Source organism: Pseudomonas putida, assembly GCF_028682175.1.
In the GTDB taxonomy this organism is placed as follows: domain Bacteria; phylum Pseudomonadota; class Gammaproteobacteria; order Pseudomonadales; family Pseudomonadaceae; genus Aquipseudomonas; species Aquipseudomonas putida_AD.
In genome coordinates this window covers 55,293-258,482 of sequence record NZ_JANHKS010000004.1, presented here as the reverse complement: position 1 = coordinate 258,482, position 203,190 = coordinate 55,293, and the positions used below count along the sequence as shown (strand labels likewise).

General features: G+C 62.0%; 170 protein-coding genes and 1 tRNA gene (1 of these 171 cut by a window edge). 99 read left to right on the top strand and 72 right to left on the bottom strand.

What is annotated here, in order from left to right; all coding sequences use genetic code 11:
- The 3 genes from NPS29_RS05265 to NPS29_RS05255 form a co-directional block, all read right to left on the bottom strand.
- Positions 1–1,140 (bottom strand): M14 family metallopeptidase, encoded by a 1,140-nt coding sequence (locus NPS29_RS05265; RefSeq protein WP_274131150.1) that lies wholly within the window; start codon positions 1,138–1,140, stop codon positions 1–3.
- 155 nt (positions 1,141–1,295) lie between these two features.
- Positions 1,296–1,826 (bottom strand): sigma factor-like helix-turn-helix DNA-binding protein, encoded by a 531-nt coding sequence (locus NPS29_RS05260; RefSeq protein ID WP_274131138.1) that lies wholly within the window; start codon positions 1,824–1,826, stop codon positions 1,296–1,298.
- 515 nt (positions 1,827–2,341) lie between these two features.
- The gene (locus tag NPS29_RS05255; RefSeq protein ID WP_274131137.1) at positions 2,342–2,809 is read right to left on the bottom strand and encodes an Lrp/AsnC family transcriptional regulator; all 468 of its coding nucleotides are present in this window, start codon (positions 2,807–2,809) and stop codon (positions 2,342–2,344) included.
- 222 nt (positions 2,810–3,031) lie between these two features.
- Here NPS29_RS05255 and NPS29_RS05250 point away from each other — a divergent pair, with 222 nt between their 5' ends.
- The gene (locus NPS29_RS05250; protein ID WP_274131136.1) at positions 3,032–6,517 is read left to right on the top strand and encodes an indolepyruvate ferredoxin oxidoreductase family protein; all 3,486 of its coding nucleotides are present in this window, start codon (positions 3,032–3,034) and stop codon (positions 6,515–6,517) included.
- Positions 6,518–6,622: 105 nt separating this feature from the next.
- On the opposite strand, the gene NPS29_RS05245 is transcribed toward NPS29_RS05250, so the two are convergent.
- The 8 genes from NPS29_RS05245 to NPS29_RS05210 form a co-directional block, all read right to left on the bottom strand.
- The gene (locus tag NPS29_RS05245; protein WP_274131135.1) at positions 6,623–7,672 is read right to left on the bottom strand and encodes a hypothetical protein; all 1,050 of its coding nucleotides are present in this window, start codon (positions 7,670–7,672) and stop codon (positions 6,623–6,625) included.
- Between the two features lie 231 nt (positions 7,673–7,903).
- On the bottom strand, positions 7,904–9,865 hold the full coding sequence (locus tag NPS29_RS05240; RefSeq protein WP_274131134.1) for an acetyl/propionyl/methylcrotonyl-CoA carboxylase subunit alpha: 1,962 nt from the start codon (positions 9,863–9,865) through the stop codon (positions 7,904–7,906).
- Positions 9,862–10,680 carry a gamma-carboxygeranoyl-CoA hydratase gene (locus NPS29_RS05235; protein WP_274131133.1) on the bottom strand — a complete coding sequence of 273 codons (819 nt, stop codon included), beginning with the start codon at positions 10,678–10,680 and terminating at the stop codon, positions 9,862–9,864. Before NPS29_RS05235 ends, NPS29_RS05240 begins: the two co-directional genes overlap by 4 nt.
- Positions 10,681–10,694: 14 nt before the next feature.
- Complete coding sequence (locus tag NPS29_RS05230; protein ID WP_274131132.1) at positions 10,695–12,302, bottom strand: carboxyl transferase domain-containing protein; 1,608 nt, start codon at positions 12,300–12,302, stop codon at positions 10,695–10,697.
- A 94-nt stretch (positions 12,303–12,396) separates the two neighbouring features.
- On the bottom strand, positions 12,397–13,560 hold the full coding sequence (locus NPS29_RS05225) for an isovaleryl-CoA dehydrogenase (RefSeq protein ID WP_274131131.1): 1,164 nt from the start codon (positions 13,558–13,560) through the stop codon (positions 12,397–12,399).
- 795 nt (positions 13,561–14,355) lie between these two features.
- Positions 14,356–15,255: a hydroxymethylglutaryl-CoA lyase gene (locus tag NPS29_RS05220; RefSeq protein ID WP_274131130.1), complete on the bottom strand. Its 900-nt coding sequence runs from the start codon at positions 15,253–15,255 to the stop codon at positions 14,356–14,358.
- A gap of 51 nt (positions 15,256–15,306) precedes the next feature.
- Positions 15,307–15,690: a MerR family transcriptional regulator gene (locus NPS29_RS05215; protein ID WP_274131129.1), complete on the bottom strand. Its 384-nt coding sequence runs from the start codon at positions 15,688–15,690 to the stop codon at positions 15,307–15,309.
- Positions 15,691–15,997: 307 nt separating this feature from the next.
- Entirely contained in the window at positions 15,998–16,945 is a 948-nt protein-coding gene (locus NPS29_RS05210; RefSeq protein WP_274131128.1) for a LysR family transcriptional regulator, read from the bottom strand.
- A gap of 169 nt (positions 16,946–17,114) precedes the next feature.
- On the opposite strand from NPS29_RS05210, the gene NPS29_RS05205 reads away from it, so the two are divergent.
- Positions 17,115–18,338 (top strand): acyl-CoA dehydrogenase, encoded by a 1,224-nt coding sequence (locus NPS29_RS05205; RefSeq protein ID WP_274131127.1) that lies wholly within the window; start codon positions 17,115–17,117, stop codon positions 18,336–18,338.
- Positions 18,339–18,451: 113 nt separating this feature from the next.
- Here the strand turns inward: NPS29_RS05205 and NPS29_RS05200 are convergent, their stop codons facing one another.
- Together NPS29_RS05200 and xthA are read right to left on the bottom strand one after the other, a co-directional pair.
- Positions 18,452–19,816: a substrate-binding domain-containing protein gene (locus tag NPS29_RS05200; RefSeq protein WP_425312444.1), complete on the bottom strand. Its 1,365-nt coding sequence runs from the start codon at positions 19,814–19,816 to the stop codon at positions 18,452–18,454.
- A 247-nt stretch (positions 19,817–20,063) separates the two neighbouring features.
- On the bottom strand, positions 20,064–20,876 hold the full coding sequence (gene xthA / locus NPS29_RS05195; protein ID WP_274131125.1) for an exodeoxyribonuclease III: 813 nt from the start codon (positions 20,874–20,876) through the stop codon (positions 20,064–20,066).
- Between the two features lie 212 nt (positions 20,877–21,088).
- Here xthA and NPS29_RS05190 point away from each other — a divergent pair, with 212 nt between their 5' ends.
- The 3 genes from NPS29_RS05190 to NPS29_RS05180 all read left to right on the top strand — a co-directional run bounded on the left by NPS29_RS05190 (position 21,089) and on the right by NPS29_RS05180 (position 27,225).
- Complete coding sequence (locus NPS29_RS05190) at positions 21,089–21,739, top strand: GNAT family N-acetyltransferase (protein ID WP_274131124.1); 651 nt, start codon at positions 21,089–21,091, stop codon at positions 21,737–21,739.
- Between the two features lie 66 nt (positions 21,740–21,805).
- Positions 21,806–23,536, top strand: coding sequence for an autotransporter assembly complex protein TamA (locus NPS29_RS05185; protein ID WP_274131123.1), 1,731 nt, complete (start codon positions 21,806–21,808; stop codon positions 23,534–23,536).
- A 14-nt stretch (positions 23,537–23,550) separates the two neighbouring features.
- Complete coding sequence (locus tag NPS29_RS05180) at positions 23,551–27,225, top strand: translocation/assembly module TamB domain-containing protein (protein ID WP_274131149.1); 3,675 nt, start codon at positions 23,551–23,553, stop codon at positions 27,223–27,225.
- Positions 27,226–27,493: 268 nt separating this feature from the next.
- On the opposite strand, the gene NPS29_RS05175 is transcribed toward NPS29_RS05180, so the two are convergent.
- The gene (locus tag NPS29_RS05175) at positions 27,494–28,489 is read right to left on the bottom strand and encodes an aldo/keto reductase (RefSeq protein ID WP_274131122.1); all 996 of its coding nucleotides are present in this window, start codon (positions 28,487–28,489) and stop codon (positions 27,494–27,496) included.
- 122 nt (positions 28,490–28,611) lie between these two features.
- Here NPS29_RS05175 and NPS29_RS05170 point away from each other — a divergent pair, with 122 nt between their 5' ends.
- From NPS29_RS05170 to NPS29_RS05135, 8 genes are all read left to right on the top strand, one after another.
- Positions 28,612–29,541: a LysR family transcriptional regulator gene (locus tag NPS29_RS05170; RefSeq protein ID WP_274131121.1), complete on the top strand. Its 930-nt coding sequence runs from the start codon at positions 28,612–28,614 to the stop codon at positions 29,539–29,541.
- 114 nt (positions 29,542–29,655) lie between these two features.
- Entirely contained in the window at positions 29,656–30,156 is a 501-nt protein-coding gene (tpx, locus tag NPS29_RS05165) for a thiol peroxidase (protein WP_274131120.1), read from the top strand.
- A gap of 194 nt (positions 30,157–30,350) precedes the next feature.
- Positions 30,351–31,706, top strand: coding sequence for an MdtA/MuxA family multidrug efflux RND transporter periplasmic adaptor subunit (locus tag NPS29_RS05160; protein ID WP_274131148.1), 1,356 nt, complete (start codon positions 30,351–30,353; stop codon positions 31,704–31,706).
- Complete coding sequence (locus tag NPS29_RS05155) at positions 31,703–34,798, top strand: MdtB/MuxB family multidrug efflux RND transporter permease subunit (RefSeq protein WP_274131119.1); 3,096 nt, start codon at positions 31,703–31,705, stop codon at positions 34,796–34,798. Before NPS29_RS05160 ends, NPS29_RS05155 begins: the two co-directional genes overlap by 4 nt.
- Positions 34,799–34,883: 85 nt before the next feature.
- Positions 34,884–37,991 (top strand): efflux RND transporter permease subunit, encoded by a 3,108-nt coding sequence (locus tag NPS29_RS05150; RefSeq protein WP_274131118.1) that lies wholly within the window; start codon positions 34,884–34,886, stop codon positions 37,989–37,991.
- Positions 37,988–39,478: an efflux transporter outer membrane subunit gene (locus NPS29_RS05145; protein WP_274131117.1), complete on the top strand. Its 1,491-nt coding sequence runs from the start codon at positions 37,988–37,990 to the stop codon at positions 39,476–39,478. Before NPS29_RS05150 ends, NPS29_RS05145 begins: the two co-directional genes overlap by 4 nt.
- 127 nt (positions 39,479–39,605) lie before the next feature.
- A complete protein-coding gene (locus NPS29_RS05140) occupies positions 39,606–41,696 on the top strand; it encodes a putative bifunctional diguanylate cyclase/phosphodiesterase (protein WP_274131116.1) in 2,091 nt (696 codons plus the stop codon).
- Positions 41,697–41,748: 52 nt separating this feature from the next.
- Positions 41,749–42,495 (top strand): SDR family oxidoreductase, encoded by a 747-nt coding sequence (locus NPS29_RS05135; protein WP_274131115.1) that lies wholly within the window; start codon positions 41,749–41,751, stop codon positions 42,493–42,495.
- 159 nt (positions 42,496–42,654) lie between these two features.
- On the opposite strand, the gene mapR is transcribed toward NPS29_RS05135, so the two are convergent.
- Both mapR and NPS29_RS05125 read right to left on the bottom strand, forming a co-directional pair.
- Entirely contained in the window at positions 42,655–44,118 is a 1,464-nt protein-coding gene (mapR, locus tag NPS29_RS05130; RefSeq protein ID WP_274131114.1) for a GntR family transcriptional regulator MpaR, read from the bottom strand.
- A gap of 236 nt (positions 44,119–44,354) precedes the next feature.
- Positions 44,355–44,603 carry a DUF3203 family protein gene (locus NPS29_RS05125; RefSeq protein WP_274131113.1) on the bottom strand — a complete coding sequence of 83 codons (249 nt, stop codon included), beginning with the start codon at positions 44,601–44,603 and terminating at the stop codon, positions 44,355–44,357.
- Between the two features lie 126 nt (positions 44,604–44,729).
- Here NPS29_RS05125 and NPS29_RS05120 point away from each other — a divergent pair, with 126 nt between their 5' ends.
- Complete coding sequence (locus NPS29_RS05120; RefSeq protein ID WP_274131112.1) at positions 44,730–45,245, top strand: MgtC/SapB family protein; 516 nt, start codon at positions 44,730–44,732, stop codon at positions 45,243–45,245.
- 86 nt (positions 45,246–45,331) lie between these two features.
- On the opposite strand, the gene NPS29_RS05115 is transcribed toward NPS29_RS05120, so the two are convergent.
- The gene (locus tag NPS29_RS05115; protein ID WP_274131111.1) at positions 45,332–45,496 is read right to left on the bottom strand and encodes a hypothetical protein; all 165 of its coding nucleotides are present in this window, start codon (positions 45,494–45,496) and stop codon (positions 45,332–45,334) included.
- Between the two features lie 319 nt (positions 45,497–45,815).
- On the opposite strand from NPS29_RS05115, the gene NPS29_RS05110 reads away from it, so the two are divergent.
- The 10 genes from NPS29_RS05110 to NPS29_RS05065 all read left to right on the top strand — a co-directional run bounded on the left by NPS29_RS05110 (position 45,816) and on the right by NPS29_RS05065 (position 62,962).
- A complete protein-coding gene (locus tag NPS29_RS05110) occupies positions 45,816–47,852 on the top strand; it encodes an alpha-1,4-glucan--maltose-1-phosphate maltosyltransferase (protein WP_274131110.1) in 2,037 nt (678 codons plus the stop codon).
- 16 nt (positions 47,853–47,868) lie between these two features.
- The gene (treS, locus tag NPS29_RS05105; RefSeq protein ID WP_274131109.1) at positions 47,869–51,189 is read left to right on the top strand and encodes a maltose alpha-D-glucosyltransferase; all 3,321 of its coding nucleotides are present in this window, start codon (positions 47,869–47,871) and stop codon (positions 51,187–51,189) included.
- Positions 51,190–51,191: 2 nt separating this feature from the next.
- Complete coding sequence (gene glgB / locus NPS29_RS05100; RefSeq protein ID WP_274131108.1) at positions 51,192–53,426, top strand: 1,4-alpha-glucan branching protein GlgB; 2,235 nt, start codon at positions 51,192–51,194, stop codon at positions 53,424–53,426.
- Positions 53,427–53,754: 328 nt separating this feature from the next.
- Positions 53,755–56,820, top strand: coding sequence for a formate dehydrogenase-N subunit alpha (gene fdnG / locus NPS29_RS05095; RefSeq protein WP_274131107.1), 3,066 nt, complete (start codon positions 53,755–53,757; stop codon positions 56,818–56,820).
- Positions 56,820–57,785 (top strand): formate dehydrogenase subunit beta, encoded by a 966-nt coding sequence (gene fdxH / locus NPS29_RS05090; RefSeq protein WP_274131106.1) that lies wholly within the window; start codon positions 56,820–56,822, stop codon positions 57,783–57,785. Before fdnG ends, fdxH begins: the two co-directional genes overlap by 1 nt.
- Positions 57,782–58,450, top strand: coding sequence for a formate dehydrogenase subunit gamma (locus tag NPS29_RS05085; protein WP_274131105.1), 669 nt, complete (start codon positions 57,782–57,784; stop codon positions 58,448–58,450). Before fdxH ends, NPS29_RS05085 begins: the two co-directional genes overlap by 4 nt.
- 4 nt (positions 58,451–58,454) lie before the next feature.
- A complete protein-coding gene (gene fdhE / locus NPS29_RS05080; protein ID WP_274131104.1) occupies positions 58,455–59,381 on the top strand; it encodes a formate dehydrogenase accessory protein FdhE in 927 nt (308 codons plus the stop codon).
- Between the two features lie 124 nt (positions 59,382–59,505).
- Positions 59,506–60,936, top strand: a complete 1,431-nt coding sequence (selA, locus tag NPS29_RS05075; RefSeq protein WP_274131103.1) for an L-seryl-tRNA(Sec) selenium transferase — start codon at positions 59,506–59,508, stop codon at positions 60,934–60,936.
- Positions 60,933–62,858 (top strand): selenocysteine-specific translation elongation factor, encoded by a 1,926-nt coding sequence (selB, locus tag NPS29_RS05070; RefSeq protein WP_274131102.1) that lies wholly within the window; start codon positions 60,933–60,935, stop codon positions 62,856–62,858. Before selA ends, selB begins: the two co-directional genes overlap by 4 nt.
- Positions 62,859–62,866: 8 nt before the next feature.
- Positions 62,867–62,962: transfer RNA gene (locus NPS29_RS05065), tRNA-Sec, on the top strand.
- Positions 62,963–63,206: 244 nt separating this feature from the next.
- Here the strand turns inward: NPS29_RS05065 and NPS29_RS05060 are convergent.
- On the bottom strand, positions 63,207–63,344 hold the full coding sequence (locus NPS29_RS05060) for a hypothetical protein (protein WP_274131101.1): 138 nt from the start codon (positions 63,342–63,344) through the stop codon (positions 63,207–63,209).
- Here NPS29_RS05060 and NPS29_RS05055 point away from each other — a divergent pair.
- From NPS29_RS05055 to NPS29_RS05040, 4 genes are all read left to right on the top strand, one after another.
- Positions 63,343–64,020: a TIGR04211 family SH3 domain-containing protein gene (locus NPS29_RS05055; protein WP_274131100.1), complete on the top strand. Its 678-nt coding sequence runs from the start codon at positions 63,343–63,345 to the stop codon at positions 64,018–64,020. The genes NPS29_RS05060 and NPS29_RS05055 overlap by 2 nt on opposite strands.
- A gap of 236 nt (positions 64,021–64,256) precedes the next feature.
- The gene (gene ggt / locus NPS29_RS05050) at positions 64,257–65,981 is read left to right on the top strand and encodes a gamma-glutamyltransferase (RefSeq protein WP_274131099.1); all 1,725 of its coding nucleotides are present in this window, start codon (positions 64,257–64,259) and stop codon (positions 65,979–65,981) included.
- Positions 65,982–66,291: 310 nt separating this feature from the next.
- Positions 66,292–67,230 carry a GTP cyclohydrolase FolE2 gene (gene folE2 / locus NPS29_RS05045; RefSeq protein ID WP_274131098.1) on the top strand — a complete coding sequence of 313 codons (939 nt, stop codon included), beginning with the start codon at positions 66,292–66,294 and terminating at the stop codon, positions 67,228–67,230.
- Positions 67,227–68,393 carry a DUF1624 domain-containing protein gene (locus NPS29_RS05040; RefSeq protein WP_274131097.1) on the top strand — a complete coding sequence of 389 codons (1,167 nt, stop codon included), beginning with the start codon at positions 67,227–67,229 and terminating at the stop codon, positions 68,391–68,393. The genes folE2 and NPS29_RS05040 overlap by 4 nt, the downstream gene beginning before the upstream one ends.
- Here the strand turns inward: NPS29_RS05040 and NPS29_RS05035 are convergent.
- Positions 68,380–69,534, bottom strand: a complete 1,155-nt coding sequence (locus tag NPS29_RS05035) for a MalY/PatB family protein (protein WP_274131096.1) — start codon at positions 69,532–69,534, stop codon at positions 68,380–68,382. The two genes, NPS29_RS05040 and NPS29_RS05035, sit on opposite strands and share 14 nt — an antisense overlap.
- Positions 69,535–69,743: 209 nt before the next feature.
- On the opposite strand from NPS29_RS05035, the gene NPS29_RS05030 reads away from it, so the two are divergent.
- Positions 69,744–70,361 carry a hypothetical protein gene (locus NPS29_RS05030; RefSeq protein ID WP_274131095.1) on the top strand — a complete coding sequence of 206 codons (618 nt, stop codon included), beginning with the start codon at positions 69,744–69,746 and terminating at the stop codon, positions 70,359–70,361.
- Complete coding sequence (locus tag NPS29_RS05025) at positions 70,354–71,082, top strand: hypothetical protein (protein WP_274131094.1); 729 nt, start codon at positions 70,354–70,356, stop codon at positions 71,080–71,082. The genes NPS29_RS05030 and NPS29_RS05025 overlap by 8 nt, the downstream gene beginning before the upstream one ends.
- 45 nt (positions 71,083–71,127) lie before the next feature.
- Here the strand turns inward: NPS29_RS05025 and NPS29_RS05020 are convergent, their stop codons facing one another.
- Positions 71,128–72,285 (bottom strand): cysteine desulfurase family protein, encoded by a 1,158-nt coding sequence (locus NPS29_RS05020; protein WP_274131093.1) that lies wholly within the window; start codon positions 72,283–72,285, stop codon positions 71,128–71,130.
- A 208-nt stretch (positions 72,286–72,493) separates the two neighbouring features.
- Here NPS29_RS05020 and NPS29_RS05015 point away from each other — a divergent pair, with 208 nt between their 5' ends.
- From NPS29_RS05015 to NPS29_RS04990, 6 genes are all read left to right on the top strand, one after another.
- The gene (locus NPS29_RS05015) at positions 72,494–72,955 is read left to right on the top strand and encodes an Lrp/AsnC family transcriptional regulator (RefSeq protein WP_274131092.1); all 462 of its coding nucleotides are present in this window, start codon (positions 72,494–72,496) and stop codon (positions 72,953–72,955) included.
- 232 nt (positions 72,956–73,187) lie between these two features.
- Positions 73,188–73,949, top strand: coding sequence for a GntR family transcriptional regulator (locus NPS29_RS05010; protein ID WP_274131091.1), 762 nt, complete (start codon positions 73,188–73,190; stop codon positions 73,947–73,949).
- The gene (locus tag NPS29_RS05005) at positions 73,946–75,676 is read left to right on the top strand and encodes a fumarate reductase/succinate dehydrogenase flavoprotein subunit (protein ID WP_274131090.1); all 1,731 of its coding nucleotides are present in this window, start codon (positions 73,946–73,948) and stop codon (positions 75,674–75,676) included. The genes NPS29_RS05010 and NPS29_RS05005 overlap by 4 nt, the downstream gene beginning before the upstream one ends.
- Positions 75,677–75,736: 60 nt before the next feature.
- Positions 75,737–75,982 carry a 4Fe-4S dicluster domain-containing protein gene (locus NPS29_RS05000; RefSeq protein ID WP_274131089.1) on the top strand — a complete coding sequence of 82 codons (246 nt, stop codon included), beginning with the start codon at positions 75,737–75,739 and terminating at the stop codon, positions 75,980–75,982.
- A gap of 5 nt (positions 75,983–75,987) precedes the next feature.
- Positions 75,988–76,959 carry a HEAT repeat domain-containing protein gene (locus tag NPS29_RS04995; protein ID WP_274131088.1) on the top strand — a complete coding sequence of 324 codons (972 nt, stop codon included), beginning with the start codon at positions 75,988–75,990 and terminating at the stop codon, positions 76,957–76,959.
- Positions 76,956–77,240: a DUF971 domain-containing protein gene (locus NPS29_RS04990; RefSeq protein WP_274131086.1), complete on the top strand. Its 285-nt coding sequence runs from the start codon at positions 76,956–76,958 to the stop codon at positions 77,238–77,240. Before NPS29_RS04995 ends, NPS29_RS04990 begins: the two co-directional genes overlap by 4 nt.
- A gap of 129 nt (positions 77,241–77,369) precedes the next feature.
- Here the strand turns inward: NPS29_RS04990 and pcsA are convergent, their stop codons facing one another.
- Positions 77,370–78,089, bottom strand: a complete 720-nt coding sequence (gene pcsA / locus NPS29_RS04985) for a phosphatidylcholine synthase (protein ID WP_274131085.1) — start codon at positions 78,087–78,089, stop codon at positions 77,370–77,372.
- Positions 78,090–78,387: 298 nt separating this feature from the next.
- On the opposite strand from pcsA, the gene NPS29_RS04980 reads away from it, so the two are divergent.
- Entirely contained in the window at positions 78,388–78,717 is a 330-nt protein-coding gene (locus NPS29_RS04980) for a hypothetical protein (protein WP_274131084.1), read from the top strand.
- A gap of 40 nt (positions 78,718–78,757) precedes the next feature.
- Here NPS29_RS04980 and NPS29_RS04975 read toward each other — a convergent pair whose 3' ends face one another.
- Positions 78,758–79,327 (bottom strand): GNAT family N-acetyltransferase, encoded by a 570-nt coding sequence (locus tag NPS29_RS04975; protein WP_274131082.1) that lies wholly within the window; start codon positions 79,325–79,327, stop codon positions 78,758–78,760.
- Positions 79,328–79,551: 224 nt separating this feature from the next.
- On the opposite strand from NPS29_RS04975, the gene NPS29_RS04970 reads away from it, so the two are divergent.
- The 3 genes from NPS29_RS04970 (at position 79,552) to NPS29_RS04960 (ending at position 82,821) form a co-directional block, all read left to right on the top strand.
- Entirely contained in the window at positions 79,552–79,920 is a 369-nt protein-coding gene (locus tag NPS29_RS04970) for a hypothetical protein (RefSeq protein ID WP_274131080.1), read from the top strand.
- Between the two features lie 228 nt (positions 79,921–80,148).
- Complete coding sequence (locus tag NPS29_RS04965) at positions 80,149–81,360, top strand: M24 family metallopeptidase (protein WP_274131079.1); 1,212 nt, start codon at positions 80,149–80,151, stop codon at positions 81,358–81,360.
- A gap of 120 nt (positions 81,361–81,480) precedes the next feature.
- Positions 81,481–82,821: an MFS transporter gene (locus tag NPS29_RS04960; protein ID WP_274131078.1), complete on the top strand. Its 1,341-nt coding sequence runs from the start codon at positions 81,481–81,483 to the stop codon at positions 82,819–82,821.
- Positions 82,822–82,884: 63 nt separating this feature from the next.
- Here the strand turns inward: NPS29_RS04960 and NPS29_RS04955 are convergent, their stop codons facing one another.
- From NPS29_RS04955 to NPS29_RS04935, 5 genes are all read right to left on the bottom strand, one after another.
- A complete protein-coding gene (locus NPS29_RS04955) occupies positions 82,885–83,904 on the bottom strand; it encodes a GlxA family transcriptional regulator (RefSeq protein ID WP_400607710.1) in 1,020 nt (339 codons plus the stop codon).
- A gap of 237 nt (positions 83,905–84,141) precedes the next feature.
- Positions 84,142–85,536 (bottom strand): GABA permease, encoded by a 1,395-nt coding sequence (gene gabP, locus NPS29_RS04950; RefSeq protein WP_425312445.1) that lies wholly within the window; start codon positions 85,534–85,536, stop codon positions 84,142–84,144.
- 64 nt (positions 85,537–85,600) lie between these two features.
- Positions 85,601–86,383, bottom strand: coding sequence for a creatininase (locus tag NPS29_RS04945; RefSeq protein ID WP_274131075.1), 783 nt, complete (start codon positions 86,381–86,383; stop codon positions 85,601–85,603).
- A gap of 552 nt (positions 86,384–86,935) precedes the next feature.
- Positions 86,936–88,930, bottom strand: coding sequence for a peptidase U32 family protein (locus NPS29_RS04940; protein ID WP_274131074.1), 1,995 nt, complete (start codon positions 88,928–88,930; stop codon positions 86,936–86,938).
- Positions 88,931–89,146: 216 nt separating this feature from the next.
- On the bottom strand, positions 89,147–89,527 hold the full coding sequence (locus NPS29_RS04935; RefSeq protein ID WP_274131073.1) for a RidA family protein: 381 nt from the start codon (positions 89,525–89,527) through the stop codon (positions 89,147–89,149).
- Between the two features lie 220 nt (positions 89,528–89,747).
- Here NPS29_RS04935 and NPS29_RS04930 point away from each other — a divergent pair, with 220 nt between their 5' ends.
- Complete coding sequence (locus tag NPS29_RS04930; RefSeq protein WP_274131072.1) at positions 89,748–89,972, top strand: DUF6555 family protein; 225 nt, start codon at positions 89,748–89,750, stop codon at positions 89,970–89,972.
- A 100-nt stretch (positions 89,973–90,072) separates the two neighbouring features.
- On the opposite strand, the gene NPS29_RS04925 is transcribed toward NPS29_RS04930, so the two are convergent.
- Positions 90,073–91,164 carry an NADH:flavin oxidoreductase/NADH oxidase gene (locus NPS29_RS04925; protein ID WP_274131071.1) on the bottom strand — a complete coding sequence of 364 codons (1,092 nt, stop codon included), beginning with the start codon at positions 91,162–91,164 and terminating at the stop codon, positions 90,073–90,075.
- Positions 91,165–91,250: 86 nt separating this feature from the next.
- On the opposite strand from NPS29_RS04925, the gene NPS29_RS04920 reads away from it, so the two are divergent.
- On the top strand, positions 91,251–91,550 hold the full coding sequence (locus tag NPS29_RS04920) for an ArsR/SmtB family transcription factor (protein ID WP_274131070.1): 300 nt from the start codon (positions 91,251–91,253) through the stop codon (positions 91,548–91,550).
- Positions 91,551–91,552: 2 nt separating this feature from the next.
- Here NPS29_RS04920 and NPS29_RS04915 read toward each other — a convergent pair whose 3' ends face one another.
- Positions 91,553–92,482: a LysR substrate-binding domain-containing protein gene (locus NPS29_RS04915; RefSeq protein WP_274131069.1), complete on the bottom strand. Its 930-nt coding sequence runs from the start codon at positions 92,480–92,482 to the stop codon at positions 91,553–91,555.
- A gap of 114 nt (positions 92,483–92,596) precedes the next feature.
- Here NPS29_RS04915 and NPS29_RS04910 point away from each other — a divergent pair, with 114 nt between their 5' ends.
- The 3 genes from NPS29_RS04910 (at position 92,597) to NPS29_RS04900 (ending at position 94,968) form a co-directional block, all read left to right on the top strand.
- Positions 92,597–93,601, top strand: a complete 1,005-nt coding sequence (locus NPS29_RS04910) for an aldo/keto reductase (RefSeq protein WP_274131068.1) — start codon at positions 92,597–92,599, stop codon at positions 93,599–93,601.
- A 78-nt stretch (positions 93,602–93,679) separates the two neighbouring features.
- Positions 93,680–94,096, top strand: a complete 417-nt coding sequence (locus NPS29_RS04905) for an SRPBCC family protein (RefSeq protein ID WP_274131067.1) — start codon at positions 93,680–93,682, stop codon at positions 94,094–94,096.
- Between the two features lie 161 nt (positions 94,097–94,257).
- The gene (locus NPS29_RS04900) at positions 94,258–94,968 is read left to right on the top strand and encodes an SDR family oxidoreductase (protein WP_274131066.1); all 711 of its coding nucleotides are present in this window, start codon (positions 94,258–94,260) and stop codon (positions 94,966–94,968) included.
- 313 nt (positions 94,969–95,281) lie between these two features.
- Here NPS29_RS04900 and tauA read toward each other — a convergent pair whose 3' ends face one another.
- The 10 genes from tauA to NPS29_RS04850 all read right to left on the bottom strand — a co-directional run bounded on the left by tauA (position 95,282) and on the right by NPS29_RS04850 (position 106,864).
- Complete coding sequence (gene tauA / locus NPS29_RS04895; protein ID WP_274131065.1) at positions 95,282–96,268, bottom strand: taurine ABC transporter substrate-binding protein; 987 nt, start codon at positions 96,266–96,268, stop codon at positions 95,282–95,284.
- Positions 96,269–96,450: 182 nt separating this feature from the next.
- Complete coding sequence (locus NPS29_RS04890) at positions 96,451–97,638, bottom strand: MFS transporter (RefSeq protein WP_274131063.1); 1,188 nt, start codon at positions 97,636–97,638, stop codon at positions 96,451–96,453.
- 283 nt (positions 97,639–97,921) lie between these two features.
- The gene (locus NPS29_RS04885) at positions 97,922–99,568 is read right to left on the bottom strand and encodes a dipeptide ABC transporter ATP-binding protein (RefSeq protein WP_274131061.1); all 1,647 of its coding nucleotides are present in this window, start codon (positions 99,566–99,568) and stop codon (positions 97,922–97,924) included.
- Complete coding sequence (locus tag NPS29_RS04880) at positions 99,565–100,452, bottom strand: ABC transporter permease (protein ID WP_274131059.1); 888 nt, start codon at positions 100,450–100,452, stop codon at positions 99,565–99,567. The genes NPS29_RS04885 and NPS29_RS04880 overlap by 4 nt, the downstream gene beginning before the upstream one ends.
- Positions 100,453–100,455: 3 nt before the next feature.
- Positions 100,456–101,406, bottom strand: a complete 951-nt coding sequence (locus tag NPS29_RS04875) for an ABC transporter permease (protein ID WP_274131058.1) — start codon at positions 101,404–101,406, stop codon at positions 100,456–100,458.
- On the bottom strand, positions 101,403–103,031 hold the full coding sequence (locus NPS29_RS04870; protein WP_274131057.1) for an ABC transporter substrate-binding protein: 1,629 nt from the start codon (positions 103,029–103,031) through the stop codon (positions 101,403–101,405). The genes NPS29_RS04875 and NPS29_RS04870 overlap by 4 nt, the downstream gene beginning before the upstream one ends.
- A gap of 6 nt (positions 103,032–103,037) precedes the next feature.
- A complete protein-coding gene (locus NPS29_RS04865) occupies positions 103,038–103,832 on the bottom strand; it encodes a class II aldolase/adducin family protein (protein ID WP_274131056.1) in 795 nt (264 codons plus the stop codon).
- Positions 103,833–103,851: 19 nt separating this feature from the next.
- On the bottom strand, positions 103,852–104,790 hold the full coding sequence (locus NPS29_RS04860) for a D-isomer specific 2-hydroxyacid dehydrogenase family protein (RefSeq protein ID WP_274131054.1): 939 nt from the start codon (positions 104,788–104,790) through the stop codon (positions 103,852–103,854).
- Complete coding sequence (locus NPS29_RS04855; protein ID WP_274131053.1) at positions 104,787–105,923, bottom strand: acyl-CoA dehydrogenase family protein; 1,137 nt, start codon at positions 105,921–105,923, stop codon at positions 104,787–104,789. Before NPS29_RS04855 ends, NPS29_RS04860 begins: the two co-directional genes overlap by 4 nt.
- A gap of 422 nt (positions 105,924–106,345) precedes the next feature.
- On the bottom strand, positions 106,346–106,864 hold the full coding sequence (locus tag NPS29_RS04850) for a DUF4142 domain-containing protein (RefSeq protein WP_274131052.1): 519 nt from the start codon (positions 106,862–106,864) through the stop codon (positions 106,346–106,348).
- A 257-nt stretch (positions 106,865–107,121) separates the two neighbouring features.
- Here NPS29_RS04850 and NPS29_RS04845 point away from each other — a divergent pair, with 257 nt between their 5' ends.
- On the top strand, positions 107,122–109,038 hold the full coding sequence (locus NPS29_RS04845; RefSeq protein WP_274131050.1) for a tyrosine-protein phosphatase: 1,917 nt from the start codon (positions 107,122–107,124) through the stop codon (positions 109,036–109,038).
- A gap of 16 nt (positions 109,039–109,054) precedes the next feature.
- On the opposite strand, the gene NPS29_RS04840 is transcribed toward NPS29_RS04845, so the two are convergent.
- Entirely contained in the window at positions 109,055–110,035 is a 981-nt protein-coding gene (locus NPS29_RS04840; RefSeq protein ID WP_274131048.1) for an AraC family transcriptional regulator, read from the bottom strand.
- 247 nt (positions 110,036–110,282) lie between these two features.
- On the opposite strand from NPS29_RS04840, the gene NPS29_RS04835 reads away from it, so the two are divergent.
- Genes NPS29_RS04835 through NPS29_RS04820 form a run of 4 tightly spaced genes read left to right on the top strand, consistent with a single transcriptional unit; the run spans position 110,283 to position 115,160 of the window.
- A complete protein-coding gene (locus NPS29_RS04835) occupies positions 110,283–111,086 on the top strand; it encodes a 2-dehydro-3,6-dideoxy-6-sulfogluconate aldolase (RefSeq protein ID WP_274131046.1) in 804 nt (267 codons plus the stop codon).
- Positions 111,087–111,105: 19 nt separating this feature from the next.
- The gene (locus NPS29_RS04830; RefSeq protein ID WP_274131044.1) at positions 111,106–111,861 is read left to right on the top strand and encodes a TSUP family transporter; all 756 of its coding nucleotides are present in this window, start codon (positions 111,106–111,108) and stop codon (positions 111,859–111,861) included.
- Between the two features lie 58 nt (positions 111,862–111,919).
- Positions 111,920–113,659, top strand: coding sequence for a 6-deoxy-6-sulfo-D-gluconate dehydratase (locus tag NPS29_RS04825; RefSeq protein WP_274131042.1), 1,740 nt, complete (start codon positions 111,920–111,922; stop codon positions 113,657–113,659).
- A gap of 40 nt (positions 113,660–113,699) precedes the next feature.
- On the top strand, positions 113,700–115,160 hold the full coding sequence (locus NPS29_RS04820) for a 3-sulfolactaldehyde dehydrogenase (protein WP_337993878.1): 1,461 nt from the start codon (positions 113,700–113,702) through the stop codon (positions 115,158–115,160).
- Positions 115,161–115,406: 246 nt separating this feature from the next.
- On the opposite strand, the gene NPS29_RS04815 is transcribed toward NPS29_RS04820, so the two are convergent.
- Positions 115,407–116,462, bottom strand: coding sequence for a LacI family DNA-binding transcriptional regulator (locus NPS29_RS04815; RefSeq protein ID WP_274131040.1), 1,056 nt, complete (start codon positions 116,460–116,462; stop codon positions 115,407–115,409).
- A gap of 227 nt (positions 116,463–116,689) precedes the next feature.
- Between NPS29_RS04815 and NPS29_RS04810 the strand changes: the two genes are divergently transcribed.
- The 6 genes from NPS29_RS04810 to NPS29_RS04785 all read left to right on the top strand — a co-directional run bounded on the left by NPS29_RS04810 (position 116,690) and on the right by NPS29_RS04785 (position 124,302).
- A complete protein-coding gene (locus NPS29_RS04810; protein ID WP_274131039.1) occupies positions 116,690–118,447 on the top strand; it encodes a solute:sodium symporter family transporter in 1,758 nt (585 codons plus the stop codon).
- Positions 118,447–120,492, top strand: a complete 2,046-nt coding sequence (locus tag NPS29_RS04805) for an alpha-glucosidase (protein ID WP_274131038.1) — start codon at positions 118,447–118,449, stop codon at positions 120,490–120,492. The genes NPS29_RS04810 and NPS29_RS04805 overlap by 1 nt, the downstream gene beginning before the upstream one ends.
- Before the next feature lie 109 nt (positions 120,493–120,601).
- The gene (locus tag NPS29_RS04800; protein WP_274131037.1) at positions 120,602–121,711 is read left to right on the top strand and encodes a porin; all 1,110 of its coding nucleotides are present in this window, start codon (positions 120,602–120,604) and stop codon (positions 121,709–121,711) included.
- 15 nt (positions 121,712–121,726) lie between these two features.
- Positions 121,727–122,614 carry an aldose 1-epimerase gene (locus NPS29_RS04795; protein ID WP_274131036.1) on the top strand — a complete coding sequence of 296 codons (888 nt, stop codon included), beginning with the start codon at positions 121,727–121,729 and terminating at the stop codon, positions 122,612–122,614.
- Positions 122,611–123,486 (top strand): 6-deoxy-6-sulfogluconolactonase, encoded by an 876-nt coding sequence (locus NPS29_RS04790; protein ID WP_274131034.1) that lies wholly within the window; start codon positions 122,611–122,613, stop codon positions 123,484–123,486. Before NPS29_RS04795 ends, NPS29_RS04790 begins: the two co-directional genes overlap by 4 nt.
- 30 nt (positions 123,487–123,516) lie before the next feature.
- Positions 123,517–124,302 (top strand): sulfoquinovose 1-dehydrogenase, encoded by a 786-nt coding sequence (locus NPS29_RS04785; RefSeq protein ID WP_274131033.1) that lies wholly within the window; start codon positions 123,517–123,519, stop codon positions 124,300–124,302.
- 19 nt (positions 124,303–124,321) lie between these two features.
- Here NPS29_RS04785 and NPS29_RS04780 read toward each other — a convergent pair whose 3' ends face one another.
- Positions 124,322–125,188, bottom strand: coding sequence for a LysR family transcriptional regulator (locus NPS29_RS04780; protein WP_274131031.1), 867 nt, complete (start codon positions 125,186–125,188; stop codon positions 124,322–124,324).
- Positions 125,189–125,290: 102 nt separating this feature from the next.
- Here NPS29_RS04780 and NPS29_RS04775 point away from each other — a divergent pair, with 102 nt between their 5' ends.
- The 10 genes from NPS29_RS04775 (at position 125,291) to NPS29_RS04730 (ending at position 135,253) form a co-directional block, all read left to right on the top strand.
- On the top strand, positions 125,291–126,412 hold the full coding sequence (locus tag NPS29_RS04775; protein ID WP_274131030.1) for a muconate cycloisomerase family protein: 1,122 nt from the start codon (positions 125,291–125,293) through the stop codon (positions 126,410–126,412).
- A gap of 30 nt (positions 126,413–126,442) precedes the next feature.
- Positions 126,443–126,733 carry a muconolactone Delta-isomerase gene (gene catC / locus NPS29_RS04770; RefSeq protein WP_274131029.1) on the top strand — a complete coding sequence of 97 codons (291 nt, stop codon included), beginning with the start codon at positions 126,443–126,445 and terminating at the stop codon, positions 126,731–126,733.
- A gap of 59 nt (positions 126,734–126,792) precedes the next feature.
- A complete protein-coding gene (gene catA / locus NPS29_RS04765; protein WP_274131028.1) occupies positions 126,793–127,698 on the top strand; it encodes a catechol 1,2-dioxygenase in 906 nt (301 codons plus the stop codon).
- 98 nt (positions 127,699–127,796) lie between these two features.
- Entirely contained in the window at positions 127,797–128,765 is a 969-nt protein-coding gene (locus tag NPS29_RS04760; RefSeq protein ID WP_274131027.1) for an AraC family transcriptional regulator, read from the top strand.
- A gap of 85 nt (positions 128,766–128,850) precedes the next feature.
- Entirely contained in the window at positions 128,851–130,227 is a 1,377-nt protein-coding gene (locus NPS29_RS04755) for a Rieske 2Fe-2S domain-containing protein (RefSeq protein WP_274131026.1), read from the top strand.
- On the top strand, positions 130,224–130,712 hold the full coding sequence (benB, locus tag NPS29_RS04750) for a benzoate 1,2-dioxygenase small subunit (RefSeq protein ID WP_274131025.1): 489 nt from the start codon (positions 130,224–130,226) through the stop codon (positions 130,710–130,712). Before NPS29_RS04755 ends, benB begins: the two co-directional genes overlap by 4 nt.
- A 10-nt stretch (positions 130,713–130,722) precedes the next feature.
- Complete coding sequence (gene benC, locus NPS29_RS04745) at positions 130,723–131,745, top strand: benzoate 1,2-dioxygenase electron transfer component BenC (RefSeq protein WP_274131024.1); 1,023 nt, start codon at positions 130,723–130,725, stop codon at positions 131,743–131,745.
- A gap of 10 nt (positions 131,746–131,755) precedes the next feature.
- Positions 131,756–132,517, top strand: a complete 762-nt coding sequence (locus NPS29_RS04740; protein ID WP_274131023.1) for a 1,6-dihydroxycyclohexa-2,4-diene-1-carboxylate dehydrogenase — start codon at positions 131,756–131,758, stop codon at positions 132,515–132,517.
- 60 nt (positions 132,518–132,577) lie between these two features.
- The gene (locus NPS29_RS04735; protein WP_274131022.1) at positions 132,578–133,918 is read left to right on the top strand and encodes an MFS transporter; all 1,341 of its coding nucleotides are present in this window, start codon (positions 132,578–132,580) and stop codon (positions 133,916–133,918) included.
- A 66-nt stretch (positions 133,919–133,984) separates the two neighbouring features.
- Positions 133,985–135,253: an OprD family porin gene (locus NPS29_RS04730; protein ID WP_274131021.1), complete on the top strand. Its 1,269-nt coding sequence runs from the start codon at positions 133,985–133,987 to the stop codon at positions 135,251–135,253.
- Positions 135,254–135,310: 57 nt separating this feature from the next.
- On the opposite strand, the gene NPS29_RS04725 is transcribed toward NPS29_RS04730, so the two are convergent.
- The gene (locus NPS29_RS04725) at positions 135,311–136,063 is read right to left on the bottom strand and encodes an SDR family NAD(P)-dependent oxidoreductase (RefSeq protein WP_274131020.1); all 753 of its coding nucleotides are present in this window, start codon (positions 136,061–136,063) and stop codon (positions 135,311–135,313) included.
- Between the two features lie 103 nt (positions 136,064–136,166).
- Here NPS29_RS04725 and NPS29_RS04720 point away from each other — a divergent pair, with 103 nt between their 5' ends.
- The 3 genes from NPS29_RS04720 to NPS29_RS04710 all read left to right on the top strand — a co-directional run bounded on the left by NPS29_RS04720 (position 136,167) and on the right by NPS29_RS04710 (position 138,595).
- Entirely contained in the window at positions 136,167–137,105 is a 939-nt protein-coding gene (locus NPS29_RS04720) for a LysR family transcriptional regulator (protein WP_274131019.1), read from the top strand.
- 85 nt (positions 137,106–137,190) lie between these two features.
- Positions 137,191–138,027: an AraC family transcriptional regulator gene (locus tag NPS29_RS04715; protein WP_274131018.1), complete on the top strand. Its 837-nt coding sequence runs from the start codon at positions 137,191–137,193 to the stop codon at positions 138,025–138,027.
- A 100-nt stretch (positions 138,028–138,127) separates the two neighbouring features.
- Positions 138,128–138,595 carry an AraC family transcriptional regulator gene (locus NPS29_RS04710; RefSeq protein ID WP_274131017.1) on the top strand — a complete coding sequence of 156 codons (468 nt, stop codon included), beginning with the start codon at positions 138,128–138,130 and terminating at the stop codon, positions 138,593–138,595.
- A 6-nt stretch (positions 138,596–138,601) separates the two neighbouring features.
- Here NPS29_RS04710 and NPS29_RS04705 read toward each other — a convergent pair whose 3' ends face one another.
- Complete coding sequence (locus NPS29_RS04705) at positions 138,602–138,733, bottom strand: DUF2256 domain-containing protein (RefSeq protein WP_274131016.1); 132 nt, start codon at positions 138,731–138,733, stop codon at positions 138,602–138,604.
- Between the two features lie 80 nt (positions 138,734–138,813).
- The gene (locus tag NPS29_RS04700; RefSeq protein WP_274131146.1) at positions 138,814–139,329 is read right to left on the bottom strand and encodes a YkgB family protein; all 516 of its coding nucleotides are present in this window, start codon (positions 139,327–139,329) and stop codon (positions 138,814–138,816) included.
- 124 nt (positions 139,330–139,453) lie between these two features.
- Here NPS29_RS04700 and NPS29_RS04695 point away from each other — a divergent pair, with 124 nt between their 5' ends.
- Entirely contained in the window at positions 139,454–140,293 is an 840-nt protein-coding gene (locus tag NPS29_RS04695; protein WP_274131015.1) for an AraC family transcriptional regulator, read from the top strand.
- A gap of 34 nt (positions 140,294–140,327) precedes the next feature.
- Here the strand turns inward: NPS29_RS04695 and NPS29_RS04690 are convergent, their stop codons facing one another.
- From NPS29_RS04690 to NPS29_RS04675, 4 genes are all read right to left on the bottom strand, one after another.
- The gene (locus NPS29_RS04690; RefSeq protein WP_274131014.1) at positions 140,328–141,770 is read right to left on the bottom strand and encodes a zinc-ribbon domain-containing protein; all 1,443 of its coding nucleotides are present in this window, start codon (positions 141,768–141,770) and stop codon (positions 140,328–140,330) included.
- Between the two features lie 568 nt (positions 141,771–142,338).
- Complete coding sequence (locus tag NPS29_RS04685; protein WP_274131013.1) at positions 142,339–142,626, bottom strand: hypothetical protein; 288 nt, start codon at positions 142,624–142,626, stop codon at positions 142,339–142,341.
- A gap of 597 nt (positions 142,627–143,223) precedes the next feature.
- Positions 143,224–146,031, bottom strand: coding sequence for a TrlF family AAA-like ATPase (locus NPS29_RS04680; RefSeq protein ID WP_274131011.1), 2,808 nt, complete (start codon positions 146,029–146,031; stop codon positions 143,224–143,226).
- A 236-nt stretch (positions 146,032–146,267) separates the two neighbouring features.
- On the bottom strand, positions 146,268–147,062 hold the full coding sequence (locus tag NPS29_RS04675; protein ID WP_274131009.1) for an HNH endonuclease: 795 nt from the start codon (positions 147,060–147,062) through the stop codon (positions 146,268–146,270).
- 221 nt (positions 147,063–147,283) lie between these two features.
- Here NPS29_RS04675 and NPS29_RS04670 point away from each other — a divergent pair, with 221 nt between their 5' ends.
- Positions 147,284–147,718: a DUF6632 domain-containing protein gene (locus NPS29_RS04670; protein ID WP_274131007.1), complete on the top strand. Its 435-nt coding sequence runs from the start codon at positions 147,284–147,286 to the stop codon at positions 147,716–147,718.
- Between the two features lie 68 nt (positions 147,719–147,786).
- Here NPS29_RS04670 and NPS29_RS04665 read toward each other — a convergent pair whose 3' ends face one another.
- The gene (locus NPS29_RS04665; RefSeq protein ID WP_274131006.1) at positions 147,787–148,350 is read right to left on the bottom strand and encodes a carboxymuconolactone decarboxylase family protein; all 564 of its coding nucleotides are present in this window, start codon (positions 148,348–148,350) and stop codon (positions 147,787–147,789) included.
- Positions 148,351–148,483: 133 nt separating this feature from the next.
- Entirely contained in the window at positions 148,484–149,401 is a 918-nt protein-coding gene (locus NPS29_RS04660) for a DMT family transporter (protein WP_274131005.1), read from the bottom strand.
- A gap of 115 nt (positions 149,402–149,516) precedes the next feature.
- On the opposite strand from NPS29_RS04660, the gene NPS29_RS04655 reads away from it, so the two are divergent.
- Both NPS29_RS04655 and NPS29_RS04650 read left to right on the top strand, forming a co-directional pair.
- Entirely contained in the window at positions 149,517–150,458 is a 942-nt protein-coding gene (locus NPS29_RS04655) for a LysR family transcriptional regulator (protein ID WP_274131004.1), read from the top strand.
- 117 nt (positions 150,459–150,575) lie between these two features.
- On the top strand, positions 150,576–151,451 hold the full coding sequence (locus tag NPS29_RS04650; RefSeq protein WP_274131003.1) for an alpha/beta hydrolase: 876 nt from the start codon (positions 150,576–150,578) through the stop codon (positions 151,449–151,451).
- On the opposite strand, the gene NPS29_RS04645 is transcribed toward NPS29_RS04650, so the two are convergent.
- Positions 151,445–152,377, bottom strand: coding sequence for an alpha/beta fold hydrolase (locus NPS29_RS04645; protein ID WP_274131002.1), 933 nt, complete (start codon positions 152,375–152,377; stop codon positions 151,445–151,447). The genes NPS29_RS04650 and NPS29_RS04645 overlap by 7 nt on opposite strands.
- 184 nt (positions 152,378–152,561) lie before the next feature.
- On the opposite strand from NPS29_RS04645, the gene NPS29_RS04640 reads away from it, so the two are divergent.
- The gene (locus NPS29_RS04640) at positions 152,562–153,506 is read left to right on the top strand and encodes a GlxA family transcriptional regulator (RefSeq protein ID WP_274131145.1); all 945 of its coding nucleotides are present in this window, start codon (positions 152,562–152,564) and stop codon (positions 153,504–153,506) included.
- A gap of 10 nt (positions 153,507–153,516) precedes the next feature.
- Here the strand turns inward: NPS29_RS04640 and NPS29_RS04635 are convergent, their stop codons facing one another.
- The 3 genes from NPS29_RS04635 to NPS29_RS04625 all read right to left on the bottom strand — a co-directional run bounded on the left by NPS29_RS04635 (position 153,517) and on the right by NPS29_RS04625 (position 157,704).
- A complete protein-coding gene (locus tag NPS29_RS04635) occupies positions 153,517–155,586 on the bottom strand; it encodes a hybrid sensor histidine kinase/response regulator (protein ID WP_274131001.1) in 2,070 nt (689 codons plus the stop codon).
- A gap of 97 nt (positions 155,587–155,683) precedes the next feature.
- On the bottom strand, positions 155,684–157,144 hold the full coding sequence (locus tag NPS29_RS04630) for an MFS transporter (protein ID WP_274131000.1): 1,461 nt from the start codon (positions 157,142–157,144) through the stop codon (positions 155,684–155,686).
- 86 nt (positions 157,145–157,230) lie between these two features.
- Positions 157,231–157,704, bottom strand: coding sequence for a nuclear transport factor 2 family protein (locus NPS29_RS04625; protein WP_274130999.1), 474 nt, complete (start codon positions 157,702–157,704; stop codon positions 157,231–157,233).
- Between the two features lie 135 nt (positions 157,705–157,839).
- Here NPS29_RS04625 and NPS29_RS04620 point away from each other — a divergent pair, with 135 nt between their 5' ends.
- Positions 157,840–158,709: a LysR family transcriptional regulator gene (locus NPS29_RS04620; RefSeq protein WP_274130997.1), complete on the top strand. Its 870-nt coding sequence runs from the start codon at positions 157,840–157,842 to the stop codon at positions 158,707–158,709.
- 134 nt (positions 158,710–158,843) lie between these two features.
- Here the strand turns inward: NPS29_RS04620 and NPS29_RS04615 are convergent, their stop codons facing one another.
- Positions 158,844–160,010 carry an MFS transporter gene (locus tag NPS29_RS04615; protein WP_274130995.1) on the bottom strand — a complete coding sequence of 389 codons (1,167 nt, stop codon included), beginning with the start codon at positions 160,008–160,010 and terminating at the stop codon, positions 158,844–158,846.
- 95 nt (positions 160,011–160,105) lie between these two features.
- Between NPS29_RS04615 and NPS29_RS04610 the strand changes: the two genes are divergently transcribed.
- The 5 genes from NPS29_RS04610 (at position 160,106) to NPS29_RS04590 (ending at position 164,414) form a co-directional block, all read left to right on the top strand.
- Positions 160,106–161,020, top strand: a complete 915-nt coding sequence (locus NPS29_RS04610) for a LysR family transcriptional regulator (RefSeq protein WP_274130994.1) — start codon at positions 160,106–160,108, stop codon at positions 161,018–161,020.
- Between the two features lie 104 nt (positions 161,021–161,124).
- A complete protein-coding gene (locus NPS29_RS04605; protein ID WP_274130993.1) occupies positions 161,125–161,889 on the top strand; it encodes a hypothetical protein in 765 nt (254 codons plus the stop codon).
- A gap of 39 nt (positions 161,890–161,928) precedes the next feature.
- Positions 161,929–162,372, top strand: a complete 444-nt coding sequence (locus NPS29_RS04600; RefSeq protein ID WP_274130992.1) for a hypothetical protein — start codon at positions 161,929–161,931, stop codon at positions 162,370–162,372.
- A gap of 39 nt (positions 162,373–162,411) precedes the next feature.
- Complete coding sequence (locus tag NPS29_RS04595; RefSeq protein ID WP_274130990.1) at positions 162,412–163,077, top strand: response regulator; 666 nt, start codon at positions 162,412–162,414, stop codon at positions 163,075–163,077.
- Positions 163,053–164,414 (top strand): ATP-binding protein, encoded by a 1,362-nt coding sequence (locus NPS29_RS04590; RefSeq protein ID WP_274130989.1) that lies wholly within the window; start codon positions 163,053–163,055, stop codon positions 164,412–164,414. The genes NPS29_RS04595 and NPS29_RS04590 overlap by 25 nt, the downstream gene beginning before the upstream one ends.
- Here NPS29_RS04590 and NPS29_RS04585 read toward each other — a convergent pair.
- Positions 164,402–164,911, bottom strand: coding sequence for a hypothetical protein (locus tag NPS29_RS04585; protein ID WP_274130988.1), 510 nt, complete (start codon positions 164,909–164,911; stop codon positions 164,402–164,404). The two genes, NPS29_RS04590 and NPS29_RS04585, sit on opposite strands and share 13 nt — an antisense overlap.
- A gap of 124 nt (positions 164,912–165,035) precedes the next feature.
- Between NPS29_RS04585 and NPS29_RS04580 the strand changes: the two genes are divergently transcribed.
- Positions 165,036–165,926, top strand: coding sequence for an AraC family transcriptional regulator (locus NPS29_RS04580; protein ID WP_274130987.1), 891 nt, complete (start codon positions 165,036–165,038; stop codon positions 165,924–165,926).
- A gap of 62 nt (positions 165,927–165,988) precedes the next feature.
- Here NPS29_RS04580 and NPS29_RS04575 read toward each other — a convergent pair whose 3' ends face one another.
- Both NPS29_RS04575 and NPS29_RS04570 read right to left on the bottom strand, forming a co-directional pair.
- Positions 165,989–166,549: a LysE family translocator gene (locus tag NPS29_RS04575; protein WP_274130986.1), complete on the bottom strand. Its 561-nt coding sequence runs from the start codon at positions 166,547–166,549 to the stop codon at positions 165,989–165,991.
- A 127-nt stretch (positions 166,550–166,676) separates the two neighbouring features.
- Positions 166,677–167,102 (bottom strand): GNAT family N-acetyltransferase, encoded by a 426-nt coding sequence (locus tag NPS29_RS04570; protein ID WP_274130985.1) that lies wholly within the window; start codon positions 167,100–167,102, stop codon positions 166,677–166,679.
- A gap of 156 nt (positions 167,103–167,258) precedes the next feature.
- Between NPS29_RS04570 and NPS29_RS04565 the strand changes: the two genes are divergently transcribed.
- Entirely contained in the window at positions 167,259–168,560 is a 1,302-nt protein-coding gene (locus NPS29_RS04565; protein WP_274130984.1) for a tyrosine-type recombinase/integrase, read from the top strand.
- A gap of 27 nt (positions 168,561–168,587) precedes the next feature.
- Here the strand turns inward: NPS29_RS04565 and NPS29_RS04560 are convergent, their stop codons facing one another.
- The 3 genes from NPS29_RS04560 to ansP form a co-directional block, all read right to left on the bottom strand.
- Complete coding sequence (locus tag NPS29_RS04560; RefSeq protein ID WP_274130983.1) at positions 168,588–168,854, bottom strand: type B 50S ribosomal protein L31; 267 nt, start codon at positions 168,852–168,854, stop codon at positions 168,588–168,590.
- A gap of 110 nt (positions 168,855–168,964) precedes the next feature.
- Positions 168,965–169,561, bottom strand: a complete 597-nt coding sequence (locus tag NPS29_RS04555; protein ID WP_274130982.1) for a GNAT family N-acetyltransferase — start codon at positions 169,559–169,561, stop codon at positions 168,965–168,967.
- A gap of 234 nt (positions 169,562–169,795) precedes the next feature.
- Positions 169,796–171,232 (bottom strand): L-asparagine permease, encoded by a 1,437-nt coding sequence (ansP, locus tag NPS29_RS04550; RefSeq protein WP_274130981.1) that lies wholly within the window; start codon positions 171,230–171,232, stop codon positions 169,796–169,798.
- A gap of 254 nt (positions 171,233–171,486) precedes the next feature.
- On the opposite strand from ansP, the gene NPS29_RS04545 reads away from it, so the two are divergent.
- Positions 171,487–172,461 (top strand): LysR family transcriptional regulator, encoded by a 975-nt coding sequence (locus NPS29_RS04545; protein ID WP_274130980.1) that lies wholly within the window; start codon positions 171,487–171,489, stop codon positions 172,459–172,461.
- A gap of 17 nt (positions 172,462–172,478) precedes the next feature.
- Here the strand turns inward: NPS29_RS04545 and NPS29_RS04540 are convergent, their stop codons facing one another.
- Positions 172,479–173,540, bottom strand: a complete 1,062-nt coding sequence (locus NPS29_RS04540) for an asparaginase (protein ID WP_274130979.1) — start codon at positions 173,538–173,540, stop codon at positions 172,479–172,481.
- A 217-nt stretch (positions 173,541–173,757) separates the two neighbouring features.
- Here NPS29_RS04540 and NPS29_RS04535 point away from each other — a divergent pair, with 217 nt between their 5' ends.
- Together NPS29_RS04535 and NPS29_RS04530 are read left to right on the top strand one after the other, a co-directional pair.
- The gene (locus tag NPS29_RS04535; RefSeq protein ID WP_274130978.1) at positions 173,758–174,333 is read left to right on the top strand and encodes a sigma-70 family RNA polymerase sigma factor; all 576 of its coding nucleotides are present in this window, start codon (positions 173,758–173,760) and stop codon (positions 174,331–174,333) included.
- Entirely contained in the window at positions 174,330–175,037 is a 708-nt protein-coding gene (locus NPS29_RS04530) for an anti-sigma factor (RefSeq protein WP_274130977.1), read from the top strand. The genes NPS29_RS04535 and NPS29_RS04530 overlap by 4 nt, the downstream gene beginning before the upstream one ends.
- Positions 175,038–175,163: 126 nt before the next feature.
- Here the strand turns inward: NPS29_RS04530 and NPS29_RS04525 are convergent, their stop codons facing one another.
- From NPS29_RS04525 to NPS29_RS04510, 4 genes are all read right to left on the bottom strand, one after another.
- The gene (locus tag NPS29_RS04525) at positions 175,164–175,385 is read right to left on the bottom strand and encodes a hypothetical protein (protein ID WP_274130976.1); all 222 of its coding nucleotides are present in this window, start codon (positions 175,383–175,385) and stop codon (positions 175,164–175,166) included.
- Positions 175,386–175,501: 116 nt separating this feature from the next.
- Positions 175,502–176,050, bottom strand: coding sequence for a cupin domain-containing protein (locus tag NPS29_RS04520; protein WP_274130975.1), 549 nt, complete (start codon positions 176,048–176,050; stop codon positions 175,502–175,504).
- A gap of 146 nt (positions 176,051–176,196) precedes the next feature.
- Positions 176,197–177,177, bottom strand: a complete 981-nt coding sequence (gene denD / locus NPS29_RS04515; RefSeq protein WP_274130974.1) for a D-erythronate dehydrogenase — start codon at positions 177,175–177,177, stop codon at positions 176,197–176,199.
- A gap of 16 nt (positions 177,178–177,193) precedes the next feature.
- On the bottom strand, positions 177,194–178,504 hold the full coding sequence (locus NPS29_RS04510) for an MFS transporter (RefSeq protein ID WP_274130973.1): 1,311 nt from the start codon (positions 178,502–178,504) through the stop codon (positions 177,194–177,196).
- Positions 178,505–178,669: 165 nt separating this feature from the next.
- On the opposite strand from NPS29_RS04510, the gene NPS29_RS04505 reads away from it, so the two are divergent.
- Both NPS29_RS04505 and NPS29_RS04500 read left to right on the top strand, forming a co-directional pair.
- Entirely contained in the window at positions 178,670–179,446 is a 777-nt protein-coding gene (locus NPS29_RS04505) for a FadR/GntR family transcriptional regulator (protein ID WP_274130971.1), read from the top strand.
- A gap of 271 nt (positions 179,447–179,717) precedes the next feature.
- Complete coding sequence (locus NPS29_RS04500) at positions 179,718–181,283, top strand: methyl-accepting chemotaxis protein (RefSeq protein ID WP_274130969.1); 1,566 nt, start codon at positions 179,718–179,720, stop codon at positions 181,281–181,283.
- On the opposite strand, the gene NPS29_RS04495 is transcribed toward NPS29_RS04500, so the two are convergent.
- From NPS29_RS04495 to NPS29_RS04485, 3 genes are all read right to left on the bottom strand, one after another.
- Positions 181,280–183,199, bottom strand: a complete 1,920-nt coding sequence (locus NPS29_RS04495) for a hybrid sensor histidine kinase/response regulator (RefSeq protein WP_274130968.1) — start codon at positions 183,197–183,199, stop codon at positions 181,280–181,282. The two genes, NPS29_RS04500 and NPS29_RS04495, sit on opposite strands and share 4 nt — an antisense overlap.
- Before the next feature lie 66 nt (positions 183,200–183,265).
- The gene (locus NPS29_RS04490) at positions 183,266–183,640 is read right to left on the bottom strand and encodes a response regulator (RefSeq protein WP_274130967.1); all 375 of its coding nucleotides are present in this window, start codon (positions 183,638–183,640) and stop codon (positions 183,266–183,268) included.
- Between the two features lie 51 nt (positions 183,641–183,691).
- Positions 183,692–185,113 carry an ATPase domain-containing protein gene (locus tag NPS29_RS04485; protein WP_274130966.1) on the bottom strand — a complete coding sequence of 474 codons (1,422 nt, stop codon included), beginning with the start codon at positions 185,111–185,113 and terminating at the stop codon, positions 183,692–183,694.
- Between the two features lie 788 nt (positions 185,114–185,901).
- Here NPS29_RS04485 and arnB point away from each other — a divergent pair.
- The 8 genes from arnB to NPS29_RS04445 are packed head-to-tail and all read left to right on the top strand — an operon-like array spanning position 185,902 to position 194,726.
- Positions 185,902–187,050, top strand: a complete 1,149-nt coding sequence (arnB, locus tag NPS29_RS04480) for a UDP-4-amino-4-deoxy-L-arabinose aminotransferase (protein WP_274130965.1) — start codon at positions 185,902–185,904, stop codon at positions 187,048–187,050.
- A complete protein-coding gene (arnC, locus tag NPS29_RS04475) occupies positions 187,047–188,057 on the top strand; it encodes an undecaprenyl-phosphate 4-deoxy-4-formamido-L-arabinose transferase (RefSeq protein ID WP_274130964.1) in 1,011 nt (336 codons plus the stop codon). The genes arnB and arnC overlap by 4 nt, the downstream gene beginning before the upstream one ends.
- Positions 188,054–190,045 (top strand): bifunctional UDP-4-amino-4-deoxy-L-arabinose formyltransferase/UDP-glucuronic acid oxidase ArnA, encoded by a 1,992-nt coding sequence (arnA, locus tag NPS29_RS04470; RefSeq protein WP_274130963.1) that lies wholly within the window; start codon positions 188,054–188,056, stop codon positions 190,043–190,045. Before arnC ends, arnA begins: the two co-directional genes overlap by 4 nt.
- Positions 190,045–190,929 carry a 4-deoxy-4-formamido-L-arabinose-phosphoundecaprenol deformylase gene (gene arnD, locus NPS29_RS04465; RefSeq protein ID WP_274130962.1) on the top strand — a complete coding sequence of 295 codons (885 nt, stop codon included), beginning with the start codon at positions 190,045–190,047 and terminating at the stop codon, positions 190,927–190,929. The genes arnA and arnD overlap by 1 nt, the downstream gene beginning before the upstream one ends.
- Positions 190,926–192,572 (top strand): lipid IV(A) 4-amino-4-deoxy-L-arabinosyltransferase, encoded by a 1,647-nt coding sequence (gene arnT / locus NPS29_RS04460; protein WP_274130961.1) that lies wholly within the window; start codon positions 190,926–190,928, stop codon positions 192,570–192,572. The genes arnD and arnT overlap by 4 nt, the downstream gene beginning before the upstream one ends.
- Positions 192,569–192,913 carry a 4-amino-4-deoxy-L-arabinose-phosphoundecaprenol flippase subunit ArnE gene (gene arnE / locus NPS29_RS04455; protein ID WP_274130960.1) on the top strand — a complete coding sequence of 115 codons (345 nt, stop codon included), beginning with the start codon at positions 192,569–192,571 and terminating at the stop codon, positions 192,911–192,913. Before arnT ends, arnE begins: the two co-directional genes overlap by 4 nt.
- On the top strand, positions 192,910–193,335 hold the full coding sequence (gene arnF, locus NPS29_RS04450; protein WP_274130959.1) for a 4-amino-4-deoxy-L-arabinose-phosphoundecaprenol flippase subunit ArnF: 426 nt from the start codon (positions 192,910–192,912) through the stop codon (positions 193,333–193,335). Before arnE ends, arnF begins: the two co-directional genes overlap by 4 nt.
- The gene (locus NPS29_RS04445; RefSeq protein WP_274130958.1) at positions 193,332–194,726 is read left to right on the top strand and encodes a UDP-glucose dehydrogenase family protein; all 1,395 of its coding nucleotides are present in this window, start codon (positions 193,332–193,334) and stop codon (positions 194,724–194,726) included. Before arnF ends, NPS29_RS04445 begins: the two co-directional genes overlap by 4 nt.
- A 49-nt stretch (positions 194,727–194,775) precedes the next feature.
- Here NPS29_RS04445 and NPS29_RS04440 read toward each other — a convergent pair whose 3' ends face one another.
- A complete protein-coding gene (locus tag NPS29_RS04440) occupies positions 194,776–196,401 on the bottom strand; it encodes an ArnT family glycosyltransferase (protein WP_425312441.1) in 1,626 nt (541 codons plus the stop codon).
- 541 nt (positions 196,402–196,942) lie between these two features.
- Between NPS29_RS04440 and NPS29_RS04435 the strand changes: the two genes are divergently transcribed.
- Both NPS29_RS04435 and NPS29_RS04430 read left to right on the top strand, forming a co-directional pair.
- On the top strand, positions 196,943–197,626 hold the full coding sequence (locus NPS29_RS04435) for a histidine phosphatase family protein (RefSeq protein WP_274130957.1): 684 nt from the start codon (positions 196,943–196,945) through the stop codon (positions 197,624–197,626).
- Positions 197,623–198,513, top strand: coding sequence for a phosphatase PAP2 family protein (locus NPS29_RS04430; protein ID WP_425312440.1), 891 nt, complete (start codon positions 197,623–197,625; stop codon positions 198,511–198,513). The genes NPS29_RS04435 and NPS29_RS04430 overlap by 4 nt, the downstream gene beginning before the upstream one ends.
- Here NPS29_RS04430 and NPS29_RS04425 read toward each other — a convergent pair.
- Positions 198,473–199,765 carry a sensor histidine kinase gene (locus NPS29_RS04425; RefSeq protein WP_274130955.1) on the bottom strand — a complete coding sequence of 431 codons (1,293 nt, stop codon included), beginning with the start codon at positions 199,763–199,765 and terminating at the stop codon, positions 198,473–198,475. The genes NPS29_RS04430 and NPS29_RS04425 overlap by 41 nt on opposite strands.
- 441 nt (positions 199,766–200,206) lie before the next feature.
- On the opposite strand from NPS29_RS04425, the gene NPS29_RS04420 reads away from it, so the two are divergent.
- On the top strand, positions 200,207–202,129 hold the full coding sequence (locus tag NPS29_RS04420; RefSeq protein ID WP_274130954.1) for an LTA synthase family protein: 1,923 nt from the start codon (positions 200,207–200,209) through the stop codon (positions 202,127–202,129).
- A gap of 208 nt (positions 202,130–202,337) precedes the next feature.
- Positions 202,338–203,190 carry the 5' portion of an iron ABC transporter substrate-binding protein gene (locus NPS29_RS04415; RefSeq protein ID WP_274130953.1) on the top strand. 155 nt of this gene lie beyond the right edge of the window, so the window shows 853 of its 1,008 coding nt (coding positions 1–853); its start codon is at positions 202,338–202,340; its stop codon lies beyond the right edge, outside the window.

The following is a 203,190-nucleotide window of genomic DNA, read 5'->3' as shown; positions in this document are numbered from 1 at the left end:
TCAGCGCAGGACCGATACCATCTCGCTCAGGGTCGTCAGCACGTCCTTGGCCAACTGTTTGGAACGCTTGCCCGACCAGCCGGTCAGCACGTCCGGGGCGTCGTCGTTGTCCTTGAACGGCATTTCCAGGGTCAGGGCCAGGCACTTGTAGCGCTCGCCGACACTGTTGCAGGCCAGGTTCATGTTGGCCTGGCCCGGTTCGGCCCGTGGGTAGCCGTAACGGGTCTGGAAATCCCGGGTGCGGCCACTCAGGCGTGCGCGGAAATCGGCTTCCAGTTCACGCTGCTTGTCGGTGTACCCCGGATTGCCTTCGCACGCAGCGGTGAACACGTAGGGAATTTCCTCGTCGCCATGTACGTCGAGAAACATGTCAACGCCGTACTTTTTCATCTGCTCCTTGACGAAAAACACCTCCGGGCTCACTTCCGGGGTCGAATCCTGCCAGGCGCGATTCAGGTCCTTGCCCTGGGCATTGGTGCGCAGGTGGCCATGGAAGGAGCCGTCCGGGTTCATGTGCGGCACCAGGTACAGGTCGGCGGACGCCAGCAACGCCTGCAATTGCTCGTCATCTTCCTGCAGGCGCTCGATCACGCCTTCCATGAACCATTCGGCCATGTGCTCGCCGGGATGCTGCTGGGCAATGATCCAGATCTTGCGCTTGCCTTCGGCGCCATCGCCCTTGCGCAACAGGGGGATGTCACGGCCTTCGATGCTCTTGCCGGCGGCGAGCAGTTGAGTGCCGGCCTTGTTCAGCGCCTGGTCGATCAGCCAGTCATGACGCTCGCGGCTGTAGGGTTCGAAATAGGCGAACCAGATCTGCGGCTGTTCGGGAGAAAGGGCGAAATTGAGGGCCTTGCCGTCGAACGTGCTGGGCACCCGGAACCAGGTTTTCTGGTCATAGGACGCGGCGGCGTTGTAGCCGGTCCAGGCACGGTTGTAGCTGGACTCGCTGGCGTTGGTCAGGCTGAACCCGTGAGGCTGGCCGACCTGCATGCCATCGACTTTGAAGTGGAACCACTGGAAATGCGCGCTGCGCGTGTCGGGGCGAATGGCCAGTTGGACGTTTTGTGGGTTGCTGGTGTCGAGCACCACGACGTTGCCACTGTCAAAATCACAGGTCACGGAAAGCGGGGTCTGAATCACGGGAAGATCCTGAGTACGTTAATGCCAACTCAACGCCCATCGGGTGGCGGTCACGGGGAGGCCGGACGACCACGCTGGGCTGTTATATGACGGGTACTTTACACGGATCAGGGTGTCGCGCCGCGACAGATTATTAAGTCAATGAGTCACGTTCAGGTGAAGGCTTCTGCGGTCACCAACAGGCTGCAAAGGAACGCCGTCAGCACCATCCAGGCGATATAGCCCCGGCGTTTGCGTCGGTGCCAGCCGTTGGCACCGAGGGCAGTGGCAGGGGCCTGGAGCTTGCACCACAGGCGCTCGGTATCCTGGAATGCACTCAGATGACGGCTGTCGGCATCGACCCAGTGACGAAACTCGATACGCTGGCTGGCGGTGGCCAGCGGGCTTTGCAGATGCACGTACCAGCGGCGGGCTTGCAGGCGGGCGGCCTCGGCATCTGCCGATTCGTCAGCGCATTGATCGAGCAAGCGGACCATGCAGCGCTCGACGGATTCGACATCGGTTTCCATGAGCTGGGCGATGTCGGCGTAGGGCATCTGGTCCAGACGGCTCAACAGGAAGACCTGTCGGGTCTTGCGCGGCAGTTTCTGGATGCGGCGACGATAAAGTTCGGTTTCAGGGCTGACAGGCACGCCCGATTGGCGCGTCGGCAAGGAAAGAGCAGGGGTGAGTGGATTAGTCATGGCATTTCACTCGCTTGTCATCCGTGGTTCATCCGCAGGGAGGAGTGGGGGCATCGTCCGTGACGCGCATCGATGTTAGTGCTTATGAGATTCATTCTCAAGTAAGCAATGTCGCTTTTTTCGACTTTTTTACCAAATATGTCGTTTTTGACCGTGCGGACGGTTCAGTGCTCATTTTTCTTTTGCTATCATGCGCGCCATCGAGCAGGCCGCAGATGCCAGCCAACCCTCTTCATTAGCCTGAAGACGCAGCAACAGACCGAACCCAGACCCTTGAAGGGCACGAAAAAAAAGACCCGGCAAAAAGCCGGGTCAAAAACCGTGATTAGCCTGATGAGGAGATAATCCGGAAGCCGACCTAAGGCTTCTGGGTTACCAGCCAGTCTCGCGACTGGTTGCGCTCAATAATAATCATTATCATTTGCACGTCAAATGTTTTTTCGCATTCTGGTGAAAAGATTTTTTCGTGTGCCCGTGATATACCCTGAACAATCCCCGTTTGCGCCATGAAGCGCTCAATCCAGCGGCAACTCGGTCGTGCGCTTGACCACACTCATCGCGATGTTCGAATGCGCCTCTTGCACGTGCGGGCTCTGCAGCAGGTGATCGCGCAGGAAGCGCTCGTAGCTGGCGATGTCCTGCACCACCACCTTGAGCATGAAATCCATGTCGCCGGCCATGGTGTAGCACTCCAGCACCTCGGGAAACCCGGTAATCGCCTGCTCGAACTCCGTCAGATAACGCCGCCCGTGGCCTGACAGCTTGACGTCCACGAACACCGTCATGGTCAGCCCCAGCTTCGCGGGGTTGAGGAGGGCGACCTTGCGTTCGATCACGCCTTCTTCCTGCAGGCGGTTGATCCGCCGCCAGCAAGGCGATTGCGACAACTCCACGCGCTCTGCGATTTCAGCGGCGGACAGGTCAGCGTCGCGCTGCAACAGGCGAAGGATTTTACGATCGATGGGGCTGAGTTTGACCTGCATGAATTGACCCTTTTTTATTCTATAAACGAAACAGGCATGCAGGATTTGAGCAGATACGGGCCAATTTAGAAAGAAAAAGCCTGCGCGCCACAGGCAGTATTGGCTCTGTGAATGCCGGGTCAACCGTCCCGGCATCCGGGCAGTTCGCGCACGGCTCACAAGGTCGCGCCAGCACCGCTCGCCACATTCAAAACGCACTAATAAAAACAAAGGAGTGCCTGAATGTCTTTGGCTGATATTCGTCTGGATGATAAGTACCGGCTCGCCACCGGCAATCTGTACCTGACCGGAACCCAGGCCCTGACCCGCCTGCCGATGCTGCAGAAGCAGCGCGATGAAGCGAGCGGCCTGAACACCGCCGGGTTCATTTCCGGTTATCGCGGCTCGCCACTGGGCAACCTCGACAAGAGCCTGTGGGACGCCAAGGATTACCTGCAAGAAAACGCCATCCATTTCCAGCCCGGGGTCAACGAAGAACTGGCCGCGACTGCAGTGTGGGGCAGCCAGCAGGTCAACCTGTTTCCTCACGGCAAATACGACGGCGTGTTTGCGTTGTGGTACGGCAAGGGCCCGGGCGTCGACCGTTGCGGCGACGTCTTCAAGCACGGCAACTCGGCCGGCGTCGCTGAAAATGGCGGCGTGCTGATCCTCGCCGGCGATGACCACGGCTGCAAATCCTCGACCATCGCCCACCAGAGCGAACACGCTTTCATCGCCGCGATGATCCCGGTGCTCAACCCGAGCAACGTCCAGGAAATCCTCGACTACGGCATCATCGGCTGGGAACTGTCGCGTTACAGCGGATGTTGGGTGGCGATGAAAACCATTGCCGAAAATGTCGACTCTTCCGCCGTGGTCGAAGTCGATCCGCTGCGCATCCAGACACAAATTCCCGAAGACTTCGAAATCCCCGAAGGCGGCCTGCACATTCGCTGGCCCGACCCGCCCCTGGCCCAGGAAGCGCGCCTCAACACCTACAAGATCTACGCTGCCCGCGCCTTTGCCCGGGCCAACAATCTGAACAAGGTGGTGATCGACTCGCCCACGCCGCGTCTGGGCATCATCACCACCGGCAAGTCCTACCTGGACGTGCGCCAGGCCCTTGAAGAGCTCGGCATCGACGAAACACTCTGCGCCTCCGTCGGCATCCGTGTGCTCAAGGTCGGCATGAGCTGGCCGCTGGAGCCGGTCTCCGTGCACGACTTCGCCGAAGGCCTGGACGAAATCCTCGTCGTCGAAGAAAAACGCAGCGTGATCGAGGATCAGCTCACGGGCCAGCTGTACAACTGGCCGGTGGATCAGCGCCCTCGGGTGGTTGGCGAGTTCGACGAAGAAGGCCGCTCGTTGTTGCCCAACCTCGCCGAACTGACACCGGCGATGATCGCCCGGGTCATCGCCAAACGCCTGGCACCGATCTACAGCAGCCCGAAAATCGAAGCCCGTCTGCAGTTCCTGCAGGACAAGGAAAAAGCCTTGGCCGCGCCGCTGTTCAAGACCCAGCGCACGCCGCATTTCTGCTCCGGTTGTCCGCACAACAGCTCGACCAAGGTGCCCGAAGGCAGCCGTGCGCTCGCGGGCATCGGTTGCCACTACATGACCATCTGGATGGACCGGGAAACCGATACCTTCACCCAGATGGGCGGCGAGGGCGTGACCTGGATCGGCCAGGCGCCTTTCACCGAAACGCCCCACGTGTTCCAGAACCTGGGCGACGGCACCTATTTCCATTCGGGTCACCTGGCCCTGCGCGCGGCCGTGGCGTCGAAGGTCAACATCACTTACAAGATTCTCTACAACGACGCCGTGGCCATGACCGGTGGCCAGCCCATCGACGGCATCCTGCGGGTCGATCAACTGAGCCGCCAGGTGTTCAACGAAGGCGTGCAACGCATCGCACTGGTCTCGGACGACCCTGACAAATACCCGAGTCGCGAGGCGTTTGCGCCGATTACCACCTTCCACCATCGTCGCGACCTGGATAGCGTGCAGCGCGAACTGCGCGAGTTCAAAGGCGCGTCGGTCATCATCTACGACCAGACCTGCGCCACCGAAAAACGCCGTCGGCGCAAACGCGGGACCATGGTCGATCTGGACAAACGTGCGGTGATCAACCCGGCAGTCTGCGAAGGCTGCGGCGACTGCGGCAGCAAATCCGGTTGCCTGTCGATTCTGCCCAAGGAAACCGCCCAAGGACGCAAGCGCGAGATCGACCAGAGCGCCTGCAACAAGGACTTCAGTTGCGTCGAAGGCTTCTGCCCGAGCTTTGTCACGGTACACGGCGGCAAACTGCGCAAACCGCAACGCCCTGACCAGAACCAGGCCTTCGCGACGCTGCCGGAACCGACGCTGCCCGGGCTGGATCATCCATTCAACATCCTGCTGCCCGGCGTGGGCGGCACTGGCGTGACGACCGTGGGCGCCATGCTCGGCTACGCGGCAAACCTTGAAGGCAAGGGCTGCAGCGTGCTGGACCAGGCGGGCCTTGCCCAGAAGTTCGGCCCGGTGGTGAGCCATATCCGCATCGCGGCGCGTCAGGAAGATCTGTTTGCCGTGCGCATCGCCGCCGGTGAAGCGCATCTGCTGCTGGGCTGCGATCTGCTGGTGGCTGCAGGCCCCGATGCGATTGCCAAGCTCAACAGCGATAAATCCTACGCTGTGGTGAACAGTCAACAGACACCAACTGCGGAATTTACCCGCAACCCGGACGCCGAATTCCCTGCCGAAGCCATGATGCAGACGATTCGCGAGGCGGTGGGCGCAGACAAGACGCACTTCGTCCAGGCGACCGATCTGGCCACCAAGCTGATGGGCGACAGCATCGCCAGTAACCTGTTCATGCTCGGCTACGCCTACCAGTTGGGCCTGATTCCGCTGACGTCCAAGGCGATTGAAAAGGCCATCGAGCTCAACGGCGTGGCGGTCAACCTGAACCAGCAGGCCTTCCTCTGGGGCCGTCGTGCGGCATTCGATCTGCCAGCGGTGCAGAAGGCTGCCAATCCTCAGGCGATTGCCCAGCAGGAACCGCTCGAGCTGACTCTGGAACAGCGTCTGGCGAAAAACGTGCAAATCCTTGGCGAGTATCAGAACCAGGCCTACGGCAAACGCTACCTGGCGTTGGTCGACAAGGTGCTTGAGGCTGAACGCCGACTGTTTCCCGGCGAGCAACCGGCGCTGACCGAAGCGGTGGCGTTCAACTACTTCAAGGTGTTGGCCTACAAGGATGAGTACGAAGTCGCACGTCTGTACAGCAACGGCGAGTTCACTCGCCAATTGCAGGCGCAGTTCGAGGGCGACTACCGACTGGAGTTCCATCTGGCACCTTCGTGGCTGGCCAAACGCGACCCGAACAACGGCGCACCGCGCAAGCGCAGCTTCGGCCCCTGGATGGTGAAGGCATTCGACGTGCTGGCCAGGTTCAAATTCCTGCGTGGCACAGCGTTCGACCCGTTTGGTCGTAGCCTGGAGCGGCGTCAGGAGCGCGAACTGATCGACAGCTACGTGGGTGATGTCGAGCTGATTCTCCAGCATCTGAATGCGGGTAATCGTCATACGGCGTTGAGTCTTGCGCGTCTGCCTGAGCGGATTCGCGGCTATGGTCACGTCAAGGAAAGCGCGATGAAGGCTGCTGCGTTGCAGGCAGTCCGCCTTCGTCAGAGCCTGGTGAGCGGGGAGGTGGCTATGCCGAAGTTGTATGAAGTAGCGGCGTAAGTGAAAGGGCACGCAGGGATGTCCCTGCGTGCCCTTATATGTACGTAGAGGTTAGTCAGCCTGAGAAGGAGAGCGTCTTGTTCGGTCAACAGGCTGCAAGGCTCATTACTTTCTGAATTGATTGGCGTAGATGCAGTTGTCCACCAGGCGGTTACGCAGGGACCAATCAGTGTTGATAATGTAATGCTTCATGATGGGGTGGTTGACATCACCGGCCGCGAACCAGGTCATGGTTTCTTTGGTAATGTCTTTTGGGACAAAAAATGGCATTGAGTATTTTGCTGCCTGAACCGCGCGAAGTTCTCCAGCGGGTTTGGTTTCGTTACCAACATTGCGAACAAAGTCCCGCAGCTTGTCATTGCTGGGGGTATTTTCACCAATCCAGCGTTGATTGACACCGGGCCAGAATGACCGGTCACGATCTGACGACTTGTACGCGATAACAGTGTTTTTATTTCGGCTCCAGAGTTGGTGAGCCAGCAGGTCTGTGTCAGACGGATCAATCAGTCTCGAACCGAATGCCGCCTTGATAATGGCTCCCAGTTCCTGATGCGCAGCCGTAGTAAAATTCTTGAATTCATGAAAATCAAGTATGACTATTTCTCTCGCATGCTCCCGATGCAAGTTGTTGACTGCACCGATGATATCTCCCTGTACAGTACGACCATTACTGGTCATGTGGAAGATGCTGAAGCGTCGCGGATCTCCCTTGGTATAGCCGGAATAGAACTGAACCCGTAAGTCTAGAGCGCGAATCCCGTATTGCAGCTGCACGTGGGGAGAGTAGTCCTGGCAGGTTTCCGAACTTGGGGAGCTGGGCGCTTGTTTGTCGCAACCAGAGTTGTGCGTGCCAGGAAGGATCATGTTTTCGATCTTCAAGTTAGCGACAGTCCGGTAGGTTCCCATCCAACTGGCTCGGTGGGCATTGTTGGGGGGAGCGATGCTGGCAAGCTCTGCGCCGGTGTCGTCTGTTGACGTCTCATCTTGCTCAGGGGATGTAACAAGCGAGTCCAGTGGTGGATGAGGTAGTGCCAGCTCTTCTTGGGTGTAAACGGGCTCGAATACAGGTTCCTGGTAAGGGACATGTTGACCTGAATCGTCAAGGTCACCGGGTGCGATGTCAAGTTGTTCGGCAAGTAGTTCCATTGTGTTCATGTCATTGACTCCATGTCGTGACAATAGGTTCGCTTTTAAAGTGATGAATGACGGGGTGCGTCAGACACAGGGGAGTTAAATACACTTTTAGGTGCGTGTCGACTGTAAAGAGTGTTAATCAGGCGGGATAGTATTGCGGATTGTGAGTTCGGCTTGATGAAGTGGCAACCATGTATGAGCACGGCGACCCTGAGCGGATCAACGGGTCGCCGTTCCGACTGCTGAAGTTATTCAGTCCTCAATGGAAATCAACACAGTGCCCTCGCTAACCATCTCGCCTTCGGCGCAATACAGCGCTGAGACCACGCCAGTGCGATTGGCACGAACGCTGTGCTCCATTTTCATCGCTTCGAGCACCACCAGAGGCGTGCCTGCCTCGACCTGTTCGCCAACCGCAACCAACACCCGGACAATGCTGCCATTCATGGGCGCACTGAGACCGCCTTGCTCGGTATGGCTGGCGTCGGCCTCGGCAATCGGGTCGAAACGGTGGATGGCGTGCATCTCGCCATCCCAGCGCAGGTACAGCGTATCGCTGCGACGGATTGCCGTGGTCTGGCGGGACAGTCCGTCATGTCTGATGCTGATTTGATCACCGCTCAGGCGAACCCCATGGGTCTCCTGAGCGCGCAGCTTGACCGTGCGGCTGTCCTGTCCGCAACTCAGGTGCAGATCCACCTCGTTCGGCAAGCCCATGCGCAGCCCGCTCCCGGTGGACCAGGGCGAGTGCAGGTCATCAGTGCGTTCCACTGCGGCGCTGCTGAGATGAAAGGCCTGGGCAGCCACGTGCCAGAACTCGTCGCCAAGCGCTTGGGCAGGAGGCAGAAGCTCGCTTTGGTAGCGCGGGATAAATCCGGTGTCCAGTTCGGCCTCGGCAAAGGCCGGATGCGCAATGATTCGCCGCAGAAACGCAAGGTTAGTGCGTACGCCGGCAATGGCGAATTCGTCCAGCATGGACAGCAGGCGCAGGCGGGCCTGTTCGCGGTCTTCGCCCCAGGCGATCAGCTTGCCGAGCATCGGGTCGTAGAACGGCGAAATTTCATCGCCTTCACTGACGCCGCTGTCCACTCGGCGCCCGGGGCCTTTAACCGACTCGCGATAAATCTCGAGCCGGCCGGTGGCTGGCAGAAACTCGTTGGCCGGGTCTTCAGCGTAGAGCCGCACCTCGATGGCGTGGCCGCGCAGTGGCACCTGCTCCTGGGTGATCGGCAGCGGCTCACCCTGAGCCACGCGAATCTGCCAGGCCACCAGGTCCAGACGGGTGATGGCTTCGGTCACGGGGTGCTCGACCTGCAGCCGGGTGTTCATCTCCATGAAGAAGAATTCGCCGCGTGCGTCCAGCAGAAACTCCACCGTACCGGCGCCGACATAGCCGATGGCCTGGGCCGCCCGCACAGCGGCCTCACCCATGGCCTGGCGCAGTTCCGGGCTCAAGCCGGGAGCGGGGGCTTCTTCGACGACTTTCTGATGGCGGCGTTGAATGGAGCAGTCGCGCTCATTGAGGTACAGGCAGTTGCCATGTTGGTCGGCGAATACCTGAATCTCGACATGACGGGGCTTGAGCACGTATTTCTCGACCAGCATCCGCGAGTCGCCAAACGACGAGAGTGCCTCGCGCTGAGCCGATGCCAGTGCGTCGGCCAGGTCCTCGTCGCGTTCCACGACTTTCATGCCTTTGCCGCCGCCACCCGCCGTGGCCTTGAGCAGCACCGGGTAGCCGATGCGCGCCGCCGCCTCGCGGAAGGTCGCAGGGTCCTGGGCCTCGCCGTGATAGCCGGGCACCAGGGGCACGCCGGCCGTCTCCATCAGGGCTTTGGCTGCCGACTTGCTGCCCATCGCATCGATGGCCGAGGCAGGCGGGCCGAGGAAGATCAGCCCGGCCTGTTCCACTGCGCGGGCAAAGCCTGCGTTTTCGGACAGGAAGCCGTAGCCGGGATGAATCCCCTGGGCGCCGCTGCTTTTGGCGGCGGCGATGAGTTTGTCGATCTGCAGGTAGCTGTCGGCCGCCTTGCTGCCGCCCAGGTCCACTGCGATGTCAGCCTCGCGCACGTGCCGGGCGTTGCGGTCGGTCGCGCTGTGCACCGCCACCGTGGTCAGGCCCATGGCTTTTGCGGTGCGCATAACGCGGCAGGCGATTTCGCCGCGGTTGGCGATCATCACGGACGTCAAGACAGCTTTCTTCGGGCCGCTCATGAACGTGGCTCTCCATTGGTGTTATCGATGCGCCAGGCAGGCTCGCGCTTTTGCAGAAAGGCGCGCAGGCCTTCCTGGCCCTCGCTGCTGACGCGAATGCGGGCGATGGCGTTTTCGCAGAAGCGGCGCAGGGAAGGGGACAGTTCGCCGTGGCCGACTTCGCGCAGCAAATCCTTGCTGACGCGCATGGCCTGGGGGCTATTGAGCAGCAGGTTGTCGACCCAGATCGTGACCTGGGATTCCAGCTGATCGGCCGGATAAGCCTCGGCCAGCAAGCCGATCTCCCTGGCCCGAAGGCCATCGAAACGTTCTGCCGTCAGCGCGTAACGCCGCGCATGGCGCTCGCCGATGGCCTGGATGACGAAGGGGCTGATGACCGCCGGGGCCAGGCCAATCTTGACCTCCGACAGGCAGAACTGTGCGTCACTGGCGCCGATGGCCATGTCGCAGCAACTGATAAGGCCCAGCGCACCACCGTAGGCGGCGCCCTGTACCACCGCCAGCGAGGGCAGCTTGAGCTTGGCGAGGTTGTACATCAGCTCGCCCAGTTCCTTGGCGTCCCCAAGGTTGGTGTTGTAGTCCAGATTGGCCGATTCCTGCATCCAGGCCAGGTCTGCACCGGCGCTGAAATGACGGCCCCGGGCGCGCAGCAGCAGGAAGCGCAGGCTGCTGTCACTTTGAATGCGGTCAAGTGCAATGATCAGTTCGCGGATCATCTGCGCGTTGAAGGCGTTGTTCTTTTCCGGGCGATTGAGCCACAGGGTGATGAAACCGCGAGGGTCGCGTTCGAGTTCCAGCGTGTCGAAGTCAGTCATGGGCAGTCCTGCGGTCACATGCGGAACACGCCGAAGCGCGTCGGTTCGATGGGGGCGTTCAACGAGGCGCTGATCGCCAGCGCCAGGATGTCGCGGGTCTGGGCCGGGTCGATCACGCCGTCATCCCATAGGCGGGCACTGGAGTAGTAGGGGTGGCCCTGGTGCTCGTACTGTTCAAGGATCGGCCGCTTGATCTCGGCCTCCTGCTCGGGGCTGAAGGGCTGGCCGCTGCGTTCGGCCTGTTCGCGCTTGACCTGCGCCAGTACGCCCGCCGCCTGTTCGCCGCCCATCACGCCGATCCGGGCGTTGGGCCACATCCACAGGAAGCGCGGGTCATAGGCGCGGCCGCACATGCCGTAGTTGCCGGCACCAAAGCTGCCACCGATGATGACCGTGAACTTGGGCACATTGGCGCAGGCCACTGCGGTGACCAGCTTGGCCCCGTGCTTGGCGATGCCGCCAGCTTCGTATTTCTGGCCGACCATGAAGCCGGTGATGTTCTGCAGGAAGATCAGTGGAATGCCGCGCTGGCAGGCCAGCTCGATGAAATGCGCGCCTTTCTGTGCGGCTTCGGCGAACAGGATCCCGTTATTGGCGAGGATCGCCACCGGATAGCCGTGCAAATGAGCGAAACCGCAGACCAGGGTGGTGCCGAACAGCGCCTTGAATTCGTCGAACACCGAGCCGTCCACCAGTCGTGCGATCACTTCGCGCACATCGAACGGCTGTTTCGGGTCGGCCGAAATCACGCCATACAGCTCATCGCTGGCGTACAACGGCGAGACCGGCGTGCGCAGTTGCAACTGACCCAGCTTGCGCCAGTTGAGGTTGGCGACGCTACGCCGTGCCAGTTCCAGTGCATGTTCGTCACTGTCGGCGTAGTGGTCGGCCACGCCGGAAATCTTGCAGTGCACGTCGGCACCACCCAGGTCCTCGGCGCTGACCACCTCGCCCGTGGCGGCTTTCACCAATGGAGGCCCTGCGAGAAAAATCGTCGCCTGCTGGCGCACCATGATCGCTTCGTCGGCCATGGCCGGCACATAAGCACCGCCTGCGGTACAGGAACCCATGACCACGGCAATCTGCGGGATGCCCTGGGCGCTCATGTTGGCCTGATTGAAGAAGATGCGCCCGAAGTGCTCGCGGTCCGGAAACACTTCGTCCTGCCGGGGCAGGTTGGCGCCACCCGAATCCACCAGATAAATGCACGGCAGGCGGTTCTGCTGGGCGATGGTCTGGGCGCGCAGGTGTTTTTTCACCGTCAGCGGGTAATAGGTGCCGCCTTTGACCGTCGCGTCGTTGGCGATGATCATGCATTCGACGCCTTCGACCCGGCCGATTCCGGCAATCACCCCGGCAGCCGGAACCTCTTCGCCGTAGACCTCATAGGCCGCCAATTGACTGATCTCAAGGAAGGGCGAACCAGGGTCGAGCAGCCGGTTGATGCGCTCGCGAGGTAACAGTTTGCCTCGCGAAGTATGGCGCTCCTGAGCCTTGGCGCCGCCGCCTTCATGGATGCGGGCAAGCAGAGTGTGCAGGTCATCGGTTTGACTGCGCAACGCCTGCTCGTTGACCTGGAAATCCGCAGACCGCGGATTGAGATGTGTTTTTAGAATTGTCACCTGAGTGTTACTCCGACCAAGGCCTGGAATCCGAAGTTGCGACCCGCGCAGACCGCTGTTGCTTGCGGCTTAGGGCTTGCAGCTTGCAGCTGCTTCACTTCGTTTCGTTGAACAGTTCGCGACCGATCAGCATGCGACGGATCTCACTGGTCCCCGCGCCGATTTCGTACAGCTTGGCGTCACGCAACAGACGTCCGGCGGGGAATTCGTTGATATAGCCGTTGCCGCCGAGAATCTGGATGGTGTCCAGCGCCATCTGGGTGGCGCGTTCGGCGGAGTACAGGATTACCCCCGCAGCGTCCTTGCGCGTGGTTTCGCCGCGCTCGCAGGCCTGGGCCACGGCGTACAGATAGGCGCGGCTGGCGTTAAGCTGGGTGTACATGTCGGCGACCTTGCCCTGGATCAACTGGAACTCGCCGATGCTCTGGCCAAACTGTTTGCGGTCATGAATGTAGGGCAGCACCACGTCCATGCAGGCCTGCATGATCCCGGTCGGGCCACCGGAGAGCACCACACGTTCGTAGTCCAGGCCGCTCATCAGCACCTTGACCCCGCCGTTGAGGGCGCCGAGCAGGTTCTCTTCAGGCACTTCCACATCGTCGAAAAACAGCTCGCAGGTGTTGGAGCCACGCATGCCGAGCTTGTCGAACTTGTTGCTGCGGGAAAACCCTTTCCAGTCGCGCTCGACGATGAACGCGCTGATGCCGTGTGCACCCTTTTCCAGGTCGGTCTTGGCGTAGATCACATAGGTATTGGCATCGGGGCCGTTGGTGATCCAGGTCTTGCTGCCATTGAGCACGAAGCGGTCGCCGCGCTTGTCGGCGCGCAACTTCATAGACACCACGTCGGAGCCGGCGTTGGGTTCGCTCATGGCCAAGGCGCCGATGTGTTCGCCGCTGATGAGCCTGGGCAGGTATTGGGCCTTCTGTTGCGGGTTGCCATTGCGATTGATCTGGTTCACGCACAGATTGGAGTGCGCGCCATAGGACAGGGCGACCGAGGCCGACCCACGGCTGATTTCTTCCATCGCCACTACGTGGGCCAGATAACCCAGGCCCGCGCCGCCGTACTCTTCACCGACGGTGATGCCCAGCAGCCCCATTTCGCCGAATTTGCGCCACATGTCGGCGGGAAACAGATTGTCCTTGTCGATCTGCGCGGCACGGGGCGCGAGTTCTGCGGCGACGAAGGCCTGAACCTGGTCGCGGAGCATGTCGTGGGTTTCGCCGAGGCCGAAATTGAGGGTGGGGTAGTTCATGAGACTGCGTTCCCTTGTTGTTTTTGGAGGGGCTGTCAGAAAGGGGTTGAATGACCTTTACGTTAACGTAAACCTGAGCGCAGTCGATGTCAACGCTGCCTGAATGAAGAAGTTTGCGGGGATAGGCACCGTAGCAGCACGGCTTGCCGGCGGGGGCGGCGGATCGGTGACTCATGTGCCGTCTGACACGCCGCTCCCGCCGGCAAGCCGTGCTGCTACGGGGGGAGTCGACAGTAAGGGAAAGTTTTCTGAACGCCAGACAGCATGAAGGGGAGCCTGGGCTCCCCTCCAAATCGTTGCATGCTCTTTTTTGTTTTTAGGCGGCCTGTTGTTGTTTTTGGTGGCCAGACCTTTTTTGCTTTTTGAGCGACCCCCATTCGGGGCCAAGAGCAAACGTATTTTTTTGAGCGCTGATGCTGCTTCGATCTTGCGATTCATCCGGTACGGTAGCTGCCTTGGGGCAGTTTTATTGTTCTCTGTCCGGTTGAGAGACCAGAGGCCTCACAAAGCGATCCACTCCAAAAAAATCAGTTAGCTGCGTCTCTGTCCGTGTTGTTCTTGTTATGTCAGAGCCGATACGTCTTGTTTTTATTGGGTTGTCACAATTTTTTATTTTTGTTGTACGTAAGACATAGCAGATGCCATGCCAATTTTTTCAGGTTCCCGGAAATCGGGGCTTTGCGGGAAATCAGGGATTTGGCCAGCGGCCGAAATCAGACCTGTGTGTTTCCGTGTTACCCGTTTCCAGCACCTCACTGCCGAGCAGGGTAACACTCTGTGACAAGTTGTCGCACATCAGCCCGACAAACGTGCCTTCGCTACTCTGGAGCCGTTGGCACGTCCCAGCACCTGGCTGATCCGTTGACCGGCGCCTATCAGTTTGTTCAGGTCGATTCCTGTCTCGATCCCCAAGCCCTCCAGCATGTACACCACGTCTTCACTGGCGACATTGCCGGTGGCGCCCTTGGCATAAGGGCATCCGCCCAGCCCGGCGACGGAGCTGTCGAACACCTGGATGCCTTCCAGCAGGCTGGCGTAGATGTTCGCCAGCGCCTGGCCATAGGTGTCATGGAAGTGCCCGGCCAGCCGCCCGCGTGGAATCTGCCCGGCCACCACATCGAACAGCTCGCGAGTCGCGCCCGGGGTGCCCGTGCCGATGGTGTCCCCCAGTGACACTTCGTAACAGCCCATGGCGAACAGCTCATTCGCCACCGCCGCCACCTGTTTGGGCGCAACGACGCCTTCGTACGGGCAGCCCAGTACGCATGAAACGTAACCGCGCACCCTGATGCCGTGCAGGCGCGCTGCTTCCATGATCGGCAGGAAGCGGTCGAGGCTCTCGCTGATCGAGCAATTGATATTGCGTTGGGAAAACGCCTCGGAGGCTGCTGCGAACACCGCGACTTCACGCACGCCGGCTGTCAGTGCATCTTCGAAGCCCCGCAGGTTGGGGGCGAGGGCGGCGTAGGTGACGCCGTCCTTGCGCTGGATGCCGTTGAATACTTCGGCAGATCCGGCCATTTGCGGCACCCATTTGGGCGATACGAAGCTGCCGGCTTCGACGTAGCTCAGCCCCGCGTCTGTCAGGTCATCCACCAGGCGGATCTTGTCGGCGACGCTGATGGGCTGCGCTTCATTCTGCAGTCCGTCTCGTGGGCCTACCTCGACCAGACGTACGCTTTGGGGAAGGGACATGGCAGTGCTCCTTGGGTGAGAGTGGTTCGAGATCTATCGCTTAACTCGTTGTTATATAGACGAATTGCCAAGCGCGATTTTGCAGCGTTCTTCGGCGGTATCCAGTTCCAGCTGCATCTGCTGGATGTCCAGCAACTGCTGATCGAGCTGCGCGCGGCGCTCGGCGATTTTCTGCAGCATCGTGGTCAGTTGTTTCTGGTTGTCGCCGGTGGGGTCGTACAGGCCGATGAGGTCGCGGCATTCGGCGAGGGAAAAACCGATGCGTTTACCCCGCAGGATGAGCTTGAGGGTGACTTTGTCCTTGGCCGAATAGATGCGTTCCAGGCCGCGGCGCTCGGGGCTGAGCATGCCTTGTTCTTCGTAGAACCGGATGGTGCGGGTGGTTATATCCAACTCGCGGGCCAGGTCGGAGATGCTGTAGGTCGGGTTGCTCATAGGGGGGCTCGAAGGAGGGTGCTTGGGGGGTAAGCTACGGCGACCTTAACGTAAACGTCAAGTCTGTGCGCGATAGCTTAGGCACCCCCATATCCCTCGTAGCAGCACGGCTTGCCGGCGGGGGCGTTTTCAAAATCGCCGACGCCGGCAAGCCGGACTGCTACGAGTAGGGCTTGCACCCGCCCCTGTAGGAGCGCGCTTGCCCGCGACAGCGCCCCTGAGACCGCCGCTGCCAGCAAGCCATGCTGCTACGGGACTGTAGCCTAGAACCTAAATTAGATATTTCTTATAACTCACTGATAAACAACTATTTAACCACTACTTCAAGTTCTTTCTCAAGTTTGCGCTCCTGAGCAGTCACCAGTTGGCACAGCTCGATGATCTGCTCGCGCATCCAGCGGTTCGCGGGGTCCTGGTCGGTGCTTTCGTGCCAGTACAAGTGGGTTTCCACGGTGGGCACGTCATTGACCGGCAGGTAGACGAAATGCAGGTCGTTGCGCCGTGCAAAACGTTCGGGGACGGTCATGACCATGTCGGTCTGGTGCAGCACCTGGGACGCCATCAGGTAATGCTGGGAGCGCAGGGCGATCTTGCGCTGGATGCCCATCTTGCCCAGTGACAGGTCCACATAGCCCAGGCCACTGCGGCGGCTGGAAATGTGGATGTGCGCCACAGCCAGATACTCATCCAGGGTAATGCTCTGCTTCTGCGCCAATGGGTGGCCGCGGCGCATGGCGCAAACGTACTGATCTTCCATCAGCTTGACATGGCGTACCTGCGGGTCAGTGTTCAGCGGCGCGTCCACGGCAAAGTCCAGGCGACCGGCTGCCAGTTCCTTGGTGGTTTCCCGGCGTCTTGAGAGAAAACTCTCAATGGTCACCGCCGGTGCCAGGCGGCGTAGGCGTTGAAACAATACTGGCAGAATCACCGCTTCGGTAAGGTCGGTCATGCTGATGCGGTAGTTCTTGACGGCCTGCAGCGGGTTGAAGATGCGGCTTTCCTGCACTGACACTCGCAGCAGAGACAGGGCATTGCGCACCGGACCGATGATGTTCTGGGCCATGGGTGTAGGCACCATGCCCTGGGCCGTGCGCACGAACAGCGGGTCGTTGAAGGTCTCGCGAAGCCGTGCCAGGGCGTTGGACACTGCGGGCTGGGTGATGCCGACGATCTGACCGGCGCGGGTCAGATTGGCTTCCGTATAGATGGCGTCAAACACAATAAAGAGGTTGAGATCGACCTTGCTCAGATTCATTGCTTTGCGCCTCTCGCTGATTTTTATTTTGGGACGTTCGTACAGGAACGGGGCAATCATATATCAGTGATGAATGTTTATACACGGCGAGAATAGGTTAGATAAATGGAAGGGCGTGATCTAGCATCCTCGGCATGTTTTGAAACACCTCATCAGAAGGTAGCTGCCCATGGATTTCGCTTACTCCCCCAAGGTCCAGGAATTGCGCGAGCGCGTCACGGCGTTCATGGACGCCTATGTGTACCCCGCCGAGTCGGTGTTCGAGCGGCAGGTGGCCGAAGGCGATCGCTGGCAGCCCACCGCCATCATGGAAGAGCTCAAGGCACGGGCCAAGGCCGAGGGTTTGTGGAACCTGTTTCTGCCGGAATCGGAACTGGGCGCGGGGCTGACCAACCTGGAATACGCCCCCTTGGCCGAGATCATGGGCCGCTCGCTGCTGGGACCGGAGCCGTTCAACTGCTCGGCACCGGACACCGGCAACATGGAAGTCCTGGTGCGCTACGCAAGCGAGTCACAAAAGCAGCAGTGGCTTAAGCCTTTGCTGCGTGGCGAGATCCGCTCGGCGTTCGCCATGACCGAGCCGGACGTGGCCTCCTCGGATGCCACCAACATGGCGGCGCGGGCCGAGCGCCAGGGCGATGAGTGGGTGATCAATGGCCGCAAGTGGTGGACCTCCGGTGCTTGTGATCCGCGTTGCAAGATCCTGATCTTCATGGGGCTGAGCAATCCTGACGGCCCGCGTCACCAGCAGCATTCGATGATCCTGGTGCCTGTCGACACGCCCGGCGTGAAGATCGTGCGGCCGTTGCCGGTGTTCGGTTACGACGACGCGCCCCATGGCCACGCCGAGGTGCTGTTCGAAGACGTGCGAGTGCCTTACGAGAACGTGCTGCTGGGCGAGGGTCGCGGTTTCGAGATCGCCCAGGGCCGCTTGGGGCCGGGGCGGATTCACCACTGCATGCGCTCGATCGGCATGGCGGAGCGCGCGCTGGAATTGATGTGCAAACGTTCGGTCCAGCGCACGGCCTTCGGAAAGCCATTGGCGCGGTTAGGCGGTAATATCGACAAGATCGCCGATTCTCGGATGGAAATCGACATGGCGCGCCTATTGACGCTCAAGGCTGCGTACATGATGGACACCGTTGGCAACAAAGTGGCCAGAAGTGAAATCGCCCAGATCAAGGTGGTCGCGCCCAACGTCGCGCTGCGGGTGATCGACCGGGCGATCCAGATCCATGGCGGTGCCGGTGTCAGCGGCGATTTCCCGCTGGCCTACATGTACGCCATGCAGCGCACCCTGCGCCTGGCGGACGGCCCGGATGAGGTGCACCGGGCGGCGATTGGCAAGTATGAAGTGGGCAAATATGTGCCTAAGGAGCTGATGCGTTCCTAAGCCCAACACAATTCCTGTAGGAGTGAGCTTGCTCGCGATGGCGGAGTGTCAGTCGGACTTTTGTCTGCTGACAGAACGCTATCGCGAGCAAGCTCACTCCTACAGGAGCGCGGTCACTCCACCCACACCTCAACCCGCCGATTCTTGATCCGGCCTTCATCGACATCATTCGCTGCCACCGGCATCTCATCCCCAAAGCCCTGCACATCGCGCAGGATCACCTGGCTTTTCAGCAGTTCCCGGCGCACGGCCATCGCCCGCAGCCTGGACAGCAACTGCGCCCGGGCCGGGTCACTCTTGGCATCGCCGAACCCCACCAACGTGACTTTCTGCTTCAGCTTGTCATGGGTCTTGAGGTAATCGACCACCCGCTTCAGATCCAGTCGGGCCTTGGAGTCCAGCGTGGCGCTGCCTTGGGCGAAGCGGAAGTTGACTGAAAGGCGCTCGGCCTCGCGGGTCAATTCCTGATACTGCGCCGGCATTTCCTGGGTAGGCCGTACCTTCACCGCCTGCACGGTCTGGGCGACGAAACCGTTCTGCGCGACGATGGACTGACCCTGCGGACTCTGGGCAAAGCGCACCAGCGCCTTGGCCCAGCGCTGTTTGCTGTCGGGCGCAAGGTACAGATACAACCTGCGGGACAGGGGGTAATCTTCGGTGGCAATCAGGCTGACGGTGGGCAGCATGGGTCTGGAATCGCCGTCGATGATCGCCACGGCCTTTGCCTTGCGCACGTAGGGCAGGCCGATGAAACCGATGCCTTGGCGGTCCTGGCTGACCTCGTCGGAAAGGTCTTCGCTGGATTCGAAACGTTTCGCCTGCGTGCTCAAGGTTTTGCCAAATTTGGCCAGTACCAGTTCGGCGAAGGTGTCATAGGTGCCTGACTGCTGGTCGCGGGCGTAAAGATGGATGGGGCCACCGGTACCGCCCACCTGTTCCCAGTCGTGGATCTCGCCGCTGAACATCCCGGCCAGTTGCGCGGTGGTCAGTTCACGGACGGGATTGCCCGGGTTGAGAATCACCGCTACGCCATCGATGGCGATCACCTGTTCAGCCTTGGCATTGCGCAGGTCGCCCAGTGCCGAGAGTTCGCTGGCCTCACTGTCCCGGATGGGTCGTGAAGACGCGGCGAGGTCTGCATGATTGTTTTTCAGCGCGCTGAAGCCTGTGCTTGAGCCGTGAGCGGCAATGTCGATGCGGACATTCTCACCGGACGGCAGTTGACCAACGACACGGCTTTCATTGGCGCGTGCACCCGGTTGCAGCTCGACGGCGCGTGCGCCTTGTTCGCCGAGCAACCCCATGACCAGCGCCGGACCCAACTGGGCGCCAATGGTGTTGGAACCTTGAATGCGCAAAGCGGGCGTGCCGTCAGCGGGTACGGGCAGGGCGCCAGCGTTTGCGAAGAAAGGGATCAGCGCCGCCAGGGAGGCCACGATGAGAGAGGAAAGTAAACCAGTGCGCTGCATGAGCGGCATCTTCTTGTAAACAAAAGTTGCCGGAGAATAAGACAGTCGCGTTGCATGAATATGACAGCGAAAAGACCGCTGACGCCGGCAAGCCGGACTGCTACGGATACGGCTGTACGCGACGGAGGCGTGCACCGCATAACCCGTAGCAGCACGGCTTGCCGGCGGGAGCGATCTCAAGGACGCCCCCGCGGGCAAGCCCGGCTGCTACGGGTTATGGTGTGCGCGGATCAATCGGGTACAGGAACTGGTGGGCTCAGGTTAATTCCAGCCAGATCGGCGCATGATCGGAAGGTTTTTCCATTCCGCGCAATTCGTAATCGACACCGGCTGCCTTGATCCGCGGTTGCAGGCCCTGGGACGCCATGATCAGGTCGATGCGCAGGCCGCGCTTGGGCTCGTCTTCGAAACCGCGGCTGCGGTAATCGAACCAGCTGAACTGGTCGATCACTTCCGGGTACAGATGCCGGAAGCTGTCCACCAGGCCCCAATTCTTGAGCTTGGCCATCCACTCGCGCTCTTCGGGCAGGAAGCTGCATTTGCCGGTTTTCAGCCAGCGTTTGGCGTTGTCCGGGCCGATGCCGATGTCGCTGTCTTCGGGGGAAATGTTCACGTCACCCATCACCAGCAACGGCTGATCATTGCTGAAGCGCGTTTCCAGCAACTGTTGCAGGTCGGCGTAGAACTTGGTCTTGGCCGGGAACTTGGTGGGGTGGTCGCGGCTTTCGCCCTGTGGGAAGTAGCCGTTCATGATCGTCACCGGCACGCCGTTACGATCGGCGAAAGTGCCCCAGATGAAACGGCGCTGGGCCTCTTCATCGTCGGTGTCAAAGCCCTTGTGCAGGCTCAGCGGTGGCAGGCGCGAGAGCAGGGCGACACCGTAGTGGCCTTTCTGGCCGTGGAAGTGAACGTGATAGCCCAGCGCTTCGATTTCCGCTTGCGGGAACTGTTCGTCCGAGACCTTGGTTTCCTGCAGGCCGATGACGTCGGGTTGGTGTTTTTCGATCAGCGCCGCCAGCTGATGCGGACGGGCGCGCAGGCCGTTGATGTTGAAAGAAACAATTTTCATAGACGCAAGTCCCGGCACAAAACAAAAAGCGATGCTAGCTGAGCACGCCGCCAACGGCCAGCGCCAACACACAATCTCGGACTGCGAGCCTGCTACGCTGTAGGAAACGCAGGTAAAACTCGCCGGAACTGTCGTGGGAGCCAGTCACTCGAAGTGTTGAAACCAGCAGACCGGCCAGTCGCGCCAGGTCGCCATGGAAAGGAACGGATCACATGCCTGAATCAACGAATGCCCCTGCCGAAATTCGTCAACTGGACAGCGGCTATTCCAGAGAAGCACGCTCCCTGTTGTATCAGGCGTATCGGCACGAACCCAGCTTCGAGTGGCTGTTCGAATCAGCACGCCCCGGCTATGAGCAGCGAGTGCGGGCGACCATCCGTGAACTGGTCAAGCAACACTTCCTTCAGGACATGCCAGCCCTGGGGCTCTTCGTCGAAGATCGTCTGATCGGCGTTGCCTTGATTGCGCCGCCGCAACGTCGTCTGGGCATCACCGAGAGCTGGGCCTGGCGCCTGCGCATGGTGATGGGTGCCGGTTTGCGCTGCACCCAACGCTATCTGGAGTATTACCAGTCAGTGCTGGCCTGCCTGCCTTCGGACGCGGTGCATGTCTTGCCACTGCTCGGCATTCGCCCGGACTTCCAGGGCCAGCACTATGGCGAACAGTTGCTGCAAGCGCTGCATGACTGGTGTGCCGTGGACGAGAATTCCCAAGGGGTGGTGCTCGATACCGGAAACGGTAAATATCTGGATTTCTATCGCAGACAGGGGTACGAGGAAATCGGTGAAATTGCTGTAGGACCTGTCCGAGAGCATGTGTTTTTTCACCCCAATCCACAGGTTTCACTGGGTTCCATGGCTTGACCGCGGATTAACTCTCAATTCCTGCGGGTTTCAGCATCGCCCGCCGCTCGTGTAGCATCCGCGCCTATGAAGTTTCCCGGTCGATTCACCAGTGGTTTTCTCCTGATGGTTTCCAGTTGCGCGGTTTTTGCCGATGCGCAACTGGATGTGAAGATAAAACCGTCCAATTCCGCGCTCAAATCCAACATTGAAGGGTACGTGGGCAGCCTCGGCGAGCGTGACGAACAGGCGCTCGAGCGTTTCAGCGTCGGGGCCGTCGAACAGGCGCAAAAGGCCGCGCAGGCCTTGGGCTATTACCAGGCCCAGGTCGACAGCGAAGTCAAACGCATCGACAAGAACCTGCATCTGATCCTGAGTGTGCAAGCGGGCGAGCCGGTGCACCTGCGCAACGTGACGGTACGCATCGAAGGCCCCGCCAGCCAGCTCAAGGCATTCAGAGTGCCCAAGAGTGACGCGCTGAAAACCGGCGCTGTGCTTAACCATGGCAACTACGAGGACGCCAAGAAACTGATCCAGAATCAGGCGGCGCGCTATGGCTTCTTTAACGGTCGCTTCGTGACCCAACGTCTGTCGGTCGATCCCCGTGCAGGGGTGGCCGACATCGAACTGGTCTACGACAGCGGCCCGCGTTTTTCCCTGGGCAAGGTCATTTTCAGCGGCGATGCCCCCTTCGACGAGGACCTGCTCAAGCGCATGGTGCCGTTCAAGGAAAATACCCCCTATGACTCCGAGCTGATTGCCGAGCTCAACCAGGCGATGCAGTCCAGCGGTTATTTCGAAGGCGTGCGCGTCGATGCATCGCCCACCGACGCCCAGGGGCAAATCATCCCGGTGGCCGTTCAGCTGCAGACCCGCAAGCCGCGAACCATGGGCCTGGGTGTAGGGTATTCCACGGACGTCGGGCCGCGGGTCAAGGCCAACTGGACCCGGCACTGGGTCAACCCGCAGGGCCACAGCTATGGCATCGAGTCGGAGCTGTCCGCGCCGAGGCAGAACGTCGGCCTGTTCTATGACATTCCGCTGGATCCTCCGCTGACCGATAAGCTGCGCTTTGCCGGCGGCTATCAGTATGAAGAGATCGCCGACACCGACAGCCTCAGCAAACTGCTGACGGTCGGCCCCGAATGGCACAGCAAGTTGCCCAGCGGTTGGGAGCGGGTCATTTCCCTCAAATGGCAGCGCGAAGAGTATCGCCTGGGGAACGATTCGGGCCTGAGCACGCTGTTGATGCCGGGTATCAGCTATTCCTACCTGCGCAGCGACAACCGCATCGACCCGCACAACGGCTATCGCTTGCAGTTCGACACTCAGGTCGCCAAGGAGGGCCTGGGGTCGGACGCCAACGTGGTGCACGGCACCGCACTGATCAAGGGCTTGACCACCATCGCCCAGAATCACCGTTTTCTGGGGCGCGTTCAGGTGGGCGGAACGGCCACCAACGGTTACAAATCCATTCCGCCTTCGCTGCGTTTCTTCGCCGGCGGCGACCAGAGCGTGCGCGGCTATGACTACCAGTCGTTGTCCCCCGAAAACTCCGACGGCGACAAGATAGGTGGCCGTTACATGGTGGCCGGCAGCGCCGAGTACCAATACTCGATTGCCGAAAAATGGCGGATTGCGGCGTTCATCGACGAGGGCAACTCCTTCAACTCACTTGACTTCCCCAGCCTGAAAACCGGTGTCGGTATCGGTGTGCGCTGGGTTTCACCGGTCGGGCCGCTGCGCCTGGACCTGGCACATGCACTGGATGATGACGGCGGTATTCGTCTGCACTTCTCGATGGGACCTGAACTGTGACGAGTACGGCTTTGCTGAAACGTATTGGAATCATTACCGGGCTCAGCCTGTTGGCACTGGTGCTGCTGGTGGTTGTGGCTGTGGGAATGATCCTGGGCACTCAGTCGGGTAGCCGTATGGTGCTGGGATGGGTGCCCGGGGTGCAGGTCGAGAACTTCAGCGGCCACCTGGGTGGGCGCTGGCAGGCTGATTCCCTGGTGTGGCAGAGCGGCGAGAGCAAGGTCGAGGTTGATGCACCGGTGTTCGACTGGTCGCCGTCGTGCCTGACCCGCATGACCCTGTGCATCGACACCCTGCAGGCAGGCGATATCCGCATGCACTTTGCGCCGTCGACTGAGCAATCGAACAGCGGTCCCATCACCTTGCCGGATCTGAAGTTGCCCTTGGCCATCGAGCTTGGCCAGGTGCAGGTCGGCAGCCTGCATCTGGATGGCAGCGAGCAGGTGCGCGACCTGCAACTGGCGGCCCACTGGACCGCTGACGGGCTGAAAATCGACTCGGTGCATGCCCAGCGCGACGATATCGTCCTTGACCTCAACGGCTTGCTCAAACCGGTCGCCGACTGGCCATTGACTGCCCAGGGCCAGGTCAAGCTTCCGGATATCGCCGGCAAGCCATTATCGCTGACGCTGGACGTCACCGGTGACTTGCTCAAGACCCTCAACCTCAATGCCCGGACCACCGGTTACATCGATGCGCAACTGGTGGGCCAGTTGCAACCGCTGGTGGAAAATCTGCCCGCGGAAGTCGCGATCACCAGTGACGCCTTCAAGCCTGCCGATGATCTGCCTGACACCTTGCAACTGAACAAGCTGACCCTCAATGCCAAGGGCGATCTGGCCCAAGGCTATGGGATTCTGGGTAATGCGACTTTGCCCGCCGAGCAGGGCCCGGTGACATTGGCGTTGCAAGGCAGGGTCGATGCCAAGGGCGCGCAGATCGGAGCCTTGGATCTGACCGCGAGCAACGAACAGCGCCTGAAACTGAGTGGCACGGTTGACTGGCAAAAAGGCTTGAGTGCCGAGGCTAAAATCGACTGGCTGGATTTCCCCTGGCGTCGCCTGTACCCGGTGATCGATGAGCCTCAGGTCAGCGTTCACAGCTTCAAGGGCGAGGTGTCCTACACCGATGGCAAATACCTGGGTAACTTTGCCGGCGACTTCAAAGGCCCAGCCGGGCCCTTCAGCCTGCAAAGCCCGTTCAGCGGCGACCTGCAGCAGATCTTCCTGCCGCAGCTCGAACTGGTGGCCGGGCAGGGCAAGGCCACGGGCCACCTGAATCTGCAGTTCGCCGACGGCATCGCTTGGGACACCGCGCTGGACCTTAGTGCCATTGACCCGTCTTACTGGTTGGCGGAGCTTCCGGGCTCGCTCGCAGGCCCGTTGCGCAGCAAGGGCGCGTTCAGGAACGAGCAGTTGAATCTCAACGCCGACCTGGACCTCAAGGGCCGCCTGCGCGGGCAGCCCGCCGTATTGCAGACCAAGGCCGATGGCACCGGGGACAAGTGGAACCTCAATACACTGGAGATTCGCCTGGGCGACAACCGCATCCAGGGCAGTGGCAGCCTGCAGCAAAAACTGGCCGGGCAGGTGGACATCAACCTGCCGCGCCTGGGGCAGCTCTGGCCACGCCTGCAGGGGCAGGTCAAGGGGCGGCTGGACCTGGCCGGTACGCTGCAGGCGCCGCAAGGGCAACTGGGCCTACAAGGCTCGCAACTGGCCTATGAAACCAACAAGCTGCAAAGCCTGAATCTGGCCGCGAAACTGGACAACGCCCAGCGCGCCAACATCGAACTCAAGACCACCGGCATCCAGGCCGGCGACACCGCGCTGGGCACGCTGACGGTCGATGGGCAGGGCGATATCAAGCGCCAGCAGGTCAAACTCGGCTTGCAAGGCCCGCTGCTCAAGCTGGCATTGGCGCTGGACGGCAACCTGGACAAGGGCAATTGGCGTGGACGCCTGGCGAGCGGCGATGTGCAGACGGGCGGACAAGACTGGAAGCTCCAGCAACCGGCGAAGCTTGAGCGTCTGGCAGATGGCAAGATCAACTTCGGCGCCCATTGCTGGCTGTCCGGCAACGCCAGCCTGTGCGGCGAAGACCAGCGCCTGATGCCCGACCCGCGCCTGCGCTATCACCTCAAGCAGTTCCCGCTGGACAGCCTGGCGCAGTGGCTGCCCAAGGACTTCGCCTGGAAAGGCCTGCTCAATGCCGACGTGCAACTCGACGTTCCGGCGTCAGGCCCCAAGGGCCAGATCGTTGTCGATGCCAGCGGCGGTACGCTGCGAGTCAGGGACAAGGGCCAGTGGCTGGATTTCCCTTATCAGACGCTCAAGCTGACCAGTAACCTGACACCGAAGAAAGTCGATACCAGCCTCGATTTTCGCGGCGGCAAGCTGGGTGAGCTGATCGCTCGCCTGAGCATCGATCCCTTGGCGAAAAACAAGACCGTCAGCGGCGACTTCAATCTCAGCGGGCTGGACGTTTCCGTGGCCCGCCCATTCGTGCCCATGGTTGAGAAGCTCAATGGCAAGCTCGACGGCAATGGCCGGATAACCGGTGGCTTGCTGGCCCCTCAGGTCAACGGCAACGTGACCTTGAGCGAAGGCGAGGTGTCGGGACCTGAGCTGCCGATCAGCCTGGAAAAACTCAATGTGCAGGCGCTGATCGCCGGCGAGAACGTGCAGCTCAAGGGTAACTGGAGCAGCGGCGCGGCCGGGCAGGGCAATATCGGTGGGCATGTGGCCTGGGCTCAGGGGCTGGACGTCGATATCGCCTTGCAAGGCTCGCGCCTGCCCATCACCGTGGAACCCTACGCCAAGCTTGAAGCAGCACCGGATCTGAAAATCACCTTGCTCAACGACCGCCTGGCGGTGTCTGGCAAGGTGCTGATTCCCAAGGGTGAGATCACGGTTCGCCAGTTGCCGCCATCGACGGTCAAGGTGTCCGATGACACGGTGATCGTCGGTGCGCAGACCAAGGAAGGCAAGCCGCCGATGGCCATCGCCATGGATGTGAATGTCGAGGTGGGTCAGGACAAACTGAGTTTCAGCGGCTTCGGCTTGACCGCCAACCTGGCCGGGCACGTGCACATCGGCGACAACCTCGACACCCGAGGCGAGCTGAACCTCAACGATGGCCGCTACCGCGCCTACGGCCAGCGCCTGACCATTCGCAAGGCGCGGCTGTTGTTCGCAGGGCCTTTGGATCAGCCGTATCTGGACATTGAAGCGATTCGTCAGACCGACGATGTGATTGCCGGTATTCGTCTGACCGGCAGCGCCGAGCAGCCCACCACCACGGTGTTCTCGGAGCCTGCGATGAGTCAGGAGCAGGCGCTGTCGTACCTGGTGCTGGGCCGACCGCTGAGCACCAATGGCGAAGACAACAACATGATGGCCCAGGCTGCACTGGCTCTGGGGCTGGCGGGCAGTTCATCGACGGCGGGCAAGCTGGCTTCGGGGCTGGGTATCAAGGACTTCGACCTGGACACCTCCGGCAGCGGCGACAAGACTTCAGTGGTCGCCAGCGGCAAGATTACCGACAAGCTCAGTCTGCGATATGGGGTAGGGGTGTTCGAACCGGCCAATACCATTGCATTGCGTTACCTGTTGAGCAAAAAGGTGTATCTGGAAGCGGCAAGCGGCGTGGCGAGTTCGCTGGATATCTTCTACAAGCGGGATTTCTGAGGCCGCCTGTAGGAGCGCGCTTGCCCGCGATTGCGGTGTATCAGACGCCTCCGAGGTGACTGACGGGACGCCGTCGCGGGCAAGCGCGCTCCTACAGGTGAAGAGGTTTGTCAGATATTGCTGAGGTGATGGACCTGACGCCATCGCGAGCAAGCTCACTCCTACAGGCGATGCGGTGTGTCAGGTGAGCGATCCGTAGCAGCACGGCTTGCCGGCGGGGGCGATCCTGAAGGCGCTCCCGCCGGCAAGCCGTGCTGCTAAATTTGGTTTACCCGTTGACGAGCTTCAACGCCGCCTCCGGATACCGTCCGCCGGCCACCGCGGTCATCGGGAAAAGGTCTTTGAGCGCCTGCAGTTCCGGGCCGCTGAGCTTCACGTCCAGCGCCGCGACGTTCTCTTCCAGGTACTTGCGCTGTTTGGTCCCCGGAATCGGGATCACGTCGTTGCCTTGCGCCAGCACCCACGCCAGCGCCAACTGTCCGGCCGTGACGCCTTTGTCCCTGGCCAGTTGCTGAACCTTCTCCACCAGCAACAGGTTCTTGCTGAAATTCTCCCCCTGAAAGCGCGGGCTGCTGCGGCGGTAGTCGTCGGCGGCGAAATCGTCCGGGCTTTTCAGTGTGCCGGTCAGAAACCCACGCCCCAGCGGGCTGTAGGGCACGAAGGCAATCCCCAGGCGGCGACAGGTTTCCAGTACCCCATTCTCTTCGGGGTCACGGCTCCACAGCGAGTATTCGGTTTGCAGCGCGGCAATCGGATGAACCTTCTGCGCCCGCTCCAGCGTCTTGGCCGAGGCCTCGCTGAGTCCCAGATACCGAACCTTGCCCGCCTTGACCAGATCGGCCAGCGCACCCACCGATTCCTCGATGGCGATGCTCGGGTCGATGCGGTGCTGGTAGTACAGATCCAGTGTGTCGATGTTCAGCCGCTTCAAGGTGCCGTCGATGGCCGCGCGGATATATTCCGGGCTGCCATTGACACCCCGTGCCGCAGCATCGCCCGGCGTGCGCACGATGCCGAATTTGCTGGCGATGAAGGCCTGGTCACGCCTGCCCGCCAGCGCCTTGCCCAGCAGCTCTTCGTTGGTGTGCGGGCCGTACATGTCGGCGGTGTCGAACAGGGTGACCCCCAGTTCCAGTGCGAGGTGGATCGTGGCCACGGCTTCCCGGGTATCGGTGCCTGTGGTGTAGAAGTCAGTCATGCCCATGCAGCCAAGGCCTAATGCCGAAACCTGTGGTCCGTTCTTGCCGAGTTGACGCGTTTGCATGTCGAGTTCCTTTTGCGGATTGAATACCCGCCCATTGTTGCGCCGCGAAAGAATCTTGATAAACCGCCTGAAAATGCTTTCACTATTGGTAATTTCTAAACAATGCCCCGCCGGAGCCCTCAATGGACCGCCTCAATGCCATGCGTGCCTTTACCCGGATCGTCGAACTGGGAGGGTTCGCCAAGGCGGCCGACAGCCTGCACATGCCCCGCGCCTCGGTGACCATCCTGATCAAGCAACTGGAAGCCTATCTGGGCGTGCAACTGCTGCTGCGCACCACGCGGCAGGTCACGCCGACGCTGGACGGGCAGGCCTACTATCAGCGCTGCGTCAGCCTGCTCAATGACCTGGATGACGCCGAATCCGCGTTTTCGTCGGTGGCCCGGCAGCCCCAGGGCGTGTTGCGGGTGGACATGCCCGCAGGCGTTGGCCGGCTGATCGTCATGCCTGCGCTGCCGGAGTTCACCGAGCGCTACCCGGGGCTTGAGCTGGAAGTGGGCATGAGCGACCGCCCGGTGGATCTGATTCGCGAAGGTTTCGATTGCGTCATTCGGGGTGGCCAGCCACTCGATCACTCACTGGTGGGAAGGCCTTTGGCGCAGATGCGTCAGGTGATCTGCGCCAGTCCCGTCTATCTGGCGCGCACGGGGGTGCCGCGAACGCTGGCGGACCTGGGCGGGCACAAGGTCATCGAATACTTTTCGGCGACCACCAATAAACGTTATGGCCTGGAATTCGTCATAGACGGCAGGGATCAGGAAATCAGCCTGGGCAAGACCCTGGCCACCAACAGCGCCGATGGCTATCTGGCCGCCTGCAAGGCCGGGTACGGGCTGGTGCAGACGCCGTACTATCATGCCGCCGGGCCACTGCGCCGGGGCGAACTGGTGGAGGTACTGGCCGACGTGCCGCAGCCGACCCTGGCACTGACCGCGCTGTACCCGGCACACCGGCAGATGTCGCGGCGGGTGAGGGTGTTCGTCGACTGGCTGGTGGAGCTGTGCGCGCGGCCCGGCCTGCTCGACAGGCCCGAACCAGAGCACATTCGCTGACAATAAATTCATGTATAGCGGTAGGTAGGTTACCGGTTTCGTGGTTAACTTCGTTTTTCTGCAACACCCTTGCGGCACCCTCAGAATCGCAACTTCAGAATAAGGACTCAGCTCATGGCTCAAGTGACTCGTCGAGGCTCCCCGGTACAGATCAGCGGCGAACTGCCAAAGGTCGGCAGCAAGGCGCCTGCCTTCAAACTGGTCGGTGGCGATCTGGCTGACGTGACCCTGGAAACCTTTGCCGGCAAGCGCAAAGTGCTGAACATCTTTCCAAGCGTCGATACCCCGACCTGCGCCACTTCCGTGCGCAAGTTCAACGCCCAGGCCAACGATCTGAACAACGCCGTGGTGCTGTGCATTTCCGCTGACCTGCCGTTCGCCCAGGCGCGTTTCTGCGGCGCCGAAGGCCTGGAAAACGTGAAGAACCTGTCGACCATGCGTGGCGCCGACTTCATGGAAAACTACGGCGTTGCCATCGCCGACGGCCCGATGGTCGGCCTGACCACGCGCGCCGTGGTAGTGCTGGACGAAAACGACAACGTCCTGCACAGCGAACTGGTACCGGAGATCGGCCAGGAGCCGAACTACGATGCCGCACTGGCTGTCCTGAAATAAGTTGTCCGTTGCGTATTGGCCGCGTTGTCCGGGCAATACATCGCAACACAAAACGGCCTGACTCGATCAGGCCGTTTTTATTTGCACGTCAGCACCTTACCAAAGTAAGCACTAGGTAAATTGCCGGTAAAGGCCCTTTGCTTGGCACGTATCTATGCTTATTGTTCAGCCTTCCGAAGACGCTCACGCGCACACTGGTTGACTTATTCATGCAATCGTCTGGTCCTCGCAACTCCCGTCGCTGGCTGTTCAGCCTGTTGGTTCTCTTGATCGTCGCAGGCGTCTGCTGGCATTACTGGCCCCGCCTGGGTGGAGAGTCGTCGGCGGGTAAAACCGACGCCACCGCGCAGAAAGGCGAGCAACCACACAAGGGTGCGAGCCGCAGTGGCGGGGCGGGCAAAATGACCGGCCAGCGTCCGGGCTTCGGCGGTTCCACCGGGCCGGTTCCGGTGCGCGTGGCGCCTGCGACCACCGGTGATTTCCCCATCTACTACAAGGCACTGGGCACCGTCACGGCGATGAACACCATCAACGTGCGCAGCCGGGTGGCGGGGGAACTGGTCAAGATCAACTTCCAGGAAGGCCAGCAGGTCAAGGCCGGCGACCTGCTGGCGGTGATCGACCCGCGCAGCTACCAGATCGCCCTGCAACAGGCCGAGGGCACGCTGATGCAGAATCAGGCGCTGCTCAAGAATGCGCAGATCGACGTGCAGCGCTACCGCGACCTCTATAAAGAAGACAGCATCGCCAAGCAGACGCTGGACACCGCCGAGTCGCTGGTCGGCCAGTATCAGGGCACCATCAAGACCAATCAGGCAGCCGTGGGCGATGCCAAGCTGAACCTGGACTTCACCCAGATTCGTGCACCGATCTCCGGCCGCATCGGCCTGCGTCAACTGGACGTCGGCAACCTGGTGGCGGCCAATGACACCACGGCACTGGCGGTCATCACCCAGACCAAACCGATCACCGTCAACTTCACCCTGCCCGAGAAAGACCTGGCCGACGTCATCAGCCACTACCGCAACGGCGACAAGCTGCCGGTGGAAGCCTGGGACCGTGGCGATGTGAAAATGCAGGCCCGTGGCGTGCTGGCCAGTATCGACAACCAGATCGACATCACCACCGGCACCCTGAAATTCAAGGCGCGGTTCGAGAACGAAAGCGAATCGCTGTTCCCCAATCAGTTCGTCAACGCGCGCCTGCTGGCCAACACCCTGAAAAACGTGGTGCTGATTCCTTCGGCAGCGGTGCAGTTCGGGGTCAACGGCACCTTCGTCTATGTCATGGACGGCGACAAGAAAGTGCGGATTCGTCAGCTCAAGGCCGGCCCCAGCGATGAAAACTCTACTGTCATCACCGACGGCCTGATCGCCGGAGACCGTGTGGTGCTTGAAGGCACTGACCGCCTGAAAGACGGCAGTGACGTGGAAGTGGTCAACGACAGCAAGGACGTCCCGGCCACCCCCGGCCAGAAGCTGCAGGGCAAGCCTTCCAAGGAATCCGGTGAGTCGGCCGGCGCCGACACCGAGCAGAAAGGCAACGTATGAACCTGTCACGCCTGTTCATCCTCAGGCCCGTCGCCACCACGCTGAGCATGCTGGCCATCGTGCTGGCGGGTTTGATCGCGTACACCCTGTTGCCGGTTTCGGCCTTGCCGCAGGTCGATTACCCGACCATCCGGGTCATGACCCTGTACCCCGGCGCCAGCCCGCAAGTGATGACCAGTGCCGTGACCGCGCCGCTGGAGCGCCAGTTCGGGCAGATGCCGGGGCTCACCCAGATGGCCTCCACCAGTTCCGGCGGCGCCTCGGTGATCACCCTGCGCTTCAGCCTGGACCTGAACATGGACGTCGCCGAGCAGGAAGTGCAGGCGGCGATCAACGGCGCCACCAACCTGCTGCCCAGCGACTTGCCCGCGCCGCCGACCTATAACAAGGTCAACCCGGCGGATACGCCGGTGCTTACCCTGGCCATCACTTCCAAGACCATGCTGCTGCCCAAGCTCAACGATCTGGTCGATACGCGCATGGCGCAGAAGATCGCCCAGATCAGCGGAGTGGGTATGGTCAGTATCGCCGGTGGCCAGCGCCAGGCGGTGCGGATCAAGGTCAATCCCGAGGCGCTGGCCGCCAACGGCCTGAACCTCTCGGACGTGCGCACGCTGGTCAGCGCCTCCAACGTCAACACCCCCAAGGGCAACTTCGATGGCCCGACCCGGGTCTCGATGCTCGACGCCAACGACCAGCTCAAATCCCCGGACGAATACGCCAACCTGATCCTGGCCTACGCCAATGGCGGCCCGCTGCGGCTCAAGGACGTGGCACAGATTGCCGACGGTGCGGAAAACGAACGTCTTGCCGCCTGGGCCAACGAGAACCAGGCGGTGCTGCTGAACATCCAGCGCCAGCCGGGGGCCAACGTCATCGAAGTGGTCGACCGGATCAAGGCGCTGTTGCCGAGCATCACCGACAACCTGCCCGCCGGCATCGACGTCACCGTCCTGACCGACCGCACCCAGACCATCCGCGCCTCCGTCAGTGACGTGCAGCACGAGCTGCTGATTTCCATCGTGCTGGTGGTGCTGGTGACCTTCCTGTTTCTGCGCCGCCTGAGCGCGACGATCATTCCTTCGGTGGCCGTGCCGCTGTCGCTGATCGGCACCTTTGGCGTGATGTACCTGGCCGGCTTCTCGGTCAACAACCTGACCCTGATGGCCATGACGGTCGCCACCGGTTTCGTGGTGGATGACGCTATCGTGATGCTGGAGAACATTTCCCGGCATCTGGAGGAGGGCCAGACCCCGCTGCAAGCAGCGCTCAAGGGCGCGAAGCAGATCGGTTTCACCCTGATTTCCTTGACGGTCTCGCTGATCGCGGTCCTGATCCCGCTGCTGTTCATGGCTGATGTGGTCGGCCGGCTGTTCCGCGAGTTCGCCATCACCCTGGCGGTGGCGATCCTGATTTCCCTGGTGGTGTCCCTGACCCTGACCCCGATGATGTGCGCGCGGCTGCTCAAGCGCGAGCCCAAGGAAGAAGACCAAGGCCGGTTCTACCATGCCAGCGGCGTGTGGATCGACTGGCTGATCGCCGCCTACGGTCGCAAGTTGCAGTGGGTGCTCAAGCACCAGCCGCTGACCCTGCTGGTCGCCATTGCCACGCTGGGCATCACGGTTGTGCTGTATCTGGCCGTGCCCAAGGGCTTCTTCCCGGTGCAGGACACCGGGGTGATCCAGGGCATTTCCGAGGCGCCGCAGTCGGTGTCGTTCGCCTCGATGAGCGAGCGGCAACAGGCGCTGGCGAAGATCATCCTGCAGGATCCGGCGGTGGCCAGCCTGTCTTCGTACATCGGCGTGGACGGTGACAACGCGACCCTGAACAGCGGGCGCATGCTCATCAACCTCAAGCCGCACAAGGAGCGCGATCTTTCCGCGACCCAGGTGATTCAACGCTTGCAGCCCCAGGTCGACCAGCTCCCGGACATCCGCCTGTTCATGCAGCCGGTGCAGGACTTGACCATCGAGGACAGCGTCAGCCGCACCCAGTATCAGTTCAGCATGTCGTCGCCGGATTCGGAGCTGTTGGCCCTGTGGAGCGACAAGCTGGTCGAAGCACTGGCCCAGCGGCCCGAGCTGAGTGACGTGGCCAGTGACCTGCAGGACAAGGGCTTGCAGGTTTACCTGAACATCGACCGCGATGCCGCCAGCCGCCTGGGCGTTTCGGTGTCGAACATCACCGATGCGCTGTACGACGCCTTTGGCCAGCGGCAGATCTCCACCATCTACACCCAGGCCAGCCAGTACCGCGTGGTGTTGCAAGCTGCGGCGGGCAACGATCTGGGGCCCAAGGCGCTGGAGCAGATTCACGTCAAGACCACCGACGGCGGGCAGGTCAAGCTGTCGAGCCTGGCGCGGATCGAGCAGCGGCAGGCGCAGTTGGCGATTTCCCACATCGGCCAGTTCCCGGCGGTGACGATGTCGTTCAACCTGGCGCCGGGTGTGGCGCTGGGCGAAGCAGTCAAGGTGATCGAGCAGGTGCAGCAGGACATCGGCATGCCGCTCGGCGTGCAGACCCAGTTCCAGGGCGCCGCCGAGGCGTTCCAGGCCTCGCTGTCCAGTACGCTGTTGCTGGTGCTGGCGGCGGTGGTGACCATGTACATCGTGCTGGGGGTGCTCTATGAGAGCTACATCCACCCGATCACCATCCTCTCGACGCTGCCGTCGGCGGCCATCGGTGCCTTGCTGGCGCTGATCCTGAGCGGCAATGACCTGGGCATGATCGCGATCATCGGCATCATCCTGTTGATCGGCATCGTGAAAAAGAACGCGATCATGATGATCGACTTCGCCCTGGACGCCGAACGCAACCGTGGCATCGATCCGCAGACAGCGATCTACGAAGCTGCGCTGCTGCGGTTCCGGCCGATCCTGATGACCACCCTGGCAGCGTTGTTCGGCGCCATTCCGCTGATGTTCGCCACCGGCTCCGGTGCAGAGCTGCGCCAGCCATTGGGCCTGGTAATGGTCGGCGGCTTACTGGTCAGCCAGGTGCTGACCCTGTTCACCACGCCGGTGATCTACCTGTACTTCGACCGGATGGGGCGCAGGTTCCGTCGCGCCGAAAAGACCGAGGTGGCCGTATGATCGGCACCCCTCATGCGCCGGACCTCAAGCTGACAGGCGGCGCGGCTTCGGCTTGCAGCTTGCGGCTTGTGGCTTGGAGCTGCTCATGAACCTCTCGGCCCCCTTCATCCGCCGCCCGGTGGCGACCATGCTGCTGAGCCTGGCGATCATGCTGCTGGGCGGGCTGAGCTTCGGCTTGCTGCCGGTCTCGCCGCTGCCGAACATGGATTTCCCGGTGATCGTGGTCAGCGCCTCGCTGCCCGGCGCCAGCCCGGAAATCATGGCCTCGAGCGTGGCCACGCCACTGGAGCGGTCCCTGGGCACCATTGCCGGGGTCAACACCATGAGCAGCCGTTCCAGTCAGGGCTCGACGCGGGTGATCCTGCAGTTCGACATGGACCGCGACATCAACGGCGCGGCGCGGGAGGTGCAAGCCGCAATCAACGCCTCGCGCAACCTGTTGCCCAGTGGGATGCGCAGCATGCCGACCTACAAGAAGGTCAACCCGTCCCAGGCGCCGATAATGGTGCTGTCGCTGACTTCCGATGTGCTGGAAAAGGGCCAGCTGTACGACATGGCCTCGACCATCCTGTCCCAGAGCCTGTCCCAGGTCAGCGGCGTGGGCGAGGTGCAGATCGGCGGCAGTTCGCTGCCCGCAGTGCGGGTGGAACTGGAGCCCAAGTTGCTGGACCAGTACGGCGTGTCGCTGGACGAGGTGCGCACCACGATTTCTGGCTCCAACGTTCGCCGGCCCAAGGGCTTCGTGGAAAACGCCGACCATAACTGGCAGGTGCAGGCCAACGACCAACTGGAAAAGGCCAAGGATTACGAGCCGCTGATCATCCATTACCAGAACGGCGCGGCGCTGCGCCTCAAGGACGTGGCCAAGGTCAAGGACTCGGTGGAAGACCGCTACAACAGCGGCTTCTTCAACAAGGACGCCGCGGTGCTGCTGGTCATCAACCGTCAGGCCGGGGCCAACATCATCGAGACCGTGGCCGCGATCAAGGCGCAGCTCCCGGCATTGCAGGCGGTGTTGCCCTCCAGCGTGAAGCTGGACCTGGCGATGGACCGCTCGCCGGTGATCAAGGCCACCCTGCACGAGGCGGAAATGACCCTGCTGATCGCCGTGGTTCTGGTGATCCTGGTGGTGTTCCTGTTCCTGGGCAACTTCCGCGCCTCGCTGATCCCGACCCTCGCGGTGCCGGTGTCTCTGGTGGGCACGTTCGCTATCATGTACCTGTGCGGTTTCTCCCTGAACAACCTGTCGCTGATGGCGTTGATCCTGGCCACGGGGCTGGTGGTGGACGACGCCATCGTGGTGCTGGAAAACATCTCCCGGCATATCGACGAAGGCGTGCCGCCGATGCAGGCAGCGTATCGCGGGGCGGAGGAGGTGGGCTTCACCCTGCTGTCGATGAACGTGTCGCTGGTGGCGGTGTTCATCTCGATCCTGTTCATGGGCGGGCTGGTGGAAAGCCTTTTCCGCGAGTTCTCCATCACCTTGTCGGTGTCGATCATCGTCTCGCTGGTGGTGTCGCTGACCCTGACCCCGATGCTCTGCGCCCGCTGGCTCAAACCCCATGTGCCGGGCACCGAAAATCGCCTGCAACGCTGGAGCCAGCGGGTCAACGACCGCATGGTCGCCGGTTACGACAAAAGCCTGGGCTGGGCCCTGCGTCACCGGCGCCTGACCATTCTCACGCTGCTGCTGACCATCGGCGTCAACATCGCGCTGTACGTGGTGGTGCCCAAGACCTTCCTGCCACAGCAGGACACCGGGCAATTGATGGGCTTCGTGCGCGGGGATGACGGCCTGTCGTTCTCGGTCATGCAGCCGAAAATGGACGTGTTCCGCAACGCGATTCTCAAGGATCCGGCGGTGCAGAGCGTGGCCGGCTTCATTGGTGGCAACGGTGGTACCGGCAACGCCTTTATCATCGTGCGGCTCAAGCCGATTGCCGAGCGCAAGATCGGCGCCGAACAGGTGGTCGAGCGTCTGCGCAAGGAAATGCCCCAGGTGCCGGGCGGGCGCTTGTTCCTGCAGCCTGACCAGGACCTGCAACTGGGCGGCGGCCGCGAGCAAACCACCTCGCAGTACCAGTACATCCTGCAAAGCGGCGACCTTGAGAGCCTGCGCTACTGGTATCCGAAGGTGGTCACGGCGTTGAAATCCCTCAAGGAACTGACCGCCATCGACGCCCACGACGGCGGCGGCACCCAGCAAGTGACCCTGATCGTCGACCGGGACGCGGCCAAGCGCCTGGGGATCGACATGAACATGGTCACCACGGTGCTCAACAACGCCTACAGCCAGCGCCAGGTCTCGACCATCTACGACCCGCTCAACCAGTACCAGGTGGTGATGGAGGTCAATCCGAAATACGCCCTTGATCCGGTGACGCTGGAGCAGGTGCAGGTCATCACCGCCGACGGTGCGCGGGTGCCGCTGTCGACCATCGCCCATTACGAGCGCAGCCTGGAAGATGACCGGGTCACCCATGACGGGCAGTTTGCCTCGGATAACGTCTCCTTCGACCTGGCCGACGGCGTGACCCTGGACCAGGCCACCGCCGCCATCGAGCGCGCCGTGGCGGCGGTTGGCCTGCCCGAAGACGTGATCGCCAAGATGGCCGGCACCGCCGACGCCTTCGCTGCAACGCAGAAGAGTCAGCCGTGGATGATTCTCGGGGCGCTGGTGGCGGTCTACCTGGTGCTCGGGATTCTCTATGAAAGCTACATTCACCCGCTGACCATCCTCTCGACGCTGCCGTCTGCCGGTGTCGGCGCGCTGCTGAGCATCTACCTGACGGGCGGGCAATTCAGCCTGATTTCCCTGCTGGGGCTGTTCCTGCTGATTGGCGTGGTGAAAAAGAACGCGATCCTGATGATCGACCTGGCCTTGCAACTGGAACGGGGCAGTGGCATGACACCTCTGGAATCGATCCGCAACGCCTGTCTGCAACGCCTGCGGCCGATCCTGATGACGACCCTGGCGGCAATTCTGGGTGCCGTGCCCTTGCTGCTCAGCAGCGCCGAAGGGGCGGAAATGCGCCGGCCGCTGGGCCTGACCATCATCGGCGGTCTGATTCTCAGCCAGATTCTCACGCTCTACACCACCCCGGTGGTTTACCTCTACCTCGACCGTCTGCGCCATCGCTTCAACAAGTGGCGCGGTGTGCAGACGGATGCCGCTCTGGAAACGCCGCTATGAACATTCGTCTGAACGCCTCTGTGACACAGCGGACCTTGCCATTTCGGCGCATTTTCAGCGTCAGCCTGTGCGCCTTGCTGCTCAGTGCCTGCGCCGTCGGCCCGGACTACAAAAAGCCGGACGCCGCCACCCCCGCGCACTTCAAGCAGGCCGAAGGCTGGACCCAGGCCAACCCCAGCGACGCCATGGCCCGTGGCGCCTGGTGGGAAGTCTACGGCGATGCGCAGTTGAACGGTCTGGTGGAGAAACTCAACACCTCCAACCAGACCATCGCCCAGAACGAGGCGCAGTACCGGCAGGCGCTGGCGCTGGTCAAGAGCGCCCGTGGTGCGTTCTTTCCGACCCTGGACCTGACCACCAGCAAGAACCGCTCAAGCCAGGGCACCGGCAGCAGCAGCTCCAGCCTGAGCAGTTCCAGCAGCGGGATTCGCGACACCTACAACGCGCAACTGGGCGTGAGCTGGGAAGCGGACGTCTGGGGCAAATTGCGGCGCGGTCTTGAGGCTGACAAGGCCAGTGCCCAGGCAAGCCTGGCCGACTGGGCGTCGATTCGCCTGAGCCAGCAGTCGCTGCTGGTGCAGAACTACCTGCAACTGCGAGTGATCGATGAGCAGAAACGCCTGCTGGAAGCCACGGTCCAGGCCTACGAGCGGTCGCTCAAACTGACCCAGAACCAGTATCGCGCCGGGATTTCCGGGCGCGATGCCGTGGCTCAGGCACAAACCCAGCTCAAGAGCACCCAGGCCGACCTGATCGATCTGGCCTGGCAGCGAGCGCAGTTCGAGAGTGCCATCGCCGTGGCCATGGGGCTGCCACCTGCGGATTTCAGCCTGGCGCCGACCACCGACATTCCTGCCTTGCCGCAGATTCCGGCGCAACTGCCATCGCAGTTGCTGGAGCGTCGCCCCGACATCGCCGCCGCCGAACGGTCGGTGATGGCGGCCAACGCCAATATCGGCGTGGCCAAGGCTGCCTACTACCCCGATCTGACCTTGAGCATGAGCGGCGGCTACAGCAGCAGTACCTTCAGCAACTGGATCAGCCTCCCGAACCGCTTCTGGTCCGTGGGGCCGCAACTGGCCATGACCCTGTTCGACGGCGGCCAGCGCTCGGCCGAGGTCGATCGCACGGAGGCGGTGTATGACCAGACCGTGGCCCAGTATCGCCAGACCGTGCTCGACGGCTTCAAGGAAGTCGAGGATTACATGGCGCAATTGCGCGTCTACGAGCAAGAGGCAGGGGTGCGCAAAGAGGCACTGGATGCCGCCCGTGAATCGCTGCGCCTGACCAGTAACCAATACAAAGCCGGATTGATTGGCTATCTTGATGTAGTGAACGTACAAACCACTGCATTGAGTAACGAGCGCAGCGTGCTGACATTGCTGCAAAGCCGACTGATTGCCAGCGTCCAGTTGATCGCGGCATTGGGTGGCGGCTGGAATACCGAGACAGATATTGCGCAGGAACCGGCGTTTTCCCGCCGCTGATCATAGGTAGAGGCCTATTGCCATGATTGCGACGGAATAACCGCGACATTCTTGCAGAAACCGGTAGAATCGCCGCCGAATTCCTGGGCTGTCAGAGCCTTTCCTGGTTGAGTTTGAGTCGCGCGCCATGCTGATTGGACACTACACGTTGTCGCTGGTCCTGGTTTCCATCGTGGTGGCTATCCTGGCGTCCTACACCGCCCTGGATCTTGCCGGACGCATCCAGGCATCGCGGGGGCGTTCGCGGCTGATGTGGATCGGCGGCGGTGCGTTGTCCATGGGCATCGGCGTGTGGTCCATGCATTTCATCGGCATGCTGGCGTTCCAGTTGCCTATCGACCTCGGCTTCGACCTCACCCTGACCCTGGTTTCCCTGCTGGTGGCCGTGCTGTCCTCGGGCTTTGCCCTGTGGCTGGTGAGCCATCGCCACGTGCCAGTGTTGCATGTGCTGTTTGGCGCGCTGGCCATGGGCACCGGCATCAGCACCATGCACTACACCGGCATGGCGGCATTGCACATGCAACCGGGCATCGATTACGACCCCACGCTGTTCGTCGCCTCTCTGGTGATTGCCGTGACCGCCTCGGGCGCCGCCCTGTGCATCGCGCTGCGCCTGCGTGGGCAGACACCCCACGTGCAGCTCTGGCGCGGCGGGGCGGCGGTGATCATGGGCTTTGCCATCGTCGGCATGCACTACACCGGCATGGCCGCGGCGAATTTCCCCGAGGGCAGTTTCTGCGGCTCGGCGGTCACCGGCCTGCGCACCGACGGGCTGGACAAACTGGTGCTGGTGACCAGCCTTGCCGTGTTGACCATCACCTTGCTCACCTCGGTGCTGGATGCGCGTCTTGAGGCGCGCACCGCGCAGCTTGCGCACTCGCTGAGCGAGGCCAACCGCGAACTCACTCAACTGGCGCTGCACGACACCCTGACCGGGCTGCCCAACCGCATCCTGCTGGCTGACCGCATCGAGCAGGCCATGCGCAAGGTTGACTCCCAGGGCGGCCTGTTCGCGCTGATGTTCATGGACCTGGACGGCTTCAAGCCGGTCAACGATGCCTTCGGCCATCACGTCGGTGACCTGCTGCTCAAGGAAGTGGCCGCGCGCATGCGCGAGAACTTCCACCGCCACGACACCCTGGCCCGCATCGGCGGCGATGAATTCGTGCTGCTGGTGGAGCTTGAAGAAGTAGACGACGCCACCACCGTCGCTTCGCGCCAGGTGGCGCTGGTGGGCAAGCCGTTCAACGTACAGGACCACGACCTGCAAGTGACGGTCAGTATCGGTATCAGCCTGTACCCCGGCAATGGCCGCACCCAGCAGGAACTGCTGATGAACGCCGATGCCGCGATGTACCACGCCAAGAGCGCGGGGAAAAACGGCTACAGCTTCTTCGATGCGTCGATGAACACCAACGCACGCAATCAGCTGCAACTGCTGCAGGACTTGCGCGTCGGCCTGCGCGAGGGCCAGTTCTGCCTGCATTACCAGCCGAAATTTGCCGCAGGCTCGGGCGCACCGGTGGGCGCCGAGGCCCTGGTGCGCTGGAATCACCCGGAGCACGGGCTGTTGATGCCGGACAAATTCATCGGCCTTGCCGAAAAGACCGGCCTGATCATCAACATCGGCGAGTGGGTGCTCAATGAGGCCTGCCGCCAGATGCGCGTCTGGTATGACGCGGGGTACACCCACTGGCGGATCGCCGTGAACCTGTCGGCGTTGCAGTTCTGCCACGCAGGGCTGGTGAAAACCGTCGCCACTGCGTTGTCGGCCCACGGGCTGCCGGCCAACTGCCTGACCCTGGAAATCACCGAAACCACCGCCATGAGCGACGCCGATGCCAGCATGACGGTGCTGCAGAAGCTTTCCGACATGGGGGTGGACCTGTCCATCGACGATTTCGGCACCGGCTATTCGAGCCTGATGTACCTCAAGCGCTTGCCGGCCAACGAGCTGAAGATCGACCGCGGGTTCGTTCGCGAGCTGGAACGCGACAGCGATGATGCGGCGATTGTCTCGGCCATCGTCGCCCTCGGCCAGGCGCTGAACCTGCGCATCGTCGCCGAAGGCGTGGAGACCACTAGCCAGCAGAGCTTCCTGACCCAACTGGGTTGCGACTCGTTGCAAGGCTATCTGCTGGGGCATCCATTGCCAGCGGACCGCTTCATGGCGGATATTAGCGCAGCGCAGAAACGGGTATCCGAGAGCACTCTCTGACGTTTACGTGTGACACCCCTCTAAGAAGCTTGGATTTTTAATCGGAAATTCCATGGATAAAAACCTCCTCATCACTGGCGGCTCCAGAGGTATCGGAGCGGCCACGGCAGTTTTGGCGGCATCACTGGGTTATCGCGTCTGCATCAACTACCTTTCCGATCACGCGGCGGCCGAACGGGTCTGCGGGCAGATTCGCGAAGCGGGCGGCCACGCCATTGCGGTCCAGGCCGACGTCAGTAACGAAGATGAAATCATTCGGCTGTTCTCCCGCGTGGACGCCGACCTTGGGCGCATCACCGCGCTGGTCAACAACGCCGGTACCGTGGGGGAGACGTCTCGGGTCGACACCATGTCCGAGTTCCGCCTGCTCAAGATCATGATGAGCAACGTGGTCGGCCCGATGCTGTGCAGCAAGCACGCGCTGTTGCGCATGTTGCCCCGCCATGGCGGGCACGGCGGCAGCATTGTCAACGTGTCCTCGGTGGCGGCGCGGCTGGGCTCTCCGGGCGAATACGTCGACTACGCGGCGTCCAAGGGTGCGCTGGATACCTTCACCATCGGCCTTGCCAAGGAAGTGGCGGGCGAGGGCGTGCGGGTCAATGCGGTGCGTCCGGGGTACATCTTTACCGAGTTCCACACCCTCAGCGGCGACCCGCAGCGGGTCAGCAAGCTGGAGCCGACCATCCCCATGGGCCGCGGCGGGCTGGCCGACGAAGTGGCCGAGGCGATCGTCTGGCTGCTGTCGGATAAAGCGTCGTATTCCACCGGCACCTTCATCGACCTGGGTGGCGGCCGCTGACCACCCGTGCCGCAACTCACATGAACTCGCAGATCCCTGTGGGAGCGGGCTTGCCCGCGAAAGCGTGAGATCAGTCTCCATCATGGTGCCTGACACACCGCTTTCGCGGGCAAGCCCGCTCCCACAGTCGTACGGCGCTCATGCCGGCAAGCCGGACTGCTACGGCGCGGTGTGGCTTCCCATCATCGAGCGGATAATCTTGCCCAGAGTTTCCATCGCCCGCTCGCACGTCTCGTTCCAGGGGCTGCCGTAGTTCAGGCGGATGCAATTCTTGAAGCGGCGGGTGGGTGAGAACATCGGGCCGGGTGCGATGCTGATGCCTTGGGCCAGCGCAATCTGGAACACCTTCAGCGAATCGATCTGCTCCGGCAACTCCAGCCACAGGAAATACCCGCCTGACGGCTGGCTGACCCGCGTCTGCGGCGGGAAGTGCCGGGCCACGGCGCCCAGCATCGCCCGCAACTGATCTTCCAGGCTGTTACGCAGTTTGCGCAGGTGCCGGTCATAACCGCCATGTTGCAGGTAATCGGCAATCGCGGCCTGGGCGGGCATCGAGGCGCACAGCGACGTCATCAGTTTCAGCCGCTCGACCTTCTGCGCATACCGTCCGGCCGCCACCCAGCCCACGCGATACCCCGGAGCCAGGCTCTTGGCGAACGACCCGCAATGCAACACCAGCCCTTCGGTATCAAAGGCCTTGGCAGGCTTGGGCGCGTTCTGTCCGTAATAGAGTTCTGCGTAGACATCGTCTTCGATCAGCGGCACCTGATGCCGGCGCAGCAACTCCACCAGGTCCCGCTTGCGGTCCTGAGAGACGGTCGCCCCGGTGGGGTTCTGAAAGCTGGTCATGCTCCAGCAGGCCTTGACCGGATGGCGTTGCAGGGTCTGCTCCAGCACGGCCAGGTCAATGCCGGTCTGGGGATGAACCGGAATTTCCACCGCCTTGAGTTTCAAACGCTCCAGCACCTGAAGGCAGGCGTAAAAGGCCGGGGCTTCGATGGCCACCAGATCACCGGGCTCGGTCACGGCCTGCAGGCACAGGTTCAAAGCTTCCAGTGCACCATTGGTGATCAGCAATTCCTCCATGGGCAACACTTGTCCGGCGACCATGTACCGCAGCGCAATCTGCCTACGCAGCACCGGATTGCCCGGCGACAAGTCGCTGACCACCATGCTCGGGTCCATGTCCCGGGTGGCGCTGGCCAGGGAGCGCGCCAGGCGTTGTAGCGGGAACAGCCCGGCGCTGGGGAATGCCGAGCCGAACGGAACAGTGTTCGGATCCTTGATCGATTCAAGCACGGAAAACACCAGCTCACTGACATCCACTTCGGTGCTTTCACTGACCTGATTCGCCGGCAGAGCCTCTGGGACTGCGGGTATTTCAAAGCGCTGGCTGGCGATACTTTCATTGACGAAGCTGTCGTTGACAAAATACCCCGAGCGGGGCCGCGCCCGAATCAGGCCGCGCCGTTCCAGCAGGTAATAGGCCTGGAACACCGTGGACGGGCTGATCCCGTGGGTCTGGCTGGCGTAACGCACCGAAGGCACGCGCTGGCCGGCGGCGAGCACGCCGGAACGGATCATTTCGGCGATGTCGTCGGCAAACTTTTCATAACGCTTCATGGAGGGCTCGCGAATATTCGGTGCAGATGAGCACGGAATATGCGCGTCAGACTGTTTTCAGTACAGATGCAGTCTTAGCGATTAATACCGGATCAGTTCACGCCCCGCATGTTCGCCATATCCCCTGTAGGAGTGAGCTTGCTCGCGATAGCGGCAGATCAGACATAAATGCGCCTAACGATCCGGCCCCATCGCGAGCAAGCTCACTCCTACAGGTAAGGTGAACGGCATGGGATTTAGATCACCGGCGAATCCTCACCCGGCTCAACACCAATGGTGTGATGCCGCAGATCCTTGGCCTTGTACACCGTCAATGCATCCGCTTCTGCCTCGGTGATCGGCACCTGCTTGCCGCCGATGTCTGCCTGGGACATGTGGGTCGCGTCGTTGGTGGTGATCACCACATCCACCACCGCGCTGCGGTGTTGCACGCCGTCGATGTAGGCGGCGCAGTACTCGTGAGTGCTGTCGAATTCCAGTGGCATGGTCGCGCTCCTTCAAGGTGTATCTAGGTGCGACTGCCAGGGTTTTGCATCGTTTCCGGATTCCGACCGCCAGCACTCCTGACGCTGGATGCGGTCCATTGTTCAACAGCATCAGAAGGAATGGCGATGAATACCTGGTGGAACGAGGTCGTCGACACGCTGCAATCAGAGTTCTCGGACATTACCGATGCCAAACAGCTGACCCAGGTGGTGGTGCGTCTGGTGATCGCGGCGGTGCTGGGTGGCATTCTCGGCTTCGAACGTGAACACAAGGGCAAGGCTGCCGGAGTACGCACGCACATGCTGGTGTGCATGGGCGCGGCGCTGTTCGTGCTGGTGCCTCGGCTGGCCGGTGCCGATGATGCAGCGTTGAGTCGTGTAGTGCAGGGGCTTGTTGCAGGGATCGGCTTTCTTGGCGCCGGCACCATCCTCAAGGGCGAGAAGCTCCGCACGGCCCAGGTCAAGGGCCTGACCACCGCGGCAGGTTTGTGGATGACCGCAGCCATCGGCATCGCCGCAGGCATGGGGCGGGAAATGACAGCGGTGGTAAGCACCGTTTTGGCGCTGGGGATCTTCAGCCTGGTGCCGTTGATTACCGATCGGTTCGAGCCGCCGCAGGACAGGGATTCACATCAACCTTGAGATCGCCACCGCCCCGTAGCAGCCAGGCTTGCCCGCGGGGCGATTCCAGATGCGCCCCGCCGGCAAGCCGTGCTGCTACACCACGCTCACTCCCACAACACCGCAGGCGGCTCCTGGCTGGGCGGATCGCCCTTGGGCGGTTCGATCACCGGTGGCATGGTCGGTGGCGGCGGCTCCTCGGGTTTGGGCACCGGCAATTCGGGGTCATCGATGTTCGGGTCGGGCGTTTCTGCGGGAATGGGAATGTTCATTGCTTCACCTTCCTGAGAGCGCAGGTTTGAACAGGCGGGAATACCGGATTTCAGCGCGCTTGCAGGGTTCGACAGCGGGTCTGTTTGAAGATTTCCGGCGATTTGCACGTGCTTTTCGATCCTGCGGCTAAGCTGGGCAACGGATCGAATTTTTGCGTCGCAAGCTCTTTGAACTTTTCCCCAAGGCAGGCTTCGGAACCTATGCGGCCAATTCCGGGCGGGTTCAGTCCGGTGGCCTTCCTTTACGTATCAAGGATTGGATGTCGATGGAAAGGACTCTTAACAAGGAGCGTCCCTGGGGCGTGAGGAGTGATGCTCGATGAATGTGACTGCTGATCAGCCATACGGCCCGGACTCTCTGGCCACCGATGTTCCCCACCCAACCCAGCCTTTACCCCTGACACAGGCCCTGCAACTGCCGCGCATTGTCATCGAAGACACGCAGCCGGTAATCGAGGCCGGCACGCTGGCGGCCAAGGCGATCATCGGCCAGCCGGTCACCGTGACCAGCAAGGTGTTTGCCGACGGCCACGACAAGATGTCGGTGCGCATTCGCTATCGTGCGGCAGACGAGCAGGACTGGCACAAGGCGCCGATGCGCGACCTGGGCAACGACAGCTGGATCGGCGAGTTCACGCCCACCAGCGTCAGCCGTTACCTGTTCCGGCTGGAAGCCTGGATCGACCTGTTCGCCAGCTATCGCTACGAGCTGGAGAAAAAATACGCAGCCGGTGTGCCCATCGGTCTGGAACTGGAAGAAGGGCGCCTGCACCTGGTGCATGCCGCCGAGCGCAGCCAGCATGAATTGCGTGGGCAGATCGACAGCCTGTTGCAGCGTCTGGGCGAAAATACCGACCATGAGGCACAAGTGGCCTTGCTGCTCAACAGCGAAACTGCCGCGATCATGTCCCATGCCGACAACCACGCGTTCCTCAGCCGCAGCCTGGAGTTCCCGCTGGACGTGGAGCGTGAGCTGGCGCAGTTCGCCAGTTGGTATGAGCTGTTTCCGCGCTCGATCACCGACGACAAGCAGCGCCACGGCACCTTCAACGACGTGCACAGCCGCCTGCCGATGATCCGCGACATGGGCTTCGACGTGCTGTATTTCCCGCCGATTCACCCCATCGGCCGCGCGCACCGCAAAGGCCCGAACAACTCGCTGAAGGCCGGGCCTGACGATCCGGGCAGCCCGTACGCCATCGGCAGCGCCGACGGCGGCCATGAAGCGATTCACCCGCAACTGGGCAGCCGGGAAGACTTCCGTAATCTGGTCAAGGCCGCTGCCGACCACGGGCTGGAAATCGCCCTGGACTTCGCCATCCAGTGCTCCCAGGACCACCTCTGGCTCAAGGAGCATCCGGGCTGGTTCTCGTGGCGCCCGGACGGCACGATTCGTTACGCGGAAAACCCGCCGAAGAAATATCAGGACATCGTTAACGTCGATTTCTACGCGCCGGATGCCATTCCCAGCCTGTGGCTCGAGCTGCGCGACGTGGTGCTGGGCTGGGTGGAAGAGGGCGTGAAGATCTTCCGCGTCGACAACCCGCACACCAAGCCGTTGCCATTCTGGCAATGGATGATCGCGGACGTGCGCGCCCAGCATCCGGAGGTGATGTTCCTTGCCGAGGCGTTCACCAAGCCTGCGATGATGGCCCGCCTGGGCAAGGTCGGGTACTCCCAGAGCTACACCTATTTCACCTGGCGCAACACCAAGGCCGAGCTGGCCGAGTACTTCACCCAGCTCAATCAGACGCCGTGGCGCGAGTGCTACCGGCCGAACTTCTTCGTCAATACGCCGGACATCAACCCGTATTTCCTGCATGACTCGGGTCGCGCTGGCTTTCTGATTCGGGCGGCGCTGGCGACCATGGGTTCGGGCCTGTGGGGCATGTATTCGGGCTTCGAACTCTGCGAGTCGGCGCCGGTTCCGGGCAAGGAGGAGTACCTGGATTCGGAGAAATACGAGATCCGTCCAAGGGACTTCACCGCGCCCGGCAACATCATCGCCGAGATCGCCCAGCTCAACCGTATCCGTCGGCAGAACCTGGCGCTGCAGACTCACCTGGGCTTGCGGATCTACAACGCCTGGAACGACAACATCCTGTTCTTCGGCAAGCGCAGTCATGACGGCAGCAACTTCGTGCTGGTAGCCGTCAGCCTCGATCCGCACAACGCGCAAGAGGCGCACTTCGAGCTGCCGCTGTGGGAAATGGGCCTGCCCGATGATGCCGCAACCTTTGGCGAGGACCTGATGACCGGCCACTCCTGGACCTGGTACGGGAAAACCCAGTGGATGCGCATCGACCCTTCCTATCAGCCGTTTGGCATCTGGCGAATCAAAGCCACACACCAATAACAGGACGCGAGTGGCCATGGCGAAGAAAACCCGGAACGCAGCCTTCATCGACGATCCGCTCTGGTACAAGGATGCGGTGATTTACCAGGTACATGTGAAGTCGTACTTCGACTCCAACGACGACGGGATCGGCGACTTTCCCGGCCTGATCGCCAAGCTGGACTACATCGCCCAGCTTGGCGTCAACACCATCTGGCTGTTGCCGTTCTACCCGTCACCGCGGCGCGACGATGGCTACGACATCGCCGATTACCGTGGCATCCACACCGATTACGGGACGATGGCCGACGCGAAGAAATTCATCGCCGAGGCGCACAAGCGTGGGCTGCGGGTCATCACCGAGCTGGTCATCAACCACACTTCGGACCAGCACCCGTGGTTCCAGCGGGCGCGACATGCGAAGAAGGGTTCCAAGGCCCGGGATTTCTACGTCTGGTCCGATGACGACCAGAAGTACGACGGCACGCGGATCATCTTCCTCGATACCGAGAAATCCAACTGGACCTGGGACCCGGTCGCCGGGCAGTACTTCTGGCACCGTTTCTACTCCCATCAGCCGGACCTGAACTTCGACAACCCGCAGGTGATGAAGGCGGTGCTGGAGGTGATGCGCTACTGGCTGGACATGGGCATCGACGGCCTGCGCCTGGACGCCATTCCGTACCTGATCGAACGCGACGGCACTAACAACGAGAACCTGCAAGAAACCCACAACGTCCTCAAGCAGATTCGTGCCGAAATCGACGCCAATTACCCGGACCGCATGCTGCTGGCCGAAGCCAACCAGTGGCCCGAAGACACCCAGCTGTATTTCGGCGATCGCAAGGGCAAGGACGGTGACGAATGCCACATGGCGTTTCACTTTCCGCTGATGCCGCGCATGTACATGGCCGTGGCTCAGGAAGACCGCTTTCCGATCACCGACATCCTGCGCCAGACCCCGGAAATCCCGGAAAACTGCCAATGGGCGATTTTCCTGCGCAACCACGATGAGCTGACCCTGGAAATGGTCACCGACCGTGAGCGCGACTATCTGTGGAACTACTACGCGGCCGACCGCCGTGCGCGCATCAACCTCGGCATCCGTCGGCGATTGGCGCCGCTGCTCGAACGGGACCGGCGCCGCGTGGAGCTCCTCAACAGCATGTTGTTGTCCATGCCAGGCACGCCGACCCTGTATTACGGCGACGAAATCGGCATGGGTGACAACATTTATCTCGGCGACCGCGACGGCGTACGCACGCCCATGCAGTGGTCCATCGACCGTAACGGCGGGTTCTCCCGGGCTAATCCGGCAAGCCTGGTGCTGCCGCCGATCATGGACCCGCTGTACGGCTTCCAGTCGGTCAACGTCGAGTCCCAGGACCAGGACCCCCATTCGCTGCTGAACTGGACGCGGCGCATGCTCGCCGTGCGCAAGCAGCAGAAGGCCTTCGGGCGCGGCACGCTGAAAATGCTCTCGCCGAGCAACCGCCGGATCCTGGCCTACACCCGTGAATACACAGGGCCCGACGGCAAGACCGAAATCATCCTGTGCGTTGCCAACGTCTCGGCGGCGTCCCAGGCTGCCGAACTCGAGCTGTCCCATTACGCCGGCACGGTGCCGGTGGAGATGCTCGGCGGCAGCGCCTTCCCACCCATTGGCCAGCTCAATTACCTGCTGACGTTGCCTCCTTACGGCTTCTACTGGTTCTTGCTGGCCGCGGAGAATCAGATGCCCAGTTGGCACGTCGAGCCGGCCCAGAGCATGCCGGACTTCCCGACCCTGGTGCTCAAGCAGCGCCTGGAAGAATTGCTCGAAGAACCCCTGCGCCAGACCATGGAGCAGACCTCGCTGTCGGTCTACCTGCCCAAGCGCCGCTGGTTCGCGGGCAAGGGCACGGCCATCGACAAGGTGCACATTGCCTACGCGGTGCGCTTCGGCACCACCCAGCGGCCGGTGCTGCTGAGCGAGATCGAAGTTTCTGCGGGCGGCGAAGTGGCCCGCTATCAGTTGCCGTTCGGCTTCCTCGCCGAAGATGATTTCAGCAGCGCCTTGCCCCAGCAACTGGCGCTGGCCAGAGTACGTCGCGGGCGGCAGGTCGGTCTGATTACCGATGCCTTTACCCTTGAGCCGTTCATTCGCGCAGTGATCGCGGGCATGCAACAGCAGACCGTCCTGCCCACCGGCGACGGCGAACTGCGCTTCCAGCAGACCTCGCAACTGGCGCCGCTGGGACTCAACGACGAGTCCGAAGTGCGCTACCTGTCGGCCGAGCAATCCAACAGTTCGGTGGTGGTCGGCAGCAGCCTGGTACTGAAAATGATTCGCCGGGTCAGTGCCGGTACCCACCCGGAACTGGAAATGGGTGCCTACCTGACCGAAGCCGGCTACGCGCACATCTCGCCGCTGCTGGGCGCCGTGGTGCGGGTCGACAACGAAGGCCAGAGCAATCTGCTGATGATCGCCCAGGGGTATCTGAGCAACCAGGGCGATGCCTGGGAGTGGACGCAGAACAACCTGGAACGCGCCGTGCGTGACGAAATGGCCCACGGGCGCTCGGACCTTGAACAACACTCCAATGCGTTGATCGAACTCAAGGATTTTGCTGCGCTGCTGGGGCAACGTCTGGGCGAAATGCACGTGGTGCTCAGCGCGCCGACCGACAACCCGGACTTCAAGACCGAAGTCACCTCGGTCAAGGACGCCCAGGCCTCGGCGAAAAGCGTCTCGGCCCAGGTCGAGCGGGCGTTGGGGCTGCTTGAGCAGCATCGCGATTCGCTGGAGGCGGACGATCAGCAACTGGTCAGCGAGTTGCTCGGCCAGCGCAAGGCGCTGCTTGCACAGGTGCAGACCCTGGCCAAACAATCGGTCGGCGGGCTGCGCATGCGCGTCCACGGCGACCTGCACCTTGGGCAGATGCTGGTGGTCAAGGGTGATGCCTATCTGATTGATTTCGAGGGCGAACCTGCCCGGCCGCTGGAGGAACGACGGGCCAAATACAGCCCGTTCAAAGATGTCAGCGGCGTGTTGCGATCTTTCGACTACGCTGGCGCCATGGCCATGCGAAATGCATTGGCGGCCGACACATCGCCCGCCGCCAATGCTGCGCGCGAACAGGTCGCACAGATCTATCTACAACAGGCGCGGGAAGCGTTCCTCGGTGGCTACAACACGGCCACCGCCGACGTCGCCCACGCCTGGAAGGATGCCAAGGGAGAGGCCGCTGCACTGGCGTTGTTCACCCTGGAAAAAGCCGCTTATGAAGTGGCCTACGAGGCCGAGAATCGGCCGACCTGGTTGTCGGTACCGCTTCAAGGCTTGCGCGGGCTGTTGAACTTGTCTGATGGAGAATGAAAATGAGTGCGTCTGACCAATTCGGCAAGGGCAACCGGGATGTGTTGCCAACCGCCGGCGATATGGACGCGTTGATCCGCGCCGAACACCCCGATCCGTTCTCCATACTCGGCCCCCACAGCGACGGCAAGAATGGCCAGGTGATCCGTGCCTACCTGCCACAGGCCCTGGGGGTGCGCGTGCTGTCCCGCGACGGGGAACGCGATCTGGGCGAGCTGACGATGAGTGACAAGCCCGGCTTTTTCGCCGGGCACTTCGAGACTCGCGAGCCTTATCTGTTGAAGATCAACTGGGCCACGGGCGAGCAGATCACCGAGGACCCTTACAGCTTCGGCCAGTTGCTGGGAGAGATGGACCTCTACCTGTTCGCCGAGGGCAATCACCGCGACCTGAGTAGCGCCTTGGGGGCACAGGTCAAGAACGTCGATGGCGTCGATGGCGTGCGCTTCTCGGTCTGGGCGCCGAACGCCCGCCGGGTGTCGGTGGTGGGGGATTTCAACAGCTGGGACGGGCGCAGGCATCCGATGCGTGCGCGACACCCAAGCGGCGTCTGGGAAGTCTTCATTCCTCGCATCGGGCCGGGCGAGGCCTACAAGTACGAGATTCTGGGGCAGCACGGCGTCCTGCCGCTCAAGGCCGACCCGATGGCCCTGGCCACCAAGCTGCCGCCTGACACCGCTTCCAAGGTGGCCGCGCCGCTGAGCTTCGACTGGCAGGATCATGACTGGATGCAGGCCCGTGGCGACAAGCAGGATGTGCACCAGCCGCTGTCGATCTACGAACTGCATGCCGGCTCTTGGCGTTGGCACCACGGCGGCGAAGACGAGCCGGATCGCCCGTTCAACTGGCGCGAACTGGCGGACCAGTTGATTCCCTACGTCAAGGATCTGGGCTTCACCCACATCGAGCTGATGCCGATCATGGAGCACCCGTTCGGCGGTTCCTGGGGCTATCAGTTGCTCTCGCAATTCGCTCCGAGCGCGCGCTACGGCTCGCCTGAGGACTTCGCGGCCTTCGTCAACGCCTGTCACCAGAACGACATCGGTGTGATCCTCGATTGGGTACCGGCGCATTTCCCTACCGACACCCACGGCCTCGCGCAATTCGACGGCACCGCGCTGTACGAGTACGGCAACCCGCAAGAAGGCTTCCACCAGGACTGGGACACGCTGATCTACAACCTGGGCCGCACCGAGGTGCATGGCTTCATGATTGCCTCGGGCCTGCACTGGCTCAAGCATTTCCACGTCGATGGCCTGCGGGTGGATGCTGTGGCGTCGATGCTGTACCGCGACTATTCGCGCAAGGCCGGGGAGTGGGTGCCGAACCGCTACGGTGGTCGCGAGAACCTGGAAGCGATCGATTTCCTGCGTCACCTCAACGACGTGGTGGCACTGGAGGCCCCGGGTGCGCTGGTGATTGCCGAGGAATCGACGGCCTGGCCGGGCGTCAGCCAGCCGACCCAACAGGGCGGCCTGGGGTTCGCCTACAAGTGGAACATGGGCTGGATGCACGACACGCTCAAGTACATCGAACAGGACCCGATCCATCGCCAGCATCACCATGACCGGCTGAGCTTCGGGCTGGTGTACGCCTGGTCCGAGCGGTTCATTCTGCCGATTTCCCACGATGAGGTGGTGCACGGCAAGCATTCGCTGATCGACAAGATGCCCGGTGACCGCTGGCAGAAATTCGCCAACCTGCGGGCTTATCTAACGTTCATGTGGACCCACCCGGGCAAGAAACTGTTGTTCATGGGTTGCGAGTTCGGGCAATGGCGCGAGTGGAACCATGACACCGAGCTGGACTGGCATTTCCTCAACTACGCCGAGCACAAGGGTGTGCACACGCTGGTGGGGGACTTGAACCGGTTGTATCGCTCGGAGAAGGCGCTGTACGAGCAGGACTGCCAGCCGCAGGGCTTCCAGTGGGTGATTGGCGACGACGCTGGCAACAGCGTGTATGCCTACTTGCGCTGGAGTCGCGAGGGCGAACCGCTGTTGGTGGTGGCGAACCTGACCCCGGTGCCGCGTCATGGCTATCGGGTGGGCGTGCCGTTCAGTGGCAAATGGGCGGAACTGCTCAACACCGACGCCGGGGTGTATGCCGGGTCCAACGTCGGCAACGGCGGGGCGGTGACGGCCGACGAGATCAAGAGCCACGGGCAGGCGGTTTCGTTGGCGTTGAATCTGCCGCCATTGGCCGTGGTGGTGTTCAAACCGGTCCGCGAGGAATAACCCCGCCCCGTATCGACTATCCAATGCTGCATTATCAAGGAAGTCCTGTGGGAGCGGGCTCGCCCGCGAAAGCGGTGGGTCAGTCACCATAAATGAGTCTGGCCCGACGCATTCGCGGGCGAGCCCGCTCCCACAGGATTGTGCTGGCGCAGCGGATGCGGGTGCGCACGTGAAATCGCTCGTTGATACCTGGCCCGCCAACCGTCCTTTTTCACAATCCCGCGCGCAATCTGAACTACGCTGAAACGGTCGATGCTGCGCTGTCGACACCGTGATCGAACACTCTCCCGGCCATGTACCGGGATCATTCCCTGATGAGGAGTGCACGATGGACCTCAATCGTCGGCAGTTCTTCAAGGTCGCCGCAATCGGCCTTGGAGGCTCGAGCCTGGCGGCGTTGGGCATGGCGCCCGCGCCGGCATTCGCCGAGCAGATACGCCACTTCAAGCTCGCCCACACCCATGAAACCCGCAATACCTGCCCGTACTGCTCGGTGGGCTGCGGGCTGATCATGTACAGCCAGGGCGATGCGGCCAAGAACGTGGCGCAAAACATCATCCATATCGAAGGCGACGCCGACCACCCGGTCAATCGCGGCACCCTGTGCCCCAAAGGCGCGGGCCTTCTGGACTTCATTCACAGCCCCAGCCGCCTCAAGTACCCGCAGGTGCGCAAGCCAGGCAGCAAGGAATGGACGCGCATTTCCTGGGATGAAGCCCTGGACCGCGTGGCCGAGCTGATGAAGGAAGACCGCGACGCCAACTTCATCGAGAAGAACGCCAAGGGCGAAACCGTCAACCGCTGGCTCACCACGGGCTTTCTCGCGGCATCGGCGGCTTCCAACGAAGCAGGCTACATGACCCACAAGGTCATTCGCGCAACCGGCATGCTGGGGTTCGATAACCAGGCACGTGTCTGACATGGCCCGACGGTGGCAAGTCTTGCCCCGACGTATGGCCGTGGAGCCATGACCAATACCTGGACCGATATCGCCAACGCGAACCTGATTCTGGTAATGGGTGGCAACTCCGCAGAAGCGCACCCGTGCGGCTTCAAATGGGTGACCGAAGCCAAGGCGCACAACCAGGCGCGGCTGATCGTGGTCGACCCGCGTTTCACCCGTACCGCTTCCGTGGCCGACTATTACGCGCCGATTCGCACCGGCAGCGACATCGCGTTCATGGGCGGGCTGATCAATTACCTGCTGACCCAGGACAAGATCCAGCACGAATACGTGCGCAACTACACCGACGTCTCGTTCATCGTCAAAGCCGGTTATGGCTTTGAAGACGGCATCTTCAGCGGCTATGACGCGACCAAACGGGTCTACACGGACAAATCCGGCTGGGGCTACGAGCTGGGCGAGGACGGCTTCGCCAAGGTCGATCCGACCCTGCAGGACCCGCGCTGCGTCTATCAGTTGATGAAGCAGCATTACAGCCGCTACACCGCCGACATCGCCAGTCTGACCTGCGGCATGCCTCAGGATCAGATGATGAAGATCTGGGAGGAAATCGCCACCTGCTCGGTCCCCGGCAAGACCATGACCATCCTCTACGCCCTGGGCTGGACGCAGCACTCCATCGGCGCGCAGATCATCCGCAGTGCGGCCATGGTGCAGCTGTTGCTGGGCAACATCGGCATGCCAGGCGGGGGGATGAACGCCTTGCGCGGTCACTCCAACATCCAGGGCCTGACCGACCTGGGGCTGCTCTCCAACTCGTTGCCGGGTTACCTGACCCTGGCCAGCGACGGCGAGCAAAACTACAACGACTACATCACCAAGCGCACGCAGAAACCGCTGCGGCCGGGGCAACTGTCCTACTACCAGAACTACAGCAAGTTCCACGTCAGCCTGATGAAATCCTGGTACGGCGCCAACGCCACGGCCGAGAACAACTGGGGCTATGACTGGCTGCCCAAGCTGGACATTCCCGGCTACGACGTCCTGAAGATGTTCGACATGATGGGCAGCGGCAAGGTCAACGGCTACCTGTGCCAGGGCTTCAACCCGATTGCCGCGCTGCCGGACAAGAACCGCGTGATGAAGGCCCTGGCCAAGCTCAAGTGGCTGGTGGTGATGGACCCGCTGGCCACCGAGACCTCCGAGTTCTGGCACAACGTGGGGCCGTACAACGACGTGCAGAGCGAAAACATCCAGACCGAAGTGATTCGCCTGCCCACCACCTGTTTTGCCGAAGAGGACGGCTCGCTGGTCAACAGCAGCCGCTGGTTGCAATGGCACTTCAAGGGTGCCGAGGGCCCCGGCGAGGCGATCACCGACGTGCGCATCATGAGCGAGCTGTTCCTGCGCCTGCGCAAGCTGTATCTGGAGAAGGGCGGGGCCTACGCCGAACCTTTGCTCAAACTCAGTTGGCCGTACAAGATCCCCGAGGAGCCTTCGCCGGAAGAGATCGCCAAGGAGATCAACGGCGCGGCCACCACCGACTTTACCGACGCCTCAGGCGCGGCGGTCAAGGGTGGGGCGCAGTTGACGGCCTTTGCGCAGCTCAAGGATGACGGCAGCACGGCATCGGGTTGCTGGATTTTCTGCGGCAGCTGGACCGAGGCCGGCAACCAGATGGCAAGGCGCGACAACAGCGACCCGTTCGGCATGCATCAGCATCAGGGCTGGGCCTGGGCGTGGCCGAACAACCGGCGCATTCTCTATAACCGCGCTTCGGCCGACGTGCAGGGCAAACCCTGGGATCCGAAGAAACGCCTGATCTGGTGGAACGGCAAGGTCTGGACCGGCACCGACGTGCCGGACTTCGTGCCCACGTCCGCGCCCGAGGCGGGCATGAACCCGTTCATCATGAATCCCGAGGGCGTGGCGCGGTTCTTCGCCGTGGACAAAATGAACGAGGGGCCGTTTCCCGAGCACTACGAACCCTTCGAGACGCCCATCGGCATCAACCCGCTGCACCCGAACAACAAGCAGGCCACCAGCAACCCGGCCGGGCGCGTGTTCGATTCGGTGTGGGACACGCTGGGCGTGGCCAAGGACTTCCCGTACGCGGGCACCAGCTACCGGCTGACCGAGCATTTCCACTACTGGAGCAAGCATTGCACCCTCAATGCGATTGCCCAGCCGGAGCAGTTCGTCGAGATCGGCGAGGCGCTGGCCAAGGAGAAGGGCATCGTGGCGGGGGATCGGGTGCGGGTCAGCAGCAAACGCGGCTTCATCGAGGCCGTGGCGGTGGTGACCAAGCGCATTCGCCCCTTGCAGGTGAACAATCAGGTGGTGCATCAGATCGGTATCCCGATCCACTGGGGCTTCACCGGCACCACGCGCAACGGCTACCTGGCCAATACCCTGGTGCCGTTTCTGGGTGACGGTAATTCCCAGACCCCGGAATCCAAGTCGTTTTTGGTCAACCTGGAGAAAATCTGATGGCCATTCAGGATGTGATTGCCCGTTCGGCCACCACCACGGTGCCGTCTTCGGTGCGCCAGCTTGAGGAAGTCGCCAAGCTGATCGACACCACCAAGTGCATCGGTTGCAAGGCCTGCCAGGTCGCGTGCTCGGAATGGAACGAGTTGCGCGACGAGGTCGGCCACAACCACGGCACCTACGACAACCCGCAGGACCTGAGCGCCCAGACCTGGACCCTGATGCGCTTCACCGAACACGAAACTGCGGATAACAATCTGGAGTGGCTGATCCGCAAGGACGGCTGCATGCACTGCGCCGACCCCGGCTGCCTCAAGGCGTGCCCCAGCCCCGGGGCGATCATCAAGCACGCCAACGGTATCGTCGATTTCAACCAGGACCACTGCATCGGTTGCGGCTACTGCATCACCGGTTGCCCGTTCAACATTCCGCGCATTTCGCAGAAAGACCACAAGGCGTACAAATGTACTCTTTGCTCGGATCGAGTCTCGGTGGGGCTGGAACCGGCCTGTGTGAAAACCTGCCCGACCGGCGCCATCGTCTTCGGCACCAAGGCCGACATGAAGACCCACGCCGCCGAGCGGGTGGTGGACCTCAAGTCTCGTGGCTTCGAGAACGCAGGCCTGTATGACCCGGCAGGTGTTGGCGGCACCCATGTGATGTACGTCCTGCACCACGCTGACGATCCGAAACTCTATGCGGGACTGCCGCTCAATCCGGAAATCAGCCCGTTGGTGGGCTTGTGGAAAGGTGTGACCAAGCCGCTGGGCCTGCTGGCCATGGGGCTGGCGGTGCTGGCCGGGTTCTTCCACTACGTGCGCATCGGCCCGCAGCGGGAGGAAGACCCGCACAGCGAGCACGGCAAGGACCCGGACGTTCACGAGGTCGATCCGGCGGTGCACGTCTACGATCCACGCAGCGGACAGCCAAACCAACCGGGACCTGATGGGGAGCGCCGGCCATGAACGAGAACCGCGAACCGGGCAAGACCATCCTGCGCTACAACGCCAACGAACGGACCAACCACTGGATCGTCGCCATCCTGTTTTTCATGGCCGGGCTGTCGGGCCTCGCGCTGTTTCACCCGGCGATGTTCTGGCTGACCAACCTGTTCGGCGGCGGGCCGTGGACGCGCATCCTGCACCCGTTCATGGGCGTGGCAATGTTCGTGTTCTTCCTGGGGCTGGTCCTGCGTTTCTGGCGCGCCAACCTGTTCATCGCCAACGACCGGCTGTGGCTCAAGCGTATCGACCGGGTGATGAAAAACGAGGAAGAGGGCGTGCCCCCGGTGGGCAAGTACAACCCGGGGCAGAAACTGCTGTTCTGGACCTTGCTGCTGTGCATGCTCGGGCTGCTGGTCAGCGGATTGATAATCTGGCGGGCGTATTTCAGCGAGTACTTCGACATCACGGTGATTCGCCTCGGCGCCCTGGTCCATGCGCTGGCCGGATTTGTGCTCATCACCAGCATTATCGTGCACATCTACGCCGGGATCTGGATCAAGGGCTCGGTGAGTGCCATGCTCCATGGTTGGGTCAGCCGTCGCTGGGCGAAGAAACACCATGAATTGTGGTATCGCCAAGTGGTCGATAAGGATCAGACACCCACCCGCGTGACGAAAAAAGGATGAGCCGTTGAGCCAGATTCTCGAACCCGGGCAAATCGAAGCGGCTGCCGGCTCGCCGCCATTCCTGCACCTGCCGCCGCCGGATCTGTTCGCCCTGCGTGCTGCCCGCCTGGAGCAGCTTGCCCAGGATCACCCGCTGGCCGGTTACCTGCGGCTGATCGCAAGCCTGTGTCGGGTGCAGCAGAGCCTGCTCGACCAGCCTCCGGCGCAGTGGGCGCTGGACGCCCAGAGCCTGGAGCTGTGCCGTCAGCGCGGTTTGCCACCCCTGGCCGCCGACAGCATGGTGCGTCAGGTGCAATGGCAGGTCTGGCTGGACGCGCTGCTCGAACGCTATCCAGCGTCGGACTCGACGCTGGTGGGCCAGGCCTTGACCCGCCTGCGCGAGGCTGGCGAGGGGCAGCGCAGGGCCTGGGCGCTGATGTTGCTGGGCGGTCAGTTCTCAGGCCTGCCGCCGGCGCTGGTGCCGTTTCTTGGTGCAGCCTTGCAGGCAGCGTGGACTCATTGGCTGCTCATGCTGCCGACCCATGAACTGAAGGCCTGCGATGCCCTGAGCCTGTGCCCGGCCTGTGGCTCGCCGGCCATGGCCGGGGTGTTGCGTCATCGCGGCAAGCACAATGGCCTGCGTTATCTGGCCTGTTCGCTGTGCGCCTGCGAGTGGCATGTGGTGCGGATCAAGTGCGTGTATTGCGAGCAGAGCAAGGGCCTCAAATACATGAGCCTGGACAGCGATCGCGTGGCCGTGGACAAGGCGCCGTTGCGGGCCGAGGTCTGTCCCGGGTGCAACACCTACCTGAAGCAGATCTACCTTGAATGCGATGCCTACGCCGAGCCGCTGTCAGCGGATCTCGCCAGCCTGGCGCTGGACATGCGCCTGGACCTGGAAGGCATCGCCCGCATGGCGCCGAACCTGATGCTGGCGCCAGGAGGGGAGTGAAATAGGCGGCTAGACTCATGCCATGCCGTTCTCCGTAGCAGTCCGGCTCGCCGGCGTCAGCGGTTTCAAGGGTGCTGACGCCGGCAAGCCGGACTGCTACGACGCAGACCTGTAGGAGCCTTGAATGCCGCAAACCCTCGCTTCGATCCCGCCGCGCTTGCCTTCCATCGACAGCCTGTTGCGTCACCCCGCCTGCCATCCGCTGATCGAGCGCTATGGCCGGGACGCGGTGCTGGCGACCTTGCGCCAGTTGCTGGACGATCTTCGCGAGTCGACCCGCCTGGGCCAGCTCAGCGCCAGCGAACTGGGCAGCGAGGTGCTGGCGGGCAGGGCGGCCGAGCGTCTTGCCGCAGCCCATCAAAGCCGGGTGCGCCGGGTGTTCAACCTCACCGGCACCGTGCTGCACACCAATCTGGGCCGGGCGCTACTGCCCGAAGAAGCCATAGAAGCCATCCAGATCGCCGCCCGCTATCCCTTGAACCTGGAGTTCGACTTGGCCAGCGGCAAGCGCGGTGACCGCGACGATCTTATCGAAGGCCTGATCCGCGAGCTGACCGGCGCCGAAGCCGTCACCGTGGTCAACAATAACGCCGCTGCGGTGCTCCTCGCGTTGAACAGCCTTGGGGCGCGCAAGGAGGGGATCATCTCCCGGGGCGAACTGATCGAGATCGGCGGCGCCTTTCGCATCCCCGACATCATGGCCCGGGCCGGCGTCAGACTGCATGAGATCGGCACCACCAACCGCACCCACGCCAAGGATTACCAAGAGGCGATCAACCCGCGCACCGGCCTGCTGATGCGCGTGCACACCAGCAACTACAGCATCCAGGGCTTCACCACCAGCGTATCGACCGCCGAGATCGCCGCAATCGCCCATCAGCACGACCTGCCACTGCTGGAAGACTTGGGCAGCGGCAGCCTGCTGGACCTGACGCGCTGGGGCCTGCCCGCCGAACCCACGGTGCGCCAGGCGCTACTCGACGGGGCGGACATCGTCACCTTCAGCGGCGACAAACTGCTGGGTGGCCCGCAAGCCGGGTTGATTGTCGGCAGCAAGGCGCTGATCGCCAGGATCAAGAAAAACCCGCTCAAACGTGCCCTGCGCGTGGACAAACTCACGCTTGCCGCCCTTGAGGCCGTGCTGAGCCTGTACCGCGACCCGGACCGCCTCGCCGCGCGCCTGCCCAGCCTGCGCCTGCTGACCCGCCCGCAGCACGAAATCCTCGCCCAGGCCGAGCGCTTGCGGCCTCTGCTGGCACGGGTGCTGGGTGAGGGCTGGGGCGTTGCGGTGCAGCCGAGCTTGGGTATGATCGGCAGCGGCAGCCAGCCTGTGGCGCGGCTTCCCAGCGCATCGCTGTGTTTACGACCGATCGTCTCAAAAAAGCTGCGAGGGCGGCAGTTGCATGGGCTGGAGGCGGGTTTGCGCAAGCTGCCGATCCCGGTGCTGGGGCGTATCGATGATGACGCCTTGTGGCTGGATCTGCGCCAACTGGATGACGAAGCGGGCTGGATCGCCCAGTTGAATCAGCTGCAATGGGAGGGCGAGGCAGGGTGATTGTCGGCACGGCGGGGCATATCGACCACGGCAAGACGGCGTTGCTTGAGGCGTTGACCGGGCAGGCTGGTGATCGTCGCCGTGAGGAACGCGAGCGCGGCATCACCATCGATCTGGGTTACCTCTACGCGCCGCTCAAGCCTGGGGCGCCGCTGACCGGTTTCATCGATGTGCCGGGCCATGAGCGGTTCATTCACAACATGCTCGCTGGCGCCCAGGGCATCGATCTGGTGCTGCTGGTGGTGGCCGCAGACGACGGCGTGATGCCCCAGACCCGCGAGCACCTGGCGATAGTCGAGTTGCTGGGCATCCCCGAGCTGTTGGTGGTCATCAGCAAATGCGACCGCGCTGAGGCTGCGCGGGTGCAGCAGGTGAGCACGCAAATCAGGCAGTTGCTGGCGCCCGGGCCTTACGCCGATGCCTTGCAGTTCGAGGTGTCCAGCCACAGCGGCGATGGTGTGGAAACCTTGCGCCAGGCGCTGCTGCTGGCGCAGGAGGACGTGGCTGAGCGCAGTGATCGGGGCGGGTTTCGTCTGGATATCGACCGGGCGTTCACGGTGGCAGGGGCGGGGATTGTGGTCACCGGCACCGCGCTGGCCGGGCAGGTGACGGTGGGTGACACCCTGGCACTGGGTCAGGCCGGCAGACAGGTGCGAGTGCGCGGGCTGCATGCGCAGAACCAGAGCGCCGCCCAGGCCTGGATCGGCCAGCGGGTGGCGCTGAACCTGAGTGCGGAGAAGCTCAGCCTCGAGCAGATTCACCGGGGCGACTGGCTGTTGGCGCCGTGGCTGTTCGCGCCCACCCAGCGCATGGACATCTATTTGCACTTGCTCGCCAGCGAAACCCGCGCCTTCGAGCATTTCAGTACAGTCCACGTTCATATCGGCACCCAGGACGTCACCGCCCGGGTCGCGCTGCTGGAAGGCAGCACGCTGCAGCCCGGCCAGCGCATGTTCGCGCAACTCTTGCTCAATGCCCCGGTACACGGGGTGCATGGCGACCGTCTGGTGCTGCGGGACCAGAGTGCCCAACGTACTCTCGGTGGCGGGCGCGTGCTGGACCCGTTCGCGCCTTCACGTCAGCGCCGAAGCGAAGCCCGGCTTGGGCAACTGCGGATTCTGGCCAGCGCCGACAGCCTGGAACAGGCGTTGCCCGCACTGATCGCCAACAGCGAAACAGGGCTGGACCCACAGCGGCTGGAACGTCAGTTCAATCGCCTGCGGGCCACTTGGCGCTTGCCCGGTGACATCCGCATCATCGCCACGCGCCAGGGGCAATTGCTGTTCAGTGAGGCGCGATGGCAGGTCCTTCGCGACGAGATGCTGGCTCATCTGGGGCGCTTTCATCAGCAGGAGCCTGACCAGTTGGGTCCTGATCGCGACCGCTTGCGCCGGTTTGCCGCGATGGCGCGGGATCGGCCTGCGTTCATTGCGCTGGTGGATGAGTTGCTGAGCTCGGGCCGGATCTGTAGCAGCGGGCCCTGGCTGCATCTGCCGGATCACCAGGTCAAACTCAGCGAGCAGGACGATGCACTCTGGCAGCGCATCGAGCCGTTGCTGGCGAACGCCGGGTTCGACCCGCCCTGGGTGCGCGATCTGGCCGCCGCCACCGGCCATCCCGAGGCCGACGTGCGTTTGCTGCTGCGCAAGCTCGCGCGCATAGGCCAGGTACACCAGGTGGTGCGCGATCTGTTCTATCTTGAGTCCGTGACCGCACACATGGTGGCTATGCTTGTGCAGCTGTCGGCGGTTGACCCGGTGATCCAGGCTGCGGAGTTTCGCGACAGGCTGGGCATCGGCCGCAAGCGCAGCATTCAGATTCTCGAGTTTTTCGACCGCATCGGTTTCACCCGGCGTATGGGCGATCAACGCCGGATTCGCCCGGATAACGCCTTGGCACAAGGGGCGTCAGGCGCGGTCTGATCGATCATGGAAGGCAATCGCGCCCGGTGGCGCGGCCGGGCTTCAAACCCGGTTGGGGACGGCAGCCGTTCCCGGGCAGGTTCGACTCCCGCTGCCTTCCGCCATTCTTGTCAACACACATACCCCGTAGCAGTCCGGCTTGCCGGCGTCGGCGATCTCGAGGACGTCCCCGCCGGCAAGCCGTGCTGCTACGGGGTAGGGGTTGTCCTCAGGTGGCGGGCGCGCACCGATCCCGTAGGAGCGCGCTTGCCCGCGAATGCGCCGGGTCAGGTACCTCTATGTCCACTGGCACATCGCCGTCGCGGGCAAGCGCGCTCCTACAGGCATCGGCCATCCACCAGACGAACGTCACCCCCCGACACTGAACCTGACACCATTTGAACTGTCAGTAGACCACTGTGCGCGCAGCGCCGCCCGTTTTTTGTCCATTGCACGGGGCCCGACCATCCGGCCTTTCTTTTTTATTTTTTGTTGAAGATCATCCATGCCTCTATCTCCTGATCGCGCCTCCACCCCTCACGTTTCCCCGCAGCCGGGCGCTCGTCGCCGCGCGCTCGGCATTGGCCTGGTGAGCACGCTGCTGTCCCTGGGGCTGGCGGGCCAGGCGCTGGCGGAAGGCAAGGATCGCTGGGTGGCCGACACCTTGAGCACCTACGTGCGCAGCGGCCCCACCGATGGCTATCGCATCGTCGGCACACTCAAGTCCGGGCAGAAGGTCGAGCTGTTGACCACCCAGGGCGACTACAGCCAGGTCAAGGGCACTTCCGGTGACACCGTCTGGATTCCGTCCTCCGAACTGCAGGAAGTGCCGGGCCCTGCCGAGCGTGTGCCGCAACTGACCCAGCAGGTCGCTGATCTCAGCGCACAACTGAAAACCATCGACGACGACTGGAAAACCAAGGTCCAGGGCATGCAGGAAACCCTCGACTCGCGCAAGAAGCTGGTGGATGAGCTGGAATCGCGCACCAAGGACCTCAACGCCCAGTTGACCGACGCCCAGTCCGAATTGCGCTCGACCCAGGCCAAGCTGGGTGACGAGAACAATCAGGTGCTGATGCGCTACATGGTCTACGGCGGCAGCATTGCCGGCGCGGGGCTGCTGCTGGGGTTGATCCTGCCTTCGCTGACCCGTGGTCGCAAGCGCAACGATCGCTGGTTCTAATACGTAATCGTACTTCCTTGAGATCGCCCCGCCGGCAAGCCGTGCTGCTACGGACCGCGTGGACAACGAAATCCCCGTAGCAGCCGGGCTTGCCCGCGGGGACGTCATTGAAATCGCCCGCACCCGCAAGCCGTGCTGCGATGAAATATTCTGTCAAACTCTCTTTCAGCCGCTACTTTTACAGGGCCTCAATCGAACATTGATGTTCCTATCAAAAAGAAGAAGAGAGTTGCCCCATGAAGTACGAACCCTTGGCCAAGTCGCTCGTCGCGACGGCACTGACCCTGGCTGTCTCCTGTTCCTACGCTGCCTCCGTGGCGCCGGTTGCCGCTGAAAACGGCATGGTGGTCACCGCTCAACACCTGGCGACACACGTGGGTGTCGATGTTCTCAAGTCCGGTGGCAACGCGGTGGACGCCGCTGTTGCCGTGGGCTACGCGCTGGCGGTGGTGTATCCCGCAGCGGGTAACCTGGGCGGTGGCGGTTTCATGACCGTGCAATTGGCCGATGGCCGCAAGACCTTCCTCGATTTCCGCGAAAAGGCGCCGCTGGCGGCGACCGCGAACATGTACCTGGACAAGGACGGCAACGTGGTGCCGGACCTCAGCTCCAAGGGCCACCTGGCGGTAGGGGTGCCGGGCACGGTGTCTGGCATGGAGCTGGCGCTTAGCAAATACGGCACCAAAAAGCGCGCCGAAGTCATCGCACCGGCGATCAAGCTGGCGGAAAACGGCTTCGCGCTGGAGCAGGGTGACGTCGATCTGCTGGACTACGCCACCAAGGAGTTCCAGGCCGACAAGGACCTCTCCGGAATCTTCCTGAACAAGGGCCAGCCGCTGAAAGTCGGCGACAAGCTGGTGCAGAAGGATCTGGCGAAAACCTTAAAGGAAATTTCCGCCAAGGGCAGTGACGGTTTCTATAAAGGCTGGGTCGCCAAAGCCATCGTCGATTCCAGCAAGGCGGGCAAGGGCATCATCGTCCAGGCTGACCTCGACAAGTACAAAACCCGGGAACTGGCGCCCATCGAGTGCGATTACCGTGGATACCACGTGGTTTCCGCGCCACCACCCAGCTCTGGCGGCGTGGTGATCTGCGAGATCATGAACATCCTCGAAGGCTACCCGATGAAGGATCTGGGCTATCACTCAGCCCAGGGCATGCATTACCAGATCGAGGCCATGCGCCACGCCTACGTGGACCGCAACAGCTATCTGGGCGATCCGGATTTCGTGAAGAACCCCATCGCCCACCTGCTGGATCGCGACTACGCCGCCAAGCTGCGTGCCGCCATCGAGCCGCAAAAAGCCGGTGACTCCCAAGCCATCAAACCGGGGGTTGCACCCCACGAAGGCAACAACACCACCCATTACTCCATCGTCGACAAATGGGGCAACGCGGTTTCGGTCACCTATACCCTCAACGACTGGTTCGGTGCGGGCGTGATGGCGAGCAAGACCGGGGTGATCCTCAACGACGAAATGGACGACTTCACCTCCAAGGTCGGCGTCCCGAACATGTACGGCCTGATCCAGGGCGAAGCCAACGCCATCGCACCGGGCAAGGCGCCGCTGTCGTCGATGAGCCCGACCATCGTCACCAAGGACGGCAAGACCGTGATGGTGGTGGGTACGCCGGGCGGTAGCCGGATCATCACCGCGACCTTGCTGACCATGCTCAACGTCATCGACTACGGCATGAACATCCAGGAAGCGGTGGATGCGCCACGTTTCCACCAGCAGTGGATGCCGGAAACCACCAATCTTGAAAACTTCGCGGTCAGCCCTGACACGCAGAAGCTTCTCGAAAGCTGGGGTCACAAGTTCGCCGAGCCGCAGGATGCCAACCACCTGGCCGCCATTCTGGTCGGCGCGCCGTCATTGGGTGGCAAACCGGTGGGCAACAACCGTTTCTACGGGGCTAACGATCCGCGTCGTAATACCGGGCTTTCGTTGGGGTATTGAGGCCTAACCGTAGCAGTCTGGCTTGCCGGCGGGGGCGTCCCTGAAATCGCTCCCGCGGGCAAGCCGTGCTGCTACGGGACCGTGGGATGGCTGCCTGGATCGGATCTGTGGGAGCGGGCTTGCCCGCGAATGCGTCAGGGATGACGCTTCGATGTAGCTTGATACACCGCATTCGCGGGCAAGCCCGCTCCCACAGGTTATCGACACCCCCCCGTCCTTTGTGAATACCCCGATCCCGTAGCAGTGGGAAGTCTGCATTTGAAATGTTATGTTATAACTATCAAATGCGCTTCGAGACTTCATCCTTCCCATGAACAATCCGCTTCCCGACGTTGCTTCCTCCGAATTGTCCCAAGCCCTGCTGCCGCTCGACTGGGTCGGCATGCAGGGCATCGACATTCCCCTGACCCTCGACGAGCCCGGCGCCGCCGCTCCGGTTCATGCCCGTGCCGACCTGCATGTCGATCTGCCGGTGCCGCAGATCAAGGGCATTCACATGTCGCGGCTGTACACGCTGCTCGACCGTTTCGCCGAACATCAGGCGGTAAGCCCGGCCAGCCTTGCCGCGCTGTTAGAATTGATGGTGGCCAGCCACGCCGATTGCCATAGCTCCCAGGCCCGGCTGCGCCTGACCTTCGATCTGCTGTGCAAACGCCCGGCGCTGGTCACTCAGGGTTTGAGCGGCTGGAAATCCTATCCGGTGGTGCTCGATGCGCAATGGCAGCAGGGCCGTCTGTGGCTCGAAGCGGGCGTCGAGGTGACTTATTCGTCTACCTGCCCATGTTCGGCTGCGCTGTCCCGGCAACTGCTGGAACAGGCATTCATCCTGCATTTCGGCGCAGGTCCCGTGGACAGCGCGCAGGTGTCTGCGTGGTTGCGCCACAACGGTTCCCATGCCACGCCCCACAGCCAGCGCAGCGTGGCCCGGGTTCAGGTGCGGATCGACCAGGACGCCGATCACCTGGGCTTGCACAGCCTGATCGACCTGATCGAAGACGCCCTCGGCACACCGGTGCAGACGGCGGTCAAGCGCGCCGACGAACAGGCCTTCGCCCGGCTCAACGGGCAGAACCTGATGTACGTCGAGGATGCGGCGCGCAAGGTTCAGCAGGCGCTGGCCATGGGTTTTCCGGTAAGCAGCGTGTCGGTCAGGCACCTTGAAAGCCTGCACCCCCATGATGCCGTGGCCTGGTCATCCATCGGCCGCGCGCCGACGTTCGGGGCTGTGAATGAGGGGCGCCGCCCATGAGTCGCTTCCAGTCCGTATTGCCGGCGATCCACACCCGTTTGCAATCGATCGACGCCTTACGCGGCCTCATCATCGTTTTCATGCTGCTGGATCACGTGCGCGAAACCTTCTTCCTGCATCGCCAAGTGTCCGACCCGATGGATGTCGCCAGCACCAGCCCGGAATTGTTCGTCAGCCGCACCCTGGCGCATTTCTGCGCGCCGCTGTTCGTGTTTCTGACCGGCCTTTCGGCGTTTCTCTACGGCGAGCGTTATCCGGGCCGGGGGCAGGTCAGCCGTTTCCTGTTCGTTCGCGGGCTGGTGCTGATTGCGCTGGAGGTGACGCTGGTCAACTTCGCCTGGACCTTTGAGTTCCCGCCCGCTGTGATCTACCTGCAAGTGATCTGGGCTATCGGCCTGAGCATGATCGCACTCGCGGCGCTGGTCGCCTTGCCGCGTGTGGCCCTGGCCGCCTTGGGCATCGCGATCATCGCCGGGCACAACATGCTGGATACCCTGCATTTCGGGGCCGACTCGCTGATGCACATTCCCTGGGCCGTGTTGCATGACCGAGGCTGGATCGGGGTCGGCGACAGCCTGCGTCTGCGCACCTCATATCCATTGTTGCCGTGGATCGGCGTCATCGCGGTGGGCTACGCCGCCGGGCCGTGGTTCGCCCGTAACGCAGATGCCATCAGGCGCCAGACCAATCTGGTCGCCTGGGGCGTTGGCCTGCTGGCGCTGTTCCTGGCCTTGCGCGGTATCAACGGTTACGGCGAGAAACCCTGGGCGCCCGGCGACACCCTGACTCTGACCTTGATGTGCATTTTCAACATCACCAAGTACCCGCCATCGCTGCTGTTCCTGAGCCTGACGCTGGGCGTGGGCCTGCTGATGCTGGCGTGGCTGGAGCGCGCCGGGTCGTCGAAATGGCTCAAGCCGCTGGTGATCTTTGGTGCCGCCCCAATGTTTTTCTACCTGCTGCACCTGTACGTGCTCAAGGTGCAGTACCTGATCGCCGTCGCGTTGTGGGGGCAGAATCAGGGCCGTTACTTCGGCTTCGATTCGGTCGCGGCGGTGTGGTTGTGCGCTGCGGTGCTGATCGTGGCGCTGTTCCCCGCGGTGCGCTGGTTCGCCGAGCTCAAGGCCCGGCGTCGCGACATCTCCTGGCTCAAGTATTTCTGACGGGCAGGCTGCGCTCCATCCGCGCCAGTGCTTCTTCGAGCATTGGCCGCGGGCAGCCAAAGTTCAGGCGCACGAACTGCCCGCAATCGTCGCCGAATTCCAGACCCGCGCTCATCGCCACCTTTGCCTGCTCAAGGAAAAACCGCTGTGGGTTCTCCAGACTAAGCCCCGAGCAATCCAGCCAGGCCAGGAAGGTACTTTGCGGCAGGTTCATGGCAATGCCGGGAAAACGGGTCTTGATGGCGTGGGCCAGATAGTCGCGGTTGTCCTGCAGGTAGGCCATGATCTGCGCAAGCCACGCGCCGCCTTCGCTGTAGGCCGCCTGGGTGGCTTCATAACCGAGCACGTTGACGCTGTCGACCAAGCCGCGCTGGCCGCGGTTGAAGCGCTTGCGCAGCTCGGGGTTCTGCACGATGGCGAAGGCGGTCTTCATCCCGGCGATGTTCCAGGCCTTGCTGGCGGACATCAGCGTGACCGTGCGCGCGGCGATCTCTGGGCTCAAGGATGCGATGGGGGTGTGCTTGCGCCCGTCGAACAGGATGTCGGCGTGAATCTCGTCGGAGATGATCAGCACATCACGGTCCACACAGGCCTGGCCGATGGCGCGCAACTCATCGCGCTCGAAGACCTTGCCCAGCGGGTTGTGCGGGTTGCTCAGCAGCAGGCAGCGGGCGTCGGACAGGGTGTTTTGCAGAGCGTTGATGTCGGTGGGATAGGTGCCATCTGCATCGGCGTGAAACGGCAGATCAATCCGCGCCAGGTCCCAGTTTCCGGGGGCATCCAGCAGCGGCGAGTAGTTCGGCGTTTGTACCACGACGGCGCTGTCAGCCTGGACCAGCGCATTGAGCGCCATGTTCACCCCAGGCTCAACGCCCGGCAGGAACACCAGGTCTTCCGGCGCGATGTGCCAGCCATACTGATCGGCCAGGCGCGCCACCAGCGTCTGCCGCAGACGGTCCTGTGCCACCGAATAACCAAGCAGCGGGTGCTCCAGACGATTCTTCAGCGCCTGCATGATCGGCTCGGCCACCGCGAAGTCCATGTCGGCCACCCACATCGGCAACACGTCCTGCGGGTACTGGCTCCACTTCTTGCTGCCGGTGTTCAGGCGCTGATAAACGCTGTTCAGGTCCATGCTCATGACTGTCTCGGAAAAACGGATGCGCGATTGTGCCAGAGAGCGGAGTGGTTGTGTGATGGCCGGGCCCCTGTTTTCACGGGGTTTGGCAGGGTTTGCGCGGCTTGAGGTGTAACCTTTTCAGGTTACATTTTCGAAAGTAACCCAAAAAGGTTACTTTTCTGCAATTTGGCCTATAGTGGTCGCTATCGCACTTTCCTTGTGGGGCGCCCATGACCACCAAAGCCGTGTTGACCGGGGATCTGATGCATTCCCAGACCGTCAGCGACACCCATGCCTATCTTGACGGGCTCAAACGCGTGCTTGCGACGCTGAAGAAGCCCTACGGCCTGACCATCGACACCTTCCGTGGTGATGGTTTTCAGGTGGAGCTGAAACATGCTGCCAAGGCGTTTGAATGTGCGCTGGCGATTCGTGCCGGTCTGATTTCGGCAAGCCCGGCGGGCGAGCGTTGGGATGCGCGGATTGCCATCGGCATTGGCGGCGCGGCATCCGGCGGGCGCTACGGCGAAGCTTTCGTGCTGTCGGGACAAGGGCTCGATGGCATGAAAAAACTGACTCTGGGCCTGTTCAGTCATGACCCGCTGTTGCAGCGCGGCGCCGGGCTGGTAACCGAGTTTGTCGCCGCCGTCGTCGACAAATGGACGGTGGTGGAGGCTCAAGCCTATTACGCGCATCTATTGGACGGCGGCGACCAGCAAAGCATCGCCGAGCAACTGGGCAAGTCCCGCGTCGCGGTCAACAAGGCCTTGCAGCGGGGGCAGGCGCGTTTGCTGGATCGCTACCTGGCTTGTACCGGGCAATGGCTGCTGGAGGTGGTCGATGCGTGATGCCTCTACCGTCTTGCTGGCGTTGATTCTGCTCAATCTGCTGCTTGAGTTCGTTTTCGGCAAATGGCAAGAGCATCGCGGCCAACCGGCGAGCCTTGCGTTCAGGGGACTACAGGCGCTGGTGCAAGGTGCTGCGGTCGCTGCCGTGCTGTTTGCGTTCGATCGCCACGGGCTACCTGCGCTTGGCGCAGGCCTGGGGTTTGCGCTGATTCGGGCGCTGATCGGCTGGCTAATGACGAAGGTTAGATCGGCATTTGCCTTCGTGCTGCAGTTCGGCTTGCAGGTTGGTGCATTGACGGTGATCTGGCTCAGTGCCGAAGGGTACTGGAACTGGGCCTGGGAGCTGTGCAAAACCCTGTTCACCGGCCATAACCTGTTGGTGCTGCTGGCGTATGTCCTGGTGCTCCGGCCCGCCTCGGCGTTGACCGGCGCGGTGCTGACGCCGTTCATGGCGGCCGTGGAGGCCAGTAGCAAAGACTCGCTGAAGAAGGCCGGCACCTGGATCGGCTATCTGGAGCGAGTGTTGATTCTGACGTTCGTGCTGCTGGAGCAGTGGTCCGCCATCGGCTTTCTGCTCACAGCCAAGAGCATTCTGCGGTTCAACGACATCAAGGGCGCCGACCAGCGTCCGCTCAGCGAATACGTGCTGCTCGGCACGCTGGTGAGTTTCACGGTGAGCATCGCGATTGGCTTGGCGGTGCTCAAACTGTCAGGAAAGTAACCTCTAGGGGTTACTTTCCGAAATGTAACCTCTGGAGGTTACACCTCACCAGAAGGTCGTGGCCTGGCTGTTCAACCGCTGGGCGATCACGGCGATGGCTTTTTCAACGTCTGCGGCCTGGGTGTAGCGGCCCAGGCTCAGGCGCAGGCTGCTGCCGGCCTGCGCCTGGGTCAGGCCCAGCGCGAGCAGCACATGGGAAGCGCCGCTGCTGGCCGAATTGCAGGCCGACGTCGAAGACACCGCAATGTCAGCCGCCAGGCTCAAGGCGTTGAAGCCGGCCTTGTCGACGCAGATGTTCAGCGTGTGGGGCACGCGCTGCAGCGGATCGCCATTGAGACTGACCCCCGGCAATTGCAGCAGACCTTCGCGCAATTGCGCCGACAGCTCGGAAATACGCTGAACCTCTTCGGCCATCTCGGCGCTGGCCAGGGCATACGCCGAGCCCATGCCGACAATCTGGTGGGTGGCCAGGGTGCCGGAACGGAAACCCTGCTCATGGCCGCCACCGTGGATCTGCGCTTCGAGCAGCGGTCGGGCCCGTTCACCTACATACAGTGCGCCAATGCCCTTGGGGCCGTAGATCTTGTGGGCGGAGAACGACATCAGGTCCACGGCCAGCGTATTCAGATCAATGGCCAGTTTGCCCGCGCCTTGCGCCGCATCGACGTGGAAAATCGCGCCATGCTCACGCACCAACTCACCGATGGCGGCAATGTCGGTCAGCGTGCCCAGTTCGTTGTTGACCATCATCAGCGACACCAGCAGGGTGTCTTCGCGCAGTGCCTGGCGCACGGCTTCGGGCTGGATCAGGCCCTGACGGTCAGGCTCGAGCCAGGTCACCGGGAAGCCTGCCTGTTCGAGTTGCGAAACGGTATCGACCACCGCCTTGTGCTCGATGCGGCTGGTGATGAGGTGGCGGCGCGGGCCCTTGGCGCTCTGGGCCATGCCCTTGATGGCGAGGTTGTTGGACTCGGTGGCACCCGAGGTCCAGATGATCGATTCGGCGCCGCAGCCCACCAGTTCAGCGACCTGACGCCGTGCCAGTTCAACGGCCTGGCGGGCCTGGTTGCCGTAGCCGTGGGAGCTGGAAGCCGGGTTGCCAAAGGTGCCTTCGCGGCCCAGGCACGTGACCATGGCCTGGATGACGCGGTCATCGACAGGGGTGGTGGCGGCGTAATCGAAATAACAGGGAAGGGTGCTCATTGGAGGAAAATCCGTGCTGTCCATAATGCAGAAAATACTACTAGCGCCGGCCTGAAAAAAAATTGATAACTCGACGCAGAATCGCAGACCGAATAGATTATTTTTCTCCTGTGTCCATCTTTTTGAGAATAAGATTTCGCGGGTCCTTGATAATGGGCTTATCCTTATCGCATTCGGCAATAACGCTTTGTAAGGGTGACCTTTGACCATGGACAAGTTCGACCAGGCGATTCTCGGGATTCTGCAAGCCGACTGCACGCGGCCCATTGCCGAGATCGCAGACAGCATCGGCCTGGGCAGTACCGCCTGCTGGCGCAGGGTGCAGAAGCTCGAAGAGCAGGGCATGATTCGCGGCCGGGTGGCCTTGCTCGACCCGGCGCAGTTGAACGTCGCGGTCACGGTGTTCGCCGCCATTCGCACCAACCAGCACAACGCGCAATGGCTGGGCAGCTTCCATGACCTGATCGCGACCTTGCCGGAAGTGGTGGAGTGCTACCGCATGGCCGGTGATACCGACTACATGCTGCGAATCGTGGTGCCGGACATCGCCGGTTACGACGCGGTGTACAAGAAGCTGATCCAGCTGTCGGGCATCACCGACATCAGCTCCAGCTTCGCCATGGAGCAGATCAAGTCCACCACGCAGTTGCCGTTGACCTATACCACCTGAACCGCATCACACATCCCCGTAGCAGCACGGCTTGCCGGCGGGAGCGTCGTATCAGGCAACGCATCTCTGTCTGATCCACCGCTCCCGCCGGCAAGCCGTGCTGCTACGGATCTTTGGTGTGCCCATCACGAAGATTGGCTCGAGCGCACTAACCTTATAAACAAACGGTATTTCACAAGCGGCTCTTAGGTTCATAACATCACGTCATAACTCGTTATAACAAGTGATCGCCATGACCGACGCCGCCAAGACCCTTTCACCGCTTTCCAGCGTGCCCTTGCACACCCAACTGCACGATCTGCTACGCGCCCGCATCCTGGATGGCGAGTACCTGCCCAACAGCCAGATGCCCTCGGAAAGCGAGTTGGGGGCGGTGTTCAAGGTCAGCCGCATCACCGTGCGCCAGGCGCTGGGCGACCTGCAGAAGGAAGGGCTGATCTTCAAGATTCACGGCAAAGGCACCTTCGTCTCCAAACCCAAGGCGTTCCAGAACGTCAGCACCCTGCAAGGCCTGGCCGAATCCATGACCGGGCGCGGTTATGAGGTCATCAACCGTTTGCGCAGCCTGCGTTTCGTGCCCGCCGACAAGCTCGTCGCCGAGCGCCTGAACCTGGAAGTGGGAGAGACGGTGGCGCAGATCAAGCGGGTGCGGCTGATCAATCGCGAGCCAGTGTCGCTGGAAGTGACCTGGCTGCCCAAACACCTGGGCGAGCGGCTGGAGAATGCCGATCTTGTCACCCGCGACATCTTTCTGATCCTGGAAAACGACTGCGGCCTGTCCCTGGGGCATGCGGACCTTGCCATCGACGCAGTGCTGGCCGACGAGGACCTGACCGGTGCACTGAACGTCGAGGCTGGTTCGCCAATCATGCGCATCGAACGCCTGACCCACACCGCAGACGGCGCGCCCGTGGATTTCGAACACCTTTACTACCGCGGCGATGCATTCCAGTACCGCCTGCGCATCGACCGTCAGCGAGAGGCCCAGTCATGACGCGCCAGACCCTTGAACAGGAATACGACATCGTTGTAATCGGCGGAGGCACCGCCGGCCCCATGGCCGCGATCAAGGCCAAGGAGCGCAACCGCGAACTGCGGGTGTTGCTGATCGACAAGGCCAACGTCAAGCGCAGCGGTGCGATCAGCATGGGCATGGACGGCCTGAACAACGCCGTGATTCCCGGCCACGCCACACCTGAGCAGTACACCAAGGAAATCACCATTGCCAACGACGGCATCGTCAACCAGGCGACGGTGCATGCCTACGCGACCCACAGCTTCGAAACCATCGAGCAACTGGACCGCTGGGGTGTGAAATTCGAGAAGGACGAAACCGGCGACTACGCGGTGAAGAAGGTCCACCACATGGGCGCCTACGTGCTGCCGATGCCCGAGGGCCACGACATCAAGAAGGTGCTTTATCGCCAGTTGAAGCGGGCGCGGGTAAACATCACCAATCGCGTGGTCTGCACCCGGCTGTTGACCGACGCAGAAGGCGCGGTCAACGGGGTGATGGGCTTCGATTGCCGAACGGCGGATTTCCATGTCATCAAAGCCAAGGCAGTCATCCTGGCCTGTGGTGCGGCGGGGCGCCTCGGCCTGCCGGCGTCGGGTTACCTGATGGGCACCTACGAGAATCCCACCAACGCCGGGGACGGCTACGCCATGGCGTACCACGCAGGGGCGGAGCTGGCGAACCTGGAGTGCTTCCAGATCAACCCGCTGATCAAGGATTACAACGGTCCGGCCTGCGCCTACGTCACCGGCCCGCTGGGCGGCTACACCGCCAATAACAAGGGCGAACGCTTCATCGAGTGCGACTACTGGAGCGGCCAGATGATGTGGGAGTTCCATCAGGAACTGGAAAGCGGCAACGGCCCGGTGTTCCTCAAGCTCGATCACCTGGCCGAAGAAACCATCCAGAACATCGAGCAGATCCTGCACAGCAACGAACGCCCCAGCCGTGGCCAGTTCCACGCCAATCGCGGCACCGATTACCGCAGCCAGATGGTGGAAATGCACATCTCGGAGATCGGCTTTTGCAGCGGTCACTCGGCGTCCGGGGTGTGGGTCAACGAGCGCGCAGAAACCTCGGTCAAGGGGCTGTATTCGGCAGGCGACATGGCCGCGGTGCCCCATAACTACATGCTGGGGGCCTTTACCTACGGCTGGTTTGCCGGCAACAACGCGGCCGACTACGTCGCCGAACGGGCCTTTACCACTCTGGATGCGCAGCAGATCGAACGCGAGCAGGCGCGGGTCTATGCGCCGCTCGACCGCGAACACGGGCTGCCGCCAGCCCAGGTCGAGTACAAGCTGCGCCGCTTCGTCAACGACTACCTGCAACCGCCCAAGGTGACCAGGAAGATGCAACTGGGCCTGGAGCGTTTTGCGCAGATCGAGCGCGATCTGGACCAACTCAAGGCCAACACCCCCCATGAGCTGATGCGGGCGATGGAAGTCAGCGTGATTCGCGACTGCGCGGAAATGGCCGCCAGGGCTTCGTTGTACCGCGCCGAGAGCCGCTGGGGCCTGTACCACCATCGGGTGGATCACCCCCTGCGCAACGACCGTGACTGGTTCTGTCATTGCCACCTGAAAAAGGGCCAGGACGGACGCATGGAAAGCTTCAAGAAGCCGGTCGAGCCCTACATCGTGGCGCTGGATGCCGATGAAATGCAGGCCTATGACCGCCTGCGCGTAGGCGCCGACGCTGCTTGACCCATTCGCCACACCGCCCGTTCAAAGACAGAGCGCGATACGCGCCAAGGATCCCGTGAAATGGCCTACCAGCCCCAGGAAGTGTTCTTCCGCTCCAACGCCCCGGTGACCATCGACGAAGACAAGTGCATCGCCGAAAAAGGCTGCACGGTCTGTGTCGACGTATGCCCGATGGACCTCCTGGCCATCAACCCGGCGACGCAGAAAGCCTACATGGCCTTCGACGAATGCTGGTACTGCATGCCCTGCGAGAAAGACTGCCCCACCGGTGCGGTGAAGGTCGAGATCCCGTATCTGCTGAGTTGAAGAACATGACTGACCTGACCTGTAACTTTGACGATATCGACCATCCGGACATCCTGGCCCTGCAACCGCGCCTTCAGGATCCCGACGCGGGCGTGCGCCGCATTGCCCTGATCGAACTGGCCGATCTCGAAGAACTGGATGGACTGCCCTGCCTGATCGACCGCCTGGCCCATGACACGGCCGAGACGGTGCGCGCCCAGGCGGCCGCGCTGCTGGAAGCCTGGGAGGAGCGCGAAGTCGTGCAAGCCTTGTGCGAGGCCTTGACCGACCCTCAGACGTCGGTGCGGGAGGCGGCTGCGCAAAGCCTGAGCGTGCTCAAGACGCAAGAGGCGGGCAGGGTGATCTTGCCCTGGACGACCCATCCGGACCTCAGCGTGCGAGTGGCTGCTTTTCGCGCCTTGCGCGAATTGCGCCTGGACGAAGCCGCACCCGTTGCACTGCACGCCCTGGATGACAAACACGCCGAGGTTCGGCGTGAGGCTGTGGGTGTGCTGGGATGGCTGAAGAAGACCGATGCCCTGGAGGCGTTGGCGACACTGGCCAGCCACGACCCGGACAGCGAGGTACGCCGCGCTGCCACCGGCGCCCTGGGCCTGGCCAACGATACGCGCGTGCTGCCGGCGTTGTGCACGGCGTTGCAGGATGACATCTGGCAGGTGCGCGAAGAGGCCGCCACAACCTTGGGCAAGGTCGGGCAACAGCAAGCCGCCGGGGCCCTGATTGCCGCGCTCAATGATGAATACTGGCAGGTGCGCCTGCGTGCCGCTCGCAGCCTGGGGCGCTTACGCCATCCCGAAGCATTGGGCCCGTTGATCGAGGCGCTGAATCACAGCATCAGCAACCTGCGCAAGGAAGCGGCGCTGGCGTTGGGCGAACTGGCGGACAAGGCTGCCCGTCCCGCATTGCTGCAACTGGAGCACGACGCCGACCCGGAAGTGCGTAAGGCGGTGCGCATTGCGCTGGGGCAGTTGCAATGAGCGCGGTGCCGGTCGCTATCGGTAACTCCCGGGAGCGACAGACTCTGCGCCTGAACTGGCAGGACGGCAGCGAGCAGCACATCGACCACGTGCTCCTGCGCAAGCAATGCCCGTGCTCGCAATGCCGGGCATTCCGGTTGCGCGGGATGAACCCGGTGGTGGCCGGGTCGATTCGGGTAGTGGGTGTGCATCCCCAGGGCTACGGCCTGCAGCTGGTGTTCAGCGACGGGCACCAGCGGGGGATTTATCCGTGGGCGTATCTGGCGGGGATGAGGGCGTAACGCGGAATGTCATGTTCGCACGATCATTGTAGGAGTGAGCTTGCTCGCGATTGCGATTGACATTCACCATCGTGGTGTCAAACCGACAGCGATCGCGAGCAAGCTCACTCCTACAGGTCAGGTGATGTCTCAGAAGCGCGCTTTATCGATCCATTCAAGCGAGGTGCGCCAGATGCAGATCCCCAGGAAGTACGCCGACATCGCCAGCCACACCCAGAGCACGACCGAACCGTTGTAAGGGTGATTGAGCACCAGCAGGAAACTGCACAGGAACCAGATGCTGGTCACGGCGATGTTGATCGGCATGAAGCGGCGCACGCGGAACGGATGCAGGAATTTCATCCGGGTCACAGTCAACAGCGCCAGGCAAATCACCGTGATGAACGTCAGCCACGGCGCCGGCGACAGGATGTAGACACACAATACGACAACGTTCCAGGCCGCGGGAAACCCCTGGAAATAGTTGTCCTTGCTCTTCATCTCCACGTTGCAGAAACAGAACAGCGACGACACGAGAATGATCGACACACTCAGCAGCAGGGTGTAGTCCGGCACCGGAATATAGCGATACATGAACAGCGCCGGGATGAACACGTAGGTGAGGTAGTCGATCACCAGGTCCAGTACCGAACCGTCGAAATTGGGGAGCACCGACTGCACATTGACCTTGCGCGCCAGCGACCCGTCCACGCCGTCCACGATCAGCGCGATGCCCAACCACAGCAGGCAGGCCTTGGGCTGGTTGTCGAGCAGGGCGATGGTGGCCAGGAAAGCGAGCACGACGCCGGTGGCCGTGAAGCCATGGGCGCCCCATGCCTTGAGCCAGGCGATGCGTTGAATTGGAATCATGGACGGTCCTTCAGAAGATATGGCCAACCTGACGGGCCCGTCGCATAAGGGTGCCGACAGACCTGGCCAGAGGTGCAACTATCGACAGGTTCATCAGCGATAAGGTTCACCACCAACTTCTACACGGTAGCAGGCGGCGCGGGCTTTGGTTGCCAAATTGTCACCTTGGTGTGCAGGTTTTTCCCGAGCGCAGGTGCCGTTGGTCGCCTGATCGGCAAAGGCGGCACTATGCTGGCCCCCGGGGCAAATCAATCTATGCACAATCCTCGGCCTATCAATCAGTTAGGCAAGGATCTGCATGCAAACTATCAGGGTTGTGTTGGTGTTCTGTGCGGTGGCCGGTACTTCATCCTTCACGTTTGCGCGGGACTTGAGCAAGAACGAACACGATCTTTGCAGTTGGGGCGCCGGGATTGCTGGCACGGCGCAGCAATACAAGTTGTCAGGGCTGACCCTGTACGGCGCGCGCAAGAAGCTCCAGGCCCGGCATTTCCCCCAGCAGTGGATGCGCATGAGTGCGCTGGGCATCGCCGAGCAGACCTACGACAGCCCCTCGCGCATGCGCCCGGACAGCGTGCGACAGGTGTATTACGAAGGGTGCACCCGCCACGAATTGGCCCGCCGATGACCGCCCCGTGGCAGCCGGGCTGCTACAAGAATGGGGTACATCAGCTAAGCCGCTGCATCAAATACGCCTCGCCCGTCACCCGAATCATCGGGTGCGGCGTGATCTGGCACGTCTTGATCACTGCAAAACCGTGTCGCTCATAAAACCGTCGCGCACCGGTGTTGGCGGCGTAATCGATCAGGCTCAATCCTTTAAGCCCCATGCTATCGGCGCGAAGTTGCGCACGTTCGAGAAAATCGAGGCCCAGGCCCTTATTGCGCCAGCCCTCGTGCAAGGCCAGGCTTGAGATGTACAGCGTATCCGGCACTTCCATATCGGCATAAGGCGCCAGCACCGGGTCGGTGACCGCTACAGGCTCAGGGTCCTCGCGCATGGCGTAGCTGTGCATCATGCCGATCACCAGCCCTTCGGCTTCGGCAATCAGGCAATTCTGGAAGGAAAAATCCACGTCCTCACGGGCATAACGCCGGGCGCCAACGTCGAGCAGTTCCTCACCCGGTTCGGCCAGCTGGCTCCAGATGTAATCGGATGCACCTTCGGAAGTGATCTGGAACAGGCGGGCAATCTCCCGCGCGTCCCAACGTGTGGCCGGACGAAACTCGACAGTCATGGACAAGGCTCCAGTAGCAAACGGGGGCCTGTTATAGCGTGGAAATTCAAGGCCTCGCCAATGCCGGGCGCAGGCGGGTCGCAATCAGGCCAGCCGTCGTCGCTATAGGTCACAAGCGAGAGGTTTGCAGGCCGTGCGAACAATTACAGGTCGAATTCAGGCACGTCCGGGCTGCGTGTTGCGCCGACAATCAAGCTCCGTTCGACGTCCACAGGATCGAGGTCATGGCGCAGGGCTCCAAGGATCGTTCTTCCGCTCAAAAAGTGCTTCGCATCGGCTTCTGGCTGACCGATGCCTTCGACTTCTATGCCCTGGCCAGCGCGCTGGAGCCCCTGCGCGTGGCCAACGAGACGGCAGGTGAAACGGTGTGCGAATGGCAGATGCTCAGTCTGCAAGGCGCACCGCTTCGGGCAAGCAACGGCGTGACCATGGCCACCCAGGCGCTGGATCAGGCGCAACCCTTCGATGTGCTGATGCACCTGACCTGCGTCGGCCCGCACGGCGCCCGGGGCCTGATTCGCGAGCTCCTGGCCCGCAACCAGCGCGAGCATGCGGCCCCGCATACACAGGCGGATGCCCGACGCCTGCACTGAAACGCTTCGCCCACGCACACAAGCACGATGCCCCGGCTCGCGGTCTGTTCCGCCGACCGGGGCATCGTGCTATGTGCGTGGGGCATCGACAAGGAGACGGGCGGCGCAGCGGATCCAGTCAATTGCAGGTCGGATTCGCGCAAAAAAGCCCCAGGGCCTTCTGTTCGAATGGTCTCCAGCGGCCCGATCAACTGGCGCGCTCCGGTCAATCACTGAAGGATAGAAGTCATGCAAATGCCGAAGACCATCCAGATCAAGAACGGCGAAAAAGTCGCACCCACGTTCTCGGCGCAGGAATACGCCAATCGCCAGGCCAAACTGCGCGGCTATCTGGCGCAGAACGACATCGACGCTGCGGTATTCACCTCGTACCACAACGTCAACTACTACAGCGATTTCCTGTATTGCTCGTTCGGCCGGCCTTATGCCCTGGTCGTGACCCAGGACAGCGTGGTGACGATCAGCGCCAATATCGACGGTGGCCAGCCATGGCGCCGCACGGTTGGCACCGAAAACATCGTCTACACCGACTGGCAGCGCGACAACTACTTCGTCGCCATCCAGCAGGCGCTGCCCAAGGCCGGACGCATCGGCGTGGAGTTCGACCACCTGAACCTGCTCAACCGCGACAAGCTCGCCGCCCGCTATCCGCAGGCCGAACTGGTGGATATCGGCGCGCCGTGCATGCGCATGCGCATGATCAAGTCTGCTGAAGAACATGCGGTCATTCGCCAGGGCGCACGGATTGCCGATGTCGGCGGTGCGGCCATCGTCGAAGCGCTGCGCGACCAGGTCCCGGAATATGAAGTGGCACTGCACGCGACCCAGGCCATGGTGCGCGAAATCGCCCGTACTTTCCCCGATTCCGAGTTGATGGACACCTGGACCTGGTTCCAGTCAGGCATCAACACCGACGGTGCGCACAACCCGGTGACGTCGCGCAAGGTCAACAAGGGTGACATCCTGAGTCTGAACTGCTTCCCAATGATTGCCGGTTATTACACGGCGCTGGAGCGCACGCTGTTCCTGGATCACTGCTCCGACGACCATCTGCGCCTGTGGGAAGTCAACGTCAAGGTGCACGAGGCGGGCCTGAAACTCATCAAGCCGGGCATGCGTTGCTGCGACATCGCGGCAGAGTTGAATGAGATCTTCATGGCGCATGACCTGCTGCAGTACCGCACCTTCGGCTACGGCCACTCGTTCGGCACCCTGAGCCATTACTATGGCCGCGAGGCGGGGCTTGAGCTGCGCGAAGACATCGACACGGTGCTGGAGCCGGGCATGGTGGTGTCCATCGAGCCGATGATCATGCTGCCTGAAGGCCTGCCGGGCGCTGGCGGGTACCGTGAGCACGACATCCTGATCGTCAACGAGCACGGCGGGGAGAACATCACCAAGTTCCCGTATGGCCCGGAACACAACATCATCAAGAAATAAGCTGTCACGCCGCACTTTCCCGTGCGGCGTTTTGTTTTGCCTTCAAGTGCATGCGTGCCCAGACGCGCAGCACTTCCTGACTTTTCGCCCTGCCAAGTACAACAATAGAGGGTATCCGTCATGACCATTCCAAGTGCAAGCATGCAATCTCCAGTCGATGCCCAACGCGAGCAAAGTGCCGAGCGCAAGGCGCTTAGACGTGCGGCGGGCGCCAGTTTCATGGGCAACTTCGTCGAGTGGTTCGACTACGCAGCCTATGGCTATCTGGCGACTGTCATCGCCCTGACGTTCTTCCCCCAGGCTGACAAGGCCACGGGGCTGCTGGCGACCTTCGCGGTGTTCGCTCTGTCGTTCATCGTCCGCCCAGTGGGCGGGCTGATCTGGGGCCACTTCGGTGATAAATACGGGCGGCGCAGCGCGCTGTCCTGGTCGATCCTGATCATGTCGGTGTCGACCTTCTGCATCGGCATCCTGCCCACCTACAACCACATCGGCCTGTGGGCGCCGGCATTGCTGTTGCTGATCCGGCTGTTCCAGGGTTTTTCGGCATCGGGTGAATACGCAGGCGCTGCGGCCTTCCTGGCCGAGTACGCACCGCCCGGCAAGCGCGGGCTGTTCACCAGCATCGTGCCTGCCAGCACGGCGGCGGGGCTGTTGTTCGGTGCGCTGTTCGTGGCGGGCCTGCATGCCTGGCTCACCGTCGAGGACCTGCACAGTTGGGGCTGGCGTCTGCCATTCCTGCTGGCCGCGCCGTTTGGCCTGGTGGGCCGTTACATCCGCATGAGCCTGCAGGACACACCCAAGTTCCTGGAGATGGAGAAACGCCTGGAAGAAAAGGAAGGCGGCCAGCAGGCGCCGGTGCGAGAACTGCTCACCGTGCATCGGCGCAGCGTACTGATCGGTATCGGCGTCACCTGCCTGAACGCCGTGGCGTTCTACCTGCTGCTCAGCTACATGCCGACCTACCTGTCCAGCGAAATGGGCATGAGCGAGGGCGACTCGTTCCTGGCTTCGACCGTGTCGCTGGCCACCTACATCGGCCTGATCTTCCTGATGGGCACGCTGTCGGACCGGTTCGGCCGCAAGACCATGCTGTTGATCGCTTCGGTGCTCTTTCTGGGGCTGACGTTGCCGCTGTTCGGCATGCTCGATCACCAGCCGTTGCTGATGATTCTGGCGATCCAGCTCATCTTCGGCGCCATGCTGGCGATGAATGACGGCACGCTGCCGTGCTTTCTGGCGGAAATCTTCCCGACCCGCGTGCGCTTCAGCGGTTTCGCCTTCAGCTTCAACCTGGCCAACGCGCTGTTTGGCGGTACCGCGCCGTTCATTGCGACCTGGTTGATCCAGTTGACGGGCAACAAGATGGCGCCGGCCTGGTATCTGCTGGCGGCAGCGTTGGTGGCGCTGGTCGCGATGCTGCTCAGCCGCGAAACAGCGCACAAGGCGTTGCAGGATTGAAATGGTCAGACTGAAAAGGCATTGATCGAGGCCGGCGCATTGCCGGCCTCGTTGCATCTGCCGTCAGTGCAGCGACGCAACCTGCTTGCGCTCGCCCATGGGCGATACGCCGAAGAAGCGGCTGTAGCATTTGGAGAAGTGCGCGGGGGAGACAAAGCCGCAGGCCAGGGCGATGTCCCGCACCTGGGATTCGCTGCGCAACAGCAGCTGCCGTGCCCGTGACAGGCGCAGTTCCAGATAGTACTGGCTCGGCGTGCGTTGCAGGTGCTTGTGGAACAGGCGCTCCAGTTGGCGCACCGACACCTCGTTGAGGCTCGCCAGTTCCTCGAGGCCCACCGGTTCTTCGAGGTTGGCCTCCATGATCGCGACGATCTGGCTGAGTTTGGGCTGCGATGTCCCAAGCTTTTGCCGCAGCGGCACACGCTGGCGTTCCTGGGCGCCGCGCACCCGGTCACACAACAGCAGCTCGGCGGCATGGGCGGCAATGTCGCGCCCGCCTGGCTGGCGAGCGATCAGCTGCAGGGTCATGTCCATGGACGCCACGCCCCCGGAACAGGTGTAGCGATCGCGGTCCAGCTCGAACAGCTGATTGGAAATGATGATCCCCGGAAACCGCTCCTTGAGCGCCTCGATGTCTTCCCAGTGAATGGTGCAGCGATAGCCCTTGAGCAGGTCGGCGCGGGCCAGCAGGTGGCTGCCGGTGCATATCCCGCCCAGCGGCACCTGATCGTGGGCCAGCTTGCGCAGCCAGTTGAGCAGGGGGCGGGTGCTGTGATCGGAGACGATGGGGTTGGAACCGACCACGAACAGCACGTCCAGCCTGGGCGCGGTGGCAATGCAGTAATCAGGCAGCACGCGCATGCCGTTGCTGGCGCTCACCGGCTCCATGTCGGCGGCGATGATAAGGGTCTGATACAGCGTCTTGCGCGCAGCGAGGTTGGCCATGCGCAGGGTTTCCACCGCCGAGGCAAAACCGATGGTGGTGAAATTGGGGATGACCAGAAACCCGATGACCTTGGCTTTGGGGTTGAGCGCCGGGGCCAGGACAGTTTCGTCATCCCCTGGCGTAAGGTGTTGTGGCATCTCGACTTTCAGCATTTCCAGCTCCGCCATCTCTCTCACTCCTCAACGACTACAACGACGCACGATGCGTCTTGGGGCAATGCCTGCGGGTCGGGGAGTCTGGGCGGATCTTACACCCAGGCCGGCATGGACAGGCATTGGCTTTGAAAAACAAAAAAACCGGCCCGCTCTGTGGTCAAGAGCGGCCGGAAAGAGGTGAACCGTTAAAAAAACTGCAACTGCGTGACCCTGGTGGTTCTAGACGGGTTTGGTGTGCTGGACGGCCTGCCGCCTGCCGGAAAAGATCGCGCTCATGCAGATGATCGACAGGGCCAGCCCGCCAGTAGCGACGACTTCCATGCGGTGTTCAGGCAGTACCAGCATCACCAGCAGAATGCTCAGGATCGACAGGATCACGGCGTAGCTGAGCCACGGGAACAGCCACATGCCGAAGGCGATGGGTTCGCCGCTGGCCTGCATGCGCTTGCGCAACACCAGCTGCGAGAGGGCGATGGCCAGGTACACCAGCAGCGCCACGGCGCCGGAGCTGGCCAGCAGGAAGGAGAACACCTGCTCGGGGGCGAAGTAGTTCAAAGCCGTGGTCAAAAAGCCCACTGCCGTACTGGCCAGCACCGCGATGCAGGGCACGCCGCTGGCGTTGGTCTTCTGCAGGAAGCGCGGGCCGTCGCCGCGTTTGCCCAGCGAGTAGACCATGCGCGAGGCGGTGTAGATGGCCGAGTTCAGGCAACTGGCCACGGCGATCAGCACCACGATATCGACGATCAGCTTAGCGTAGGGAATGTTCATCAGCTCCAGGGCGCGCTGATAGGAGCCCACCTGGGTCAGCATCGGGTCGTTCCAGGGCACGATCGACACGATCAGGAACACCGAGACAATGTAGAAAATCCCCATCCGCCACACCACCGAGTTGGTCGCGCGGGTGATCTGTTTCGACGGGTTTTTCGATTCAGCAGCGGCGATGGTGACGATTTCGGTGCCCATGAAGCTGAACACGGTGGTCAGCATGGCACCGACCACTGCGGTCATTCCGTTGGGCATGAAGCCGCCGAACTCGCGGCTCAGGGTCAGCACGCCGCTGACCTTTGTATTGGGCAAGCCGCCCGCCAACGCCAGCGCACCCAAGGCGATGAAGCCCAACACCGCAATAACCTTGAGCATGGCGAACCAGAACTCGAACTCGCCGTAACGGGCCACGCTGAACAGGTTGGTCAGGGTCAGCAGGCCCGTCACGGCCAGGGCGAATTCCCAGGTTTGCACGGCGGGAAACCACGCATGCAGGATCGCGGCGGCGGCGATGGCTTCGATGGGAATCACCAGCACCCAGAACCACCAGTACAGCCAGCCGATGGTGAAACCTGCCGTGCGTCCCATCGCCCGTTCGGCGTAGGTCGAGAACGAGCCGGTATCGGGTGAGGCCACGGCCATTTCGCCGAGCATGCGCATCACCAGCACCACCAGGGTGCCGGACAGGATGTACGCGATGATCGCAGCCGGCCCTGCCGCCGCGATGGCGTGGCCGGAGCCGATGAACAAGCCGGCACCGATGGCGCCGGCGATGGACAGCATGGTGACGTGGCGCTGCTTGAGGCCTGGGGAGAGACTTGAGCTGGACATGAGAGTGACCCTTTTTATTGTTGTGGAGCCGTTTTGATGTCGCTGGACCGTGACGCTGGGGAGTCATGTTCGATGGCGGGGTTTACCGCTCAAGGTTGAAGGCTTCGCGCACCGCGCCGCTGATGCCTTGCACACAGACCTGCAGGATCAGCTCGCCTTTCTCGCGGCTGGAGCCCTTGGGCGAGGACAGGGTGCCGCAGGCCGGGGTGCGCTCGGGGATGACGGGGAACACGTCATAGGGTGGAAACTTGGCGGGTGGGTGATCGACGGCGCGGCTCAGGTCGACCTTGTCCGGGTGCAGGGCAAGCATCAGCGAGGTTTCGAAGACCCCGCCATGCTCGATGTCCCAGCCGAGGAATCCTTCGGGGTACAGGGTCTGGATCACCTGCGGGTCGTTGACGAAATCCCAGTACGAGAGCACCACCACCCGGAAGTCGTGGATGCCTGCGTAGCGCAACTCCCGCAGCGCCAGGTCGATGCCCTCGACGATGAACATCGAATTCTCGAAGTGCCCGTTCATCACCACCAGCTTGCGCGCGCCATGGCGGGCGAGTTCGCGGATGATGTCCTGCACCGTGCTGGTGAGCGTTGCACCGTCAAGGCTGGTGGTGCCGGGAAAGTGATTGCCACCGCCTGATTTCTGCTGGGATTTGTAGCCGTAGGCGAGGGCGGGCAACACCAGGCCGTCTACGTTCTGCGCCACCGCCTTGCAGATGGCGGTGGGCAGCAGCACGTCCACTTCCATGCACATGTGATGGCCATGCTGCTCCAGAGCGCCTACCGGCAGGAACACCGGGCCGCCGTTCTTGACCCGCCGTGCGTAATCCGGCCAGGTCAGTTCTCCAATCATTACGCTGTCTTTCACAGGAGCATCCTCGGCGTTTTCCAGGGTCAGAACCGGGGTATTCGCAGTGCGAAACACCCGGTTGTGCATGGAGCGATTCGATCAGATCGAAACGACGCCCAGTTGTCTGTTTCCGACCTGTAGTTGGCAATATCCATGGTCGCGAAAAATCGCCACAGCGCAGGCGAGACGGCGGTTGCGGGAAGTCAGGGAGGGGAAAATGCAGGTCGGATATGCACAACCGGATTCCGGCCGTTAACGTGTAGGAGCGCGCTTGCCCGCGACGGCGGTGTGGCAGGCATCATCGAGGTGTCAGGTGTAACGCCATCGCGGGCAAGCGCGCTCCTACGGGAAGCGGTGCGCAGATGACCTTGAGAACGCCCCCAACCCCGTAGCAGCACGGCTTGCCGGCGGGGGCGTCCTCAAGATCGTCCCGCGGGCAAGCCCGGCTGCTACGGGTTTTGCGGTGTTTGGGATTTGCGTCTACCACAGTACCGTAGCAGTCCGGCTTGCCAGCGGGGCGATCTTGAGAACGCCCCAGGCAAGCCCGGCTGCTACGTAGAGGTCAGCCCATCAATGCGGTGCGCGGGGGATGGTCTTGAGCAAATCCGCCGGGCTGATGTGACCCACCACCGGTGCACTGCCCGGTTGCGGCGAGTGCAGGATGTGGCCTTTCATCTTGCCGATGATGTGCATCTCGCACGGCTTGCAATCGAACTTGAGGGTCAAGACTTCATCGCCATGCACCAGTTGCATCGGCGCAACCTTGGTGCGCACGCCGGTGACGCCCTTGGCCTGTTTCGGGCACAGGTTGAACGAGAAGCGCAGGCAGTGCTTGGTAATCATCACCGGCACTTCGCCCGGTTCCTCGTGGGCCTCGTAGGCGGCGTCGATCAACTGCACGCCATGGCGGTGATAGAAATCCCGCGCTTTCTGGTTGTACACGTTGGCCAGGAACGACAGGTGCGACTCAGGGTACACCGGCGGCGGGCTGGTCTCGGCCTTGCGGGAGCCGCGCGGATGGGCCGCGACGCGGGCGGCCGTCAGCGCCTCGATCACCTCGCGGCGCAGGGCCTTGAGTTGCGAGTTCGGAATGAAGAACGCCTGCGGGGCGTCCAGCTTCACGTCAGTGGCGTGGTACTGGGTTGTGCCCAGTTGACCCAGCAGGTCGCGCAATTGCTCAAGGGCCTGCTCAGGTTTGTTGGCCGGACCAAAAGGGCCGTCCAAAGCAACGCTCGCACTGATGCCTTCTTCACTGGTTGCCACCAGCTCAAGGCGCTCTTCGCGCAAGGTGGCCTGCCAGGTCAGACCAATGCGGCGTTCGGCGGAGGTCTTGAGCAGCGCCTGTTGCCAGTTGTGGTCCAGGTTGCGGCTCAGTGGATGGTTCGGGCGCACCTTGTACAGGTCGGCCGGCATCTCGTTGGGCTCGACGCGATAGCGATAGCGTTTCTCGCCATCTTCCTCGAACTCGCCCTTGGCTTCGGCGATATTGGCGCGGAAACCCACGACTTCGCGCTTGATTTGCACATTGAGGCCGTCACCGTTGGACAGCGGTTCATGGGTCACCACTTGCAGGTCGCGTTTGCCGACTTTCTCCACCACACCCACCGGCAGGCCGGTGAAGGTCGGGGTGTCGAAAGCGCCGATGTCGATCTTGCGGTCGGTGACGAAGTAATCGGTGCTGCCACGGTGGAAAGTCTTTTCCGGGTCCGGCACGAAGAAATGCGCAGTACGGCCGCTGGAAGCGCGGGCCAGGTCCGGGCGGTCTTCGAGCACGTCGTCCAGGCGCTGGCGATAGTAGGCCGTGATGTTTTTCACGTAGCCCATGTCCTTGTAACGCCCCTCGATCTTGAACGAGCGCACGCCGGCTTCCACCAGAGCGCGGATGTTGGCGCTCTGGTTGTTGTCTTTCATCGACAGCAGGTGTTTCTCGAAGGCTACTACGCGGCCCTGATCATCTTTCAATGTGTAGGGCAGGCGGCAGGCCTGGGAGCAGTCGCCACGGTTGGCGCTGCGGCCGGTCTGGGCGTGGGAAATGTTGCACTGACCGGAAAAGGCTACGCACAGCGCACCGTGGATGAAGAACTCGATGGCGGCATCGGTCTCGTCGGCGATGGCACGGATTTCCTGCAGGTTCAGCTCACGGGCCAGCACCAGTTGGGAGAAGCCTGCCTGATCGAGGAATTTGGCCCGTTCCAGGGTGCGGATGTCGGTCTGGGTGCTGGCATGCAGCTCGATCGGCGGGATGTCCAGTTCCATGACGCCCAGGTCCTGGACGATCAGCGCGTCGACGCCTGCGTCGTACAGCTGGTGGATCAGCTTGCGCGCCGGCTCCAGTTCGTTGTCGTGCAGGATGGTGTTGATCGTGGTGAATACCCGCGCATGGTAGCGACGGGCGAACTCCACCAGGTCGGCGATCTCGCTGACTTCGTTGGCAGCGTTATGGCGTGCGCCGAAGCTTGGGCCGCCGATGTAGATGGCGTCGGCGCCATGCAGGATGGCCTCGCGAGCAATGCTTACATCGCGCGCAGGGCTGAGCAATTCCAGGTGATGCTTGGGTAGGGACATGTTTTTTTAGTCAGGATCGTCACGGTCAAGCCGCGCATTGTACCGGCGAAATGCCTGGGCGGCATCCTTGTGCTGCCGGGTGGTGAGAAACGGCGACTTGCCGGCGAGTGTCTCAAGGACGCCATCGCGGGCAAGCGCGCTCCTACGGGATCGGGTACATCCGCCGGCAAGCCGGACTGCTACGGGTGTGGGCTACCTCAACAGCGACGAACTGGATCAGCCCTTGGCCGCCATCGCCGTCACTTCCACGCGCATGCCTTCAACGGCCAGCGCCGCGACGCCTACCGCCGCACGTACCGGCCATGGCTTGGCGAAGAAGCGTTTGTAGACCTCATTGAAAGCCGCGCGGTCGGCCATGTCGGTCAGGTAGATGGTCAGGTGCATGACCCGGTCCATCGAGCTGCCCGCTTTCTCCAGCGCCACTTTCAGCGCTTGCAGGGTGCATTCGCTCTGCAGCGTGATGTCGCCCAGTTCAAGGCTGCCATCGGCGCGGGTCGGAACCTGGGTCGAGACTAGAATGCCGCCGAAACCGGCCACATCGGAAGAAATGGAATCCGCATCGGGATCGGGAGTGAAGACGACGTTTTCGCTGGACATAGGCATCTCTTGCTTGAAGTGAGTCGATAAACCGCCGGCCATGATAAGGCACTGCGCCGCGCTTTCAACCTTGCCCGCTGCTCCCGAAGGCCGTTCGCCCGACATTTCAGTGGCTGGCCCGCAAAGCCAGTGAAATTAGCCAGCCTGTCATTCTGCCCGGTCGGGTGCGCGCTATGATCGACCCGTTCTGCCAGGATCATCGTCGGCATGGAGGTGTGTCATGGGCTTCACGATTTTTTACACGTTCGAAGGTAACGAGCGGGCGCTGGAATGTCACGACGACAACCTGTGCTCTCACGATGCGGTGTATTACGCCTTGATCCACTCAGGCGCCGAGATGGGCGCCAGCGGACGCGAGTGGCAGGGCAGTTACCATTCGATGGTCGAGGCTGCGGAGCGTTCCGGGGTCAGTCAGATTCGCTGGCACCGTTCGGCGGGGCAGTAGGCTCTCAGGCTCGCTGGACGGCGATCAAATCGCCGCCCGGCTAGACACCCGGCATGAACCCTCAAGTCGCCCCATTGCAGGGCGACCCGGTGCGTAGCGCTTAACGATAGCGTTCAAGCCAGTGCGCGTAAGGGGCGGGCAGGGTCCAGGAGGCTTTGTCCACGCCCAGTTCCTTGGCTGCGAAGTACGGCCAGTGCGGGTCCGCCAGGTGCGCGCGCCCGATGGACACCAAGTCCAGGTGACCGGACTTGATTGATTCTTCCGCCAGTTGCGGCGTGCCGAAACCCCAGGCTGAGGTGACCGGCAATCCGGCTTCGCGGCGAACGCGCTCGGCAATCGGCCCCATGAACGCCGGACCCCACGGAATGTTGGTTTCCGGAATGGTAAAGCCGACGCTGACGCTCAGCAGGTCCAGGCCGCCATCCTTGAAGCGGCGCGCCAGCTCGATGGACTCGGTGAGGGTCTGCTCGTCGCGACCGTCATATTCCAGCACGCCGAAACGCGCGGTCAGGGGCAGGTGCTCCGGCCACACTTCACGCACGGCGGCCAGGGTTTCCAGCAGGAAACGGCTGCGGTTGTCGAAGCTGCCGCCATAGGCGTCGGTGCGCTGGTTGGAGTGTTCGGAGAAGAAGCTCTGGCCCAGGTAGCCATGGGCAAAGTGCAGTTCGATCCATTCGAAACCGGCGTCACGGGCGCGGCGGGCGGCGTCGGCGAAGTCCTGGCGAACCCGGGCGATGTCTTCCAGGGTCATGGCCTGGGGCACCTTGGGCAGGCCTGCACCAAAGGCGATAGCCGAAGGGGCGATGGTCTGCCAGCCACGCGGGTCGGACTCTACGATATGGTCGTCGCCTTCCCAGGGGCGGTTGGCGCTGGCTTTGCGGCCGGCGTGGGCGATCTGGATGCCCGGCACCGCGCCTGCGGCCTTGATCGCCTTGACCACCGGCACGAATGCCTGGGCCTGTTCATCATTCCAGATGCCGGCGCAGCCCGGGGTGATCCGGCCTTCCGGTGCCACGGCGGTGGCTTCGACCACCACCAGACCCGCGCCGCCACGGGCCATGCCGGCCAGGTGAACGTGGTGCCAGTCGTTGATCAGACCGTCTTCGGCCTTGTACTGGCACATCGGCGGAATGGCAATGCGATTGCGCAGGGTGACGTCTTTGAGCTTGAAGGGTTCGAACAGTGCCGACATGGTCGCCTCGAAAGGTGTGATTTACGATTGTTCGATAGTATTCGAACAATGGCTTTTTTAAAACCCCCTCGCTATCATGCCGACCCATGCGAGCCTACAAACACCCCGATCCCGAGAGCTTCGAACTCGAGCGCATTCTCTACGCGCTGAGCGATCCTGTTCGCCTGGAAATCGTTCGCCACCTGGCCGGCGTGGCCGAAGCCACTTGTGGCGAACTGGACGGCGGACGCCCCAAGTCCAGCGTCTCCCACCATTTCCGCGTCCTGCGTGATTCAGGGCTGGTGCATACCCGCAACGTCGGCACCACGCACATGAACTCGCTGCGGGGAGAGGAACTCGACGCCCGCTTTCCGGGGCTGTTGGCCGCGATTCTCGGGCAGTCCTGAATTCAGCCGGGAAGCGTCTCGCTGCCTACGGCCATCGGCGCCGCATCCTTGCCGGTCAGAATCACCCGGAAGATCTCCACCAGCGCCCGCAGGTTCACCCGATGCCAGGCCGCCCACAGCGGCATGCTGAACGTCAGCCACGGCAATTCCCTGAACACCACACCCGGGTGCGCCGCCTGATCAAGACTCTTCTGGGTCATGGTGATTCCCAACCCGGCCGCCACCAGCCCCAGCGCAGTGTAAGGCTCGGCGGCTTCCAGCCGAATCTGCGGGGTGAAGCCTGCACGAATGCAGGCGGCCACGAATTCGCCGTGCTGGTCCTTGCCCTGGCTGGATTTCACCCCGATCCAGTCCTCATCCTTCAAGTCCGCCGGGGTCAGGCGCTCCCTGGTCGCCAGCGGATGGTTGGCCGGCAATGCCAGCAGCATCGGGTCCTCCAGCAACTGGCGGCAGAGCAGGTCCGGGTCGTCGTCCCGTGGCGGCTCGCTGACCAGCGCCACGTCCAGGCTGCGCTGGCGCAAGACCTCAAGCTGATCGCCCGAACTCATCAGGTACAGCGCCACGTGCACGGCCGGGCGGTCGGCGCGCACGGTGCTCAACGCCTTGGGCAGGATGTTGGCGTGCATGGCGTGCTCGATGTAACCGATGCACAGGCCGCCTTCTTCGCCACGTCCCAGGCGCTTGCCCAAGGATTCCAGGCGGTTGGCGTGGGTCAACAGGCTGCGAGCTTCGGTGAGAAAGGTGCGGCCATCGCTGGTCAGGCGGATACGCTGCTGGCTGCGCTCGAACAGGTTCAGGCCCAGGCGTTCTTCCAGTTGGGCGATCTGCCGGCTCAAGGGCGACTGGGAAATGTGCAGGCGCTCGGCGGCGCGGCCAACGTGTTCCTCCTCGGCGGCGACGACGAAATAGCGCAGTTGGCGGAGATCGATCATGTGATGCTCGCTAGGTCTTAAGTCTGACTCATTATGTCTTGGACGGTCTTGAGGCGGCAATCTAGGATCTGCTCAACGGTCGCAACAGCGACCCCTCAACTGGAGATCAGAGCCATGAGCTTGAAAGACAAACTGCCAGGCGTCCTCGGATTCGGCACCGCACCGCTGGGCAACATGTTCCGCAATATCCCTGAAGCCGAGGCAGAAGCCACCGTCGATGCCGCCTGGAATGCCGGCGTGCGTTACTTCGACACCGCACCGTTCTACGGCGCAGGCCTCTCGGAAATCCGCCTGGGCGAGGCCCTGCACAAATACAAGCGCGATGAATACGTGCTCAGCACCAAGGTCGGCCGGGTGATCCTCGACGAACTGGACAACAGCGCCCGCGACCTGGGCGAGAAAAGCGGCGTGTTCGAACACGGCCTGCGCAACAAGATCGTCAACGACTACAGCGCCGATGCCACCTTGCGCTCCATCGAAGACAGCCTCAAGCGCTTGAAGACCGACCGCCTGGACATCGTCTGGATTCACGACATCGCCCAGGACTTCTACGGTGACCAGTGGCTGCAAGACTTCGAACAGGCGCGCACCGGGGCCTTCCGCGTGCTGGACCGCCTGCGTGACGAGGGCGTCATCAAGGCCTGGGGTCTTGGGGTGAACAAGGTCGAGCCTATCGAACTCACCCTTGGCCTGGACGAACCCAAGCCCGATGGTTTCCTGCTGGCCGGGCGTTATTCGCTGCTGGACCACGAACGCGCGTTGCAGCGGGTAATGGCCGAGGCGAAGGCCCGCAACACCGACATCGTGGTGGGCGGCCCGTACAGCTCGGGGATTCTGGCCGGTGGCGAGCATTTCGAGTACCAGAAGGCCAGCCCGCAGATCATCCAGAAGGTCGAGCACATCAAGCGCATCGCCCAGGCTCATGGGGTTGATATCAAGGCGGCGGCTCTGCAATTCTCGCTGGCCAACCCCGCCGTTGCGGCAGTCATTCCGGGCGCCAGCCGTCCGGGCCGGATTGCCGAGGATGTGGCCGCGCTCAATGCGGTGATTCCTGGCGCTTTCTGGACCGCACTGCGCGAAGCCGGGCTAATCTCGATCAACGCGCCGGTGCCGGCATAACCCTTGTTGCGATTTACCGGCCGCTGCTCGACGAACCGGCGGCCGGAACCCATCGATTCATTTCACTGGAGAACTCCAATGTCCCAAGCCTCAGCCTACATCGACATCCCGGCTTCACCCGACACCGTGTGGCAACTGATCGGTGGCTTCAATTCACTGCCTGACTGGCTGCCATTCATTCCAAAGAGCGAACTGAGCGAAGGCGGGCGGGTGCGTACGCTGGAGACTGCCGATGGCGAAGTCATCATCGAACGCCTGGAAGGTTTCGATAATTCGGCGCGCTGGTACAGCTACACCATCACCCAGGCGCCATTCGCCGTCACCGGGTACAAGGCAACGCTGGGCGTCGCGCCGCAAGCCGATCCAAAGGTTTCGCGGGTGACCTGGTCGGCGAACTTCACACCAGCCGGTATCAGCGAAGCCGAGGCGATTGCCTTGTTCGAAGGCATCTTCACTGGCGGCCTGGCAGCAATGCGCGCCAATTTCCCTGTGTAAACGGCCCGTACTTGAGAGCGGCTCGCGCTGCTCTCAAGGTATGCAACGCTTTCAATCTATCCACTGAACAGTTTCATCCGGCATCGATTGACAGCACGGTAATTCTGAATATGATGACCACCATCCAAAACGGCAAAGCGCCATTTTTCGAGGGTCATCGCATGAACATCAATGGATCAGTGGTTTTCGTTACCGGTGCAAGTCGTGGTCTGGGCCTGGCCTTTGCCAAGCTGGCAGTCGCCCAGGGAGCAGCGAAGGTATACGCCGGCATGCGCAACCCGGAAGGCTTCGATGTGCCAGGTATCATCCCGGTCAAGCTGGACGTGACCGATGACGCGACCATCAAGGCCGCAGCAGCGCAGTGTTCAGACACCACCTTGCTGGTCAACAACGCCGGCATCGCCAAGGTGATGGAGAGCGCGCTGGCCGAGAATATGATCGAGCTGTCCAAGGAGCTGATCGACACCAACGTGTACGGTCTGGTGCGGGTCAGCGCGGCGTTTGCGCCGATCCTCAAGCGCAACGGGGGTGGCGCAATCATCAACGTGCTGTCCAACATCACCTGGTTCAACGCGCCGGCGCTGGCGGCCTATGGTGTGTCCAAGGCCGCTGCCTGGGGTTTCACCAACGCACTGAGGGTGCAACTGCGCGCCGATCAGACCCAGGTGCTTGCGCTGCACGTCGGCTTCATCGACACCGACCTGGTCAAGGATTTCGACGTGCAGAAGACCAGTCCGCAGGACGTGGCAGCACGCACTTATGCGGCGCTGGAAGCGGGTGAAGAGGAAGTATCGGCCGATGAAGGCACCCGCCAGATCAAGGCCAGCCTGTCGTCGAGCGATGCGTTCTACTTCAACCCGGTCGGGTTCTGATACCCCGAGCAATTTTAGGGCGAGGTGTTGTGGGAGCGGGCTTGCCCGCGAAAGGGGTGGGTCAGCCGCTGTCAATGCGTCAGGTCCAGAGCATTCGCGGGCAAGCCCGCTCCCACGAAATGTGCGTTTGATCCATATGCGGCGGCGCATTTGATATCGCTCCCGCCGGCAAGCCGTGCTGCTACGGATTTTGCGGCGGATGCAAAATTTCCAAACACCCCCACACCCCGTAGCAGCCGGGCTTGCCCGCGGGAGCGATCTAGAGCATGTCCCCGCCGGCAAACCGTGCTGCTACAGCATCAGACCAACCGGTCTATTCCTTGATGAACCTGTCAGTGGCAAACGAGGAATAGTCAGGCAGCACTTTCTCGATCTTGCCCTGATCCTTCAAGAACTCAGCCGTTTTCGCAATGTCCGCGACCGTGCCACCGCCCAGCAGCGCAGGGGATTGCTGTTCGGCTGCGGTCGGGAAGTGCGAGCCGTCGAGCAGTTCCGGCACATCCGCAGCGTTGGAGCCGGTGAAGCGGGCGATGGTCTTGACCGGTTCCGAATCTACCGTCCACTGCGATTTGTGCGCCGTGTAATCGGCAATCGCAGCCAGGCTGACCTTGGCGAAACTGGCGACGACCTCAGGGTGTTTCTCGGCGAAATCCTTGCGCGCCACCCACACTTCGAACGTTGGCGATCCCCATTGGGAGACCTGGCCTGCGTCGGTGAGAATCTTGCCGGTCTTGCGAATTTCCCCCAGGGCCGGGGACCAGGTGAACGCGCCGTCGATGTCGCCGCGTTTCCAGGCAGCGGTGATCTGCAGCGGCGTCAGGTTGAGAATGGTGACCTGCTTCTGATCGATGTTCCAGTGCTTGAGTGCGCCCAACAGGCTGTAGTGAGAGGTGGACACGAACGGCACGGCGATCTTCTTGCCGATCAGGTCTTCGGGCTTGTTGATGCCGCTGCCATTGCGCACCACCAGCGCCTCAGAACTCTGGATTTGCGAGGTGACGATGAACGCCACCAGCGGCAGGTTTTTCGAGGTGGCGGCCGCCAGCGGGCTGGAACCCAGGTTGCCGATCTGCACGTCCCCCGAGGCCATCGCGGCAACCACCGCCGGACCCGCTTCGAATTGACGCCAGTTGATTTTCGAGCCAATTGCCTTTTCGTATTCGCCATCGGCGATGGCGCGTTTGACCGGGTCGATTCCGGTGATGTAGCCGATGGTCAGGTCAGCGGCGTGGGCCGCCACCGACAGCGTGAACACACCCAGCGCCAATGTAGCTTTTGCCGTCCAGTGCTTGATCGTCATTCTCTAGATGCCTTGGGTTCAGCGCGAATTCGAGGATGATTCGCGACCTGAAACCAAGCATAAGGTTCTATTAAATTAGGTTTAAATACCGTTTGGGAATTAGCTTAGGCTGTGAAATCAGCCCGCAGGTTGCCGGTGCGGGCGGCTGGCGTGGCCCGGCACCGGCGTGCGGAGGAGGGACGTCAGTCGCCGCCTTTCATGCGCCGGGCGATCAGGTAGATACCCAGGCCCGCCAGGGCGGTGGCTGCCCCGATGTAACCGGTGCTGGTCCAGCCCAGCCCCGCGCTGATGGCGATGCCGCCGAACAGCGGGCCCAGCGCGTTGGCCAGGTTGAACGCCGCATGGTTGGACGCCGCCGCAAGGCTTGGCGCTTCATGGGCGATGTCCATCAGGCGGATCTGCAGCGGCGCGGCCAGTGCGACCATGGTGCCGACCAGACCGATGCCCAGCAGTACGCCCGGAAGCGAACTTGCCGCCAACGGGAAGAACAGCAGCACGCCCATCGACCACACCAGCAGCACGCCGACCGCGCGGAACTGCATGCGGTCGAACAGCTTGCCGCCCACGATGTTGCCGATGATGCCGCCCACGCCAAACGCCGCCAGCCCGAACGGAATCCATTGCGGGGTGACGCGGGTGACTTCCAGCATGGTCGGCGCCAGGTAACTGAACACGCAGAACATCCCGGAGAAACCCACCGAACTGATACCCAGCGCCATCCACACCTGAGGCTTGGTGAACGCACGCAGCTCCTTGCGGGGATCGCTGCGCGGCTCGTCGTGGCGGTCAGGCACCAGGTGCCAGATCAGGGCGATGGTGGTGACGGCGATCACGCCCACCAGGCCGAACGCCGAGCGCCAGCCCATGAACTGCCCCAGGAAGGTGGCGATGGGGTTACCCAGCAGCATCGCCAGTGTCAGCCCCATCATCACCCGCGCCACTGCCCCGGCGCGCTGATTGGACGGCACCATGCTGGAGGCGACCACCGCTGCGATGCCGAAATAGGCGCCGTGGGGCAGGCCGCTGATGAAACGGAACGCCACCAGTGAGGCGAAGGAGGGGGTGAACGCGGTGGCAATGTTGCCCAGCGCATAGAGCACCATCAGCAGCATCAGCATGTTCTTGCGCAGCAACTTGGCGCCAAGGATGGCCAGCAGCGGAGCACCGACCATCACGCCCAGCGCGTAGGCGCTGATGGCATGGCCGACCTGGGGTTCGGTCAGGTGCAGGTTGTTGGCGATATCGGGCATCAGGCCCATGATGGCGAATTCGCCGGTACCGATGGCAAAGCTTCCCACTGCCATCGCCGCTTCCATTTTCGCTGCGGCGCGCCCCGGCAGCACATGCCCGGGCGTTTGTTGGATGGACATGCGTCGCTCCGTTCAAGGGTTTCATAGAGAACCCACCATGCTAACCAACGGATGGCGCAAGCGTCTAGGACAACGGTCAGGCAATGCCCAGCGTAGCAGTCCGGCTTGCCGGCGACAGCGATCTTGAGGGCGCCTCGCCGGCAAGCCGGACTGCTACGGGGCCTTGGGTGTACGCAAATCCCCCGAACGCCACAAATCCCGTAGCAGCCGGGCTTGCCCGCGGGAGCGATCTTGCGGACGCCCCCGCCGGCAAGCCGTGCTGCTACGGTTCGGTGGCGTAGGCTTAAACGGCGACCTTCAGGACCTGAGCCGGCGTTGCCATCCGTCCACCCACCCCGGGGATCGCCGCCAGCAACTCGCGGGTGTACTCACTGGTCGGTCGCTCAAATACCTGCCTCAGCGCTCCCTGCTCGACGACCCGGCCCTGACGCAACACCAACACCTGATCGGCCATCCGCGCCACCACTGCCAGGTCGTGGGAAACCAGCACATAGGCAATATTCGACTCGCGCTGCAACTCATCCAGCAGGTCCAGAATCTGCGCCTGCACTGACACATCCAGCGCACTCACAGGCTCATCGAGCAGCAGCACATCCGGATTCAACGCCAATGCCCGGGCAATCGCCACACGCTGACGCTGCCCGCCGGACAACTCATGGGGCAGGCGATCAAGAAAGTGCACCGGCAACTGCACCCGGCCCATCAGTTCGACTGCGGCCTGTTCAAGCGCTGCGCCCTTCAACAGCCCAAACGACACCAGCGGCTCGACAATGCAATCGAACACCGTGAACCGCGGATCCAGCGCCGAAAACGGATTCTGCTGCACCAGCTGTATCCGCCGGCGCAGAGGCCTAAAGGCTTTCCAACTCAACCCTGTGACATCCTGACCTTCGAACAACACCCGGCCTCGGGTCGGCTGCTCAAGGCCGAGGGCGATGCGCAGCGTCGTGCTTTTCCCCGAACCGGACTCGCCGACAATCGCCAGGGTCTGGCCCGCAGACAGGTCAAAGCTCAACCCCTCAAGGGCGGCAAACTGTCGGCCCTGGCCTTTTAGACCAGGCAGTTCAAATGTTTTGCCCACGCCTTGCAGGCTCAGAATCGGCCGCCCGGGTTTTACGGGAAAGCGCCTCGACGCAGTCGAAAATGCCGGAGCAGCTGCCAGCAGCGCCCGGGTATACGGATGCTGTGGCGTATCAAGGATCTGCCGTGGCGTGCCTTGCTCCACTAACTCGCCCTGTTTCATCACCAGCAATCGGTCGGCGCGGTCCGTGGCGACACCTAGGTCGTGGGTGATAATCAACAGGGAAATCCCGCGTTCGGCCACCAGACGTTGCAGATGGTCGAGGATCTTGCGCTGCACCGTCACATCCAGCGCGCTGGTGGGCTCGTCAGCGATGATGAGTTGCGGATTGCCGGCCATGGCAATGGCGATCAACACACGCTGGCGCATGCCACCGGACAGCTCATGGGGATACTGCCGGGCGCGCAGTACCGCGTTGTCCAGCCCCACCAGCCCCAGTAATTCCACGACACCGGCATCGGCACTGCGATAACCCCGTCCGTTGGCCAGCTTCAGCGCCTCGCCGATCTGCTGGCCGACCCTCAGCGTAGGATTGAGGCTGACCATCGGGTCCTGCGGCACCAGGCCGATGGTGCGCCCGCGGATCAGGCGTTTCTGGCGTTCACTGGCGTTTCGCATCTCAACATCGCCGACTCGCAGTTCGCCCTGATCGATAGAGGCAGCCACCGGCAACAACCCGAGCAGGGCGTTGGCGAGGGTCGATTTGCCCGACCCGGATTCCCCGACGATGGCCACGGTCTCACCGCGTTGCAGGGTAAAGGACAGGCCTCTTACCGCCTGAGTGACCAGGCCCTTGGAGCGATAGCTGACGGACAGATCGCGCACATCCAGCAAATGGGACTGGCTCATCGCTGATGCTCCTCGAATGTGCGGGCGATATGGTTGAGGCTGAACACCACGGCGACGACAAATGCGCCGGGCAGCAATGAAACCCAGGGCGCGGTCACCAGAAAGTGCCGACCATTGGCGATAAGCGTTCCCCATTCGGCCGCCGGAGGCGCGGCGCCAAAGCCCAGGAAGCTCAAGCCTGCGGTGGCGAGAATGGCGGCGCCGAAGTCCAGGGTTGCCAGCACCGCAACCGGGCTCCAGGCGTTGGGCAACACATGGCGCAGCAGGGTGCGCCGCCAACTGGCACCGCCCAGGCGCGCCGCTTCTACGTAGGGCAGCGTCTTGATGCGCAATACTTCGGCGCGGGTGGTGCGGGCGAAACCTGGAACGATTCCGACGCCCACTGCGATGGCAACCGGGACCGTGCCGAAGCCAATCGCGGTGACAATGGCCAGCGCCAGCAGCAGGCCGGGCAGGGCGAGTTTCACATCGATGACGCGCATGATCAGCGCGTCGAGACGCCCGCCAGCGAAACCTGCCAGCACACCCAGCCCAAGCCCGCCGCTCAAGGCGATCCCAACGGCCAGCAGCGCGGCTTGCACCGACAGGCTGGAACCGTAGATCACTCGCGTATACAGGTCGCGCCCCAGTTCATCGGTGCCGAACCAGTGCAGCGTGCTCGGCCCGAGCAGTTTTTCCCGAGGAGAGGTCGCATAGGGGTCGAAACCACTGAGCCAGTGCGGTACAAGGGCCGCCGTCAATGCGAACAACACCACGAACAGCGCCAGGCTGAAACCCGGTTTGCGCAGCAGGGGTGTCCAGGCATCCAGCGCGCGGCGCAGGCGCGAGCGCCGCCGCCAGGTCACCGGCGCAACACCAGAAAAAGAAGGGATATCCGTCGCCATGATTCAGGCCACCTTGGGTGAATGAGTGATACGCGGATCGAGCCAGGGGTACAGCAGATCGACGATCAGGTTGATGACCACAAAAGCCGTCGCCGATACCGCCACAATCGCCAGCACCACCGGGATGTCCTGACGCAGTACGGCTTCCTGGGCCAGGCGGCCCACGCCGTTGCGCGAGAATATGGTCTCGACCAGCACCGCGCCGGAGACGGTGTTGCCGACTTGCAGGCCCACCAGCGTCAGAATCGGCAGTGCCGCGTTGCGCAATCCGTGACGGGCCTGCACCTGGGCACGGCTGAGGCCCTTGGCAAAGGCGGTCTGGATGTAAGGCTCCTGCCAGACGTTTTGAAAACCGCGCTGCAAGACCTGGGCATACACCGCAGCACTGGGAATCGCTAGGGTGATCGCCGGGAGCACGAGGCTGTCGACGCCCTTGCTGCCGGTGGCTGGAAACCAGCCCAGGCCAAAGGCGAACACCTGAATCAGCAGCAGGCCCATCCAGAACACCGGGATCGAGAACCCGAATGAGGGCACCCGGGTCAGCGCCACCTTCAACGGCCGCCATTGCACGTAGGCCGTCAGGTAGGCCAGCCCCACGCCGCCCACCAGCGACAGGAGGATGGCCAACCCGGCCAGCGACAGGGTTTGCGGCAGCCGTTCGGCGAGCAGATCAACCACCGGGCGATTCAACGACAGCGACTGCCCCAGATCGCCGTGCAGCGCCCGGCCGAGCAGATCGAGATACTGCGCGATCAGGCCCTTGTCCAGACCGTAGTAGGCCCGCGCCTTGGCCAGGTCCGCAGGCGACAAGGCATCGGCTTCCATGCCCGATGCGCTGAGCATGATCGACAGGGTGTCGCCGGGCAGCAGGTACAGGATGAAATAGGTCACGGTGTAGGCGCCCCACAACACCAGCAGCGCCTGCCCCACGCGGCGAATCAGGTAACCGCTCATGGTTTGCCGACCTCGATGTCGCTGAGGAAGGCAAAGCCCTCGGCGGTCCAGCGGAAATCCTTGACCCGTGGTGACGTCGCCGCCTGCCAGACCCGCTCATAGATCGGGAACGCCGAGCCCTCGTCGGTCAGCAGGTCCTGCAATTTTCCGTAGGCTTGCTCGCGCTGGGCGCTCTGTGTCGCGGTAATGCCGGCATCGAACAGCGCCTGGGCGGTGTCCAGGGTGTGGGGCTCGTAGGTGTTGGTGGCCAGGGTCGCGCTGTTGGCCGAACGCGGATCGAGGATGGTCTGCAGGATGATCGGATCGGCGCGGGTCATGTAGGTGGAGGTCAGGTCGTAGTTGCCCTGGGAATTTCCGGCCACCCATTCGGCGCGAGTCAGCACGTTGATCTTGAGCTCGATGCCTACCTTGCGCAGTTGATCCTGAATCAACACGTCGCCAGCGGTTTCGGCGGGTGTCAGGTTGTAGCGGATGCTCAGGCGCTTGCCGTCCTTGTAGCGATAACCGTCAGCCTGTTTCTGCCAGCCTGCCTGGTCCAGCAGGACTTCGGCGCCTTGGGGGTCATAGGCCAGCTTGTCGGTTTGCGCCTTGAAATACGGCGTGGTGACGTCGTAAATCCCGCTCACCACCGGGAAATCGGCGTTGTAGATGGTGTGCGCGTAGGACACCCGGTCGATGGATTTCTGCAACGCCAGGCGCACCTGCCGATCGGCCAGCACCCGCGCATTGCGCGTGTTGGGGTACAGGTTCAACGCAGGGCCTGGCAGCGAGCGGCTTTGCAGCGTGGCGCCCTTGGACTGGAACAGTTTGGAGTCCACTTCGGAAAACGGATTGCGCGGCCAGAGGATGTCGGTCTTGCCTTGCAGGAACAGGCCATTGCGCACGCTTTCTTCGGGCACATAGCTGATGTCCACCACATCGACGTGGGCAGCGCCCTGGTTTTTCACGTTGGCCGAGGCCCAGGCGTAATCGGCGCGCTTGACCAGCCGGGCGCCCACTTCAGGAGTGTAGTGATCGAGGGTAAAGGGGCCGGTGCCGATGATCTTGCCCAGCGAACGCTCCTTGGCGGTCAGCTTGTACGAGGCCGGCGCCAGTATCGCCAGGTTGGTGGTGGAGGTGGCTTGCAGAAAGCCAGCGTTGGGGCGCGAGAGGACCAGGCGCACGGTGAAATCATCGATGACCTCGGCATGGTCATAACCGGCCAGATAGGTCGCGCCGAAGGTCGCTGGCAGCTCCTTGGCAAATGCCTTGTTGCTGTCGAATGCGGTTTTCACGGCCTGGGCATCGAAGCGCTCACCGTTGCTGAAGGTGACGTCCTTGCGCAGGTGGAAGGTGTAGCCCAGGGCGTCGTCACTGACCTCCCAGCTACTTGCCAGCCAGGGGATGATCTTGCCGCTGGTTGGGTCCTGGTCGGTCAGGGATTCGGCGACGTTGCGCAGCAGGACGCGATGCTCCAGCCAGTACACCTGGAACGGATCGACACTCACCAGCGTGGTGTTGTCGCCAAAGAAGGTGATGTTCAGGGTCTTGCCGGTGGTCTGTTCATTGGAAGCCGAGCACGCGGCCAGGCCCAGCGCCAGGGCGCACGAAGCCAGCAACGCCCTCGTGATACGGGGTGCATTCATGGTGGCTTACTCCTGATAGTCCAGACCTTCACGATTGAGCTGGCGGATCAGCGCATCCCAGTGGCGTTGAATGCCTTCGCCCTTGCCATCGGAATAGCGTTTTGACTGCTCATGGACCTTGGCGATGGCCGCCGGCGAGGCATGCTGCAGGGCGTCATTGCCGCCGGCCTGTGCCGCGATCTGGATGTTGCAGGCGCGCTCCAGGCCGTGCAGTTCGCGAAAGGCGTGCTCCACGCTGATGCCACCGGTCAGCAGACCATGGTTGCGCAGGATCAGGATGTTGCTGTCGCCCAGATTCGCCACCAGCCGCGATTGCTCGTCCAGATCCAGCGCCACGCCTTCATAGCTGTGATAAACCACCCGGCTGTAGAAGCCCAGCGCATGCTGGGAGATGGGCAGCAGGCCCTCACGCTGGGCCGACACCGCCGCCCCATCGCGGGTGTGGGTGTGCAGCACGGCGTGAAGGTCGGGGCGTGCGCGGTGAATCGCGCTATGGATGACGTAGCCGGCCTGGTTGATGCCAAGCCCCAGCGGGTCGTCGATGATGGTGCCGTCAACGTCCACTTTTACCAGGTTGGAAGCGGTGATCTCATCGAACAGCAAGCCGAAGGCGTTGATCAGGAAGTGCTCGTCTGGCCCCGGCACCCGCGCCGAAAAGTGGGTGTAGATGTGGTCGGTCCAGCGAAACAGCGCGGCCAGCCGGTAAGCGGCGGCGAGCTTGACGCGTACTTCCCATTCCTCGGGGCTGACACGTTGGCGGACGGTGTTCTGGCTGGCGTTCAAAACAGAAACGGAACTCATGGGTGTTCTCCTGAAAAAGTCAGTAACCGCGCTGCACGTCGACCAGGTTGCTCAACGGCAGTTGGGCGCGGTAGCGGGTGAAGTTGTCGATGAATCGGTCCAGAAGCCCCTGGGGGCCTTCTTCGGAAATGGCCGAGGTGTGTGGCGAAATGAATACCCGGGGGTGGCTGTACAGCGGGTGGCCGGCGGGCAGGGGTTCAGGATCGGTGACGTCCAGGCTGGCGCGGCCCAGGGTTCCGGCGTCCAGTGCGTCCAGCAGCGCTTCGTGATCCAGCAGGCCGCCACGGGCGATGTTGACCAGGTGCAGACCGGGTTTGGCATGGGCCAGCTCGGCGTGGCCGATCATCCCGCGAGTGCCTGCGGTCAACGGCGCGGCGAGTACCACGTGATCGGAGTGGGCGAACAACTGCTCGAGCGACTGCGCCTGCTCGACACCCGCCGCCGGCTCGATGGCCTGCCCGGGTCTGCCGACCGCCAGCACCCGCATTCCCAGCGCCGCGGCCTTGCGCGCCAGGCTCTGGCCGATATGGCCGAAGCCGACGATGCCTAGCGTCCTTCCGCTCACAGGCGCCAACGGCGTGAGTTGCCAGTGGGCATCCTTGACCCACAACCCGGGCAGTTGCTTGGCGGCGGCGAACACCAGCGCCAGGGCGAACTCGGCCACCTGGTCGGCATTCGAGCCCTTGCCGCTGGTCACCGGCACACCTTGAAACAGCCAGTGGGGAAAGAAGTCGATCCCGGATGACGACAACTGCACCCAGCGCAGGGACCAGGGCCAGCCCACTGGCGCGGTGAGGGTCTCTTTCACTTTGATCGGCCGGATGAGCAGCACGTCGGCCTGGGCGGGCACCTCAAGGGAGCCCGGCGCAAGATCGATCACCTCATGCTGCGGCAGGCGGCTGCGCAGGTAGGCATTGGCGGCGGCGTCCAGTTGGCTGGCGATAATCGAAGTGCTCATGCAGTCTCCTGAAGCAAAGCGTTGCGGCCGACCTGGGTAAAGACCACGTCGTCCTGCGGGGTATGAATGCGGCTGCACAGCACGTCGCGGTAATGGCGTTCCAGAGGGTTGTGCCGGGACAGACCGGGATTGCCCGCAGCGGCGATGGCCAGTTCCACGGCGCGTATGGCGTTGGCGCAGACCGCCTGTTTGATCTGCGGGGCTGTCGCGGGGTCTGTATGGCCCAGGACTGCGGCATCCAGCACGCTCTTGTTGGTGAACAGCAGGGTGTCGATTTCGCCAGTCACCCCTTGAAAACGCGGCAGGCTGGCCAGGGGTGTACCCAGATTCGAGGGTGTGCGGGTCTGCAGGAAGGACACCCACCAGTCCCGCGCCGCCCGGGCCACGCCGTCATACAGCGCCGACAGCAGCACGGCCATCCACAGCAGGCCTTCGTCGTCCAGCGCGGGGGCAGGTTCGCTGGCGGGGCTGACGCTGACTGCGTGATCCAACGGGATCAGCGCGTCCTCGAAATCCACCCGATGACTGCAAGTGGCACGCATGCCCAGATGGTCCCAATCCTCGACAATGCGCACGCCCGGCGTGTTTTTGTGCACCAGGTAGCCGCCGACCAAGGGGTCTGCGTCATCGCTGCGCGCCCAGACCAGATACCAGGTCAGCCCGACGCTACCGGTGGAGTAGATCTTGCTCCCCGACAGGCTCCAGCCCTCAGGCGTTCGCCGCGCGACAGTGGCCGGAAGCCCGCCGCGGGAAGGCGAGCCCAGTTCCGGCTCGACGCGAAACGTGTTGAACAGCGCGCCGTGTTCGACAGCGTCTCGGGCGACCTGAATGCGCAAGTGTTCAGGCCAGCGCGGGTCCTTGTGCAGGCGACCGTGTTGCAGGTACTGCATGACCAGGATCAGCGCAGTGGAAGGACAACCCTTGCCGACGGCGGCGATCACCCGGCGCGCGGTCTCGAGATCCGCACCACCGCCGCCCAGATGTGTGGGCACGGTCAGGGCCAGCAGGCCGTGGCGGTGCAGGAGTTTGAAATTGTCGGTGGGGAACGCACCGCTGCGGTCCGAGCGCTCGGCGCTGGCAGCCAGTGCCTGGGTCAACTCGGCCAGGGTGCCATCGGAAGGTGGGTGGCTCATGGGGCGTCATCCTTGGAAATCGGTTTGAACAGGTTCGGTCGGTGAGGCGACGTCGAACGTGGTCAGAACTTATTCGTATGGATGAACGGTGTAAAAGGCCTGTTGGCTATAAGCTAATATTTATAAATTGCATTTAGCTAGGGGTTATTATGCTGTTTGTGGATATTTTCCTTTGTGTGGCACCCTAAAACCGCTGACGCCGGCAAGCCGGACTGCTACGTCGGTCTGCGGTGCTCAGGTGATCTACGTTCTACCACTTGATCCCGTAGCAGTCCGGCTTGCCGGCGAGGCGGCCTCAAGATCGCTCCCGCCGGCAAGCCGTGCTGCTACGTAATTCGGCGGCGTTCTGGATATCCCGTTCAACCACATAACCCGTAGCAGCACGGCTTGCCGGCGGGGGCGTCCTTGAATCCGCCACACACCTACTGGCTGGCCACATCACCACCATGGGCCGCCGCCAGTTTCTGCGCATGAGCCAGGTGCTCCTTGAGCTTGGGCAGGGTCTGGGCGGCGAAGGCCTTCAACTGCGGATCCTTGCCATCAGCGGCTTCCTTCTCGAACAGCGCAACCGCCGCTTCATGGGCCTTGACCTGATTGTTGGCGTACGCCTGATCGAACGACTTGGCGCTTCGTAGCTCCAGAATCATGGTCTTGATCTTGTCCATGACCTCCGGATAAGTGGACACCTCAAGCTTCTGCGCCTGGGCAATGGTTTTCAGTTTCTCGTTGGCGGCGGTGTGATCGGTGACCATCATCTGCGCAAAGGCTTTCACGTCTGCGCTGACCGCTTTTTCCTGAGCGAGCTTCCCGGCTTCGATTTCGGCGACGCCCTTGGCGGACGCATCGTCCACGAAGCCATCGGGATCCTGGGCGGCAAATGCGCCCTGGCAACCGAATGCGAGGGCGAGTGTCAGCGCGCTGATCTGTAAGTACCTGGCCATGTCGAATCTTCCTTCTTGTTTGAGGGGCGCTGTCCTTCAGGGACATCGTAATGAGTCGACTGGCCTGCAAGGCCGAACGTTCAGCCTTTCAGCTGTCCGGCGTCGGCGCCCATGGCACCCACCGACGCACTCCAGACGAAACACGCAAGAAAAAGACCGATCGCGCAGCCAATTTCCGCCTGCATCGTTTTGTCACAATCAGGTCCCGACAGACGCAGATAGTAGCCAGCCCAACCTGTATTCAAGGAGGCTACACAGTGTTTCCCCGCATCTTGCCGACGCTCTCTGTCCTGACCCTTTCCATCAGCGCCGCCCACGCCGCCGACACTCTGGGTACGCCACGCCTGGCCGGCATGGACAATTTCCGTGATGTCGCAGGCACCACCACGGCCTACAGCACCGCACTGGACGGGACCATGCGCGCCGGTGTGTTCTACCGCTCCAACGCGCTGACACCGACAGCTTCCGACCTTGCCATCCTCAATGGCCTGGGCATCAGCGCGGTGTACGATCTGCGCACCGCGAGTGAAATCGCCGCGACGCCCGACACGCTGCCAGCCGGCGCCACTTACACCAACATCGACATCATCGGCAGTGGCGTCTCGGGAGCCAATGCCACCAATATTTCGGTCAGCAGTGCGGCCGAGGCGGTGGCCATGATGCAGCAGGCCAACCGCAGTTTTGTCAGCGACTCCGGCATGCGCAGCCAGTTCTCGGTGCTGTTCAACGACCTGGCGGGTGTCGACGGCGCGGCGTTGTTCCACTGCACCGCCGGCAAGGACCGCACCGGCTGGACCGCCGCCGTGCTGTTGAGCATCGCCGGAGTGGACAGCGGCACCATCATGAGCGACTACCTGGCGACCAACCAGTACACCGCTGCGCGGATCGCCGCGACCCTGGCCGCGATGCCTGCGAGCATGGCGGCGATCTACGGACCGTTGCTCACTGTCGATGCCAGCTACCTGCAAGCCGGCCTCGATGAAGTGACCGCCGAATACGGCTCCATGGACAACTACCTCAAGCAGGGCCTCGGGCTGTCTCAGGAAACCATCTACGTGCTGCGGGCCAAGATGGTCTATTACAACAGCCTTCCCGGACAGGCCGAGTTTCTGGGCAACGATGCCGCCGGCGCCCGTTTGCTGCAGCAGTTGCAGAACAGCAGCCTCTCGGGAAACTACAGCGCCTACAACTTCTACCTGCAATCGGCGCTGGACGCCGGGAGCCTGGGTGGCGTGCAGTCCACCGTCGGGGGCCAGGTGCATGCCGATGCCGCCAGCTACCTGTTGCGCCAACCCGGCGTGGTGGGCCAGGCCACGGCCGCCTACACCAGCGGCGTGGGGCTGAAAGAAGGGCAGAGCCGGGTATGGACCACTGGCCTTGCAGGCTATCTGGGGACCGACGGTTCTAGCCGCGCTGCCAGCAGCAACGAGCACACTCAAGGCACGCTGTTCGGCATCAGCCAGCGCTTCTCCGAGCAGTTGAGCGGCTATGCCGCCTTTGGCTACAGCCGGGGCACTGTCGGCGGTGCGGGAGGCGAAGTGGACACCGACCTGACCCTGGGCACCCTCGGCGGGCGTTTCGCACCGGACGGGCTGGAGCATGGCCTGTTCCTGGCGGCGGACCTCAGCGCCGGGTACGTGGACTATCACAGCAAGCGTGAGATCGGCGGCGGCCTGGGTGATGCCAAGGGCGACACCCACGGCAACCTGGCGAGCGCAGGTTTGGCCTTGGGTTACCGTGTGCCGATGAACAGCGTCACCCTGGAACCAAGCCTGGGCGTGCGCGCCACGCGCCTGGACCTTTCAGGATTTCAGGAGAAGGGCAGCGAACTGGCGTTGCAGGTGGATGCCACCCAGCAGACCCGGCGCAGCGCATTCGGCAACGTCAAGGCGACCTTCGCACCCATCGGCCAGAGTGGCGGCTGGCAACTGGTGCCTGGGGTCGAGCTGGGCTACGAACACGTACTGGGTGACCACAAGACCGAGAGCGATGCAGGGTTGCTGGGGTTGAGCGTCCAGCAGCAGGCGGCCTACGCCAGCCGCGACCAGTTCAATGGCGCGGTGAACATGATGGCGACCCTGGGCGCGTTCAGCATCGGTGCCGAGGCCGGGGCGATCGGGGGCGGCGACAGCCACGGTTTCAGCGGCAGCCTCAAGGCCAGCTATCAATTCTAAGGCGCCGCTTGAAGCGTCAACGACGGTGCAGCCCCAGCTTCACATCCTGGGGCTTTACCCCATAGGCGCTCTGAAAATACTGGCTGAAGCGCCCGGCATTGGAAAAGCCGAGACTCAGGGCCACCTCACGCACCGAGGAACACGGCTCGCCTTGCAGCAACCGCCAGGCGTGCTCAAGGCGTACCTGACGCTGGTATTCCACGATGGAGGTGCCAGCAAAACGGCGAAAACCCTCTTGCAGGGCGCGAAGGCTGACATGGCTCAGAGCCGCGAGCTGCGTGCCGCTGACCATGGACTGCGGGTGTTGCCGAAGATAATCCATGGCCAGTTTCACGTGCCGGGGTGCAAGGCCCGGGGCAGGGCGGTGCAGCGCCTCGCTGTAGGAGTGCGGCCATACCTGTAATACAGCATCGATGAGCATTTCCTGAAGGCGCTCAGGCATCAGGCCGCGAGCGTTGATCAGCGAGTCGGCTTCGACGCTGGTGGCAAATTTCACCAGCGCCTTGAGCCCGTCGAAGGCGGCGTTGTGCAGATCGACCCTGCGCTGAAATCTGAGCGGTTTGACCGCAGGCTTGCCCAGCAGCAAGGCCAGACGCTCGACAAACAGCCCCCGACGCACGGAAAAGCCGTACTGGCTGTGCCCCTCGACCATTCTCACCGAGCGCATCTCGCATTTCTCCACCGCCAAGCCCACTGAAGCGTTGCCAATGGCTTGGTCCGCAAGGTCGACGATCACCTGGCCCGCCGTGGGCAGGATGAAGCTGATCTCGTCGTCCATGTCCGGTGTTTCGAAGGCGAAGTCACCGCCGTAACTCATCTGCCTGAAGCTCGTGCCCTCATAGCGGCCGTACACGCCGGATATGCGGATCGGCATCTGTGGGGTTGGGAAATGGGAATACAGGTTGCCGAACGCACGGGTGAACAACGCGCCGAAATCATCGGAGTTCATGTCATCGGAGCGGATCACGATTTGCTGACGCAGCGCGGCAGAGGTCATTGTCTGTCTGTACCAAAATGAGAGGCAGCTGAAGGGCGTTGGCACGCTAGCAATCCTCTGTGACGCAATTGTTACATGTGTACACAGTGGAGCTGCTGCGAAAGCGTTCAAACCTGCTTCATGAAAAAATCGTAGCGCTGCGATAGTTTCTGCAATATGCTTCCGGCACATTTCGCAGCGCTGCGAATTTGCAGAAATCGAGGGCATGACGGGCGCTGTTCCTATAAAGACAAGAAGGAGACACGCCATGTCCGCAGGAAAACTGCACACCACGTTCGCCAGCCAGTTGGGCGGCCTCAATGCGCCGATTGGCACCTGGTTGATGTCCGCCTCGGCCAGCACCGCCGAGGCGCTGGGTTATGCCGGGTTCGACTGGTTGCTGGTGGACATGGAGCACGTGCCGATCGAATACCGTGACCTGTGGCAGCTCCTTCAGGCCGTGCAATGCACCGGCGCCCAGCCGATCGTGCGCCTGGCCGCCAATGACCCGGTACTGCTCAAGCGTGCGCTGGACCTGGGCTCGTTCAATGTCATGGTGCCGTTCGTGGAGAACGCCGAGCAGGCCCGGGCCGCCGTCAACGCCGTGAAATACCCGCCATTCGGCACTCGCGGTTTTGCCGCCGTACACCGCGCCAGCCGCTACGGCACCTGGGCCAATTACGGCAACGAAGCCAACGACGCCGTGACCTGCATCCTGCAGATCGAAACCCCGAATGCACTGAACAATCTGGAAGAGATCGCCGCTGTTCCAGGCGTTGACGCGCTGTTCCTCGGCCCTGGCGATCTCTCGGCGGCGTGCGGCCACATCGGCAATCCGGGCCACCCGGAGATTCAGGCGATGATCAGCGACGCCATCGTGCGGGCGAAGAAAATCGGCATGCCGATGGGCATCGTCGGCGGCACCCCGCAACTGGTGCAGAGCTATCTGGAACAAGGCTATGCGTTCGCCGCGGTGGCCTCGGACATGGCGATGATGATGAACAAGGCCAACGAATTCCTGAAGGCGCTCAAGGCCAATCAGGCCCCGGCAGCCGTCGCGACGCCTTACTGACCCGGCAGGCGGACGAACAATGATGAGTGTCAGCGCGCATCTGGGCTTTCTGTTCTGTGTCGCGGTGGCGACCTTCGCCCAGAACACCACCGGCTTTGCCTTCGGCTTGTTGCTGCTGGGGCTGACCGGCCTGTTGCAACTGGCCCCGGTTGAAACCGTGGCCAACGTCAGCTCGGTGCTGACCCTGGTCAATGCCTTCGTGATGTTGCGCCGCCGCCCGGACCTGGCGCCGAAACTGCTGGCGCTGATTCTGCTGTGCAGCCTGCTGGGCGTGGCTGCCGGGGTGGAATTGCTGGGGTTGCTCGGCACCCATGAGCGCGATCTGCTGCAACTGCTGCTGGGCTCGACCATCGTGCTGTGCAGTTTCCTGCTGGTGGTGCGCTCGCGCCATCTGCAGCGTCTGTCGGGCTGGACCAGCTTTTCCTGTTTCGCCGGGTTGTCCGGCGTGATGGGCGGGCTGTTTTCCAGTGCCGGGCCGCCGCTGGTCTATCAACTCTACCGCCAGCCGCTGCCGACCAACGTGGTACGCGACACCCTGATCGTGGTGTTTGCCGTCAACGCGCTCATGCGCCTGATCCTGCTGACCAGCACCGGGCGTTTCGACCTGCAATCGGGCTACCTGACGCTGGAAGCGGTGCCGGTGGTGTTCGCGCTGACCTGGTACATGCGCCGTCGTCCGCCGGCCATTGCCCCGAAAATCTTGAAGTACGGTGTGTTCGCCTTGCTATTGCTGGCCGGCGCGAGCCTGGTGGGGCAAGCGTTGCTGGCCCTTTAGCCATTGCGCCCGAACCGTTGAAAACAGCCTTTTGAATCAATCAGTGGAAGCTAACTTCATGTCCGAAAAAACCAAGAAACTGGAAGAACTGCGCAGCCAGCGTTGGTTCGCCCCGGACACCATCCGTGCGTTCGCCCATCGCCAGCGCCTGCAACAGATCGGGTTGCGCCGCGAGGAGTTCATGGGCAAGCCGGTGATCGCCATCCTCAACACCTGGAGCGAAATGTCACCGTGCCATTCGCATCTGCGTGAGCGCGCCGAAGCGGTCAAGCGCGGCGTGTGGGCCGCGGGCGGCTTTCCGGTGGAACTGCCGGTGCAATCGGTGGGCGAGGTGATGGTCAAGCCCACCACCATGCTCTACCGCAACCTGCTGGCGATGGAGGCCGAGGAACTGCTGCGCTCGCTGCCCATCGACGGCGCGGTCTTGCTCGGCGGTTGCGACAAGTCCACCCCGGGGCTGTTGATGGGTGCCCTGAGCATGGACCTGCCGATCCTCTATTGCCCGGCAGGCCCGATGTCCAACGGCAAGTGGCGCGGGGTGAAAACCGGCGCCGGGACGCACACCAAGAAGTATTGGGACGAGCGCCGCCTGGGCCTGATCGACACCGTGGCCTGGGAAGAACTGGAAGGGGCGATGACCCGTTCCATCGGCACCTGCAACACCGTGGGCACGGCGTCCACCATGACCAGCATCGCCGACGCCATCGGGTTTACGCTGCCAGGCGCTTCGAGCATTCCGGCCGCCGATGCCGCGCACCCGCGCATGGCCTCCCAGTGCGGGGAGACCATTGTCGACCTGGTCTGGCGTGATCGTCGCCCGTCCACCTGGCTGACCCCGGCGCACTTCGCCAATGGCGTCGCGGTGTACATGGCCATGGGCGGCTCGACCAACGCCGCGATTCACCTGATCGCCGTCGCGCGCCGCGCAGGCATCGACCTGACCCTGGATCAACTGGCTGAAACGGCGGCGAAGATTCCGGTGCTGTTGAACCTGTTCCCGTCCGGCAACGCGCTGATGGAGGACTACCACTTCGCTGGCGGCCTGCGCGCCTTGATGCGTGAAATCACGCCGTTCCTGTCCCTGGATTGCGCCGGTGCCACCGGGCAGACCTGGGACAGCCTGCTGGCCGACGCCAAGTGCTACGACAGCGACATTATCCGCAGCCTCGACAACCCGGTGGTCGGGCTGGACCAGGGTTCAACCCTGGCCTTGTTGCGCGGCAACCTGTGCCCCGATGGCGCGGTGATGAAGTCGTCCGCCGCCAACCCCAGCCTGCGCAAGCATTCAGGCCCCGCGCTGGTGTTCGACGATCACGAAACCCTGAGCCGGATGATCGACGACCCGGCGCTGGAGATCACCGCCGACACCGTGTTGGTCCTGCGCAACGCTGGCCCCGTGGGCGCGCCGGGCATGCCGGAGTGGGGCAACCTGCCGATTCCGAAAAAGCTGCTGGAGGCTGGCGTGCGCGACATGCTGCGCATTTCCGACTCGCGCATGAGCGGCACCCACTACGGCAGCTGCGTCCTGCATGTGGCCCCGGAAGCCGCCGTGGGCGGGCCGCTGTGCCTGGTGCGCACCGGCGACATCATCGACCTGGACATCGCCGCCGGCACCCTGAACATGCGCGTCAGTGACGACGAACTGGCTCGCCGTCGCGCAGAACACGTCCCGGTCCACCGCCAGTACGGGCGTTCGTTCGCCGCGCTCTATCAACAGCATGTGACCCAGGCCAACGAGGGCTGCGACTTCGACTTCCTGCAAGCCGGGGAAGTGGTGCCCGAGCCGCCGATTCACTGATGCCGCCGATTTTTCTGACCTTCACAGGAGTTCGCTTTTCATGATCCATCTCAAGGATTCATCGTTGTTCCGGCAACAGGCCTACATCGACGGCAAGTGGGTCGGCGCCGACAACGGCCAGACCTTCGACGTCACCAACCCGGCCACCGGCGAGGTCATCGCCAGCGTGCCGCAAATGGGCGAAGCCGAAGCCGAGCGCGCGGTGGTCGCGGCGCACAGGGCGTTCAAGCAATGGAAGCGCAAGACCGCCAAGGAGCGTGCCGAACTGCTGCAACGCTGGTACGCGCTGATGCAGGAGAACCTGGACGACCTGGCGCAGATCCTCACCGCCGAGCAGGGCAAGCCCCTGGCCGAGGCCCGGGGCGAACTGGCCAATGGCACCTCGTTCGTGCAGTGGTTTGCCGAGGAAGCCAAGCGCATCTACGGCGACACCATCCCTCAGCCCTCGGCCGACAAACGCATCCTGGTGACCAAGGAGCCGATTGGCGTGACGGCAGCGATCACGCCTTGGAATTTCCCCCACGCGATGATTACCCGCAAGGTCGCGCCGGCCCTGGCGGCAGGCTGTGCGATGGTGCTGCGCCCTGCGAGCCAGACGCCTCTGTCAGCCTTGGCCTTGGCCGTGTTGGCAGAACGCGCAGGCATCCCGGCCGGGGTGTTCAGCGTAATCACCGGCAGCGCGACGCAGATCGGCAGCGTGCTGACCCGCCATCAACTGGTGCGCAAATTCAGCTTCACCGGTTCCACGCCAGTGGGTCGCCTGCTGATCGGCCAATGCGCCGACACGGTCAAGAAAGTGTCGATGGAGCTGGGCGGTAACGCGCCGTTCATTGTCTTCGACGATGCCGACCTGGATCAGGCGGTCGAGGGGGCGATGCTGTCCAAGTTCCGCAACGCCGGTCAAACCTGCGTTTGCGCCAACCGCATCTACGTGCAGGACGGCATCTATGACCTGTTTGCCGAGAAACTGGCTGCGGCAGCACGTTCGCTGTTGCTGGGCGACGGCACCCAGCCGGGCGTGACCCAGGGCCCGATGATCGACGAGGCGGCGGTGCGCAAGGTCGAGGAACACATCAGCGACGCCCTGGAAAAAGGTGCGCGGCTGGTCACCGGCGGCAAGCGGCATGCGCTGGGCGGCAGCTTCTTCGAGCCGACGGTGATGATAGGTGTGACTGCCGAGATGAAAGTCGCCCAGGAAGAAACCTTCGGCCCGCTGGCGCCGCTGTTCCGCTTCAGCAGCGAAGAGGAGGTGATCCAGCAGGCCAACGACACCGAGTTCGGCCTGGCCAGTTACTTCTACGCACGGGATATCGGCCGGGTGATGCGCGTCAGCGAAGAGCTGGAATACGGCATGGTCGGCGTCAACACAGCGCCCATTGCCAACGAGATGGCACCGTTCGGTGGGGTCAAGCAATCGGGCCTGGGCCGCGAAGGCTCGAAATACGGCATCGAGGATTACCTGGAAACCAAGTACGTGTGCCTTGGCGGCATGGATCGCTGACCCCACCACCGCCCCCGCCGGCAAGCCGTGCTGCTACGGTCTGGCGGCGGATCTGTGACCCTCGTCTAACCCGGAGCTGTGGGAGCGGGCTTGCCCGCGAAGGCGTCAGACCTGACACATTGAGGGTGACTGACCCACCACCTTCGCGGGCAAGCCCGCTCCCACAGGTTATTGGTATTGCCCCCGGACCTCATAAATACTCCGATCCCGTAGCAGCCGGGCTTGCCCGCGGGGCGGTCTCGAGGCCTACGCGCGGGTGCTCTCGCGCACGATCAGCTCGAACCCCAGATCCACCGTTTCAGGCTCTGCCGGCAGGGTGCCGGTTTCGATCCAGTGCAACAGCCGGCTGGCCACCGTACGCCCGATTTCCACTGGATACGGGCGTACCGTGGTCAGGCGCGGAGCGCTGAGTTTGCTCAGGGGCAGGTCGCCAAAGCCTGCAATCGCAAGCTCGCCCGGCACATCGATGCCACGGCGGCGCGCTTCGAACAATGCGCCAATGGCCAGCACGTCGTTGGAGCAGCACAGGCCCTGGGGCTCGCTGGCCGTCAGCGCCAGTTCGTCGAACACTTGGGTCAGCACCGCATCGGAGGTGCCTTCCTGCAACGCAATCACCCGGGCCTCGCAGCCTTTGTTCGCCAGCCATGCCGTGAAGCCTTCGGCACGCTTGCGAGCGCGGTGGTCAAGGTGCATGCGGGCGCCGACGTAGGTGAACTGGCGCAAACCCAGGTCATAGAGGTGTTCGGCCAAGGCCGCGCCGACGTGCTCGTGGAAGAACCCCACTTGCAAGTGAAACGGCGCGTCGCCCAGTTCCCACATCTGCGCCACGGGAATGCCGGTGGCCTGCAGCAGGGTGCGCGCGGCTTCATGCTGGCTGCCAGTCAAAACCAGCGCCGCCGGTGACCAGGACAGGTGCGCGCGCAGCAGTTCAAGCTCGCGTTCGGGGTCGTAGTTGCTGTTGCTGATGAGCAACTGATAGCCGCGCTCTTCGAAAACGTCCTGCATGGCCTGCAGGGTTTCGGAGAAGAAGGCGTTTATCATCGACGGCACGATGACCGCCACGGCCCGACTGTGGGAGGCGGCGAGGGCGCCTGCCAGGCGGTTGACGGTGTAGCCGGTTTCCTCGATGGCCTGGCGGATGCGCTCGGCGCGCTTGCTGGACACCGCTTCAGGGTCACGCAAAAAGAGTGAAACCGTGCTGGGCGACACCTTGGCCCGTTCGGCGACCACATCCATGGTCACGCGATTGCCCTTGCGACGGCCAGCATTGAGGTTGGCCACGGTGGCCGGTAAGTCGCTCATCTGCTACCTCAGGTGCAAAAGCTCAAGAGAATGAAAGCAGCCCGCGTGCAAGTCAATCGTGACCATCGCGATGTTCGAAATTTCGAATGCGAACAAAAATGCGCCGCAAACGAATGAAAAATCGTAGCGCTACGATTTAGCTTGGTTTATTCTCGCCCTACAAGATTTAGCAGCGCTGCGATTTTGCCGTGCTGCTGCCCAACCCACGTTGGAGAACAACTATAAAAATGACTACGTCCCTGTTCACATTCCTCAGCATGCTGTTTTTCACTGGCCTCGTCGCTGCCATTTCCTGGTCCTTCACCCGCAAGGCCAAGGACGTAGGCGCCCACGGCTATTTCATGGCCAGTGGCGGACTCAATGGCTGGTTTATTGCCGGCTCCATGATGCTTACCAACCTGTCCATCGACCAGTTGGTGGGCCTCAACGGCGACTCCTACGCGCACAACCTGAGCTCCATGGCCTGGGAGGCGACTGCCGCCGTATCGACCATCGCCCTGGCGCTGTTCTTCCTGCCGCGTTACCTGCGCGGCGGTTTTTCGACCCTGCCGGAGTTCATCGAAAAGCGCTATGACGTGACCACCCGGCGCGTGGTCAGCGGCCTGATGGTGGCAACCTACACCCTGGTGCTCAACCCTGCGTCGCTGTACCTGGGGGCGATCACCTTCAACCAGATCTTCGATTTGCAGACCATCCTCGGCTGGTCGTATCCGGCGACCATCTCGCTGCTGATCGTCAGCACCGGTGTGATCGGCGCGGCCTACGCGGTGCTGGGCGGCCTGCGCGCGGTGGCGGTGTCGGACACCATCAACGGCGTCGGCTTGCTGGTCGTCGTGGTGCTGATTCCGGTGATCGGCCTGTGGACCCTGGGCAACGGCGACGTGCTGTCCGGCGCCCAGACCATCATGCATGACACCCCCGAGAAGCTGAACGCCATTGGCGGTCCCCAGGACAAGGTGCCGTTCGGTGCGCTGTTCACCGGGATGATCTTTGCCAACCTGTTCTACTGGTGCACCAACCAGGCCATCGTGCAGAAGAGCATGGCGGCCAAGAACCTCGCCGAAGGGCAGAAGGGCGTATTGCTCTCCGGTTGCCTGAAGCTGCTGGTGCCGCTGGCGATGCTGATGCCCGGCGTCATTGCCTGGCACCTGTTCCGCGACCAGCCGCTGGCCAACTCCGACCTCGCCTATCCGGCGCTGGTCTCGGCGCTGATGCCATGGTGGATGAAGGGCTTCTTCGTGGCGGTGATCTTCGGCACCGTGATGAGCCACTTCAACGCGATCATCAACGGCACTGCGACGCTTTTGACCTACGACTTCTACAAGGCCCTGCGCCCGCTGGCCGATGACCAGGCGCTGGTGCGCTTCGGCAAGCGGGTCAGCATCATCGCCGCGCTGGTGTCACTGGTGGTCGCGCCGATGCTGATGTACGCACCGGAAGGGATTTATGCGGTGCTGCGCCGCTTCACCGGGTTCTTCAACATGCCGATCATCGCGATCATGCTGTTCGGTTTCTTCAATGCCCGTGGCGGCGCATTCCCGGCCAAGCTGGTGCTGGGCCTGCATGCCTTCTGCTACGCGGTGTTCGTGCTGGGCTTGAAGATCGACACGCGCTTTGGCATCAGCTTCATCCACGTGATGGGCATCATGTTCGCCATCGAAATGCTGATCCTGATCGCGCTGCGCAAGCGTTTCGCCCGCGCCGAACCCTACGTGGTGCAGGTCGCGACCCGCACCATGGACCTGACCCCATGGCGCCACGCCGGCAGCTTCAGCATCTTCCTGCTGGCGGCCCTGGTGTCGATCTACCTGACATTTTCCGGACTGGGTGTGGCCAGCGCCACCGGCCCAAGCCCTTGGTACGGACCACTGATGGCCGCGGTCTGGGCTCTGGCACTGGTGGCTGCAAGCGTCAGCCGCCGTCGCTGGAACCGCCGTGAACTGGCCAACAAGTCCGCTCTGACAACCTGCGAGGCACATTCTTGATGACAGCGTTCAATTCTATCGCCCAGGCAGGCTTTCAACAGATTGACGATGAAGTTCAACTGACGGTCGGCGGCCGCGTGCTGCTGCGTCACAGCCAGGCCAACCCTGGGATTTTCATCGGCCATGGCGATGCCAGCATCAGCATGCAGCGCGGCAACTTCTCCATCACCGATTACGTGCAGGAGCGCATTGCCCTGCGTCATGCATGGCTGGACACCGCGACCAATCGCCTGGATTTCCGGGTCTGGGCCGACGGACCGGTGATGCTCAGCCTGAACCTCGAAGTCCAAGGCAACCTGTTGCGCCTGGTGCCTGTGAACGTAGATGCCGGGATCAACCGCTTCTGGCTACGGGTGCCGGCACTGGTCGATGAGCACGTATGGGGCTGCGGCGAGCAGATGTCGTATTTCGACCTGCGCGGCCGGCATTTCCCGCTGTGGACCTCGGAGCCAGGCGTGGGCCGCGACAAATCCACCTGGCTGACCCTGCAGGCCGACAACGAAGCCAACGCGGGCGGTGACTACTACCACACCAACTACCCGCAGCCGACCTACATCTCGTCGCAGCGCTACTGCCTGCATGCGGTCACCACCGCCTATGCGGATTTCGATTTCCGCCACGACGATTTCCATGAGCTGCAATTCTGGGCCGTGCCTGAGGCGTTCGAATTCATGCTGGGCCAGGACTTCCCGGATCTGGTGGGTCAGCTGTCGAGCCATTTCGGGCGACAACCGCGTCTGCCGGAGTGGGTGATGCAGGGGGCGATCCTGGGCCTGAAAAACGGACTTGAGCACGCCCAGACGCGTCTGGACGATGCATTGCAAAAAGGCGTTGCGGTCAGCGCGCTGTGGTGCGAGGACTGGGAAGGCCTGCGCATTACCTCATTCGGCAAGCGCCTGTTCTGGGACTGGCAGTGGAATGCCGAGCGCTACCCGGATCACGCGGCCTGGGTCGATAAACTGCAGGCCCAGGGCATTCGCTTCATGGGCTACGTCAACCCGTACCTGTGCAACGACGGCCCGCTGTTTCTCGAAGCACAGGAAGCAGGATACCTGGCGACCCGCGTCGAAGGCGGAACCTACCTGGTGGACTTCGGCGAGTTCCTCTGCGGTGTGGTCGACTTTACGCTACCTGCGGCGGCGCAGTGGTTCGAGGAGCGCATCCTGCGTCGCGAGATGCTCGACAAGGGACTGTCCGGCTGGATGGCGGACTTCGGCGAGTACCTGCCGATCGACCTTAAGCTGGCTGGCGACGCCGACCCGATGCTGGAACACAACGCCTGGCCGGTGCGCTGGGCCGAGGTCAACGCGCGTGCCATCGAGGCTGCCGGCAAGACGGGCGATGCGCTGTTCTTCATGCGCGCCGGTTATAGCGGCGTGCAGCGTCACTGCCCGTTGCTCTGGGCTGGCGACCAGTCGGTGGATTTCAGCCGCCATGACGGCTTGCAAACCGTAATTTGCGGCGCCTTGTCGTCGGGGCTGCTGGGCAATGCCTATCACCACAGCGACATCGGCGGCTACACCAGCCTCTATGGCAATTGCCGCACCGCCGAGCTGTTCCAGCGCTGGGCGGAAATGGCGGCGTTCACCCCGGTGATGCGCACCCATGAGGGCAATCGTCCGGACCAGAACCTGCAGTTCTGGGACCACGACGAAACCTACGCGCATTTCGCCCGCATGACCCGCCTGTACGTCGCGCTGCGGCCGTATCTGCAAACCTTGGTCGAGGAAGCGCAGGCCACCGGGTTGCCGTTGCAGCGACCGTTGTTCCTGCATTACGAAAACGACCCGGACACCTACGCCATCCAGGACCAGTACCTGTACGGCCGTGACCTGCTGGTGGCCCCGGTGCATGCCGAAGGCCAGCGCGAGTGGTCGGCGTACCTGCCCCAGGGCGATCAGTGGCAACACCTGTGGAGCGCCGAGCGTTTCGAAGGCGGCCAGCGGGTCCGCGTCGCTGCGCCTTTGGGCCAGCCGCCGGTGTTCATCCGCGTCGGCAGCGCCTGGCAGGAGCGCTTCGAAGCGCTGGGCCGCAACGCCTCATGAGTTGATTCCCACCGCAGTGCGCACGTGTCTGTGCGCCTTCCAGAGAGAAGGCGCCGGGTTCGTGCGCGCCCAGGAAACACCAACACCTGCGTTATCCGAGTAAGTGAACATGCATAACAAGAAAAATCACTGCTTTGCTGCTTTTGCGCTGTCTGCCGGGCTTTGCTCGGCCACCCAGGCCCAACCGCTGGTCTTCAAGGAAGGCAACTGGCAGGTCAACCCCTACGGCATCCTCGATCTGTCGCTGCAGACCGGCAAGTTCACCGACGATCATCCTGCACACGGCATGGTGTCAGACGGCAACCTGCAGGCCTCGCGCATCGGCCTGAAGATCGACTACAAGCTGGGCGACTCAGGCTATGGCCTGCGGGCGTTCGGGGAGCGCGGCCTGGTGCTGCGCAACATCTGGCGCACCGGCTACAACGAAGGCAAGATTTCCACCAACCGCGGCTATGGCGCAGGCGTGACCGGGCCCTTCGGTTCGGTGGATGTCGGCAGCCTGTACATGCCCATCTACTGGGTGTTCCTCGATTCGGACGTCGCCTTGTACGGCCTGTCGAACATGGCCTCGATCATGAGTCTTGAGCACACCACGACCCTGGGCAAGAGCGGCACCGGCGGCTTCTACGACACCACTGTGCGCTATCGCTCGCCTGAGGTGGCAGGCTTCTCCACCGAGCTTGGCTATTCCTATGGCAACTCCGACGTTGAAAACGGGCCCAAGGAGAACCGCACCAGCGGTTTCAACCTGCGCTACCGCGATGGCGACACCCGGCTGGGCTACGGCTTCAACCGCCACGACTCGATGCCATCGCTGACCACCGGCGAAACCTACACCCAGAACACCCACGTCATCACCGGCACCTACCGGCTGGGCAAGGTATTGTGGGGCGCCAACTACATCTATTCGGACCGCGACACCGACGCCCGCTGGTTCGCCTCGGCGCAGATGATCAATGCGCGCATCACCTTCGGCCCCGGGGATGTGACGCTCGGGGTGTCGCACCGCATCGAAGCTGAGGGCGCGCGCGCCTGGGCGACACACGCCGGGTATCTGTACTCACTCAACACCGACACCCAGCTCTATACCTACGTCTCGCACATCGTCAACAACGGTGACTCGACCCAGGGCTTTGCGCTGCTCAGCGAAAGCTACCCGAGCGTGCCCAAGGGTTACGATCCGTGGGCGATGACGGTGGGCATTCGCTGGGGATTCTGACATTGAAGGCCATGCATGGACATTCTTGAACTCGACAGCGGTGATCTGCACCTCGGCGTGCTGCCCGAACTTGGCGGTGCACTGGCCTTCCTGCGCCATCGCCAGACGGACCTGCTGCGGCCCTGGGACCAGACGCCAACGGTGCGCCGTACCGCGTGCTATCCGCTGGTGCCGTACTCCAACCGGATCGCCTGGGGGCGCATGGTCGTGGAAGGTCGTGCCCATGAACTGGCGCGCAACTTTGGCGATCATCCGCACTCGATTCACGGGGTGGGCTGGCAACGTCCGTGGGCGGTTGTCGAGCTATCGAAGACGCATTGCGTGATGCGTCTGACCCATGCTCCGGACGAGCATTGGCCTTTCGCATTCCAGGCGGAGCAAACGCTGAGCCTGGACCAACAGGGCCTGTCGCTGGTCATGAGCCTGCGCAATGACAGCGCGCACACCATGCCCGCCGGGCTGGGGTGGCACCCGTATTTCCCAAGGTTTGCGGGCATCGAGCTGCAATTCGATGCCGCTGCGGTCTGGCTCAGCGACCAGCAGGCACTGCCCGCCGAGCGCGTGGCAATACCGCCGCCGTGGCAGTTCGCGCAGCAGCGTGAGGCGGGCTACGTGGGGCTGGACAATTGCTTCGAGGGCTGGGGAGGGCAGGCGCGTGTCTTTTGGCCGCAATCGGGCCTGGAATTGCACATGGACGCAGGGCCAGGGGTGAGCCATCTGGTGGTCTTCACACCACCCCAGCCACAGGATTTCATTGCGGTGGAGCCGGTCAGTCATTTGAACAACGCGATCAACACGCCGTCGCCCGAGGCGAACGGCATCGTCCTGCTCGCAGGTGGTGAGCAGATCGAACGCCGCCTGCGCATGAACGTCAGGCAGCTTGCAGCAGGAGCAACAGCATGAGTTACACCGTCAATTGCGTGGTCACGCGCACCAGCGAACTGGGCGAATGCCCGGTGTGGTCCGTGCGCGAACAGGCGCTGTACTGGACCGATATCCTGGGCCGGCAGTTACATCGCCTCGATCCTGCGACCGGCGCGGTGACCAGCCTCACCTTGCCCGAAGACCTGGGCTGCTACGGCCTGCGCCGTGGCGGCGGCTTCATCGTCGCCCTGCGTAGCGGCATCTACCTGCTCGACGAACAAGGCGTGCTGGGCAAAAAGCTCGCCGACAACCCGGGTGGCGTGGAGAACAGCCGCTTCAACGATGGCCGGGTCGACCCTTGGGGGCGGTTCTGGGCGGGCACCATCTGGCAGCCACGGGATCGCAACGGCGGCGTGCTGATGCGCGTCGATGAACACTTGAAGGCACAGGTCATGGCCGACGACGTGATGGTGTCCAACGGCCTGGCCTTCAGCCCCGACCGCGCCTGGGCCTATCACAGCGACACACCCAACCACGTGCTCTACCGCTACCCGCTGGATGCCAACGGCCAGCCCGGACCTCGGCAACTGGTGCGCCACTTCGAACGCGGCAGCGGCGGGCGGCCCGACGGCGGCGCATTCGACAGCGAGGGCTGCTACTGGAGCGCTCAGTTCGACGGCGGCCGCATCCTGCGCCTGGCTCCGGACGGTACGCAGCTGGACGAGATCCGCGTGCCCACGCGCTGGCCGACCATGGTCGCCTTCGGCGGACCGGGGCTGCGCACCCTGTACATCACCAGCTCCAGGGAGAACCGCAGCGCCGAGGAGCTGGCCGCCTGGCCGCTGTCGGGATGCGTCTTCAGTGTGCAAGTCGGCGTGGCCGGTTGCCCCGAACCGCTATTCCTGGGTTGAACTTCAATACTTTCTGGCAAGGACATCGTCATGACGCATCACACTGACACCCGTTACCCGTCGCTCGGCGGCAAGGTCATTCTCATCAGTGGCGGCGCCTCGGGGATTGGCGCAGCCTTTGTCGAAGCCTTTCATGAGCAGGGCGCGCGGGTCGCGTTTCTGGATCTGGACGAGGCCGGTGGTGTAGCGCTGGCAGGATCGCTGGAGCCGGAGCGGGTATTTTTCGCGCCCTGTGACGTTCGCGACATTGACCGGCTCAAGGCGTCGATTCAGGCAGTCGAGGAACGCTGGGGCGCCATCGACGTATTGATCAACAACGCAGCGCGAGACGACCGCCACCCGATCCAGGACGTCAGCGTCGAATACTGGGACGAACGCATGCAGACCAACCTGCGGCATGCCTTCTTCGCAGCACAAGCAGTTGCACCCGGGATGGCGCGCCGGGGCAGCGGCGTCATCATCAACATGGGCTCGATTTCGTGGATGCGCGGCCGGCCGGGCATGGTCTGCTACACCACGGCCAAGGCTGCATTGAACGGCATGACCCGCACCCTGGCGCGGGAGCTGGGTGACAAGGGCATTCGGGTCAACAGCCTGGTGCCGGGCGCCATCCGTACCGAGCGCCAGGACGCGATGTGGTCCAACGACCCGGCAGGATTGCAGGCTGCCAGCCAGCTGTTCATCGACCAGCAGATGCTCAAGTTCCGCCTGGATGCCAGTGACTGTGCACGCATGGCGCTGTTTTTGGCCAGTGACGACAGCCGTGGCTGCACCGGGCAGAACTTTGTGGTGGATGCCGGGTTGTCGATTCAATAAAGCGTTCCAGACGCTCGGTCTATTTCCTGTCCAGCAGGTCCAGGCACTGCCTGAGCACCGGCGACACGTCCCCGGCACGGTAGCTCACGACAATCGGCGAGGTGGCGCTGCTGTCGAGCAGCCGGGTGTAGCCGATGTCGTCGCGGTGCAGCCGCTGGACCGAGGCGGGCACCAGGGTGATACCGATGCCGGCGGCCACCAGGCCAATGGCGGTCTGCAGTTCGTTGACGGTTTGCGCCACGCGGATGCGCAAACCTTGGGCGGCAAAGATGCCCAGCACATGGTCGGCGTAGCTGGGGCGCGGGCTGCCCGGATACAGCACGAAGGGCTCGGCGGCCAGTTGCGCCAGGGTCACAGGCCCACCGAGTAGCGGGTGCCCGGCAGGGAGCGCCGCGACCAGTGGATCCTCGCGCAGGATTTCCTGGGTGATGGCCGGGTCGTCAAACACGATTCGGCCGAAACCGACATCGATCCGCCCGCTTTTCAGCGCTTCAAGCTGTTGCAGGGTTATCAGCTCCGACAGCCCCAGCTCCACATCCCCCAGATTGCGCAGCCGACGGATCAGCTCGGGCAGGGCGCCATACAGCGTCGACGGCGCAAAGCCGATCCCCAGCCAGCGCTTTTCCCCAGCCGCGACACGTTGGGTGTCATCGCCGATGCGTGCCAGTTGTTCGAGCAACTGGCTTGAATGCTCGTGAAAGAACCGTCCTGCCTCAGTCAACCGTAACGGTCGGGTGCGCTCGATCAGCGCGACGCCCAGTTCATCCTCCAGTTGCTGGATCTGACGGCTCAGCGGCGGCTGGGCGATGTTCAGTTGCTCGGCGGCGCGGGTGAAGTTCAGGGTCTGGGCGAGGACCCGGAAATAACGCAAATGTCGAAGCTCCACGATACCTCCAAGGTATTAAGCGAGACCTATTCAATATTGGACGGTGGCAAGCCGGGGCGTCAATCTGCACCCAAGAACAAACACAAAGCAGACGGAAAGCCCATGACTGCCATCACTATCGAACGCTTCGATATCCAGATCGTCGATCTGCCCACCATCCGGCCGCACAAGCTGGCCATGCACACCATGCACGGCCAGACGCTGGTGATCCTGCAAGTCCTGTGCAGCGACGGCATCATCGGCATCGGCGAAGCCACCACCATCGGCGGGCTGGCCTACGCAGGGGAAAGCCCGGAAAGCATCAAGGTGAACCTTGAGAAATGGTTCGCACCGCTGCTGATCGGGCAAGACGCCACCAACCTCAACGCGGCCATGCAACGGGTCGACCGGGGTATCCGGGGCAATACCTTCGCCCGTTCTGCCGTGGAAACGGCCCTGCTCGATGCCCAGGGCAAGCGTCTCGGGCTGCCTGTGGCTGAACTGCTGGGCGGGCGGGTTCGCGACGGCGTCGAAGTGGCGTGGACACTGGCCAGCGGCGACACCGGCAAAGACATCGAAGAAGCCGAGCGCATGCTCGACATTCGTCGCCACCGTCATTTCAAACTGAAGATCGGCGCAGGTGACCCTGCACGGGACATCGCCCATGTCGCGGCGATCAAGCGCTCCCTGGGCGACCGTGCCAGTGTGCGGGTGGACATCAACCAGGCCTGGAGCGAGGCGGTGGCCGTGCGTGCCTGCCGTCTGCTGGCCGATGCCGGTGTCGAACTGGTCGAGCAGCCGCTGTCCCGCCATGACCGTGCAGGTATGGTGCGCCTGAGTGCCCACAGCCCGATCCCGCTGATGGCAGACGAGGCCATCGAGTCGGTGCAGGACAGCTTTGCCCTGGCGCAGATGGGCGCGGCGTCGATCTTTGCCCTGAAGATTGCCAAGACCGGCGGCCCCAAGGCGGTCCTGCGCACGGCGGCGATTGCCGAAGCGGCGGGGATCGGCCTGTACGGCGGCACCATGCTCGAAGGCAGCGTCGGCACCCTGGCGGCAGCTCATGCATTTGCCACGCTGGACAAACTGGAGTGGCACACCGAGCTGTTTGGTCCATTGCTGCTGACCGCAGACATTCTGGTGGAACCGCCGGTCTATCGCGACTTCCAGCTGATGATCCCCACCAGCCCCGGCCTGGGTATCACCCTGGATGAAGAGCGCCTGTCGCGCTTCACCCGCCGCTGATCCTGCTCCCTTACTGACAGAGGACCCGACATGCTTTTCCACGTACGCATGACCGTCAAACTCCCGGTCGACATGCCGGCCGAAAAAGCCGCGCAGCTCAAGGCCGACGAAAAAGAACTGGCCCAGCGCCTGCAACGCGAAGGCGTATGGCGCCACCTGTGGCGGCTGGCCGGGTTGTACGCCAACGTCAGCATCTTCGATGTGGCCGACAACCAGGCCCTGCATGACACGCTGATGCAACTGCCGCTGTACCCCTACATGGAAATCGAAGTCACTCCGATGTGTCGGCATCCATCGTCCATTCACGCCGACGACCGTTGAACGCGCTGCATCAACGCACTGACATCAACAAGACAAATAAAAGTGATGAGGATAGAAAAATGACCGTTCGTATCTCGCAGACCGCCGACGTGCAGCAGTTCTTCGAACAGGCCGCAGGCTTCAACCAGCCCGGCGGCGACCAACGGATGAAAACCGTCGTCCACCGGGTGCTCAATGACTCGATCAAGATCATCGAGGACCTGCAGATCACCCCTGAAGAATTCTGGAAGGCGGTGAATTACCTGAACGATCTGGGCCGCCGTCAGGAAGCCGGCCTGCTGGTGGCGGGCTTGGGCCTGGAACACTACCTGGACCTGCTGCTGGACGCCGAAGATGCTCAGGCCGGCCATGTGGGCGGCACGCCACGCACCATCGAAGGCCCGCTGTACGTGGCCGGCGCGCCGGTTTCCGAACACTTTGCGCGGCTCGATGACGGCCAGGACCCGGGTACCGTGCTGTACATGACCGGCCAGGTGCGCGACACCGAAGGCCAGCCGCTGGCCAACGCGGTGGTCGATGTGTGGCACGCCAACACAGGCGGCACCTATTCCTATTTCGATCCGTCGCAGTCCGAATTCAACCTGCGCCGCCGAATCCTCACCGACGCAGACGGGCGTTACCGCTTCCAGAGCATCGTGCCGTCCGGCTACGGTTGCCCGCCAGATGGCCCGACCCAGCAATTGCTCGATCAGTTGGGGCGTCATGGCCAGCGTCCGGCGCACATTCATTTCTTCATTTCGGCGCCGGGTCACCGTCACCTGACCACCCAGATCAACCTGGCGGGCGACAAGTACCTGCACGATGACTTCGCCTACGCCACCCGTGACGAGCTGATCGCCGAGATTCATTTCAGCGAAGACGCCAAGGGCCCACGGGCAGACATCGATTTCGACTTCGTGCTGCAGCCCACCGCCGCGCCCGAAGACCAGACGCGCCGCGAGCGGGTGAGGGCGCTCGAAGCCTGATGCCGCCCATGGCTTGATACCTCAGCCTCCCCAGCGCACGCTGGCGGGGGCTTTGTGGTTTCTCGCAGCCTTGAATACAACAACAAGAGAGGCAACACATGACCGTGTTATTGAGTGAGCGCAGTCAGATTTTCGACCGTGCCGATGCCTATGCCGTGTCCGAATACGTGAACCAGCACGTGGGCACCCACTGCATCCGCCTGCCGCCCAAGGGGCGCCCGCAGGCCAGCATCAGCCACCGGACCTTTTCCAGCCTGGACCTGTGCCGCATCAGCTATGGCGCGCCGGTGCAGGTCACGTCCACAGCCCTTGAGACGATCTATCACCTGCAGATCCTGCTTCAAGGCCATTGCCGCTCGGCGTCTCGCGGCAAGGAGCAGGTCTTTCGCGCAGGCGAAGTGCTACTCATCAACCCTGACGATCCGGTAGACCTGACGTACTCGGCCGACTGCGAGAAATTCATCGTCAAACTGCCGGTCAGACTGTTCGAGAATGCCTGCCTTGAGCAGCACTGGGCGCTGCCCCATCAGGGCATTCGCTTCGTTGCCGAGCGTCAGCACCTGGACGACATGAACGGTTTTGCCCAGTTGCTGGGGCTGATCTGCCATGAAGCGGAGAACGCCGCAGACCTGGAAGTACAGACGCTGTATGAGCGCATCGTCGCCAAGAAGCTCCTGGCACTGCTGGCCAGCAATGTGCTGCGGGTCATTCCCCGGCAGGAGGAGGGCAGCGGCTTTGAGGCGGTGCGCCAGTTCATCGAGGCGCACCTGACCGAAGACATCAGCGTGGAGCAGTTGATGGCGGTGTCGCGGGTCAGCGAGCGGTCGCTGTACTTGATGTTCGAGCGCAATGTGGGCCTGTCGCCCCGTGACTACACACGCCAGCGCAAGCTTGAGCGGGTGCATGCCGAGTTGCAGAAACAGGCGGCGCGCAGCGTGACCGAAGTGGCGCTGGATCACGGTTTCGTGCATCTGGGGCGGTTCTCGGAGGCGTACCGCAAACGCTTTGGCGAGCTGCCGTCGCAGACCTGGCGTCGCCAGCGCGAGCCGATTGCGCTGGGTGGATAGCGATTTGCAGTAGGCGGATATTGACGGCGGGGGCAAGGGAATAGGGTGAGGGGGCCTGATAAAAGAACAACGGAGGGCCCGCCCCATGTCCAATACTCTCGACCGCCTTGCCCGTCAACTCAGTGAATCGGTCCAGGATGACCCCGCCACTGGCGTCTTTCGCTGCCGCCGCGACATCTTCACCGACCCTGACCTGTTCGCGCTGGAAATCAAACACATCTTCGAAGGTGGCTGGGTGTACCTGGCCCATGAAAGCCAGATCCCTGCGATCAACGACTACTTCACCACCTACATTGGCCGCCAGCCGGTGGTCATCACCCGCGACAAGCAGGGCACGCTGCATGGCCTGGTTAACGCCTGCGCCCACCGTGGCGCGATGCTGTGCCGGCGCAAGCAGGGCAACAAAGGCTCCTTTACCTGCCCCTTCCATGGCTGGACATTCAGCAACGCCGGCAAGCTGCTCAAGGTCAAGGACGCCAAGACCGGCGCCTACCCCGACAGCTTCGATTGCGACGGCTCCCATGACCTCAAGCGCCTGGCGCGGTTTGAAAACTACCGTGGTTTCCTGTTCGGCAGCCTGAGTGACGCCGTGCCTGAGCTGAGCGACTACCTGGGCGAGACCCGGGTCATCATCGACCAGATGGTCGATCAGGCGCCCGAGGGCCTGGAAGTGCTGCGCGGCAGTTCGTCCTACATCTATGACGGCAACTGGAAGCTGCAGATCGAGAACGGCGCCGACGGCTATCACGTCAGCTCCGTGCACTGGAACTACTCGGCGACCATGGGCCGTCGCAACTACGAGGCCGAAGGCACGCGCACCGTCGACGCCAACGGCTGGTCGAAGAGCCTGGGCGGCGTCTATGCGTACGAGCATGGCCACATCCTGCTCTGGACCCGGCTGCTCAACCCTGAAGTGCGCCCGGTCCACGCCCATCGCGCCGCGCTGGCAGAGCGTCTGGGCCAGGAACGTGCGGACTTCATCGTCGATCAGACGCGCAACCTGTGCCTGTACCCCAACGTTTACCTGATGGATCAATTCTCGACGCAGATTCGCGTGGTGCGGCCGATCTCGGTCAACCAAACCGAAGTGACCATCTACTGCATGGCACCCAAGGGCGAAAGTGCTGAGGAACGTGCGACCCGCATCCGCCAGTACGAGGACTTCTTCAACGTCAGCGGCATGGGCACCCCCGATGACCTGGAAGAATTCCGCGCCTGCCAGACCGGCTATCAAGGCGCGACGACGCTGTGGAACGACCTCAGCCGCGGTGCCACCCAGTGGATCGAGGGCGCTGACGACAACGCCCGGGCCATGGGCATGAACCCGCAGCTCAGCGGGATCAAAACCGAAGATGAAGGCCTGTTCGTCAAGCAACACGCGCACTGGGCAGCCAGCCTGCAAAAAGCCCTGGAGCTTGAACAACAGACGCTGATCGCAACCGACAAGGAGGCCCGCCCATGAGCCTCTCAAGAGAGAACCTGCTGGCGTTTCTCTACCGTGAAGCCCGGCTGCTCGATGATCGCCAGTGGGACGAATGGCTCGAATGCTACTCGCCCAGGGTCGAGTTCTGGATGCCGGCCTGGGACGACCAGGACACGCTGACCGAAGATCCGCAAAGCGAAATCTCGCTGATCTACTACCCGTCCCGCGACGGCCTGGAAGACCGCGTGTTCCGGATCAAGACCGAACGCTCCAGCGCCAGCACCCCCGAGCCGCGCACTGCGCATTTCGTGGCCAATATCGAAGTGCTGGGCGAAGACGCCGGGCACATGGACGTACGTTTCAACTGGCACACCCTCAGCCACCGCTACAAGACCACGGACAGTTACTTCGGCACCTCCTTCTACCGCCTGGATGTCAGCGGGGATACACCCCTCATCACGCGCAAGAAGGTCGTGCTCAAGAACGACTACATCCATCAGGTCATCGACATCTATCACATCTGAGGACAGCCCCATGACGTACTCCATCGCCCTCAATTTCGAAGACGGCGTGACCCGCTTCATCGACTGCAAACCAGGCGAGAAGGTGCTGGACGCCGCCTTTCGCCAGCGCATCAACCTGCCGATGGACTGCTCCGACGGCGTCTGCGGCACCTGCAAGTGCCGTTGCGAAACCGGTGCCTACGACCTGGGCGACGACTACATCGAAGATGCGCTCAGCGAAGACGAGGCCCAGCAAGGGCAAGTGCTCACCTGCCAGATGGTGCCGCAATCCGATTGCGTGATTGCCGTTCCGGTGCCGTCCAGCGCTTGCAAGACCGGCACCAGCCGCTTCGCCGCCAGGGTTGCGAGCATCACCCGGCATGCCGATGCGGCGCTGGAGATCAGTTTCGATCTGGACCAGGCGCCGGTGTTCCTGCCGGGGCAATACGTGAATATCGAGGTGCCGGGCAGCGGGCAAACCCGCTCCTATTCCTTCAGTAGCCGCCCAGGCGAGACCCGCGCCAGCTTCCTCATAAAGCACGTACCGGGCGGATTGATGAGTGGCTGGCTGGAACGCGCACAGATTGCCGAGCAGGTCAGCATGACCGGCCCTCTGGGCAGCTTCTACCTGCGTGAAGTGAAGCGCCCGCTGCTGTTTCTGGCAGGGGGCACCGGGCTTGCGCCATTCCTCTCGATGCTTGAAGTGCTGGCCGAGCGCAACGATAGCCAACGGGTATCGCTGATCTACGGCGTGACCCGCGACCAGGACCTGGTGATGGTCGAGGCGCTGCAAGCGTTCGCCGCGCGCCTGCCCAACTTCAGTTTCGTGACCTGCGTGGCCGACCCCGCAACCCTTCATCCGCAGCAAGGCTACGTCACGCAACACATGGCGGCCGGCGTGCTCAATGACGGCGACGTCGATGTGTACCTGTGTGGGCCGCCGCCGATGGTGGATGCAGTGCGCAAGCACTTCAAGGATCAGGGCGTCACGCCTGCGAGCTTCCACTACGAGAAGTTCACCCCCAACGCCATCGTCACCGGCAACGCGGCCTGAGGACAGTCCAATGAACCCACGTTTCAAGCAAAAGGTGGCGCTGGTGACCGGCGCAGCCCAGGGCATCGGCCGGCGTGTCGCCGAACGTTTGCTGGAGGAGGGCGCCTTGCTGGTCGCGGTGGACCGCTCGGAGCTGGTGCACGAGATCGTCCATGAGCGCGCCCTGACCCTGACCGCCGACCTTGAGCAGCACGCCGAATGCGCCCGGGTCATGGCCACCGCGAACGAGCAGTTTGGGCGCATCGACATTCTGGTCAACAACGTCGGCGGCACCATCTGGGCCAAGCCCTTCGAGCATTACGCCGAAACCGAAATCGAAGCCGAAGTGCGCCGTTCGCTGTTCCCGACCCTGTGGTGCTGCCACAGCGTCTTGCCGTACATGCTCGCGCAAGGCAGCGGGGCCATCGTCAACGTTTCCTCGATTGCCACCCGCAGCCTCAACCGCGTGCCCTACGGCGCCGCGAAAGGCGGGGTGAACGCCCTGACCGCCTGCCTGGCGCTGGAGACGGCCGGGCGCGGGATTCGGGTCAACGCCACCGCACCCGGTGGCACCGAAGCACCGCCGCGGCGCATCCCGCGCAACAGCCAGCCACAAAGCGAACAGGAGCAGGTGTGGTACCAGCAGATCATCGACCAGACCCTCGATAGCAGCCTGATGAAGCGCTACGGGACCATCGATGAGCAGGCGGGCGCGATCCTGTTCCTGGCCTCGGACGAGGCTTCGTACATCACTGGCGTGACCCTGCCGGTGGGAGGCGGCGATTTGGGCTGACTTGATGCATCGGTTTTATCTGCGGATCTCACACACAAAAATAACAATGAGAGTAATGCCATGCGAATCATCGACGTTCATGCGGTTGTCGAGGGCGCCCGCTTCGGGCGCTTTCACGGGATGGTCATGGGCCTGTGCGCCTTGCTGTTGATTTTTGACGGCTATGACCTGTTCATCTACGGCGTGGTACTGCCGGTCATCATGAAGGAATGGGGGCTGACCCCGCTGCAGGCCGGCGCATTGGGGAGCTATGCGCTGTTCGGCATGATGTTCGGTGCCCTGGTGTTCGGCAGCCTGGCCGACAGGATCGGTCGCAAGAAGGGCATAGCCATCTGTTTTGCGTTGTTCAGCGTGGCGACGGTGATCAATGGATTTGCCACCTCACCCAGCGAGTTCGGCATGTGCCGTTTCATCGCCGGGCTGGGTTGCGGCGGGCTGATGCCCAATGCCGTGGCACTGATGAACGAATACGCGCCCAAGCGGATGCGCAGCACCCTGGTGGCGCTGATGTTCAGCGGCTATTCACTGGGTGGCATGCTTTCGGCCGGGGTCGGCATCTTCATGCTGCCGCGCTTTGGCTGGCAGTCGATGTTTTTTGCTGCCACGTTGCCCTTGTTGCTGCTGCCGGTGATTCTTCTGCTGCTTCCCGAGTCCATCGGTTTTCTCATCCGCCAAGGACGTGTCGAACAGGCGCGCAAACTCTTGATGCGCCTGTCACCGGACAGCGAAATCAACCCCGAAGACAGACTTCAAATCAGCGATCCGCAAGGCAAGGGTGCCTCGGCCATGGCGTTGTTCCGGGCAGGCCTGGCGGTCCGGACGCTGGCGATCTGGGTGGCATTCTTCTGCTGCCTGTTGATGGTCTACGCACTCAGTTCCTGGTTGCCCAAGCTGATGGCCACCGCCGGTTACAGCCTGGGTTCGAGCCTGTCGTTCCTGCTGGCGCTGAACCTGGGCGGCATGGCGGGTGCCATTTTGGGGGGCTGGCTGGGGGATCGCCTGGATCTGGTCAGGGTCACCATCGGTTTCTTCCTGGCGGCTGCGATTTCCATCAGCCTGCTGGGCATCAACAGTCCGATGCCGGTGCTCTACCTGCTGATTTTTGTTGCCGGGGCCACCACCATCGGCACACAGATCCTGCTGTACGCCGCCACCGCGCAGCTCTACGGCCTGCACATCAGGTCCACCGGCCTTGGCTGGGCCTCGGGCGTGGGCCGCAATGGCGCCATTGCCGGCCCCATGCTGGGCGGTGCGTTGATGGGGATCGAACTGCCCCTGCAACTCAACTTCCTGGCCTTCGCCGTGCCGGGCGCCATCGCCGCACTGGCCATGACCGCGTTCGCCTTCAATGAACGCCGTGGTGCCCAGGTTCCGGAGCCGACGCCACCTGCCCAAGCCTGACCCAACGCAGCAAAACCCGAGCGCCCAGGCGCCGGGTTGTCGATAACAATAATTAAGAGCGACAAAATGAATCAGCAGACCACTCAGCGTTTCTGGCTATCACTCCTGGGCGTTCCTCTGGCGGCATCGGCTGCCGACCCGGGTGCGAACACAGGTTTCATCGAGGGTTCGACCGCGACCCTGCAAGCGCGCAACTACTACTTCAGCCGCGATTTTTCCGACATCGTTGGCGCAAGCAAACAATCAAAAGCCGAGGAGTGGGCGCAGGGCTTTATCCTGAACTTCAAATCCGGCTACACGCCTGGCCCCATTGGTTTTGGCGTAGATGCACTGGGCACGCTTGGGCTCAAGCTCGACAGCAGCCCGGATCGGGTCAACACCGGCCTGTTGCCGGTCAAGGACGATGGCCGCGCGGCTGACGAATACAGCCGCCTGGGCCTGACCTTCAAGGCGAAAGTCTCGAAGACCGAACTGAAGGTCGGCGAACTCCAACCCAACATTCCGGTGCTCGCCTTCAGCGATATCCGCCTGCTGCCCCCCAGCTATCAGGGCGCGAGCATCAGCTCAAGCGAGATCAGTGGCCTGACGGTGCAGGCCGGGCATCTGAGCACGACGCACCTGCGCAATGAGGCCGGCGATGAGAAAATGATCGCCATGCTCGGCCACGTCCCACAGCGCAAGGCTGACAGCGATGCCTTCAATTACCTGGGCGCCGACTACAGTTTCAACAGCAACCGCACCAGCGTCAGCCTCTGGCACGGCCAGTTGAAGGACATCTACGCGCAGAACTTCATCGGCTTCAAGCACAGCCAACCCGTGGGCGACTGGGTGCTGGGCGCTAACCTGGGCTACTACGACGCCCATGAAAACGGTAGCCAGAAGCTGGGCAAAATCGATAACCAGGCGTTCTTTTCGTTGCTCTCCGCCCGGCGAGGCGGCCACACCTTCTATGCCGGTTATCAGGCGATGTACGGGGATTCTGCGTTTCCTCGGGTCTTCGCCAACATCACGCCGCTGGGCAATGAGGTGCCCACCTATGAATTCGCCTACACCGATGAGCGTTCGTGGCAGGCGCGTTACGACTACGACTTCGCGGCCATGGGGATTCCCGGCCTGACTGCCACAGTGCGCTATATCACGGGGGATAACGTCGATACCGGAGCAGGCTTCGAGGGCAAGGATCGCGAGCGCGATCTGGACATCGCTTATGCGTTTCAGCGCGGCTGGTTGAGTGGGCTGGGCGTGCGGGTCCGCAACGCCATGGCCCATTCGAACTACCGAAGCGACATCGACGAAAACCGACTGATCCTGAGTTACACCTGGAAGCTGCTGTGAGGTAAATCGCAGCTTCTGGTGAATCAGGATCGTCGGTTACCGGTGCATCAAGGACTGTCAGACTTGAGCCTGGCCGCCGTCGGCGAACAGTTCACTGCCGTTGACGAAGCTCGAATCACCGGAGGCCAGGAACAGCGCGGCCTTGGCGATTTCTTCAGGCTCGCCCACGCGGCCCAGCGGGATCTGCGAGGCCAGGTAGTCGAGCAAGCCTTGCTGCTGGGCAGCGTCGGGGCCTGCCAGGTCGACCAGGCCAGGCGTGCGGGTGGCACCAGGGCTCAGGGTGTTGACTCGCACGTTGCGGTCCTTGAGGTCCAGAATCCAGTTGCGGGCGAAGGAGCGGATCGCGGCCTTGGAGGCGGCATATACGCTGAAGGCCGGGGTGCCGGTGCTGGCAGCAGTGGAGCCGGTGAGAATGACCGAGGCGTTTTTCGCCAGCAGCGGCAGCGCTTGCTGCACGGTGAACAGCGTGCCTTTGACGTTGCGGTCGAAGGTGTCGTAGTAGTGGGCTTCGGTGATCTCGCCCAGCGGCAGCATCGACCCGCCGCCGGCGTTGGCGAACAGCACGTCGATGCGGCCCTGTTCGGCTTTGACGCGCTCGTAGAAGGCGTTCAGCTGTTCCACTTTCGAGGAATCCACTTGCACGCCGGTGGCGTTGCCGATCTGCGCGACGGCGGCGTCCAGTTCTGCCTGACGACGGCCGGTGATGTAGACCGTGGCGCCTTCGCTGGCGAAGAGTTTGGCAGTGGCCAGGCCGATGCCGCTGGTGCCGCCGGTGACGATTGCAATTTTGCCTTCAAGTTTGCCGATCATGGTGATTCTCCTGATTGAGTAAGTTGTTGCGTTGGGAGAATCCTATCGACCCTCAGATCTTTTCAAAATAGAATTGTCTGAAACTCATCGTTGCAGAAATGAAATGAGCAGACTTCCGGATTTCGAAGGGCTGGCGATGTTCGCCAAAGTGGCTGAAGAAGGCTCGTTCGCCGCCGCAGCCAGAGTGATGGGCGTGTCCGTGCCGACGGTTTCGCGAGCCGTGGCCCGGGTTGAAGAGCGACTGGGCGGGCGCTTGCTCAATCGCACCTCGCGGCAGTTGTCGCTGACCGAGTTCGGCCAGAGCATGGCGGCCCGTGCCGGTGAGATCTATCGCCAGGCCGAAGCGGTCGAAGGCCAGGCCATGGAATTGTCGGTGCAACCGCGCGGGCTGGTGCGCCTGGCCGTGCCGATGTCGTTCGGCGTGCGATGGGTCGCGCCGCTGATGCCCAGCCTGATACGCCGTTACCCTGAGCTTTCGGTGGACCTGCACCTGTCCGACGCCTCGGTGGACCTGATCGGCGAGGGCTTCGATGCCGCCTTGAGAATCGCCGCCTTGCCGGACTCGTCACTGGTGGCCAGACGGCTCTGTTCGGTCACCCAGTTTCTGGTGGCGTCCCCTGAGTATCTGGCGCGGCACGGCCACCCCGGGCATCCACGGGAACTCGCAGGCCGGCCATGCCTGAGCTACGCCTACCGAGCCCGATCACAGCTCTGGCGCTTCACCCATGAAGATGGCGAAGAAGCTGACGTCGAGCCCAAAGGCCCCCTGCGCATGACCAACTCCGAAGCGGCAATTCCGGTACTGCTCGAAGGTCTGGCCATCGCCGAACTGCCGGAGTTCATGGCCAGCCAGTACCTGGCCGATGGGCGTCTGGAGCGGGTTCTCCCGGAGTGGAGCATGACCAGGGGCGGCTTGTATTTCGTCACGCCCTCGGCGCGCACACGCTCGATGAAAATCACCGCGCTGTCAGATTTCTTTCATGAACATCTGTCACAACCGGTGTGGCAATGGAGCGGTAACCCACCTGTTCGTACAATCTGATAGGCCTGTGTATGATAATGAGGCGCGTTAACGTGGCCATACGCCCCATCACATTATCCAGACGTTGAAACAAGGGCTCTACTGCATGGCCTATATGTCGCCCAAGCTCAACGGCAATTCGCCTGACGTGTTTCATCTGGAAACCACTGATGGCAGTGGCTATGCCGTCGATTGGCATGCCCACGACTGTCACATGCTGCTCCTGCCACTGCAGGGCGGGCTGTTTCTTTCCACAGAAAGCAGCCAGACAGCGCACCTATCAAGGCAGTCGTTTTCGTTCGTGCCCGCAGACTTCGCCCACGCCACCCAGGCAGCGCCGGGCCGCGAAAAGCACATGACGTTGTATGTCGATCCTTCGTGGGTGACGCGCCAAGGGCGAATGAACGGTTACCGCAGCTTCGCCAAACAGGTCCAGCGCACCGGCATCTGGCAGGGCACCGAGGCGCTGGACAACATCCTGCGCCTGCACGACCAACTGCAGGGCAGCACCTCCCCGGAGGCTTTTGAGCGTCAACTGCCGCACCTCAATCACCTGATGTTCGAAGAGTGCGCGCGGGTCATCGCCTGCCAGGAGACGCAACCCCAGCCCACCGAGCACCAACAGCATGCTGCGCTGGTGCGCGATATCCAGCGTTATGTGCGGGAAAATCTGGAAACCGACCTGAGCATCGAATCCATCGGGCATCAATTTCACCTGTCGCGGCGTCACCTCACGCGGATTTTCAAAGCCGTGACCAACGAGACGCTGCTGGACTTCACCAACCGCACCCGTGTGGAGACGGCCGCGCGGCTGGTGTCCAATACGGCATTGTCGATACTCGACGTCAGCCTGGCGGTCGGCCTGCATTCCCCCTCGTATCTGACCCGCCTGTTCCATCGCCACCTGGGTCTGAGCCCGGGGGAGCTTCGCAAGCCCCGCTGAGGCGATGGCCCAAACGGGCACATGCGCGGCCCGATCGAGCCGTTGCGCCCGGTCAATGCTCGGCACAATAGACCTCGTCCCCAGCACTTCAGAGGTCACGATGAGCCATGTGAGCGTTGCAAAAGCCGCTGCATCCATAGGCATCGATTTCGCCCGGCTCAGCCATGAACAACTGATCGTGCTCGACCGCTGCCTGCGGCGTCTGCAGCCAGGCAGCGATGCGGCCAGGCTCAGCCCCTGGCAGGAGAGGGTGGCCAAGCAGCTGATGATGGACAACCTCGATGGCGGTATTCAGATTGCCGACGTAGCACGAGAATGTTCCTTGTCACGCAGCCATTTCTCCCGCGCGTTCAAAAACAGCACCGGGCAGACCCCACGTGACTGGCTGCAACTCGCGCGTTTGACCCAAGCCAGAGAGCTGCTCGAGCAAACGGATCTGTCCATCTCGCAGGTGGGTCTGGAGTGCGGGTTCGCGGATCAGCCGCATTTTACCCGGGTGTTCTCAAGGCAGTTCGGCATGACGCCGGGACGGCTCAGAACAGAGCAGCGCGGTGTGACAGCGGGGTAAATCGCCCTACGGCTTGTTGCGGCGGCATCGCTCGGAGCAGTACTTCACTTCGCTCCAGCAGCGTGCCCATTTTTTGCGCCAAGTGAATGGCAGGCCGCAGGTGGCGCAGATCTTTGTAGGCAACTCGTTTTTCTTCAAGCGGGCTCCGGGCAATCACAAAAAAGGGCCTTCCCATGATACGGGAGGCCCTTCGATTATGGTGCCTGCGCAAGCCCGACTCACTGCACCTGTTTTTCCAGCGCCGTCAGCGAGGTACCCGCAACAAAAATGGAAGCCGCCAGCAGCCCGAGGTCTTTGAGCAGGAACTGCCCCGGCACTACCGAGATGGCCGGGAAGCCAAGAGATGGCTCGAACACGCCCGGCGTTGTCAGCATGAACGACAGCGTGGTGAAGAACAGCCCGGCTGACAGAATTCCGCCCAGAAGGGAAAGTTTGGGCGAGATCAGCCGTCCAGCGATCAGCACACCCACGGAGATTTCCAGCACACCCAGGAAGTTGGAAAAGCCCTGAATGCTCATGAAGCTGTACATCCAGGACAGCAACGGGCTGTTGCTGACAAAACCGTGAATCCCGTTCGCTTCGTAACCTGAGAATTTCATCCCGCCGAACCACAGGTAAATCAACGTCATCGCAAAGTAGAGGGCGCCGATTCCAAGTCTGGTTACCTTATCGCCCAAACCCTTCTTGAGCAGGCTGACGGAACCCGTGTTGTTGCCAGTTGTGAAGGTACTCATGATGTCTCTCCAAAGGTGCAGCGCGTTGTGCGCTGTGTATGGCGAGATCATGCGCTGGAACTTCATCGCATTGGACGCAGAGGGTCGATACTATGCTGCAGATCGTCCAGAGTAGGTGAACACCATGGATCGCCTGTCCACTTTACTGTCGTTGTTCGGCGTGCGCGCCAACATGTACTACAGCGGCGAGCTGTGCGGAGTGAGCCCCCTGTACGGCGCTGTCCAGAGAGGCTATCTGCACCTGCTGCAACAGGGAGAACTCGGGCTGGCCATCTCGGGCAAACCGGTTCAGCGCCTGACCCAGCCCAGCCTGATCTTCGTGCCTAGGCCCAGCCGTCATCATCTGATCGGCGACGAGGAGGGCGGGGCACATCTTCGATGCGCCTCCCTGGAATTCGCAGGCGGGGCGAACAACCCTCTGGCGGCGTCGTTGCCGGACCTGATCGTGCTGCCACTCGCCGAATTGCCGATGCTCGCCGACACCCTCAAATGGCTGTTTGCCGAAGCTGAGGCCGATCATCATGGCCGTCATGCGGCGCTGGATCGCCTGTTCGAGTTGGTCGTCATTCAGCTGCTGCGCCATCTACTCGAGCAGCAACAGCTCAAATCCGGAATGATGGCGGGCCTTGCGGACCCTCGTTTGGCGCGCTCGCTCATGGCAATCCACGAGCAGGCGCAGCACCCGTGGTCAATTGCCGAACTGGCCGCGACATCCAACATGTCGCGAGCCAGTTACGCAGCGCATTTCAAAGAGGTGGTGGGCCAGACGCCGGCTGAATACCTGCTGGCATGGCGGATAAGCCTTGCGCAGAAGCTGTTGAGGGAAGGGCGTTCAATGGCCTTGATTTCTGACCAGGTGGGTTATGAAAGTCCGTCAGCTTTGGCGAGGGCCTTTCGGCGCAGGACGGGGTTGAATCCTCGGGATTGGATGAAGTCGGTGGATGCGGATTCACCGCCTGACTGAAGTACGACCGTGACCAATCGCAACGGTCAGGCTTTTATGGAACACGATATTTTTCACAGAGCTCGATGTACTTATCGTTAAATAAGTATTTGTTATATTCATTCAGATTGATGCTGACTTCAGTGCCTGTTTTCGCAGCAATGAAGGTAACAACCTCGGCAATCGAAATCCTCCATTGCTTTTCATAAAATCCATTGCCGCTAACCTGAACCACTTTGTCTGATGTCGACAGTGCTTGCAAACGGTCATCCCGGAAGCGTATAACCAACCAGCCCGCAGCCTGAAGTTTTGTATCTTTTATTTTGTCGGCCTCAAGCTTTGTCTCATGCCAACGAAACCCATCAACTTCGATGGCAATCTTTTTGTTATTATTTTCAAACGATATATCTATCTCGATTTTCGCTCCATCAATGTCGTACTTTTTTGAATGCTTAACTACAACACCCAGCAAACCCTCGATCTCGCTAGCGAACCTTAGCTGCATACGGCTAATGTTGCTATTACATAGAGGACATCCTGGATTTGTCATGCGAGCATCAATAGAACGCTTCCAAGAGTGATCTGGATGCAGAGGGCACTGCCACAGAACCTGCAAGCGCGAGTTGGGAGGGACGTCTGCCGGTCGCAAGCTCGGATACTTAGGGCAAACCTGCCACTGGTTCGCAATGTTAGGGTTTACCTCAGCGAGGTTGCCTCGTTTAGCGATTCGAGTCGCCCAGTTTTTCCGCATTGAATGTGCTTTACGAAGTGTGACACATTCGTGGTCAGCGCAATAGAGCTCGCTATCTTTTGTAGCGCTTTGCAATTGGCGACGGACGGGGCCGCTACATCCATCACAGCTGAATATGCCATAGCGATTCGATTTTGGCTTAACGGTAGCCAAATCTACCATGCAGGTGGCATGCTGCTTGGCCGCCAGATTGGGATATTTATCTTTTAAGCTTTTACCAGGACCAGCTAGCTTCGCGTAAGATTGTCGACCTGACGAGACGGTTTTCTTGTTGGTTTTGTAGGCGGCTCTGCAGACTGTCTCTTCGCAGAAGAGAGCGTATTCATCATCCTTAATCGATAGCGGACTGCAGACAATGTTAGGCTTATTACAACTCCTGCAGCGAAACACAAGCTGTGCCTTAGACTTACGGGACGTGGTTGCGGCCAGATGGGCATCATACAACTGATCTGCGAGCTGTGGCCTGTATTCTAGAAGAGACTGAAAATTCTTGCCCGTCCGCGGCGGAAGTTTCTCTCTGCGCTCTTTCTGGCAGGATTCTTTATCGCAATAAATCAAAGATGCATCACCAGTGCGCGCAAGATTATAAATAATCCTTTCTACAAAATTTCCGCAACTTACCCCCATACACTCAAATCTGAGTCGCTCATGAGAATTCCGCGCCACAGCACTAGGGTCCACGGTAGGGTCAAGACGCTTGCTCAATCTGGGATAAGCATCCAGAAAACTCTGTTTTATCGCTGCCACGTTCTATTCCTTGAGCTTTTAAAAATTGCACTCATGCAGAGGGCAGTAAAGCATCTTCAGATGCCTAAGGAGAATCATCCCCCCGGAGTTCTTGAATAATTGTATAACGATCTTTGATGGGAAGTCTGCATAGGGAGCAGGGGGATGGCTGCCAATTTCAACTTCTGGCGAAGGGACGATGGAGGCGAGCGCAATCGCCGCAGCGTCCTAGTGGGGCTATGGTGAAATCGGTGTGCGTCGATTAGATAGCGGTGACTGCGCAAAAAAATGCCGACTGCTTGATTGCCACCAATCGCATTTTGGGTAATGCCTCCGAACGATGTACCGTTAATGCTGGCGCGAGATACAGGCTGTGTGTCCAGTTAACTCATGGCGAACATCGACCGAGTCATGGCGGCCAACGAGAAGAACCGTGGAAGGAAGCTAGGGTGAGAACTGCCACAACGTGCAATATCCGGGTCTGACAGTTATCGGATATTGCAAATGTGTCTTTCCACGCTCCAGGGCTCTAAACCAAGCCTTTTCGCTGATTAGCGTCAATCTGGCCGTGACTCGCTCCATATGTAGATCAAATGCCTTTCATGCACTTGCGGACATCGTCGTCGATCACATTCCCAGGCTTGATGCAGTCCCTTAACGGCTTCTCATCCTGCAACGCCTCGAACTCAGCTCGCTGCCTGTTCTTACAGTTCTGATTCATGGCCTTGCCAAGCGCCGAGGTGTCGCCTTTGTAGGATTCGCACATCGATGCATTGGCGAGCCGTTGCATCTGGATGACCATAGGCAGCGTCACGGGATCTGCAGCCCATGTGCTGGAATGAATGCAAGCCAGGAGAATGAGCGCCGCGTGTTTCATTGTTCGTCCTTGAGTTGGAAAGTGAAGCTGGTGATCTGGTGGGTGCGGATTGTAAGTGGGTCTGGGTGGTGAGAGACAAGCGTCGTGATTGGCATGGCGATGATGGAGAGCGTTGGGATGGGATTGGTCAGTATGTGGGTGTGGTGAATGGGATGAACTGGGTGCTGACAGGATTGGGGGTTTTGGAGCCTTTCAAAGCGAGACACCCAGCCTCGGGAAACGGATACGCAGTTACGTATAATGTATATTATGTTAAATAGCGTATTAGACACGTTCGCTCATCGCGTGTCCAAATCCACTAACCCCCGGTCGGTTTTGCACAAAACCCCGTTTCCACGAAAATCGGTCATTTGCTGCCCCATCCTCACGCCTTCTCTCAGATGGTCGTTTCACTAAGCTCCGTTTCCAACCACCACCGCCTGAAACGTCCTGCTGACTGGCTAGCCCCGCATACGTCTGCTAAACAAGGTTTTCATCAGCATGGAGAGATGTGTCTTCCATGCTGATGAATTGCGGCCATGCTTCAGAACGTTTTTCTTACGTTTTCAGCCTTCAACCCCTTCACAGATCATCCAGCTCCACCGAGCACCGATGGCTTCAAAAATGATATTTCTGCAGTCGACGGCGGAACGCTTCCTCAGACCCCTCCATGATGTCCAATACGGCCGATGACGTTTCTTTCCGATCGAGGCCGCCTTGAGCTCTCACTCGCCCCTTCCCTTGATGCGAGTCCAAGGCAAACACAAACTCAGCATCAGCGTTCACCGGCAGGTTCGCGTTGTGGGTCGCCAGGATGAGCTGACGCGCCTGTTTTGCCTGGCGCAACAACGGCACGAGCTCCTTGTAGATGAAACTGGCGTCCACCTCGTCTTCGGGTTGATCAATCACTATAGGGCCGTCCCCCATCACCAGCAGCATGTGGAGGATCGCAGTATTACGCTGGCCTTCGGAGAGTTGGCCACCCTCCAGATTTCCCACCAGCGTTTTATCGGCCCGGTAAAGCTCAATGTCTACGACATCCGGAATCCGGCTCAGGCAAAAGTTTTGCCAAACCTCATCCTGCTTGAATAGATAGTCACCAATTTCACCCTGGAACTGCTTCAACACTTCAGGGCCGTTCTCGGGGTGCCTCAAGACATCCTCAATGTGCACCCAAGGAGAAACGGGCTTGTTCGGTTCGGCAACAAAACTGTTGAGCAGCTCAATACCGATGGTGAACCACTCCTTGCCGATGCGAGTGCGCCTATCCGGCTCAATACTCATCCAAAGGGTTTCAAAGGCCGGCTGGTAAGCCATTGGTCTTACCGAAACCCGTATAGAGCCTCCCGTCTTACTGGTGAGCTCGGTGGCAGCTGCCACGCGACTTTGGGTCTGCGCCTCCCAGACAGCAAAAAGTTGCGCCAGGGAGGCGTCCAAGGCTTTCTCGGTACCGTCCAGGACATGGCGCTGGCGGTTCTTTTCATCAAGAGCAAGCTGTTTGGCCTGCTTGCTACGATCAAGATCTTGCAGGCGGCTCACGTCCTGCGGCTGAATACCCTTCTTCGCACAGGCATCAATAAACGCCCGTTGCGCGGTGTCGAGGGCCTGAATTGCCTCATGCCGCTCCACGTTTTGACCGAACAGCGTCTCAGTCTCGGCGGCCAATTCACCTAGAATGACGGAGAGCTTCTCCTTGAATCGACTCCGTAATGCCTCAGCCTCTTTTGCGTGACCGGCAATCCAGCTGGAGTGAGGCCAGGCCTCGGCAATGACGGTCTCATTGACAGGAACAGCATCCAAGGACGTGCCGGCTGCCTTGAGGATATCGAGATCAGCATCTGCTCGATCACGGAGGTCTTGAAGGAAGCGCTTTGCGCGTTGTGCTTGCTGGTACGCGAACGCCTCTTGTTGCACGTCTTTACGTGCCTGCCACTGACGCTCAAGCTCCACCAGCTCCTGTGAAAGCGTGACGACCTGTTCGGTGATGGCGTTTACCTGACTGCGAGCTGCAAACAGCCTTTTGATCTCAGCAATGAGCGTGCGCTCTTCTCCGGCCAACCTGTTCAGCTCGTCGATGCACGCCTCGTCCAGCATCGTCAGCAACTGAGGTTGACCGTTTGGGGCGGTGAGGTCGCTCAGTTGTTGCTGGCTGTAGAACTGAACCGGAATATGGCGCAAGTACGTCGTAAGGTCGTGAGCCTCACCTTGGATGAGGGAAATCCCTGCTGCAGGTGAGAATTGAAGTGTATCGACCTGGCCGGGGATGCCTTCCCATTCAACCTGAATCACGGCACTGTCCAACAGCGTATCTTTTGCCCGATTCGCCTTGGTAACCGTTTTCTCCGAGAGTGAGCCCCCCTGCTCACGAGCAAACATCATCCGAAGCAGTTCCAGGATTGTGGACTTGCCCGTACCACGAGCGCCAATCAACGTATTCAGGTTCGGGGAGAAGACCAGTTGCTGATCTTGGAGATAGCGGGTGTTGGATACGCTGATCGAGCGTATGCGAGGGTGCCGTTCCAAATCACTGGGGCGACTGTCCTCAAGGCAAATTCTGGAATCTGGATCAAGGAACGCCTGTTTCAGTGCGGCAATCGATGGCTTCGAACACTTAACCCAGCTGTGACGGTAGCCCAGGGAGTTTGCCTTTGGGCTTCCGTGCTCATCCGTCTTGAGTGATTTAGCATCCGACGACCGCACGAACGCTGGCTGTTGACCTGGCCGCGACCACTGAGGATTACTTCCATTCAAGATGCTGGCGGTTTTAGGCCCCAGCGGATACTGAGTGAGCTCGACGGCATACAGGTCGGGATTTTCGTAGTCTGGACGATGTGAGGCGTCGGCAAACATTCCGTCATTTTGGTCGGCGTGAGCAGGAATGACGAGCCCGCCATATTCCTTCTGAACAATATCGATCAACTCCGCGAGGCTCACGGTACTGTTACGGTGACGAAGAGGGCGAGGTTCACCACGGTCAAACCGGTCAGGCTCCGCGAGCCCGAGCTTGGTCAGCACCCGATTGACCTCAATCAAATCTAGAGCATTGCTCGTAGTCTCAAACAGGCAAAGAACGTGGTACCCGATGTCCACCTCAAAGCCTGGGAAGAACGAAATCGGCGACCGACCCACCTCTCTTGCGACCGATTTGTTCTGCCTCAGCAAATGGGTCAAAAACCAGTCATTGGGGTCAGACTGCTCAGAAAAATTGTGATCCGTTAGGCCGATGATCTGCAGTTCGAGTTGATGGCACCGACGAAGGAAGATCCGAGCCTTGTCTTGAATACCTTCTTCAGAGATCACCCCGTTGACTTTGGGTCGCCTGGGATTGCCCAGCCGCAGGTCAACGTCGTCCCAGTTCTTGCTGTCCTCAGGAGTCTGAACCTGAAAGTCAGCCTTGAACCACCGCATCCCTTGATAATCACTCACTGCCCTACTCCATTGAATTCTATATACCGGACGTATTCTCGGCTCTGCTGCAATCCGTGCACGCCCCGGCCAAGCACGGGCCGGTTCTGCTCTCCACTCAATTGAACCACACGCGTCCGGACGGACTAATACCGCTGACTGGCACGATGAGATGCAGGGCTAAGTTCGCTCGCTATCTACACATAGCGATAGGCATCACCTGCAGCAGCGGCAACACCTATCCTCCGGGTGTCGGATTAAAAAACCCAGCCCCGTTCAGCGTGGTGCTTCTCAATGAATTCGGAACCCGGCGCCAGTTCTAGCTTTGAGGGCAAGCGCATTTTTTTGAGATGCAGGTCTACCGAGATAACTTTATCAAAGGGGGTGTATGGTTCTTCCGTCATCTCAGGGTCAGCGAATCGGATACGGTGCTCCAAGTCGATAGTAATCCAGTCCTTGTCGAACAGTGAGTGATGTAGGCTGTTCAGGAGGATGCCATTTCTGACGTCTAGGCGATGTTCCGGCGCACAGACTGACCATGGAACGATGTGACACGCCTCTAGACCCTCTAGAAAGGTGGCCTCCGTGAATGCACAGCGGAAGTCGTAGCACCTTAGGAGCGCATCGCGAAACATCACCTGAGCCATGCCACGCGATTTCACCAGCCGCATGACCGCCCCTGAGCTGCTCGGGTTTGTCGCTAGCTCATCGATCAAACTGCCATATACGCTGCCATCTGCTGCGAACGCAAAAGGATTTTCGATGGACTGCCAGGCAAACCCAAATACAGCATCAAGCCCCTCCGCCAGGCGGTTGAGGTCGTATGCCGAAAAACCGGAGCCTATCTGGCCTTTTCGATCAGTTACCAAGATCGTCAATGGAAGAAGCTTTTCCGTCTGGCAATGCTCTTGGATCAACCCAAGAACGTATCTTATGGGGCGGTGATGAATGCCGATGGCGGCAGCTAACTCCCCGTATGTGATAGAGCGGCGAGCCCTCGCGTGCTCTATCAACACATTCCAGGCATAAAAGGCGCGTTGGGCTTGATTCACCAATTTGAGATTTCCTATGTCCATATCGGGATTAGATGATGACAAGGTACCGAAGGGAACGCAGCCCCCAGCCTCATGGTTTCCACGGTGGTCACGTCGAATCTGCCATATTGCTGCTGCATCCCAACCGCTTTCGTCCGGCCACTCGCAACGTAAATGTCACGCCTTTTTGAAAACGGCTTCTACACTGCTAAGTACCCAGCCGCTCATGAGGTGTGCCCATGCCCCACATTGAGCACCATGCCATCGATAGCCTCAAGTATCTGCGGGTCGTTCTGATTCTGGCCGGCCTCGCGTGCCTTGCCCTCTACCCACTCATGTTGTTTTGGCCTTCCGGCTGGGCTTGGCATAACGGTCACTCGGACTACCCGATGATGATCGTTGGCATCTACGCCACACTTGGCGTGTTCTTGATTTTGGCCGCACGTGATCCACTCGCCAATCTGAGTCTGATCTGGTTCACCGTCTGGTCTAGCGCCATACACAGTGGAGTCATGGCCGTCCAGGCGCTCACCCAGCCGGCGCAGATGGGACACTTGGCAGGTGACGTGCCGGCACTCTTCATTGTGACGGTGGCCTTGGCCATCTTGACGCCTCGTCATCCTCCGGAGCCCGGGGTACCTCATCACCGGGCAATCGGTCGAAATGGCGAATAGCAAGCTGGATGGATGTGATGGCATCGAACCCGCTTCGTTCGTTGCTGCTCATCCTGTCGAATGAGCAGTCATTCCTCATCAAAAGGCAGAGGGGAATCGGAATCACGTCGGACGTCAAAGACATTCAAGGTCATCGCCACCAACGCGTAATACCCGTACACCCCGACAAGTTCGACCATCGCTGACTCTCCAAAAAGCGCGACACCTTGCTCATACAGTGCAGCATCCACTCGCCGGGTTTGATAAAGCGACTGACCGATCTCATACACGCACTGTTCGTCAGCACTGCTGAAGACCGGTGTCTGCTGCTGCCTGAGAGACTCGATCACAGCGTCGGAGATTCCAGCGTCTCGGGCGATGGGTTCATGAATCTGCCACTCGGCCTGGGAGCGCCACCAGGCAGCCGTTGTGAGAATGGCGAGTTCAGTCAGCCGGAGTTCTAACGCAGTGCCGTATCGACAGAACGCTCCTAAACGCTGCGCGTGGTCGGCCAACTCCGGGCTGTGGATCCAGGCCAGGAACGGGCCATCCAGATTACCGCGAGGCCCTTTCAGAATGTCGGCCAACACGCGCTTCTGGTCTTCGCTCATCTCGTTCGGCTGCAGTGCTGAAAGACGTGATTGAATGTCCATCGTTTACTCCTTACAGATTTGAGTCGCTACATCACGCTCGAACCCAGGCCTGGCGCAGTCGGCCAATCGAACCTGCATACAAAAGGGATACTGGGCTGCAGCCTCGCTATCTCGATTCACCGCAGACAGTCTGTCAAGCACCAGGAGCCGCTGCCTTCAACCGCAAGAACGACCAATTGTTACTGGCAAGAATGCACGATGCAAAAATCAAAACTCCCCCTATCCAGCTTTGTAAGGTGATCGGCTCATTGAGCCAGAGCATGGCAAAGATCCCGCCGAATATGGGTTCGCTACCCATCAGCAACGAGACTCTCGTGGGGTTGCTTCGCTTTATCGCGTAATTCTGGGCAAAAAAAGCAAACAGCGTGCATGCCATGACCAGGTAGCCGATGTAGCCCCAGAAAGCCGTGGGGTCGGAGATCTGGGCAAGGCTTTCCAGTGGCGCAGCCATGGTGAGAAACGTCAGCAATATGCAGCCCAATGCCACGACCCCAGACTGCAGTGCAGTCACGGACAATGCTGGAATCTGGCTGCTTTGGACGACGCGCTTGATCAGGCAAACCTGCACTGCCCTACCCAACGCAGCCAGCAAGATCAGCGCATCACCCGCGTTGATTTGGAAATGACCGTGCTGGGTCATGAGTACCGCACCGATTACGGATATGCCTACCGCCAGCCACTCTAGTTGGGTCGGCCTTCTTTTCAGCCAGAACCACTCGACCAAGGGCGTGAGCATTACGCAAAGGCTGATGAGAAATGCCGCATTTGTGGCGGACGTGTAAAGCAGTCCGAATGTCTCGCTCAGAAAAATCGCCAGCAGCAGAAACCCCGTGCTCAGCAGTCCCAGAAATCCCTGCAGTGATAATCCAGCCAGTTGCCGTAGCGCTGGGCTCAGGATGATGAAGGTGATTCCGAATCTCAGGGCCAACAACCCCAGCACTGGGTAAAACACCAGAGCGGACTTCACTACGCCATAGCTTGTGCCCCACACCACGGCTACGGCCAAAAGCATGAGGTCGCTGATGAATAACGTTTTACTGCGGTTGATCATTGGTACGCCCCTTTGTCTAGGCGGGCAGTATTGAGCCGCACCCAGGGCAAGACAACGCATCTGCGCGACACATGAGTTATGCTGCGGTTGCACAAATCACACTAGTGAAATGATCATGACCCCTGCCCAGCTACATGAATCTCTAGCCGACATGGCGCTGCTGGTGCGTGTCATCGATGCGGGTAATTTCTCGGAGGCGGCCCGCCAGCTCGGTAGCCTGCCCTCCTCGGTGAGCCGGCAGATCAAGCGCCTGGAACAGTCCTTGGGCGCACAACTGCTGGAGCGTACAACGCGGCGGCTTCGTCCGACTGAGGCCGGGATGGAGGTCTATCGCCACTGCAGCCGCATGCTTGAAGCCGCCAACAGTGCAGTAAACGTCGCGGGAGAGCTCGCCTCCTCGCCCAGAGGCCGGGTCAGGCTGAGCGCGCCTACGCAGTTTGCGCGGACAGTATTGCACCCGCTTGTGCCGACATTTCTGGGCCTCTATCCGCAGATTGACGTGCAGTTGGTCTACAACGACCTTGACGCCGACCCTCTGGCGGATGATGTGGACCTTGTGATTCGTCTCACCAATCGCCCGCCGCAAGGGCTGGCTGGGCGTCCGCTTGGAAGGGTTCGCTGGCTTCTTTGCGCTTCACCCGGGTATTTGCAGCGCCATGGCCTCCCGACGGTTCCATCGGACCTGGCGCAGCATCAGTGCGTGTATCTGGGGGAAACGCCTGATGACAATCACTGGAGGCTCCGACAGGGAGATCGAACTCAGTCTGTCCATGTCAAAGGTCGCTACATCGCAAATCACGCCGGCGCGCGATTGAGTGCGGCGGAGCAGGATCTGGGTATCGCAAATCTTCCAGATTTCATCGCCAGAGACGCCCTGCAGAGTGGGAGAGTTATTCACGTATTGCCTGAGTGGGAGCTGGATCCGGGCAAGTATCATGGTGAGATCTGGTTGCTCTACCACCCGACGCGCTTCCTGCCTGCGAAGGTGCGCGTACTCATTGACTATCTGATCGCTCGTGTCAGTCAACAGTCATACCCTTCAGGGGCCGAGCGGTAGCCTGTCTTCTAACGGCTAACATGGACGCGGCGTTGTCGTCTGCCCAGCGTTCAGAAAACACCCTGAATTCATACCCAACCCCGCAGTCCTAAACCAAAGCCCCTCAGAGTGCCAACCATGATCAGGATTGCGTTACGCATATGTGTTGTCGGCGGGCTGTTGGGCCTGTTGCTGGGCTGTTCACCTCTGAAAGTGCTAAACGCCTTCACGCCCGGTGGCACTTTCAGCAAGGCATCGGACTTGAAGTACGGTGACGATCCGCGCAACCGGCTGGATGTCTACACGCCGATCAACCTCGCGGCCGACGCGCCGGTAGTGGTGTTCTTTTATGGCGGCAGTTGGAACAGTGGTTCGCGCAGTGACTACAGCTTTGTCGGCGAGGCGCTGGCGGCACGGGGTATCGTGGCGGTGCTGGCCGACTACCGGCTGTATCCTCAGGTCCACTACCAGGGCTTTCTCGAAGACAGCGCGAGCGCGGTGGGCTGGGCTCGCGAACATATTCGCCAGTACGGCGGTGATCCGGGCCGGCTTTACGTCATGGGTCATAGCGCCGGCGGCTACAACGCCGCGATGCTGGCGCTCGACCCCAAATGGCTGGCCGCCGTGGGCATGAAGCCTTCGATGCTCAGCGGCTGGATCGGTCTGGCCGGGCCCTATGACTTTCTCCCCATTGAGAACCCGGAAGTGAAACCGGTCTTCTACTTTCCGAATTCACCCCCGGATTCTCAACCGATCAACCACGTCAGCGCCCTCTCGCCGCCTGCGCTGTTGATAGCCGCGAAGGATGACACACTGGTCAACCCCGAGCGCAACACCGGCGGCATGGCCCGACTTCTGCGCGGCCAGGGTGTGCCCGTGCGCGAGCTGTATTTCTCCAAGCCTGGCCACGGCACGTTGATCGCTGCATTCTCCCGCCCGATGCGCGGACTGGCACCGGTGCTGGATGAGGTGGTGGCGTTCATTCACAGCCGGGATCAGACATTGGTCTACTGACTCACGCCAATGCGCGCCATGAACGCGCGAGTCAATCCCGCCATCTGCTCGGTCTGCTCATCGAGGGCAAAATGTCCCGCCTCTAGAATGTGTACTTCTGCGCCTGCCACATCGTCCTTGTAGCGCAGGGCCCCGGGCACAATGAACGAGGGGTCGAATTTGCCCCACATGACCAGCATGGGCGGCTGATTGTCTTTCAACCACCGCTGCCATTTCGGGTACGAGGCGACGTTGTTGCGGTAATCCAGCAGTAAGGCTGACTGTATCTCGCGCTGGCCGGGCCGAGACAAAGCCGCAAACTCGTCTTCCCATGCATCAGGGTTGTAGCGCTCGGGATGAGGGCTTGTGCCCAGGTGACGTTGTTTCGTGCCCTCGTATCCGGTGAACCCATCGACTTGCTCGGGGTGCTCCGAAGGTGCCTTCCAGTATTTGGCAATGTTTACCCACTTGGCGCCAAGCCCTTCATCATAGGCATTGGCGTTCTGAATGATGATGCCATGGAGTTTCTGCGGGGCGTTGAGAATCATCCGAAAGCCCACCGGACCGCCGTAGTCCTGCATGAACAGCGTGTACTTGTCGATATGCAACTGCGTCAGCAGCGTTGCCATGGTTTCGGCCAGGTGGTCAAACGTATAAGCGTAAGCCGCCGGGGAAGGCGCGTCGCTTCTGCCAAATCCGGGGTAATCGGGTGCAATCACGTGATACTTGTCAGCAAGCAGCGGTATCAGCGAGTCCCACATCCGTGAGGAGGACGGGTACCCGTGAAGGAGCACCAGCACGGGGGCATCGGCAGGGCCGGCCTCGCGGTAAAAAACCCTTACGCCGTCTACGCTGGCCCAGTGATAGGACGCGGACTTGCTGGTGTACGGGATGGAGGCCACGGGTTCTGCCGCTTGCGCTGACTGGGTAAGGGTAAACGTTGTCACGAGGGCACCTAGCAGGCTGAGGGTTCGGAGGTTCACTTGGATCGATCTCGACTGTTTGCATTTCCCGGCGAAATGCACTTGCCGTCAGCGTGAACGCATTGCCGGTTCGACACCATTGGCCCAATTACCCTTTTTCATTATTATTGGGCCAACATCGATCAGGCCACCTCCCGTGACAAAAACACTGAACGTCTGCGTCATTGCCTTCAACGGGATCAGCCCCTTTCACCTTTCCGTCCCTTGCCTGGTGTTCGGCAAAGACCGGCGAGTGGGTGATTCGCCCTGGTTCAAACTGGCTGTCTGTGCAGGTGAGGATGGGGTTTTGATGACCAACGCTGGCTTCGCCATCCAGTGCGATCATGGGCTGGACCAGGTCAGCCGTGCTGACATCGTCGTGGTTCCGAGCTGGAGAGACGTCAACGCCCGCCCACCGGACGCGATTCTCGACGCGCTCAATGCAGCGCACGCCCGAGGCGCGCTGGTGGTCGGGCTTTGTCTGGGCGCGTTCGTCCTCGCGCATGCAGGTCTGTTGAACGGCAAACAGGCCACCACTCATTGGGCGTGGGCGGCACAGCTGGCGCAAGACTTCCCACAGATCGACGTGGATGCCAAGGTGCTCTACGTCGAACAGGACCAGGTCCTGACCTCGGCAGGCGTGGCCGCAGGGCTCGACTGCTGCATCCATATCGTCAGGCGAGCCTATGGGCGTGAGATTGCCAACACCCTCGCCCGTCGCCTGGTCGTGTCGCCACACCGCGAAGGCGGCCAGGCGCAGTTCATCGATCAACCTGTCCCTCAGGGTGCCAGCGATCAGCGCCTGAGCCTGCTTCTGGACTGGCTGCGGGCGAACCTTGGAGAGGCGTTGTCAATCGACCAGGTGGCGCAGAGGCTAGCGATGAGCCGGCGTAGCTTCACGCGCCACTTCAAGCAGATCACCGGTTCGACGTTCGGCAAGTGGCTGACCAATGAGCGAATCAAAGCCGCCCAGCAGCAGCTTGAAACCACCCACGACAGTGTCGAGAAAATTGCCACCGTTTGCGGATTTGGTACAAGCCTTTCTCTGCGCCAGCACTTCTCGGCAGTCGTGGGAGTGAGCCCGACGAGTTACCGAAAGACGTATCGGCGGTAGGCCGGAGGCGTCAGCCCCTACTCAGCAACTCCGCCACCCTGGCCGTCAACGCATCCAGTGCAAACGGCTTGGTGAGCACGGCGGTCGGTGGCGATGCGGGCATGTGGACTGGCATCGCTGGCTCGGCGTATCCGGTCATGAACAGCACGGGAAGGCCAGATCGACACCCGCGGCCTTCTTTTGCCATCTGACGGCCGTCTGCACCGCCAGGCAGGCCGACGTCGGTTACCAGCAAATCGATTGGCGTGTCGGAGCGCAACAGCTTGAGGCCGGCCTGGCTGTCGGCCGCCTCGATCACGACGTAGCCCAGGCTGCTCAACGCCTCGCTGACAAACAGGCGAACTGTAGGCTCGTCATCGACCACCAGCACGGTCTCGCCCGATGCCACCGGGCCCATCTGAGCCGCTGGCTGCATCTGATCAGGGGATTTCAGCTCGGCCGGATGATACGGCATCTGCAAGCAGACCCGGGTGCCCTTGCCTTCCTCGGACTCGATCCTGACCTGCCCGCCCGACTGCTTGGCAAAGCCATAGACCATGGAAAGCCCCAGCCCTGTCCCCGCCCCGACGGGCTTGGTGGTGAAGAAGGGTTCAAACGCCTTCGACAGGGTTTCAGCACTCATGCCCGTCCCGTTGTCGGCCACGGTGATGGTCAGGTAGGTGCCCGGCGCCAGGTCCGGGTCCAGGCCATCGCCCTCCTCCTGGACCTGATTGGAGGTCTGGATGGAAATCTTCCCGCCGTCCGGCAGCGCATCTCTGGCGTTGATGCAGAGGTTCAGCAAGGAGTTTTCGACCTGGGCCTGATCGACCAGGCAGGTGCTGAGCGCTGCATTCAGTTCGACGCTCAGGTCGATGCCAGGCCCCACGGTGCGGCGGATCAACTCTTCCATCTCGGCGATCAGCACATGCACGTCGGTGTGTTCGGGAAGCAGGGTCTGCCGGCGGGAAAACGCCAGCAAGCGGTGAGTCAGTGCCGCTGCGCGCTGGGCCGCGCCATAGGCCACCGACACGTAGCGTTCGACGTCAACCGTGCGGCCCTGATTGAGTCGCAGCTTGATCAGGTCCAGGCTGCCGGTGATCCCGGCCAGCAGGTTGTTGAAGTCGTGGGCGATGCCGCCGGTGAGTTGGCCGATCGCTTCCATCTTCTGCGACTGGCGCAACGCAGCCTCTGCCGCCTCGCGCTCCGCGACCGCTTGAGCGACGCGCACCTCCAGCGTCCGGTTGAGCTCCAGCAGCGCGTTCTCGGCGTGTTTCCTGTCGCTCACGTCGATCGAAGAACCCACCAGGCCGATGACCTCGCCCGCGTCGTTCAGCAGCGGGGCCTTGGCAGAGAGCCAGGTCGTTGCCGACCCGTCGGGCATGTCGACCCGTTCCTCGATCTGTTCGGCCACACCGCTGCGCATGATGCGCTGATCGGTCGCCATCACCTGCCGGGCCTGGGCCTTGTCTTCGAGGATTTCCAGGTCCGTCTTGCCCAGGTAAAACTCGGGCGGCTTGCCGATCAGCTCGGTGGTGCCGTGGTTGGCCACCAGTAGCCGCCCTTCCAGGTCCTTGGCGTAGATAACCCCCGGAACCGCTGCAGTGAAGGTGCGCAGCATGGCCGACATTCTGTCGCGCTCGGCTTCGGCGGCTTTGCGCGACTCGATGTTCATCAGCACGCCGGGAAAGCGGATTGCTTGCCCTTGGGGATTGAGTTCGGCGCGACCGTTGGCCTCGACCCAGCGGTAGAATCCGTCGTCCTGGCGAACGCGATATTCACAACGAAACGCGCCGCCTCTGGCCATGGTGGCCTCGATTTCAGAGGCCAGGCGATCAACGTCCTCGGGGTGAATCGAGGAAAACGCTTCGGCGATGGGAATGCCGGATTTGCAGCGCTCCACCGGCAACCCGAACGAGCGGGCAAAGCGTTCGTCCGCCGTCACGCGGTCGCTGAGAATATCCCACACCCAGGTGCCGATGATGGCCCCCGCATCGAGGGCCAGTTGAAGACGCTCGGACGCATCTGCCGGGAATTCGCAAGCCTCAACCAGAGCGGACGTACCCGCCGGTTGAACAAGCGGCTCAGAGTTGCCTTGTTCCATTCCCAACCTCGTTCCCGCGTCATCTGCAAAACGTGCAGGATACGCGCTGGAGCCGGTCAGGCGAAGGCATGGCAGATGAAATGCCTTGTTGCGGGCATCACTGCGGCGGCCTGATTGTCGCCGCCATCCCGGCCTGCGCGGCAGGTTGGCGCACCAGGGTGATGCTCAGCAGCATGCCGGCGCCAAGGCAGAGGGCGATGCACGCCAAGGCGATCTTGAAAGCCTCGGTGATGGCTGCGGGGTCCGTGTCGGTACCCAGTGCGCTGTAGAAGATCCCGCCGATCACGGCCACGCTCAGCGCCGTGCTGATTTGCAGCGTGGAGCTGACCACGCCGGCGATCATCCCCGAATAGGCCGGCGCTACCCGTCCTGTGACCATGCGCATGAGGGTCGGCAGCGCGAGCCCCTGGCCGAAACCGATGGTGAACAGCAGCGGCGCCAAGAGCATCGAGGCCGGGTGCATACCGATGGGCGTCGTCGTGATAAGCCACAGCAGCCCGAGCAAACCGGCCGACTGCAGCCCCATGCCGAAGGGGTTCACGTACACCCCGAATGCGCGGCGAAACAGTGGCGTGAGCAGCGGCCCGAGCAGAAAGCCTGCGCCGAAGGGCAGGAACACCAGCCCGGCGCTCAGTGCCGAGGTGTGCAGCGCGCCTTGCAGGAACACCGAGAACAGCAGGAAAAATGGCGCGATTGCGTAATACAGCAGTGCAACCACCAGCGCCCGGCCCAGACCTGGCGCCTGCAACACGGCCGGATCCACCAGGGGCGATCCACCGGCACGGCCGAGACGAGTTTCATACCGCCAGAACAGCAACGCCAATACCGGCATCGCGATCAACAAGACCCAGGCCCACAGCGGCCATCCGGCCTCCCTCCCCTCGATCAGCGGGACGATCAGCGCCCCCAGGGTCAGCACCGACAGCGCCATGCCGCCCGGATCGAGCCGGGTGGCGTTGCGCGCGCGGGTTTCTTTGAGCACCCGGATGCCAAACAGCAGCACCAGCGCCGCAACCGGCAGGTTCACCAGAAAGATGACCCGCCAGCCCAGGCCGAACAGGTTCAGCGAAATCAAGACGCCTCCCAGTGCCTGCCCGACCACCGAAGCCAGGCCGAACACCGCGCCATACAGGCTCAGCGCCAGCGGCTTTTCAGCTTCGGGGAAGATGGCCTGCACCGACGCTAGCGCCTGGGGCGCCATCACTGCCGCCGTGATGCCCTGCAAGGCGCGCCCGATCACCAAGGCCCAGGGCGACCCTGCGCAACCGCAGAGCAGCGACGCGGCGGCAAAGCCGATCAGGCCGATGAAAAACATCCGGCCACGGCCATAGATATCACCCAGTCGTCCGCCGGTGATCAGGGTGACGGCGTAGAGCCCGGCATAGGCTGAAATGACCAGTTGCTCGGTGGACGCTGAAGCGCCCAGGTCCTGCCTGATCGATGGCAGCGCGACATTGATGATGAAAAAATCCAGCGGCGGCAGGAACGCGCCCACTAGCAGGATCACGAACATGGCCCAACGGCGCGGGTCAGGCAGGGAAACATCTTCCCGGGACATGGAAAGCCTCCATAGGCAACGGTGGCGAAACAAGGGGGGTGAATCGAGGCGGCGCATCGCGGGATGCGCCTTTGGATGCGCAACGTCTAGGTGCGCTCGAACGCTTCGGAGCCGGCGACAGGCTTCCAGTTCACCAGCGGTGTCAGGAAGTGCAATTCGAACCGCCGCGCGGTGAATCGCCAGTGCCCGTCGCGCCGTTCGAATCGGTCGTGATACAGGCCGCTGACCTGCACCGGCCCCTGCTCGACATCATGAAACAGACAGTCTGCGGCGACGGTGGCCGTCGCTGATCCCCCGTCGATGGTGATCATCGGGTTGGACATCCAGTGGTGCATGTGAGGCATCCGTTGCCAGTTCCTCTGGGCCATCGCCAGGATGTCCTCGGGACTTGTGCCGCCACCGAACCCCGGCAGGTCAAGGATGGCGTCGTCATGCCAGAGGGTGAGCAGCAGTTCGCTGTCCATCAGGTCGAAGGCGTTGGCGTAGCCGGAAATCAATGATTCGATTGCCGCGCGGCTTTCCAGTGCTTCCAGCCGTGCAGCCAGATGTTCAAGGGTCATGGTCAGGTCCTTGTGTGGGTGTTGGTGCAGCTGGACTGGATTTGTCTGCTGGCGGGGACCATTGTGAAAGCGCCGGGGTTGCGACGGGACTGCCATTGCTGCATCTTCGCCGTTCACTTTTGTACGAGGTACGCCATGGATTGGAATGACCTACGCGTCTTTCTGGCCATCGCCCGCGGCGGCTCCCTGGGCGCTGCCGCGAAACTGCTGGGCGTCAGCCACCCCACCGTGGGGCGGCGCCTGCATGTGCTTGAACAGGCCAGCGGTGAAGTGTTCTTCCGCCGCACGGCCACGGGGCTGGTGTTGACCGACAGCGGCGAGCGGATCTTCGAGCTGGCCGAGGACATGGAGCGCAGCGCCCTGACCATCGAGCGGCGTATCGCCGGTGAAAGCGACCAGCCGGAAGGCCTGTTGCGCATTTCATCGGCGGACTGGTTCGCCTGCTACGTGCTGGGACCGGTGTTGAGAGAGCTGCTTGTGCGTCATCCGCTGATCGTGCCCGAAGTGATCGCCGGGCACCGGCTGTTCGACCTGACACGCCGGGAGGCAGACATCGCCTTCAGGATCGTGCCATTCACCGAGCCCGACATCGTGCAGCGGCGATTGACCACCCTGAGCTACGGGCTGTACACAGGCGCCGGGCAAGCGTTCGAACCGGGTGCCGAGGGTGAAGGCATCGGGTTGATCACCATGAACACCGCCCAGGCCCACTACCCCGACGTGCTCTGGCTGCAGGAGCGGTTTCCCCAGGCCCGGATCACGTTCACCAGCAGCAGCCGCACGGTGCAGGCACGGATGAGCGCGCTGGGGCTCGGGGTGTGCGTGCTGCCAAGGGTGTTGGGGGATCAGTTGCCAGCCCTCAGAAGGCTGGACATCGGCCTGACGCCGCCAGGGCGCGACATCTGGATGGGGTATCACCACGACATGCGCCAGATGGACCGGCTGCGTGCGTTTGCGGATCTTGCGGGGGAGATGGTTGGCGAGGATCCGGGGCCTTCCTTGTAATGCGACAACGCTGCAACACCGTGCGCTGTGACAACGCGCACCTGTAGGAGTGAGCTTGCTCGCGATGGCAGCGTGTCAGTCAACATCTCTAACGCTGACACACCTCAATCGCGAGCAAGCTCACCCCTACAGGTTTAGGCTGGAGAATACCGCACGCCCCGTGCCCGCCAGGCGAACCCCAGCACCATCAACAACCCCAGGGCCGCCATCAGCGCACCCGCCAGCGAGATCGCCGGATAACCCAGCCCGGCATTGATCACCGCGCCACCGAGTGCCGCGCCGATGGCATTACCGAAGTTGAACGCGCCGATGTTCACCGCGGACGCCAGGTTCGGCGCATCCTTGGCCGCTTCCATCACGCGCATCTGCAGCGGCGGCACCAGGGCGAAACTGGCGACGCCCCAGATCAGAATCGCCACGGCGGCGGGCACAGGCCACTGCATCAGCACCGAGAACGCCAGCAGGACCAGGATCAGCACCACCAGTGAAACGATCAGGGTACGGTCGACCGAACGGTCTGCCGCCTTGCCGCCCCACATGTTGCCCAGCGTCAGGCCCACCCCGAACAGCACCAGCATGGCCGTGATGAAGGGGGTGGAAGCATGGGTTTCGCTGCTCAGGATCGGCGCGATGTAGGTAAACACCGTGAACATGGCGCCCGAGCCGACCACCGTCAGCGCCAGAGCTGCCAGCACAGGACCGCGGCCCAGCACGCGGATCTCGGCCAGCACGCCATCGCTTTTCGGCAGCGGCAGGTTGGGCAAGGCGTACCACAGCGCCGCCATGGCGACGAAACCAAGACCGGCAATGCCCCAGAACGCCGTGCGCCAGCCCAGCAACTCACCGAACCAACTGGCCAGCGGCACACCGCCGATGGTCGCCAGGGTAAGCCCCATGAACATGGCCGCCACGGCCCCTGCCCGTTTCTCGGGCGGCACTACGCTTGCGGCAACGATGGAACCGATGCCGAAAAACGCGCCGTGGTTGAGCGACGTTACGATCCGCGCGACCAGCAGGCTTTCATAGCTGGTGGCCATGGCCGACATCAGGTTGCCCAGGGTGAAGATCGCCATCAGGCCGATCAACAGGTAACGCCGTGGAATCTTGCCGGTGGTCAGGGTCATCAGGGGCGCGCCGATCAGCACGCCCAGTGCATAGGCGCTGACCAGCAGCCCGGCAGTGGGGATCGAGACGCCGAGGTCGGACGCAATACTGGGCAACATGCCCATGGGGGCGAACTCCGTCACGCCGATGCCGAAGGCACCGATCGAGAGGGCTACAAGGGGTGGATTGATTCGCATGAAATGGCTCCTTATCTATGCCGCAAATGCTACGATCATGGCTTTCGAGGCGGTAGAGCCCTTTCGGTACAAGCACTTTTGCGCACGAGGCACAAATGGACTTCAACGGCAGGTCAGGAGAAATGGAAGTGTTCGCCAGGGTGGCGCAGGCCGGAAGCCTGTCCGCCGCGGCGCGGGCACTGGGGCTGACACCCTCGGCAGTGAGCCGGATCATCGCGCGCACCGAGCAGCGCATTGGCACGCGCCTGCTGTTGCGCACCACCCGCGCCATCACCCTAACCGCCGAAGGTGAAGCGTATCTGCGAGGCGCGCGGCGCATCCTCGCGGACATGGACGAAGTCGAGCAGGCCATCGCCAGCCAAGGCGTGCCCCGTGGCCGGCTGCGAGTCAGCGCTTCATTGGCCCACGGTCGGCTGGCCATCGTGCCGCTGGTGGCGGCCTTCACTGCGCTCTACCCGGAAATCCTGGTGGATTTGACCCTGGGCGATGAAGTCGTCGACATCCTCGCCGGCCAGGCCGACGTCGCGGTGCGCTTCGGCTATTTGCCGGACAGTCCCTTGAGCGCCCGCTGCATCGGCGAAACCGGCCAGGTGATCGTCGCCTCGCCCGAATACCTGGAACGCCACGGTACGCCCCGGGAGCCCGAAGACCTGATCGGCCACAACTGCCTGCGCTTCAATTTCCGCAGGGCCGCGCCGGACTGGCCATTTCGGCGCGATGGTCGCGACTTCTCCCTGAAAATCTCCGGCACCATCGCCTGCAGCAGCGGCGAAGCCCTGGCGCAGATGGCCAGGCTCGGCGCCGGCATCGCCCGGATTGGCGCGTTCACGGTGGTCGACGAGATCGAACGCGGAGAGCTGGTGCCGCTGTTGGAAGACTTCAATCCCGGCGACCGTGAGCCGATTCACGCCGTGTTCGTCGGCGGCTCTACGATGAGCGCCAGGGTCAGGGTGTTCGTGGACTTTCTGCTGGAGCATCACCGGGACGGTCGGTATTCCATCATCACCTGATACCCAGGATCCATTCCCGGCAACGTCCTCAGTCACAGCTAAGTTTCACCCCGTAACTTCTCCCCTGCGCCACTTGCAGCGCAGTCCATGGAGAAGTGATCCCGATGAATCCCTCAATAGCCGGTTGGCTCAATAAAGTCCCCGAAGTCACCCTGTCGTTCTGGGTCATCAAGATCATGTCGACCACGGTCGGCGAAACCTTCGCTGACTTTCTCGCCGTCGATGCCGGTCTGGGTGCGGGTGTCACGACCGTCGGGATGGCGACGCTGCTCGCCATTGCCCTGTTCGCCCAACTGCGCACTCGTGCCTACACCCCTTGGATCTACTGGCTCACGGTGGTGCTAGTGAGCATCGTCGGCACCCAGATCACCGATGTGCTGACCGACATGCTAGACGTCAGCCTCTACACCAGCACAGCGGTGTTTTCGGTGCTGCTGGCCGCGACATTCACGGTCTGGTACCGGACTGAACGCACACTGTCGATCCACGAAATCGTCACCCCCAGACGCGAGTTGTTCTACTGGGCAACCGTGCTCTGCACCTTCGCCCTGGGCACGGCGGCCGGGGATCTGGCCACCGAAGCGTTGGGTCTGGGCTTCACCCTGGGCGTCGGCATTTTCGGGGTGCTGCTGGCTGCGACATTCGCTGCCTGGCGCATGGGCGGCAACGCCGTGCTGACCTTCTGGATCGGCTACATCCTGACCCGCCCCTTCGGCGCCTCCCTGGGTGATCTGCTCACCCAGGCCAAGACCTACGGCGGCCTGGGCATGGGCGCCACCTGGACCAGCGCCATCTTTCTCTGCGTGATCCTGATGCTGGTGACCGTTGCCCAGATCAGCGTCGGCAACCGTAAACACGTCACTCAATAACCCGCTCTATCCACTCTTACGCCCTTCAAAGGAAATACCATGCGCTACATCAAAAACGCTATCCGCCATGTCGCCATCGTGACTTCTATCTTCCTGCTGACTGTTGCAGCGGGCTGCTCCAAGCCTGCCGACAAGCCCACCCCTGCGCCGAACGCCAACGCTTCGCAGACCGGTACCGGGCAAAGCAGCGCTTCGAAACTGGGGGATCTGTCCGGCTTTCGCGCCATTGCCGCCGAGGTTGCGGACCTGGTAGACAAAAATGACCTGCCAGGGGCGAAAACCAGAATCAAGGACCTTGAATCGAGCTGGGATTCGGCCGAAGCCGGCATCAAGCCTCGCGCCGCCGGTGACTGGCACGTACTGGACAAGGCCATCGACCGGGCCCTCTCCGCACTGCGCGCCAGCAGCCCGAACCAGGCCGTGTGCAAGGCAGCGATGGATGACCTGATGAAGGCGTTCGACTCCCTGCAGGGAAAACCATAAGCTGCGTAATCCCCTCTCGCCCATCATCGGAGACACACAGTGCGGATACTCCTGGTCGAAGACGATCCGATGATTGGAGAAGCCATCGAGGGCGCGCTCAAGGACGCAAGCTACGCGTGCGACTGGGTCAGGGACGGCCTGATCGCCCTCGCCGCCCTCAACACCCAGCACTACGATCTGGTGCTGCTGGACCTGGGCCTGCCGGGCAAGGACGGGCAAGCAGTTCTGGCCAGCATCCGTGGCCAGAACAACCCGGTGCCCTTGCTCATCATCACCGCCCGCGACAGCCTCGATGAACGCCTTCGCGGGCTCGATGGGGGCGCCGACGACTACCTGCTCAAACCCTTCGAAATGGCGGAACTGCTGGCCCGCATGCGCGCCGTATTGCGCCGCAAAGGCGGTAATGCCATGCCGCTGCTGGGTAACGGGGTCGTGTCACTGGACCCCAGTTCCAAAGAGGCCTGCGCCGAAGGCTGCGCCCCCGTGCAGCTTTCCAACCGGGAGTTCGCCCTGCTCCACGCGCTGCTGATTCGCCCCGGCGCTATCCTTTCCCGTGCCGATCTCGAAGACCGCATCTACGGCTGGGGCAACGAAGTGGAAAGCAACGCCGTGGAATTCCTGATCCACTCCCTGCGCCGCAAACTGGGCAGCCACGTCATCAAGAACGTCAGAGGTGTGGGATGGATGGTCTCAAAAAACGCCTGAGTGAATCGGTACAACTCAGGCTGTCGATGGCCCTGTCCGTGGCCATTCTGCTGGTCGCCATCGCCGCCGGGGTGTTCGCCTTTGTCTCGGCGTTCGATGAAGCCCATGAAATGCAGGACGACACCCTGCGTCAGGTGGCGGTGCTGTTCGACCGCCAGCAGATGACCCTGCAGTACCCGCTCCATGGCGTTATCGAGGGTGACGACGAAGAATCCCGGGTCACCATTCAGTACCTCGCCGACGGCAGCAAGGCGCCTGCCAGCAGCGACGCTGGAACCCCCTTGCCGTTGCCGACGACATTGCCCGACGGCATCAGCACGCTGGACGTTGGCGGCGAGCCGTTTCGCGTGCTGGTCAGGACCACCACCCGCGGCGAACGCATCGCGGTCGCGCAGGAAACCGGCGCCCGTGACAGCGATGCTCGTGAAAGCGCCTGGCGAAGTCTGCTGCCCTTTCTGATCCTGTTTCCCGTGTTGCTGCTGGTGGTGAGCGATCTGGTGCGCAAGCTGTTCCGCCCCATCGCCACCCTCTCGGCGGAAATCGACCAGCGCGCCGAGCAGGCCCTGCATCCCATCGACGAACAGCATTTGCCGACCGAAATCAGGCCGTTCGTGGTCGCGATCAACCGCCTGCTGGGCCGCGTCAGGCAATCCATGGAGGCCCAGGGCAGATTCGTCGCCGATGCCGCCCACGAACTTCGCTCGCCACTCACCGCGCTTTCGTTGCAGGCCGAACGACTGGCCAGCGCCGAGATGCCAGAGCTGGCCCGTGAACGTCTCACCACGCTGCGCCGTGGCATTGAGCGCGGGCGTAACCTGGTCGATCAGTTGCTGGACCTTGCCAAGGCGCAAACAGGCTCGACGCCGCAGCCTTCGGTGGTTTCGGTACATGCGGTATACCGGCATGTACTGGAGGACTTGCTGACACAGGCAGAGGCCAGACAGATCGATATCGGCGTCGAAGGTGAGCAAGACGCACAGGTTCTGATACCTGAAATCGAGCTGACCATGCTGGTGAAGAACCTGGTCGATAACGCGATTCGCTACACGCCCGCCGGCGGCCGGGTCGACCTCTCGGTAAACTTCGAACAGGGCTTCGCGTGTTTGCAGATAAAGGACTCAGGCCCGGGCATTGCAGTTAACGAACGCGAGCGCGTCTTCGATCCGTTCTACCGCACCCTGGGCAGCGAACAGCGCGGATCCGGGCTTGGCCTGTCCATCGTCCAGGCCATCGCCCAACGTGCCGGCGCCATCGTTACCCTGGGGTTTTCCAACGAGCAACTGGGCCAAGGCCTGTGCGTGTCGGTCCGCCTGAAGCTGCATGGTCAGGCGCGCTGAGGTTTGGCGCCAGATGGCACGCCTTGCCAGCCTTTTCGCAGAAACACCACCTGGGCCGCCACGCCAACGATCAGCACAAGGGCGATCAACCCCAGTGCGCCTTTGAGCAACGGCGAATTCGGGTCGGTGACGATGGGATGACCATCTGGAACCCGGCGCAGGGTCTCCGAGACGGTCGGCACCATCAGGAAGAACACTGTCAGGCTCAGCAGGATGGTTTCAAGGTATATCCCCGCACGGCCCAGCCAGGCAATGAAGCCCACTCCGTAACCCGCGAGCAGCAGCACCAGTGTGACCGCGCCGATCACCGGGCTGATGGGTTGATGCGCCACCAGAAACACCGTGCAGGCGCCGATCAGCATCGAGACGAAGTAGGCAACGCCTGCGCCCGAGCGCGGCACGATGCGCCCGTGCCGAATCAGCATCCAGGCGGCCAGAGGGATGGCAGGCAGGCTGCCCAGTGTGTGTACCCAGCCAAGGGCAGAGATCCCGAACATTCGATTATTCCTTTTTTGTCTGGATGATAGGCATAGCGCACGGAGCGGTGTGCAGTTGCCGATCAGCCCTGCGAAAGGGTTATGATTTCACGGTTCAGACTATTGAAGACGCGGCCGGACTGACATGACGGATTTACTCGAAAACTTGACCATTCTTCCGGAAATGCAGTTGGAAGGCCTGGCCACCGGCGATCTGCTCTCGCAGGTACTGGCGCAGATTCGCCTGACCGGGGATCGCGTCTACTCCACCACACAGGCTTTGGGTCAGCGTCTGGAGCTGGACGAAAAAAGCTCGCACATCTGCGTCTTGCAACAGGGCCAGTTGCGCATTGAAGGCCCCGACGGGCATGGGCAGTTGATCGAGCAAGGCGACATTCTGCTGCTGCCCCATGATCCGTCATCCCTGAGTATTACCACCACAATGGGGCCGGCCGCGCTGGTGATCTGCCGCTTCTGGTTCGACGCCAGCAGCTTCCAGGCCATGCTGTTCGCCATGCCGTGGCTGATCCACGTCAGGCGCGCCGAAGCCGCCGCCTGGTCGGACGGCATCCTGCATTTCATGCTGATCGAGGCCAACGACACGCAACCTGGCGGCGCGTTGATGATTTCCCGTCTGATCGACCTTACCGTCATTCGCATCCTGCGCACCTGGGTGCAGCACGGCATGGCCTCGGGCTGGCTGGGCGGTTTGTCCGATGCGCGCATCGCCAGAACCCTCAAAGCCATCCACGAAAAACCCGGTCAACAATGGCGCATCGACGCACTGGCCAGCGTCGCCGGCATGTCACGCTCAAGCTTCTGCGAACGCTTCACCGCGCTGGTGGGGCGCTCACCGCTGCGCTATCAGAATGAGTGGCGACTGACCCTGGCGAAAACCATGCTGGCCCGGCACGACAGCCGCATCGGCGAGGTGGGGTTCGCTATCGGCTACGAATCCGAAGCGGCATTCAGCCGCGCCTACAAGGCGTTTTTTGGCCGCTCGCCACGGGACGACAACAACCAGGCCCTGCCCTAGCGCTGCTGAAAAGCGATCTTCAGTCCCAGTGCCATGAACATCGTGCCGATGATTTTTCCCTCCTATCGACGCAGCCCGGCAAGGCCCTGGATCGCCTGGCTCAAGGGGCGAATGGCGAGGGCCAGGAGGCTGGTGTAGGTAGCGCTCAGACCTGAAAAGATCAGACCAAGCACTGCAAATTGCAGGAACGACGAACCGGAAGCCGGGTGGATGAATTGCGGCAGGAACGCCAGGAAAAAGATCGCCGTCTTGGGGTTCAGCACCTCGGCGCCGATTGCCTGGAAAAACGCCTGGGCCGGCGTCACCGCGCTCAGTTGTGCTTTGGAATCTCCGCCTGATCTGGACATGAACGCCCGCACGCCCAGATAGATCAGGTAGCAGGCGCCGACCAGTTTCACCACGTTGAAGGCGGTGGCCGAGGTCATCAGGATCGCCGACAGCCCCAGTGCCGCGCAGAGGGTGTGGATCAGATCGCCCGCGGCAACGCCCAGCCCGGTGGCGATACCCACCTTGCGCCCACCCTGCACGGTGCGCGTCATCACCAGCAGCACCGCCGGCCCGGGTATCAGGAACAGTCCCAACACGACGGCTACGTAGGTCAGCAAGGAGCTCAGGTCGAACATGGCGGGTGATCTCGATGGGGGGCGCGAACGCCAGTAATCCTGATCCGAACACCGAACGCAAGCTGTCTGTAATTCCCGGTTGATCGGGTGTCCTGGCACACGTATTCGGTGGGATCAGCCGATCCTTTCAATCCAGTCGTTTCTGCATGAAAAACCGCTGATGCCCCGGCGGAAAATCATCCAGCGTTCCAAACTTGCTGAAGCCCAGTCGCTCGTAGAAGGACGGTGCCTGGAAATCAAAGGTGTCGAGCCAGAGACCGACGCAGCCTCTTTCCCGGGCGACCTCTTCAGCCATCGCGATCAGCCGTGAGCCAGTGCCTTGACCTTGGGTTTGCTCAGGTATCGCAAGCAGTTCGATGAAAAACCAGCGATAGAATATCTCTCCATACAGGCCTCCGATAATTTCTTCGGTCTCCTCATCACGGACCACCAGAGCGATTGTCTCGGGCTTCGGATCACCGGCCCGAGACAGGTTATGCGCCCGCAATGGCTTGAGGATGGCTGCACGTGCGTCATCTGCCGGATCGACCATCATTTCTATACGCGTCATCATCGCTAATCCTTTAGGTACTCACATTGATAGGGTAAAACGGCCCGCAGCTGCCTGCGCTTCTCGCGATGCGCTCGCAACCTTGAAAAGATACAATAAATTCAATGATTTATTTCTGTTGTTCATTTCCCATATGTCGCCCCAGCCAAGGGAATCTCAATGTCTGCGCCTGCCACTCCCCACCCGCTGTTTGAAACCTATGCCCGGTTCGGCGAGCTGAATTTCAGCTCCCTGAAAGAAGAACTTGCGGCCATCACCGATTACCTTGGGCAGTTTCCCGAACAGGCGCAGGCGGTCGAGGGCTACCGGGCGGTGCGCAGTTTTCTCAAATCCTATGCGGGCAACGAGGCAACGTTCAATTCCTACCGCACCCACGTCGAGCGCTTGCTGTTGTGGGCGCTGCTCAAGGCGCGGATTCCCTTGCTGGAAATGCGCCGTACCCACGCCGAGAGTTTCATGGAGTTTTGCCTGGCGCCTGACCCCGCCTGGGTCGGCCCGGTGGTCAAGTCGCGTTTCAATCGTATCGGGGCGCGCAAGAAATCGAGCAGCGATACCTACGTGCTCAACCCCGAATGGCGCCCGTTCAGCCAGACGGTGTCCAAGGAAGAACGCAAACGCGCCAAGGAACAGAATCGCCCTGCGCAACTGGACGCCTACAAGCTCGCCCAGGGTTCTATCGCGCAGATTTTTGCGGTGTGCGGGAGTTTCTTTCAGCACGCCACCGATGAGGGCTTCTGCGAGCAGAACCCGTTTCGGGCGGTCAAGCAGAAGAGCAAATACAAGCAGCGCAATACCGACGACCAGGACACCCGCATCCTGACCTCGCTGCAATGGGATTTCGTGCTGGAAACCGCCGAGCAACTGGCTGCGGCCGATGCCCGGTACGAGCGCACGCTGTTCATCGTTGCAACGATTTTCGCCATGTACCTGCGGGTTTCCGATCTGGTCGGGCGTGACAACTGGAAGCCGACCATGGGCGACCTGCGCAAAGACAACGCGGGCAACTGGTGGTATCACGTGGTCGGCAAAGGCAACAAGGCGGGCAAGATCAGCGTGCGCGACGACTACGTCGAGAACTATCTGAAACGCTGGCGGCTGCACCAGGGCCTCTCGCCCCTGCCCGGCTTTCGTGAAAGCACGCCGCTGATCGCGACCCAGCGTGGCCGTGCGGGGCTGTCGGACCGGCACATCCGCGTTTTATTGCAAGAGGTGTTCGACCGTGCGCTTGCGCGCATGCAGGCCGAGAACTGGGCGGACGAGGACGTCAGCCGGCTGCGCGCGGCGTCGCTGCACTGGTTGCGCCACACCTCGGCTACCTTCGATGCGCCCCATCGCGACATGAAGGATTTGCAGATCGACCTGCGCCACAACAGCCTGAGCACCACGCAGAACGTCTACTACAACTCCGAAGACGAAAAACGCGCCTACTCGGTCAAGCGCCTGGCGATGAAAGAGCGATAGCCGGCGTTATCGCTCCCGGGCCGGTCTTCAGCCCTTCTTGCCGCCAGAACCAAAGGCGGCGAAGCGCTTGTTGAAACCTGCGATACGGCCTTCGGTGGTGGCCTGGCGCTGCTGACCGGTGTAGATCGGATGCGAGGCGCTGGACACATCGAGGGCGACGTATGGGTAGGTGTTGCCGTCGGTGTGCTGGTGGGTACGGTCGGTGTCGGCGGTCGAACCAATGAGGAAGTACACATCGGCGGCGGTGTCGTGGAACAGCACGGTGCGGTATGCGGGGTGAATATTCGGCTTCATGATGGTCTCCAGGATTGGATATCGATAGATACGTTATACTGTATCTTTTTGATATTTTCAAGGCGCCCCCCCCCGGGTGGGTGGTTGCGCCGTTTGTGTACATCCGGGCGTTAGTGGCGCCGAAAGACGAAGCTGTCGCTGCCGTCTGGCTCGACCGCTTGAAGAGTCTCCACCTGCGTGAAGCCGACGGACTTTGCCAGACGCTGGCTTGCGGTGTTGGCGCTGGCGGTGGTCAGATACAGAGACTGGCCCTCAAGCAACACCAACAACGCCGCCAGGGCCTCCTTCATCAGGCCTTGGCCGGCATGGCGCTGGTTGGCCCAGTAGCCGATTTCGAAATCTTCATTCGCAGTCGGCCCGGGCATCAATCCGATGCAGCCGACAATCTCCGGGGCGCCGTTGCGCGGCAGGACGAGGTAGCGCTTTTCGGCACCGCAGCGGAAAAAATCCCTGGCGGCCAGTTCCAGGCTTTCAGCGGCTTGTTCCAGCGTCCAGTGGGGCTGGCTCCAGGCGAGGAATTCCCGGTGCAGGGTGTAACTGGCGTTCAGGGCGCAGGCCAGGGCCTCGGCGTGGCGGACGTCAGCCGGCACCAGGCGCAACCGTTCGGTGACGAGGGTCAATGGCACCCGTACTTCGGGCGCCAGGCTGTGCGCCCAGATGACGCCCGGATGTGTCAGGGCGGGGATAGATGAAGGTGGTGAATCCATGCTCACAGAAGCTCCTTGGGTTAGTCGCCCCTAATGTAGGAGCGCTCGCCTTCGGCTGCAATGGACCTGACACATCAACCCTGAGCACGCCGCGAAACTGTAGGAGCGCGCTTGCCCGCGACAGGGCCGTGTAAGGCGCCGGCGATGCGACCGGTACACCGCAGTCCCGGGCAAGCGCGCTCCTACAGGGCGATGGCCGCAACCGCTCGCGGTGGCTTTGCGGTGATTACCGACTCATGCATCGCCAACCGGGCTCGCAGCCGGCGCAGTATCCACCGATGCCGAACGCCGCCGCGTCAGGTACCAACCTATGGTCAACCCCACTGCCAGCACCGGGATCATCGCAATGGTCCAGGTCCCGCTCGGATAATCGAACGCCATCAGCACCAACACTGCCGCCAGGAATCCCATGGTGGCCCAGGAGGTATACGGCGCCCACGGCATCTTGAAGGTCACATCCGGCAGTTCACCGCGCTTGACCGCCTGGCGAAAGCGGATCTGACACATCACGATGAAGCCCCAGGTGGTCACGATCCCCAGCGAGGCCACGTTCAACACGATCTCGAACGCCTGGGCCGGAACGATGTAATTGAGCGGCACGCCAATCGCGATCACCGCGACGGTCACCAGGATCCCGCCGTAAGGCACACCACGGCTGTTCATTCGCGAAACGTACTTGGGTGCAGAGCCACCCATCGCCAGGGAACGCAGGATGCGACCGGTCGAATACAGCCCCGAGTTGAGGCTCGACATGGCTGCGGTGAGCACCACGATGTTCATCACGCTGCCCATGTACGGCACGCCCAGCTTGCCGAAAAAGGTCACGAACGGACTCTCTCCTGCGCTGTACGCCGTCCACGGCAGCAGCAAGGTCAGCAGCACCACGGAGCCCACATAGAACAGGCCGATTCGCCACATGATGGAATTGATCGCCTTGGGCAAGACCTTGCGCGGATCCGCCGTTTCTCCGGCAGCCACGCCCACCAGTTCGATGCTGGCATAGGCGAAGATCACCCCCTGAATGATCAGCACCGCAGGCACCAGCCCGTGAGGAAACACACCTCCGTTGTCGGTAATCAGATGCAGCCCCGTGGCGTGCCCGTCAATCGGGTGGCCGCTGGCGAGAAAGACCGTCCCTACGATCAGAAACAGGCTGATGGTGAGCACTTTGATCAACGAGAACCAGAACTCCATCTCGCCGAAGTACTTGACGCCGATCATGTTCAGGACCGTGACAATCCCCAGTGAGCCCAGCGCAAACAGCCACTGCGGCGCGTCGGCAAACGCGCCCCAGTACTTCATGTAGATGGCAATCGCCGTGATATCGACGATGCCGGTGGTTGCCCACACCAGGTAATACATCCAGCCGGCAACGTAGGAGGAACGCTCGCCGAGAAACTCCCGGGCGTAGGATACAAAGCTGCCCGTGGTGGGGCGGTGCATCACCAGCTCACCCAGTGCACGCATGATGAAAAAGGCAAACACGCCGCAGACCAGGTACACCACCGCCAGCGCCGGCCCGGCCATTTGCAGGCGTGCCCCTGCGCCCAGGAACAGGCCGGTGCCGATGGCGCCGCCCATGGCAATCATGTGTACGTGTCGGGATTTGAGCTTCTTTTCGTATCCGCTTTCGTGGGAAGCGAACAGGTCTTCATTGCGGACATGCTTCATGAGCGTCTCCAGGTGCGTGCTTCTCGGGAAGCGATTTTTGTAATAGTCAGGGAGGCATGTTGAGCATGGTTCGGTGATGCAATCGGCGGGTTGCAAGGTCGGTAGCCCGCCCGTCGAATCACCTGTTCTTCCTTGATGATGTTGCGCTTCTAACGACTTCACCTGCGTTGCGCCGATTCTATATCGTTGCGTAGAATCAGGGTTTTTCGCAAAATCAAAACCTGTTTTGCAACCAGCGCAAAAAGAAGCCAGCCATGAAATCGAAAGCAAAAGATGCAGGCCCGGATGATCTCGGGGCGATGAGGACCTTCGTCAAAGTCGTCGAAGCTGGCAGCTTCTCGGCCGTCGCGCGGGAGGCACGCCTGTCCACCTCTACGGTGGCGCGCAAGGTGTCGCAGATCGAGGAGTCGCTGGGTGTGGTGCTGCTGCATCGCTCGACGCACAAGATCAGCCTGACCGAAGCCGGCAGCCTGTACCTTGAGCGCGCCACCACGCTGATTGCCGATTTCGATGACACCATGCGGGTAGTGGCCGAACTGGACGCCCAGCCTAGCGGCCCGCTCAAGCTCACCGCGCCGGTCGCGTTCGGCCGCCGCTATCTGGCGCCTCTAGTCGCACCCTTCCTGGCGCACTACCCCACCATCCAGCTGGATGTGCGCCTGACCGACAATCACAACGATCTGGTGGCCGGCGGCTTCGACCTGGATATCCACGAAGGCGAGAACTACCTGGACAACCTCATCGTCCAGAAGCTCTCACGTAATGACAGCGTGCTGTGCGCGGCCCCCGCCTACCTTGAACGCCGGGGGCGGCCCCTGCATCCGGACGATCTCAAGGCGCACAACTGCCTGCGCTACGTTCACCCCGAGGGCGACCCGCGCTGGCACTTGGTGTCCGGGAAGGACCGGCACAGCCTGCTGCCGACCGGCAACCTGGTGTCCGACCACTCCGAGCTGCTGCTGGAGGCCACCTGCGCGGGGCTGGGCATTGCCGATTTCGAGATCTGGCTGGTGCGCGACTATCTGGCGACAGGCCGCCTGGAAGTGGTGTTGCCCCAATACCGTCTGGAGAACACCCTGACCGGGCGGAACATCTACCTGGCCTATCTGGCAAACCGGCGCGGGTCCACCAAGCTTCGTGTATTGCGCGATTTCATCGCCGAGCAGTTGCAGCACATCGGCAGTTTTTCCGATGAGGAATTGCGAAAGATGCGCCGCGATGACTTCTAAAGGTAGCGCTCCATCACTCAGGGCTTCTGAAGCTCGAAGCTGAACTCGGCGTGACCAATCTCGCGCTTCATGGTGTTGATCATCTTCGGGCGATGGAAAGCCGACAGCAGGCCGCGCTGTTGCGAGGTGCCAATCTGCAGGCGCTCGAGGATTTCACAGACGAGCATGTACAGCACCTCGATATTGCCGTCCTCGACTTTGACCGAGAACCCCAGCGCGCCATCCGAACCCAGCCGCAGTGTCTGTTCCGACGCACGAATGCCAATGCCGTATGAACCGTCGGCACCGAGCTTGCCGACCACGTCGCCATCAAATGCCTTCATCAGTTCGGTGCAGAACCGCCCTTCGCCGGCGACCATTTCAGGGTGACGGGTCATCGCCCGGTAGATCTTCGCCAGTGCCTCGGTGCGTTCGCTGGCGGTCTCGCCCGATGCGGTCAGGTCCGCCGCCGAAGCAAGCCTTGCGTACATCCGTGCCAGGCGGTCGAGGGGGAATGCCGGGGTCGGCAGGTTGCATCCGTCGGTGGCCCACTCCACGCCGTCCACCGGCAAGTCGCACAGGTCCGCGACAACAGCCTTGACGTGGCGCTGCAGCGGGTGATCGGGGGATTCGTAGTTCTCGGCCGTCTGCCCCAGGGCCAGCGCTGCGCCGAGCATGCCCACGTGCTTGCCGGAGCAGTTGCTGCAGGCGGCCGTGGGTGTGAAATCGCGCTTGATCCAGTCCTTATAGACCGCATCGGAAATCGGCGGGTGACCGCCGCAGCGCATGCTCGATTCGGTGAGGTCGATCTTGCCCAGCATCGCCAGGGTTCGCTCGATGTGCCGCGGCTCGCTGCTGTGGGAGGCGCACATCAAGGCAAGGTCTGCCTCGTCGAAACCAAAGCGCTCGAACGCACCCGCTTCCAGCACCGCCAGCGCCTGGGCAGGCTTGGCGGCTGAGCGCGCCAGGGTCATGCGTTGAGGATTGCCGAAGCCATACAGCATCTTCCCGGAGGCATCCACCACCGCCACATTGGCGTAATGCAGGTTCTCGACAGAGCCTCCACGGTACGTCACCACCGCAGCTTTATTGTTGTTCATTCATGTCATCCTCAAACCGGTCGAACTGATTCCTGAATTCGGTGCCTAGTGTATGAGGATCGGTCATTAATGGGCTGTCCAGCCTGTGAAAAGGGGTATTGCGTCAGATGCAATACCGGATGGCTGCCGCTCATGGCGGGAAGCTCCACAGCGTTTATGCCCACGGATCGGGTGAATACCAACTACATTGCCTCCAAACCTTGCAGGAAAATGCCCCTTGGCCCTCAACCCACTGACACCAGGTATCACCCAGGAAGACGCCGGTTCCACCGCGCTTGGCGTTTTGCTGCAAGCCTGTGCCGCCGGTAACCGACTGGCGTTCGAGGCGCTGTACCGCGCGACTTCGGCAAAGCTGTTCGGCATTTGCTTGAGGTACGTCAACAACCGCGCCGACGCCGAAGAAGTTCTTCAGGAAGTCTTCACCACGGTCTGGCTCAAGGCTGGCAGTTTCGATCCAAGACTTGCAGGCGCGATCACCTGGATGGCGACCATCGCCCGGCACAAGGCGATCGATCGACGACGGGCACAACATCGCCATGAAGATATGGATGACGTCACTGAATGGCCGAGCCAGGTGTCGGTGGTTGAAACCGTCGACGCCCAGCGCCAGAACAGCCAGGTCGACCGCTGCATGGATACGCTGGGTGAGCAGCAGCAAACCTACATCCGCGTGGCCTTCTTCGAGGGCTATTCCTATGCCGAACTGGCAGCGCGTCACAGCATCGCGCTGGGGACGATGAAAAGCTGGATTCGGCGGGGCCTCTTACAACTGCGGGCGTGCCTTGGACTATGAGCGAACATGACACTACACCCGGCGATGAGCATGATCTGCTGATCGCCGAATATGCATTGGGCGTGCTGTCTGCCCAGGAGCGTGCGCAGGTTGAGTCGATGCTGGTGCAGAGTGCGCCGGATCGGGCGTTATTGGCGGCCTGGCAGTCTCATTTTGCCGGTTGGCTCGCTCGTTTGCCCGCTGTCGAACCTCCGGACGGGGTCTGGCTGGCGATTCAGCAAGAGCTGTTTCCCGCAGAAGTTTCGCCGAACCAGCGGACAACGCCGGGCAACAATGCCGGGATCTGGCGCTGGACGACGGCCATTGCGCTGGCCGCTTCGCTGCTGTTGGCGGTGTTCATTCTCGTGCGGCCTGCCCCGCTTGCGCCGCCATCCATGATCGCACGCCTGGCGCAGGACGACGGCGCCGTGCTGTTCACCGCCACGGTGCAATCCCAAGGGCGGCAAGTGTTGCTGGTGCCTACGCGCAAGGCAGACTGGCAGGACAAGAGCGCGCAAGCCTGGGTCATCGGCGGCGACGGCAAACCGCACTCGCTGGGGCTGCTGCCGACCGACAATGCCGTTGCGCTGTCGGTACCCGCAGATCTGGCGGCGTTGTTGGCAAGCGGCGCGGTGCTGGCGGTGTCGCTCGAGCCCCCAGCCGGCTCACCGACAGGATTGCCGACCGGCCCCGTCATCGCCACCGGCAAGATAACCGCCCTCTGATAATGCCCCTGTAGGAGCGCGCTTGCCCGCGACGGCGGTGGGTCAGGCACATCATCGTCGTCTGACACACCCAATCGCGGGCAAGCGCGCTCCTACGGGTGGCGTTTGGGCGATGGAGCAACAGGCTCAGATTTCGCCCGGATGCTCCGGCATCGGCGAATTGTTGCGCTCGACCTTTTCGACGTCCTTCTCCAACGGCGCCTCATCGTCGGGATCGAGGGGGATATCGTCGTCGCCGCCCACGGTGTCGGGCGGCATAGGAATGACATCCGGTCTGCCGGGTTCCAGTGGCTGGATGGAGTCCACTGCGTTTTCTGTACCGCCGGGTATGCCTGATGAAGCGTTCATGTTCACCTCGCCTGGTCACGAATCAGTCGCAACCTTTAAGGTTCGAATTCGCAGTTCACCCAGGGTTCGATGATTTTCCCGAACGGACTCCGGGCACGCCTCACCCGACAGCCCCGTCAGAAGTTGGCCGGGGTGTTGGCGCTGATGATTTCCGCTTCGTCCTGGCCGATGTTGCGAAACCGGTGCGGCAACGTGGTCGGGAAATAGTAGCCGTCACCTGCGGTCAGGATGCTGATCTGGCCATCGACGGTAAGTTCGATGGTGCCGCGCGTCACTAACCCGCACTCCTCGCCCTGGGCATGCACGATGGGCTCTGCGCCGGAGCTGGCGCCGGGGGCGTACTGCTCGCGCAGCATGCGCATCTGGCGGCTGGGAACCGACGCGCCGATCAGCAACAGACGCAGGCCATCGCGGCCCAGGTCCGGCTGCTCACCGGCGCGGAAGATGTAGCGCTGTTCCTGCGGCGGCTGGTCGAACGAGAAAAAGTCCGCCAGGGTCATGGGGAAGCCTTCGAGCAGTTTCTTCAGCGAACTGACCGAAGGGCTGACGCGATTCAACTCAATCAACGAGATCGTGCCATTGGCGACGCCGCTGCGTCTGGCCAGCTCTCGCTGGGACATCTTGTAGCTTTCCCGCACTAACTTGAGTCGTGACCCCGTATCCATGACAGCCCTTTGTTAAAGCCCGAGGGTATCGAGGGACGCGCCTTGACCGGGCACCTCCCCCACTTGATTGGGGGTGATTAGAGCACGTTTGGGCGCCGTGAACCTATACGCGCAAGCGACATCCACAGGTCGCTTGCGCACAGGCCCTACTCCACCTGCGGCGGATACTCGGCGATGAATTGCCCGATCACGGAGGCGAAGTCGTGGTCGGCGGTAAAGCCCAGATCCTTGGCGTATCTGGCCGTGAATGACCCGGGCCAGGAGCCGACGATGCGCTCGATGGCCGGGTTGCGCTCATGACGAACACGGCTGACGACCTCGTCCCCTGCGGTGCGGCGCAGGGCGTCGATCATCTGCTGAACCGTGATCGACAGGCCAGGCATATTGATGACCCGACCCTGGGTCAACAGCTCAGCCTTGAGTTCATGCCCATGAATCAGGTTGGCAATGGCCTGGGCGGGCGACATCAGCCACAACGGCATGTCCAGCGCCACCGGGCAGACGCTCTCCTGTCCATTGAGCGGCTCGCGGATGATGCCGCTGGCAAAACTCGACGCCGCCATGTTCGGCTTGCCAGGGCGCACCACGATGGTCGGCATGCGCAGGCTGCGTCCATCGACGAAACCCCGGCGGCTGTAGTCGGCCAGCAGCAGGTCGTTCATGGCCTTTTGCGTGCCGTAGGAGCTCTGCGGCGCCCAGACATGATCGTCCTCTACCTGCGTCGGCAGTTGCCCGCCAAACACCGCCACAGAACTGGTCATCACCCACTTGGGGCACATTCCAAGGTGACGGACACGCTCCAGTAATTGCTGCGTGGCGCTGAAGTTGATGCGCATCCCCAGGTCGAAGTCCTGCTCGGCCTGGCTTGAAACCACCGCTGCCAGATGGAAAATACTGTCGGTGTCGGCATCGACCAAGCCTTCGAGCACCTGCGGGTCGGCGATGTCGCCGCAGACCACTTTCACCCTGGATTCATCGATGCCAACCAATGGCACCACATCGAACGCCACAATATTGCTAATGCGCTGTGTCACGCCCTGACGGTCGGTCAGGGTGCCACGCTCAAGCAGCGCTTCGATCAGGCGACGGCCCAGAAAGCCGGCCGCGCCGGTCACGAGAATATTCATCGGTTGCTCCTAATGCTCAGCGGTTTACCAGTTTTGCAGGAATGCGGAAGACCAGTGCCGCGCCCAGAAACAGCGCGCTGGCCATGACGTACATGCCGATGGTGGTGCTTTGCGTCATGTCCTTGAGAAAGCCCATCAGGTACGGCGAGGCGAAACCGGCCAGGTTGCCGCAGGAGTTGATCAGCGCGATGCCCGCCGCGGCCGCGGTGCCACCCAGAAACGCAGTGGGCAACGGCCAGAACAGCGGCAGCGTACTCAGCGCACCCATCGCCCCCAGGGTCAGCCCGATCATCGACAGGGTGAAGTTGTCGCTCCAGGTCGCGGAAATGATCATGCCGATGCCGCCCACCACCGCCGTCAGCGCCAGGTGCCAGCGACGTTCGCGCAGCCGGTCGGCGTTGCGCGAGACCAGCAGCATGGTGACCACCGCCGCGCCATACGGAATGGCGGTGAGCAGGCCGATTTGCAGGACATCGGTCACCCCGGCCTGACGCACCAGGGTCGGCAGCCAGAAGCCCACGGTGTAGAAACCGGCAATCAGGCAGAAGTAAATCGCGGTCAGCAGCCAGATGCGTGGCTGGCGGAACACCTCACGCACGCTGTGCGCCTCGTGGCCATGGCTTTCGGCGTCGATGCGCGATTGCAACAGGTTCTTTTCTTCCTGGCTCAGCCAGCCGGCATGGGAAATCCGGTCGCTGAGGCAGAAGATCACCATGATCCCGACGAACACCGATGGCAGGCCTTCGATGAAGAACAGCCACTGCCAGCCGGCAAACCCGTGGGCGCCATGGAAGGCCGTCATCAGCCAGCCCGAGAGTGGCGCGCCGATCAAGCCGGACAGCGGCACGGCGGTGGCGAACAGCGCGAACATCTTTCCGCGCCGGTGCGTGGGGAACCAGTACGACAGGTACAGGATCACGCCCGGATAGAACCCCGCCTCGGCCAGGCCCAGCAGGAAACGCATGATGTAAAAGGACATCGGCGTGGTGACGAAAGCCATGCACGAGGAAATCACGCCCCAGCTGATCATGATCCGGGCGATCCACAGGCGTGCGCCGACCCGGTGCAGGATCAGGTTGCTGGGGATTTCCACGAGGAAGTAGGCAATGAAGAAGATGCCGGCGCCCAGGCCGTACACCGCTTCGGAGAAATGCAGGTCATCGGACATTTGCAGCTTGGCAAACCCGACGTTCACCCGGTCCAGATAGGCCACCAGGTAGCACAGCAACAGCAGCGGCAGAATCCGCCAGGCGGCCTTGCGGTAGGCCGCGTCTTCCGACACGACGGCCGAGGAGCCTATCAGGTCCTGAGTCAATGATTCACTCATGTCTTTCCCATCCCGTTGTTTTTGTAGTGGGGGTGATTTTTGGGGGTAGAACGGTGCGCGACGAAATAAGTAACATAATACGTCATACGAATTCAACAAGCGGTTGATGCGGGACGCTGGGACCGAAATGCAGTAACGTGCGCTGATTTGAAGCATGAGATCGCTATGGCTCACGTCGACCCTTTTTCTCTGCCCCCGCTCGCGCCGGCCCTCAAGGACGCATCCAAAGGCACCTTGGCCGATCAGGTGACGGCGGCGCTGAAAGCCCATATCGCCAGCGGCGAGGCCCTGCCCGGCTCGCGACTGCCGACGGAACCGGTGCTGTGCGAGCGCTATGGCGTGAGTCGCACGGTGGTGCGCGAGGCGATTTCCCGACTCAAGTCCGCAGGCCTGGTCGAAGTGCGCCAGGGCAGCGGCACCGTGGTGTCGGAAGGCGCGCACATCAAGGCCTTCACCATCGATCTGGACGTGAGCGGCTCTATCGAGGCGGTGTTGCGGGTGACCGAACTGCGTCGCGGCATCGAAGGCGAAGCGGCGTCACTGGCGGCACAGCGTCACACCCCTGCCGGGCTTGAAGCCATCGAGCGCGCCCTCAAAGCCATCGACGAGGCAGAACAGGCCGGCCGTGACGGCGTCGAGGAGGACCTGGCGTTTCACCTGTCGATCTCCCACGCCACGGGCAACCCGCTGTTCCCGTCGCTGCACGACTTCATCGCCCAGTTCATCAAGGAAGCAATCCGCATCACCCGCTCCAACGAAGAGCGACGCAGCGAACTGGCCAGAACCGTGCGCATCGAGCACGTGGCGATCTACGACGCAATCGCCGCCAGCGACCCCAACGCCGCGCGCTTCGCCGCCCTCACTCACATCCACAACGCCGTCGAGCGGCTGAAAAGCGCGGACCCTGCTTTCTGGCAAAATCCAGGCTCGCGGGGGAGCTAAAAGACCGGAAATGACCGTTCGTCGTCATTTTCCAAATGAGAATTAGTTATACATTGGTTTTCACACAATCTTCACGTCCGAGGGTCCAGTCTGAACCCACTCCTTTTGATCCTCTTTAAAGCCCGTCTTCCCCAGCGGGCTTTTTTTCTGCGCGTTTTTTGCTTCATTTCCCAACGCTAAGCCCGCCCCGCCGCCTGTTTGCGCTCACCGATCAATGTTGTGCTACACCTATCAGCACGCACTGTTCAGCTATCAGGGATGACACGGTCTTATGCGTTTGAATATGCCGGTTACACAGCAGGAAAGGACTTTCGCTGCACATGAACGCCTGATCTCGACCACGGATCTGAGCAGCCGCATCACCTACTGCAATGACGCCTTTGTCGCCCTGAGCGGTTTTACCCGCGAAGAGCTGATCGGCCAGCCGCACAATCTGGTTCGTCACCCGGACATGCCGCCGTCGGTGTTCGCCCACATGTGGGAGACCATCAAACAGGGCAAGCCGTGGATGGGCGTGGTGAAAAATCGCGCCAAGAATGGCGACTTCTATTGGGTCAGTGCCTACGTCACCGCGATCTACGAGGACGGCAAGATCGCAGGTTTCGAATCGGTTCGCTCCTTGCCTACCCGCGATCAGGTGCGCCGCGCCCAGGCCCTGTACGCCCGGTTGCGTGACGGCAAGGCCGCTGTCTCCAGGGCGAGCACGGTGCGTTTTCACCTGCTGCGCCAGTTGCCGTTGCTCATCGCTGCGGTGGTGCTCGGCTTCTCGAATTACCTGCTCTCGGACCACGTCGAACTGGTGGTGATGCTGTTGACGCTGATCGCCCTGAGCGCCGTGCTGGAAATGCGCCAGAGCAAGTCCTTGCAGACCATCCTCAACGATCACCCCAAAGCCTTCACTGACCCCTTGATCGCCCTGACCTACAGCGACAACCGCGGGCCCCAGGCGCAACTGGATCTGGCGATGATCAGCGAAGAAGCGCGGTTGCAGGCGGCCTTGACCCGGCTTGCCGACGCCGGAGAAGGTGTCAAGCAACGTGCCGGGCAGTCGGCGAGCCTGTCGTTGCTTCAGGCCGAGGCGCTGGATCAGCAGCGCAGCGAAACCGATCAGTCGGCCACCGCCATCACCCAGATGGCGGCGACCATTCAGGAAGTCACGCACAACGTGCAGAACACCGCCCATGCGGCGCAGGAAGCCGACACCCTGGCCCAGCAAGGTCGCGGGCTGGCCGATGACAGCCTGCTGGCGATCCGGCACATGGCCAACTCCGTGACGGAGATCGGTCAGGCGGTGGGCGAACTGGCGGGCGCAACCCAGTCCATCGGCAGCGTGGTGGATGTCATCAACTCCATTGCCCAACAGACCAACCTGCTGGCACTCAACGCCGCCATCGAGGCGGCCCGCGCCGGTGAGCAAGGCAGGGGTTTTGCGGTGGTGGCCGATGAGGTGCGTTCCCTGGCCTCGCGCACGCAGACTTCTACCGAACAGATTCAGGGCATCATCGGTGAACTGCGTGAAGGCGCAAGCCGTGCAGTGGCCACGGCAACCCGTGGCCAGGCGATGTCTCAGGAAAGCGTGGCGAGCGTCGAGGCGGTGCAACAGGCGCTGAGTGGCATCAGCGAGGCCGTCACCCGCATCACCGGGATGAGCCAGCAGATGGCTTCGGCGTCTGAGCAACAAACCCATGTGGCCGAAAGCATCAACCAGCAGATCAACCGCATCGCCCAGTTGTGCGACCAGAGCGCAGGCCAGGCGCAGCAAGGCTCGACCATCAGCCGCGAGCTCGAGCAGATGGCGCAGTATCTGCACAGCCTGGCCGAGCGTTTTAACCGCTAACTGCGCAGTTGGGCGATGGACCTGGCCAGTTCCGCCTGGCTGAACGGCTTGGGAAGACGCGAGAACCCGGCAGCCGATGCCGGCGGTGTGTCGGTGAATGCCGAGCAGATGACGATGGCCAGCGCCGGAAACAGCTCACTGATCTGCGCGGCCAGTTCCGAGCCGCTCATGCCGGGCATGACTTGATCGGTGATGACCAGGTCGAAATCGTGCTCTTGCCGGATCAGCGCCAGCGCCTCTGCACCGTCGCCTGCGGCCATGGCCTGATGCCCGAGGTCTTCGATCATGGCCCGGGTGCTCAACAGCACCAACGGGTCATCGTCCACCAGCAACACCTTGAGGCTGCGTGACGCCTCGGCGGTTTCGTCCGGCGCGGGCGCCCCGCTCCCGCCCTGCCCCAGCACGATGGTGGAAATCGGCAGCCACAGTTGCGCCGTGGTGCCCTTGCCCGGTTCGCTGCTCAGCACCAGTTTGCCACCGGATTGCGCCGCCAGCCCGTGGATCATCGACAACCCGAGCCCCGTGCCCTTGCCCAGCCCTTTGGTGGTGAAGAACGGCTCCATGGCCCGTTGCAGCACGGCCGGTTCCATCCCGGTACCGGTGTCGGTGACCGAGATGCAGACGAACGGATCGGCACACGCAGCAGTTGGCTCAAGGACGGCCTCGTTTGCGGATACGGTGATCTGTCCACCGTCGGGCATGGCGTCGCGGGCGTTGATCATGAGGTTCATGATCGCCATCTCCAGTTGCCCGGCATCGACGAACACCGGGCGCAGCATCAGCGGGAAACGGGTTTCCACACTGATGCGCGGCCCCAGGGAGCTGCCCAGCAGTTGCGACATGCCACGCACCAGCGCGACCACGTCCACGGGCTTGGGGTCCAGCTCCTGACGGCGGGCGAACGCCAGCATGCGCTGGGTCAACGATGAGCCGCGATGGGCCGCTGCCATGGCGTTGTCCAGCAGCGAATGGCTCTTGGGATCCTCGCCCAGGCGTTTCTTGACGATGCCCAGGCTGCCGAGGATCACCGTCAGCAGGTTATTGAAGTCGTGGGCGATGCCGCCGGTAAGCTGACCGATGGATTCCATCTTCTGCGCCTGGTACAGGGCTTCGCGGGCTTCCTTGAGCGCGGTCTGGGCCTGGACGCTGTCGGTGATATCCCGGGTGATCTTGGCAAAACCGATGATCTGGCCGGCATCGTTGCGAATCGGGTCGATGACCACGTGCACCAGAAACCGCGTGCCGTCCTTGCGCACCCGCCAGCCCTGGCCTTCGTAGCGCCCTTCGCGCTCGGCGATGTCCAGCGAGCGCTGGGGCATGCCGGCCTCGGCGTCGGCAGGCTCGAAAAACAGCGAAAAGTGCTGGCCAATCACTTCGATCGGCTCATAGCCCTTGATCCGCTGCGCACCGGCGTTCCAGGTGGTGATGATGCCCGTGGGGTCGAGCATGTACAGCGCATAGTCGGTCACGCCCTGTACCAGCAGGCTGAATTGCTGCTCGCTGTGGCGCAGTGCCTCCTGCGCCGCCCGGCGTTCGGTGAGGTCACGGGTGACCTTGGCGAAGCCGATCAGCGCGCCGTCCTGGTAGATAGGGTCGATGACCACCGACGCCCACAGCCGGGTGCCATCCTTGCGCACGCGCCAGCCCTCGCCCTCGAACCGCCCCGAACTGGCAGCGATCCCCAGCGCCCGCCCGGGCATGCCGGCCTGGCGGTCTTCATCGGTGTAGAACAGGGAAAACGAACGCCCCAGGATCTCGGACTCGTCGTATTGCTTGATGCGTCGTGCGCCGGAATTCCAGCTGCGCACCAGGCCGTCGGTGTCGATCATGTAGATCGCATAATCGAAGACCGCATCGACCAGCAGGCGATAGCGGTCCTCTTGAGAAACCAGTACGGGTGACTCGGCTTGCTGCATGTCGGCCTCGGACAACGGGAATGGCGCGTGTTCGGTAGGTTGGCCTGATCCCGGACCGCTCCGGGATCAGTTCTTGTGACCGTCAGGCTTGACCAGCGCCGCGATGCTGGCCAGAACCGCCTGTATATCGAACGGCTTGTCGAACACTTCCACGAACAGGTCAGGCCGGGCGACACCCAGATGGCCCTGGGCACCGCTCATCAGCATGATCGGCAGCGACCCGAGTTTCTCGTGCTTGCGCACCTGTTCGGCCAGCTCGATGCCGTTCATGCCCGGCATCATGTAATCGGTGATGATCAGCTGCGGCTGTTCCCGCTCCAGGATACTCAACGCTCTCGCGCCGCTGCCTGCCGTCACGGTCAGATAGCCGACATCCTCCAGCGCGAAGCTCAGGATATCGGCAATCAGGTACTCGTCATCGACAATCAATATCGTGGTCATGGCGCCCTCTTTCCGCTCAATCGGTGACGAGCGTGCTGGCGAGCGCGACGGTTACGCGTTTGTGCTATCGCCAAGGGCATGGGTATCAACCTTCTTCACGTCCAGGCCTCGCGTACCGACGGTGACTTCAAGCAACGCGGGGTCGTAGGGATTGTCCCTGATTTTAAGAATGGAAAGCTGGCGCTTAAGTTCACGCGATGTCTGAACGAAACGCAGGAGCATCAGGTTATCGACGATGCACGAGAGGTCCGGGGCCGGGGCATCGATCTCCGAACCCAGCAACGTCAGCACTTCCCAGGAGGCGACGACGGTGACGTCCCGGGCCCGCAGCTCGTTCATCAGCGCCGTGTACAGGTCCAGCACCCGGGACTTGTCGGCGGCCGCGCGAGCCATGCCCGCCAGGCTGTCGATGAACACGCGCTTGACCGACTTCGCTTCCACGGTGCGCAGCAGGTCCAGTGCGATCTTGTCGATCGGCTCGGTGGTGATGGATTTCCAGACGATCGACAGAGCCCCGCTGTCTTCCAGGGCCTTGAAGTCCACACCCAGCGAGGCGGCCTTCATGCGCAGGCGCTGGGGCGACTCATAGAAGCCGAAATACAGCCCCGGCTCCTCAAGCGTCGACTGCCCCAGGAAGCTGATGCCGAAAGAGGTCTTGCCTGAGCCCGATGGCCCGACCAGCAGCGATACCGAAGAAGTCATCAGCCCGCCGCCGATCAGCGGGTCCAGGGAGATCAGGCCACTGGAGACCATCGAAAAGGTCTCGCTGTCGCGAATCCCCGAGTGGGTGACCGTGCTTTCCAGCCGTGGGTAGACCACCAGGCCGTCTTCGGTGATTTCGCATTCATGGGCGCCGGAAATTGCGCCGCTGCCGCGGGTCTTGCGCATCTTGATGCGGCGCACCGCCCTGCCGCCGACCAGCTCTTCGCCCAGTTCCAGCACGCCGTCGACCATGGTGTGCTCGGGGCTGCCGTCGTCCAGTTGCGAACTTGTGAGGAAAAACACCGTGCAGCCGGCGAAGGCGGCATGCCCCTGCAGATCGGAGATGAAACGCTTGGTGTTCAGCGGCGAGTCGGCCCGGGAGCGGGCGTTGAGCAGGCCGTCGAGAATCAGCACCGTGGACTTCTGCCGCACGATCTCGCGCCGCAGCAGCTTGACCACCTCGTCCAGACCGTCGTTTTCCATGGTGTCGAAGGCACTGACGAACTGGATCTGATCACCGACCTTGTCCTTGTCGAAGAAACTCAAGGTCGACAGGAACTGGAACAGGCGCTCGTGGGGCTCGGCCAGCAAGGTTGCAAACAGCACTCGCCCGCCGTTGCGGGCATGGTTGAAGCCTATCTGGTTCGCCAGGATCGTCTTGCCCGATCCAGGGCGCCCCTGAATGATGTACGAGGACCCTGCGACGAACCCTCCTTTCAACAGCTCATCCAGCCCTTCAATCCCGCTCTGAAGGCGTTTTAGCTGATTCAAATTTGCGTCCTCCACGTGAGGCGTTCGGCACGTCGTATCGTGCGGATCATGCGCACGCGTCATGCGGCCATTCTTTCGCGTTTGGAGGCGTATTCCAAGAACAATTATCTTTCGTGACGCAGGGTTGCGCGCGTTCAGGGCGAATGGCGGCTACCCGGGCGGGCATCAGGGGAAATCCGGCTTACATCGATTCGCCTAACGCCAGCCGGCAACTTTTCAACTTTATGTTGCACCGTAACAAGTAGTGTGAGGCCAAGCGATACACTCCGCTCATCTGTATTACTTTGCGATCCTCTCTGTAACGGCTTTGTTATTTCGACGCATTTTCAGTTTTCGTTCAGCTTCATCGGCGTAGGCTCAATCGCATAACCGAAAGAGGCCCGAGCGCATTCCAACGCCCTTTCGAAACCGCGCCCTGAAAGCTTGCAGGCCAGATAAACCGTGCCCTCAAGAAAAGCGGCGTAAAAGAATAGCCTGTTTTTATGACTTTTCCATTTCACTCGGCACAGTTGAGAAATACTTCGCAAAAAAATGGATTCTGGATGAAAAACCAACGCCCACTAAACGGAATTTTCATAAATAACCTTCTATCGTCTTAACCACAGTTCGGGATCAGCCTAATCCTCGACACGGATGTAACAGCAGTAATCCATGGAGCGGTCACTATTCACAGTTCTATTGCCTGGGCCTTCATTGCGCCCGCCTCATACCTATAACGAGCACCCTGATCACAGTGGCGCACGCGGTCTTCGTGCGCGCTGATTTTGAAGAACTGGCGGAGGATTTACATGAGTCTGGATTTTCTTCCTTTTTCCCGCCCCAGCATGGGCGACGAGGAAGTCGCGGCGGCAACCCGGGTCTTGCGTTCAGGCTGGATCACCACCGGCCCCGAATGTCAGCGCCTGGAGCAGGAGTTCGCCGAGCACTGTGGCGCGAAGCACGCGGTGGCGCTGTCTTCGGCCACCGGCGCCATGCACATCACCCTGCTCGCCCTGGGGATTGGCCCGGGCGATGAGGTCATCACGCCTTCGCAGACCTGGGTCTCGACCGCCAACATGATCTGCCTGCTGGGCGCCACGCCGGTGTTCGTCGACGTCGACCGCGACACGCTCATGACCGACGCCGCGCGCATCGAGCAGGCCATCACGCCACGCACCAAGGCCATCGTACCGGTGCACTACGCAGGCGCGGCCCTGGATCTCGACCCGATCTACGCCGTGGCGCGCAAGCATGGCATCGCCGTGATCGAAGACGCCGCCCACGCAGCAGGCACCCGCTACAAGGGCCGCCCGGTAGGCAGCGCCGGCACGGCGATCTTTTCCTTTCATGCGATCAAGAACATGAGCTGCGCCGAAGGCGCGATGTTCACCAGCGACGACGAGCAACTGGCCGACCGGGTGCGCCGGCTGAAATTTCACGGCCTGGGCGTGGACGCCTATGACCGCCTGACCCACGGCCGCAAGCCCCAGGCGGAAGTGATCGAGCCCGGTTTCAAGTACAACCTGGCCGACATCAACGCCGCCGTCGCGCGGGTGCAACTGGAACGCCTTTCGGCGATCAACGCACGCCGAGCCGAGCTTGCCAACCGCTACCTGGAGCGCCTGACGGGCAGCCCGGTGCTGCCGCTGGCGCAACCGCGCTACGTCCAGCAGCACGCCTGGCACCTGTTCATCCTGCGCATCGACGCTGCGCGCTGCGGCATTGACCGCGACGGCTTCATGAAAGCCCTGCAGGCGCAGAACATCGGCAGCGGCATCCATTTCATCGCCACCCACCTGCACAGCTACTACCGCCAGCGCTTTTCCGATGTGCACCTGCCCGACACCGAGTGGAACTCGTCGCGGCTGTGCTCCATTCCCCTGTTCCCGGACATGACCCTCGCCGATGTCGACCGCGTGGTCAGTGCCATTGAATCGATTGTGGAAGCCCGCTCGTGAAACCTTATCCCATCCAGCTCGTGTCGATCGTCATTCCGGTCTACAACGAAGCGCAAAGCCTTCCCGAACTGCTGCGCCGCACCGAAGCGGCCTGCGCACAGGTCACCCAGCCCTGCGAAATCATCCTGGTGGACGACGGCAGCCGCGACGACTCCGCCGACCTGCTGCTTGAAGCAAGCCAGCGCCCGGGCAGCCCGGTGGTCGCGGTGATCCTCAACCGCAACTACGGCCAGCACGCTGCGATCATGGCCGGCTTCGGTCAGTGCAAGGGCGATCTGGTCATCACCCTGGATGCCGACCTGCAAAACCCGCCCGAAGAGATCCCGCGGCTGGTCAAGGTCGCCGAACAAGGCTACGACGTGGTCGGCACGGTGCGCGGCAACCGCCAGGACTCGGCCCTGCGTCGCTGGCCCTCAAAGCTGATCAACCTGGCCGTGCAGCGCTCCACCGGTGTTGCCATGACCGACTACGGCTGCATGTTGCGCGCCTATCGACGCAGCATCGTCGACGCCATGCTCGCCTGCAGCGAGCGCAGCACGTTCATCCCTATTCTCGCCAACAGCTTCGCTCGTCACACAACGGAAGTATTGGTGACACATGCTGAGCGCGAGCACGGGGAATCCAAGTACAGCGCCATGAAACTGATCAATCTGATGTTCGACCTGGTCACCTGCATGACCACCACGCCCCTGCGGCTGTTGAGCATCATCGGTTTCAGCATGGCCTTTCTGGGCATCGCGTTCGCCACGCTGCTGATCGTGTTGCGCCTGATGTTCGGTGCTTCATGGGCCGGCCACGGCACCTTTGTCCTGTTTGCGGTGCTGTTCGTGTTCACCGGCGGCCAGTTCATCGGCATGGGCCTGCTCGGTGAATACCTGGGCCGCATGTACAGCGACGTGCGCGCCCGCCCACGGTTCTTCATCGAAAAAGTCGTGCGCAGTCAACCGGCTGCCGTCGCCACCACCGTCGATTCCCCCGCTCCTATTTTGAATAAGGTCGCACCATGAGCCTCAAAGCCGTAGTTTTTGCCTACCACGATATCGGTTGCGTCGGTATCGAAGCCCTGCTCAAAGCCGGTTACGAGATCTCGGCGGTCTTCACTCACGCCGATGACCCTGCCGAAAAGACCTTTTTCGCTTCCGTCGCGCAACTGTGCGCCCAACATGACATCCCCGTGCATGCCCCCGAGGATCCCAATCATCCGCTGTGGATCGAGCGGATCGGCAAGCTGGCCCCTGACTTCATCTTCTCGTTCTATTACCGCCACCTGCTGGGCGAGCCGCTGCTGGCCTGTGCCAAACAGGGTGGTTTCAACCTGCACGGCTCGCTGCTGCCCCGCTATCGTGGCCGCGCACCGGCCAACTGGGTGCTGGTCAATGGCGAAACCGAAACCGGCGTCACCCTGCACCGCATGGTCAAACGCCCGGATGCGGGTGCCATCGTTGCCCAGCAGCGCATCGCGATCAGCGCCACCGACACCGCGCTGACCCTGCACGGCAAACTGCGCGCCGGTGCCGCCGACCTGCTGTCCGAAACCCTGCCGTTGCTGGGCAAGGGGCAATTGCCCGGCGTTGAGCAGGACGAATCCAAGGCCAGTTACTTCGGCCGTCGCACCGCCGCCGATGGCCTGATCGACTGGCAGCAGCCCGCCTCTGCCCTTTACAACCTGGTGCGCGCCGTCACCCAGCCTTACCCCGGCGCCTTCTGCCCGGTGGGTGAGCACAAGCTGGTGGTCTGGAGCGCCAAGGTGCAGGCTGGCAACGACGGCCAGGCACCGGGCACGGTCATCAGCTGCGATCCGTTGCGCATTGCCTGCGGTGAAGACTCCCTGCTGATCACCGCCGGGCAACGAGGCAGCGAAGGCCTGTACCTGAGCGGCCCGCAACTGGCCCGGGAATTCGGCCTGGTGGATGGATCGCGTTTGCTGGGCAGCGAGAAGCGCAAGTCGGTGCGCCGCACGCGGGTGCTGATCCTGGGCGTCAACGGCTTCATCGGCAACCACCTGTCCGAGCGCCTGCTGCGCGACGACCGCTACGAAATCTTCGGCATGGACATCGGCAGCGACGCCATCGAGCGCCTGCGCAGCCATCCCAATTTCAACTTCATCGAAGGCGACATCAGCATCCACACCGAGTGGATCGAGTACCACATCAAGAAGTGCGACGTGGTCCTGCCGCTGGTGGCCATCGCCACGCCTATCGAATACACGCGCAACCCGCTGCGGGTGTTCGAACTGGATTTCGAAGAGAACCTGAAGATCGTTCGCTACTGCGTGAAGTACAACAAGCGGGTGATCTTCCCTTCCACGTCGGAAGTCTACGGCATGTGCCAGGACAGTCATTTCGACGAGGACACCTCCAACCTGGTCGTCGGCCCGATCAACAAGCAACGCTGGATCTACTCGGTGTCCAAGCAACTGCTCGACCGGGTGATCTGGGCTTACGGCCAGAAAGGCCTGCAGTTCACCCTGTTCCGCCCCTTCAACTGGATGGGGCCGCGGCTGGACCGCCTGGATTCGGCGCGCATCGGCAGCTCCCGCGCCATTACCCAGTTGATCCTGCACCTGGTGGAAGGCACGCCGATTCGCCTGGTCGATGGTGGCGCACAGAAGCGTTGCTTCACTGACGTGGTCGACGGCATCGAGGCGCTGGCGCGGATCATCGAGAACCGCGACGGCCTGTGTAACGGGCAGATCGTCAACATCGGCAACCCGGACAACGAAGCCAGCATCCGCCAGTTGGGCGAAGAACTGCTGCGTCAGTTCGAGGCGCATCCGCTGCGTGATAACTTCCCGCCGTTCGCAGGATTCCGCGAAGTGGAGAGCCAGTCGTTCTACGGCAAGGGCTATCAGGACGTCAGCCACCGCAAACCGAGCATCGACAACGCACGGCGCCTGATCGACTGGCAGCCGACCATCGAACTCAGTGAAACCATCGGCAAGACCCTGGACTTCTTCCTGCGCGAAGCCATGGCCGAGAAGGCGGAAGCGAACTGATGCGGGCCGGATTGCGCATCGACGTCGACACCTATCGCGGCACCCGTGACGGTGTGCCGCGGTTGCTCGACCTGCTGGACGAGGCGCGGATCAAGGCCACGTTCTTCTTCAGCGTCGGCCCTGACAACATGGGGCGCCATCTCTGGCGCCTCGCTCGCCCGCAGTTTCTCTACAAGATGCTGCGCTCGAAGGCCGCAAGCCTCTACGGCTGGGACATCCTGCTGGCCGGCACCGCCTGGCCGGGCAAACCGATCGGCCGCGACCTTGGGCCCTTGATGCGGCGTGCCCAGGAGGCCGGGCACGAGGTTGGCCTGCATGCCTGGGACCATCACGGCTGGCAGGCCAACGCCGGGCACTGGACGCCCACGCAACTCACCGCCCAGATCGCCCGTGGCGTGGATTGCCTGAATGACATCCTCGGCACGCCGGTCACCTGCTCGGCAGCGGCTGGCTGGCGCGCGGATGAACAGGTGGTGCAGGCCAAGCAGTCCTTCGGCTTTCGCTACAACAGCGATTGCCGGGGCCACAGCCTGTTCCGCCCGGTGCTCGCGGACGGCCGACCCGGCACGCCACAGATTCCGGTGGATCTGCCCACCTTCGATGAAGTGGTGGGCCCCAGGGTCGCCCCAGAAGCGTTCAACGATTACCTGCTCGATCAGTTCAAGCCCGATCACCTCAACGTCTACACCGTCCATGCCGAGGTCGAAGGCATCGTCATGGCCGGTCAGTTCCGCCAGTTGCTGAGCCAGGCCAGTCTCAAGGGCGTCGAGTTCCAGCCCCTGGGCGAACTCCTGCCGCCAAGCCTGCAGTCCATCTCCCAAGGGCATCTGGTGCGCGGCGCGCTTGCCGGGCGCGAAGGCTGGCTGGGAGTGCAGCAACCATGAGCCGCCATCAATCCATCCTGTGGCTGGTGGCCGCGTTCGTGCTGGCCTACCTCCTGCCGCTGGGCACCCACGGCCTGTGGATTCCCGATGAAACCCGCTACGCGCAGATCAGCCAGGAAATGCTCCACAGCGGCAACTGGGTCGCGCCGCATTTCATGGGCTTGCGCTATTTCGAAAAACCCGCTGCCGGTTACTGGCTGATTGCCGTTGGCCAGGCCATTTTCGGCGAGAACCTGTTTGGCGTACGGATCGCCTCGGCGCTGGCCAGCGGCCTGACCGTGCTGCTGGTGTACCTGTTCGCGCAGAAGCTCTGGAGCGACCCACGCAAGAGCTTCACCAGCGCTCTGCTGTTCATGAGCTACATGCTGATCGCCGGGCAGGCAGGCTACGCCAACCTCGACCCGCAGTTCATGTTCTGGGTCACGCTGTCCCTTGTCGCATTCTGGTACGCCACCCACAGTGTCGGCAGGCAGCGCCTGTTGAGCTGGGCGTTGCTGGGCCTGGCCTGCGGCATGGGCTTCATGACCAAGGGGTTCCTGGCCTGGGCACTGCCGGTGATCGTCGCCCTGCCCTACATGGTCTGGCAGCGTCGCCTGCGCGAATTGCTGACATTCGGCCCGCTGGCGATCCTGGTAGCGGCCATTGTCTGCCTGCCCTGGGTACTGGCAGTCCACGCGCGGGAGCCCGATTACTGGCGTTTCTTCTTCTGGCATGAACACATCCGCCGCTTTGCCGGCGATGACGCCCAGCATTCGCGGCCGTGGTGGTTCTACCTGCCGTTGCTGTTCGCGTCCAGCGCGCCGTGGGCCGTGTTGCTGCCCGGCACCCTGAAACAGGCCTGGCAGGAACGGCGCATGCCGCAAACCGGCTTCCTGCTGCTGTGGCTGGCGCTGCCGCTGGCGTTCCTGAGCATGAGCCGGGGCAAGCTGCCGACCTACATCATGCCGTGCATGATCCCGCTGGCCTTGATGATGGGCCACGTGCTGGTCGAGCGCCTGCGCCAGGCCCGCAGCGGGACGTTGCGCACCAACGGCGTACTCAACGCGGTGGTCGGTGTTGTCGCGCTGGTGGCACTGCTGGTCGTGCAGCATCGCCAGGATCTCTACGATCAGCAACCGCTGCACCTGACGCTGGCGGTGCTGATCCTGGTGGGCTGGATTCTGGCCAATGCCCTGCAAGGCCTGAAACCCCTGCGCTTCTGGGCCCTGCCTGCGGCAGGTGCGTGGCTGGGCATCGTGCTGATTCCCATCGCCCTGCCCGACAGTGTGGTGTTCAACAAGACGCCGGACCAGTTCGTGGTGCGCCACATCGATGAACTGACCTCGGCCAACCAGTTGCTGAGCAACGATCTGGGCGCCGCGGCCGCGCTGTCCTGGCGCCTCAAGCGCAAAGACATCGTGCTCTACGACACCCAGGGCGAACTCAAGTACGGGCTCAACTACCCGCAGGCCAGCACCCGTGCGGTGGACTGGAATCAGGTTCAGGCCTGGATGACCCAGGCGCGCCGCGAGGGATCGGTGGCGGTACTGATGCGCGGCGACGAAGCCGACAACGCCCACGAGTTCAGCCTGTTGCCTGCGGACGGCAAACGTTACGAGGAAGGCAACCTGACGTTGCTGATCTTCGACAGGACGCCGTCATGACGTTCGCCCTCCTGCTGTGCGCCAGCCTGCTGACCTGCCTGGGCCAGATCGCCCAGAAACTGGCGGTCGAGCAATGGCAGGGCCAGTTTCCCGGAGTTGCGCTGATGCTGCGCACCCACTGGCTGTGGCTGGCGATCGCCCTGCTCGGCGCCGGCATGCTCCTGTGGCTGCTGGTGCTGCAGCGCCTGGAAGTGGGCATCGCCTATCCGATGCTGGCGCTCAACTTCGTGCTCATCACCCTGATTGGCCGTTACCTGTTCGACGAGGTCGTTGACCGGCGTCACTGGATGGGCGTGGCCATGATCCTGGCGGGCGTGATGCTGCTGGGGCAACAGTCATGAGTCTGGGCAGAGGCCTTGCCCTGGCCGCCGGCAGCGTGGCGCTGGTCAGCGCGGCACAACTGGGCATGCGCTGGAGCATGCTCAGGCTGCCGCAACCGGCGCAATGGCTCGCTGCGATACAGAGCGGCAGCGTCGACACCCAGGCCCTGGGCGTGGTCATGGCGGCCATCGTCGCCTATGGCCTGTCGATGCTCTGCTGGCTCGGCGCCCTGAGGGATCTGCCGCTCAGCCGGGCCTACTCGCTGCTCAGCATCAGCTACGCGCTGGTGTACCTGGCCGCAGCGTTCCTGCCTGTTTTCAACGAATCGCTCACCCCTGCAAGAACGGTGGGCGTCACCCTGATCGTGCTCGGTGTGGTGACGATCAATTACCGGCGTAGCCACAGCAATATCGCTCACAGCGACAAGGAGTTTTCCCGATGAAAATCAGCGTCTTCGGTAGTGGGTATGTGGGTCTGGTGCAGGCCACCGTGCTGGCGGAAGTCGGTCATGACGTGGTGTGCATGGACATCGATCCGGCCAAGGTCGAGCAACTGGGCAAAGGCCACGTGACCATCTATGAGCCGGGTCTCGAAAACCTGGTGCGGGAGAATCTGGAAGCCGGGCGGCTGCACTTCACCACCGACGAACGCCGTGCGGTGGTGCACGGCGAGGTGTTGTTCATCGCTGTCGGCACCCCTTCCCAAGCCGATGGCTCGGCAGACCTGCGCGGCTTCTTCGCGGTGGGTGAAGCCATTGCCCGGCATCGCGAGGCCCCGGTCATCATCGTCGAGAAATCCACCGTGCCAGTCGGCAGCGGCGACGCCCTGCGTGCCCACATCGAGCAGCAGTTGCGCCAGTCGGCCCGGCTGCTGAAATTCGATATCGTCTCCAACCCCGAATTCCTCAAGGAAGGCTCGGCGGTCAAGGACTGCCGGCGCCCGGACCGCATCGTCATCGGCTGCGGCAACCCTGATGTGTTCCCGGTGATGCGCGAACTCTATGCGCCTTTCAACCGCAACCACGACCGCATGATGTTCATGGACCTGCGCAGCGCCGAGCTGACCAAGTACGCGGCCAACTGCATGCTGGCGACCAAGATCAGCTTCATCAACCAGATCGCCGAGCTCGCCGAGCACCTGGGGGCGGACGTGGAGTCCGTGCGCCTGGGTATCGGTGCCGATTCGCGCATCGGCTATGACTTCATCTACCCAGGCTGCGGCTATGGCGGCTCGTGCTTCGGCAAGGACATTCGCGCGCTGATCCACAGTGCCCGCGAAGCCGGCTGCTCGAACGACCTGCTCAACGTGGTGGAAGACATCAACGAGCGGCAGAAACACAAGCTGTTCGACCGGGTCAATGCGTTCTTCAAGGGCGAACTCAAGGGCAAGACCTTCGCCCTGTGGGGCCTGGCATTCAAACCCAACACCGATGACATGCGCGATGCACCCAGCCGCGTGCTGATGGAAGCACTATGGGCCGCAGGGGCAACGGTACGCGCATTCGACCCCGAAGCGATGCAGGAAACCCAGCGCCTGTACGCAGAGCAGCCGAACCTGATCCTGATGGGCACGCCTGAATCCGTGCTGCTGGGCGCCGATGCGCTGATCGTCTGCACCGAATGGCAGCAGTTCAAGGCGCCGGACTTCGACCTGATCGCCCAGCGTCTCAAAGCGCCGGTGATCTTCGACGGCCGCAACATGTATGACACCGAGCGCATGGCCAAGCGCGGCTTCCAGTATTTCCCGATCGGTCGCGGGGATTCCTGCAACCTGCCGATCCCGCAGCAGCAATGGGCGCCCTACGAGTTGCTGGCCAACCACCCGGCTGTGTGACCTGACCCTCCCCTAAAGCGCGGCCTGATTCTGTCAGGCCGCGCTTTTTTCATTGCCCTTGCACCCGCAGCAACACGTAGTCTTCCTTGTCGAACCGCCCGGTCAGGGACACCGGCAGCCCGGCAAACCGCGTGCCTTGCAGGCGCTGGAAGTCACTGTTGCTCATCACCACGTTGGCCGGCCCCTGCACGGCGTTGAGCTGCTCGGGCGTTTCGGTGAACACCGGTAGCAGGTCCTGATCGACGTTGACCATGAACTTGATGGCCTTGGCATCCTTGCCCATCGAATGCAGCACCAGAGGCGCGTTGTCCCCTTGGGTCACTGCACGCACCGCCTCAGTGAAACGATGGGTGTCGTACAGGTTGCGCTGGACCTTCTCGTAGACCCCGATGTAGCAGATCCATACCGCCAGCACCGCGCAGGCCGGCAAGCCGTAGAGCCGCAAGCGCGGACGCATCAGCAGCGGCAATGCGATCAGTTGCAGCATGCCCAGCACCACCAGCACCGGGCCGATATCGCCCAGGGCTTCGGGAAACCTGGGGCGTACCGCCAGCAGCCCTGCCATCAGCGCCCCCGGGATGAAGCAGTAAAGGGTCAGGGTCATGCCGCGCAGCCACCAGAACTGGCGGCCGATACGCATCTGGAACGGGTAGCCGGCGATGATCGCCGCCATGGGTGCCATGGACAGGATGTAGCGCGATTTCTTGGCTTCGGGAATCGACAGCCCGACCATCACCGTCAGGGCGGCGAAGGCGCACAGCCATAACAATTGCTGGGCGGAACTGCGTTCGGCCCTGGCGGTGATCGCGACGGTTACCAGCACCAGCAGCGCCAGCGGGTACGCCAGTGCATAGTTGCCCAGTGAGCTGCTGAAGTACCACAGCATGGGGCTTGCACCTTCACTGCCGTCCATGCGGCCAGTGATCTGCATGCGGATCACCTCGGCCACCAGCGCCTGTCCGCCCTCGACGCGCGCCATCAGCAACAGCGCCAGCATGCACACCCCCAACAGCACCAGCGCGGCCACACCGGACAGCCACATCCGCTGGTATTGCCGGCTCAGCAGGTAGTAGCTGCACACCACTCCGGTAGGTACCACCAGGCCGATCGGCCCGCGGATGGCAAATCCCAACACCAGCAGGACGACCAACAGCCACAGCCGCCGGGACGAGCCGAAGTGGTCCCTGGCATAGGCCAGGTAGAACGCCGCGAAAGCGACGGTCGCCAGCATCTGGTCCAGGGACACGGCGCGGGTTTCGCTGATGAAGGTGTTGCTCAACAACAACGCCGCGATACTCAGCCACGCCCAGCGCCGGGAATAAGGTGCGAGCAGCCGGTACATCAGGCCGACCATGACGGCGCTGGCAATGCACGTGGGCAACCAGGCGGTAAAACTGGTGACTTGCCCCACGGGCAGTGAAGCCAGGTAGATCAGCCAGGTCGAGAATGCCGAATAGTCAGGGTAAGGCTCGCCATAGGTGGTGGGAAAAAAGCCAGGGCCGTGGCGCAGCATTTCCTGGGCAAACATCACGAACCGGGAATCGAAACCAATGATGGTCAGATGCCAGCTGGCGGCAATGAACAGCACAAAGGCCAGGCCACCGGCACTCCATGCCTGACGCCGGGCCTGCGCGGGGGTGACACCCGATAAAAACTCGGAAACGATCGATGTCAACGCAGGATCCTCTTGGCGGTTCGGCGGCACGCAGGGTGTTCAATGAATGACAGCATAGTAGACGGGGTTCTGGCGCCGAACCGGGGCAAGCCCGTTGAAACGGATAATGAAGCGGATGGTGGCATGATGATTACTACAACGTTTTGAAGAGTCGGCATAATAAAGTTGAATCAATTGCATTACACCTTCTTCAACTTATTAATTATTGCATCCGATGACAATGTAAAACTTTCGTGAAAATATCCTGCACAGTCCGTTGAATATTTAAACATTCATATTCGCTGCCCGTAACATGCCGACCCAGAAAAGCTTGAAGCCGCCCCTGGACCGCGTTGCCCCTTGCAGATCAGGGCCTGCGCGGGCGATGCGGCAAATGTGAAAGCGTTTTTCACATGCACTTCACCCCGTCTTGACTCTTGGCTCTATAACCTGCGCTCACAATTCTGTTAGTGCCTGTCTTGTTCGACCACAGCACACTTTGCGTCGCGCGTACTGAAACAGTGTCAGTGCGAATCGTTTATAAAACCCAGACGGACCGATCATGAATTCATATTTCAGTCACACGCTGAACATGCTGACAGCGCGCTATTACGCGCGAAAAAAAACCGTGCGACTGCTGGCCCTGGTACTGGGGAGCCTGTTACTGGTTGGCGCGACAGTCTTTGCCGTGCGTCCGGCCCCGGTGACTGACCTTGCGGAGGCCCACCACGCCCTCAAGGCAGATTTCTATTCGCTCTGGGATCAGGGCAATCTGGTGGTGCTGATGCGCCATGTCGAGCGCTGCGATCGCTCCAGCAACCGCTGCCTTGACGAGCCCGACGGCATCACGGTCAAGGGGCGCGCAATGGCAGAACGGGTCGGGCAGTCCTTGCGCCAGTTGGGCCTGGGCCAGGTCGATATCTTCAACAGCCCGCTGCAACGCACCGAACAGACCTCCCGCTACGCCTTCAGTCAGAAGACCCAGGCCCAGGACTGGCTGATCAACTGCCGCCGCTCGATGCTCGATGACGTGCTCAAGCACAAGCTCGATCACCGCAACCTGGTACTGGTGACGCACAGCGAATGCATCACCGAGCTGCAGAAGTCACTCAAGGTGAGCTCACCCTGGTCTGCCGAGTACGGCTCGTCGCTGGTGGTCGAGGTCAACCCGGGCGACCACAGCACTCGAGTGCTGGGCTATGTCGAAGCGCAGGACTGGGGCAAGGTCCTGGCCCGACGCCCATGAATCCATCTTTCAACCACCCGACGGACGACCCAACCGTGTCTGACAGCAAAACCCGTTTCTATCTCAACCACGCCGGCGCCCCGCTGCTGCTGGCCTTGCTCCTGTTTGTCAGTTTCGACCTGACGGGCCTTGACGTGATTCTCAGTGACTGGATGTACAATACCACCACTCACGCCTTCCCGTTGCAGCACAGCAAGCTGTTCGAAACCATAACCCACAAATGGGCGCGGATCATCCCCAACTGGACCGGCGAAGCGGCGGTTGTCGGCGCGGTGCTGTCGTTTATCTGGCCGCTGCTCAAGGCCGAGAAACACCCGAGGCTGCTGGCCTGGCTTGAGAAAACCCGGATCGGGCCCGTGTTGCGCTTCTTGAGCCGCCATCGTCGGGATCTGCTGTTCGTGGTGTTCGCGTTCTCCATCACGACGGGCGCCATTCACTATTTCAAGAGCCACACCAGCATCTATTGCCCGGTGGAAACCACGCTGTATGGCGGCACCGAGCAGAAAAAGGAATGGTTCGAGAACTTCAACCTGCTGCACGACGCCGGCAAAGGCCGCTGCTGGCCGGGCGGACATGCGTCAGGCGGATTCACCATGATGGCGCTGTTTTTCGTGGCCCGTCGTTATCGCTGGCGCCACGCCCGCAAGTTGCTGGCGTTTTCCCTGGCGCTGGGCATGGTCTATGGCACCACACGGGTCCTGCAGGGCTGGCACTTCATGTCGCACACGTTCTGGGCAGGCATCATCGTCTGGTTCTCGATGTTCCTGACGGCCATGGCCTTTTATGGCCGCAGGCGGCTGGATCCGGCGATCCAGCCGTCACCTGCGGACACTGCCAGTTCCGCCTTCAAACGGGCAGCGTGCCCGGTGCCTCAAGCACAACCGTAAAGCAGCAGCCTGCCGGCTCACGGCTGGTCAGTGTCACGGTCCATCGCTGGTTGGCGCAGATGCGCTGAACCAGCGACAAGCCCAGGCCCAACCCCTCCCCGCGCTGCTCGTCACCCCGCACGAAAGGCTGGAACATCGCCTCCTGCTTCTCCAGCGGAATGCCGATGCCGCTGTCTTCGACCTGAAAACCGTTGGCGTTGAGGGTCAGGCTGATCGCGCCGTGATCGGTGTAGTGCCAGGCGTTGCGCAGCAGATTGCCCATCACCGAACGCAACAGCGGCGCGTTGTACAGCGTCTCGTCCCCCGCTTCACAGCCGTGATAGACGAAGTGCAGACCCTTCTCTTCGATAGGCTGGCGCCAGGTTTCGATCAACTCTTCGGCGATCTGCGACAGCGTCGCTTGCTGGCCCTGCGGGGCGTTCTTGCCCTCGGTGCGCGCCAGCAGCAGGAACGTCTGAACCAACTGATTCATACCCGCCGTCGCCTTGCTGATGCGTTGCACCTGGGTGCGCGAACGCTCGTCCAGCCGCGGGTATTCCATCAGCAGTTCACAGGAGGTGGCGAGCACCATCAGCGGCGTGCGCAGTTCATGACTGACATCACTGGTGAACAGCTTTTCTCGCCCCAGCGCCGCCCGCAGGCGCCCCAGGGTATCGTCGAAGGAACGGGCCAGCGCACCGACCTCATCCTGGGCGTAATCGTTGGCGAGCACGGGGGCGCGCTCGAGCACCTGATCGCGATGGCGCACCTGCCCCGCAAGGCGAGACACCGGCGCCATCACCCGCGAAGCCAGCAGACGGCCCAGCAGGATGGCCAGCAACACGCTGAGAATGAACCCCACCAGCACGATCCCCAGCAGGATGCGCTCGCGCTTGGCGGATTTACGCTGGTCACGCAGCAGCACATAGCGGCGTTCACCGACCTGCTCGACCAGGGCGTAATAGGATTTCTTGCCGCGCTCGAAGGTCTGGAATCCCGGCTGCAGGCCCTTGAGGTCATCGCTCATGGCCACTTCATCCAGGCCATCGTCGGCGTAGAACAACTCGTCCTTCTCGGGGCGGTGACGCCAGTCTTCGATGCGGTCCGAGGTCAGTTGCCGATGCAGGTTGCCGCCCATGCTGATCATCGTGAGCCGGTTGCCCACCACATGCACGGTGGCGATGATCCCGACGGCGAATACCCCGGCCACCAATGCGCTCATCAACGCAAAAACGATGACAATCCGCTGTTTCAAGCTGTGTTTGATATCCATCAGTGTGCGCACATACCCAATGCCGACTTCGTGTCCTTATAACGAGGCGCCATTATCAAGGGCGGTATGTCATGGTTTTGTTAATTGCTGGATCGGAAGATGAAACAGCGGCCCCGGAACACATTCATGCCGAATCGAGTGATATATAAAACACTTTTTTCACGGCTCTTTGACTGATTTTTCATCTTTGCCTGATTGGCTGCCACGCCCCGGTTTCTGCGGATTGTGACCGTTTGAGGAAGGCTGCCCTGGTAATCAATTCCGGATGTTTCAGCGCATGCCGCCGTACTCGAATGAATGGCACTATCCGCCGCTCTTGACCCGGCGCTTCATTCACGAATCGGAGCCCGATGGATGCTCGACAGCATGCAGGCCCCGGGTTGTTGTTCCAGGCCCAACCCTCGATGAATCAAGGGACTTCCCAATAACAAGGACCGTTCGATGCATTTCTTTCGTTTCGCGCCCGTGCGTTTTCTCACGTTGCTTGCCAGCGTCTGGCTGACAATCTTCCTGATCACCCGATGCGTGCTGTGGCTCACCCACATGGATGATGCCGGCGGTGCGACCCTGGGCACCTTCGCCACTGGTTTGCTCTACGACCTGGCGTTTCTGGCCTACGCGCTGTTGCCACTGGCGCTGTACCTGCTGCTCTGCCCTGCCAGGCTCTGGAAGACCAGGCTGCATCGCTGGATGTTGCAGGGCCTGACCTGCTTCAGCCTGTTCGTCATGCTGTTCACGGCGGTGGCCGAATGGTTGTTCTGGGACGAGTTCGGTGTGCGCTTCAACTTCATCGCCGTGGACTACCTGGTCTACTCGGACGAAGTGCTGAACAACATTCTCGAGTCGTATCCCATTGGCAAATTGCTCAGCGCCCTGGCGGTTATCGCCATTGGCTTGAGCCTGCTGCTGGCGCGCTATGTTCGCCGGGCAGCACAGGCGCCGATGCCTGCCGCACGCATCAAACTTGCGATGGGGCTGGGTGCCCTGGCACTGGCCGGGGTGTGCGGGTTGGCCGTCAATCAGGACACGCCCCGGGGTCAGGGCGGCAATGCTTACCAGCGCGAACTGGCGAGCAACGGTCCTTATCAGTTCTTCGCTGCATTTCGTAACAATGAACTGGATTACGCGCAATTCTATGGCACGCTTCCCGCCACCCAGGCAGGCAATCAATTGCGCAGCGAGCTGCAGAGCGCGGACGTTTCGTTCGTGGGGCAAGACCCTCTGGACAATCGCCGGGCCATCGACAACCCGGGCACGCCACGCACGCCGAACATCGTGCTGGTGACCCTGGAAAGCTTCAGCGCCAAGTACATGGGCAGCAACGGGGACGCGCGCAACCTCACGCCCAACCTGGACGCACTGCGCAAGCAGAGCCTGTACTTCAACAACTTCTACGCCACGGGCACCCGTACCGACCGCGGCCTGGAAGCCATTACCCTGTCGATCCCGCCCACTCCGGGGCGCTCCATCGTCAAACGCACCGGTCGCGAGAGCGGCTATGCCAGCCTGGGCCAGCAACTGACTGCCAAAGGCTATGACGCCGTCTTCGTCTACGGCGGGCGCGGCTACTTCGACAACATGAATGCGTTCTTTTCCGGCAACGGCTATCGGGTTGTGGACCAGAGCAGCGTGGAAGAGTCGCAGATCTCGTTCAAGAACGCCTGGGGCATGGCCGACGAAGACCTCTATCGTCAGGCACTGAATGTGGCCGATGAAGACTTCGCCAAAAACCAGCCGTTCTTCCTGCAATTGCTGACCACCTCCAACCATCGCCCCTACACCTTCCCTGACGGTCGCATCGACATCGCTTCGGGCAATGGGCGCGACGGGGCGGTGAAGTACACCGACTGGGCCATCGGCGAGTTCCTGGCCCAGGCGCGCAACAAACCCTGGTTCAGCAACACCCTGTTCGTCTTCGTCGCCGACCACACCGCCGGCAGCGCGGGCAAGGAAGACCTGCCCATCGCCAACTATCACATCCCGCTGTTCATCTACGCCCCGGAGCTGTTGAAGGCCGGCGAAATGTCGCAACTGGCCAGCCAGATCGACCTGGCGCCCACCCTGCTGGGGCTGCTGAACCTGGACTACACCTCGACCTTCTACGGACGCGATCTGTTCCGCGAAGACGGCCTGGCGCCCCGCGTGCTGGTCGGCAACTACCAGCATCTGGGCCTGTTCGACGGCAAGGACATGGCCATCCTCAGCCCTCGCGCCGGCTTGCGTCGCCATGACGACGCCAAGGGCCAGAGCATCGAGCGTCACGTGCAGATCGACGACCCGCTGATCCTGCGCGCCATTGCCTACTATCAGGCGGCCAGTCATGGCTTCAAGCAGCAGCTCCTGAGCTGGAACGCCGGGAACTGACTGCCTGATTCGTTACACGGCGTGTTTCAGGCGGTGGATTAACGCCCTGTACACGCCGTTTTAACGAATTTTTCTCGCCGGCAACCCTAATTTGCCACTCCCTCCCATGCGCTAATGATTCGCATTGAGGGAATGAGGCCTACACTCACTGCACCGCCGCTTCAGGCGCCGGTTTCACGACTCCCACACTTCTTCGGGAAGCATAACAATGACTCGGCACACCCCCTCGTTCATCAAAGTCTCTCTGGCAGCCGCGCTGGCCTGGTCCTGCGCCAGCGCATATGCCGATGACGGTATCGTCGTGTACAACGCCCAACATGAAGGCCTGACCAAGGCCTGGGTCGAAGGCTTCACCAAGGACACGGGCATCAAGGTCACGTTGCGCAATGGCGACGACAGTGAAATGGCCAACCAGATCGTCCAGGAAGGCAAGGCGTCGCCGGCCGATGTGTTCCTGACCGAGAACTCGCCGTCGATGGTGCTGGTCGACAACGCAGGCCTGTTTGCGCCAATCGCACCGGCCACGCTGTCCCAAGTGGCCGCGCCTTACCGCCCGGCCCATGGCAATTGGGTAGGCATCGCCGCGCGCTCGACGGTGTTCGTCTACAACAAGGAAAAACTCTCCGAAGACAAACTGCCTAAGTCGATGCTCGATCTGGCAAGCCCTGAATGGAAAGGCCGCTGGGCTGCATCGCCTGCCGGTGCCGACTTCCAGGCCATCGTCGGCGGCGTGCTTGCGCTCAAGGGCGAAGCGGCCACGCTGGACTGGCTCAAGGGCATGAAAGCCAACTTCACTGCCTATCGCGGTAACAGCGCAGTGCTCAAGGCGGTGAACGCCGGGCAGATCGAAAGTGGCGTGATCTTCCACTATTACAGCTTCGTCGATCAGGCCAAGACCGGTGAAAACAGCAAGAACACCGCCCTGCACTACTTCAAGCACAAGGATCCGGGCGCGTTCGTGAGCATCTCCGGCGGCGGCGTGCTGGCTTCCAGCAAGCATCAGGAGGAGGCCCAGAAGTTGATCGCGTGGATCACCAGCGCCAAAGGCCAGGCCGTGCTCA

Bases quoted from the DNA above. Each gene is read 5' to 3' on its own strand.
- NPS29_RS05260 (WP_274131138.1), bottom strand. From the start codon at position 1,826: ATGACTAATCCACTCACCCCTGCTCTTTCCTTGCCGACGCGCCAATCG.
- NPS29_RS05255 (WP_274131137.1), bottom strand. From the start codon at position 2,809: ATGCAGGTCAAACTCAGCCCCATCGATCGTAAAATCCTTCGCCTGTTG.
- NPS29_RS05250 (WP_274131136.1), top strand. From the start codon at position 3,032: ATGTCTTTGGCTGATATTCGTCTGGATGATAAGTACCGGCTCGCCACC.
- NPS29_RS05245 (WP_274131135.1), bottom strand. From the start codon at position 7,672: ATGAACACAATGGAACTACTTGCCGAACAACTTGACATCGCACCCGGT.
- NPS29_RS05240 (WP_274131134.1), bottom strand. From the start codon at position 9,865: ATGAGCGGCCCGAAGAAAGCTGTCTTGACGTCCGTGATGATCGCCAAC.
- NPS29_RS05235 (WP_274131133.1), bottom strand. From the start codon at position 10,680: ATGACTGACTTCGACACGCTGGAACTCGAACGCGACCCTCGCGGTTTC.
- NPS29_RS05225 (WP_274131131.1), bottom strand. From the start codon at position 13,560: ATGAACTACCCCACCCTCAATTTCGGCCTCGGCGAAACCCACGACATG.
- NPS29_RS05220 (WP_274131130.1), bottom strand. From the start codon at position 15,255: ATGTCCCTTCCCCAAAGCGTACGTCTGGTCGAGGTAGGCCCACGAGAC.
- NPS29_RS05215 (WP_274131129.1), bottom strand. From the start codon at position 15,690: ATGAGCAACCCGACCTACAGCATCTCCGACCTGGCCCGCGAGTTGGAT.
- NPS29_RS05210 (WP_274131128.1), bottom strand. From the start codon at position 16,945: ATGAATCTGAGCAAGGTCGATCTCAACCTCTTTATTGTGTTTGACGCC.
- NPS29_RS05205 (WP_274131127.1), top strand. From the start codon at position 17,115: ATGGATTTCGCTTACTCCCCCAAGGTCCAGGAATTGCGCGAGCGCGTC.
- NPS29_RS05200 (WP_425312444.1), bottom strand. From the start codon at position 19,816: ATGCCGCTCATGCAGCGCACTGGTTTACTTTCCTCTCTCATCGTGGCC.
- xthA (WP_274131125.1), bottom strand. From the start codon at position 20,876: ATGAAAATTGTTTCTTTCAACATCAACGGCCTGCGCGCCCGTCCGCAT.
- NPS29_RS05190 (WP_274131124.1), top strand. From the start codon at position 21,089: ATGCCTGAATCAACGAATGCCCCTGCCGAAATTCGTCAACTGGACAGC.
- NPS29_RS05185 (WP_274131123.1), top strand. From the start codon at position 21,806: ATGAAGTTTCCCGGTCGATTCACCAGTGGTTTTCTCCTGATGGTTTCC.
- NPS29_RS05175 (WP_274131122.1), bottom strand. From the start codon at position 28,489: ATGCAAACGCGTCAACTCGGCAAGAACGGACCACAGGTTTCGGCATTA.
- NPS29_RS05170 (WP_274131121.1), top strand. From the start codon at position 28,612: ATGGACCGCCTCAATGCCATGCGTGCCTTTACCCGGATCGTCGAACTG.
- tpx (WP_274131120.1), top strand. From the start codon at position 29,656: ATGGCTCAAGTGACTCGTCGAGGCTCCCCGGTACAGATCAGCGGCGAA.
- NPS29_RS05155 (WP_274131119.1), top strand. From the start codon at position 31,703: ATGAACCTGTCACGCCTGTTCATCCTCAGGCCCGTCGCCACCACGCTG.
- NPS29_RS05150 (WP_274131118.1), top strand. From the start codon at position 34,884: ATGAACCTCTCGGCCCCCTTCATCCGCCGCCCGGTGGCGACCATGCTG.
- NPS29_RS05145 (WP_274131117.1), top strand. From the start codon at position 37,988: ATGAACATTCGTCTGAACGCCTCTGTGACACAGCGGACCTTGCCATTT.
- NPS29_RS05140 (WP_274131116.1), top strand. From the start codon at position 39,606: ATGCTGATTGGACACTACACGTTGTCGCTGGTCCTGGTTTCCATCGTG.
- NPS29_RS05135 (WP_274131115.1), top strand. From the start codon at position 41,749: ATGGATAAAAACCTCCTCATCACTGGCGGCTCCAGAGGTATCGGAGCG.
- mapR (WP_274131114.1), bottom strand. From the start codon at position 44,118: ATGAAGCGTTATGAAAAGTTTGCCGACGACATCGCCGAAATGATCCGT.
- NPS29_RS05125 (WP_274131113.1), bottom strand. From the start codon at position 44,603: ATGCCACTGGAATTCGACAGCACTCACGAGTACTGCGCCGCCTACATC.
- NPS29_RS05120 (WP_274131112.1), top strand. From the start codon at position 44,730: ATGAATACCTGGTGGAACGAGGTCGTCGACACGCTGCAATCAGAGTTC.
- NPS29_RS05115 (WP_274131111.1), bottom strand. From the start codon at position 45,496: ATGAACATTCCCATTCCCGCAGAAACGCCCGACCCGAACATCGATGAC.
- NPS29_RS05110 (WP_274131110.1), top strand. From the start codon at position 45,816: ATGAATGTGACTGCTGATCAGCCATACGGCCCGGACTCTCTGGCCACC.
- treS (WP_274131109.1), top strand. From the start codon at position 47,869: ATGGCGAAGAAAACCCGGAACGCAGCCTTCATCGACGATCCGCTCTGG.
- glgB (WP_274131108.1), top strand. From the start codon at position 51,192: ATGAGTGCGTCTGACCAATTCGGCAAGGGCAACCGGGATGTGTTGCCA.
- fdxH (WP_274131106.1), top strand. From the start codon at position 56,820: ATGGCCATTCAGGATGTGATTGCCCGTTCGGCCACCACCACGGTGCCG.
- NPS29_RS05085 (WP_274131105.1), top strand. From the start codon at position 57,782: ATGAACGAGAACCGCGAACCGGGCAAGACCATCCTGCGCTACAACGCC.
- selA (WP_274131103.1), top strand. From the start codon at position 59,506: ATGCCGCAAACCCTCGCTTCGATCCCGCCGCGCTTGCCTTCCATCGAC.
- NPS29_RS05055 (WP_274131100.1), top strand. From the start codon at position 63,343: ATGCCTCTATCTCCTGATCGCGCCTCCACCCCTCACGTTTCCCCGCAG.
- NPS29_RS05060 (WP_274131101.1), bottom strand. From the start codon at position 63,344: ATGGATGATCTTCAACAAAAAATAAAAAAGAAAGGCCGGATGGTCGGG.
- ggt (WP_274131099.1), top strand. From the start codon at position 64,257: ATGAAGTACGAACCCTTGGCCAAGTCGCTCGTCGCGACGGCACTGACC.
- folE2 (WP_274131098.1), top strand. From the start codon at position 66,292: ATGAACAATCCGCTTCCCGACGTTGCTTCCTCCGAATTGTCCCAAGCC.
- NPS29_RS05040 (WP_274131097.1), top strand. From the start codon at position 67,227: ATGAGTCGCTTCCAGTCCGTATTGCCGGCGATCCACACCCGTTTGCAA.
- NPS29_RS05035 (WP_274131096.1), bottom strand. From the start codon at position 69,534: ATGAGCATGGACCTGAACAGCGTTTATCAGCGCCTGAACACCGGCAGC.
- NPS29_RS05030 (WP_274131095.1), top strand. From the start codon at position 69,744: ATGACCACCAAAGCCGTGTTGACCGGGGATCTGATGCATTCCCAGACC.
- NPS29_RS05025 (WP_274131094.1), top strand. From the start codon at position 70,354: ATGCGTGATGCCTCTACCGTCTTGCTGGCGTTGATTCTGCTCAATCTG.
- NPS29_RS05020 (WP_274131093.1), bottom strand. From the start codon at position 72,285: ATGAGCACCCTTCCCTGTTATTTCGATTACGCCGCCACCACCCCTGTC.
- NPS29_RS05015 (WP_274131092.1), top strand. From the start codon at position 72,494: ATGGACAAGTTCGACCAGGCGATTCTCGGGATTCTGCAAGCCGACTGC.
- NPS29_RS05010 (WP_274131091.1), top strand. From the start codon at position 73,188: ATGACCGACGCCGCCAAGACCCTTTCACCGCTTTCCAGCGTGCCCTTG.
- NPS29_RS05005 (WP_274131090.1), top strand. From the start codon at position 73,946: ATGACGCGCCAGACCCTTGAACAGGAATACGACATCGTTGTAATCGGC.
- NPS29_RS05000 (WP_274131089.1), top strand. From the start codon at position 75,737: ATGGCCTACCAGCCCCAGGAAGTGTTCTTCCGCTCCAACGCCCCGGTG.
- NPS29_RS04995 (WP_274131088.1), top strand. From the start codon at position 75,988: ATGACTGACCTGACCTGTAACTTTGACGATATCGACCATCCGGACATC.
- NPS29_RS04990 (WP_274131086.1), top strand. From the start codon at position 76,956: ATGAGCGCGGTGCCGGTCGCTATCGGTAACTCCCGGGAGCGACAGACT.
- pcsA (WP_274131085.1), bottom strand. From the start codon at position 78,089: ATGATTCCAATTCAACGCATCGCCTGGCTCAAGGCATGGGGCGCCCAT.
- NPS29_RS04980 (WP_274131084.1), top strand. From the start codon at position 78,388: ATGCAAACTATCAGGGTTGTGTTGGTGTTCTGTGCGGTGGCCGGTACT.
- NPS29_RS04975 (WP_274131082.1), bottom strand. From the start codon at position 79,327: ATGACTGTCGAGTTTCGTCCGGCCACACGTTGGGACGCGCGGGAGATT.
- NPS29_RS04970 (WP_274131080.1), top strand. From the start codon at position 79,552: ATGGCGCAGGGCTCCAAGGATCGTTCTTCCGCTCAAAAAGTGCTTCGC.
- NPS29_RS04965 (WP_274131079.1), top strand. From the start codon at position 80,149: ATGCAAATGCCGAAGACCATCCAGATCAAGAACGGCGAAAAAGTCGCA.
- NPS29_RS04960 (WP_274131078.1), top strand. From the start codon at position 81,481: ATGACCATTCCAAGTGCAAGCATGCAATCTCCAGTCGATGCCCAACGC.
- NPS29_RS04955 (WP_400607710.1), bottom strand. From the start codon at position 83,904: ATGCCACAACACCTTACGCCAGGGGATGACGAAACTGTCCTGGCCCCG.
- NPS29_RS04940 (WP_274131074.1), bottom strand. From the start codon at position 88,930: ATGTCCCTACCCAAGCATCACCTGGAATTGCTCAGCCCTGCGCGCGAT.
- NPS29_RS04935 (WP_274131073.1), bottom strand. From the start codon at position 89,527: ATGTCCAGCGAAAACGTCGTCTTCACTCCCGATCCCGATGCGGATTCC.
- NPS29_RS04930 (WP_274131072.1), top strand. From the start codon at position 89,748: ATGGGCTTCACGATTTTTTACACGTTCGAAGGTAACGAGCGGGCGCTG.
- NPS29_RS04925 (WP_274131071.1), bottom strand. From the start codon at position 91,164: ATGTCGGCACTGTTCGAACCCTTCAAGCTCAAAGACGTCACCCTGCGC.
- NPS29_RS04920 (WP_274131070.1), top strand. From the start codon at position 91,251: ATGCGAGCCTACAAACACCCCGATCCCGAGAGCTTCGAACTCGAGCGC.
- NPS29_RS04915 (WP_274131069.1), bottom strand. From the start codon at position 92,482: ATGATCGATCTCCGCCAACTGCGCTATTTCGTCGTCGCCGCCGAGGAG.
- NPS29_RS04910 (WP_274131068.1), top strand. From the start codon at position 92,597: ATGAGCTTGAAAGACAAACTGCCAGGCGTCCTCGGATTCGGCACCGCA.
- NPS29_RS04905 (WP_274131067.1), top strand. From the start codon at position 93,680: ATGTCCCAAGCCTCAGCCTACATCGACATCCCGGCTTCACCCGACACC.
- NPS29_RS04900 (WP_274131066.1), top strand. From the start codon at position 94,258: ATGAACATCAATGGATCAGTGGTTTTCGTTACCGGTGCAAGTCGTGGT.
- tauA (WP_274131065.1), bottom strand. From the start codon at position 96,268: ATGACGATCAAGCACTGGACGGCAAAAGCTACATTGGCGCTGGGTGTG.
- NPS29_RS04890 (WP_274131063.1), bottom strand. From the start codon at position 97,638: ATGTCCATCCAACAAACGCCCGGGCATGTGCTGCCGGGGCGCGCCGCA.
- NPS29_RS04885 (WP_274131061.1), bottom strand. From the start codon at position 99,568: ATGAGCCAGTCCCATTTGCTGGATGTGCGCGATCTGTCCGTCAGCTAT.
- NPS29_RS04880 (WP_274131059.1), bottom strand. From the start codon at position 100,452: ATGGCGACGGATATCCCTTCTTTTTCTGGTGTTGCGCCGGTGACCTGG.
- NPS29_RS04875 (WP_274131058.1), bottom strand. From the start codon at position 101,406: ATGAGCGGTTACCTGATTCGCCGCGTGGGGCAGGCGCTGCTGGTGTTG.
- NPS29_RS04870 (WP_274131057.1), bottom strand. From the start codon at position 103,031: ATGAATGCACCCCGTATCACGAGGGCGTTGCTGGCTTCGTGCGCCCTG.
- NPS29_RS04865 (WP_274131056.1), bottom strand. From the start codon at position 103,832: ATGAGTTCCGTTTCTGTTTTGAACGCCAGCCAGAACACCGTCCGCCAA.
- NPS29_RS04860 (WP_274131054.1), bottom strand. From the start codon at position 104,790: ATGAGCACTTCGATTATCGCCAGCCAACTGGACGCCGCCGCCAATGCC.
- NPS29_RS04855 (WP_274131053.1), bottom strand. From the start codon at position 105,923: ATGAGCCACCCACCTTCCGATGGCACCCTGGCCGAGTTGACCCAGGCA.
- NPS29_RS04850 (WP_274131052.1), bottom strand. From the start codon at position 106,864: ATGGCCAGGTACTTACAGATCAGCGCGCTGACACTCGCCCTCGCATTC.
- NPS29_RS04840 (WP_274131048.1), bottom strand. From the start codon at position 110,035: ATGACCTCTGCCGCGCTGCGTCAGCAAATCGTGATCCGCTCCGATGAC.
- NPS29_RS04835 (WP_274131046.1), top strand. From the start codon at position 110,283: ATGTCCGCAGGAAAACTGCACACCACGTTCGCCAGCCAGTTGGGCGGC.
- NPS29_RS04830 (WP_274131044.1), top strand. From the start codon at position 111,106: ATGATGAGTGTCAGCGCGCATCTGGGCTTTCTGTTCTGTGTCGCGGTG.
- NPS29_RS04825 (WP_274131042.1), top strand. From the start codon at position 111,920: ATGTCCGAAAAAACCAAGAAACTGGAAGAACTGCGCAGCCAGCGTTGG.
- NPS29_RS04820 (WP_337993878.1), top strand. From the start codon at position 113,700: ATGATCCATCTCAAGGATTCATCGTTGTTCCGGCAACAGGCCTACATC.
- NPS29_RS04815 (WP_274131040.1), bottom strand. From the start codon at position 116,462: ATGAGCGACTTACCGGCCACCGTGGCCAACCTCAATGCTGGCCGTCGC.
- NPS29_RS04810 (WP_274131039.1), top strand. From the start codon at position 116,690: ATGACTACGTCCCTGTTCACATTCCTCAGCATGCTGTTTTTCACTGGC.
- NPS29_RS04805 (WP_274131038.1), top strand. From the start codon at position 118,447: ATGACAGCGTTCAATTCTATCGCCCAGGCAGGCTTTCAACAGATTGAC.
- NPS29_RS04800 (WP_274131037.1), top strand. From the start codon at position 120,602: ATGCATAACAAGAAAAATCACTGCTTTGCTGCTTTTGCGCTGTCTGCC.
- NPS29_RS04795 (WP_274131036.1), top strand. From the start codon at position 121,727: ATGGACATTCTTGAACTCGACAGCGGTGATCTGCACCTCGGCGTGCTG.
- NPS29_RS04790 (WP_274131034.1), top strand. From the start codon at position 122,611: ATGAGTTACACCGTCAATTGCGTGGTCACGCGCACCAGCGAACTGGGC.
- NPS29_RS04785 (WP_274131033.1), top strand. From the start codon at position 123,517: ATGACGCATCACACTGACACCCGTTACCCGTCGCTCGGCGGCAAGGTC.
- NPS29_RS04775 (WP_274131030.1), top strand. From the start codon at position 125,291: ATGACTGCCATCACTATCGAACGCTTCGATATCCAGATCGTCGATCTG.
- catC (WP_274131029.1), top strand. From the start codon at position 126,443: ATGCTTTTCCACGTACGCATGACCGTCAAACTCCCGGTCGACATGCCG.
- catA (WP_274131028.1), top strand. From the start codon at position 126,793: ATGACCGTTCGTATCTCGCAGACCGCCGACGTGCAGCAGTTCTTCGAA.
- NPS29_RS04760 (WP_274131027.1), top strand. From the start codon at position 127,797: ATGACCGTGTTATTGAGTGAGCGCAGTCAGATTTTCGACCGTGCCGAT.
- NPS29_RS04755 (WP_274131026.1), top strand. From the start codon at position 128,851: ATGTCCAATACTCTCGACCGCCTTGCCCGTCAACTCAGTGAATCGGTC.
- benB (WP_274131025.1), top strand. From the start codon at position 130,224: ATGAGCCTCTCAAGAGAGAACCTGCTGGCGTTTCTCTACCGTGAAGCC.
- benC (WP_274131024.1), top strand. From the start codon at position 130,723: ATGACGTACTCCATCGCCCTCAATTTCGAAGACGGCGTGACCCGCTTC.
- NPS29_RS04740 (WP_274131023.1), top strand. From the start codon at position 131,756: ATGAACCCACGTTTCAAGCAAAAGGTGGCGCTGGTGACCGGCGCAGCC.
- NPS29_RS04735 (WP_274131022.1), top strand. From the start codon at position 132,578: ATGCGAATCATCGACGTTCATGCGGTTGTCGAGGGCGCCCGCTTCGGG.
- NPS29_RS04730 (WP_274131021.1), top strand. From the start codon at position 133,985: ATGAATCAGCAGACCACTCAGCGTTTCTGGCTATCACTCCTGGGCGTT.
- NPS29_RS04725 (WP_274131020.1), bottom strand. From the start codon at position 136,063: ATGATCGGCAAACTTGAAGGCAAAATTGCAATCGTCACCGGCGGCACC.
- NPS29_RS04720 (WP_274131019.1), top strand. From the start codon at position 136,167: ATGAGCAGACTTCCGGATTTCGAAGGGCTGGCGATGTTCGCCAAAGTG.
- NPS29_RS04715 (WP_274131018.1), top strand. From the start codon at position 137,191: ATGGCCTATATGTCGCCCAAGCTCAACGGCAATTCGCCTGACGTGTTT.
- NPS29_RS04710 (WP_274131017.1), top strand. From the start codon at position 138,128: ATGAGCCATGTGAGCGTTGCAAAAGCCGCTGCATCCATAGGCATCGAT.
- NPS29_RS04700 (WP_274131146.1), bottom strand. From the start codon at position 139,329: ATGAGTACCTTCACAACTGGCAACAACACGGGTTCCGTCAGCCTGCTC.
- NPS29_RS04695 (WP_274131015.1), top strand. From the start codon at position 139,454: ATGGATCGCCTGTCCACTTTACTGTCGTTGTTCGGCGTGCGCGCCAAC.
- NPS29_RS04685 (WP_274131013.1), bottom strand. From the start codon at position 142,626: ATGAAACACGCGGCGCTCATTCTCCTGGCTTGCATTCATTCCAGCACA.
- NPS29_RS04670 (WP_274131007.1), top strand. From the start codon at position 147,284: ATGCCCCACATTGAGCACCATGCCATCGATAGCCTCAAGTATCTGCGG.
- NPS29_RS04665 (WP_274131006.1), bottom strand. From the start codon at position 148,350: ATGGACATTCAATCACGTCTTTCAGCACTGCAGCCGAACGAGATGAGC.
- NPS29_RS04660 (WP_274131005.1), bottom strand. From the start codon at position 149,401: ATGATCAACCGCAGTAAAACGTTATTCATCAGCGACCTCATGCTTTTG.
- NPS29_RS04655 (WP_274131004.1), top strand. From the start codon at position 149,517: ATGACCCCTGCCCAGCTACATGAATCTCTAGCCGACATGGCGCTGCTG.
- NPS29_RS04650 (WP_274131003.1), top strand. From the start codon at position 150,576: ATGATCAGGATTGCGTTACGCATATGTGTTGTCGGCGGGCTGTTGGGC.
- NPS29_RS04635 (WP_274131001.1), bottom strand. From the start codon at position 155,586: ATGGAACAAGGCAACTCTGAGCCGCTTGTTCAACCGGCGGGTACGTCC.
- NPS29_RS04630 (WP_274131000.1), bottom strand. From the start codon at position 157,144: ATGTCCCGGGAAGATGTTTCCCTGCCTGACCCGCGCCGTTGGGCCATG.
- NPS29_RS04625 (WP_274130999.1), bottom strand. From the start codon at position 157,704: ATGACCCTTGAACATCTGGCTGCACGGCTGGAAGCACTGGAAAGCCGC.
- NPS29_RS04620 (WP_274130997.1), top strand. From the start codon at position 157,840: ATGGATTGGAATGACCTACGCGTCTTTCTGGCCATCGCCCGCGGCGGC.
- NPS29_RS04615 (WP_274130995.1), bottom strand. From the start codon at position 160,010: ATGCGAATCAATCCACCCCTTGTAGCCCTCTCGATCGGTGCCTTCGGC.
- NPS29_RS04610 (WP_274130994.1), top strand. From the start codon at position 160,106: ATGGACTTCAACGGCAGGTCAGGAGAAATGGAAGTGTTCGCCAGGGTG.
- NPS29_RS04605 (WP_274130993.1), top strand. From the start codon at position 161,125: ATGAATCCCTCAATAGCCGGTTGGCTCAATAAAGTCCCCGAAGTCACC.
- NPS29_RS04600 (WP_274130992.1), top strand. From the start codon at position 161,929: ATGCGCTACATCAAAAACGCTATCCGCCATGTCGCCATCGTGACTTCT.
- NPS29_RS04590 (WP_274130989.1), top strand. From the start codon at position 163,053: ATGGATGGTCTCAAAAAACGCCTGAGTGAATCGGTACAACTCAGGCTG.
- NPS29_RS04585 (WP_274130988.1), bottom strand. From the start codon at position 164,911: ATGTTCGGGATCTCTGCCCTTGGCTGGGTACACACACTGGGCAGCCTG.
- NPS29_RS04580 (WP_274130987.1), top strand. From the start codon at position 165,036: ATGACGGATTTACTCGAAAACTTGACCATTCTTCCGGAAATGCAGTTG.
- NPS29_RS04575 (WP_274130986.1), bottom strand. From the start codon at position 166,549: ATGTTCGACCTGAGCTCCTTGCTGACCTACGTAGCCGTCGTGTTGGGA.
- NPS29_RS04570 (WP_274130985.1), bottom strand. From the start codon at position 167,102: ATGATGACGCGTATAGAAATGATGGTCGATCCGGCAGATGACGCACGT.
- NPS29_RS04565 (WP_274130984.1), top strand. From the start codon at position 167,259: ATGTCTGCGCCTGCCACTCCCCACCCGCTGTTTGAAACCTATGCCCGG.
- NPS29_RS04560 (WP_274130983.1), bottom strand. From the start codon at position 168,854: ATGAAGCCGAATATTCACCCCGCATACCGCACCGTGCTGTTCCACGAC.
- NPS29_RS04555 (WP_274130982.1), bottom strand. From the start codon at position 169,561: ATGGATTCACCACCTTCATCTATCCCCGCCCTGACACATCCGGGCGTC.
- ansP (WP_274130981.1), bottom strand. From the start codon at position 171,232: ATGAAGCATGTCCGCAATGAAGACCTGTTCGCTTCCCACGAAAGCGGA.
- NPS29_RS04545 (WP_274130980.1), top strand. From the start codon at position 171,487: ATGAAATCGAAAGCAAAAGATGCAGGCCCGGATGATCTCGGGGCGATG.
- NPS29_RS04540 (WP_274130979.1), bottom strand. From the start codon at position 173,540: ATGAACAACAATAAAGCTGCGGTGGTGACGTACCGTGGAGGCTCTGTC.
- NPS29_RS04530 (WP_274130977.1), top strand. From the start codon at position 174,330: ATGAGCGAACATGACACTACACCCGGCGATGAGCATGATCTGCTGATC.
- NPS29_RS04525 (WP_274130976.1), bottom strand. From the start codon at position 175,385: ATGAACGCTTCATCAGGCATACCCGGCGGTACAGAAAACGCAGTGGAC.
- NPS29_RS04520 (WP_274130975.1), bottom strand. From the start codon at position 176,050: ATGGATACGGGGTCACGACTCAAGTTAGTGCGGGAAAGCTACAAGATG.
- denD (WP_274130974.1), bottom strand. From the start codon at position 177,177: ATGAATATTCTCGTGACCGGCGCGGCCGGCTTTCTGGGCCGTCGCCTG.
- NPS29_RS04510 (WP_274130973.1), bottom strand. From the start codon at position 178,504: ATGAGTGAATCATTGACTCAGGACCTGATAGGCTCCTCGGCCGTCGTG.
- NPS29_RS04505 (WP_274130971.1), top strand. From the start codon at position 178,670: ATGGCTCACGTCGACCCTTTTTCTCTGCCCCCGCTCGCGCCGGCCCTC.
- NPS29_RS04500 (WP_274130969.1), top strand. From the start codon at position 179,718: ATGCGTTTGAATATGCCGGTTACACAGCAGGAAAGGACTTTCGCTGCA.
- NPS29_RS04495 (WP_274130968.1), bottom strand. From the start codon at position 183,199: ATGCAGCAAGCCGAGTCACCCGTACTGGTTTCTCAAGAGGACCGCTAT.
- NPS29_RS04490 (WP_274130967.1), bottom strand. From the start codon at position 183,640: ATGACCACGATATTGATTGTCGATGACGAGTACCTGATTGCCGATATC.
- arnB (WP_274130965.1), top strand. From the start codon at position 185,902: ATGAGTCTGGATTTTCTTCCTTTTTCCCGCCCCAGCATGGGCGACGAG.
- arnA (WP_274130963.1), top strand. From the start codon at position 188,054: ATGAGCCTCAAAGCCGTAGTTTTTGCCTACCACGATATCGGTTGCGTC.
- arnD (WP_274130962.1), top strand. From the start codon at position 190,045: ATGCGGGCCGGATTGCGCATCGACGTCGACACCTATCGCGGCACCCGT.
- arnT (WP_274130961.1), top strand. From the start codon at position 190,926: ATGAGCCGCCATCAATCCATCCTGTGGCTGGTGGCCGCGTTCGTGCTG.
- arnE (WP_274130960.1), top strand. From the start codon at position 192,569: ATGACGTTCGCCCTCCTGCTGTGCGCCAGCCTGCTGACCTGCCTGGGC.
- arnF (WP_274130959.1), top strand. From the start codon at position 192,910: ATGAGTCTGGGCAGAGGCCTTGCCCTGGCCGCCGGCAGCGTGGCGCTG.
- NPS29_RS04445 (WP_274130958.1), top strand. From the start codon at position 193,332: ATGAAAATCAGCGTCTTCGGTAGTGGGTATGTGGGTCTGGTGCAGGCC.
- NPS29_RS04435 (WP_274130957.1), top strand. From the start codon at position 196,943: ATGAATTCATATTTCAGTCACACGCTGAACATGCTGACAGCGCGCTAT.
- NPS29_RS04430 (WP_425312440.1), top strand. From the start codon at position 197,623: ATGAATCCATCTTTCAACCACCCGACGGACGACCCAACCGTGTCTGAC.
- NPS29_RS04425 (WP_274130955.1), bottom strand. From the start codon at position 199,765: ATGGATATCAAACACAGCTTGAAACAGCGGATTGTCATCGTTTTTGCG.
- NPS29_RS04420 (WP_274130954.1), top strand. From the start codon at position 200,207: ATGCATTTCTTTCGTTTCGCGCCCGTGCGTTTTCTCACGTTGCTTGCC.